This is a genomic window from Devosia alba, assembly GCF_039938915.1.
Taxonomy (GTDB): domain Bacteria; phylum Pseudomonadota; class Alphaproteobacteria; order Rhizobiales; family Devosiaceae; genus Devosia; species Devosia alba.
This window is the reverse complement of record NZ_JBDUUI010000003.1, coordinates 1-223,005: the sequence shown is the minus strand read 5'-3', so window position 1 is coordinate 223,005 and position 223,005 is coordinate 1. Positions and strand designations below refer to the sequence as shown.

Annotated in this window: 231 protein-coding genes and 1 tRNA gene (1 of these 232 only partly in view); 112 read left to right on the top strand and 120 right to left on the bottom strand. The window is 62.3% G+C overall.

Annotated elements, in window-relative coordinates; all coding sequences use genetic code 11:
• From ABFY71_RS06210 to ABFY71_RS06120, 19 genes are all read left to right on the top strand, one after another.
• Nucleotides 1-435, top strand: partial view of a phage portal protein gene (locus ABFY71_RS06210; RefSeq protein ID WP_347945154.1) — the end only. 840 nt of this gene lie to the left of the window's left edge; the window shows 435 of its 1,275 coding nt (coding positions 841-1,275); its start codon lies beyond the left edge, outside the window; the stop codon is at nt 433-435.
• Nucleotides 404-1,255 (top strand): head maturation protease, ClpP-related, encoded by an 852-nt coding sequence (locus tag ABFY71_RS06205; protein ID WP_347945152.1) that lies wholly within the window; start codon nt 404-406, stop codon nt 1,253-1,255. The genes ABFY71_RS06210 and ABFY71_RS06205 overlap by 32 nt, the downstream gene beginning before the upstream one ends.
• 11 nt (nt 1,256-1,266) lie before the next feature.
• A complete protein-coding gene (locus tag ABFY71_RS06200; protein ID WP_347945151.1) occupies nt 1,267-2,556 on the top strand; it encodes a phage major capsid protein in 1,290 nt (429 codons plus the stop codon).
• 65 nt (nt 2,557-2,621) lie between these two features.
• Nucleotides 2,622-3,008 carry a hypothetical protein gene (locus ABFY71_RS06195; protein ID WP_347945150.1) on the top strand — a complete coding sequence of 129 codons (387 nt, stop codon included), beginning with the start codon at nt 2,622-2,624 and terminating at the stop codon, nt 3,006-3,008.
• Between the two features lie 50 nt (nt 3,009-3,058).
• The gene (locus ABFY71_RS06190; protein ID WP_347945149.1) at nt 3,059-3,679 is read left to right on the top strand and encodes a head-tail connector protein; all 621 of its coding nucleotides are present in this window, start codon (nt 3,059-3,061) and stop codon (nt 3,677-3,679) included.
• Nucleotides 3,679-4,035 carry a phage head closure protein gene (locus tag ABFY71_RS06185; RefSeq protein ID WP_347945148.1) on the top strand — a complete coding sequence of 119 codons (357 nt, stop codon included), beginning with the start codon at nt 3,679-3,681 and terminating at the stop codon, nt 4,033-4,035. The genes ABFY71_RS06190 and ABFY71_RS06185 overlap by 1 nt, the downstream gene beginning before the upstream one ends.
• Entirely contained in the window at nt 4,032-4,469 is a 438-nt protein-coding gene (locus ABFY71_RS06180) for an HK97-gp10 family putative phage morphogenesis protein (protein ID WP_347945147.1), read from the top strand. The genes ABFY71_RS06185 and ABFY71_RS06180 overlap by 4 nt, the downstream gene beginning before the upstream one ends.
• Before the next feature lie 89 nt (nt 4,470-4,558).
• Entirely contained in the window at nt 4,559-4,951 is a 393-nt protein-coding gene (gene gp17, locus ABFY71_RS06175; protein WP_347945146.1) for a tail completion protein gp17, read from the top strand.
• Between the two features lie 61 nt (nt 4,952-5,012).
• Nucleotides 5,013-5,705: a phage tail tube protein gene (locus tag ABFY71_RS06170; RefSeq protein WP_347945144.1), complete on the top strand. Its 693-nt coding sequence runs from the start codon at nt 5,013-5,015 to the stop codon at nt 5,703-5,705.
• A 7-nt stretch (nt 5,706-5,712) separates the two neighbouring features.
• Nucleotides 5,713-6,084: a GTA-gp10 family protein gene (locus ABFY71_RS06165; protein ID WP_347945143.1), complete on the top strand. Its 372-nt coding sequence runs from the start codon at nt 5,713-5,715 to the stop codon at nt 6,082-6,084.
• 293 nt (nt 6,085-6,377) lie between these two features.
• On the top strand, nt 6,378-8,138 hold the full coding sequence (locus tag ABFY71_RS06160) for a hypothetical protein (RefSeq protein ID WP_347945142.1): 1,761 nt from the start codon (nt 6,378-6,380) through the stop codon (nt 8,136-8,138).
• A 3-nt stretch (nt 8,139-8,141) separates the two neighbouring features.
• Entirely contained in the window at nt 8,142-8,876 is a 735-nt protein-coding gene (locus tag ABFY71_RS06155; RefSeq protein WP_347945141.1) for a hypothetical protein, read from the top strand.
• Nucleotides 8,873-9,808, top strand: coding sequence for a hypothetical protein (locus ABFY71_RS06150; protein ID WP_347945140.1), 936 nt, complete (start codon nt 8,873-8,875; stop codon nt 9,806-9,808). The genes ABFY71_RS06155 and ABFY71_RS06150 overlap by 4 nt, the downstream gene beginning before the upstream one ends.
• A complete protein-coding gene (locus ABFY71_RS06145) occupies nt 9,808-10,083 on the top strand; it encodes a hypothetical protein (RefSeq protein WP_347945139.1) in 276 nt (91 codons plus the stop codon). Before ABFY71_RS06150 ends, ABFY71_RS06145 begins: the two co-directional genes overlap by 1 nt.
• 68 nt (nt 10,084-10,151) lie before the next feature.
• Nucleotides 10,152-10,772, top strand: a complete 621-nt coding sequence (locus tag ABFY71_RS06140; protein WP_347945138.1) for a hypothetical protein — start codon at nt 10,152-10,154, stop codon at nt 10,770-10,772.
• Complete coding sequence (locus ABFY71_RS06135) at nt 10,769-13,237, top strand: phage tail protein (RefSeq protein WP_347945137.1); 2,469 nt, start codon at nt 10,769-10,771, stop codon at nt 13,235-13,237. The genes ABFY71_RS06140 and ABFY71_RS06135 overlap by 4 nt, the downstream gene beginning before the upstream one ends.
• Nucleotides 13,237-14,088, top strand: a complete 852-nt coding sequence (locus ABFY71_RS06130) for a hypothetical protein (RefSeq protein WP_347945136.1) — start codon at nt 13,237-13,239, stop codon at nt 14,086-14,088. Before ABFY71_RS06135 ends, ABFY71_RS06130 begins: the two co-directional genes overlap by 1 nt.
• Nucleotides 14,088-14,885 carry a hypothetical protein gene (locus ABFY71_RS06125; RefSeq protein WP_347945135.1) on the top strand — a complete coding sequence of 266 codons (798 nt, stop codon included), beginning with the start codon at nt 14,088-14,090 and terminating at the stop codon, nt 14,883-14,885. The genes ABFY71_RS06130 and ABFY71_RS06125 overlap by 1 nt, the downstream gene beginning before the upstream one ends.
• Before the next feature lie 18 nt (nt 14,886-14,903).
• Entirely contained in the window at nt 14,904-17,249 is a 2,346-nt protein-coding gene (locus ABFY71_RS06120) for a hypothetical protein (RefSeq protein ID WP_347945134.1), read from the top strand.
• Here ABFY71_RS06120 and ABFY71_RS06115 read toward each other — a convergent pair.
• The 5 genes from ABFY71_RS06115 to ABFY71_RS06095 all read right to left on the bottom strand — a co-directional run bounded on the left by ABFY71_RS06115 (nt 17,246) and on the right by ABFY71_RS06095 (nt 21,644).
• A complete protein-coding gene (locus tag ABFY71_RS06115; protein ID WP_347945133.1) occupies nt 17,246-18,025 on the bottom strand; it encodes a cephalosporin hydroxylase family protein in 780 nt (259 codons plus the stop codon). The two genes, ABFY71_RS06120 and ABFY71_RS06115, sit on opposite strands and share 4 nt — an antisense overlap.
• Before the next feature lie 4 nt (nt 18,026-18,029).
• Nucleotides 18,030-19,133, bottom strand: a complete 1,104-nt coding sequence (locus ABFY71_RS06110; protein ID WP_347945132.1) for a biotin/lipoyl-containing protein — start codon at nt 19,131-19,133, stop codon at nt 18,030-18,032.
• Nucleotides 19,130-20,116: an alpha-ketoacid dehydrogenase subunit beta gene (locus tag ABFY71_RS06105; RefSeq protein WP_347945131.1), complete on the bottom strand. Its 987-nt coding sequence runs from the start codon at nt 20,114-20,116 to the stop codon at nt 19,130-19,132. The genes ABFY71_RS06110 and ABFY71_RS06105 overlap by 4 nt, the downstream gene beginning before the upstream one ends.
• Nucleotides 20,113-21,000: a thiamine pyrophosphate-dependent dehydrogenase E1 component subunit alpha gene (locus ABFY71_RS06100; protein WP_347945129.1), complete on the bottom strand. Its 888-nt coding sequence runs from the start codon at nt 20,998-21,000 to the stop codon at nt 20,113-20,115. Before ABFY71_RS06100 ends, ABFY71_RS06105 begins: the two co-directional genes overlap by 4 nt.
• 155 nt (nt 21,001-21,155) lie before the next feature.
• The gene (locus tag ABFY71_RS06095) at nt 21,156-21,644 is read right to left on the bottom strand and encodes a DUF2441 domain-containing protein (protein WP_347945128.1); all 489 of its coding nucleotides are present in this window, start codon (nt 21,642-21,644) and stop codon (nt 21,156-21,158) included.
• A 125-nt stretch (nt 21,645-21,769) separates the two neighbouring features.
• On the opposite strand from ABFY71_RS06095, the gene ABFY71_RS06090 reads away from it, so the two are divergent.
• The 7 genes from ABFY71_RS06090 to ABFY71_RS06060 all read left to right on the top strand — a co-directional run bounded on the left by ABFY71_RS06090 (nt 21,770) and on the right by ABFY71_RS06060 (nt 27,222).
• Nucleotides 21,770-22,414 carry a YcbK family protein gene (locus ABFY71_RS06090; protein ID WP_347945127.1) on the top strand — a complete coding sequence of 215 codons (645 nt, stop codon included), beginning with the start codon at nt 21,770-21,772 and terminating at the stop codon, nt 22,412-22,414.
• On the top strand, nt 22,407-22,706 hold the full coding sequence (locus tag ABFY71_RS06085) for a hypothetical protein (protein WP_347945332.1): 300 nt from the start codon (nt 22,407-22,409) through the stop codon (nt 22,704-22,706). Before ABFY71_RS06090 ends, ABFY71_RS06085 begins: the two co-directional genes overlap by 8 nt.
• Before the next feature lie 301 nt (nt 22,707-23,007).
• Nucleotides 23,008-23,406 (top strand): hypothetical protein, encoded by a 399-nt coding sequence (locus ABFY71_RS06080; protein WP_347945126.1) that lies wholly within the window; start codon nt 23,008-23,010, stop codon nt 23,404-23,406.
• Nucleotides 23,376-23,651, top strand: coding sequence for a hypothetical protein (locus ABFY71_RS06075; RefSeq protein WP_347945125.1), 276 nt, complete (start codon nt 23,376-23,378; stop codon nt 23,649-23,651). Before ABFY71_RS06080 ends, ABFY71_RS06075 begins: the two co-directional genes overlap by 31 nt.
• A 254-nt stretch (nt 23,652-23,905) precedes the next feature.
• Complete coding sequence (locus ABFY71_RS06070) at nt 23,906-24,607, top strand: YjbE family putative metal transport protein (RefSeq protein WP_305581379.1); 702 nt, start codon at nt 23,906-23,908, stop codon at nt 24,605-24,607.
• 111 nt (nt 24,608-24,718) lie between these two features.
• Nucleotides 24,719-25,900: a lipid II:glycine glycyltransferase FemX gene (locus tag ABFY71_RS06065; RefSeq protein WP_347945124.1), complete on the top strand. Its 1,182-nt coding sequence runs from the start codon at nt 24,719-24,721 to the stop codon at nt 25,898-25,900.
• Nucleotides 25,897-27,222 carry a lipopolysaccharide biosynthesis protein gene (locus tag ABFY71_RS06060; protein ID WP_347945123.1) on the top strand — a complete coding sequence of 442 codons (1,326 nt, stop codon included), beginning with the start codon at nt 25,897-25,899 and terminating at the stop codon, nt 27,220-27,222. The genes ABFY71_RS06065 and ABFY71_RS06060 overlap by 4 nt, the downstream gene beginning before the upstream one ends.
• Nucleotides 27,223-27,238: 16 nt before the next feature.
• Here the strand turns inward: ABFY71_RS06060 and ABFY71_RS06055 are convergent, their stop codons facing one another.
• Nucleotides 27,239-27,850 carry a GNAT family N-acetyltransferase gene (locus tag ABFY71_RS06055; RefSeq protein WP_347945122.1) on the bottom strand — a complete coding sequence of 204 codons (612 nt, stop codon included), beginning with the start codon at nt 27,848-27,850 and terminating at the stop codon, nt 27,239-27,241.
• Between the two features lie 187 nt (nt 27,851-28,037).
• On the opposite strand from ABFY71_RS06055, the gene acs reads away from it, so the two are divergent.
• The 3 genes from acs (at nt 28,038) to ABFY71_RS06040 (ending at nt 32,215) form a co-directional block, all read left to right on the top strand.
• Nucleotides 28,038-29,984, top strand: coding sequence for an acetate--CoA ligase (gene acs, locus ABFY71_RS06050; RefSeq protein ID WP_347945121.1), 1,947 nt, complete (start codon nt 28,038-28,040; stop codon nt 29,982-29,984).
• Between the two features lie 235 nt (nt 29,985-30,219).
• Nucleotides 30,220-31,311 (top strand): glycoside hydrolase family 3 N-terminal domain-containing protein, encoded by a 1,092-nt coding sequence (locus ABFY71_RS06045; RefSeq protein ID WP_347945120.1) that lies wholly within the window; start codon nt 30,220-30,222, stop codon nt 31,309-31,311.
• Between the two features lie 103 nt (nt 31,312-31,414).
• A complete protein-coding gene (locus ABFY71_RS06040; protein WP_347945119.1) occupies nt 31,415-32,215 on the top strand; it encodes a UDP-2,3-diacylglucosamine diphosphatase in 801 nt (266 codons plus the stop codon).
• A gap of 82 nt (nt 32,216-32,297) precedes the next feature.
• Here ABFY71_RS06040 and ABFY71_RS06035 read toward each other — a convergent pair whose 3' ends face one another.
• The 10 genes from ABFY71_RS06035 to ABFY71_RS05990 form a co-directional block, all read right to left on the bottom strand.
• Complete coding sequence (locus tag ABFY71_RS06035) at nt 32,298-32,618, bottom strand: 2Fe-2S iron-sulfur cluster-binding protein (protein WP_347945118.1); 321 nt, start codon at nt 32,616-32,618, stop codon at nt 32,298-32,300.
• Nucleotides 32,618-33,643, bottom strand: a complete 1,026-nt coding sequence (locus ABFY71_RS06030; RefSeq protein WP_347945117.1) for an NAD(P)/FAD-dependent oxidoreductase — start codon at nt 33,641-33,643, stop codon at nt 32,618-32,620. The genes ABFY71_RS06035 and ABFY71_RS06030 overlap by 1 nt, the downstream gene beginning before the upstream one ends.
• A 92-nt stretch (nt 33,644-33,735) precedes the next feature.
• Nucleotides 33,736-35,010, bottom strand: coding sequence for a phosphoadenylyl-sulfate reductase (locus ABFY71_RS06025; RefSeq protein WP_347945116.1), 1,275 nt, complete (start codon nt 35,008-35,010; stop codon nt 33,736-33,738).
• Nucleotides 34,997-36,655, bottom strand: coding sequence for a nitrite/sulfite reductase (locus ABFY71_RS06020; RefSeq protein WP_347945115.1), 1,659 nt, complete (start codon nt 36,653-36,655; stop codon nt 34,997-34,999). Before ABFY71_RS06020 ends, ABFY71_RS06025 begins: the two co-directional genes overlap by 14 nt.
• Complete coding sequence (locus ABFY71_RS06015) at nt 36,642-36,965, bottom strand: DUF2849 domain-containing protein (RefSeq protein WP_347945114.1); 324 nt, start codon at nt 36,963-36,965, stop codon at nt 36,642-36,644. The genes ABFY71_RS06020 and ABFY71_RS06015 overlap by 14 nt, the downstream gene beginning before the upstream one ends.
• A 4-nt stretch (nt 36,966-36,969) precedes the next feature.
• Nucleotides 36,970-38,370 carry a siroheme synthase CysG gene (gene cysG, locus ABFY71_RS06010; RefSeq protein WP_347945113.1) on the bottom strand — a complete coding sequence of 467 codons (1,401 nt, stop codon included), beginning with the start codon at nt 38,368-38,370 and terminating at the stop codon, nt 36,970-36,972.
• A 209-nt stretch (nt 38,371-38,579) separates the two neighbouring features.
• The gene (locus tag ABFY71_RS06005) at nt 38,580-38,900 is read right to left on the bottom strand and encodes a 2Fe-2S iron-sulfur cluster-binding protein (RefSeq protein WP_305576067.1); all 321 of its coding nucleotides are present in this window, start codon (nt 38,898-38,900) and stop codon (nt 38,580-38,582) included.
• A gap of 191 nt (nt 38,901-39,091) precedes the next feature.
• Nucleotides 39,092-40,270: a class I SAM-dependent methyltransferase gene (locus ABFY71_RS06000; RefSeq protein WP_347945112.1), complete on the bottom strand. Its 1,179-nt coding sequence runs from the start codon at nt 40,268-40,270 to the stop codon at nt 39,092-39,094.
• Nucleotides 40,267-41,868 carry a peptide chain release factor 3 gene (locus ABFY71_RS05995; protein ID WP_347945111.1) on the bottom strand — a complete coding sequence of 534 codons (1,602 nt, stop codon included), beginning with the start codon at nt 41,866-41,868 and terminating at the stop codon, nt 40,267-40,269. The genes ABFY71_RS06000 and ABFY71_RS05995 overlap by 4 nt, the downstream gene beginning before the upstream one ends.
• A gap of 171 nt (nt 41,869-42,039) precedes the next feature.
• Entirely contained in the window at nt 42,040-42,432 is a 393-nt protein-coding gene (locus ABFY71_RS05990; RefSeq protein ID WP_347945110.1) for an Hpt domain-containing protein, read from the bottom strand.
• Between the two features lie 356 nt (nt 42,433-42,788).
• Here ABFY71_RS05990 and ABFY71_RS05985 point away from each other — a divergent pair, with 356 nt between their 5' ends.
• Nucleotides 42,789-47,933, top strand: a complete 5,145-nt coding sequence (locus ABFY71_RS05985; protein ID WP_347945109.1) for an apolipoprotein A-IV repeat region-like domain-containing protein — start codon at nt 42,789-42,791, stop codon at nt 47,931-47,933.
• Between the two features lie 219 nt (nt 47,934-48,152).
• On the opposite strand, the gene ABFY71_RS05980 is transcribed toward ABFY71_RS05985, so the two are convergent.
• The 5 genes from ABFY71_RS05980 to ABFY71_RS05960 form a co-directional block, all read right to left on the bottom strand.
• Nucleotides 48,153-49,331: an MFS transporter gene (locus ABFY71_RS05980; protein ID WP_347945108.1), complete on the bottom strand. Its 1,179-nt coding sequence runs from the start codon at nt 49,329-49,331 to the stop codon at nt 48,153-48,155.
• A 221-nt stretch (nt 49,332-49,552) separates the two neighbouring features.
• The gene (locus ABFY71_RS05975) at nt 49,553-50,575 is read right to left on the bottom strand and encodes a YcjF family protein (protein WP_347945107.1); all 1,023 of its coding nucleotides are present in this window, start codon (nt 50,573-50,575) and stop codon (nt 49,553-49,555) included.
• Complete coding sequence (locus tag ABFY71_RS05970; RefSeq protein ID WP_347945106.1) at nt 50,572-52,023, bottom strand: YcjX family GTP-binding protein; 1,452 nt, start codon at nt 52,021-52,023, stop codon at nt 50,572-50,574. Before ABFY71_RS05970 ends, ABFY71_RS05975 begins: the two co-directional genes overlap by 4 nt.
• 84 nt (nt 52,024-52,107) lie before the next feature.
• On the bottom strand, nt 52,108-53,028 hold the full coding sequence (locus ABFY71_RS05965) for a homoserine O-succinyltransferase (protein ID WP_347945105.1): 921 nt from the start codon (nt 53,026-53,028) through the stop codon (nt 52,108-52,110).
• A 68-nt stretch (nt 53,029-53,096) separates the two neighbouring features.
• Nucleotides 53,097-53,963, bottom strand: a complete 867-nt coding sequence (locus tag ABFY71_RS05960; RefSeq protein WP_347945103.1) for an ATPase — start codon at nt 53,961-53,963, stop codon at nt 53,097-53,099.
• 227 nt (nt 53,964-54,190) lie between these two features.
• On the opposite strand from ABFY71_RS05960, the gene ABFY71_RS05955 reads away from it, so the two are divergent.
• From ABFY71_RS05955 to ABFY71_RS05945, 3 genes are all read left to right on the top strand, one after another.
• Nucleotides 54,191-55,975 carry a flagellar hook protein FlgE gene (locus tag ABFY71_RS05955; protein WP_347945102.1) on the top strand — a complete coding sequence of 595 codons (1,785 nt, stop codon included), beginning with the start codon at nt 54,191-54,193 and terminating at the stop codon, nt 55,973-55,975.
• A gap of 69 nt (nt 55,976-56,044) precedes the next feature.
• Entirely contained in the window at nt 56,045-57,928 is a 1,884-nt protein-coding gene (flgK, locus tag ABFY71_RS05950; RefSeq protein ID WP_347945101.1) for a flagellar hook-associated protein FlgK, read from the top strand.
• Nucleotides 57,929-57,942: 14 nt separating this feature from the next.
• Entirely contained in the window at nt 57,943-60,015 is a 2,073-nt protein-coding gene (locus ABFY71_RS05945; RefSeq protein ID WP_347945100.1) for a hypothetical protein, read from the top strand.
• Between the two features lie 81 nt (nt 60,016-60,096).
• Here the strand turns inward: ABFY71_RS05945 and flaF are convergent, their stop codons facing one another.
• From flaF to ABFY71_RS05920, 5 genes are all read right to left on the bottom strand, one after another.
• On the bottom strand, nt 60,097-60,462 hold the full coding sequence (flaF, locus tag ABFY71_RS05940) for a flagellar biosynthesis regulator FlaF (protein ID WP_347945099.1): 366 nt from the start codon (nt 60,460-60,462) through the stop codon (nt 60,097-60,099).
• Nucleotides 60,422-60,838 carry a flagellar biosynthesis repressor FlbT gene (flbT, locus tag ABFY71_RS05935; RefSeq protein WP_305576038.1) on the bottom strand — a complete coding sequence of 139 codons (417 nt, stop codon included), beginning with the start codon at nt 60,836-60,838 and terminating at the stop codon, nt 60,422-60,424. The genes flaF and flbT overlap by 41 nt, the downstream gene beginning before the upstream one ends.
• A gap of 116 nt (nt 60,839-60,954) precedes the next feature.
• Entirely contained in the window at nt 60,955-62,730 is a 1,776-nt protein-coding gene (locus tag ABFY71_RS05930) for a flagellin N-terminal helical domain-containing protein (protein WP_347945098.1), read from the bottom strand.
• Nucleotides 62,731-62,993: 263 nt separating this feature from the next.
• Nucleotides 62,994-64,790, bottom strand: coding sequence for a flagellin N-terminal helical domain-containing protein (locus ABFY71_RS05925; protein WP_347945097.1), 1,797 nt, complete (start codon nt 64,788-64,790; stop codon nt 62,994-62,996).
• A gap of 271 nt (nt 64,791-65,061) precedes the next feature.
• Nucleotides 65,062-65,403 (bottom strand): hypothetical protein, encoded by a 342-nt coding sequence (locus ABFY71_RS05920; RefSeq protein ID WP_347945095.1) that lies wholly within the window; start codon nt 65,401-65,403, stop codon nt 65,062-65,064.
• Here ABFY71_RS05920 and ABFY71_RS05915 point away from each other — a divergent pair.
• Entirely contained in the window at nt 65,402-65,524 is a 123-nt protein-coding gene (locus tag ABFY71_RS05915; protein WP_347945093.1) for a hypothetical protein, read from the top strand. The genes ABFY71_RS05920 and ABFY71_RS05915 overlap by 2 nt on opposite strands.
• Here ABFY71_RS05915 and ABFY71_RS05910 read toward each other — a convergent pair.
• From ABFY71_RS05910 to ABFY71_RS05900, 3 genes are read right to left on the bottom strand one after another with little or no spacing between them, the layout of a single operon-like run.
• Nucleotides 65,508-65,975: a flagellar protein FlgN gene (locus ABFY71_RS05910; RefSeq protein WP_305576028.1), complete on the bottom strand. Its 468-nt coding sequence runs from the start codon at nt 65,973-65,975 to the stop codon at nt 65,508-65,510. The genes ABFY71_RS05915 and ABFY71_RS05910 overlap by 17 nt on opposite strands.
• Nucleotides 65,972-66,313, bottom strand: coding sequence for a rod-binding protein (locus ABFY71_RS05905; RefSeq protein WP_347945091.1), 342 nt, complete (start codon nt 66,311-66,313; stop codon nt 65,972-65,974). Before ABFY71_RS05905 ends, ABFY71_RS05910 begins: the two co-directional genes overlap by 4 nt.
• A complete protein-coding gene (locus ABFY71_RS05900; protein WP_371136068.1) occupies nt 66,313-67,437 on the bottom strand; it encodes a flagellar basal body P-ring protein FlgI in 1,125 nt (374 codons plus the stop codon). Before ABFY71_RS05900 ends, ABFY71_RS05905 begins: the two co-directional genes overlap by 1 nt.
• 246 nt (nt 67,438-67,683) lie before the next feature.
• On the opposite strand from ABFY71_RS05900, the gene ABFY71_RS05895 reads away from it, so the two are divergent.
• Complete coding sequence (locus tag ABFY71_RS05895) at nt 67,684-68,103, top strand: flagellar assembly protein FliX (RefSeq protein ID WP_305576024.1); 420 nt, start codon at nt 67,684-67,686, stop codon at nt 68,101-68,103.
• A 153-nt stretch (nt 68,104-68,256) separates the two neighbouring features.
• Nucleotides 68,257-68,676 carry an RNA polymerase-binding protein DksA gene (gene dksA, locus ABFY71_RS05890; protein WP_305576022.1) on the top strand — a complete coding sequence of 140 codons (420 nt, stop codon included), beginning with the start codon at nt 68,257-68,259 and terminating at the stop codon, nt 68,674-68,676.
• Between the two features lie 83 nt (nt 68,677-68,759).
• Here the strand turns inward: dksA and arsH are convergent, their stop codons facing one another.
• From arsH to flgF, 14 genes are all read right to left on the bottom strand, one after another.
• A complete protein-coding gene (arsH, locus tag ABFY71_RS05885; protein ID WP_347945090.1) occupies nt 68,760-69,467 on the bottom strand; it encodes an arsenical resistance protein ArsH in 708 nt (235 codons plus the stop codon).
• Nucleotides 69,460-69,882, bottom strand: coding sequence for an arsenate reductase (glutaredoxin) (arsC, locus tag ABFY71_RS05880; RefSeq protein ID WP_347945089.1), 423 nt, complete (start codon nt 69,880-69,882; stop codon nt 69,460-69,462). Before arsC ends, arsH begins: the two co-directional genes overlap by 8 nt.
• Nucleotides 69,879-70,937: an ACR3 family arsenite efflux transporter gene (arsB, locus tag ABFY71_RS05875; RefSeq protein WP_347945088.1), complete on the bottom strand. Its 1,059-nt coding sequence runs from the start codon at nt 70,935-70,937 to the stop codon at nt 69,879-69,881. The genes arsC and arsB overlap by 4 nt, the downstream gene beginning before the upstream one ends.
• 3 nt (nt 70,938-70,940) lie before the next feature.
• A complete protein-coding gene (locus tag ABFY71_RS05870; RefSeq protein ID WP_347945087.1) occupies nt 70,941-71,468 on the bottom strand; it encodes an arsenate reductase ArsC in 528 nt (175 codons plus the stop codon).
• The gene (locus tag ABFY71_RS05865; RefSeq protein ID WP_305576011.1) at nt 71,461-71,817 is read right to left on the bottom strand and encodes an ArsR/SmtB family transcription factor; all 357 of its coding nucleotides are present in this window, start codon (nt 71,815-71,817) and stop codon (nt 71,461-71,463) included. The genes ABFY71_RS05870 and ABFY71_RS05865 overlap by 8 nt, the downstream gene beginning before the upstream one ends.
• Before the next feature lie 93 nt (nt 71,818-71,910).
• Nucleotides 71,911-72,354: a curlin gene (locus ABFY71_RS05860; protein WP_347945086.1), complete on the bottom strand. Its 444-nt coding sequence runs from the start codon at nt 72,352-72,354 to the stop codon at nt 71,911-71,913.
• Nucleotides 72,355-72,476: 122 nt separating this feature from the next.
• The gene (gene csgH / locus ABFY71_RS05855; RefSeq protein WP_347945085.1) at nt 72,477-72,860 is read right to left on the bottom strand and encodes a curli-like amyloid fiber formation chaperone CsgH; all 384 of its coding nucleotides are present in this window, start codon (nt 72,858-72,860) and stop codon (nt 72,477-72,479) included.
• Between the two features lie 63 nt (nt 72,861-72,923).
• Entirely contained in the window at nt 72,924-73,355 is a 432-nt protein-coding gene (locus tag ABFY71_RS05850) for a curlin (protein WP_347945084.1), read from the bottom strand.
• Nucleotides 73,356-73,449: 94 nt separating this feature from the next.
• Nucleotides 73,450-75,057 carry an ABC-F family ATP-binding cassette domain-containing protein gene (locus ABFY71_RS05845; RefSeq protein WP_347945083.1) on the bottom strand — a complete coding sequence of 536 codons (1,608 nt, stop codon included), beginning with the start codon at nt 75,055-75,057 and terminating at the stop codon, nt 73,450-73,452.
• 330 nt (nt 75,058-75,387) lie between these two features.
• Nucleotides 75,388-76,878, bottom strand: a complete 1,491-nt coding sequence (locus ABFY71_RS05840) for a carboxypeptidase M32 (protein ID WP_347945082.1) — start codon at nt 76,876-76,878, stop codon at nt 75,388-75,390.
• Between the two features lie 501 nt (nt 76,879-77,379).
• Nucleotides 77,380-78,117, bottom strand: a complete 738-nt coding sequence (flgH, locus tag ABFY71_RS05835; RefSeq protein WP_305580184.1) for a flagellar basal body L-ring protein FlgH — start codon at nt 78,115-78,117, stop codon at nt 77,380-77,382.
• Nucleotides 78,118-78,139: 22 nt separating this feature from the next.
• The gene (flgA, locus tag ABFY71_RS05830; protein ID WP_347945081.1) at nt 78,140-79,084 is read right to left on the bottom strand and encodes a flagellar basal body P-ring formation chaperone FlgA; all 945 of its coding nucleotides are present in this window, start codon (nt 79,082-79,084) and stop codon (nt 78,140-78,142) included.
• Between the two features lie 13 nt (nt 79,085-79,097).
• Nucleotides 79,098-79,883, bottom strand: a complete 786-nt coding sequence (gene flgG / locus ABFY71_RS05825; protein ID WP_305580180.1) for a flagellar basal-body rod protein FlgG — start codon at nt 79,881-79,883, stop codon at nt 79,098-79,100.
• A 15-nt stretch (nt 79,884-79,898) separates the two neighbouring features.
• On the bottom strand, nt 79,899-80,636 hold the full coding sequence (flgF, locus tag ABFY71_RS05820; protein ID WP_347945327.1) for a flagellar basal-body rod protein FlgF: 738 nt from the start codon (nt 80,634-80,636) through the stop codon (nt 79,899-79,901).
• A 290-nt stretch (nt 80,637-80,926) separates the two neighbouring features.
• Here flgF and ABFY71_RS05815 point away from each other — a divergent pair, with 290 nt between their 5' ends.
• The 5 genes from ABFY71_RS05815 to ABFY71_RS05795 all read left to right on the top strand — a co-directional run bounded on the left by ABFY71_RS05815 (nt 80,927) and on the right by ABFY71_RS05795 (nt 87,618).
• Nucleotides 80,927-81,430, top strand: coding sequence for a flagellar basal body-associated FliL family protein (locus tag ABFY71_RS05815; RefSeq protein ID WP_347945080.1), 504 nt, complete (start codon nt 80,927-80,929; stop codon nt 81,428-81,430).
• Nucleotides 81,430-82,605: a flagellar motor switch protein FliM gene (gene fliM, locus ABFY71_RS05810; protein ID WP_347945079.1), complete on the top strand. Its 1,176-nt coding sequence runs from the start codon at nt 81,430-81,432 to the stop codon at nt 82,603-82,605. The genes ABFY71_RS05815 and fliM overlap by 1 nt, the downstream gene beginning before the upstream one ends.
• The gene (locus ABFY71_RS05805; RefSeq protein ID WP_305580174.1) at nt 82,605-83,033 is read left to right on the top strand and encodes a DUF6468 domain-containing protein; all 429 of its coding nucleotides are present in this window, start codon (nt 82,605-82,607) and stop codon (nt 83,031-83,033) included. Before fliM ends, ABFY71_RS05805 begins: the two co-directional genes overlap by 1 nt.
• On the top strand, nt 83,030-84,130 hold the full coding sequence (locus tag ABFY71_RS05800; RefSeq protein WP_347945077.1) for a MotE family protein: 1,101 nt from the start codon (nt 83,030-83,032) through the stop codon (nt 84,128-84,130). The genes ABFY71_RS05805 and ABFY71_RS05800 overlap by 4 nt, the downstream gene beginning before the upstream one ends.
• 140 nt (nt 84,131-84,270) lie before the next feature.
• Entirely contained in the window at nt 84,271-87,618 is a 3,348-nt protein-coding gene (locus ABFY71_RS05795; RefSeq protein ID WP_347945076.1) for a tetratricopeptide repeat protein, read from the top strand.
• 27 nt (nt 87,619-87,645) lie between these two features.
• On the opposite strand, the gene fliP is transcribed toward ABFY71_RS05795, so the two are convergent.
• Together fliP and ABFY71_RS05785 are read right to left on the bottom strand one after the other, a co-directional pair.
• Nucleotides 87,646-88,401 (bottom strand): flagellar type III secretion system pore protein FliP, encoded by a 756-nt coding sequence (gene fliP / locus ABFY71_RS05790; protein ID WP_371136209.1) that lies wholly within the window; start codon nt 88,399-88,401, stop codon nt 87,646-87,648.
• A gap of 4 nt (nt 88,402-88,405) precedes the next feature.
• Nucleotides 88,406-89,080, bottom strand: coding sequence for a flagellar biosynthetic protein FliO (locus ABFY71_RS05785; RefSeq protein ID WP_347945075.1), 675 nt, complete (start codon nt 89,078-89,080; stop codon nt 88,406-88,408).
• Nucleotides 89,081-89,257: 177 nt separating this feature from the next.
• Here ABFY71_RS05785 and flgB point away from each other — a divergent pair, with 177 nt between their 5' ends.
• The 6 genes from flgB (at nt 89,258) to flhB (ending at nt 92,753) form a co-directional block, all read left to right on the top strand.
• Nucleotides 89,258-89,662 carry a flagellar basal body rod protein FlgB gene (flgB, locus tag ABFY71_RS05780; RefSeq protein WP_347945074.1) on the top strand — a complete coding sequence of 135 codons (405 nt, stop codon included), beginning with the start codon at nt 89,258-89,260 and terminating at the stop codon, nt 89,660-89,662.
• A 14-nt stretch (nt 89,663-89,676) separates the two neighbouring features.
• Entirely contained in the window at nt 89,677-90,087 is a 411-nt protein-coding gene (flgC, locus tag ABFY71_RS05775; RefSeq protein ID WP_305580164.1) for a flagellar basal body rod protein FlgC, read from the top strand.
• Nucleotides 90,088-90,104: 17 nt separating this feature from the next.
• A complete protein-coding gene (gene fliE / locus ABFY71_RS05770; RefSeq protein WP_305580162.1) occupies nt 90,105-90,437 on the top strand; it encodes a flagellar hook-basal body complex protein FliE in 333 nt (110 codons plus the stop codon).
• 50 nt (nt 90,438-90,487) lie between these two features.
• Complete coding sequence (gene fliQ, locus ABFY71_RS05765) at nt 90,488-90,754, top strand: flagellar biosynthesis protein FliQ (RefSeq protein WP_305576987.1); 267 nt, start codon at nt 90,488-90,490, stop codon at nt 90,752-90,754.
• Between the two features lie 2 nt (nt 90,755-90,756).
• On the top strand, nt 90,757-91,524 hold the full coding sequence (gene fliR / locus ABFY71_RS05760) for a flagellar biosynthetic protein FliR (RefSeq protein ID WP_347945073.1): 768 nt from the start codon (nt 90,757-90,759) through the stop codon (nt 91,522-91,524).
• 146 nt (nt 91,525-91,670) lie between these two features.
• A complete protein-coding gene (flhB, locus tag ABFY71_RS05755) occupies nt 91,671-92,753 on the top strand; it encodes a flagellar biosynthesis protein FlhB (protein ID WP_305576989.1) in 1,083 nt (360 codons plus the stop codon).
• A 24-nt stretch (nt 92,754-92,777) separates the two neighbouring features.
• Here the strand turns inward: flhB and ABFY71_RS05750 are convergent, their stop codons facing one another.
• Nucleotides 92,778-93,203: a PACE efflux transporter gene (locus tag ABFY71_RS05750; protein WP_347945072.1), complete on the bottom strand. Its 426-nt coding sequence runs from the start codon at nt 93,201-93,203 to the stop codon at nt 92,778-92,780.
• Nucleotides 93,204-93,526: 323 nt separating this feature from the next.
• Here ABFY71_RS05750 and cckA point away from each other — a divergent pair, with 323 nt between their 5' ends.
• On the top strand, nt 93,527-96,100 hold the full coding sequence (gene cckA, locus ABFY71_RS05745; RefSeq protein ID WP_347945071.1) for a cell cycle histidine kinase CckA: 2,574 nt from the start codon (nt 93,527-93,529) through the stop codon (nt 96,098-96,100).
• Nucleotides 96,097-96,492, top strand: a complete 396-nt coding sequence (locus ABFY71_RS05740; RefSeq protein WP_305576995.1) for a DUF2237 family protein — start codon at nt 96,097-96,099, stop codon at nt 96,490-96,492. The genes cckA and ABFY71_RS05740 overlap by 4 nt, the downstream gene beginning before the upstream one ends.
• A gap of 40 nt (nt 96,493-96,532) precedes the next feature.
• Here ABFY71_RS05740 and ABFY71_RS05735 read toward each other — a convergent pair whose 3' ends face one another.
• Together ABFY71_RS05735 and araD1 (ABFY71_RS05730) are read right to left on the bottom strand one after the other, a co-directional pair.
• Nucleotides 96,533-97,549: an aldo/keto reductase gene (locus tag ABFY71_RS05735; protein WP_347945070.1), complete on the bottom strand. Its 1,017-nt coding sequence runs from the start codon at nt 97,547-97,549 to the stop codon at nt 96,533-96,535.
• 59 nt (nt 97,550-97,608) lie between these two features.
• Nucleotides 97,609-98,604 (bottom strand): AraD1 family protein, encoded by a 996-nt coding sequence (araD1, locus tag ABFY71_RS05730; protein ID WP_371136088.1) that lies wholly within the window; start codon nt 98,602-98,604, stop codon nt 97,609-97,611.
• Nucleotides 98,605-98,883: 279 nt separating this feature from the next.
• Here araD1 (ABFY71_RS05730) and recA point away from each other — a divergent pair, with 279 nt between their 5' ends.
• Nucleotides 98,884-99,957: a recombinase RecA gene (recA, locus tag ABFY71_RS05725; protein ID WP_305576999.1), complete on the top strand. Its 1,074-nt coding sequence runs from the start codon at nt 98,884-98,886 to the stop codon at nt 99,955-99,957.
• A gap of 281 nt (nt 99,958-100,238) precedes the next feature.
• Nucleotides 100,239-102,887 (top strand): alanine--tRNA ligase, encoded by a 2,649-nt coding sequence (gene alaS, locus ABFY71_RS05720; protein WP_347945069.1) that lies wholly within the window; start codon nt 100,239-100,241, stop codon nt 102,885-102,887.
• Nucleotides 102,888-102,956: 69 nt separating this feature from the next.
• Here the strand turns inward: alaS and ABFY71_RS05715 are convergent, their stop codons facing one another.
• The 3 genes from ABFY71_RS05715 to ABFY71_RS05705 form a co-directional block, all read right to left on the bottom strand.
• The gene (locus ABFY71_RS05715; protein WP_347945068.1) at nt 102,957-103,889 is read right to left on the bottom strand and encodes a DMT family transporter; all 933 of its coding nucleotides are present in this window, start codon (nt 103,887-103,889) and stop codon (nt 102,957-102,959) included.
• A 165-nt stretch (nt 103,890-104,054) separates the two neighbouring features.
• Nucleotides 104,055-104,984, bottom strand: coding sequence for an outer membrane protein transport protein (locus tag ABFY71_RS05710; protein ID WP_347945067.1), 930 nt, complete (start codon nt 104,982-104,984; stop codon nt 104,055-104,057).
• Nucleotides 104,985-105,481: 497 nt separating this feature from the next.
• Complete coding sequence (locus ABFY71_RS05705) at nt 105,482-106,699, bottom strand: NADP-dependent isocitrate dehydrogenase (RefSeq protein WP_347945066.1); 1,218 nt, start codon at nt 106,697-106,699, stop codon at nt 105,482-105,484.
• 173 nt (nt 106,700-106,872) lie between these two features.
• Between ABFY71_RS05705 and ABFY71_RS05700 the strand changes: the two genes are divergently transcribed.
• Nucleotides 106,873-107,319: a MarR family winged helix-turn-helix transcriptional regulator gene (locus ABFY71_RS05700; RefSeq protein WP_347945065.1), complete on the top strand. Its 447-nt coding sequence runs from the start codon at nt 106,873-106,875 to the stop codon at nt 107,317-107,319.
• Entirely contained in the window at nt 107,313-108,593 is a 1,281-nt protein-coding gene (fabF, locus tag ABFY71_RS05695) for a beta-ketoacyl-ACP synthase II (RefSeq protein WP_305579187.1), read from the top strand. Before ABFY71_RS05700 ends, fabF begins: the two co-directional genes overlap by 7 nt.
• 11 nt (nt 108,594-108,604) lie before the next feature.
• Here the strand turns inward: fabF and ABFY71_RS05690 are convergent, their stop codons facing one another.
• Both ABFY71_RS05690 and ABFY71_RS05685 read right to left on the bottom strand, forming a co-directional pair.
• Nucleotides 108,605-108,940 carry a TfoX/Sxy family protein gene (locus ABFY71_RS05690; RefSeq protein ID WP_347945064.1) on the bottom strand — a complete coding sequence of 112 codons (336 nt, stop codon included), beginning with the start codon at nt 108,938-108,940 and terminating at the stop codon, nt 108,605-108,607.
• Nucleotides 108,937-109,479, bottom strand: coding sequence for a GFA family protein (locus ABFY71_RS05685; RefSeq protein ID WP_347945063.1), 543 nt, complete (start codon nt 109,477-109,479; stop codon nt 108,937-108,939). The genes ABFY71_RS05690 and ABFY71_RS05685 overlap by 4 nt, the downstream gene beginning before the upstream one ends.
• Here ABFY71_RS05685 and ABFY71_RS05680 point away from each other — a divergent pair.
• The 5 genes from ABFY71_RS05680 (at nt 109,478) to rpsD (ending at nt 113,740) form a co-directional block, all read left to right on the top strand.
• Nucleotides 109,478-110,059 carry a GNAT family N-acetyltransferase gene (locus ABFY71_RS05680; protein ID WP_347945062.1) on the top strand — a complete coding sequence of 194 codons (582 nt, stop codon included), beginning with the start codon at nt 109,478-109,480 and terminating at the stop codon, nt 110,057-110,059. The two genes, ABFY71_RS05685 and ABFY71_RS05680, sit on opposite strands and share 2 nt — an antisense overlap.
• 126 nt (nt 110,060-110,185) lie before the next feature.
• Nucleotides 110,186-110,779 carry a GNAT family N-acetyltransferase gene (locus ABFY71_RS05675; RefSeq protein WP_347945061.1) on the top strand — a complete coding sequence of 198 codons (594 nt, stop codon included), beginning with the start codon at nt 110,186-110,188 and terminating at the stop codon, nt 110,777-110,779.
• Nucleotides 110,780-110,834: 55 nt separating this feature from the next.
• The gene (locus tag ABFY71_RS05670; RefSeq protein ID WP_347945060.1) at nt 110,835-111,638 is read left to right on the top strand and encodes an RNA methyltransferase; all 804 of its coding nucleotides are present in this window, start codon (nt 110,835-110,837) and stop codon (nt 111,636-111,638) included.
• A gap of 74 nt (nt 111,639-111,712) precedes the next feature.
• Nucleotides 111,713-112,951 (top strand): MFS transporter, encoded by a 1,239-nt coding sequence (locus ABFY71_RS05665; RefSeq protein ID WP_347945059.1) that lies wholly within the window; start codon nt 111,713-111,715, stop codon nt 112,949-112,951.
• A gap of 171 nt (nt 112,952-113,122) precedes the next feature.
• Complete coding sequence (rpsD, locus tag ABFY71_RS05660) at nt 113,123-113,740, top strand: 30S ribosomal protein S4 (protein ID WP_305579180.1); 618 nt, start codon at nt 113,123-113,125, stop codon at nt 113,738-113,740.
• Between the two features lie 76 nt (nt 113,741-113,816).
• Here the strand turns inward: rpsD and sbmA are convergent, their stop codons facing one another.
• Entirely contained in the window at nt 113,817-115,118 is a 1,302-nt protein-coding gene (gene sbmA / locus ABFY71_RS05655; RefSeq protein ID WP_347945058.1) for a peptide antibiotic transporter SbmA, read from the bottom strand.
• A 178-nt stretch (nt 115,119-115,296) separates the two neighbouring features.
• On the opposite strand from sbmA, the gene ttcA reads away from it, so the two are divergent.
• The 5 genes from ttcA to ABFY71_RS05630 all read left to right on the top strand — a co-directional run bounded on the left by ttcA (nt 115,297) and on the right by ABFY71_RS05630 (nt 118,445).
• The gene (gene ttcA / locus ABFY71_RS05650) at nt 115,297-116,166 is read left to right on the top strand and encodes a tRNA 2-thiocytidine(32) synthetase TtcA (protein WP_347945326.1); all 870 of its coding nucleotides are present in this window, start codon (nt 115,297-115,299) and stop codon (nt 116,164-116,166) included.
• An 11-nt stretch (nt 116,167-116,177) separates the two neighbouring features.
• The gene (locus ABFY71_RS05645) at nt 116,178-116,981 is read left to right on the top strand and encodes an inositol monophosphatase family protein (protein WP_347945325.1); all 804 of its coding nucleotides are present in this window, start codon (nt 116,178-116,180) and stop codon (nt 116,979-116,981) included.
• 65 nt (nt 116,982-117,046) lie between these two features.
• Entirely contained in the window at nt 117,047-117,361 is a 315-nt protein-coding gene (locus tag ABFY71_RS05640) for an ArsR/SmtB family transcription factor (RefSeq protein WP_347945057.1), read from the top strand.
• Nucleotides 117,358-117,699, top strand: coding sequence for an SRPBCC domain-containing protein (locus ABFY71_RS05635; RefSeq protein ID WP_347945056.1), 342 nt, complete (start codon nt 117,358-117,360; stop codon nt 117,697-117,699). Before ABFY71_RS05640 ends, ABFY71_RS05635 begins: the two co-directional genes overlap by 4 nt.
• 116 nt (nt 117,700-117,815) lie before the next feature.
• The gene (locus tag ABFY71_RS05630) at nt 117,816-118,445 is read left to right on the top strand and encodes an ATP-dependent Clp protease proteolytic subunit (protein ID WP_305579174.1); all 630 of its coding nucleotides are present in this window, start codon (nt 117,816-117,818) and stop codon (nt 118,443-118,445) included.
• Here the strand turns inward: ABFY71_RS05630 and ABFY71_RS05625 are convergent.
• From ABFY71_RS05625 to purC, 13 genes are all read right to left on the bottom strand, one after another.
• Entirely contained in the window at nt 118,442-119,701 is a 1,260-nt protein-coding gene (locus ABFY71_RS05625; protein WP_347945055.1) for a multidrug effflux MFS transporter, read from the bottom strand. The two genes, ABFY71_RS05630 and ABFY71_RS05625, sit on opposite strands and share 4 nt — an antisense overlap.
• Nucleotides 119,702-119,827: 126 nt before the next feature.
• Nucleotides 119,828-121,045: an MFS transporter gene (locus ABFY71_RS05620; RefSeq protein WP_347945054.1), complete on the bottom strand. Its 1,218-nt coding sequence runs from the start codon at nt 121,043-121,045 to the stop codon at nt 119,828-119,830.
• 159 nt (nt 121,046-121,204) lie between these two features.
• The gene (gene grxD / locus ABFY71_RS05615; protein WP_305579171.1) at nt 121,205-121,540 is read right to left on the bottom strand and encodes a Grx4 family monothiol glutaredoxin; all 336 of its coding nucleotides are present in this window, start codon (nt 121,538-121,540) and stop codon (nt 121,205-121,207) included.
• A gap of 142 nt (nt 121,541-121,682) precedes the next feature.
• Complete coding sequence (locus ABFY71_RS05610) at nt 121,683-122,309, bottom strand: HAD family hydrolase (protein ID WP_347945053.1); 627 nt, start codon at nt 122,307-122,309, stop codon at nt 121,683-121,685.
• Nucleotides 122,306-122,620, bottom strand: coding sequence for a DUF6665 family protein (locus tag ABFY71_RS05605; protein WP_305579169.1), 315 nt, complete (start codon nt 122,618-122,620; stop codon nt 122,306-122,308). Before ABFY71_RS05605 ends, ABFY71_RS05610 begins: the two co-directional genes overlap by 4 nt.
• Nucleotides 122,621-122,635: 15 nt before the next feature.
• Nucleotides 122,636-122,869 (bottom strand): BolA family transcriptional regulator, encoded by a 234-nt coding sequence (locus tag ABFY71_RS05600; RefSeq protein WP_305579168.1) that lies wholly within the window; start codon nt 122,867-122,869, stop codon nt 122,636-122,638.
• Between the two features lie 95 nt (nt 122,870-122,964).
• Entirely contained in the window at nt 122,965-123,558 is a 594-nt protein-coding gene (locus ABFY71_RS05595; RefSeq protein ID WP_347945052.1) for a hypothetical protein, read from the bottom strand.
• A gap of 80 nt (nt 123,559-123,638) precedes the next feature.
• On the bottom strand, nt 123,639-125,873 hold the full coding sequence (gene purL, locus ABFY71_RS05590; RefSeq protein ID WP_347945051.1) for a phosphoribosylformylglycinamidine synthase subunit PurL: 2,235 nt from the start codon (nt 125,871-125,873) through the stop codon (nt 123,639-123,641).
• Entirely contained in the window at nt 125,873-126,481 is a 609-nt protein-coding gene (locus tag ABFY71_RS05585; RefSeq protein WP_305579165.1) for a DJ-1/PfpI family protein, read from the bottom strand. The genes purL and ABFY71_RS05585 overlap by 1 nt, the downstream gene beginning before the upstream one ends.
• 74 nt (nt 126,482-126,555) lie before the next feature.
• The gene (purQ, locus tag ABFY71_RS05580; protein WP_347945050.1) at nt 126,556-127,224 is read right to left on the bottom strand and encodes a phosphoribosylformylglycinamidine synthase subunit PurQ; all 669 of its coding nucleotides are present in this window, start codon (nt 127,222-127,224) and stop codon (nt 126,556-126,558) included.
• A gap of 114 nt (nt 127,225-127,338) precedes the next feature.
• Entirely contained in the window at nt 127,339-128,412 is a 1,074-nt protein-coding gene (locus tag ABFY71_RS05575; protein WP_347945049.1) for an acyltransferase family protein, read from the bottom strand.
• A gap of 362 nt (nt 128,413-128,774) precedes the next feature.
• The gene (gene purS / locus ABFY71_RS05570) at nt 128,775-129,017 is read right to left on the bottom strand and encodes a phosphoribosylformylglycinamidine synthase subunit PurS (RefSeq protein WP_347945048.1); all 243 of its coding nucleotides are present in this window, start codon (nt 129,015-129,017) and stop codon (nt 128,775-128,777) included.
• A 16-nt stretch (nt 129,018-129,033) separates the two neighbouring features.
• Nucleotides 129,034-129,798: a phosphoribosylaminoimidazolesuccinocarboxamide synthase gene (gene purC / locus ABFY71_RS05565; protein ID WP_305579161.1), complete on the bottom strand. Its 765-nt coding sequence runs from the start codon at nt 129,796-129,798 to the stop codon at nt 129,034-129,036.
• A gap of 229 nt (nt 129,799-130,027) precedes the next feature.
• Here purC and ABFY71_RS05560 point away from each other — a divergent pair, with 229 nt between their 5' ends.
• Together ABFY71_RS05560 and ABFY71_RS05555 are read left to right on the top strand one after the other, a co-directional pair.
• The gene (locus ABFY71_RS05560) at nt 130,028-130,351 is read left to right on the top strand and encodes a DUF1476 domain-containing protein (protein WP_347945047.1); all 324 of its coding nucleotides are present in this window, start codon (nt 130,028-130,030) and stop codon (nt 130,349-130,351) included.
• Between the two features lie 142 nt (nt 130,352-130,493).
• Nucleotides 130,494-131,093, top strand: a complete 600-nt coding sequence (locus tag ABFY71_RS05555) for a DoxX family protein (protein ID WP_347945046.1) — start codon at nt 130,494-130,496, stop codon at nt 131,091-131,093.
• Nucleotides 131,094-131,289: 196 nt separating this feature from the next.
• Here the strand turns inward: ABFY71_RS05555 and ABFY71_RS05550 are convergent, their stop codons facing one another.
• From ABFY71_RS05550 to rpe, 4 genes are read right to left on the bottom strand one after another with little or no spacing between them, the layout of a single operon-like run.
• Nucleotides 131,290-131,838 carry an RBBP9/YdeN family alpha/beta hydrolase gene (locus ABFY71_RS05550; protein ID WP_347945045.1) on the bottom strand — a complete coding sequence of 183 codons (549 nt, stop codon included), beginning with the start codon at nt 131,836-131,838 and terminating at the stop codon, nt 131,290-131,292.
• Nucleotides 131,835-132,245 carry a GNAT family N-acetyltransferase gene (locus ABFY71_RS05545; protein ID WP_347945044.1) on the bottom strand — a complete coding sequence of 137 codons (411 nt, stop codon included), beginning with the start codon at nt 132,243-132,245 and terminating at the stop codon, nt 131,835-131,837. Before ABFY71_RS05545 ends, ABFY71_RS05550 begins: the two co-directional genes overlap by 4 nt.
• 3 nt (nt 132,246-132,248) lie before the next feature.
• Nucleotides 132,249-133,580: an adenylosuccinate lyase gene (purB, locus tag ABFY71_RS05540; RefSeq protein ID WP_347945043.1), complete on the bottom strand. Its 1,332-nt coding sequence runs from the start codon at nt 133,578-133,580 to the stop codon at nt 132,249-132,251.
• 30 nt (nt 133,581-133,610) lie between these two features.
• Nucleotides 133,611-134,291, bottom strand: a complete 681-nt coding sequence (gene rpe, locus ABFY71_RS05535) for a ribulose-phosphate 3-epimerase (protein WP_347945041.1) — start codon at nt 134,289-134,291, stop codon at nt 133,611-133,613.
• Between the two features lie 226 nt (nt 134,292-134,517).
• Here rpe and ABFY71_RS05530 point away from each other — a divergent pair, with 226 nt between their 5' ends.
• The 3 genes from ABFY71_RS05530 (at nt 134,518) to ABFY71_RS05520 (ending at nt 136,906) form a co-directional block, all read left to right on the top strand.
• Nucleotides 134,518-134,703, top strand: coding sequence for a hypothetical protein (locus ABFY71_RS05530; protein ID WP_305579155.1), 186 nt, complete (start codon nt 134,518-134,520; stop codon nt 134,701-134,703).
• Between the two features lie 119 nt (nt 134,704-134,822).
• The gene (locus ABFY71_RS05525) at nt 134,823-135,557 is read left to right on the top strand and encodes a cytochrome c biogenesis CcdA family protein (protein ID WP_347945040.1); all 735 of its coding nucleotides are present in this window, start codon (nt 134,823-134,825) and stop codon (nt 135,555-135,557) included.
• Nucleotides 135,558-135,685: 128 nt separating this feature from the next.
• Complete coding sequence (locus ABFY71_RS05520) at nt 135,686-136,906, top strand: GNAT family N-acetyltransferase (protein ID WP_347945039.1); 1,221 nt, start codon at nt 135,686-135,688, stop codon at nt 136,904-136,906.
• On the opposite strand, the gene radC is transcribed toward ABFY71_RS05520, so the two are convergent.
• Together radC and map are read right to left on the bottom strand one after the other, a co-directional pair.
• Nucleotides 136,898-137,629: a RadC family protein gene (radC, locus tag ABFY71_RS05515; protein ID WP_347945038.1), complete on the bottom strand. Its 732-nt coding sequence runs from the start codon at nt 137,627-137,629 to the stop codon at nt 136,898-136,900. The genes ABFY71_RS05520 and radC overlap by 9 nt on opposite strands.
• Nucleotides 137,629-138,459 carry a type I methionyl aminopeptidase gene (gene map / locus ABFY71_RS05510; protein WP_305579190.1) on the bottom strand — a complete coding sequence of 277 codons (831 nt, stop codon included), beginning with the start codon at nt 138,457-138,459 and terminating at the stop codon, nt 137,629-137,631. The genes radC and map overlap by 1 nt, the downstream gene beginning before the upstream one ends.
• 126 nt (nt 138,460-138,585) lie before the next feature.
• On the opposite strand from map, the gene ABFY71_RS05505 reads away from it, so the two are divergent.
• Together ABFY71_RS05505 and gpt are read left to right on the top strand one after the other, a co-directional pair.
• Nucleotides 138,586-139,356, top strand: a complete 771-nt coding sequence (locus ABFY71_RS05505; RefSeq protein WP_347945037.1) for a competence/damage-inducible protein A — start codon at nt 138,586-138,588, stop codon at nt 139,354-139,356.
• Between the two features lie 82 nt (nt 139,357-139,438).
• Nucleotides 139,439-139,936 (top strand): xanthine phosphoribosyltransferase, encoded by a 498-nt coding sequence (gpt, locus tag ABFY71_RS05500; RefSeq protein WP_305579151.1) that lies wholly within the window; start codon nt 139,439-139,441, stop codon nt 139,934-139,936.
• 60 nt (nt 139,937-139,996) lie between these two features.
• Here the strand turns inward: gpt and ABFY71_RS05495 are convergent, their stop codons facing one another.
• The gene (locus ABFY71_RS05495; protein WP_305579150.1) at nt 139,997-140,443 is read right to left on the bottom strand and encodes a universal stress protein; all 447 of its coding nucleotides are present in this window, start codon (nt 140,441-140,443) and stop codon (nt 139,997-139,999) included.
• Between the two features lie 247 nt (nt 140,444-140,690).
• Here ABFY71_RS05495 and ABFY71_RS05490 point away from each other — a divergent pair.
• A tRNA-Leu gene (locus tag ABFY71_RS05490) sits at nt 140,691-140,776 on the top strand.
• A gap of 55 nt (nt 140,777-140,831) precedes the next feature.
• Here the strand turns inward: ABFY71_RS05490 and ABFY71_RS05485 are convergent.
• The gene (locus ABFY71_RS05485; protein ID WP_305579149.1) at nt 140,832-141,170 is read right to left on the bottom strand and encodes a hypothetical protein; all 339 of its coding nucleotides are present in this window, start codon (nt 141,168-141,170) and stop codon (nt 140,832-140,834) included.
• A gap of 184 nt (nt 141,171-141,354) precedes the next feature.
• On the opposite strand from ABFY71_RS05485, the gene ABFY71_RS05480 reads away from it, so the two are divergent.
• Together ABFY71_RS05480 and ABFY71_RS05475 are read left to right on the top strand one after the other, a co-directional pair.
• Nucleotides 141,355-141,732 (top strand): RidA family protein, encoded by a 378-nt coding sequence (locus ABFY71_RS05480; protein WP_305579148.1) that lies wholly within the window; start codon nt 141,355-141,357, stop codon nt 141,730-141,732.
• Entirely contained in the window at nt 141,732-142,016 is a 285-nt protein-coding gene (locus ABFY71_RS05475) for an ASCH domain-containing protein (RefSeq protein ID WP_347945036.1), read from the top strand. The genes ABFY71_RS05480 and ABFY71_RS05475 overlap by 1 nt, the downstream gene beginning before the upstream one ends.
• On the opposite strand, the gene ABFY71_RS05470 is transcribed toward ABFY71_RS05475, so the two are convergent.
• On the bottom strand, nt 142,013-142,672 hold the full coding sequence (locus tag ABFY71_RS05470) for an RluA family pseudouridine synthase (RefSeq protein ID WP_347945035.1): 660 nt from the start codon (nt 142,670-142,672) through the stop codon (nt 142,013-142,015). The two genes, ABFY71_RS05475 and ABFY71_RS05470, sit on opposite strands and share 4 nt — an antisense overlap.
• A 178-nt stretch (nt 142,673-142,850) precedes the next feature.
• On the opposite strand from ABFY71_RS05470, the gene ABFY71_RS05465 reads away from it, so the two are divergent.
• Complete coding sequence (locus ABFY71_RS05465) at nt 142,851-143,033, top strand: CsbD family protein (RefSeq protein WP_305579145.1); 183 nt, start codon at nt 142,851-142,853, stop codon at nt 143,031-143,033.
• A 67-nt stretch (nt 143,034-143,100) separates the two neighbouring features.
• Here the strand turns inward: ABFY71_RS05465 and ABFY71_RS05460 are convergent, their stop codons facing one another.
• Nucleotides 143,101-143,628 (bottom strand): dihydrofolate reductase family protein, encoded by a 528-nt coding sequence (locus ABFY71_RS05460; protein WP_347945034.1) that lies wholly within the window; start codon nt 143,626-143,628, stop codon nt 143,101-143,103.
• A gap of 126 nt (nt 143,629-143,754) precedes the next feature.
• Here ABFY71_RS05460 and ABFY71_RS05455 point away from each other — a divergent pair, with 126 nt between their 5' ends.
• The 4 genes from ABFY71_RS05455 (at nt 143,755) to ABFY71_RS05440 (ending at nt 146,362) form a co-directional block, all read left to right on the top strand.
• Nucleotides 143,755-144,291 carry a methylated-DNA--[protein]-cysteine S-methyltransferase gene (locus ABFY71_RS05455; protein WP_347945033.1) on the top strand — a complete coding sequence of 179 codons (537 nt, stop codon included), beginning with the start codon at nt 143,755-143,757 and terminating at the stop codon, nt 144,289-144,291.
• A 2-nt stretch (nt 144,292-144,293) separates the two neighbouring features.
• Nucleotides 144,294-144,773 carry a CYTH domain-containing protein gene (locus tag ABFY71_RS05450; RefSeq protein ID WP_347945032.1) on the top strand — a complete coding sequence of 160 codons (480 nt, stop codon included), beginning with the start codon at nt 144,294-144,296 and terminating at the stop codon, nt 144,771-144,773.
• A 100-nt stretch (nt 144,774-144,873) separates the two neighbouring features.
• Nucleotides 144,874-145,959 (top strand): DMT family transporter, encoded by a 1,086-nt coding sequence (locus ABFY71_RS05445; RefSeq protein WP_347945031.1) that lies wholly within the window; start codon nt 144,874-144,876, stop codon nt 145,957-145,959.
• A complete protein-coding gene (locus ABFY71_RS05440) occupies nt 145,904-146,362 on the top strand; it encodes a hypothetical protein (RefSeq protein WP_347945030.1) in 459 nt (152 codons plus the stop codon). The genes ABFY71_RS05445 and ABFY71_RS05440 overlap by 56 nt, the downstream gene beginning before the upstream one ends.
• Here ABFY71_RS05440 and ABFY71_RS05435 read toward each other — a convergent pair.
• The gene (locus ABFY71_RS05435) at nt 146,346-146,888 is read right to left on the bottom strand and encodes a gluconokinase (RefSeq protein WP_347945029.1); all 543 of its coding nucleotides are present in this window, start codon (nt 146,886-146,888) and stop codon (nt 146,346-146,348) included. The genes ABFY71_RS05440 and ABFY71_RS05435 overlap by 17 nt on opposite strands.
• 3 nt (nt 146,889-146,891) lie before the next feature.
• Nucleotides 146,892-147,656, bottom strand: coding sequence for a glucose 1-dehydrogenase (locus ABFY71_RS05430; RefSeq protein ID WP_347945028.1), 765 nt, complete (start codon nt 147,654-147,656; stop codon nt 146,892-146,894).
• A 196-nt stretch (nt 147,657-147,852) separates the two neighbouring features.
• Here ABFY71_RS05430 and gndA point away from each other — a divergent pair, with 196 nt between their 5' ends.
• Nucleotides 147,853-149,271 (top strand): NADP-dependent phosphogluconate dehydrogenase, encoded by a 1,419-nt coding sequence (gene gndA, locus ABFY71_RS05425; protein ID WP_347945027.1) that lies wholly within the window; start codon nt 147,853-147,855, stop codon nt 149,269-149,271.
• A gap of 145 nt (nt 149,272-149,416) precedes the next feature.
• Here gndA and ABFY71_RS05420 read toward each other — a convergent pair whose 3' ends face one another.
• From ABFY71_RS05420 to ABFY71_RS05405, 4 genes are all read right to left on the bottom strand, one after another.
• Complete coding sequence (locus tag ABFY71_RS05420) at nt 149,417-149,899, bottom strand: GNAT family N-acetyltransferase (RefSeq protein ID WP_347945324.1); 483 nt, start codon at nt 149,897-149,899, stop codon at nt 149,417-149,419.
• Nucleotides 149,877-151,232: a TCR/Tet family MFS transporter gene (locus ABFY71_RS05415; protein WP_347945026.1), complete on the bottom strand. Its 1,356-nt coding sequence runs from the start codon at nt 151,230-151,232 to the stop codon at nt 149,877-149,879. The genes ABFY71_RS05420 and ABFY71_RS05415 overlap by 23 nt, the downstream gene beginning before the upstream one ends.
• Nucleotides 151,233-151,357: 125 nt before the next feature.
• Entirely contained in the window at nt 151,358-152,590 is a 1,233-nt protein-coding gene (locus ABFY71_RS05410; RefSeq protein ID WP_347945025.1) for an FAD-dependent monooxygenase, read from the bottom strand.
• 12 nt (nt 152,591-152,602) lie between these two features.
• Complete coding sequence (locus ABFY71_RS05405) at nt 152,603-152,848, bottom strand: zinc-finger domain-containing protein (RefSeq protein ID WP_305579566.1); 246 nt, start codon at nt 152,846-152,848, stop codon at nt 152,603-152,605.
• Between the two features lie 155 nt (nt 152,849-153,003).
• On the opposite strand from ABFY71_RS05405, the gene ABFY71_RS05400 reads away from it, so the two are divergent.
• From ABFY71_RS05400 to ABFY71_RS05390, 3 genes are all read left to right on the top strand, one after another.
• A complete protein-coding gene (locus ABFY71_RS05400; RefSeq protein WP_347945024.1) occupies nt 153,004-153,774 on the top strand; it encodes an alpha/beta fold hydrolase in 771 nt (256 codons plus the stop codon).
• A gap of 79 nt (nt 153,775-153,853) precedes the next feature.
• Nucleotides 153,854-154,693 (top strand): serine O-acetyltransferase, encoded by an 840-nt coding sequence (gene cysE / locus ABFY71_RS05395; protein WP_347945023.1) that lies wholly within the window; start codon nt 153,854-153,856, stop codon nt 154,691-154,693.
• Nucleotides 154,694-154,806: 113 nt separating this feature from the next.
• Entirely contained in the window at nt 154,807-155,025 is a 219-nt protein-coding gene (locus tag ABFY71_RS05390; protein WP_305579563.1) for a DUF3126 family protein, read from the top strand.
• Between the two features lie 3 nt (nt 155,026-155,028).
• Here the strand turns inward: ABFY71_RS05390 and ABFY71_RS05385 are convergent, their stop codons facing one another.
• Nucleotides 155,029-155,703, bottom strand: a complete 675-nt coding sequence (locus tag ABFY71_RS05385; RefSeq protein WP_347945022.1) for a hypothetical protein — start codon at nt 155,701-155,703, stop codon at nt 155,029-155,031.
• Nucleotides 155,704-155,801: 98 nt separating this feature from the next.
• On the opposite strand from ABFY71_RS05385, the gene ABFY71_RS05380 reads away from it, so the two are divergent.
• Complete coding sequence (locus ABFY71_RS05380) at nt 155,802-156,137, top strand: DUF6949 family protein (RefSeq protein ID WP_305579561.1); 336 nt, start codon at nt 155,802-155,804, stop codon at nt 156,135-156,137.
• A 139-nt stretch (nt 156,138-156,276) separates the two neighbouring features.
• On the opposite strand, the gene ABFY71_RS05375 is transcribed toward ABFY71_RS05380, so the two are convergent.
• The 4 genes from ABFY71_RS05375 to ABFY71_RS05360 form a co-directional block, all read right to left on the bottom strand.
• Complete coding sequence (locus tag ABFY71_RS05375; protein ID WP_347945021.1) at nt 156,277-156,909, bottom strand: transglutaminase-like cysteine peptidase; 633 nt, start codon at nt 156,907-156,909, stop codon at nt 156,277-156,279.
• A gap of 141 nt (nt 156,910-157,050) precedes the next feature.
• A complete protein-coding gene (locus ABFY71_RS05370; protein ID WP_347945020.1) occupies nt 157,051-157,554 on the bottom strand; it encodes a hypothetical protein in 504 nt (167 codons plus the stop codon).
• Between the two features lie 17 nt (nt 157,555-157,571).
• Entirely contained in the window at nt 157,572-158,099 is a 528-nt protein-coding gene (locus tag ABFY71_RS05365) for a PilZ domain-containing protein (RefSeq protein ID WP_305579570.1), read from the bottom strand.
• 231 nt (nt 158,100-158,330) lie between these two features.
• On the bottom strand, nt 158,331-158,984 hold the full coding sequence (locus tag ABFY71_RS05360; protein WP_305579558.1) for a PAS domain-containing protein: 654 nt from the start codon (nt 158,982-158,984) through the stop codon (nt 158,331-158,333).
• A 182-nt stretch (nt 158,985-159,166) separates the two neighbouring features.
• Between ABFY71_RS05360 and ABFY71_RS05355 the strand changes: the two genes are divergently transcribed.
• Nucleotides 159,167-159,901, top strand: coding sequence for a rhomboid family intramembrane serine protease (locus ABFY71_RS05355; RefSeq protein ID WP_347945019.1), 735 nt, complete (start codon nt 159,167-159,169; stop codon nt 159,899-159,901).
• Here the strand turns inward: ABFY71_RS05355 and hisI are convergent.
• Nucleotides 159,898-160,356, bottom strand: coding sequence for a phosphoribosyl-AMP cyclohydrolase (gene hisI / locus ABFY71_RS05350; protein WP_347945018.1), 459 nt, complete (start codon nt 160,354-160,356; stop codon nt 159,898-159,900). The genes ABFY71_RS05355 and hisI overlap by 4 nt on opposite strands.
• A 40-nt stretch (nt 160,357-160,396) precedes the next feature.
• Nucleotides 160,397-161,020, bottom strand: a complete 624-nt coding sequence (folE, locus tag ABFY71_RS05345) for a GTP cyclohydrolase I FolE (protein WP_347945017.1) — start codon at nt 161,018-161,020, stop codon at nt 160,397-160,399.
• Between the two features lie 149 nt (nt 161,021-161,169).
• On the opposite strand from folE, the gene ABFY71_RS05340 reads away from it, so the two are divergent.
• The 8 genes from ABFY71_RS05340 (at nt 161,170) to ABFY71_RS05305 (ending at nt 168,738) form a co-directional block, all read left to right on the top strand.
• Entirely contained in the window at nt 161,170-161,622 is a 453-nt protein-coding gene (locus tag ABFY71_RS05340) for an iron-sulfur cluster assembly scaffold protein (RefSeq protein ID WP_347945016.1), read from the top strand.
• The gene (gene yidD, locus ABFY71_RS05335) at nt 161,622-161,933 is read left to right on the top strand and encodes a membrane protein insertion efficiency factor YidD (RefSeq protein ID WP_347945015.1); all 312 of its coding nucleotides are present in this window, start codon (nt 161,622-161,624) and stop codon (nt 161,931-161,933) included. The genes ABFY71_RS05340 and yidD overlap by 1 nt, the downstream gene beginning before the upstream one ends.
• Before the next feature lie 71 nt (nt 161,934-162,004).
• Entirely contained in the window at nt 162,005-163,984 is a 1,980-nt protein-coding gene (gene thrS / locus ABFY71_RS05330; RefSeq protein WP_347945014.1) for a threonine--tRNA ligase, read from the top strand.
• Nucleotides 163,985-163,987: 3 nt separating this feature from the next.
• Nucleotides 163,988-164,215, top strand: coding sequence for a hypothetical protein (locus tag ABFY71_RS05325; protein WP_347945013.1), 228 nt, complete (start codon nt 163,988-163,990; stop codon nt 164,213-164,215).
• Between the two features lie 133 nt (nt 164,216-164,348).
• Nucleotides 164,349-164,780, top strand: a complete 432-nt coding sequence (gene arfB / locus ABFY71_RS05320) for an alternative ribosome rescue aminoacyl-tRNA hydrolase ArfB (protein ID WP_347945012.1) — start codon at nt 164,349-164,351, stop codon at nt 164,778-164,780.
• Between the two features lie 124 nt (nt 164,781-164,904).
• Nucleotides 164,905-166,251, top strand: a complete 1,347-nt coding sequence (locus tag ABFY71_RS05315) for a UDP-glucose dehydrogenase family protein (protein ID WP_347945011.1) — start codon at nt 164,905-164,907, stop codon at nt 166,249-166,251.
• Between the two features lie 54 nt (nt 166,252-166,305).
• Nucleotides 166,306-167,304, top strand: coding sequence for an NAD-dependent epimerase/dehydratase family protein (locus ABFY71_RS05310; RefSeq protein WP_347945010.1), 999 nt, complete (start codon nt 166,306-166,308; stop codon nt 167,302-167,304).
• A gap of 30 nt (nt 167,305-167,334) precedes the next feature.
• The gene (locus ABFY71_RS05305; protein WP_347945009.1) at nt 167,335-168,738 is read left to right on the top strand and encodes a phosphohexomutase domain-containing protein; all 1,404 of its coding nucleotides are present in this window, start codon (nt 167,335-167,337) and stop codon (nt 168,736-168,738) included.
• 49 nt (nt 168,739-168,787) lie between these two features.
• Here ABFY71_RS05305 and ABFY71_RS05300 read toward each other — a convergent pair whose 3' ends face one another.
• A complete protein-coding gene (locus tag ABFY71_RS05300; protein WP_347945008.1) occupies nt 168,788-170,587 on the bottom strand; it encodes a hypothetical protein in 1,800 nt (599 codons plus the stop codon).
• 99 nt (nt 170,588-170,686) lie between these two features.
• The gene (locus ABFY71_RS05295) at nt 170,687-171,646 is read right to left on the bottom strand and encodes a hypothetical protein (RefSeq protein WP_347945007.1); all 960 of its coding nucleotides are present in this window, start codon (nt 171,644-171,646) and stop codon (nt 170,687-170,689) included.
• 192 nt (nt 171,647-171,838) lie between these two features.
• Here ABFY71_RS05295 and ABFY71_RS05290 point away from each other — a divergent pair, with 192 nt between their 5' ends.
• From ABFY71_RS05290 to ABFY71_RS05275, 4 genes are all read left to right on the top strand, one after another.
• Nucleotides 171,839-172,426: a nitroreductase family protein gene (locus ABFY71_RS05290; RefSeq protein ID WP_347945006.1), complete on the top strand. Its 588-nt coding sequence runs from the start codon at nt 171,839-171,841 to the stop codon at nt 172,424-172,426.
• Between the two features lie 82 nt (nt 172,427-172,508).
• On the top strand, nt 172,509-173,318 hold the full coding sequence (locus tag ABFY71_RS05285; protein ID WP_347945005.1) for a transglycosylase SLT domain-containing protein: 810 nt from the start codon (nt 172,509-172,511) through the stop codon (nt 173,316-173,318).
• A 171-nt stretch (nt 173,319-173,489) separates the two neighbouring features.
• Nucleotides 173,490-173,636 carry a hypothetical protein gene (locus ABFY71_RS05280; protein ID WP_347945004.1) on the top strand — a complete coding sequence of 49 codons (147 nt, stop codon included), beginning with the start codon at nt 173,490-173,492 and terminating at the stop codon, nt 173,634-173,636.
• An 85-nt stretch (nt 173,637-173,721) separates the two neighbouring features.
• Nucleotides 173,722-174,927, top strand: coding sequence for a DUF2336 domain-containing protein (locus tag ABFY71_RS05275; RefSeq protein WP_347945003.1), 1,206 nt, complete (start codon nt 173,722-173,724; stop codon nt 174,925-174,927).
• Here ABFY71_RS05275 and ABFY71_RS05270 read toward each other — a convergent pair.
• The 8 genes from ABFY71_RS05270 to ABFY71_RS05235 all read right to left on the bottom strand — a co-directional run bounded on the left by ABFY71_RS05270 (nt 174,924) and on the right by ABFY71_RS05235 (nt 183,892).
• A complete protein-coding gene (locus ABFY71_RS05270; protein WP_347945002.1) occupies nt 174,924-175,700 on the bottom strand; it encodes an NAD kinase in 777 nt (258 codons plus the stop codon). The two genes, ABFY71_RS05275 and ABFY71_RS05270, sit on opposite strands and share 4 nt — an antisense overlap.
• Nucleotides 175,701-175,874: 174 nt before the next feature.
• Nucleotides 175,875-177,512: a BCCT family transporter gene (locus ABFY71_RS05265; protein ID WP_347945001.1), complete on the bottom strand. Its 1,638-nt coding sequence runs from the start codon at nt 177,510-177,512 to the stop codon at nt 175,875-175,877.
• 272 nt (nt 177,513-177,784) lie between these two features.
• A complete protein-coding gene (locus ABFY71_RS05260) occupies nt 177,785-178,858 on the bottom strand; it encodes an ABC transporter ATP-binding protein (protein ID WP_347945000.1) in 1,074 nt (357 codons plus the stop codon).
• A 17-nt stretch (nt 178,859-178,875) separates the two neighbouring features.
• Nucleotides 178,876-179,715, bottom strand: coding sequence for a carbohydrate ABC transporter permease (locus ABFY71_RS05255; protein ID WP_347944999.1), 840 nt, complete (start codon nt 179,713-179,715; stop codon nt 178,876-178,878).
• Between the two features lie 9 nt (nt 179,716-179,724).
• Nucleotides 179,725-180,654 carry a carbohydrate ABC transporter permease gene (locus tag ABFY71_RS05250; protein ID WP_431021509.1) on the bottom strand — a complete coding sequence of 310 codons (930 nt, stop codon included), beginning with the start codon at nt 180,652-180,654 and terminating at the stop codon, nt 179,725-179,727.
• On the bottom strand, nt 180,651-181,922 hold the full coding sequence (locus ABFY71_RS05245; protein WP_347944998.1) for an ABC transporter substrate-binding protein: 1,272 nt from the start codon (nt 181,920-181,922) through the stop codon (nt 180,651-180,653). Before ABFY71_RS05245 ends, ABFY71_RS05250 begins: the two co-directional genes overlap by 4 nt.
• A 36-nt stretch (nt 181,923-181,958) precedes the next feature.
• Nucleotides 181,959-183,134, bottom strand: a complete 1,176-nt coding sequence (locus tag ABFY71_RS05240) for a PLP-dependent transferase (RefSeq protein WP_347944997.1) — start codon at nt 183,132-183,134, stop codon at nt 181,959-181,961.
• Nucleotides 183,131-183,892, bottom strand: coding sequence for a FadR/GntR family transcriptional regulator (locus ABFY71_RS05235; RefSeq protein ID WP_347944996.1), 762 nt, complete (start codon nt 183,890-183,892; stop codon nt 183,131-183,133). The genes ABFY71_RS05240 and ABFY71_RS05235 overlap by 4 nt, the downstream gene beginning before the upstream one ends.
• A 120-nt stretch (nt 183,893-184,012) precedes the next feature.
• Here ABFY71_RS05235 and ABFY71_RS05230 point away from each other — a divergent pair, with 120 nt between their 5' ends.
• A complete protein-coding gene (locus ABFY71_RS05230) occupies nt 184,013-186,388 on the top strand; it encodes a transketolase-like TK C-terminal-containing protein (RefSeq protein WP_347944995.1) in 2,376 nt (791 codons plus the stop codon).
• 126 nt (nt 186,389-186,514) lie between these two features.
• Here ABFY71_RS05230 and ABFY71_RS05225 read toward each other — a convergent pair whose 3' ends face one another.
• The 5 genes from ABFY71_RS05225 to ABFY71_RS05205 are packed head-to-tail and all read right to left on the bottom strand — an operon-like array spanning nt 186,515 to nt 190,559.
• Nucleotides 186,515-187,006, bottom strand: coding sequence for a GAF domain-containing protein (locus ABFY71_RS05225; RefSeq protein ID WP_347944994.1), 492 nt, complete (start codon nt 187,004-187,006; stop codon nt 186,515-186,517).
• Between the two features lie 10 nt (nt 187,007-187,016).
• Nucleotides 187,017-187,766 (bottom strand): ABC transporter ATP-binding protein, encoded by a 750-nt coding sequence (locus tag ABFY71_RS05220; RefSeq protein ID WP_305580577.1) that lies wholly within the window; start codon nt 187,764-187,766, stop codon nt 187,017-187,019.
• Nucleotides 187,763-188,599: an ABC transporter ATP-binding protein gene (locus ABFY71_RS05215; protein ID WP_347944993.1), complete on the bottom strand. Its 837-nt coding sequence runs from the start codon at nt 188,597-188,599 to the stop codon at nt 187,763-187,765. The genes ABFY71_RS05220 and ABFY71_RS05215 overlap by 4 nt, the downstream gene beginning before the upstream one ends.
• Nucleotides 188,599-189,498 (bottom strand): ABC transporter permease, encoded by a 900-nt coding sequence (locus ABFY71_RS05210; RefSeq protein WP_305580573.1) that lies wholly within the window; start codon nt 189,496-189,498, stop codon nt 188,599-188,601. The genes ABFY71_RS05215 and ABFY71_RS05210 overlap by 1 nt, the downstream gene beginning before the upstream one ends.
• On the bottom strand, nt 189,498-190,559 hold the full coding sequence (locus tag ABFY71_RS05205; RefSeq protein WP_347945322.1) for an ABC transporter permease: 1,062 nt from the start codon (nt 190,557-190,559) through the stop codon (nt 189,498-189,500). The genes ABFY71_RS05210 and ABFY71_RS05205 overlap by 1 nt, the downstream gene beginning before the upstream one ends.
• Before the next feature lie 142 nt (nt 190,560-190,701).
• Between ABFY71_RS05205 and ABFY71_RS05200 the strand changes: the two genes are divergently transcribed.
• From ABFY71_RS05200 to ABFY71_RS05165, 8 genes are all read left to right on the top strand, one after another.
• Nucleotides 190,702-191,382 carry a helix-turn-helix domain-containing protein gene (locus ABFY71_RS05200; RefSeq protein WP_347944992.1) on the top strand — a complete coding sequence of 227 codons (681 nt, stop codon included), beginning with the start codon at nt 190,702-190,704 and terminating at the stop codon, nt 191,380-191,382.
• On the top strand, nt 191,382-192,965 hold the full coding sequence (locus ABFY71_RS05195; RefSeq protein ID WP_347944991.1) for an ABC transporter substrate-binding protein: 1,584 nt from the start codon (nt 191,382-191,384) through the stop codon (nt 192,963-192,965). Before ABFY71_RS05200 ends, ABFY71_RS05195 begins: the two co-directional genes overlap by 1 nt.
• A gap of 253 nt (nt 192,966-193,218) precedes the next feature.
• Nucleotides 193,219-194,322 carry a M24 family metallopeptidase gene (locus tag ABFY71_RS05190; protein WP_347944990.1) on the top strand — a complete coding sequence of 368 codons (1,104 nt, stop codon included), beginning with the start codon at nt 193,219-193,221 and terminating at the stop codon, nt 194,320-194,322.
• A 672-nt stretch (nt 194,323-194,994) separates the two neighbouring features.
• A complete protein-coding gene (locus tag ABFY71_RS05185; RefSeq protein ID WP_347944989.1) occupies nt 194,995-196,854 on the top strand; it encodes a feruloyl-CoA synthase in 1,860 nt (619 codons plus the stop codon).
• A 3-nt stretch (nt 196,855-196,857) separates the two neighbouring features.
• Entirely contained in the window at nt 196,858-198,099 is a 1,242-nt protein-coding gene (locus ABFY71_RS05180) for a thiolase family protein (protein ID WP_347944988.1), read from the top strand.
• Nucleotides 198,099-198,860: an SDR family NAD(P)-dependent oxidoreductase gene (locus ABFY71_RS05175; RefSeq protein ID WP_347944987.1), complete on the top strand. Its 762-nt coding sequence runs from the start codon at nt 198,099-198,101 to the stop codon at nt 198,858-198,860. Before ABFY71_RS05180 ends, ABFY71_RS05175 begins: the two co-directional genes overlap by 1 nt.
• Nucleotides 198,861-198,868: 8 nt before the next feature.
• On the top strand, nt 198,869-199,288 hold the full coding sequence (locus ABFY71_RS05170) for an acyl-CoA thioesterase (RefSeq protein WP_347944986.1): 420 nt from the start codon (nt 198,869-198,871) through the stop codon (nt 199,286-199,288).
• Nucleotides 199,285-200,079, top strand: coding sequence for a crotonase/enoyl-CoA hydratase family protein (locus ABFY71_RS05165; protein WP_347944985.1), 795 nt, complete (start codon nt 199,285-199,287; stop codon nt 200,077-200,079). The genes ABFY71_RS05170 and ABFY71_RS05165 overlap by 4 nt, the downstream gene beginning before the upstream one ends.
• Before the next feature lie 5 nt (nt 200,080-200,084).
• Here ABFY71_RS05165 and ABFY71_RS05160 read toward each other — a convergent pair whose 3' ends face one another.
• The gene (locus tag ABFY71_RS05160; RefSeq protein WP_347944983.1) at nt 200,085-200,561 is read right to left on the bottom strand and encodes a MarR family winged helix-turn-helix transcriptional regulator; all 477 of its coding nucleotides are present in this window, start codon (nt 200,559-200,561) and stop codon (nt 200,085-200,087) included.
• Between the two features lie 387 nt (nt 200,562-200,948).
• On the opposite strand from ABFY71_RS05160, the gene ABFY71_RS05155 reads away from it, so the two are divergent.
• From ABFY71_RS05155 to ABFY71_RS05145, 3 genes are all read left to right on the top strand, one after another.
• The gene (locus tag ABFY71_RS05155; RefSeq protein WP_347944981.1) at nt 200,949-201,497 is read left to right on the top strand and encodes a TRAP transporter small permease; all 549 of its coding nucleotides are present in this window, start codon (nt 200,949-200,951) and stop codon (nt 201,495-201,497) included.
• A complete protein-coding gene (locus ABFY71_RS05150; protein ID WP_347944980.1) occupies nt 201,494-202,816 on the top strand; it encodes a TRAP transporter large permease in 1,323 nt (440 codons plus the stop codon). Before ABFY71_RS05155 ends, ABFY71_RS05150 begins: the two co-directional genes overlap by 4 nt.
• 106 nt (nt 202,817-202,922) lie before the next feature.
• Nucleotides 202,923-203,945 carry a TRAP transporter substrate-binding protein gene (locus ABFY71_RS05145; protein ID WP_347944979.1) on the top strand — a complete coding sequence of 341 codons (1,023 nt, stop codon included), beginning with the start codon at nt 202,923-202,925 and terminating at the stop codon, nt 203,943-203,945.
• A 193-nt stretch (nt 203,946-204,138) separates the two neighbouring features.
• Here the strand turns inward: ABFY71_RS05145 and ABFY71_RS05140 are convergent, their stop codons facing one another.
• The 5 genes from ABFY71_RS05140 to ABFY71_RS05120 form a co-directional block, all read right to left on the bottom strand.
• The gene (locus ABFY71_RS05140; protein ID WP_347944978.1) at nt 204,139-205,269 is read right to left on the bottom strand and encodes an iron-containing alcohol dehydrogenase; all 1,131 of its coding nucleotides are present in this window, start codon (nt 205,267-205,269) and stop codon (nt 204,139-204,141) included.
• A 150-nt stretch (nt 205,270-205,419) separates the two neighbouring features.
• Nucleotides 205,420-206,415, bottom strand: coding sequence for an AraD1 family protein (araD1, locus tag ABFY71_RS05135; protein ID WP_347944977.1), 996 nt, complete (start codon nt 206,413-206,415; stop codon nt 205,420-205,422).
• Nucleotides 206,416-206,503: 88 nt separating this feature from the next.
• The gene (locus tag ABFY71_RS05130; RefSeq protein WP_347944976.1) at nt 206,504-207,493 is read right to left on the bottom strand and encodes a TRAP transporter substrate-binding protein; all 990 of its coding nucleotides are present in this window, start codon (nt 207,491-207,493) and stop codon (nt 206,504-206,506) included.
• Nucleotides 207,494-207,513: 20 nt separating this feature from the next.
• Nucleotides 207,514-208,791 carry a TRAP transporter large permease gene (locus ABFY71_RS05125; RefSeq protein WP_305582042.1) on the bottom strand — a complete coding sequence of 426 codons (1,278 nt, stop codon included), beginning with the start codon at nt 208,789-208,791 and terminating at the stop codon, nt 207,514-207,516.
• Nucleotides 208,788-209,300, bottom strand: coding sequence for a TRAP transporter small permease (locus ABFY71_RS05120; protein WP_347944975.1), 513 nt, complete (start codon nt 209,298-209,300; stop codon nt 208,788-208,790). The genes ABFY71_RS05125 and ABFY71_RS05120 overlap by 4 nt, the downstream gene beginning before the upstream one ends.
• A gap of 139 nt (nt 209,301-209,439) precedes the next feature.
• Here ABFY71_RS05120 and ABFY71_RS05115 point away from each other — a divergent pair, with 139 nt between their 5' ends.
• Complete coding sequence (locus ABFY71_RS05115) at nt 209,440-210,441, top strand: LysR substrate-binding domain-containing protein (protein WP_347944974.1); 1,002 nt, start codon at nt 209,440-209,442, stop codon at nt 210,439-210,441.
• Between the two features lie 495 nt (nt 210,442-210,936).
• On the top strand, nt 210,937-212,109 hold the full coding sequence (nirK, locus tag ABFY71_RS05110) for a copper-containing nitrite reductase (RefSeq protein WP_347944973.1): 1,173 nt from the start codon (nt 210,937-210,939) through the stop codon (nt 212,107-212,109).
• Between the two features lie 79 nt (nt 212,110-212,188).
• Here the strand turns inward: nirK and ABFY71_RS05105 are convergent, their stop codons facing one another.
• From ABFY71_RS05105 to ABFY71_RS05080, 6 genes are all read right to left on the bottom strand, one after another.
• Nucleotides 212,189-213,247 (bottom strand): osmoprotectant NAGGN system M42 family peptidase, encoded by a 1,059-nt coding sequence (locus tag ABFY71_RS05105; protein ID WP_347944972.1) that lies wholly within the window; start codon nt 213,245-213,247, stop codon nt 212,189-212,191.
• Nucleotides 213,244-214,059, bottom strand: a complete 816-nt coding sequence (locus ABFY71_RS05100) for a FadR/GntR family transcriptional regulator (protein ID WP_347944971.1) — start codon at nt 214,057-214,059, stop codon at nt 213,244-213,246. Before ABFY71_RS05100 ends, ABFY71_RS05105 begins: the two co-directional genes overlap by 4 nt.
• Nucleotides 214,056-214,865, bottom strand: a complete 810-nt coding sequence (locus ABFY71_RS05095) for an ATP-binding cassette domain-containing protein (RefSeq protein WP_305582054.1) — start codon at nt 214,863-214,865, stop codon at nt 214,056-214,058. Before ABFY71_RS05095 ends, ABFY71_RS05100 begins: the two co-directional genes overlap by 4 nt.
• The gene (locus ABFY71_RS05090; RefSeq protein WP_347944970.1) at nt 214,862-216,646 is read right to left on the bottom strand and encodes a dipeptide/oligopeptide/nickel ABC transporter permease/ATP-binding protein; all 1,785 of its coding nucleotides are present in this window, start codon (nt 216,644-216,646) and stop codon (nt 214,862-214,864) included. The genes ABFY71_RS05095 and ABFY71_RS05090 overlap by 4 nt, the downstream gene beginning before the upstream one ends.
• Nucleotides 216,643-217,590: an ABC transporter permease gene (locus ABFY71_RS05085; RefSeq protein WP_347944969.1), complete on the bottom strand. Its 948-nt coding sequence runs from the start codon at nt 217,588-217,590 to the stop codon at nt 216,643-216,645. Before ABFY71_RS05085 ends, ABFY71_RS05090 begins: the two co-directional genes overlap by 4 nt.
• A gap of 151 nt (nt 217,591-217,741) precedes the next feature.
• Nucleotides 217,742-219,310 (bottom strand): ABC transporter substrate-binding protein, encoded by a 1,569-nt coding sequence (locus tag ABFY71_RS05080; protein ID WP_347944968.1) that lies wholly within the window; start codon nt 219,308-219,310, stop codon nt 217,742-217,744.
• 134 nt (nt 219,311-219,444) lie between these two features.
• On the opposite strand from ABFY71_RS05080, the gene ABFY71_RS05075 reads away from it, so the two are divergent.
• Nucleotides 219,445-220,107 (top strand): DUF1028 domain-containing protein, encoded by a 663-nt coding sequence (locus ABFY71_RS05075; protein ID WP_347944967.1) that lies wholly within the window; start codon nt 219,445-219,447, stop codon nt 220,105-220,107.
• Nucleotides 220,108-220,459: 352 nt separating this feature from the next.
• Nucleotides 220,460-221,869, top strand: coding sequence for a tyrosine-type recombinase/integrase (locus tag ABFY71_RS05070; RefSeq protein ID WP_347944965.1), 1,410 nt, complete (start codon nt 220,460-220,462; stop codon nt 221,867-221,869).
• A 22-nt stretch (nt 221,870-221,891) separates the two neighbouring features.
• Here ABFY71_RS05070 and ABFY71_RS05065 read toward each other — a convergent pair whose 3' ends face one another.
• The 3 genes from ABFY71_RS05065 to ABFY71_RS05055 are packed head-to-tail and all read right to left on the bottom strand — an operon-like array spanning nt 221,892 to nt 222,656.
• A complete protein-coding gene (locus ABFY71_RS05065; protein WP_347944964.1) occupies nt 221,892-222,143 on the bottom strand; it encodes a hypothetical protein in 252 nt (83 codons plus the stop codon).
• A complete protein-coding gene (locus ABFY71_RS05060) occupies nt 222,133-222,372 on the bottom strand; it encodes a helix-turn-helix domain-containing protein (RefSeq protein WP_347944963.1) in 240 nt (79 codons plus the stop codon). The genes ABFY71_RS05065 and ABFY71_RS05060 overlap by 11 nt, the downstream gene beginning before the upstream one ends.
• The gene (locus ABFY71_RS05055) at nt 222,372-222,656 is read right to left on the bottom strand and encodes a hypothetical protein (protein ID WP_347944962.1); all 285 of its coding nucleotides are present in this window, start codon (nt 222,654-222,656) and stop codon (nt 222,372-222,374) included. Before ABFY71_RS05055 ends, ABFY71_RS05060 begins: the two co-directional genes overlap by 1 nt.
• Nucleotides 222,657-223,005: the final 349 nt, after the last annotated feature.

The following is a 223,005-nucleotide window of genomic DNA, read 5'->3' as shown; positions in this document are numbered from 1 at the left end:
TGGATTGAAAGCCGCAAATTTAGCCGCACCGATATTGCGATGTTCCTCGGCGTGCCGCCACACATGATTGGCGACACTGAGAAAAACACGAGCTGGGGAACTGGCATTGAGTCCCAGACGCAGGGCTTTGTGACGTTCTCTGCTGAGGATGACCTTACGATCTGGGAAGAAACGATCAACCGTGACCTGATCGGTGACGATGTTGATGTTTATGCCCGGTTCAATCGCGCTGCTCTGGTGCGCGGCGATATCAAGGCCCGGTGGGAAGCGCACGTGAAGGCGCTCCAGTGGGGCGTGTCGAGCCCGAACGAAATCCGCGCGCTTGAGGATCAAAACCCTCGCGACGGCGGCGATGTTTATTACGACCCGCCGAACACTGCCGGCGGCGAGAAACCCGAAAAGGATGATGGCGATGAGCCTCCGCAAACTGCCTGAGATCCAGGCGTTCCAGCAGCCTAGCGCGTATCAGTGGGACGTCCCTTCTGACGCGCTGGCGCGATGGGCCGATATCCCCGTTGCGGCTGTAGATGATGCCATCAACACCATCACGATCTACGACATGATTGGCGAAGATCCGTGGTCCGGCGGCGGTTTCACTGCGCGTCGCATGAGCGCAGCGCTGCGCTCGATTGGCGCAAAGGATGTAACGGTCAAGATCAACTCCCCCGGCGGCAATGTGTTTGAGGGCTTCGCAATCTTCAATGAGCTGCGCCAGCACAAGGCCAAAGTGACCGTCGAAGTCATGGGCATAGCGGCCTCGGCGGCTTCCTATATCGCCATGGCCGGCGACGAAATCCGCATGGGTCTTGGCACGTTCCTTATGATCCACAATGCCTGGGGAGTTGTGATTGGCAACCGCAACGATTTGGCCGCGGCGGTGGAAACGCTCGAGCAGATCGACGGGGCCCAGATCGACATTTACGAGTCCCGCACCGGCCTGAAACGGGCGGACATCGAGAAGTATATGGACGCAGAAACCATGTTCTCGGCCAAGGATGCTGTGGCGAAGGGTTTCGCGGATACCGTATCGGAAAAGACAATTGGCGACGATGCAACGGCATCGGCCCGCCCAGAAATCCACGCCAAACGGCGTTTGGATGCCATCCTTGCTCAATCGGGCGTGCCGCGTGTCGAGCGGCGCAAGATGCTCAAGGATGCAACCGGGACCATGCACGACGCTGCCCCGGCGGTCACGCACGACGCTGACCTCGACCCTGCCGCGCTCCAGCGGCTCATTGCAACAATGCGGTCCTGAAAGGATAAATCATGACCAAAGCACTGAACACCCGCGCTCGCGGGCTGGTCGGCGTTCGCGCAGATGCGGGCGACGCGACCAAGATTCTGACTGAGCTTCAGGCGACCTTCGAAGCGTTCAAGGCCGAACGCACCAAGGAACTCGATGACATCAAGGCCGGAATGGCCGATGTGGTGCAGACCGAAAAGGTCGACCGCATCAATGCCGATCTCGGCAAGCTGACCAAGGAACTGGACAGCGTGAACGCCGCGATTGCCGCATTCAAGGTCGGTGGTGCCGGCGGTGATATGGCAGACCCGGCCGTGGCTGCTCACGCCTCTGCGTTCAATACCTGGTTCCGCAAGGGCGACCGGGCCGTTGACGCCGACATGCGCGAGCTTGAAGTCAATGCCAAGATGACCACGCAGTCCGATCCGGACGGCGGTTATCTGGTCCCAGAAGAGACTGAGGCCGGCATTGATCGCGTTCTCGGCACCGTGTCCACCATGCGTTCGCTGGCTCGCGTGATCTCGATCGGCACCAGTACCTACAAGAAGCTGGTGAATATGGGCGGCGCTGGTGCTGGGTGGGTTGGCGAAGAGCAGGCCCGCACCGAGACGGACACCCCGACGCTGCGCGAAATCTCGATCAATGCGGCCGAACTCTACGCCAACCCTGCAATCACGCAGACGGCGCTGGACGATGCCCGTATCGACATCGCCGCCTGGCTGGCGGACGAAGTGTCGGTCGAGTTTGCCGAGCAGGAAGGCACCGCTTTCGTCACTGGCAATGGCGTGAACAAGCCGCGCGGCTTTCTGTCTTACGATACGGTGGCAAACGCCTCCTATGCGTGGGGCAAGCTGGGCTATGTGGCTTCGGGCAAGGCGGCTGACTTCGCCGACATCTCGACCACCGTCAGCAAGGCCGATGCCCTCATCGACCTCTACTATGCGCTGAAATCCGGCTACCGGAACAACGCATCGTGGCTGATGAGCGATGCCGTGATGGGCACCGTGCGGAAGTTCAAGGATGCCGATGGCAACTTCCTCTGGGCTCCCCCGACTGCCGCTGCTGGTGTTGCTACCATCCTGGGCAAGCCGGTCGCCAATGACGACAACATGCAGGCCGTTGGCGCTGGCAACTTCCCGATCGCATTCGGGGACTTCAGCCGCGGCTACCTGATTGTTGATCGCTTCGGCGTTCGCGTTCTGCGCGACCCGTACACCAACAAGCCTTTCGTGCACTTCTACACCACGAAGCGCGTCGGTGGCGGTGTGACCAACTTCGAAGCCATCAAGCTGCTGAAGATCGCCGCTTCCTGATCCATCTAGCGGGCGGCTCTGGCCGCCTGCTTCTCCCCAGCCATTTCCACTGAAAGGATAGTCCCATGAAGGACCTTATTTCCGGCATCGGCGCCATCGCTGCGCTGGCGCCTGCTGTGGTCGCTGCATCCGCTGATGGTGTCGCAGTCGATCTCCAGGGCTTCAATTCCGCAACTTTGATCGTCAACACCGGCGCGATTGCAGGCGCTGGCCTCTATGACGTGAAGCTCCAGCACAGCGACACAACCACTGGCGGCGATTTTGTCGACGTTCCCGCCGCTGACCTTCTCGGCACGCTGCCGGCCGATCTTGCCGCGGCTTCGGTCTACAAGCAGGGCTACAAGGGCACCAAGCGCTACATTCGCGCTGTCATCACCAAGCAGTCGGGCACGTCGATTGCCGCTGGCGCGGTGATCGTTCGCGGCCATCCCTACGACGCGCCTGTCGCCTAAAACCATTAGCCGGGCATTCGTGCCCGGCTTCTCTGTCCAGGGAGAGTGCAATGCATAGTCCGGTTCTTGTCACTGCTCCCGCCATGACGCCAGTCTCGCTGGCTGAGGCCAAGGTGCAGCTGTCGGTCGACCATGACGAACACAACGCCATGATTGAGGGCTTTATCGCCGCTGCAGTTGATCACCTCGACGGCTGGTCTGGCATTCTTGGCCGTGCGCTGGTTGAGCAGACCTGGCGGCAGGACTTTGACTGCTTTTCTGGCCACATGCGGCTGCCTCTGGCGCCTGTGATTTCGATCACCAGCGTTACATGGCGCGACACAGCAGGGCAGATTTCGACGGTTGCGAGCGATGACTACGCGCTCCTGTCGGATGCTCTTGGGCCCTATATCAAGTTCAAATCTGGATTTTCATGGCCCGGTGACCTCAATCAAACCAAGCCGGTGTCGATCACCTTCCTGGCTGGTTATCCCACGACGCCGGAAGTGCCGGAAGCTGGGGAAACTCCAGCCATTCCGGCGGTGAGCAATATCCCGCCAGCCATCAAGGCCGCGATCCTGATCCATGTCCGGTTGATGTATGACGCCTATCGGCTGGGCGATGATGCCGGGCCAATCCCCACGGCGGCGATCGACGCGCTGATCCGCCCTCATCGCCGAGTGTTTTTCTGATGCAGGCCGGCGCGCTTGACCGGCGCATCACCCTCCAGCGGTACGGCATCAGCTATAATTCAGACAATGAGCCGATACAGGGCTGGACTGAACTCGGCAAACGCTGGGCCTCGAAAGAGGATGTCAGCGACGGCGAAAAGGTTCGGGCTGCCCAGGTAGGTGCATCTGTCTCCACTCGGTTTCGGGTGCGCTATGACAGCCTGACCAGCACAATTACCGCGGCGGATCGACTGACCTGCGATGGCGTCCAGTACGTTATCAGCGGGACCAAGGAAGGATCGGGGCGCAGGGAAGAAATCGAGATCACCGCTGCGCGCCCGAATGACAACCTTGTTCCAGTAGATCCAGCGCCATGAAGCTGAAAGTCGACTTCATCGGCGGTCGTGAACTGGACGAAGCGCTCAGCCAGTTCACGCCATCGAAGCGCCGGGCAATCGGGCGCGTGGCGCTGGACAACGCCGGCGAGATCACTGCCAAGGCAGCCAGAGCGCTCGCGCCAGTTGATAGCGGCGGCCTGCGCGAATCCATCGACGTTTCCGGCACGCTCAGCCGGTCGCAGAAATCCGAACATACCAAGGCGGCGGAGCAAGAGCGGTTCATCGGACCCGACAGTCGACCTCAAGGGCATCTTCGTGAGTTCGGCGGGGACGGCAATGCGCCAGAGCCGTTCATGCGTCCCGCCTGGGACCAGACGAAAAACAAAGTCAAAGACCGCATTGGCGATGGGCTTTGGGTCGGTATTGAGAAGGCCGTCAAGGCGGCCGCGCGCAAGGCATTGAGGGCTAAATGATGTTCCTGGCCGCTGGCATTATTGGCGCGACAATCGGCTTCTGCGCCGCAAATACACTGCACAGACTCGCAACAGGTAGGTGGCCCTGAATGCAAACCAAGCTCGCCAACCTGTTGCTCGCCCACGCGCCTCTTGCGGCCCTGATCGGCAACCGGATCCAATGGGACACGCTGCCGCAAGGATCACCCCAGCCGTCCATCGTCATGTATGTGGTCAGCGGCGTCACCGATTACACCATGCAGGGCGCCAGCGGGTATGTGCAGATGCGCGTGCAGTTCGATTGCCGGGGCACTACCGCAGCCAGCGCCCGGGCCGTTGCTGAGGCTCTGGAGGCCCGTCTATCTGGGTTCAGCGGGACGTTCGGCGGCTACAAGTTCCAGGGCGCATTCATGCAGGGCCAGCGGACGCGGTTTGACAAGGACAGCGCGACGAGCTGGTTTACCGACAGCAGGGACGCCGTAATACATTGGGCTCCGGCCTGATCTAGCCCTCATCGCGCCGTGGGCTGGCGCTTTTCTATCACCATGAAACTGGAGAACTGACATGGCCGATACCGCGGCAATGATCGGCTTTGGCACTGTCTTCGAGATGGCAGACCAGGCTACCCCCGACACCTTCGTCGCCTTTGGCGAAGTCATCAGCGTTGATCCCGGCGAGGATGAGGATGAGGATGTCGAGGCGACGCATATGCAGAGCCCAGACACTACCCGTGAATATATCCCAGGCCTGACGACGCCCGGGGAAATGGTTGTGGGGATGAACTACATCCCCGGCAGCGCAACCGATCTGGCCATCATCGCCTCGCGCCGGAAGCGCAACATCGGGCGCCTGACGCTCCCTAACGGGGTCCGCAAGACTTTCCCGATCGTTCGGCGTGGGTATGCCACGGAAATCCCCCTGGATGACCGCATGACGGCAACCGCCACGTTCCGCCGGGCAGGGGCGTCCACCACCGACGCAGCCACGGCACCGGTCAATGGCATCCTGCCGGCAATCCATGGCATTGCGCAGGTTGGCGAGACGCTGACTGTCAACCCCGGCGTGTGGGCACCATTTGCCACCTTCACGTATCAGTGGAACAGCGAAGGCACGCCGATTTCCGGCGCGACCAGCTCGACCTATGTGCCGGTGGTTGGTGATGTGGGCGACAACATCACAGTGACGGTCACGGCCACGAACACAGGCGGCTCGGCATCTGCCACCTCGGCCGAAACAACCACTGTGATTGCGGAGTAGAACCGCCGTGGCAAATGAAATCTTGGGAGAGGTAGACTTCCCGGTAGGTGACAAAACCTATCGGCTTCGCCTCTCCATCAATCAAATTATCCAAGTCGAAGATCTGCTGGGCATCGGCATCATCAAGATCGCCGGCATGTTCAATGACGTCGATAGTCTGACGGCCGGCAGCGTTCGTGCGGTACTTTGGGGCGCGCTGCGTGAGCATCATCCCGAGGTTGATATCATGGGCGCTGGCGACATCATGGCCGAAGCCCGACTGCAGTCTACCATCGAACATGTCGGGCGGGCGCTCCAGGCTGCATTTCCGACTGCGGAGGGTAAGGAAACCCCTTCTCCAAAGCGGGGCCGGGCTGGGAATGGGAAGCGCTCTACCTAGCGTTTTCCTCTTTCGCTCCCGACCCCGAGTCCTACTGGATCCTCACGCCGCGCCAGCTCGACACCAGGTTCAAAGCGGCTTCGGAACGGCGCCTGAGAGAGTATGACGACCAGATGTCTCTGGCTTGGCATATCGAGGCGCTGGCACGAACCAAAAAGTTGCCGTCGCTAGAGAGCATGCGCAACAGCAAGACGGCCAAGCAGGCGCCCCGCAAGCAATCGTGGGAAACGCAGGCGGCCCTACTAAGTAGCTGGTGAGACCGGCACCCGACCCTTGAATTTGAGGTAATTGTCATGGCAGCGGTCGTTGGCGCGCTTCGCGTCGATCTAGGTCTCAACTCTGCGGAGTTCTCGTCTGGTCTCAAGAAGGCATCATCTGGTCTCGGCAACTTCGCCAAAACGGCCAAGATTGGCCTTGCCGCTGTTGCTGTTGCAGCGGCAGCGGCTGGCACGGCGCTGGCCTTTGCCGTCAAGGGTGCGATCGACAACGCCGACGAAATGAGCAAGACGGCTCAGAAGGTTGGCGTCACGACCGAGGCGCTGTCCCAGCTGAACTATGCTGCCAGCCTGTCCGATGTGACCCTGGAACAACTCAGCAAGGGGCTGGGCAGGCTCACGCAGAGCATGTCACAGATCGCGCAGGGCATGGCCGGACCTGCCAAGATGGCATTCGATGCCCTGGGTATATCGGCGGTGACCTCGACGGGGCATCTGCGCGCGTCTGATGACGTCCTTGGCGATGTGGCCGAGCGCTTTGCCCGCATGGAAGATGGAGCGACCAAAACCGCGTTGGCTATTGCGCTGTTCGGTCGGTCTGGCGCCGATCTGATCCCCATGCTGAACATGGGCAAGAGTGGGCTGGCTGATCTGGCGACCGAGGCGGATCGGCTGGGCATCACGTTGTCCACCAATACCGGTCGGTCGGCAGAAGCGTTCAATGACAGCCTGACCCGGCTGCAGTCGGTGTTTGCTGGTGTGATCAACCGGATCATGACAGGCATCCTGCCGGCCCTGGACCAGTTCAGCACCAAGATTTCCGACCCGGCTTTTGCGCAGTCCGCAGAGACGATCGGGCTGGCCATTGTCAACGCCATGGGCATGGCAGTAGAAGCCATCAATGCGACCGTTAGCGCATTCACGTCCCTGCAGAATTCCATGTCGTGGCTCAATGATCACGACATGTTCGGCAATCCGATTGATCGCAAGCCGGGCGGCAAGGACGTCATCAAATTCAACTCGCCAGATGAGGCCAAGAATATCCTGCGGGATAAACTGGCGGCTGGCGATACGGCTGGGCCCGGTGCTGACTTTTACAAGGGCATGTTTGGCGAGAGCAAGGCTGAGGTGGTTTCCTCTGCGCAGGAAGTCGCCGCGGCGTTTGATCCGCTCATCGCCAATACCAAGGCAGCAGCTGCAGGCGCGTCGGCGCTCAGTGCGGCTATGAGCGAAGGCAAGGCAGTATTCGAGGCAACCCGCACCCCGGCTGAATCCTATGGGCTGGAGCTGGAACGGTTGAATGCGCTGCTGGCCAAGGGTGCGATCGACCAAGACACCTATAACCGGGCGGTGACGCAGGCTCAGGATGCTTTCCGAGACGCTGAAATGTCCGGCAACCAGTTGGCATCGACGCTATCGAGCGGGCTGGCGAACGTGTTCAGCAGCGTCGTGGATGGGTCCAAGACTGCCGTTGATGCTATCGGCGATCTCCTGAAGTCGCTGGGCCAGTTGCTTATCAACCAGGCTTTCACCAGCCTTATCGGCGGGCTGTTCGGTGGCGGTGGCGGGCTTGGTGGCTTCAAACTGCCTTCATTCGATGGCGGCGGCTATACGGGCCCCGGCAGCGGTCCAGGCCTTGATGGCAAGGGCGGGTTTCTTGCCATGCTCCATCCAAACGAAACCGTGCTTGACCATTCCAAAGGGCAGGGCATGGGGACGACGATTCAGATCAGCATCAGGGGTTCGCGCCAGGACGCTGCCGAGATCGCCCGCGAAGTCCGCAGGGTGCTCCCTGACGCCATGGCCAGCGTAAACCGCAACCCGTACCGTAGGACATAGCGCATGGCCCTGCCGGAAACTCTCCCTATCGCCTCGTTCGCCGATCTGCTGCGGGTGTCGACCGCGACATTCATGCAGGAGTGGCAGCAGCAGCGATCGGCCACCGGCGGCGGGGAAACTCGTTATGCAGACCGGGCGCCGTCCCTGTGGAAGGCTGAACTGACTACACCTCCGATGGATCACGCCGAGGCGGAAGGGCTGATGGCGTTGGCAAACTCGCGGGCTGGTGGGCTCAAGACCTTCCTGCTCTACAATCCGAAACTGCCATTCCCCTCCAGCGATCCAGAAGGGGCGATCCTCTCAGGGAGTGCGTCGCCTTACCTGCAGACCTATCTCCCATGGTCGGATGATCTGCCGTGGAACGATTCCATGCCATGGGGCGGGCTTGGGGCTTTCGAGCCCAAGCTAGGCGCGATCACGGATCGGCTGCATGTCGCATTCACCGGTCTACCGCCAGGATATATGCTGCCGCTGGGGACGTATTTCAGCATCATGTTCGACACTTCGCGGTTCTATCTGGGGCAGTTTGCCGAGGCGCGGACGGCTGATGGATCGGGCGCGGTGACATCTGTTGAGATATGGCCGCCTTTGCCTGCATCAGTGACGGGAACGCCTGATGTTGAGTTCGCCAAGCCGCATGGAAAGTTCCGACTAGTGCCTGGCTCCGCGTATCCGTCAACGATCAGCACGGTTCATTCGACGTTCAAGTTCTCAGCAGAGCAGACCTATTCACCATGAGCATTGACCCGATCGTCAACAATGATCCTGTGGGCTGGCACGAGAAGGTCAATGATCTGCTTGCCGCTTGGGATGGGGGCGCGGCCCCGACATCGTTCGGTGCTGCACTGGTGCGTCTCAATGCCATGGCAGATGATTTGTCCCTGCCGACGATGGAGTCGCTGGACAGTACCGCGGTCAAGCGGGCGAAGATCAACGGGCTGATCAGCACTTATATGTCCGGCGATTGGATGCCGGTGGTGCTTGGCAGTTCGATCAAGGCATTCTGGAGCGCTGACCGCACTGATCTTATTACGCTGTCAGGCACGCAGGTCACGAGCTGGAAAGACGTTATCGCGGGCTACGACATGGTGCAGGCCGTTAGCGGTGCGCGTCCGGTATGGAGTGCGGATGGCTTCAATGGCGCTCCGGCGGTCGACTATGATGGTATTGACGACCAGATGACGCTTACCGGCGTTCCGTTGTCATTTCCCATCGGTTCCGACCCCGGTGAAATGTGGATTGTGTTCGACAATGAGGCGGCGGGGGCAGATACCACCACAAGGCGAGTTTTCAACTACGGCGGCACAACCAACAACAACTCGCGGGCGCTCACCCTGGCCGGGGTTTCCGGGACGCAACGCTTAGGCGGATATGTCGGCAATGGAGCGAGCGCCGGTTTTTCGGCGGTTCCTCCAGTCGACGCTTCCGGCAGGCGTGCGGCGCGGCTTCAAATCGACGGTGGTGTCGCAACTGCCATTGATGGGAGCGACTTGACCACGAAGGCCGTCACTACACCGGCAACAACTGACACGATGGTCCGTTCTGGCCTCGGAGTTAGCGGCACCGGCCCGTTCAATGGCAAAATCCGCCATATCATGCTGACAGGCATCTTGGCAGGCGATGACCTTGCCAAGGTGTGGGCGTGGACTGAAATTCAAAGGAGGGCATGATGCCTAATATCTTCGTCATTTTCCCAGAGGACAAGCTGGCAGAGGCACAGGCCTACAAGGCATTCTGTGACGGCTATATCCAGGATATGCAGAGCGAGCCCGAGGGAATTCTCGGCCTGCTCGATACCGACGTTTATGGCCAGCACGTGACCACCTATCTCGGCCCTCCCTATGTCTGGGAGGAAGTGGTGCCGGAGCCCCCGGAGGCTATCCCGCTGCGCGCCGATGGCGTGTTGCACGATAATTGGGTCAAGCCCATTATCGACGACTTCTAGCCCGTCAGTTCAACTCGTCCGATTTGCACCCAGCCCGGCCATAGCGCCGGGCTTTTCCATGAGCAGCCATGCCCTACGATGTTGAAACAATAACCGCTCTCGCGAGCGGCAGCATTGTCGTACGCGACATCCTGACCGTGAAGGGCAAGACCCTTGGCGGGTCGGCTGCTGAGTTCGTCTACTGGAACGGTGAAGATAATATCGCGGTCAATGTCGTCCCGCTTGGCGAAACGACGCCAGTGAGCCGCAATATGGTTGGCGGCGGTACGCTGCTCGATGTGCCTCAGATTGTCGACGCTATCGGGCTCGAAGCGCGATCCGTCGCGTTCGGGCTTGATCATATCAGCGATGCCGCTGGCGGCCCGATGGACATGGTCTATGGCAACAATGTCCGCGTGGCTCGGGTGGAAATGCACCGGGCCCTGTTCGATCCGGCAACGTGGAACCTGGTTGCCGCGCCGCACCTGATGTTTGCCGGTCGCGTCGATGGCGCGTCGGTCAATGATGCAGCTGCCGGTGGGGAAGGGGGCTTGTCACTCGAAGCCGTGGCCAGTGCGATCGACCTGACCCGGACCAATCCAGCAATGGAGTCCGATGAACAGCAGCGGCGCCGGGACGGTGATCGCTTTCGCAGGCATGGCGATACGGCTGGCCAGGTCGACACATGGTGGGGGCAGTCGAAGTCATGAACTTCATCATCCAGATCATTGTCGGCGTTGTTCTCTCGATCGCCTCGTCGCTGTTGCAGCAGGCGTTTGCGCCAAAGCCGCAGGAACAGAAGCGCCGCACCGGCACGCGCGGCTCTGCCCAGATCGGCGGCAAGGTTCCGCAATATTTCCTCGTCGGTACGGTCGGTGAGCCAGGCAAGCTCGAATACCAGAATGCATGGGGCAATGATGGCGAAGTCCCGAATGCATACCTGACCGGCGTTTATTCGTTCGGCGATCTGCCCATCACTGGCCTAGCAGGCCTGTTCGTCAACGGTGTTCGGGTGACTGTCTCTGCCACTGACGCGGTCACTCAAGGTTACCCCGTACCGCAGTACAGCGGCCATCTGTGGTGGAAGTTCTTCGACGGCACCCAGACCACGGCTGACAGCTATCTGACCGGCAAGTTTGGATCCGACGCCGACCGGCCTTGGACCGGCGATATGGTCGGGCGCGGCGTTCCGTATCTCGTGACCACGGCTCTGTGGTCAGAAACCCTCTGGACGGGCCTCCCGAGCTTCATGGGCGAGTTTCAGGGCATCAAGCTCTATGACCCCCGGCAGGACAGCACGGCGGGCGGTAGTGGCTCCCAGCGTTGGGCTAATCCGTCTACCTGGGCCTTCTCCGACAACAACTGGGTCATAATCTACAACATCGAGCGCGGCATCTATTACAACGAGCCAGGCGCAACGACTCTCGGCACCAAAATTTGGGGCGGTTCCGCCACGCAGGCCCAGATGCCCTATGCGGCATGGGCCGCCGCGATGGACAAGTGTGATCTCGCGATCAGCCTGGTCGGCGGCGGGACGGAAAAGCAGTTCCGAGCGGGGCGCCGTATCAGCCTCAATGAGCGCCCCGCCGATGTCGTCAAGGAACTGCTGATCGGGGCCAACTCGCGCATCTGCCACTCCAGCGACGGCACGATCTATCCTTTGTGCGGCGTGCCGGACGAAGCCGATGGTGCGTTCTCGGATGCCGACGTGCTGGCGACTGAACCGCTGGGCTCCATCCCGTTCCCGAACCTCGACAGCATCATCAACGGGGCGACTGCCACCTATCGCGAGCCGTCGCAGGCTTGGGAAGACAAGGAAACCGCGCCGTACTATCGCAGCGATCTTGAGGCCGAAGACGATGGCCGCCGGCAGGTTGAAGGGCTGGACCTCGGCACGACGTTCTCCGGCACGCAGGCGCAGCGCGTTATCAAGGCCGTCATCGAGGAAGGCCGCCGATTCAAGACGCATGTCGTGGCGTTGCCGCCAGAGTACGCACAGTTCCGCGTGCTGCAGGCGCTGGCCTGGACCTCGGATCGGTTCGACTATTCGGCCAAGATGTTCCTGATCACGGCCCGCACCGTTACCCCTTGGGGCGTTGTGGTGCTTGGGCTGCAGGAGATCGACCCAGCAGACCACAACTGGACGCCGGGCACCGATGAGCAGCCATTGAGCTTTGCGCCCGTTGTGACCAACCGCCCGGCGCCGCAGGAAGTGTCCGGCTTCTATGTCGAGCCAGCGACCGCTATGGACAATGAGGGTAATGGCCGCCGGCCTGCTTTTGATGTGTTCTGGTCATCGGCTTCGGTCGGTGTCGATGTGCGCGCGGTGCGCATCACGATGTGGCTCAATGATGCCATTGACCCCGTGGCGGATGATCCGATCGTAGGCGACTTGGCATGGCAGGGCGATGTGCCGCCGCCGCTGGGCTCTGCTCGGCTGACGGAGGCTGTGACGGCGAATACCTATTTCGTGATCCAGATCCAGTACATTTCGGAATCTGGACGCGCGACAGTGGCCAGTGATCTCTTTGCCGTCAGGGCCCGAAACATCAAACTCGGCGCCGATGATATCGACATCACATTTGCCGATATCGCTGCCGAGATCATCGAGAAAATCAACGCCATCAGCATAGACGCCCGCGATGCTGCCGATCGTATCGAGCACTTGGGCACGCTGTTGTCCGAGCAGGACGCTGCCAACTTCAACGACCAACAGGGCATGAAGCGGGAACTGCGCAAGAAGGTTGGTGATCTCGAAGCCGGGTTCATCGAGTTCATCGAAGTTGCTCTTGGTCCGGGCGGTGCAATCGCAACGTCGCTCTCGACGCTGTACGCAGCCATGGGCGGCGATAGTGCGCAAGTGCTGGTGCGGTATGAGGCAATAGCGGCCCCTGCTGGCGTGAGTGCTCGCTGGGCCGTGCAGCTATCAAGCGATGGCGATCTGTTCGCGTCGGCCGGCATCTATCTCGACCTGTTGCCGGGTGGAGAGAGCCGCATCGTTCTCGACGCCACCCAAACCGTGATCAGCAAGGATGGAGGCGCAACGGTGCTGGCCTTGTTTGACGAGAACGGACTGATGATCCGCGATATCACCGCGGCGATGATCACCAGTGCCGATGGCTACACGTTCCTGGACCTGACCAATAACGAATGGCAATTTGCGAGTGCACCATAATGAGCAGGATTATCTATCGCCTGAGTGAACAGGCCGATGCTGTCGCCATCTATGACGAAGCGCCGGGCGGCGGCGATCCAAAGGACATCAACGCGCCGATGCATCGTCCCCTTGTTGATCCCGGCAACTGGCTCGCCAATATCTATCTGCACTCCGATCTGGACTATTGCGAAGTCGGCTATGGCCCGACAGTGACCCCGATCAGTCATGCAGCGATTGCGGCGGTCACAATTTCGGACGGCTTTACCGTCAACAACAACCAGTTGGTCTACGGCACGGCGTCTGCGACGCATACGCTGGCGGTTCACGACTTGGGCTATGTGCCTGACTTCATGGTCGTGGTCGACGGTGACGTGCTCTACCCCGGCAAGCCGATCCAGTATTTCGCCGATGGTCGCGCCCGCTATGTCACGGCCTATGCAACGTCGACGCACCTTTATCTTGAAGAACGGTCCAGCCGTACGAGTGATGCCATTCCAGCCGTTGCGAAAAGCTACACGGTGATCATCTTCCGGCAACCGCCGGCGCCGAGTGGCAACGTGCTGGGGCATTGGGATGGCGAACAGGGCCTGCTTGAACTCGGCCGGGGCAAGTTCCGCTCCGACCGGCGCTACCTGCAGGTCGGCCCTGGCGGTGATCCGTTCGGGTTTGCACAAGGCCGCACCATCCATCTGAACAATGGGGCCCCGCGCATGGTGGACCCTGACGGCACGATCACTGACATCGTCCCAGCCTCTGCCGTCTCGGCGTTCGTGAGTCCACGGCAGAACAGCGGTTGGGTGTTTGGCCCATCTGGAGCCTATGGGGGCTCATTCACTGGTGATCCGGCAATACAGGTAAAGGTGCCGTAGTGGCTGGTGCAGTTGGCTATGTAGATGGTGAACTGGTCATCACCAAGGACGGTCGAACCGTCCTGACGACCATGGGGAAGCTGATCCAGTTCCTCACCACCGAGCAGACCTTCACCACCAGTGCCGTCTACCCGGATGTGCCAAAAGGTGAGGGCTATGTCTGGGAATATCACGTCGTAAAGGAGCCGGGCGGCTATTCAGTAGCAGTCGACAACTCGTCAAGCGTTCTCGCTCGGCCGCAGGAATGGACAAACCAACTCGTGCTCGGCGCCGTGCCGGCTGGCGCTGATATCTTCATTGGCCGGATATCGCTCAATCGAACGGTTGCGCCGACGCATTCGTGGAGCAGTGAGGCGCTCGTTCCACGCGTGCCGATGAACCAGGCAATGCAGATCACCGGGTCGATCCTGCTCGAACAGGTTCGCGGGCTCGGCAGGGTGATGTCGGTCTTTATTTCGGACGGCAACCTAGTCCTGGACCTTCAACAGTCGTGCGGCCCGGTGTCGGGTAATTTCGTCACCTGGGGGCAGCCGCTGGCGTTTGAGCAAAGCTCTCTTGGCGGGGTGAACTCAGCGCCATCAGGGCCCGGGAAATACGTCGCTTTGGCTGATATTGGGTACAGCGGCAGTGGCGGTGTCGCGAAATTCTCCTCGACCAACCCATTTGAGGAAACCGTCTTGTCGATCGTCAGCAGATATCAAAAGGGCGGCAGCACCCAGGCCGTCTACTCCGATCCCACCAATTACGGCACCACCTATGCCGTGACCGTCAAGGGCCGCTTCGGCCGCCGCAGCTAACCACTAGAGGCATCATCAATGGCGAGCACGCCCTATTCCGTCGGCACCATAACGGTGGCCAATGGCAGCACTTCTGTGGCCGGGACAGACACGTTCTGGGTCGGCAAGACTCGTGCAAACGACATGCTGTTCGTACCGGCTCAAGGCCTGATGGCCCGCATCACAGCAGACCCGGCCGACAACGGGGTCATGGCGATCACGGCTTGGGCGGGCACATCACTGACAGATGCCGCATACGAGATCATCCCGGCGTCGGACACGACCACGAGCGCGGCCAGACTGCGTGATCTGCTGGCGCAAATGTCGGTCATCGAGGCCAATGGCCGGGGGTTGTTCTATCGGTTCAGTGATAGCGTTACCGATGCTGATCCGGGCGCTGGGTATTTGCGCCTCAACAACATCGCAATCGGCAGCGCGACGGCTGCTTATATCGACGATCTTGATGCCAATGGTGCTGGCGTGGCTGGCGTCATCGATAGCTGGGACGATCAGGGTACACCCGGCGCTCGTGGACAGCTTTGGGTGCGATCGGCCTCTGATCCCTCGGCGTTTCATGCGCTAAAGGTCACCGACTCCGTGGTCGATGGTACGGGCTACAGCAAGCTGACACTGGTCTATATCGGCGGTTCTGGTGGATTTGCCGCCGATGACGAACTGATGGTCATGTTCTCTGCGCAGGGCGCGGACGGCACCAATGCCATCCTTGGGGCTTGGCAGGGTCCATGGGTAACGGCATTCGCCTATGACGTGGACGATCTCGTGGAACAGGGCGGCAGCACCTATATCTGCATGGAGGCGCACACCGCAGGAACTTTTGCCACGGACCTGGCCGCCGACAAATGGGATTTGGCGGTTGAGAAGGGCGATACGGGAGATGCAGCGACAATTGCTGTCGGGGATGTCACTACTGTGGCGCCCGGCGACCCAGCCGCCGTTGCCAATTCTGGCACCAGTGGCGCCGCTATTTTTGACTTCGACATCCCACAAGGAGAGCAAGGCGAACGCGGTATTAACTGGCAGGGCGACTATAGCGGCGCGACGGCTTATGTGTTGGACGACGGCGTGCTCTATAGCGGATCGTCATGGCGCGCGCTGCAGGCCACTACAGGCAATGTTCCTCCGGCACTCCCAACGACGAGCAACGGCTATTGGCAGTTGGTCGCAAGGCGAGGGAATGACGGGGCGGGCACGGTTGCCACGATTGTGGAAGGCACTGGGGTCAGCGTCGACCTTACCGATCCGACATCGCCCGTCATCTCGGCGCCCACATTGGCGGTCGGCCCGGCCTCTGCTGTTGCTGGCCGAGTTGCGGTGTTCGATGACACGACCGGGAAACTCCTCGCCGACGGAGGCAAGACCATCGATGAACTGGTGCCCGCCGGCTATGACGACCTGTTGATCACCGTCTCACTACTTGCACTGCAGGTTGCAGACAACACCAATATGGCTCTATTTTTGGGCGATGATGGAAGTCGGGTAGCCGATAGCTTCGGTGCGCTGACGTATGTTGATGTGGCGGGTGGCACAAATCTAAGCACAGCGACCGCTGGCGTTTTGAAGCCGACAGTGATCGATGGGGCAGACCAGACCGCCACCCATACTGGAGCAACCCAGTCCGGGAATACAGTAAGCGCCTCAACCTTTCTCGCTAGTTACAACCCGTGGGAGGCATTCGACAAAATTGTCGGAGTTGGCGATGGTGAAAGCTGCTGGATCACAAATTCTGCAACCACAGGGTGGCTGCAATACCAGTTTGCGACACCGAAGACTATTGGGTCGTATACCGTAACTTCAGGCGCAGGATTTCCAGCCAGGGCCCCGCAGGCATGGACGCTACAGGGATCGGACACGGGGGCTTTCTCTGGTGAACAAGCTACGCTAGACACCAGATCTGCACAAACCTGGTCTGGCGGCGGCGAAGCAAAGAGCTACTCAATTTCGTCTCCTAGTTCGTATTCCTATTATAGGCTGAATGTGACGGCCAATAATGGGGATGCAACCTACCTTCTGATAGATGAAGTCACTTTCGTCAGCGTCGCGACAGTAAACGACCTAAGCGTTTCATCCACCAGTTTCACTGCCGCAGCAATACCAACTACAATGAAGACTCTGATCCGGGTCAAGGAAGTCGATGCAGCGACCGCCGGTACAGACTACACCATGGAGTGCAGCCGTGATGGCGGCACGACATGGGCATCTATGACACTGACGGAGAAGTTCAGCACGCCTGGTGGACTGCGGGTGGTCGAGAGCGCTGACACCGATGTGTCTGGCCAGCCATCCGGTACGGCGCCGCGCTGGCGGTTCAAGACTCTGAACAACAAGATGGTCGAGTTGCACGACGCGTATTTCTACTGGAACTAAGCCACTCGCTTGAGGAACCCGTCAGGAGCCACGGAGACTAGCAGTTTGTTGTCAACAGCTCTGTCGATCTCAAACTCTGGATGAGTCTCAAGATATTTCCAAACTGCAGTCTTTGGGTTGTCCCCAGTGCCCCATGGGCGATCCGGATAGAGATCGTCCGGCATATCTTCGATAACAGTGTCGAACACGACGCAGTAACTGTCCAAACTGGTGAGGGGGGCGTAGGCCTCCAACTCGGCAAGTACGTGATCATGCGTGTGGTTGGAATCGAGTGACACGAGAACCCGCTTATAGCCTTCGGCGTAGCCGTGAACCTGTTCGATAATGTCGGGGTCGATCGAGGATCCCTGAATCATATCAATACGGCCCGCCATGGGGTGTGTCTCGATCGCCGTCTTGTTGTGCTCTCGGATGTCGATATCAATGCCAAGAACACGGCGCTTTGGCTTGGACGGATCGAGCACTGTTCCAGCCGCCACGGCTTCGCAGTATTCGATCATTGCTAGCATTGATGCGCTCAGAATGAGCGAGCCACCATGAGCAATACCGGTCTCAATTATAAGGTCCGGCTGAATCGCCCAGATGAGTTCCTGCATAGCCACGATGTCTTGCGGGTACTGAATAATGGGGCGGCCGAGTGCAGAGAAATTGTAGGAGTATTTGTGCCTTGCGCTTTCCTGGATCCACTGGACGGTTAGGTGCTGGAGGTTCGTATCCGCCCCCGCAGCCGCTGCGTTTTCCAAACACTCTTTTTCAAACTGTGCAGTGACGTCCATGGAATTAGATCCTCGACTTAGACAATGGGGCAATCGTATGCCCTACCTTGGTTTTCACCACAGAGTTGGCAGGCACGGACGTGGTTAAGACAACAGAGGAGGAAATGACAGAGCCTGAGCCTATTGTCACCCCAGGTTCCACCGCAATTTGGGTGCCAAATCGCACTTCATCACCGACAGAAACGCGCCCCGAGAATGTGACGCCCGGACCAAAAGCGCAGTGACTACCAATCTGCGCGTGATGCTCGATGCAGGTGTTGCTGCTGAGGAAATTGTTATCGCCGATCTCGGCCTCAGCTCCCAAGTAGGATGAACCTGCGATGACGTTGCCTGTGCCGATAAGCACCCCAGAACGCCGATTTACCGTAGCATCAATCGCGTTGGTGAACGGCACGCCCATTTCGCTCAACGCAGCGAAGGCCTCTCGGCGCGAGGCAAGATTCCGGTTGAAGGCCAGAATTACCGAGTCGAATTCCTGCCGACGCCAGGCGGCTTCAATTACCTCGTAATCAGAAGGCCCAACCACGGGCACCCCTAGCACGCTAGAACCGAGTACGTCGGGGTCCCGGTCATATATGGCAAGGCAGACTTGAGTGAGACTGCGCAGGATGATGTCCACCACGATAGCGGCGCCGCCGCCAGCTACGCTGCCGATAACCGCTACACGCTCAATGCTGGACCTCGCGGGGCGGGCTGGCAGCTTGTGGTTCAGAACGTCTTCTTCGCGTATCAAACCATCAGAAGACGTCGGTGACACTTTCGAGATGTCGATGCCCATGCGGGCGGCCACCAGTTCTGCCTTTTTGGTCCAGCGAGGCAGGTCAGCGTCCGTCGGAGCAGCCATCGGTGCATCGAGGAGAGCGCTGTAGTCCTCGTTTGGGTCGTCTAGAATGACAGCAATTGCATGGCCCACTTCCACTGTGTCGCCAACAGCTACCAGTTGCACAACATGACCGGCAGACTCAGCCTCCACCTCGGCTGCTGCTTTTGCCGTCTCTATCTCGCAAACAACCTGGCCGGCCACTACTTGGTCGCCGGCTGCCCAATGGACAATTACGGCTGTGTCGTCATTGGCCCCGACGCGGGGCAGCCTCAAAATCGTACTCACTTCAGCATCCCCCATACTTTTTCGATGATTTTTGCAGTGGTTACGATGGCGACTTCTTCTTGCGCCCGAGAAGTCGGGATGATGTCACACTCTGAATTCAAGCGACCTATCGGGTGACGAAGGTTGGGGACCAACTGATCATATAGAAAAGCCACGACTTCGCTCGACCAGTTGAAACCTGCGGAAGCCTCATCCACGACAAGGATGCGCTCGGCCTGACGGCACTCAACCAACAGGTCCCCTGACATGGCACCGATTTCCGCGCAAAGCACAGCGGACGCGCGTATTTCCTCGGCGGCGAGTAGCTCCAGAGCCGGTACAAATAAGCGACTCGAACCGCCGAACCCGACCAGGATAATATCACACGGACTTCTTCGATCATGGTTGCAAAGAGTCACCGAAGGGAATGCTCCGGCACCAACCTTGCGCGATATGAGATTTGAGCCGGCAAAAAGCTCAAGTGGGTAGAGCATCTTATGCTCAAGGAAGAGAGTTACGCCGCCTGCTGTGTACGCTTGGGCAAGCAGTTCGCCTGGATCATGCGCGTGGCTGGGCGCTATGACCCGGAGATGAGGGGTACCAAGGAACATCTTCTCCAGGCTCTGGCTGTGCGTTGGCCCATATCCGCGCCCCGCTCCAACGGGGGATCGAACAATCATGGGGACTTTGACCTTCCCGTTATACATCGCCGCGAACTTAGTGGCATGATTGACGATCTGGTCTGCACAGAGTGTGAGGAAATCGCCGAACATGATCTCGGCGACGGGGCGGAGCCCTCGCATCGCCATGCCTGTCGCGACACCAATAATAGCCCCCTCGCTAATAGGAGTGGTATGAACTCGGTCCGGGTATTTCGAGGAAAGTCCGGCGCTAACTTTGAAGGCCCCGCCGTATGGATCAAGAACATCCTCTCCGAGGAATTGCGCCCGCTCGTCTTCCATCACCTGCGTCAGTGAAGCCCTGACACTTTCAACAAACTTCATGATGTGGCGCCCATTGCCCTGCTGATCTCGACGGACTTTTCAACTCTTTCGAAAATCTCGAGATCGACCGCCTGAACCCAGTCATCCGGCAACTGAGCGGTGAGCAACGGGATTGGCAGCTTACTTTGACCGGCCATCATTACCTTGTCGTCTCGCGTGTCGTCGCCCTTGCTGTGGGGGCCGGCCCTGAAAAGACCAATGTGCAGGATCTGCGGCATCTGCTGCGATCGGCAGGCGGACACCACATCCGCAGCAGCAGCGGCAACGGCAGCGACGTCACTTCCGTCTATATGTGTGGTGGGAATGCCCCACGAATCGCCTCTAGTTTTCATATCGCCCGCGTGCTCGAATTCAATAGGGGTGCTTTGAGCGATGCCGTTGTTCTCGATAACGAACACAATAGGCAAACTCCAAAGCGCTGCCATGTTCAGCGCCTCATAAACTGCGCCCTCGGCCATTGCGCCGTCACCAATGAACAGAACGACGATCGCGCCGGTGTTCTTTTGCTTTTCGGCGAACGCCATGCCGGTTGAAACCGGAGCCATCCCCCCGAGCACTCCATTGGAGTAGAAATTCTGAGACTGGAGATGTTGCGAGCCGCCCTTACCGCCGCAAACACCTCCATCCCGCCCCATTATCTCGGCGACCAGCCCGGTTATGTCGTCGCAATAAGCAAGAAAATGGCCATGCCCGCGATGGTTCGAGACCACGATGTCCTTGGATCGGTCAATCGCATCAAGAACCCCCACAGCCGATGCCTCTTGCCCGAGGCAAGTGTGAACCGTGCCGTTGATTTGCCCCTCAGCAAACAATGCCAATAGCCTTTCTTCGACTACCTGGATCGTCTTCATTTGCCGATAAAAACTCTTCAATCGGTCGTCCATGACCACCCCTTAGACAATTCACGCGGCGCCAGTCCTAACCGATCCGTCGCATCGACGCCATTCGGCAATATGCGCCGTTAATGCCCACCAACATCACCAGGAGACCCCCATGAGCAAGCTCTACAAGAGCTCGCGTGTGGCGCTTTACAAGTTCATCAGTTCCAGCGATGGGCTGCGCGAACCATTTCTCTCGTAAGAGGGATGCGGTCGATAATTCGAATGGCGCTGGTCAGCAGTATTTCGGGATTGATTATTCGGGAACTCGCCCAATAATCGAGGGCGAGGGTGGGCAGTTCGTCCATAAACTTCGGCGTGCTGACCTCTCCATTGATGTACCCAAAGCTCCAACAACCAAAGTGCGTTGGGGCGCTCTCTAGCACCGGCTCCACCCGGTAGATCAAGCTCTGAGGCTGCCCCCGCCAGTATTCAAGAGCAGTGTCCCGATCTGGCAGAACATAGCAGCACTGAAGCCTACTAGGTTTTTCAGGAAAACTCGCGACGCGGACCTCCTCGAATATACGCTCTCGAAGGGCAATGGCGGGCTGTCCAAACCAAGGATGGTAAAGGCTCAGCATCCTTCCCCAGTTTCCAGCTTCGATTACTGACCCGGGCGCCAGCATCAGCGGCGCCACATGAAAATACATAAGGACGACCTCCATCTAGTTGTCAGTTCTTCGATAGTCATGGCCGGTACATAGGTCGAGTCCCGGCCACCATCCAAGCCCGCTTCGGCGGGTTTTTCTTTGTCCATCATCATAGGAGGCCGCTCATGGCCAAAGTTTACGCATCCTGGCGGGATTTCCCGCTGGGCGATTGGCGCTGGCCGAATTTCTCTCCCCAAGAGATCGCCAGCAAGGGCGAAGGCGAGCTGCTGATCGATCCCGGCAGCATGGACAAGCTGCAGGCGCTCCGCACTGCCCTTGGCAAGCCGCTGATGATCACAAGCGCCTATCGGTCGGCCGCACACAACAAGCGCGTCGGTGGGGCAACGCATTCCCAGCATCGTCTCGGCAAGGCGTTCGACGTGATGATGACCAACCAGGATCCGGCAGCATTTGAACGCGCGGCCCGGTCGGCTGGCTTCACCGGATTCGGCCATTACCCAAAGTCCGGGTTCATGCACATCGACACCGGCCCGGCCCGGCGCTGGAATGATGGCAGCGACTTTCCGACCGCGACGGAAAGCAAGATCGCCCCGACGCCGCAATTCCAGACCGAACCCAAGCGCGAGACGGTGATCGACATCGTGACCAAGCCCGGCGTGCTGGTCGGCGCTGGCGGCGCTGCTACGGGTGTGGCGACAGCAGTCAAGGCTTTCCCTGAATGGGCTGCCGGCGCTGCGCTCATCATTCTGGTCTGTGCCTTCGTGGCTTGGTTGGCCGTCAAGATGATTGCGAGGCCCAGCGATGTTTGAGTGGGTATTGGGCATGATCCCTTGGTGGATATGGGCCGCCGTCATCGTCGCCGCTATCGTGGCCGTACAAATGACGTTCGGCTGGAAGGTAACCACTGGTGCCCTGATAGCCGCTCTGCCCGCGCTGGGCGCTATCTGGGGCCGCCAGCTGGGTTCTGAACAAGAGCGGGCCAAGCAGGATCGTGAAACGCTTGATCATGTGCGGATCAGAAAGGAAACCGACGATGGAATCGACCAGATCGGCCATGCCGATGTTGACGAGCGGCTGGCCCGGTGGAACCGCGATGAGTAGGGCGGCCGCGATCCTGCTGCTGGCCGGGCTGCTGGCGGGGTGCCAGACCACTGATCCTGGGGGGTTTTGTCTTGTCGCCAGCCCAATTCGTCCGGCCGCGACTGACGTTCTGACAGAAGGCACGGCACGGCAGGTGCTGGCTCACAACGAATATGGAATGACCGTCTGCAACTGGCGGCCATAAAGCAGCCGACGCCGGGAGTGCGATCCCGACGCCGGCCTGACCACACACCAAGCTACAAGGGCTCGGCAACATGGCTATTGAATACCCTGCATTTCTAACCATTGAGGCCGAGTAAAGATGGCCGATCCAGCAGACGATGCACAGCGCTCACTCGGTCGCCTCGAGGGGCAGATGTCCGAAGTCCTTTCAATGCTCAAGGCGTCCAGCCAAAGCCGCGCCCGGATGCAAGAGCGGGTGAACGATGTTGCTGACCGGCTGGGCAAGATCGAAGGCGATATCGGCATTGCCGCCCAGATCGATGCTCAGGTGCGGGGCGAACTGGATTCGATCAAACAGGTCATAGAGGCGAACCGGGTTGCAGCCGCGCCGGCCATTGAAGCCTGGCAGGATATCCTCAAGACCGGCAAGCGCGTCTCATGGGTGTTCGGGATCGCCGGCATCACCACGATAGGCGGGCTGCTGACCATCGTGACGGGGGCGGGTGAATGGCTGTCGAAACTGATATTTCGGCATTGAGCCTAGCCGAACTGACCGCGCTGTTCTCAGAGGTGCTGCGCGAAAGGCCAGAACTGCAGGGCAATCGCGCCGTCGAGCTGTTCATACAGGACTGCATTGAAGTGCTGCGGGATAGAGCACCGGAAATGCCTATTCTGGTTTCCAATTCACCATATGTTCCGGGGGTTTCTGGGCCTTCCGACCGACGCATTGGAAACCAGAATGCCGCAAACCCTGACGATTCTGAGTTGGCCGATAACTCTTAATCGTCGGGTCCACGGTTCGAATCCGTGCTCGCCCACCAAAGTCCTCCTATTATTGACGGTGCAGATTCTGCGCTAAGCAAGCGGCAAGCCATTTGGTTGTCCTGCGTATTGCCGACGCCGATGGCGCCGCCGGTCAGCGCGGCGCGCCTAAATTTGTCTGCCTGGCTTGATTGACCGCTTGATGCCCTTCCCACTGGGAGGCGGTGGCGGTATAGGCGTCAACAGTATTCCATCTCCGCAATGAGGCCCCCTGCATGTTCGGCATTGATCCGAGTTTTCTCAGCTCGCTAGTTCAAGTCATTCTGATCGATCTGGTTCTGGCGGGTGACAATGCAGTGGTTATCGGGCTCGCCGCCGCTGGTCTGGCCTCCGATGTGCGGCGCAAGGCGATTCTGATCGGCATTCTGGCGGCCACCCTGCTGCGTATTTTCTTCGCGCTGATCACCACCCAATTGCTGGCGCTGGGCGGCGGCTTGCTGATCGCTGGTGGCATCCTGCTGCTATATGTCTGCTGGAAGATGTATCGGGAGCTTTCCACCTCCGATAGTGATGAGCATGAAGCACAGGAAGCGCTGGAAGACGCCGACATCAATGCCGATGGCACCATTGCTGGCAAGGCGCCGCGCAAGACCCTGCGTCAGGCCATCACTCAGATTATCATTGCTGACGTTTCGATGTCGCTCGACAATGTGCTGGCCGTGGCCGGTGCGGCGCAGCACCATGTTGAGGCGCTGATTATTGGCCTGGCGCTGTCGGTGGTCATGATGGGCGCGGCCGCGAGCTTCATTGCCGGCCTGTTGCACCGCTATCGCTGGATCGCCTGGGTCGGCCTGGTGATCATCCTGTTTGTCGCGATTCGTATGGCGCTTGAGGGACTGGGGATGTTTATCGTGCTGCCCGAGATTCCGCTGCTCTATACGCCCCATGCGGTCGACGCTGCGGCCGCGGCCCATTAGGCTTTGGTAACCACGGACCGAGTTTTGCGAGGCTTTGCCTGACGTCATAGGGATTTAATCATCTGCTGGCGCTAGTTTTCCGCGCAATCATATGTGCGGGAAACACCAACTATGTCCGTGACTGCCGATCGATTGAGCCATTCGCAAGCCGATGCGCGAGACCTGGTGCGCGCCAATGGTGCAGCCCGCCCGGTCCTGGAGACGCGGGTGGTGTCCGGCCAGGAGTGGGATCAGACAATCGCTGACTTTGACGAGGTCTGTCAGGAGCAGCTCCATGCATTCGCTGTGGCCCGCTGGCCTTCGGTCAAGCACGAGCCGATGCTGTTTCTGCTGAATGGAGAAATCGTCGGCGGCTCGCTGATGATGGTGCAGCCGCTGCCGCTGCGACTGGGGCATATTGCGGTCTCCAAATGGGGACCGATGCTCAAGGATCTGGCGCGGCCGGATGCCGATGCCCTTCATGCAGGCATGATTGAGGCGCTGATCGCCGACTATGCCGACAAGCGGGGGCAGATGATCTCGGTGCTGCCCTGCGCGTCAACCACGCCGATCAATGGTGCGTTTCAGCGGCTTGAAGCGTATGGATTTCAGGCTGGCTCGCAACTGATGTTTCCCAACCGCTACATCGTCAATTTGCGACTCGATGATGCCGCTCAGCGCAAGAGCCTGAATCAGAAATGGCGCTATCATCTCAATAAGTCTGAGAAGAGCGGATTGAGCTTTGAGTGGGCCGGGCCTGAGCGGCTTGCCGAGTTCGATACGCTCTATACCGCGATGACCGACCGCAAGCAGTTTTCCGATCACTCGGCCTATGACAGCGTCGCGTCCTTGATGGCGCTGGATGAAAAACTGCGACCCGAACTGTTCTTCGTGCGCCATGAAGGCGTGGTCGTTGCCGGGGCATTGATCTTCAAGGCCGGTGATCGCGCTGTCTATCTCTATGGCGCCACCAATGATCAGGCGCTGCCCCTGCGCGCTGGCTATTTCATGCATTGGAACATTATCCGCTGGCTGCGCGACAATACCCGGGCCCGTTGGTACGATCTGGGCGGCACAGACGGTTTCCAGGGTCTGCACCAGTTCAAAAAGGGCATGGTCGGCGATGCCGGGGTCATTGAGCCCGTGCCGCCAGTGGCCAATTACGCCAGCAACCGGCTGGCTTATCTGTTCGGGACGGCGGCATTTGCGGCCCGCGACGCACTCCACTCTATGCATCGCATGATCGCTGGCTGGCGCAATCCCAAGACCAGGCCGACACAGGTGCGCCCGGGTGCGGATGAGACGGGACAATGAAAATTCAGCGCCATCTGGCGTCGCAATCGAGCATAATCTTTGCTGCCCGGCTCGGTGGGGCCGGCCTGATCTTCCTGGTCCAGGCGCTGATTGCCCGTATCTGGGGGCCTGAGCTGCTGGGCGAATATCTGATCGTGGTCGCCATGGTCAATCTGATTGCCGTGGCTATGCCACTGGGCTTTCACACGGTGGGTACCTATTTTGCCGCCGAGTATCGGGCGCGCGGCGAGCGCAAACAATTCGTGGTTTTCCTCACCCGCTCTTACGCTCATGTGGTGGGGGCGCTCGTGCTGCTGCTCATCGCCGGTCCACCACTGCTGGAAGGGCTGGGGTTGGGCGAGACGGTGCTGGCCAACCATTTCATTCCTGTTGTGCTGCTCGCCTTCGGAACGGCCATGGTCTACGTCAATGGAGCGCTGCTGGTCGGGTTGAAGCGGCCGCTGGCCGGGTTTTTCGCCGATACGATGTTTCGCCCGATGATCGTGATGGCAGCGTTCCTCGCGACCATGGGCTTTGCTTCAGCGCCGGAAGGCTTCGCCACCATGTTGTGGGCCATCGCCATCGGCTATGTCGGCGTGGCGCTGGTGCATTTTGGCTTTGTCGTTACCTCCGTGCCCAGACTGGATGATACCAGCCCGGTTCGCACACTGGAATCACGCCGGTGGTGGCGGTTTGCCCTACCATGGGTGCTGATCTCGCTGGCCACCGACTTCTTCTTTGATATCGATCTGCTATTGCTCAGCCAGAGTTTGAGCCGCGAGGAACTGGCGATCTTCGGTGTCTGTACCCGAATTTTCTCGCTGATGTCGTTTGGTGTGGCGGCAGTCTATGCGGTAACGCTGCCGGACATGTTCGAGAGCGAGGCCAATGCCGATCGCGAGGCGTTCAATCGCAAGGTGGGCGAGGCCAATGTTGTCGCCAGCGGCCTGGCTGTGGTGTTGTTCGTCGCGGTGTTGATCGGTGGGCCATTTGCCCTGATGCTGTTTGGGCCGAAGTTCTCCGCCGGGGCATTGCCGCTGGCCGTGCTGTGCCTGGCGCTGGTGGTGCGTTCGGTGATGGGGCCAGCTTCGATTGTGCTGTCGATCCATGACCGGCCCTATGCCAGTTTGCCCTCGGTGTTTCTGGGTATTGCTTCGCTGGCGCTGTTCAACTGGCTGCTGGTCCCCCTCTGGGGCCTGATGGGGGCGGCGCTGAGTGCTATCTTCGCCATCACGGTGTGGTCGGTGGGCCTGTGGTTCATTGCGCTGCGCACGGCCAAGCTGGATGTGTCGATCATGCAATGGTTCCGCAACCGCCATGCCAGAGCGGTGCCTGCTGAATAGCGCCGACCAGCCCGCGCTATTTCTGTAGGGCGAGCTTGACCTTGCGCTGCAGCTTGCGGAGCAGGCCGCCCGGAGTGCCCCGGTCATAACCAGGCACAAGCTTGGTCAGCGGACGCTCATAGAGCAGGTAATCCTCGCCAAAGATGTGGTTGTTGAGCGTGGCGATGTGCTCGAACCCCATGCGGCCCATAATGGCGGCAGCGGCCTCATTGCCATGTTTGGTATAGGTCGCGATCTTGTGGAAGCGACCATTGTCCCAGTGCTTGATGAAGGCCCGCATGGCGGAAATGCCCAGCGATGAGCGGCGGTTTTCGGGGAATACGTAGGACCAGTAGAGCCAAAGCGTGCCGAGTTCGGGACCAGAAATCATGAAGCCGCCGGGCTTGCCGTCACTCAGCATGATCAGCACATGGTACGGGTCAGCATCGATCAGGCTCGCCAGATGCTCCCGCGTCAGCCGCGCCATCTCATAGCTTTTGAACTCATCGCTGTAATAGGGCGAGGTCGCAATCGCCTCATGCAGCTTTGTATGGATTAGCGCTATGTCGGCGTAGCTGCCGGCCCGATACACAGGCGCGCGCGGACCAGCGACGTTTTGAGGCTCATCGATCTGTGTGATGCCGCTCATACCACCCCACGCCTTGCGATCATGCCACCGGACAGTTGGTGGTACCGCCACTATAAGCGTCTGCAGGTTAATGGTCGGTACTGTCGGAGGATGAGCCCACAGCTACGCATTAAGTCGCACCGTCAGGGCCTTGCTCCGTGGGTGGCGGGTCAGTAGAACGAATGTGGGAGAGATAAGGGAGGATACCATGAGCGAGCAGCTCGTATTCCAGCCAAGTGCGGCTGCGATCGCACGCACCCGTACGACCGAGCCGCAGTACAATGAAATGTACCACCGCTCGATATCCGATCCTGATGGATTTTGGGGCGAGCAGGCGAAGCGCCTTGATTGGATAACGTTTCCCACCAAAATCAAAAACACCACGTTTGAATATCCGGACGTGTCGATCAAGTGGTTTGAAGACGGCGTACTTAACGTTGCGGCCAATTGCATTGACCGACATCTTGCAGAGCACGGCGACGATATTGCGCTGATCTGGGAGCCCGATGATCCAAACGCGGCATCCGAACACATCAGCTATCGCACGCTGCATGAAAAAGTGTGCCGCTGCGCCAACGTGCTCAAGTCGCTGGGGGTCCGCAAGGGAGACCGCGTCACCATTTATCTGCCGATGATTCCCCAGGCGGCCTATGCGATGCTGGCCTGCGCGCGCATCGGGGCAGTACATTCGGTAGTGTTTGGCGGCTTTTCGCCTGACGCACTGGCCGGTCGTATCAATGACTGTGATTCTGCGGTGGTCATCACTGCCGATGAAGGCCGCCGCGGTGGCAAGGTTGTGCCGCTCAAGCGCAATGTCGACAAGGCGCTGGAAGATTGCCCGGGCGTATCCAAGGTGCTGGTGGTGCACAATACCGGCGCTGCAGTGGCAATGAAGGGGGCTCGCGACATTTGGTGGCATGAAGCCGCTGCGGGTGTCGAGCCATTCAGCGACCCCGAGCCAATGAACGCCGAAGATCCGCTGTTCATCCTCTATACCTCGGGATCGACCGGCAAGCCCAAGGGCGTGGTGCATACTACGGGCGGCTATCTGCTCTATACGTCGCTGACGCACGAGCTGAGCTTTGACTATAAGCGCGGCGAGGTTTTCTGGTGCACGGCCGATGTGGGCTGGGTCACCGGGCACAGCTATATCGTCTATGGCCCGCTGGCCAATGGCGCGACCTCGGTGATGTTTGAAGGCATCCCGACCTATCCCGATGCCGGGCGCATGTGGCAGGTGGTCGAAAAGCACAAGGTCAACATCTTCCATACGGCACCGACTGCCATTCGCGCGCTGATGGGAGCCGGTTCGCAGTTTGTCGAAAAATACGACATGCCGAGCCTGCGCCTGCTGGGCACGGTGGGCGAGCCGATCAACCCGCAAGCCTGGCTCTGGTACTACAATCAGGTTGGCAAGGGGCGCTGCGAGGTCATCGATGCCTGGTGGCAGACTGAGACAGGCGGGCACATGATTGCCCCATTCCCGGGCGCAACTGCCAAGAAGCCCGGCTCGGCGACGGTGCCATTCTACGGCATTCAGCCGATCGTGCTATCGCCAGAAGGCCGGTTGCAGGAACAGACCAAGGCGGAAGGCGTGTTGGCCATTGCCGATAGCTGGCCGGCGCAGGCCCGCACCATCTGGGGCGATCATGGCCGGTTCATTTCGACCTATTTCGAGACCTACAAGGGCTACTACTTCTCTGGAGACGGTTGCCGCCGCGATGAGGATGGCTACTACTGGATCACCGGGCGTGTCGATGACGTGCTGAACGTGTCCGGCCATCGTCTGGGCACGGCCGAAGTCGAAAGCGCGCTGGTGGCACACCCCAAGGTCTCGGAAGCGGCCGTTGTTGGCTATCCGCATGACCTCAAGGGGCAGGGCATCTACTGCTATGTCACCTTGATGGAGGGGGAAACCAGCAGCGATGAACTGCGGACTGAGCTCAAGAACTGGGTGCGCAAGGAAATCGGGCCGATCGCAACTCCCGATATGATCCAGTGGGCGCCTGGTCTGCCCAAAACACGCTCGGGCAAGATCATGCGTCGCATTCTGCGCAAGGTGGCCGAGAACGAGTTTGCCACTTTGGGCGACACGTCAACGCTGGCTGACCCTGGCGTGGTTGATGATCTGATCGAAAACCGGCAAAACCGCTAGAATCGGGCGGTCACGGGCGGAGATCCCAAAATCTCCGCCCGATCAAAGGCAACGGCATCACGGGCCGGAAGGTTGAAAAACGGCCCGTACTCCAAGTCGCCCCGCTGCAGAATTGCATTTTTTTCCTTTCATATCAGCCCCTAAGTGCATCGGGGCGAAATGTTTTCGCCTTGAGCATTGTTTTGACTGCATTTACTGCACATCGTGCGGCGATGATTCCAATCTGGATTGCCCCGTGAATACTCTTGCTGTTCGTCTGATCTGGACTTGTGTCCTGATGCTGAACTTGCCCCATCTGGCGGGAGCCGCGACGTTGGAACAGATGGCCGGCCAGATGATTGTGGTGGGGTTTCAGGGCGATAGCGTCGATGACGCAGCAGTAGCCGGGCTGCGCGCCGATCTTGCCGCGAGCCGGCTGGGCGGTGTGATGCTGCTCAAGACCAATATTGGGAGCCTGGAGGCCGTCAAGCAGATGAATGCCGCGTTTCGCGATGCCGCGGAGCTGCCGGCGTTCATTACCCTGGACCAGGAGGGCGGGGCGGTGGAGCGACTGACAAAGGCGGTCGGCTTTCGGGAAATCCCCAGTGCTGTCAGCATTGCCAGCCGCAATTCGCCGGCGGAGGCCGAGACGATCTATGCCAGGATGGCGGCAGCCATCGCCGAGCTGGGTTTTACTGTCAATTTCGGCCCCGTGGCTGACCTCAATCTCAATCCGGAAAACCCGATAATTGGCAAATTTGGCCGCGCCTTCAGCGCTGATCCGGCCACAGTGGCACTGTATGATGCGGCCTTCATCAAGGCGCACCATGCGGCGGGGCTGTTGACCGCGCTCAAGCATTTCCCCGGACATGGCTCCTCCACCACCGACAGCCATGAGGGTTTTGTCGATATCACCCAGACCTGGCAGTCCAGCGAGCTTGATCCCTACCGGGTACTGATAGCTGCCGGCGAGGTGGACATGGTCATGGCAGGGCATCTCTACCACGCCGACTATGCCGATGCGGGCCAACAGACGCCGTCTTCATTGTCGCCACAGTGGATCGAGGGGGTGCTGCGCGGCGAACTGGGCTTTGACGGTGTGGTGATCAGCGATGATCTGGAAATGGGCGCCATTCGCGATCACTTCACGCTGGCGCAGACGGTAACACAGGCCGTGCGGGCGGGCCTCGATGTGCTGCTGTTTTCCAATACTGCCGACTACCGCGCCGGGCTGGGACAGGAGGTGCTGGATATTCTGCTCAGGGCGGCCGCAGATGACCCCGCCTTTGCCGCGCGCATCGAACAGAGCTATACGCGCATCGTGGCACTGAAGGCGCGGATCCATTGATCCCCCGATCGCTGGCGGTTTCCCCACCTTCTCGACGCCAAAGGTTCCCTCGCGGGCCAAGCGCGGATAAAGTCCGCAGCCACGAAGCAGGAGTCGATGCTTGATGACGGATGACCGCGAGGTTCGGCAGGTACGGGCCATGTTCATTTCGGATGTGCACCTGGGGATGAAGCCGATCCGGGTTGGACAGTTGATCGACTTTTTGCGCGCACACGATGCTGAGACCATTTATCTGGTTGGTGACATTCTCGATGGCTGGCGGCTGGCCAAGGCCTGGCACTGGCCCAGCGAGTACAATGTGCTGGTGCAATTGCTGCTCGACAAGGCCAATGCCGGGGCACGGATCATCTACCTGCCCGGCAATCACGACGAATTTCTGCGCGAATATCTGGGTACGTATTTCGGCGAGATCGAATTCGTCGATCGCACCGTGCACACCACGGCCACCGGCAAGACCTATCTGGTCATCCATGGCGACCAGTTCGACGTTGTGGTGATGAACGCCAAGTGGCTCGCTCATTTGGGCGACTGGGCTTACAATGCGGCGCTGCGCGTCAATATTGCCATAAACTGGGTGCGCCGGCGCCTGGGCCTGCAATACTGGTCGCTGAGTGCCTGGGCCAAGCAGAAGGTGAAAAACGCGGTGTCAATCATCGGCCGCTTTGAGGATGCGCTGGTGCATGAGGCCAAGGAAACCGGCGTTGACGGGGTGATCTGCGGCCATATTCACTTTGCCGCCATGCATGACCGGCTGGGCATCCACTACATCAATACCGGGGACTGGGTCGAAAGCTGCACGGCGATCGTTGAGACGCCCACAGGCGAGTTCGAACTGATCCAGTGGACCGAGATGGCCGAGGCCACCGCGCCGCGCAAATTCCGCCTGCGCCGGGCCGCCAGCTAAGGGGCAGGGGACGCCGTTGGCGATTGCAGAAGTTGGTCTGCCAAGGGCGCTTGAACAAGCTGGATCGGCTGATCCCGAAGAATCAGTCTTTTGCCGCGCTGGGGGCCAGCGTCAGTTTCAGACCGTCCAGCGCATCGCTCAGTAGAATCTGGCAGCTGAGGCGCGAGTTTGGCCGCACATCCCCAACGCTGTCGAGCATGTCTTCTTCCTCTTCGGAGGGAGCACCGACCACCGCCGTCCAGTCCTTGTCGACATAGACATGACAGGTGGCGCAGCTCAACGCGCCGCCGCACTCGGCCTTGATATTGAGGCCCCAGTCACGAATAACCTCCATCACCCGCCAGCCCTCGAGCCCTTCAAGCTCATGGTCAGCTCCGGCCTGGTCAGTAATGACAATCCTCATCAGGCCACGCCCAGCTTCTTCTGCAGCTTGGTCGAACTGGTCGTGTACTGAAACACGATCCGTTCACCGGGCGACACAATGGCCTTGGCTGCCTGCGCCATCAATGCGGCTTCATGGAAGCCCGACAGGATCAGCTTGAGCTTGCCAGGATAGGAATTGATATCACCAATGGCGAAGATGCCGGGCACCGAGGTCTGGAACTTCTCGGTATCCACCACGATGGTGTTGTCGTTGAGTTCAAGGCCCCAATCGGCCACCGGACCCAGCTTCATGGTCAGGCCAAAGAATGGCAGCAGGCGGGTGGCGGGCAGCGACAAATCGCCCGCATCAGTGGTCAGGTGCACGTGACTGATCTGCCCGTTCTCACCGTCCAGACTGGCGATCTGGCCTGTCAGGAAGTTGATCTTTCCCTCGGCTGCCAGTTCCTGCATCTTGTTGACCGAGGCCGGGGCCGCCTTGAACACCGCACGACGGTGAACCAGCGTCAGCGACCGCGCAATCGGCTGCAGGCTCAGCGTCCAGTCCAGCGCCGAGTCGCCGCCGCCAACAATCACCACGTCCTGACCGCGGAAGTCATCCATCTTGCGGACCGAGTAGAATACCGACGTATTTTCAAACGCCTCAATGCCGTTAACAGGCGGGCGCTTGGGCTGGAACGAACCGCCACCGGCCGCGATCACCACCACCTTAGCGTTGAAAATTTCATCGGCGTCGGTGGCCAGCTTGAACGAGCCATCAGCCTGCTTCTCGATGGAATTGACCATCCGGTTAAAGTGAAACTCCGGCGCGAACGGGGCGATCTGGGCCATCAGATTGTCGGTGAGCTGCTGGCCTGTCACCACCGGAAAACCGGGAATGTCATAGATCGGCTTTTCGGGGTAGAGCTCGGTGCACTGGCCACCGGGACGATCCAGAATGTCAATGAAGTGGCATTTGAGGTCGAGCAGTCCGAGCTCGAAGGCTGCAAACAGCCCGCAGGGGCCGGCGCCGATGACGACGACATCGGTGGTGATTTCAGTGCTCATTGATCTCAAGTCCAATTGGAGGGCCACCGCCCTCGGTCATTGCAGGAAGTCTGGCAGGCGCGTGCAACCCTGAGGCTGACGCTCCACCTATATCACGAGGCGCGCCGAAGGAAGGGTCGGGTTCCAATCGGTACCTCGGCAGTGCCCACTGGCTGGTAGAAAATGGCGACTTCGGGCAGCCGGTTTTCGATCAGCGCAGCGCGGGTGGGCTCATGGGTGACCACCAGGGCGTTGAAACCACAGCGGCGCATCAGGGGAATCTGGTCCTGCAGGACGTCGCCAACCGCCCTGATCTCGTTAGCGTACTGGTAACGTTGAGATACAAGACGTGCAGTTGAATAGCCCCGTCCGTCGGTGAAGCCGGGGAATTTGATGGCGATCGAGGCGAAGCGTTCGAGATCGTCCGCCACGTCTTCGACCCTATCGCCTGGTGCCACCAGCAGCCCAAGCGGGTGTGGGTTGGCGAGGAACGCCTCGCGGTGAGCCAGGAACACCGGCAAGGGAACGTGCTGGTAGCGCGCTGTGGCTGGTTTGCTTTCATCGGTCCAGTCGTGGAAGGGGTCGGCGATGAAGGCCCCGTCTTTCCAAAGCGTGTGTCGCTTCGCGGCGATCATGGGCGAGGCGATCGCGCCGTTGAAATCGAAATGGATGCCGCACTCTTTCTTGTCCAGACCACGCCAGCGTCCGGCGCGCGGATCTTCACCCTCGGCCACGACAGAGGTGCAGGGCGCGCAACCAATCGATTTGTAGCCCTTGGCGAATAGCGGGTGCTCGGGCAGGCCATGGTCGATCTTGTACTGATTGACATCGTTATCGTGGAAATAGGCCAGCGGATTGACCTTGATACGATCATCGCTGGTCAGTTCAAAATGGGGCAGCACCCCGCGTTCTCTGGTCTGGAAGCGCTTCCGCCCGGTGACCCAGCCGCCATAGAGCTCGGTAATGGGCTCAAGTGGCTCGGTCTTGCGGATGTGGCAGCAGCTATCGGGATCGGTCTCCCACAGCGTGCCCGCCGGGTCAAAGCGCGCCAGGTCTGCTTGATCGGGATGGATGGCGTGCACATTGAGCAGGCCGAGATGCTGCTTCATCGTCTCGACGTAATCCAGCGTTTCCTGGAAGTGCTTGCCGGTTTCGAGGAAATATACCGGCAGGCTCGGATCAACCTGCGCGACCAGATGCAGCAGTACGGCCGAGTCGGCGCCAAAGGAAGACACCACCGCCAGATCACCGGGCAGCACGTCAGCGGCCGCCTGACGCAGTACGCCAACGGCATCCATTTCATCGAACATGCCGTTGAGCGCCAGAATTCCCAGCGCGCGCAACTTGTCGTGCCCGGCCGGCACCTGGACCTGCTTAGGCTGTTCCATAAAGGGCCTCCTTGAATGGGGCTTCGCCGAGCCGGCGATAGGCCTGAATGAACGTCTCGTCGACGCTGTGGCGCCTGGCAATATAGGTATCGACCAGTTTTTCGATGGCATCAGGCACGGCGTCGGCTTCAAAGCCGGGGCCGATGATCTTGCCCACCGAAGCCTGTTCGCTGGCATCGCCACCCAGGGTGATCTGATAGAGCTCGCCGCCCTTCTTTTCGACACCCAGAATGCCGATATGGCCGACATGATGGTGGCCGCAGGCATTGATACAGCCGGAGATCTTGATCTTGAGATCGCCGATTTCTGCCTGACGCTCGGGCGCAGCGAATTTGTGCGTGATTTCCTGTGCAATCGGGATCGAGCGAGCGTTGGCCAGGGCGCAGAAATCGAGGCCCGGGCAGCAAATGATGTCGGTGATCATACCGGCGTTGCCATCGGCCAGCCCGGCCGCGACCAGCGCGTCATAGACGGTACGCAAATCGGCGACTGCCACATGCGGCAAGACCAGGTTTTGCTCATGGGTGACGCGCAACTCGTCAAAGGAGTAGCGCTCGGCCAGATCGGCCCCCACGTCCATCTGCACATCCGTGGCGTCGCCGGGCGCGCCACCGACAGGCTTGAGCGAAATGGTCACCGAGGCATAGCCCGGCTCGCGGTGTGCATTGAGGTTATTGTCGAGCCAGCGGCCATAGGCGGGATCTATGATGGATTGATAGGCCACATCGACCTTGCTGCCTGCCTGGTCGGTAAAGGCCGGAGGCGCAAAATAGGTGGTGATCCGATCAACTTCTTCGGACGGTAGCGTCAGTATGCCACCGCGAATTTCGGCAAACTCGGCCTCAACCTGACCCTTGATCGTCTCAAGACCTTCTTCATGCACCAGAATCTTGATGCGCGCCTTGAACTTGTTGTCGCGCCGACCGTAGCGGTTGTAGACCCGCATGATGCTCTCGAGATAGGCCAGCAGGTGCTCATTGGGCACGAAGCTGTTGATCAGCTTGCCGATCATCGGGGTGCGACCGAGACCACCGCCGACCCAGACTTCCCAGCCCGTTTCGCCAGCTGCATTGACCGCCGCCTGCAGGCCGATGTCGTGGAAGCGAATGGCGGCCCGGTCATTGGGTGAGCCGGTCATGGCGATCTTGAACTTGCGCGGCAGATAGGTGAATTCGGGATGCAGGCTTGACCATTGCCGGATGATCTCGGCGACGGGGCGCGGATCGATGATTTCATCGGCAGCGGCGCCAGCAAACTGGTCGGTTGTGGTGTTGCGAATGCAATTGCCCGAGGTCTGGATCGAGTGCATTTCGACGCTGGCCAGTTCTGCCAGAATCGCCGGAACATCCTTTAGTTTCGGCCAGTTGAACTGGATATTCTGCCGCGTGGTGAAGTGGCCGTAGCCCCGGTCATAGGTGCGTGCGATATGGGCCAGCTTGCGCAACTGACGGCTCGACAGCGTGCCATAGGGCACCGCTATGCGCAGCATGTAGGCATGCAATTGCAGGTAGAGCCCGTTCATCAGCCGCAACGGGCGGAACTGGTCTTCGCTCAGTTCGCCCGAGAGGCGGCGGTTTACCTGATCGGCGAACTGTGCGCCGCGGCCCGCGACAAACGCGGCGTCAAATTCATCATATCGATACATGACCGTCCTCCCCCAGATGCTGGCGGTCGAAGATGGCGCCGTTCAGTGTCAAAGGCGCTGTTGGGCCGGTGGCGCGGATCCGTTCGCGCAGCCGCTTGGGGACGATAAGGCCCTGATCCAGCGTCACTTCCTCGATCTCCAGGCTGATGATCCGGCCGGTGTCCCTGGTTGCGGCCAGGGCAGCGTCGCGCGCGGCGCCGTCCTCGGCGCCGAAAATCCGGGCGGCTTGCAGGTCCTGGACCCAAAGCCCCCTGTTATCGAGATAAACTGTTCCGCCAGAGGTCAGTTCATTGCCGGTCAGGATTTCCATGTGCTCACGCCACCTTGAAGTTCTGGGCGGCGATCGCCGCCGCATTGGCCCAGTCACCCGCCGCGACTGCTTCGCCAACAAAAATGATCGCGGGACCGTCGGCGAACGCCACATCGCTTTCGATCAGCGACCGCAGATTGCCCGAATAGGTTGTCATCCGGGGGCGCCCGGCATTGACCACTATGCCCACGGGGAGGTCCGGATGGGCGCCATGGGCGACGAGCCGGCTGGCAACGTCTGATGCAATCGACTTGCCCATATAGAGCGCCAGCGTCAGACCGGCCTGTGCCAGCGCCGCCCAATGGGTCAGTTCGCCGTCATCGGCACCATGCGCAGTCGCCATGATGAAGCCGCTCGACACCTTGCGCAGCGTCACCGGGGTCGCTGTATCGGCGGCGGCGGCCAGGGCAGCACTGACGCCGGGAATGATCTGGTAGGCCAGGCCTGCCTTGCGCAGGGCGGCGATTTCTTCTCCGGCGCGCCCGAACACCATCGGGTCGCCTGATTTGAGCCTTGCCACCTTCTTGCCCTGCCGCGCCAGCCGGATCAGCAGGGTATTGATCTGTGCCTGGCTGAAGGAGTGGTGGCCCTTGGCCTTGCCGACGGCAATCTGTTCGGCATCACGCCGCCCCATCTGCACCACGGCGTCGGGTACCAGCTGGTCATGCACAATGACGTCGGCCTGTTGCAGCAGCCGCTGGGCGCGCAGGGTGAGCAGATCTTCGGCGCCCGGGCCGGCCCCGATCAACCAGACAATGCCGGCGCCGTCGCGCTGGAACTGATGCTGTGCGAGCAGGGTTTCGGCGGCAAGCTGGCCGGCTGCAGGACTGGCGGCCAAGGCCGCCTCCACATGCGGGCAGGTCACCAGTTCCTCATAGAAGCGCCGGCGGGCGGGGCCGGCATGGATAAGGCTTTCAACCCGCTGACGCAGGCCACCGGCCAGGCGCGCGACCTTGCCAAGCTCGGGGGGCAGCATGGCCTCAATGCGCGCCCGCACCAGCCGTGCGAGCACCGGCGCATCGCCCTCGGTCGAAATCGCCACGCTCAACGGCGCGCGATCGACGATGGAGGGGGTATAGAAATCGCATTCGTCCGGCACATCGACCACATTGAGTGGAATGTTGCGGGCGCGGGCCGTCGCCTTGGCCAGTTCGGCATCGGCGCCCTGTTCGGCGACAAACACCAGTGCAACGCCATCGAGGTCAGAGCGTTCGAAGCCGCGCTCGACCAGTTCAACGGCAAGGCCGCTGAAGTCGGCAGCAATCTGCCGGCCAATCACCAGAACCTGTGCAGACGTCTTGCAGACCAGCCGGGCCTTGTTCAAGGCTTCCTCGCCACCGCCAATGATGGCGATGCGCTGACCACGAACCTTGAAGCTCAACGGGAAGGTGTTGAGGTGTCCCATGAGAAAATCCTGCTGCACCGGTTCGTAAAAATACGCGAAACCGCGGCTTTGCAGCAAGGCTTTGAAATTCAATAGCTTTTATATTTCCCTTAGCGGGCTCGGCTTGGAACAGGGCAGATGAGAATGCTCCAGCCCCGCTAAAAGAATCTGTGTGAGGGGTCCGACAAGCAAATTTTGCTTTATCGCATCCCTCCTCTAACCAGGCTTTGTTAGCCCTGCCGTCCCGGCACATGCACCACCAGGCCTTCAAGCTCATCCCTGACCTTGATCTGGCAGCTCAGGCGGCTGGCTTCCTTCACATCAAATGCGAAGTCGAGCATGTCTTCTTCCATCATCGAAGGGCCGCCAACCGTTTCTGTCCAAGAGTCATCAACATAGACATGGCAGGTAGCGCAGGTGCAGGCGCCGCCGCACTCGCCGATAATGCCGGGAACGCCATTCATGATGGCAGTTTCCATCACGGTGGCGCCGTTCTGGGCTTCGGTCTCGACGCGGACGCCATCCGGCTGGACAAAGGTGATTTTGGTCATGGGTCTCACGGGTATTGCTGTTGGCAGCCGATATAGGGGATGGGGCGGTGGTTTGGAACCACCATGCTGTCACACTCTCGTTGGGCAGCCGCAAGGCGGTGCGAACGAACGAGCTTGCGGCAGGTCATTCATCTCAGGATGGGCCCCCGTCTCAAGGCCGGGGGACATCCTACCCGGGGTTGGCGCTCGGACTAGAGCCCCAGCACCCCCTCAAGGTAATGCTGCTCGATGCCGAACATGGTCTTGATAGCAGCAATCTGGCTGAGAACCGTGTCCCGATCGCGGCCAACACGGCCATCTTTTTCGGCGACAATCAGATTGTTTTTCGGTGTGTGCGCGTCGGACACGAACTCGAAAACCCTGGTACGGTAACCATTCAGCTCCAGCAGCAGCGCCCGCAGCGTGTCGGTTACCATCTCGGCCTGTCGCTCCAGGAAGATGCCGTGGCGGAGCATGGGGAGAAGGTGGGCGTCGGGCCGGCCGGCTTCCATCTGGCGGCGGATCTGTTTGTGGCAGCAGGGGGCAACGGCGATCAGCGCGGCGCCGACGCGGATCCCCTGGAAGATAGCGTCATCGGTGGCCGTGTCACAGGCATGCAGGGCAATCACCGCGTCAGCGCCGGTGGCGTCAAAATCCAGGATGCTGCCGGACTGAAAGCTGAGCCCGTCAAAGCCCGATGCCTGGGCCGTGGCATTGCCGTCGGCCACCAGTTGCTCGCGCATCTCAACACCCACAATGCCCACCGCACGCCGGGCGACATTGACCTGATAGTCATAGAGCGCAAAATCGAGATAACCCTTGCCGGCGCCCATATCCACGATCAACGGCTGCTCGGCCTGGATTGCCTGAATCAGCGGCGCAAAGATCTCCACCATCTTGTTGATCTGGCGGAACTTGTCCTGCGCGTCATTGCGTACGATACCGTCCTTGCCGGCAATGCCGAGCGCCTTCAGCCAGGGTTTGTCGGTGCCGTCGAGCGGCCGGTTCTTGGCCCGGTTGTGATCGGTTGAGGGCGCCTCGCGCCCCGCCACTTCCTTGCGCTTGAGACGGATCTTGAGGCCGTTGCGCTCGAAAACCATGTCGAAGCCGGTGGTCGCCAGTTGCGCACTGGAAAACTCATCCTTGAGCGCGGCACGCAGCAGCGCCAGCGCTTCGGGCTGAATGAAATTCTTGATGATGTCGCGGGTCTTGTAGCGATAGGTGAAGGAGAACTTGTCCCCATCCTTTACCGTGATCTTCTTGACCTCGACCGATTTCAGATCGGGTTCAGCGCCGTGATAACCGCCCAGCTTCAGCCGTACCAGTTCCCCGTTCATGAACGCGGTTTTGGTGGCGTTCAAGAGCTCTTCGATACGGTCGGGGGCGGTCAATGGCGTTCCTTGGTGGTCAGAAAGCGGATTTTTGGAAAGTCCTGCTTGGCGCGATCAGCCCACCAGGCATTCTGTGCCAGAAACACCGGCGCGCCGGTGCGGTCTTCGGCAATGTTCATCTTCTGCGCACTGATGAAGCGTGCCAGTTCGGCCGGCTCGTCGGACTCGATCCAGCGGGCGACCTCATAGTTGAGGCTTTCAAAGGTGATCGGCACGCCATATTCCTTCTCGATACGTGAACTGAGCACTTCGAGCTGCAACTGGCCAACCACGCCCACGATCCAATCGGCACCGACCATGCGGCGGAACACCTGGGTCACGCCCTCTTCGGACAGGTCCGACAGTGCCTTGGCCATCTGCTTGGTCTTCATGTGATCGCCCAGCCTTACGCGGCGGATGATTTCGGGGGCAAAATTCGGGATGCCGGTCACATTGATATTGGCGCCCTCGGTCAGCGTATCGCCCACCGAGAGGGTACCGTGATTGGGTATGCCGACAATGTCGCCCGCCACGGCAGAATCGGCCAGTTCGCGGTCATTGCCGAAAAAGAACATCGGGTTGGAGACGGCCATGTCCTTGCCCGAGCGCACATTCTTGAGCCGCATGCCGCGGGTGAAGGTGCCCGAGCAGAGCCGAACAAAGGCGATGCGGTCGCGGTGATTGGCGTCCATATTGGCCTGCACCTTGAACACGAAGCCGGTGACCTTCTTGTCGCTCGGCTCGATTGGCGCCGGGATGGCCGGTTGCGGGCGCGGCTCGGGGCCCCACTCGCCCAAGGTGCGCAGCAGTTCGGCCACGCCAATGCCTTTGAGCGCGGAGCCAAACAGCACTGGGCTGAGATGGCCGGCGTGAAAGGTTGCCAGATCAAAGCCCGGCAGCATGGCGGTGGCCATTTCGAGGTTTTCCAGCGCCGTCATGAAGACCGGGTCCTCGACCAGCGCCGCGTTGTCGAGCAGGTCTTCGATGGCGTCATATTCGGCGATCGGCTTGCCCTGCGGATTGACCACCCGCTTTTCGAGCAGATCGAGATAGCCGCGGAAATCCACGCCCTGGCCTATGGGCCACAGGACCGGGGTCAGATCGAGCGCCAGCTTGCTCTGGATTTCGTCGATCAGATCGAGCGGCGCCAGGCCTTCGCGGTCCACCTTGTTGATGAAGGTGATGATGGGGATGTCGCGCAGGCGGCAGACCTCGAACAGCTTGAGGGTTTGTGCCTCGATGCCCTTGGCCGCGTCGATCACCATGATGGCGGCGTCCACCGCCGTCAGCGTGCGATAGGTATCTTCGGAAAAGTCTGAGTGGCCGGGCGTGTCGAGCAGGTTCAGCGTCAACCCGTCATAATCGAAGGTCATCACCGAGGAGGTGATGGAAATGCCGCGCTTCTGCTCCATTTCCATCCAGTCAGACCGGGTGGAACGGCCGCCAGCCTTGCCGCGCACTGCGCCGGCCGACTGGATCGCCCCGGCCGCCGACAGCAGGCGCTCGGTCAGCGTGGTTTTACCCGCATCGGGGTGCGAAATGATCGCAAAGGTCCGGCGGGTGCGGAATGGTTCGGCAAGGGACCGGGGCGCAGCCTCGGCGGCACTGGATAATGACATGGATCTGCTGGACGGTTGGGCCGCTGCATCGGCGCGGCAAGTTGGCCGCTATATAAGCGATGGTGGGAAAGCGGTCAAACTGGGGGTGGGCCAGGGCGGACACGTGGTCATGACCTCGTCCTTTGTCAGGCCCAGGATGAGGTCTGCCGAGAAAGCGATGGCAAGCGCCGCCTAAGCGGGTTCGCTATCCAGCATGCGGGCGATGAAGCCGCGGACTTCCTCGATGGCCAGGCCCAAATCGTCGAGACGTTCGGGAGCGAGGGGGCGACCGGCCAGCAGTTCGGACTCGGCCGCCTTGGCCAGACCGGCCACTGAAAACGCCCCGACACCATTCGAGGAACCCTTGATCGAGTGCAGATTCAGCGCCAGATCGTCGTAGCTGGTGGCCAGCTGCAAGCGGGCGAAATAGGTCGACACCGTGGTGTCATACATGCGCAGGATCTCGTATTCGAGATGCTCGTCGCCAAGGCACTGCTTGGCCAGATGGACCAGGTCGATCGGCCGCGCCGCTCGCGTGGCGGGGAGGGCGTCGGTCTGTACGAGGGGGGCCGAATTCCGGGCCATGCTGGTCGCTCCGTTACACGCAGCTACGCGTCCGACAGGGACAATGCTGCATGGATAAGCCTAGAATGGGCAGGTGAACAGGTGATTAAGCCACACCTTTGCCTTGCTTTGCGGCTCCACCTGTTGCCGGGGCTTCCCCAGAAAATTAACCTATGGGTAAGATTCCATTCGGTTTGCTTCAAATTGAATGTATTAATGCGCTTTGAACCAGCGCGCGGCGGCGAGGGTTGGGGGACGATACGGGCTTTTGCATCGAATTGTTTCCATTTGACCACGGGCCCGGAAACGGGTTGGGGGCATGCTTCTCCTAGAGTCCGCCTTGTTGCTGCCAAGCCGACGCGAGAGTTGTAAAGAGTATGGCGAAGAACCCGACCCCCACGAACGATCCCGCCGCGCTGGCGTTTTCAGCCGTCGAAGATGCCCTCAAGGAATCGGTGTTCAACATGGACAATGCCGCCCAACAGGCTTCCGAACGTAAACCGGCCGCTACGGGCCGCAGTGAGCGGTTGCGGGCGGCCGACAAGATCGCCCAGCAGGCGGGACCGGTCGCCAATGACGATCGCTACCCGGCCTCCAAGATCCTCTACAGCCTGCAGAACCGCTCGTCGGTGGCCCCAATCTGGGTCGCGCTGCTGGTCTCGCTGGCCTGGCTAGCCATTTCGGGCGCTGGCGGCTGGCTGCGTTATGGCGATCAGTTCAGCGATTTTGGCAGCTTTGTCGGCACTATCGACTTCATCGCGCTGGCCGCCATCATGGTCGTGCCGGTGGTTGGATTTTTCGGCATCGCCACCCTTTTCCGCCGCGCGCAGGATTTGCGCAATGCCGCTTCCTCGATCACCCAGGCCGCCATGCGACTGGCCGAGCCCGAAGTGACCGCTGCCGACAAGGTTGCCTCGGTCGGTCAGGCGGTGCGCCGCGAGGTCAATGCACTGGGCGACGGTCTGGAGCGCGCCCTGTCGCGCGCCGGCGAGCTGGAAGTGATGATCCACAACGAGGTCACCGCGCTCGAACGCACCTATTCGGACAATGAATCGCGGATGCGCGCCCTGATCGCCGAACTGGCCAGCCAGCGCGAAAGCGTGCTGACCAATACCGATCGGGTGCGCGAGGCCATTACCGAGAGCCATACCGGGCTGGTGTTTGACCTCGACATGATCAGCCAGCGCATTTCGGGCACTATTGTCGAAAGCGGCGGCAATCTGACCCGGGCGCTGGAAACCGCCGGCAATACGCTGACCAATGCCTTTGGCGAACGCACCGAGAATTTTGTATCGCTGGTCGATAACCGCACCACCGACTTCATGTCCTCGCTCGATCAAAGTGCCGGACGGCTGTCGCTGAGCTTTGAAGACCACACGGCCAGCATGGCCCGGACCCTGGATGAGCGCGCCGAACAGCTGACCGCTGGCGTCGATAGCCGGATCAGCGCGCTGACCGAGGCCCTTGATGGTCGCGCCAACCAGATCGGCGACGCTATCGACCAGCGAACCCGGGTCATTGAAGATCGCAGCAGCAGCTTTGCCACCGCCTTTGACGACCGTACCCAGTCGATCGCCGGCCTGATTGAATCGGGCACGGAGCGCCTGTCGGCGGCCTTTGACGAGCGCACCAGTGCGCTGTCGACGCTGCTGAGCGACGGCGGCGACGCCCTGCTCAACCAGCTGCAGGATCGCGGCCACGAAGTGACCGGCGGGCTGGACATGATCGGCCAGCGCATTGCCGACGATATTTCCTCGCGCTCACGCGAGGCCGAGGTGCTGCTCAGCGCGCTGACGCGGCAGCTTGATGAATCGGTGTCGATTCAGCTCAACGCCATGGACAGCCGGATGCAGTCGGCTGTCATCGAGATCAACGGGGCGCTGGACGATACCTCCGAACGGGCGCGCATCACGCTGTCCTCGGCTGGCCAGGACACGCTGAGCCAGTTTGATACCAGGCTCAGCGAAATCACCAGCATTCTCGATGCCCGCCTGCACGCCCTTGATGGCGTGGTTGGTGACAAGGGTGACCATCTGATTGCACGCCTGGAAGAGCAGGGCACCAGCTTTGCCGCCCGCGCCAATGTGCTTGAAATGGCGCTGAATGAAGAATCCGGGCGCTTCAACGACGTGGTCAGCGAGCGGACCCGTGAAATGAGCGATGTGCTCGGCGCCCGCACCAAGGCCATCACCGAGACGCTGAACCATCGCAGCCGCGAATTGTCGGACTCGCTCGAAGGCCATGCCGGCATTATTGCCGAAGCGCTGGATGAGCGCACCAAGGCACTCGACACTGTTCTGTCGACCCGTACTGACGCGCTGGGCAGCACGCTGAAAACCCATGCCGCGACGCTCGATGAGACCCTGGATGCCAGGGCCCGCGATATGGACGAAGCCATTCGCGTGCGCAGCCAGGAACTGGACGAGAAGCTGACCGGCGGCACCAGTGCCTTCGATCAGGCGATTGCCGGTCGCACCCAGCATCTGTCCGACACGCTGTCGGAAAAGACCATGGCCATTACGCTCGAAATCGACTCGCGCACCGGTGACCTGGCCCACCAGCTGGAAGAGCGCACGACCAGTCTGGTTGAGCAATTGGGCACCAGCGCGACTACGCTGACCAGTGAACTGGATACCCGCAGTGCTGAACTGCGCGCCGCCCTGGACGGGGGCACCCAGCAACTGGCGCAGACCGTTGGCACCAGGACCCAGCAACTGTCCGAGGCGCTCAATATCCGCACCGAAGCGCTGGGCGACACGCTGGCCACCCATACAGCCTCGATCAGCGAAACCATTGGCATGCGCACCAGCGAACTGGCCGATACCATTACGCGCCAGGGCGATGAGGCACGCGACAAGATTGACGACACGCTGCGCAGCGCCACCGACACGATGACCGACCATGTCAACTCGATGTCCTCGATGATCGTCAGCAAGGTGTCCGAGGTGAATGTCCATCTCGGTGATGGGCTGGAAAGTGCCATCTCGCGGATTACCGATGCCGAGCATGGCGTCAGCGCGCGTATCGAATCGGCGTCTCAGACCGTGGCCGAAAGCGCCCGCCAGGCCGCCGATCTCATCGAGACCGGCGTCAATTCGGCGCGGCAGGCCATTTCCGAGATGGTCGATTCCCGGCTGGGCACCTTGCCCGAGGCAATCACCGCGCGGGCCGATATCACTGCGGACCGCCTCTCGGCGCTCAATGCCAGCATCAACACCTCGATCACCCAGTCGATGGCCGATCTCGAAGCCGGCGCCGACCGGATCGAGGAGACCATTGCTACCCGCATCACCGCGGCAACCCGCAACATTGCCGCCGATATCAGCGACACTGCCAATCACATGGACAGCGCCGTGCGTACCGCGCTCGACCAGATTCGCGTGGCCGCCACCGATATCGACGAGTTGCTGACCGTCAAGGCCGTGGGCGCGGTCGACCAGATCGAAACCCGCCTCACCGACATCAATCGCTCGGTGGAGCAGCACACCAGTACCTTTGCGAGCCTGGTCAACGAAAAATCGGCAGAGCTGCAGGCCTCGCTCAACAGTCACGGCAATCTACTGCGCGATGCCCTGGGCGAGAATGCCAAGGAAGCCGAAGCGATCATGGCGGTTTCCAGCTCGCGCATTCTTACCGATGTCACCTCGGCGCTGGGCAAGCTCAACGATTCCAATCTGCTGCTGCAGCGGGTGCTGGATGCCTCGACGGCAAACCTGGCCAATCTCGAAACCAGCGTGGCGCAGCAGACCTCGACCTATTCGGCGACGGTGCGCGACGCCATCGGCCAGACCGAACAGGCCGGCTCCATGGTCAGCCAGCATGTGGGGGCCCTGCAGACGACCATTCGCGGCATGGTCGACGAGTTCTCCTCGATCCTGGGCAAGCTGGACGCCGAAACCACCAATATGTCCCAGGCCACCACGGCCCTGACCATTACCAGTGACCATGCCATCGGCAATCTGGAAGAGCGTCGCGGCGCCATGGACTCGCTGGCGCAGAGCTTTGCTGCCCGGGCCGATGATATTGACGGGCGCATGCGCATGTTCGCCCAGTCGATCGCCGACACGGTCAACGACACCGAACGCCGCCTGATCGGCGCGCGCCGCGCCATGGAGGAAGCGCTGAGCGCGACCACCGGGACGGTGGTGGAAACGCTTGAACAGACCACGGGCACGATTACCGAGGCCATCCAGTCATCGACCAGCGAGGTCAATGACGCGCTCTACGCCACCAATGAACGCTTCACGTCCTCGCTGTCGAGCAATGCAGCACAGATGGATAATGTGGTGCGGCGCGCCGCCGATGCGGCGTCGGCAGCGCTGGAAGAAAACGCCCATCGGATCAGCGATGTCCTGGCCTCGACCGCTGGCAATGTCACCGACGTGCTCAACACCACGACCGGCACCCTCGCCGAAACCCTCAACGACAGCTCGATTTCGGTTCGCAACGCCATTGCCGCCAATACGGGCCAGTTCCGGCAGGCCCTGGACGAGACGACCGGCCAGGTCAATGAGCGGCTGGGCGCCTTCCGAGGCACGGCAGATGCCGAAGGCCGCCGCGCCAATGCGGCGCTGCAGCAGGCCCAGCAGCAGATGGTTGTCGAAATGCAGCGCGCCATTGAAGAGGCGACCCAGCGCTTCAACGATACAGCGCATGCCATGCGCGAAACGGCCCGCGAAGTGGGCAGCGAGCTTGAAGCCACCCGCGCCGAACTGGCCCGTGGCGTCAACGAACTGCCCGAGGAAACCCGGGCCAGCGCCGCTGCGATGCGCCGCGTCGTCGCCGAGCAGATCGAGGCGCTGAGCGAACTCAATGCGATCGTGCGCAGCCAGCCGGCCACGCACGACCTCAATGATCGCCGGGCCAGCACGCCGCGCCTTGCCGCGCGCCCCGAACCACGTCCGGAAACCCGTCCTGAGGCGCCAGTGTATCAGCCGGCGCGCCAGCCGGAGCCGAGCCGCGAGGCCTATCAGGCCGAGCCAATGCGGTCCTCGCTGATCGATCCGATCCGCACGCTGGAGCGCGCACCCGAGCCAGTGCGTCAGCCTGAGCCGGTGGCGCAGCCCGAACCGGTCCGTCAGCCAGCAGCCCCAGCGGCTGAGCCGGCAGCGGTGGGCGAAGGCGGCTGGCTGCGCGATGTGTTGCGCAATGCCACGGCCAAACAGCAGAGCACCCAGCAGTTGCAGCCGGGCCTGTCGGGCCTCACCGAAGAGATCGCGGCGTCGATTGACGATGCGGCGCTGGCTGATGCCTGGGCCCGCTATCAGGCCGGCGAATCCAATGTGTTCTCGCGCCGGATCTATACGCTGTCCGGCCAGGGCACCTATGACGATGTGCGCAAGAAGCTGCAGCGCGACCCCGAGTTCGCCCGTACCGCCGGCGCCTATATGAGCGAGTTCGAGCAATTGCTGAAGCGGGCGGCGACCGGCGCCCATCCGGCTGCCGAGACCCGCGAGCACCTGCTGTCGGATCGCGGCAAGGTCTACACGACCCTGGCCCATGCCAGCGGCCGCCTCGCGTAACGCAGCCCGCGCAACAGATCAAGAGACGGCCCCGGGAAACCGGGGCCGTTTTGTTTTGCCGCGTCCTGGGCCCTGTGGGCAATCTCGCCTGGCATGATGGGCGCGCCGCCACCCCGCAGGTTGAGGCAGGGCGGGGTGCGCCGTGGCCCGGGGTGGGGCGTCGCTTTGGGTGGTTGCGTTTCGATCGCCAGAGTGGTGTCGCTCTTGCTGAAAACGCTCCTAGGCGTCCTTGGGCGGGCGGATACGCAGGGAGACCAGGACGCAGATAATGCCCAGCACGGCCAGGACCGAGGAAGCAAAGAAGGCATAGCTGCCAAATTGTACAACCAGCCAGCCAAAGCCGGCCAGCGACAGCACTGCGGTGCCCTGCTGCAGTGTATTGGCGAAGCCCTGCGCTTCGGCAGCATTGGACTCATCGGTCCAGTTGGCGATGAAGTGCACCACGCCGAAATAGCCCACACCAAAGCTGACGGCGTGCAGCATCTGCACGACGAACAGCACCGCCACGGGCGGGTTGAAGGCCATGGCAGTGAAACGCACCAGCGAGGCGATGCATGCCGCCAAAATCATGTTGCGCGCGGTGATCCGCCCGCCAAAGCGGCGCCAGGCAAACATGATGACGGCCTCGGCCGCCGCCGAAATGGCGAATAGCGGACCGATGTAGTAGTCGGGAATGCCGTTCGCGTGCCAGAGCAATGCGCCAAAGCCACCGATCAGAGCATGGCTGGCGTTGATCAGCGCAAAGGCGATCAGTGGCAGTACGAACCACAGGTGCAGCGAATCCTTGAGCCGGGTGGGCGGCAGAGCCGCCGCCAGGGTCTTGGTATAATCGGGCGCGCGAAACCGGGGCAATAGCAGGCTCAACCCGGCCCGCAGCAGCGACATGGCCACAAAGAGCGGCACGAAGGCACCCGCGCCATACACCATGAGCAGCATGCCAATGCCACCAGCGCCCACCACATAGCCAACCGTCGCCCAGGCCCGCACGACGCCGAAATCAGTGCCGTTGCGCCGCGTCATGCGCACTGACGCGGCGTCGATCAATGGCGGGATGGCGCCATTGGTCATGGTCACCAGGGCCCAGACCAGCATGATCCCCCAGAACTCGTTGACGAAAAACAGACCGAACGGCACGGCGCCGCCGACCATGGCCAGCACGAGAATGACGCTCCGCCAATCCTTGGCGCGATCGGCGATACGCCCGATCACCATGTTGAGCGCCAGCAGGCAGAGCATGGGGATGGCGTTGACGATGCCGATCTGGTCGGCTGGCAGCCCGTGCTCGCTCAGCCAGATGCCGAGAAACACCGAGCTGACCGCGCCGGGAAGGTAGACGGTAAACTGAAAGAATGAGGCGCGCGCTTCAGGGCTCGCAAAGCGCGAAGGGAGCAGGGACATGCAAGCAGGACTCCGGGCAAATCACTGCCCAGCATCCTTGGTGACTCGGCCCGACGCGCAACGCAAGACCTCAGTTGCAGGTTGCCGTCAAGCAATTGCGGGCGGCGCGTGTAACAGACCTGATTGATGCTCTCATCAAGCGTGTCGCAATGGCTGCTCATGCCTACAATTGGCGGGCGATGGGCCCTGGATTTCACCGCTTCGCTGAAACGGCAGAACGTCTAGGTGGTTTTGGCGCTGTCAGTGGCCAGCTTGGTCAATTCGGGAATAAAGTCGCGCACCACCGGCTGGGGCTGGGTTTCGAAGGGCAGGGGGCGGACGACGCGCATGGCGGCGATGCCGACCCGCACAGTCATCAGACCATTGACCACACCTTCGCCCAGACGGGCCGAGAGCTTGGCGGCGAGGCCCTGGCCGACGAGTTGCTCAACCAGACCATCGGTGAGCACCAGGCCGCCGGTGACGGCCAAATGGGTCAGAACGGCACCAGTGAGCCGCCAGAAGCCAAACAGGCCTGGGCGGGCGCCATAGAGCGCGGCAATCGCCCCGGCGAGCCGGACACTCTCATAGAGCACGAAGGCAATATCGATCAGGGCGCGCGGCGAGACCGCGGTGACCAGAGCGACGCGCCGGGCTGACGCAGCGGTCAGGGCCTTGGCCCGGGCATCGAGTGGCGCCATCAGGCTGCGTTCGGCCAAGGCGATGATCTCGTGGCCGTCGAATAAATGAGGCAGGTGGTCGATGACGGTCTGGCGGGCCCGCGCCTGGTCGGGACGATCGCCATAGATGGCGACCAATTTGTCAACGACGTGCCGGCCGCGCTGCTGGTCATTGTCGAGCGTGGTCAGGGCCGCGTCGCGGCGCAGCGCATCGAGCACCAGCAGGCGGCGCAGGGCGAAGACTTCGCGCACCGCCAGGGCCAGCACGGCGACGAGGAAGGCGGCGAGCACGCCCAGACCCAGCCAGCCCAGCCAGGGATTGGCGGCAAACAGATCGCGGATCAGCCGGTCGGCGGCCAGGCCCAGAGCGGCCGATAGCAGCACGCCACCACTAGTCCAGGCCAGACGTCCCAGCCAGCCCATCGGCCTGGGTGGCGGCGCAAGCAGTGTCTCGTCCGGCGCTGGGTCGAAATCGCTGCCGGTCAATTCCACGGCGGTCGGCGCAAAGGCGCGCGGGGTGCGCAGCGCCGGGTCGGTCCCAGGGGCGTTCGCGGTGGCAGTCGGGCGGGCGATGGGGCGTTTCATGCGAGCCAGTCTCCCACCAGATAGTCGATGGCACGATCAAAGCGGATATGGGGCAGCACGACATCGCCGCTGGCATTGCGCTCGAGTTGTTGCGGCGGGGCGAAGCGCAGGAAGTTCAGGGCGACGGGATTGCCATCTTCAAACAGGGAATCGGGGCGCTCGGGCAGGTCGCCGGGAAACAAGGCGATCTCGGTTTTGCCGTCATAGGTGACGCCGTCGAGGGCCTCGCCCTGCAGGGGCGTGCCGATGATGGTGTTCAGCGTCTGTCCTGCTTCGGAAATCGTACCTTCATGGGTGGCGCGAATACCCGCCAGCGCGATGGAACGGGTCTGGGTTCCGGCAAAGCGGGCACGCTTGCTGGCATTGGACACCAGACGATTGAGAATGGCCTCAAGCCGGTCGTGGCTGGTGTGATGGACGTGATCGGCCTTGGTGGCGGCAAACAGGATGCGGTCGATCCGCCGGGCGAAGGGCCGCAACAGGGGATTGGCCTCGCCCTGGCGGAAGCAGCCGAGCACCGAGGTCAGCGCGGTCTCAAGATCGGCGACGGCGGCGGGGCCTGCATTGAGCGCCCGCAGGGTGTCGACCAGAACGATCTGGCGATCGAGGCGGGCGAAGTGATCCCGAAAGAAGGGACGCACCACCTGGGCCTTGTAGGCCTCGAACCGGTGTTCGAGCATGGCGTAGAGGCTGGCGTTGCGCGCAGACTGTACGGGCGGGGGCAGTGGCGCGAAGGTCAGCGCGGGCGATCCTTCGAGATCGCCGGGCAACAGGAAGCGCCCCGGGGGCAGGGTGGAGAGGGCGCCATGCTCGCGGCTGCGCCGCAGATAGTCGGTGAAGGCGGTGGCTAGGCGCTCGGCGTCGGGGTCATTGGCGTCCTTGAGCGGATCAATGGCGGCGAGCAGATCGAGAAACGGGGTGGCCTCCTTGCCCGAACCGGGGCGACGGGCGCGTTCCAGCGCTTCGGCGCTCCATTGGGCAAAGCTCAGGCCGAGCAGCGGCAGGTCGAGCAGCCATTCGCCGGGATAATCGACAATGTCGAGATTGAGCGTGGAGGGGCCGCGCAGGCCGGCATACCAGTGCTTGGACTGGTATTTCAGCACGATGCGCAATTGCGAGATGCGGCGGGTGCCCTCGGGCCAGACCGGGGATTTGGCTGTGAGCGATTGCAGATGCTGCTCATAGGCAAAGCGCGGCACGGTGGCGTCGGGGTATTCTGCCAGCCGGGCGCCAATGAAACGGCCCTCGGCCATGGCAGCAAAGCCGGGCATGCGGCCGCCGGTCAGCAGATTGTGCACCAGAGCGGTGATAAAGATGGTCTTGCCGGCGCGGCTCAGCCCAGTAACGCCCAGGCGCAGCGTGGGGGTAAATGCCCCCGTCGCCGTGTCGGCCAGATTGGCCAGGGCGATGCCCAATTCGTCGACAATGGTCGTTGGAGTCTGGGCCACGCGCTGGTCTCTCGATTAACCCGCAAGATAAGGATTTGTGCGGCGCGTTCAATGGCCCCGCCAAAGCGGCGGGGCCAGAGGCGGCTAGGACGATTTGGTGCCGATCTCGGCGAGATCGTAGGGCGTGGTCTGGTAAATCTCGTTGATCCAGTTCTGGAACAGCAGATGGGCATGGCTGCGCCAGCTGTTTTCCGGGGTGGCGGTGGGGTCGTCACCGGGAAACAGATTGGCCGGGGGCGGGGTCGCCAGACCTGCGGCGATATCGCGATCATACTCGTCGGCAAGCGAACGATTGTCGTATTCGAGATGATTGAGGAAGTGCACAGCCCGATGGCTGGCGTCGCCGAGCATGGAGATGCCGATGTCGGGATTGTCGATCAGCACTTCGAGATCGGGCCCCAATGTGGTGCGGTCGATATCGTTGTAGCGGGACACCGGGATCATCGGGCCATCGGAAAAGCCGCGCAGGAAAGGCGAGCGGGTGTTGACCACCTCGTGGCGGAATACCCCGAAGGCCTTGCTGGGCATGCGGTAACGCTTGGTGCCGTGGAAATGGTGCAGAGCCGCCTGGGCGCCCCAGCAGATGAACATGGTGTGGTGCACGTTGGTCTGCGTCCAATCCATGATTTCGAGCATTTCGGGCCAGTAGCGCACCTGGTCAAACGGGATATTGGCAATGGGCGCACCAGTGACGATGAAGCCGTCGAACTTGCGGTTCCGCACCTCGTCCCAGGTGCTGTAGAACGATTTCAGATAGTCTTCGGAGGTGTTCTTGGAGCGATGCTCGGTCACCCGCACCAGGGTCAATTCGACCTGCAAAGGCGTCGAGCCGATCAGCCGGGTAAACTGGGTTTCGGTGCGCTCCTTATTGGGCATCAAGTTGAGCAGGCCGATTTCGAGCGGGCGGATATCCTGGCGCGCGGCGCGCGTGGAATCCATGACATTGACGCCCTCGGCCTCAAGGGTCTTGCGGGCGGGCAGATTGTCGGGAATTCGGATTGGCATGGCAGCCTCTTAGCTGGCGATGATCACAGAGCAATGCAAGCGATGCGCGCCTCCGGGCGGAAAGCGCGCTAGCGCATTCGCTGCTCGATCGCCGCGGCCATCAGATCGATAAACTCATCGCCATCGCGAACCACAGCAAGGTCCGAGGCCTCCACGACATAGCCGAAATTGTCGGCCAGCATCTGGTAGCGGGGCAGGCGGTCATGCAGCAGGGCCTCAAAGCCCCAGGCGCCGAAGCCGGCCGGATCGACATCATTGTCGTCGAGAATGCCGTGGATCAGCTTGTACTCCGCCCATTTCTCGATGAGAAACTGGGGCGGATAGTACATTGGCTTGGGGCTTTTCTTGTAGCGCCGGATCAGTTCGGCGGCGTCCGTGCCGGTGCCACGAATGTAGAGCAGGGCAGTTGAGCCCGCGAGCGCCCTGATCACCGGATCCTCGGGGTCGGTGGGGTCGACCACCTCGATCAGGGAGCCGCCGGTGTCGGCGATGAAATTGTCATAGCCGTAGAGCTGCTTGGCGCGCTCGATAAAGTGCGGCACATCGTGCAGGGCGGCAATTTCGGCGATGCGGTGCTGTTCCTGGCGACGCTGGTATTCGGCCAGCGGCAGGCCATGCTTGTCCGGATCGCCCGGGGTGCCCAGATAGCTCGAGAGCGGATCGAGGTTTTCGAAGGTCAGATTGGAGGAGATGTAGATCGAATCCGAGCGCAACAATTCGGCCAGGAAGGGCACCTTCATGGCTTCGCGCTTGAAATTGTCGACAATGGCCTCGCCCATGTAGCGGGTGCCGATGCGGTAATCGGCCGAATAGTGAAACCAGTTCGACGCCCTCAGCATGGCGGACAGGCGCGTCTTGCCGACGCCGGCCATGCCGAACACCGTCACGGCCCGGCGTGGCGAGTTGATGAATTCGTCGGCAGACTTGAACAGCATAAAACGCCCCAATTCTCTGGCCAATTCCATTACGGCAACGGCCCCCGCTTCACAAGCGGGCGGCAATTTGTGCCGCCCGCCCGGACTCTATTGCCGGTTGCCGGGAGTGACCGGACCCAAGATTATTGAATTAGTCAATAAATTCAACGTCCAAGCGAGTTGGCATTGCGCTTGCATTGAGGGAGGGGAACGCGTCGGACGGCGCAAAGGGGCTTACGGAGTATCTCATGGGCATTTATGGCGCTCTTTCCAGTGCAGTGACGGGTCTTCGGGCTCAGGCGCACGCCCTGGAAAACATTTCGGGCAACATCGCGAACTCGCAGACCACGGGTTACAAGCGTATCGAGACCGATTTCATCGACCTGATCCCTGACGCGCCGATCAAGCGTCAGGTGCCCGGTGCCGTCCTGGCGCAGTCGCGCGGGACCAATGATGTGCAGGGCGACATCAAGACGGTGTCAAATGAAACCTTCATCGCGCTGAACTCCAGCGGTTTCTTTGTGGTTGAGCCCAAGGTTGGTCAGTCGGACGGCAATTCCGTGTTTGCCGGTACCAATTTCTACACAAGGCGTGGCGATTTCGAGATCGACAAGGATGGTATGCTGGTCAACGGCGCCGGCTACTATCTCAAAGGCCTGCCGATCGATACCACGACTGGCAATATTTCGGGCTCGGTGCCTGAGGTTATCCGGCTATCCAATGCCTTCCTGCCGGCGCAGGAAACCAACAGGATCAACTATCAATCCAACCTGCCGCAATTGCCCAAGACGACCGCGTATAACGCAACGGTTTACAATAGCGAGTTGATCAACGCGGTTGACTACGCGGGCTATGCGGGGACGTCGACCACTTCTTCGATGGCGGGCGCGAATGCTACCTGGGCTGATGCCAATCCTGCTGAAAGCGCTACTCGGTTTGCGCATGGGGACACGCTCAGCCTGGAGGTCAATGGCACAGCCGTCACCTTTGAATTTACCAATGATGGCACTGTGACGGGGACCGGCAATCAGGCCATCGATATCTCGGCCCCTGCCACTGTGGGGACCGTACGGGCGGAGATGCAGGCGGCGCTGCGCTCGGCTGGTGGCCCGGCCGCGGCAACTGCCAACGTCACGCTTGCCGGTGGCGCGCTAAGCATTGATCTTGGTGTGGATTATCATGCCCAATTCAGGGTTACTGGTGGTACCGGGGCTCTTCTGACAAACATCGGCTTGACCAATCCAAGCACCTCCAGCGCGCCGCTTCGTGACCCGATCACTACAATCGCTGCCAGTGATGATGCGCTGTTCAAGTCCAACTCGGTCGCTGGCGGCGCCATCACCGTTTATGCATCAAACGGCGCTCCGGCGAACGTTCAGATGCGTTGGGCCAAGGTCGACAGTGCCGCATCGGGCGGCAACGACACCTGGAACCTGTTCTATATGTCAGATAGTTCGGCCACGGGCGGTTCGCCGATGTGGACCAGTACGGGCCAGGCCTACACCTTCGGCGCCGATGGCTCGCTGGTCGCGCCTGGCGTTACATCGACAACTCTATCCAATCTGACCATCAATGGTGTGGCCATTGGTGATGTGGAACTCAAGCACGACACCAATGGCGTCTCCCAGTTTGCTGACGTCAACGGCACCGTGAACGTGTCGACGCTCAACCAGAACGGCTATGGCGCCGGTGAGTTCGTCTCTGTGGCCATCAATGACAGCGGCCGTGTTGTTGCCACCTATTCGAATGGCGAACGCATCGACATGGCGCAGGTGGTTACGGCGCAGTTCAGCGCCATCAACCAGCTCAAGCGGCTGGATGGTGGCGTCTTCTCGTCGACGTCGGAATCGGGTGAGGCCATTCTGGATATGTCCGGTGGCGGCATTCTCGGTGGCGCGCTGGAGGCTTCCAACACCGACATTTCCGACGAGTTCACCAAGCTGATTGTCACGCAGCAGGCTTACGCAGCCGGCACGCGTATCGTCAGTGCGGCCGACAAGATGCTGCAAGAAGCGTTGAATATGATCCGCTGAGGCGGGTCTGCTCGTAAGGCTCGGGGCCACGTGTCCCGGGCGTAATTCCTGATTGAGGAGCCCCAGGATATGGGTCTGACGACTTCACTTACCAACGCTGTGTCTGGTCTGCGGGTCAATCAGGATTCGTTGGCGCTCGTCAGCAAGAACATCGCCAACTCGGGGACGCCGGGCTATCACCGGCAGTCGTTGAATGTCGTCGATTATAATACGCAATCGAGCACCTATGCGCGCAGCATCGGGGCCAATCGCGCCTTCAACTCCAGCCTGCAAACCTATTACAACCGGCAGGTATCGGACACTGCCAATTCCTCCATCCAGGCGAGTTATCTCGACCGAATGCAGGGCTTCCTGGGCAAGCCCGGGTCGACGGGTTCGCTCGACACCCTGTTCAGCGACCTGCAGAACGCCCTGCAGGGGATTGCCACCAGCCCCGACGACTATACCTCGCGGTCAAACGCCGTGGCGTCGGCGCAGACCATGGCGGAGACCCTGAACCGGCTCTCAAGTACCATTCAGGGAATGCGGCAGGAGACAGAGGGGCAGATCGCCGCTGATGTCCACAACATTAACGGCATGCTGAACTCGCTGGCCGAGGTCAATAACCGCATGCTTGACCTGGGCATGACCGACAGCGCCCGCGCATCGCTGCTCGATCAGCGCGACCGTCTGGTCGGCTCCGTGGCCGAGCTTATCGACGTGCGCGCTGACTATCGTGGCGACGGGACGGTGGCGCTGATGACCCGCTCTGGCGTCGGCCTGCTTGACAATGGCGTATCGACTTTCAAGTTTGAAAGCGCTGGCAGCCTCTCGGCCAACTCGGTGTTTGACCCGCTGTCGTCGGAGACCAAGGTCGGCAAGCTGACACTGACGACGCCATCCGGATTGACGATCGATCTGGTAACCCAAGGCGTGCTGCAGGGCGGCGAACTGGGCGGTCTGGTCACGCTGCGGGACAAGACACTGGTCGAAGCGCAGGATCAGCTTGACGAAATCGCGTCGGGACTGGCGCTTGCTTTCTCGACAGTGAAAAACCCCGGTGTGGCGGCGAGCGACGGTGTTCCCGTCACACCTGCCACGGGTTTTGACCTTGATCTGAGCAATCTCAGGCCCGGCAATGACCTGCTGTTCAGCTATTCTGAAAACGGTGTGAGCAGGCAGGTGCGGGTGGTCAACTCGACCGATCCGGTCGATTACCTGGATGCTTCGGGCCAGCGTGTCATCGGCATTGACCTGTCGGGCGAAGAGAGCCTTCCGCCAGGCGACAAGACCGCTGCGGCCGCAGCTGCGGCAGCGGCGCTGAATGCCAAGTTCAGCGGGCTGACGATCAGCAGCACTGGTGCGGGTAATCTGCGCATACTCGATGACGGCGCGGTGGGAAACACCGATGTCCAATCGGCCACTGTCCGCTCCACCTCAACGGGGCTGCAGGGTGCCGGGCTGGCGTTCAATCTGTTCGTCGACCAGGGTAATGCGGCCTACACCAATGATCTGGATGGTGATCCACCGCAAAAGCAGGGCTTTGCAGCCCGAATTTCGGTCAATTCCGCGGTTGTGGCCAACAACAAGCTGATGGTGCAGCATGAAGTCGGGGGCACCCTGGGCGATGCCGACCGGGCCAATTACGTGATCGATCAGCTTGCCAATATGAGTTTCACCTCTGGCGGCAATCCGGCAGCCAATGCTGACAAGTTCCAGCTGACCGGCAAGCTGGGTGAAGTGATTGGTCAGGTGATCGGCTTTCAGGGCTCAACCATCAATGCAGCCCTGACCAAAGCGGACGACCGGCAACTGACGCTGGACACGATTTCGGACCAGATGCAGACCGAATATGGCGTCAATCTGGACGAGGAAATGGCCCGCCTGATGGAACTGCAGAACGCCTATTCCGCCAATGCCCGTGTGGTTTCGGTGGTCAAGGAACTGCTTGATGCCCTGCTTGGTGCGGTTTGAAGGAGTAGCGTGAGATGATCGTCAACAAGTCGATGTTCCCGCTGCAGACCGGTTTCGGCGTCATCTCCAAGATGCAAGGCCGATTTGCCGATCTGCAGATGCAGCTGGGCACGGGGATGAAGACCTCGACGCTTGCCGGCATGGGCCGCGATCTGCCGCTGTCGCTGTCGGTGCGCTCCCGATTGGGCAAGATCGAGGGCTTTGCCGCCAATATCGCGACGGTTGATCTGCGCCTGAGCTTTCTCGACAAGACCATGACGCGCCTGCAGAAAATCGAAAGCGAAGGCCGGAACGCGACGGTGCAAGGTCAGTACGGCACCAACAATATCAACATGGCGACGCTGCCGAGCCTGTCCAAGGCCCGGCTGGACGAAGTGGTGACGCTGCTCAATTCCGATGTTGCGGGGCGCTATTTGTTTGGCGGCACCAATACCGACACTGCGCCGGTGCCCGATACCAATGTGCTGCTGGATGGGCAGGGCGGCAAAGCGGGCTTCAAGACTGTGCTCAATGAACGCAAGGCCGCTGATGCGGGTCTGGACGGGCAGGGACGCCTGGGTTCAACGCTGCTGCTTGGGGATCCCGCGATCCCCGGTCCTGCAACAGAATCGGTAGTGACACTGACCGAGGATGGGGTGCATCCGTTCGGCTTCAAGCTGTCCAATATTTCCACTACGGCCTCCACTACGGCCTTGAGCTACACCACGCCAGTGGTGACCAATCCGCCCACGGCCAAAAGCCTCAGCGTCACCTTTGAACCTGACCCGGCCGAGCAAATCCAGTCGGGCCGGACAGTGACGCTGGGTTTCACCCTGCCGGACGGTAGCGAGACGCAGATCACGCTGCGGGCCACCACTGCTGCCGAGTCAAATGGCGGCGTGGATGAGTTCATTATCGGCGCCGACTCGGGGGAGACGGCCACCAATTTCCAGGCAGCGCTCAACGCCAAACTGGTGGCTGTGGGTGAAACCGAACTCGCCGGGGCATCAAACTTCGCCGCCGCCGAAAACTTCTTTAACGGTGCCGGCGAGCCGGTGCTGCGGGTGGACGGCGACCCGGCAACCGCCACCGCTCTGCGGGTGGCTGACCACACCGATACGGTCATGTGGTATCAGGGGCAGTCGCCCGCCGTCGCCGCAGACGGCCTGGGCCGCATGCAGATTGGTTCGCTCGGCGACACCGCCATGCTGACGGGGGACTTTCCTGTTTCGGCCCAGCACGGCTTCAAGATCACTGGCGTCTCTGCTGATACCGCCAATATCGATACGACCTACAATGCCGCCACGCCAACTGCCGGCAGCTCGGTCTCCGCGACCTTTGGCGCTGGCCTCTTGGCTGATGAGACCGTTGAGGTAACACTGCAGGAGCCAGCGCCCAGCACCATCACGCGCACCCTGACGCTCACGCCGGTAACGGGAAAGGCAGGCGTGGGACAATTTACCATCGGCGCGGATCCCACTGAAACCGCAGCCAATTTTGCCAAGGCGCTCAATGTCGTGGCGTCCGAGGCGGCGATCGCGGCAGAGGGCAATCCACGCCAGAGCGTGACCGCCCAGATTGATGACAACACGCGCGTTGCCTACGGCATACAGGGCAATGAATCGGGGCTGTTGCGGCTGGTGCGGACGATGGCTTCCCTGTCGGTGGAGACCTACCCCACCGAAGAGAATATTCTTGCCTCGCGTGAGCCGATGCGCCTGGCGGCGATGGCCGAGACTGACCCAGCGCTACGCGCGGCCGCCCTGGCTGACTATGAAAAGGCCGTCACGGCCGACCGTCGCAGCGCCAATGGGCGATTTGATGCGATGGCCAGCCGGCAGCAGGCGCAATTGTCCGCCTCGCACAATGCCGAGCGTGGTTCGGTACAGATACTGACGATGGAACTGGCGGTGGCCCATAACGGGCTGCAGAGCGCAACGGCACGGCACACCGACTACAAGGCGCAGCTGGACAATCTGCTCAGCGACGTGGAAACGGTGAGCAAGGAAGACGTGGCCATGGAAATCCTGGCGCTGCAGACGCGGCTACAGGCGAGCTATCAGGTAACTTCCATGGTCAGCCAACTGAGCCTGTCAAAGTATATGTAGCGGCTCACCAGCCAGCACGGATCACAAGCAAAAACCCCCGCAGTGATGCGGGGGTTTTTGGTATGTCAGGGGCGAGCTGGGCTACATGCCGCGCAAACCTGAGGCGATCTGACGGTTCAGGCGCACCAGGACTTCCAGCTTTTCGGGCCGTGGCTCCAGCAGCACTTCGCGGGTCTGGTTCATGATAAAGATGCACAGATTGGCAACATTCTCGCGCACGTCATGGGGCAGCGGGCTGTCTTCCCTGGTCACCGAGGCAGCGAAAATTGTCCAAAGCTTGCGGTTAAACGTCAGCGCCGGCTTCAGGTCATCGTAGCTGTCGGGCCACTCGTCCTTGATCTTCTGCAGGCCAGCGGCTGCCTTCATGAGCAGCGCGGATTCACGTTCACGCGACGATGCTACGACATTAGCGGTCTGTTGGTAAGCCTGGGCGCCTTGTTGGTGCATGGGATATCAGATCCTGTTCGTATTCGATAAGCCGTTGAGAGGCCTTGAGTGCTTTGTATAGCTGTCCGGTTAATATCTCGTTGTTGATTTGGTTAACAAGCTCGGTAGCGGACGGGACAGCCAGGATAAATTCGTTCACCAGCAGGAAATAGGCATCGCGGGTCGTGCCGATATCGTCCTCGATATACATCAGTTGCACGGCCAGATAGATGCGCTTGGCAGGGGTGTTGGCTGTTTCGGCGGTGAGAATGTCCTTTTCGCGCAGCACTGGTGCGCGGCCCGCAATAAACAATCGCGTACGCTGATCAGAATTGGTGATGATGCTATTGCCGACCAGTAATTTCTCGCCGGGCTTGAGTTCGACCTTGAGCGCCATTTGGTATGTCTCCGCGACTCCGCAATCGGAAAGACTGGTCTAGCCTGTGATGGCGGCGAAAACAATAAAGGCGGGCCATGGCCCGCCTTACATACTGGATCGTTGCCCGAACAATCTTACTGCAGCAGCTGCAGCACGCTCTGATCGGCCTGGCTGGCCAGCGAGAGCGAGGAGGACGACAGCGACTGGCGGGTCTGCAGGGCCAGCAGGTTGGCGGCTTCTTCGTTCATGTCAGCCAGTGTCAGATTGGCGGCGCCAGTCTGCAGCGTATTGACCATTTCCTTGGTGAAATCCTGCCGGTTCTGCACGATCGACAGATTATACCCGAAGGACGACGCCTGGGAGCGTACATTGCCCAGCGCCATTTTCACTTCGCCGAGCAAGGTGTCGATGTCGGTGTCTGCATCGAGGTTCTTGGCGACCAGATCGTACAGGCCGAGATTGGCGGCGCTCAGCGCATCGCCATTCTTGGACTGGATATCGATCGAGGATGTACCGTTTTCGTTGAAGGTGATCTTCAGATTGTCGCCGCGCAACAGGTTGATACCGTTGAACGAAGCGTCGTCGGCCAGCTTGTCGAGCTGATCGCGCAGCTCGTTGAACTGCCCGGCCAGGTCGCCGCGCACGGAGTTGCCAGCGATCTTGGCCGCACCAAATGAGGTGCCGTCAACGATGCCTGACGAGGTAACACCGGCGACATCAAGGTCCTGTGTGGACAGGTTTTCCATGCGCAGCTTGCCATTGTCGTTGCTGGCGCGGATCTTGGACTTGAGGTCGGTGTCGCGATTGATCTCGCGTACCAGTTCATCGACGGTCTTGACCGCAAAGGCCGGGACCGGCGGGACTGCGGTGCCAGAGGCCGGAATACCATCAGTGGTGACGCCGGCTGTGATATTGAGTGCGCTGAGGCCGGTGCCGTTTACCGTGAAGTTCTTGCCGTCGGCGTTGGACAATTCGACGATGCCAGCGTTGTTGACGGCAACCACGCCAGCGGCCTGCGCTGCAGAAGAATTGTTGATCTGGTCGACGATGTCGTCGCCGTTGTCTGTTGCTGCGGCGTTGTTGACGGCGCCAACATTGACCGTCAACCCGTTGATGGTGAAAGAGAAGGCGCCAATGGCGCCTGTAGCGACAGCGCCACTACCATCGCGGGTCGCTGGCGTTGCCGCTTCGTCCGTGCCGCCAAGACCGATATATTCGAGTTCCGTGCCGCCCAGGGTGATGGCTTCAGCCTTGGCGCTGGCGATTTCGAGCTGTCCATTGGACACGCGAGCGCTAACGCCGCCACTATCGTCCAGGGTCCCAATATGCGCATTGATCTTGGCGGCAAAGGTCTCGACGGTGTCGGCGGCGGTGAAGGCCACGGTGATTGCGGTGCCGCCGTTAAGGCTGGGGGTGGTGATTTCCACCGTGCCGGCCTTGCCGGCTGTGCCACCATTGGCAAAGCCGTTCTGTCCAACAACGACATTCTTGTGCAGGTCGATGCTGCCGGGTGTTTCAAAGGCACCATTGGTGAAATCGAGCTTGCGGGCGAGACCGACGCCGATGGTCTCGGGGTCCAGCGAGAAGGAATCGGTCTGGAACGACTTGTCCTGGCGCGCCTGGCGCAGTGTCGACTGCATCGATTCCAGCGTCTTGGTGATCGAGGTCAGGCCGTTATCCGCCGCTTCCAGCGTCTGGATACCATTGGCCATCGAATCCATCAGGGAATTGAGATCGCCGGCACGGCTGTTCAGCGAGGACGCGGTGAAGAAATTGGTCGGGTTATCCAGCGCCGAATTCACCTTGTTGCCGGTGGACAGACGCTCCTGGGTGCGGCCCATCATCCGTGCCGTGTCCTGGAGCGAAAGCAGGTTCGACCGAACGGCCTTCGAAAGAGAAATATCGGACATCATGGTTCCTTCACTACGGTGCCGACCCGGCGGCGCAAGCCTCTAGTTGAGGTTGACGTAGTCTTAACGCATGAAATCCTAACGCCGCGTTAACCATGCTGGTTGAGATCTCATCAACCATAATCTTGCAGGTGCCCGGTATTCCGGGCTTTTTTCGCCGATCAGGGGAGGGCGGGGGTGGATGAAATTTGCCGATGAAGCGCCGAAACGAAAAAAGGCGGGCCGAAGCCCGCCTTTCCGATTCTTTGAGTCGCTTGAACCGATTAACGGATCAACTGGAGGACCGACTGGTCGGCCTGCGAAGCCAGCGAGAGCGAGGAGCTCGACAGTGACTGGCGGGTCTGCAGGGCCAACAGATTGGCGGCTTCCTCGTTCATGTCAGCCAGCGTCAGATTGGCGGCGCCAGTCTGCAGCGTGTTGATCATGTTCTTGGTGAAGTCCTGACGGTTCTGCACGATCGACAGGTTCGAACCGAAGGCCGACGACTGCGAACGCACACTGTTCAGCGAGCTCTTGAGGTCGCCCAGCAGCTGGTCGATGGTCGCATCGCTGTCAAGGTCTTCTGCCTTGATGTCGAACACGCCCATGTTGGCAGCGTTGACCTGCTCGCTGTTCTTGGTCGAGATGTCGATCGAGGACGTTCCGGTTTCGTTGAACGTGATCTTCAGGTTGTCGCCGCGCAGCAGGTTGATACCGTTGAACGAGGCGTCGTCGGCGGTCTTGTCGAGCTGGTCGCGCAGTTCGTTGAACTGGTCGGCCAGATCGGCGCGAACGCTGTTGCCGAGGATCTTGGCAGCGCCGGTGCTACCGCCATCGATGGCACCCGAGGAGTTGATGCCGTCGATATCCAGAGCCTTGGTGCTCAGGTTTTCGATACGCACCTTGCCATTGTCGTTGGAGGCACGGATCTTGCCCTGCAGAGCTGCATCGCCGTTGATGTCGCTCACCAGCTGATCGAGTGTCTTCACCTCGTTTGCCTGGGAGATGGTAGTGACCGTACCGGAAGCGACGTTACCGTTGGTGACGGCCAAGCTCGTCACAGCACCAATGCCCATGGCGGTACCCAGCGCAGCGTCACTGGTTTCAATGGTGAAGTCGGCAGAGTCAGCGCGGCTGATGTCAAGGCCGGCGGCACCATCGGTAACGGTGAAGCCCTCGGCACTGAGTGCGGCCACCAAATCAGGGCTCTGATCAGCAGCGCCGGCAAAGGTATAGTCTACCGAAGCGCCGCCGGAACGCAGCGTGATGGTCTTGCCGGCCAGAGCAGTCAGATCGGCCGTCAGATCGGCAGTGCCGCCAGTGCCGGTGTGGCTGGAGTCAGCTTGCGTGGTGGCTGCGGCGGCCGAGTGGCCGACATACTGGGCGGCGGTGCCGGCAACGGTCAGGTTTTCACCCTTGGTGCTGACGATCTTGAGCTGACCATCGACAACTGAAGCGTTGACGCCGCCATTGCCGCTGCCAACCTGGCTGAGTTCGTCATTGATCTTGGCGGCCAGGGTCGCTGCCGTATCGGTCTTCACGGCGTCCACCGAAAGGGCGGTGCCGCCATTGAGGCTGTCGGCCTGAATGGTCACGGTGCCGTTGATGCCGACCGTGCCGCCAGTGCCAGCGAAGCCGTTGTTACCGGTCTTGGCCGAGTTGTGCAGCTTGGTCGTGGCACTGCCGTCAAAAGCGCCGCCACTGAAGGTCAGTACTTCGGCGGAAGCAGAGCCGACCGTCGTCGCGTCGAGCGAGAACGACTGGGTCTGGAACGACTTGTCCTGGCGAGCCTGACGCAGGGTAGACTGCATCGATTCCAGGGTCTTGGTAATGGAGGTCAGACCATTGTCAGCGGCTTCCAGGGTCTGGATACCATTGGCCATGGAGTCCATCAGCTGGCCCATGTCACCGGCGCGGGAATTCAGGCCCGAAGCGGTGAAGAAGTTGGTCGGGTTGTCGAGAGCAGAGTTCACCTTATTACCGGTGGACAGACGCTCCTGCGTCTTGGCCATCATGGTCGCGGTGCTCTGGAGGGAAAGCAGGTTCGAACGAACGGCTTTCGAAAGGGAAATATCACCCATGTTACTAGTCCTTTTCTGGGAATACGCTAACAACGATGCCTCTTCCTGAGGCCCGCTCACCTTCATCCGGCAGCCGCTAAAGAAGCGTTAAGTGGCGGATGAAAATCACGACTAGTTTTGAGGGGGCGTGGTCGCGTCCGTCATAGAAAAACGCCCGAAATCCGGGGAATTTCGGGGGTCGGCGCGAGATCCTGGTGAGGTTTTGTTAACGCATTGGAGGCGTAAAACCGCGGTGGGTTGACCTATTGTGGTCGTCGAGATTACGGCTGCGTCAGGCCATCAGATCCTTGAGGCGCGCCAGGGATTCCTCGGGGATGGTGCTGGCGCCGATACGCGCGATCAACTGTTCCATGGTCTTGGGTGTTGGCGACAGGGCGCCGGCAATCACGGCGGCCGCAAATGTCGAACTGCGGTCCCGTTGCGGCTGGGGCTGCAGGCGGGGATCTGGCTGCTGGCGCGGAAACTCACCGTTACTGCTGGAGGTGGGCGTCCTTGCTACTGCCGGTGTGCTGTCAGCCAATAGCGGGCGCTCGGCAGCGGCGGGCCGCGGCCGAAGCTCGGTAATATTGATAGAACCCGATAAGGCCGCGACGGGCATTACTGGAGTGATCATGACGCTGTCCCTGCATCAGCAAAATACCATCGGACAGCGTTGCGACAAAGGTGCTTGTTTTCGATTACTTCAAGTTATGGCAATTAAATCAAACAAAGAACAAATCACAGCGCGCGATTGACTGCGATACCGCGCGCCGAGCTGGCGGGATCTGCTGTTATCGTGCCGGCGCGGCCGTAGGCCCTGGCCTTGTTCTGCTGGCCGACAATCTGGGCGACGTCAGTGAGGATGTCTTCGGTAACGTTGCGGGCCGTGGCCAGGACGCGCAGGTTTTCCGCCATCTGGGTGGCGAGGGCTTCGTGGCCGTGCCGCAGGCGGTCAATGGCCTGGGGGGCATCGCGCTTGAGCCGCTCGGTCTGGCGCTGCACGGAGCGGGCGAAGCCGACATAGTCCTGGGCCAGCCGTGCCTTGTCGGGGGTCAGGACGCTGGCCTGACGGAGGTGCCCGGCGCGGAGCAGGGTGGTTTCCTGGTTCATGACATCGACCAGGGCGGCCAGAGCCGTCGCGGCCAATTGGCACAATTCGTCGGCGGGCAGTGTGTCGAGGGCATTGAGGCGGGCTGCAGCGGTCACTTGTAGGCTCCCATAGTCGGCATGATCTTGTTCTGGTTATTGGCCGCTTCCTGCATGGCGAGCAGGTCGGGCAGTAATTGTTCGGCAATGCCCAGGCCGCCGTTCTGCGCCATGGTGCCGGCAAGCTGTTCGGCCTGCATGGAGCGCCATGTTTCCTCACCAAAGCCGCCACCCATGGCGTCCTTGTCGGTCTTGATGCTGGAGAACAGCTGCTTGGTCAGGGTATTGAGGAAAACGCCCTCATATTCTTCGGCCTGCTGCCGGACCCGGGCGGTTTGCGCGGGGGTGAGGCTGGAACCGGCGCGGTCAGCACTGGTGATCTGGTTCAGCGCCGGCATCACATCACCTCGATTTCGGCTTGCAGGGCCCCGGTGGCCTTGATGGCCTGCAGGATGGCGATGAGATCGCGCGGCGAGATGCCGAGGGCGTTGAGGCCATCGACCAGTTGCTGCAGGGTCACGGACTCATTGACGACAGAGAGCGCGGTATCGGAGAGATTGGCGTTGATGGTGGTATTGGGCTCCACCGCCGTCTGACCATTGGCGAAGGGCAGGGGCTGCACCACTTCGGGGTTTTCCGCGATGGTAACCGTCAGATTGGACTGGGCGACGGCAACGCTGGAGACGCGCACATCCTTGCCCATGACAATGATGCCGGAGTTTTCGTCGATGACGATCTTGGCGGTCTGGTCGGTTTCCACCATCAATTGTTCGATGTCGGTGAGCAGGTCGACAATATTGCCGTTGAAGCCGGGCGGCAGGGTGACACGCACGGTGGCGGGGTCTTCGGGGGTGGCGGTGGGTGCGCCAATGAAATCATTGACCGCCATGGCAATGCGGCGGGCGGTGGTCAGGTCGGGGTTGCGCAGCGCCAGGCGCAGCGAGGTTTGGGCACCGAGCTGGAAATCGATCTCGCGCTCGATCAGGCCGCCTGAGGCGATGCGGCCGGTGGTGGGGACACCCGAGACAATGCTGGCCGCGTCACCGCCGGCGCTGAAGCCGTTGATCAGCACCGGGCCTTGGGCAATGGCGTAGACGTCGCCGTCAGCGGCAAGCAGGGGGGTCACCAGCAAGGTGCCGCCCTGCAGGCTGTCGCTATCACCGAGCGCGGCAACCGAGACATCCATGCGGGAGCCCTGGGTGCCAAAGGCCGGTAAATTGGCGGTGACCATGACGGCGGCAACATTGGCGGTGCGGACGTTTTCGCCGGCGGTGTTGACGCCGAGCCGTTCGAGCATGGATTGCAGGGACTGCTTGGTGAAGGGGGAGTTGTTGAGGCTGTCGCCAGTGCCGTTGAGGCCAACCACCAGGCCGTAGCCGACCAACTGGTTGTCGCGCACGCCTTCGAAGTTGACGATGTCCTTGATCCGGGCCGCCGCCGCATGGGCATTGAGGGCAGGCATGAGCGTCAACACGGCGCATAGTGCCGCTGCGATCAGTCTGTGCATCCATGGTCTGGTCATCATCGTCCCCGTATTCGGGCCGCGCCATCCCCATGGTGCGGCATTCGGAGATCACATTGCGAAAACTGTGCCAGTTTGAATTGGGCAGGCTACGCCTTTGATAGTAAAGATATATTCTGATAGTATCGGGATTGATTGAGGGCTGAGCGGGCCCGGCCCTGCATTTCTTGCCGGGTGCGTTAAGGCCTTGTTAAGGGTCTGCGGCAGATTTTGCCGGTAGGAAGTGAACTGAATTGAGTCCAGCTGTTGCGCATCGACACCCATAATCGCACTTCGGGCACCGGCAAGGCCGGGGCTTCGGGACGCGCCGGCGCCCGGGCGGACTTTGTGCCGGCTGGTGTCGATGGCCCGAGCCGTGTTGCCGGTGCGGCGCCGGTGGCCAGCACGACGGGCATTGAGGCGATACTGGCGCTGCAGGCGGTCGGCGGACCGCTGGAGGGCAAGAAGAAGGCGCTGCGCCGCGGTCGGGCGCTGCTCGACGCGCTGGACGAGATCAAGGCCGACCTGCTGGTGGGGCAGGTGAGTGCGGAACGGCTCGACGCCCTGACGACGATGCTGAGCCAGCTTCGGGAGCGCTCAGAGCCGGCGCTCGACGCTGTGCTGGACGACATCGACCTGCGGGTGCGGGTCGAGCTCGCCAAGCTGGGCCGCTATCCCGCGCTGTGAGCGACATTCATCAAAATGTTGTCGATAAGCGCCTATGGGACTGACACGCAGGCGAAATCACATGTTAATCACCGGTAAATTTGTGCGCTTGCGGGGGGGCGCTCGCACGCATATACAGTCCGCCTAAAGGGCACATTGGAGTTGAGTCTGCTGATGTCTTCGATTGCTGAAGTGATTGAATACCGGCCCAGTGACGACGAGCCGTTCATGAATCCGCGCCAGCGGGAATATTTTCGAGCCAAGCTGAACGCGTGGAAGGACGATATTCTGCGCGAAAGCCGGGGGACGCTGGACAGTCTGCAGGAAGAGAACCAGAACCATCCGGACATGGCTGATCGGGCCAGTTCGGAGAGTGACCGGTCACTGGAACTGCGGACGCGCGATCGTCAGCGCAAGCTGATTGCCAAAATTGATTCGGCGCTGAAGCGGCTGGAAGACGGCAGCTACGGCTATTGCGAGGAGACTGGCGATCCGATCGGTCTGGCGCGCCTCGATGCGCGACCCATTGCGACGCTGAGCCTGGAAGCCCAGGAATTGCACGAGCGTCGTGAAAAGGTCTATCGCGACGAATAGAGCGCACCAAACTTGCAACAGGCCCGCAGCGATGCGGGCCTGTTTCGTTAACGGCGCTTGCGCGGCCCATTGCGCCAGGGAAATCAGACCGCGCTGGCATCGACTGGTTCGCGGGCGCTGAGGAGCGCCTGTTTGCGCTCGCTATAGCGCGCGGTCAGGTAATCGGCATTGCCGCGATTGAGCAGGGTGAACTTGACCAGTTCCTCCATCACATCGACCACCCGATCATAGTAGGATGACGGCTTCATGCGCCCGTCGGCGTCGAATTCCTGCCAGGCCTTGGCGACCGAGGACTGGTTGGGAATGGTGAGCATGCGCATCCAGCGGCCGAGAATGCGCATCTGGTTGACGGCATTGAAGGATTGCGAGCCGCCCGACACCTGCATCAAGGCGAGGGTGCGGCCCTGGGTCGGCCGGATGGCGCCGCCGGGCAGGGGAATCCAGTCGATCTGGGCCTTGAGCACCGCACTCATGGCGCCGTGCCGCTCCGGGCTGGTCCAGACCTGGCCTTCCGACCACAACATCAGTTCGCGCAGTTCCACGACCTTGGGATGGGTATCGGGTGCATCATTGGGCAGCGGCAGGCCATCTGCATGGAAGATTTTTACTTCGGCGCCAAAGGCTTGCAGCAGGCGTTGGGCCTCAAAGGTCAGCAGGCGGCTATAGGAGCGCTCCCGCAAGGAGCCATAGAGCATGAGGATGCGCGGCTTGTGATCGGCGGGACGTTCCGAGAGCTGGGTCAGGTCGGGGATGGCAAAGGCGGCGTCAACGATATTGGGGAGATCAGACAAGGCGCCGGCCCCTGGCGTCGATGATGACTTCGCCGTCTTCCTTGGTGAAGGGCCCGATATCAGGGTTCTGCAGTATGTCGAGCACCGCTTCGGACGGGCGGCAGAGTCGGACGCCGTTCGGGGTCTCGACAAAGGGCCGGTTGATCAGAATGGGATGGGCCAGCATGGCGTCGAGCAGGGCGTCGTCGGACAGCGTGGGATCACCGAGGCCCAGCTCGGCATAGGGCGTGTCCTTCTGCCGGATCGCCTGGCGCACGGAAAGGCCGGCATCGGCGATCAACTGCTCGAGGCGGGCGCGCGATGGAGGGTTGGCGCGATAGTCGATGACCTCCGGCTCGACGCCGGACTGGCGGATCATCGCCAGGGTATTGCGCGAGGTGCCGCAGTCAGGGTTGTGGTAGATGGTGACGGTCATTGGGCCGGCTTTTCCTTCTGGTTTCTGGCGGCATTGTCGTCAAAGGCCGTGCGTGTCCGATTGGCCAGGGCCACAAGCGAGAGCATGACGGGCACTTCGACCAGCACGCCGACAACCGTCGCCAGCGCGGCGGGTGAGGACAGTCCATAGAGGCTGATGGCCACCGCCACGGCCAGTTCGAAGAAGTTGGAGGTGCCGATCATGGCGCAGGGAGCGGCAATGCGGTGGGGGATCCGCAGTGCCCAGGCAGCGGCATAGGCAATGGCGAAAATGCCATAGGACTGGATCAGCAGGGGCACCGCGATCAGGGCGATGATCAGCGGCTGGGCCAGGATGACATTGCCCTGGAAGCCGAACAGCAGCACGACGGTGGCGAGCAGGCCGACCATCGAGGCGGGCTTGAGCCTGGCGATAAAGCCGTCAAGCCGGGTGGTGTTGCCATCGCCGCCCAGGAGATAGCGGCGGGTCAGTACGCCGGCGGCCAGCGGCACCACGACATAGAGCAGGACCGACAGGATGAGCGTGCCCCAGGGCACCGGAATATCGGTAACGCCCAGCAGCAACGCGACAATCGGGGCATAGGCAAACACCATGACCAGATCGTTCACGCTGACCTGGGCCAGGGTGTAATTGGCGTCGCCGCGGGTCAGCTGGGACCAGACAAATACCATGGCGGTGCAGGGCGCCGCCCCCAGCAGGATCAGCCCGGCAATATAGCCCTCGGCGTCGGCAGCTGGAATCCAGGGGGCGAACACGCTCTTGAAGAAGAAGACCCCCAGCACGGCCATGGTGAAGGGCTTGATCAGCCAATTGACGACCAGCGTCACCACCAGGCCCTTCGGCTGTTCGGCAATGCGGTGCAGGCTGCCGAGATCGACGGCGATCATCATGGGGTAAACCATGGCCCAGATCAGGACGGCGACCGGCAGGTTGACCTGGGCGATTTCGAGGGCTGCCAGGCCGGAGAAGACGCCGGGCAGAAACTGCCCCAGGGCAATGCCGGCAATGATGGCGAGGGCGACCCAGAGCGAAAGATAGCGTTCAAACAGGGACATGGATCAGGCCACTTCGCCACTGGGATTGGTGGTGCCTTCCATATTGCCGATTTCCCTGAGCCGGGACTTGAGCGCCAGACGGTCGATCGAGGCATGGGGCAGGCTGGCAAAAGCGGTGACGCGGTTGCGCAGGAAACGCAGGGTATCCTCGAAGGCCGCCCGCTGCTTGAACGCGACATCGGTCACGGCTGCGGGATCGCTGAGGCCCCAATGGGCGGTCATGGGGTGGCCGGGCCAGATCGGGCAGGTCTCGCCAGCGGCGTTGTCGCAGACGGTGAAGATGAAATCCATCCTGGGCGCGTCGGGCAGGGCGAACTCGTCCCAGGATTTCGAGCGCAGGCCCTGGGTGGGAATGCCGGCATCCTCAAGCACCTTGAGGGACATGGGGTGAACGCCGTCCTTGGGCGTGGAACCGGCGGAGAAGGCGCGGAAGCGATCACCGGCAATGTGGTTCATCACGGCCTCGCCGATGATGGAGCGGGCCGAATTGCCGGTGCACAGGAACAGGACATTGTAGACGCGATCAGGCATGGTGCGCTTCCTTGGGGCTGCAACAGGGGGTGATATCGGCAATCAGCGGGTCGCACAGTTCGGGACGGCCGCCGCAGCAATCCTGCACCAGGAAGTTCGTTATCTCGCGCACGCGTTCAATCACGGCACGATAGACGATGGAGCGGCCCTGGCGCTCGGCCTCGATCAGACCGGCGCGGGTCAGGATGGCCAGATGGGTCGACATGGTGTTTTGCGGTACGTCGAGATGACGGGCGATCTCGCCGGCGGGCAGGCCCTGCGGCTCATGGGCCATGACAAGCCGGAAGGCGTCGAGACGGGTGGCCTGGGAGAGGGCGGCGAAGACGTCGATAGCCTGATTGGATTCCATATATCGAGATTTATCGATGGATTGAGCGACTGTAAACCCCTGAAACGCCAAACGGGGCCGGCTGGCCCCGCTGGTGTGTTGCGGTGGCGCTGATCAAAAACCGAAGACGGTGGTCAGGCCGGTCTGGTTGTTGCCGAACTGAGCGCATTGACCATGGGTGTTTTCGCCGAACTGCAGAAGGGCGCAATTGTTGTTGTCGCCGCGCTGCTCGATGGTGCCGTGATGGCCATTGCCCTCCTGCACGATCAGGCCGCTATTGTTGCGCCCACCCTGATTGACCCCTGCGCTGTTGAAATTGCCGTGCTGGCGCACATTGGCACCCGGATCGGACACGCCATTGACCAGCGAGAGCGCCAGCAGGCCCAGACTGAGCACCTGCTGCTGCTCGCTGCCCTGGGGGGCATAGCTGAAGGTGAACTGGCCGCCAGCGGTGGCCGGTGTGGTCATGCCGGCCACGCCAATGACCAGGGCGGTAGCAGCGGGAACGAATAGCTTGAGCAGTTTGGTGGTGATCCTGGTGGTCTTGCTGGTGGTCATGGCGTTTCTCCCGTTTGACGCTGATGCTTTGCAGCCAATGGACAGAGATTGAAGGAGGCTGGCTGAACCGGTTTGGAGCGGTGCATTCATTTCCGGTTCAGCCGGCGCCAAGCGGCGGCGCCTCATGTGAAGAGCGCGCCGGGCGGGACGCACGCGATGGTCTGGCCGCCCACGGTGATGGAAAAATCCACGCTGTAGCGGGCCTCGGCATTGATCATTACCTGGCCGACCGAGACCGGCTCATCGGCGGGTGCGGCAAAGACCCCGCCCTGGCTGACGCTGGACGAATTGCCGTTTGTGCGGGTCTTGATGGCAAGGCGATACTCGCCGGTGATTGCCCTGGGGCTCAGCACGGAGCCCTCGATGCTGCGCATGCCATTCTGCGTGTGCTCGACAATGGTGCAGCGGGGCGTGGGGGTATCGGCATTGGCCATGCCGGCGGATACAGCGCCGGCCACCATGCCGAGGCCAAGGAGCAGGGGCAGGGCCCGGGTGAACGAGGTCATTGGCATATCCTCCTGGTGAATGCGGCTGGCCGACATTGTAGTGTCAGCTTGCGGTGACGGGGATTAGTCGCAGACCTGGACGAAGGCGGTGACATTGCCACTGCCGCCCTGAACGACATTGGCGTTGCAGCCATTGCCCACCTGCACGCCAGCGGTGATGTTGCCATTGCCGTCCTGGCTGATGATCGCGTTGTGGTTGTCGCCGAACTGGCCGATGCCGGCGGCGTTGCGATTGCCGCGCTGGATGGTTTCGGCCCGGTTGTAGCGACCTTGCTGGCCGATGGCGCCAATATTGCGGTCGCCGGTCTGGCGGCCCGTGGCAGTGTTCCAGCTGCCGCTCTGCTGCACGCCGAGGCGGTTGTACCAGCCGGTCTGGCTGCCGCCGGCGCTGTGGCTGTAGCCGGACTGGTCGATGAAGACGTCATTGGCCATGGCGGGCAGGGCGGTGATGGCGATGATGGCGGCGATTGCGGTGGTGACGATGGTGCGCTGCATGGGTCTCTCCTGCTGGCTGCACTTCCTGCGAAGCGCTTCTTGCCGATGACCCAGAGATAGACTCGTGCCGTCGAACCGAGCCTGAACCCGCAATTCAGCCTGGGTTCAGGATGGGGGCAGCGCCCAGGGCGATGGTACGGGTAATGCCGATGGCGTCGAGAAAAGCCGCGTCATGGCTGACCACCAGCAGGGCGCCGTCGTAACCGCGCAGCCCGGCTTCGACCTGGGCAATGGACTGGATGTCGAGATGGTTGGTCGGTTCGTCCAGGATCAGCAGTTGCGGCGGGGCATTGCCGCCAATGGTGCAGGCCAGGCCCGCCCGCAAGGTCTCGCCCCCGCTGAGCGTGCCGACGCGCTGCAGCGCAGCATCGGCGCGAAACATGAAGCGGGCCAGAGCCGAGCGGCAGGTGTTTTCGTCGGCCTCGGGATTGAGGGCGCGGAAATTGTCGCGAATGCTCAGGGCCGGATCAAGCAGGCTGACGGTTTGGTCCAGCAGGGCAAAAGCCAGGTGGATGCGGGCGGTGCCGGACACGGGCGGCAGGTCGCCGGTGAGCAAGCGCAGCAGGCTGGTCTTGCCCGCGCCATTGGGGCCGGTGATGGCGACGCGCTCGGGGCCGGCCAGATGCAGGGAAAAGTCGCGGATGACTGGGTTGAGCGGATCGGGACCCCCGCTGAGCGTATCGGCCTCCAGCACGGTGCGGCCCTGGGGCAGGCCGGTGGGGGTCAGGGTTACGGTCAACGGCGTGAGCACTTCCACCCGAGCGCGGGCGGCACTGGCGGCCTCGGCGGCCTTGCTGCGCAGGCGGTCAGCGAGGCGGGCGCCTTCACCACTGGTATTTTCGGCATTCTCCTTCATGCCGCCCAGCATGATGCGGGGGATGTCGCCCTTGGCCGCCTTGCGCTTGCCCGCGCCGTCCTTGCGCGCCTTCTTCTCGGCCACGGCCTGCAGCTTGCGGTCGATCTCGGCAATTTTGCGTTCCGAACTGGCCAGATCGTGCTCGGCCGCGGCCAACTCCAAGGCCTTGCGTTCGGCGTAGAGATCCCAATTGCCGCCATAGGTGCGGGCGCCCAGGCTGGTCAGCTCGACAATGGCGTCCATTTCGCGCAGCAAAGCGCGGTCATGGCTGACCACGATGGCGGCGCCACGCCAGTTCCGCAGCAGGTTGGCCACCGCCTCGCGGCCATCGGCATCGAGGTTGTTGGTCGGCTCGTCGAGCAGGATGATATCGGGTAGGGCCAGGATCAGCCGGGCCAGCGACAGGCGGGTGCGCTGGCCGCCGCTGAGCGTATCGAGGCGCCGGTCGGGGGCCAATTCGGGCAAGCCGACCTGCTGCAGCGCCGCCTGGATGCGGCCAGGCAGGGACCAGTCCGCCTCGCCGGCATCCTCGACGCTGCCCCGGCCCTGTTCGAGCCGGTCGAGCAAAGCCATGGCTTGGGAAACCCCGAGATGGTCGGCGACGGTCGCGTCATGTTCCACTTGTACCGATTGCTCCAGCATGCCGAGTGTTCCCGCAAGGGTAACCGATCCGGCGGCAGGGGGGACAAGTCCGGCAATGAGGCGGAGCAGGGTGGATTTGCCCGTGCCGTTGCGGCCGATCAGCCCGGTGCGGCCGGGGCCGAAGGAGAGCTCGAGATCGGTGAAAAGCGGCTGGTTATCGGGCGTGGACCAGGAGAGCTGGTGCAGGGAAACGGAGACGGGCATGGACGGATTCCAGATGAGCGATGCGGGCGAGGCAGTCGGTCATCGTGCTATCCATGGGGTACCGTCCGGTCAGTGCTGCGTGTGGGGGGAAGATAGGCAGCGGGGCCAGGATGTCAAGTTTGGGTATCCGGTGTTCAGCCCGTCACCCCACCCTCAATCCCTCCCCATCAAGGGGAGGGAGGCGCCAGCGCAGTGGCCTGTGTTCATCGTCTCCCTCCCCCTTGTGGGGAGGTTGGGAGGGGGTGTTGAGAGCCCCGATATTCGGGCCAACCGCCCCCCACCCTTGATCCCTCCCCGCAAGGGGGAGGGTGTCGACTGAAACATCCAGACTTACGCCAAGTACCTCGCCTTCAGATGGGCCTTGAAGATGTCGGCGTTAAGGGGCTGACCCGTCGCTTTGGTGATCAGTTCGGGGGTCGACCAGCGCGAGCCCTGGCTCCAGATATGCTCGGCCCGCCACTGGTTGACGCCGGTGAAATCGCCCCTGGCGATGTCTGCGCGCAGGTTGGGCTGGGCCTGTTCCAGCGCGGCCCATTGCTGGGCGGCGATCATGGCGCCCAGGGTGTAGCTGGGGAAATAGCCAAAGGCGCCACCGGGCCAGTGCACGTCCTGCATCGGGCCGTCCTTGGGGTCGTTGATGGTGGAGATGCCGAGATAGTCGGTCATCTTGGCGTCCCAGGCCTCGGGGATCTGGCTGGCCTCGAGCTTGCCCGCGACCAGATCCTGCTCCAGTTCGTAGCGCAGGATGACGTGGAGCGGATAGGTGACCTCGTCGGCGTCGACGCGGATATAGCCGCGCTGGACGAAGTTCACCTCGCTCAGGATATCGGCGGTTTGCCAGCCGGGGATGGCATCCTCGCCCAGATGCAGGTGCACCAGCGGAAGGGCGAATTCCCAGAATTCGGGGCTGCGGGCGAGCTGCATTTCCACGAACAGGCTCTGGCTTTCATGGATGCCCATGCCGCGCGCCTTGCCCAGCGGCCAGTGCGACCACGCCTTGGGCAGGCCCTGCTCGTAAAGGGCGTGGCCGGTTTCGTGCAGCACGCCCATCAGCGCGCTGAGGAACTCGTCGGTGCGATAGCGCGTGGTCATGCGCACATCGGTGGGCACGCCGCCGCAGAAGGGGTGGTGCGAGACGGCGAGCGAGCCATGGGTGAAATCAAAGCCGACGGCGCGCATGGCGGCCAGGCCCAGTTCGCGCTGCCTATCAATCGGGTAGGGGCCGTTCAGCGGCTTGCGCGGACGTCTGGCGAGGCGGGCCTCCTGGGCGTCGAGCGCCTGCGGCACGAAGCCGGTGAGGAAGTTCTTGAGATCGGCGAAGACCGGGTCGAGATCGGCGGTGCGGTTGCCGGGGTCGTACTGATCCATCAGCGCATCATAGGGGGCCAGCCCCAGCGCGTCGGCACGCAGCTGGGCCTCTTCGCGCACGAGGGCCACGACGCCTTCCAGCGCCGGCAGGAAGCTGTCCCAATCGCCCCTGGGGCGCAGCTCGCGCCAGAGCTGTTCGGAACGCATGGTGGCGGCGGTGCGGCGCTCGACAAATTCGGTGGGCAGGCAGGTGGCGTTGATGTATTGGCGCCGGAATTCGGCCAGCGCCAGGGTCTGGTCTTCGGTTTCGGGGCGGGCGGCCTCGATCCAGTCGGCGATTTGCGGGGCCGTGGCCTGGGCGTGATACATGCCGGCCAGATTGGCCATGGCTTCGGCCCGCTTTTCGCCGCCACCGACCGCCATGTGGGTGGCCTCGTCAGCGCCCAGGATGGAGAGGGCATGTTCCAGCGATTCGAGTTTGCGGCCAAGATCGTCGAGTTTTTGGAAGGACAAGGTCAGACTCCGAACAGAACAGGACCAAGGTGTTCCATAGCTGGCGGCGAGGGGCAAGCACGCCAAGGCGCCGCCTGAAATGCGGTTGTCACAAGCGAGCGGACCCCGAGACGGCTTTCGCCTCTGGTAAAGTAAAAATAGTGAGACGAAACCGCCTCGGGGCGCCGGTTTTTGGAACTGTACGGCGGCACGGGGATCGCTCGCCCCCACACGGCCGGACTGGAACCTGTGTGGCAGGCAAAGACCACACCCGGCTCACCCCGCCACTGTTCGCCTGCAGGCCGCCCATGCGGAGTGATGGACATGAGTATGGCACGGGTGCAGGGGGCGGGGATTAGCGGGAGCGGATCTGTCTATGCCGAAAAAAGGGAAGAGGCGCAGCCGGGGGACTGCGCCTCGGGGAGGCCGGCTCTATTCTGGAACTGGCCGGGCAGGAACTTCTGTTCACTGCCGGGGAGCCCGGCGGCACCATTGGGGAATGTGCCGCCCGGAAAGGGAAAGCTAGAAGGGCAGGATGGCGTCCATTACCTGCTGGCCGTAACGCGGCTGCTGCACATCGGTGATCTGGCCGCGGCCACCGTAAGCGATGCGGGCTTCGGCGATCTTGGAGGATGGAATGGTGTTGTTGGCCTGAATATCGGAGGGACGAACAATGCCGGCCACCACCAGATCGCGCACTTCAAAGTTCACCCGGACTTCCTGATGGCCTTCGATGACCAGATTGCCATTGGGCAGGACCTGGGTCACCACGGCGGCCACCGAGGTCTGCAGGCTTTCCGAACGGTTGACCGAACCCTTGCCGGTATTGGTCATGCCGGAGTTGAAGTTGACCGCGTCATTGGTGTCGATTTCGCCGAGCGAGGCGGTGGACACGGCAGCGCCGAGAATGCCGCCCATGCCCGCGGTATTGCTGGAGCCGCGGCTGGACTGGGTGTTGTTGGCGATCTTGGCGCTGTCATTGACGGTGACCACGACGGTCAGAATGTCGCCAATGCGGTGGGCGCGCTCGTCCTTGAAGAAGCCCTTGGCCGAGGTGCGGTAGAGCGAATTGGCCTGGTAGGTGTCGGCAATGGCCTGCGGCATCGGCATGTTGACGGGCTGATAGCCGGCCATGGTGGTGGGGTCGACGATGGGGCTCAGCGCCGGCGCGCTGCCGACATTGGCCAGGCGATCCATGGTGTTGCAGCCAGCCAGACCGATGGTCAGCGTCAGGAGGGTTGCGAGCTTGAGAATGTTCATTTTGGGCGTCTCCTGAAGGCGATTAAAGGCGGGCCAGAGCGAGCGGTTCAGCGCTCACTTCAACGGCGCCGGCGGCGATGGCGGTGGCACTGATAACGCGCCGGGACATCAGGTTGAGCACCTGCAGTGGCGCGCCGAGGGTGGCGCCGGTGACGGCCTGACCCTTGACGGTGAGGGTCATCGGGCCGCGGCGGAAATAGATGGTGACGGCGTCATTCTTGGCGACCGTCAGCGGGGCGGTGACATCGGCGGGCTTCAGCATCATGCCTTCGCGGCTCTGGCGGGTGAGCGCCTGGCCGACAATGTCCTGCAGCCGGGGAATGCCGGTGGTTTCGACGTAGCGCAGCGGCACGGACCGCATCACGATATTGCTGGCGTCCAGAACGGTGCCGGCGGGGAGGTTGCTGACCAGATGAGGGGCTTCAATCATCAGCTCGATCGAACCGGACAGATCGAGCGGCTGATCCAGGCCGGCAATGGCAAAGCGGGCGGTAAAGGCGCCCGTGCCGGGGAGATAGCGCAGGCTGGTGACGCTGGCGGGCTGGTCGACGGCTTCGGCATTGATGGCGCTGAAGGCGGTGGAGAACACGGTGTTGGCGCTCATGCCGTCAGACAGAATGCCACGCTGCTGCAAATTGGCGGTGATCAGGCCGGTCAGCAGGTGCTGATCGACAATCGTGGCGGCCCGGCTGACGTGTATTCGGTCCAGCCCGCCGGTCTCGAAGGATTCAATGCCGATGCGGGCGGCTGCCGCCCGGATGGCGGCGAGATCGACATTGCCGGTGGTGCCGGGCCTGGGCGCCAGGAACAGGCCATGTTCGGCGGCAAGCCCGGCCCCTTCAAACAGATCGCCAGCGGTGACGATGGCGGCGGTGACGGTGACGTCGCCCTTGAGCATGGGGGCGGCCAGGGCGCTGGCGTTGAGCAGCAGGATGGTGATGGCGGTGATGGCGGAACGGACGATCATCTGGACTACTCCTCTAGCGCAGCTGGCTGGTGGATTTCATCATCTCGTCAGCGCCCGAGATGACGCGGGCGTTCATCTCGTAGGCACGCTGGGCGGCGATGAGGTCGGCGATCTCGGTGACCGAGTTGACGTTGGACATTTCCAGATAGCCCTGGAGCAGGTTGCCGGTGCCCTCGGCATTGGGCACGCTGATCTGGGCGGGGCCGCTGGCCGGGGTGTCGATGAACAGATTGTCGCCCAGCGATGACAGGCCCGCCTTGTTGACGAAGCGGGCGAGCTGGAGCTGGCCGATCTGGGTGGGGGTGCTGTCGCCGCCGACAAAGGCGGAGACCAGACCATCCTGGGAGATGGCAACCGAGGTGGCGTCGCCGGGAATGGCGATGCCGGGTTCGATGGGGTAGCCGTTGGAGGTGACCAGTTCGCCATCGGGCGAGCGCTCAAACGAGCCATCGCGGGTATAGGCGGTGCGGCCATCGGGCATCTGGACGGCGAAGAAGCCCTCGCCGCGAACGGCGACGTCGAGTTCGCCCTCGGTCATGTTGACGGTGCCCTGGCTCATGATGCGCGGGGTCGCGACGGTGCGGACACCGGAACCGATTTCAACGCCGGCCGGGATCACCGAGCCCTGCGCCGAGCTCTGCGAACCGGCGCGGGTAATCTGCTGATAGAGCAGATCCTCGAACTCGGCGCGGGCGCGCTTGTAGCCGGTGGTCCGCATGTTGGCGATGTTGTTGGAGATGACTTCGACATTGCGTTCCTGGGCGCTCATGCCGGTCGATGCGATATAGAGAGCTTTCATGGCCGGTCCTCAGGGTTAAGCGTTGGCGTCGCCGAGACGCTGGATGGCGGAACGACGCAAATCGTCCTGCCTGCTCGCCAGCGAGGCGGCGCTTTCATAGGCGCGCTGCACGCGGATCATCTCGGCCATCGCGGTAACGCCGGAGACATTGGATTTTTCGATGAAGCCCTGCATGACGCGGGTATCGGTGGCGGTGGTCGGCGTGCCGCCGGCATAGAGATTGCTGCCCTCACGGGTGAGGGCCTGCGGATTGTCAAACTCGACCAGGCGCAGCGTGCCCTTGGGGCCGGCGCTGGAGCTGACGGTGCCGTCCTTGCCGATCAGGATGCCGGTTTCCTCGGGCCCGAAGGTGATGGGGCCGCGCTGGCCCAGGACCGGATTGCCACTGGTATCAACCAGGGTGCCGCCGGCGTTCAGCTGAAAGGCGCCCGATTTGCTCCAGCGCTCGCCGGCGGGGGTCTGGATGGCGAAGAAGCCGTCACCATTGAGCGCCACATCCAGCTCGCTGCCGGTCTGCACCATGGCGCCGCCGCTCAGATCATGGATGGTCGCCCAGTCCTGCACATAGGAGAGAGGCTGGTCGCCGCCCTGGAAATCGCGGTCGCGGGCGACCGGCATGATGAATTCCTCAAACAGCAGGTCCTCGGCCTTGAAACCGGTGGTGTTGATGTTGGCCATGTTGTTGGCCACCACATCCATCTGACGCTGCAGCGCGATTTGCCGGCTCAGGCCTATCAGTTGCGCATTTTCGATCATTGCTGATCCCCGCTGTTAACTTCCCCGAAACCGCCAGCTTCCCCAAGCCGATGGTCTCGCCGGTAACATTGCAGAAACCATGCCAGTTTAAAAAATTTAATAAAATCAGATGGATAAGCTTATCGATGCGGATGGGCTGCCGGATCAGGCTTGCCGTGCCCGGCAAAACTTACCCGGCAATATCTGCCGCATAAGGGGATTTTGTAACCTTTCGTTAACCATGGGGCGCTTAGCTGGTCATATTGCCGGAATCGTCCGGGAAGGCTTGAGTTCTGGCAAGGTATCCAATGGCCGCTGATACGGAAATCGACGACGACGCGCCCGTCAAGAAGGGGATGCCCAAGCTCTTCATCATTATCGGTGCCGTGGCCGTGGTGGTTCTGCTGGCCGGCGCGGGCACGTTCTACATGTTGTCGTCGCGAACGGCCGAGGCAGAGCATGGCGCTGCGGCCGCCGGCGTCGAGGGCGGCGTCATCGAAGTGGCAAACACCTTCATCTTCAACCTGCCGCCCATGGTCATCAACCTCAACAATGAGGCCGATGGCGAGGCTTTCATGAAGCTGACGGTGGCGCTCGAAGTCACCAATGAAGCCATGATGCTGGAAATCCAGCCGCGCATGGCCAAGGTGATCGACGCGTTCCAGGTCTATCTGCGCGAATTGCGCAAATCCGATCTGGAAGGCTCGGCCGGGGTGTATCGTCTCAAGGAAGAGCTGCTGCGGCGCGTGAACGTGGCGATCTACCCCTCGCGGGTGGAGTCGGTGCTGTTCAAGGAAATTCTGGTACAGTAATGGCAGAGCCAGGCGACCAGGACAAACTCAGCGACGATTGGGATCTGGACGGCACCGTGGTGCCGGTCGACGCCGCTGTTGAGCAGACCGAAGAGGAAAAGGCCGCCGAAGCCACTGCCGAATGGGCAGCGATGCTGGAAGGCGATACCGGGGACGGCGAGGGCGCGCCCGACCGCGTACTCAACCAGGACGAAATCGACAGCCTGCTGGGCTTTGACGCCAGCATCGGCAGCAATGTCGAACTGACCGGCGTGCAGGCGCTGATCAACTCGGCGCTGGTGAGCTATGAACGCCTGCCAATGCTCGAAATCGTGTTCGATCGCCTGGTGCGACTGGCGACGACGAGCCTGCGCAATTTCACCTCCGACAATGTGGAAGTGACGCTGGATTCCATCTCGTCGGTGCGGTTCGGCGACTATCTGAACTCGATCCCGCTGCCGGCCATCCTGTCGGTGATCCGCGCCGAGGAATGGGAAAACTACGGGCTGCTGACGGTCGATTCCAGCCTGATCTATTCGATGATCGACGTGCTGCTCGGCGGCCGCCGGATCGGTGGCAATATCCGCATCGAGGGGCGGCCCTATACGACCATCGAGCTGGCCCTAGCGCGGCGGATGATCGAGGTGATCCTGGAGGATACCCATCGCGCGTTCGAGCCGGTGACGCAGGTCAATTTCAAGCTCGAGCGCATGGAAACCAATCCACGCTTTGCCGCGATCTCGCGCCCGGGCAATGCGGCGATCCTGATCGAGCTGCGCATCGAGATGGATGATCGCGGCGGCAAGATCGAAATCCTGCTGCCCTATGCGACCATCGAGCCGATCCGTGAACAGCTGCTGCAGATGTTCATGGGTGAAAAATTCGGCCGCGATGCGACCTGGGAAGGCCATCTGGCGACCGAGATCTATTCGGCTGAGGTCTCGATAGAGGCCGTGCTGCATGAACAGGACGTGCCACTGTCGCGGATGATGGCCATGCAGGCCGGCGATACGCTGATGTTTGAGCGGACGCCGACCGACCCGGTGCGCCTGCGCTGCGGCGGCGTCGAACTGACCGAGGCCGTGATGGGCCATATCGGCAATCTGGTATCGGTGCGGGTGACCCGCCCGCTCAATCCGCCCAAGGTGACCATGGAAGCCTTTGAAGCGATCGACGAAGAAACGGAAGGACGATGATGTTCGGCTTGCCCCTAGGACTGTTCGTGGAAAGTGCGGTCGCCATCCTGCTGGCGCTGACTATCGGCTACTGCATCGTTCTCAACCATCGCTTGAAGATGCTGCATGCCGACAAGGATGTGATGCGGCAAATGGTGGCCGATCTGGTGGGGGCCACCAATCTGGCCAATCAGGCGATCAAGGAACTCAAGCAGACCGCGGTTGAAGCGGATCTGTCGCTGAATTCGCGGCTGGAAGAGGCCGAGCGGTTCGGCATTGAACTGGCCAATCACGTCAATGCCGGCTCGGTGCTGATGGAGCGCATTGCCCGGATCACCAGCGTGGCCCGGCACAGCCAGGCCATCGAGCCGGTGGAACAGCCCAACAAGGTGAAATCGGCGCTCGAGCAGTTGCAGACCCGGGTCCGTACGCGTGGAGCAGCCGCGTGAAAAATGTCCGCCTGCTGCCCGTCGTCATCATGGCCGTTGCCGCGCTGCTGCTGCTCAAGACGCTGGGTCTGGTCGGCAATGGCAGCTATGTGCTGACCGGCGTGAGCCGGGCTGAGGCGGCGGGCGGGAGCAGCGCCGGGAGTAGCGCCGGGGGCAGCACGAGCAATGTCATGGCGGATGACACGCCTACCCTGCCGGGCGAACCGACCATGGAGGACAGCACGCCAACGCTGGCCGATCCGTCGCCGACGATGAAGCCGCAGAGCGAAGCGGCAGGCCATGCAGCGCCCGCTGCCGATGCGCATGCTGGCGCGGCGGAAGAACCTGCTGCCGATGGGCATGCCGACCCTGCAGCAGTGGCCGAGGCCGAGGCCGAAACCGGCGCGGCGACGGCCAGCGGCACATATTGCGTGGAATCGGACGCGGCCATCACGGCTGATGGCGCCGTCATCATCAATCCAGCCTCGGCGGGGGCACCCGAGCAGCCCAGCGATTCCGAGCCGGAGGTGCGGCCGCGCCGTGGCGACCCGATGCCGATCTTTGCCGAGTCGATGGTGGACTGCCTGCCATCGGGTGACGCGGTGCCCCTGCTGATCGACGGCATTGGCGGCTCGGTGCCGCTGCTGTCCACCGACAGCACCACCGACACCGAACAGGCGCTGCTGCAGCGCCTGGCCGCGCGGCGCGACGAGTTGCAGAAATACGAGAACGATCTGGCGCTGCGCGCATCGATCGTTGATGCGGCCGAGCGGCGCATCGAGGAGCGGGCCGCGACGCTATCGGCGCTGGAGGCACAGATCTCGACTTTGGTGGATCAGCGCCAGGAAATGGAAACCGGGCAGTTCGCCGGGATCGTGGCGATGTACGAGACGATGAAAGCCAAGGATGCGGCCGGCATCTTCAACAATCTGGACATGAATGTGCTGCTGCGCGTGGCCAAGACCATGAGCCCGCGCAAGATGGCGCCGATCCTGGCCGAGATGGATACCGCCCGCGCGCAGGAGCTGACCGTCAAGATGGCGGCCCTGGCGGATCGCCCGGCAACGGAGATGACGCCGGACGATCTGGCCGCACTGCCGCAGATCGTGGGTCAGTAAGGGTTTCCCGATTGAAGTAAGGCGCCGTTAAGCCGATGCCGCTAGGGTGCAGGTTCACGAGTATAGTGTAACCCAGCACGTGTTGCCGGCCCAGAATTCGGTCGCTGAATACGTGCCTTGCGTCGGGCGGGCAGAAGCCGGTGAAGACTGCTATCCATGCAGGCATGCTGTGGGCCAGAAACGCCCTGGCGCTTTTGCTGGCCTTGGCCATGCTGGGCCTGGTCGTGCCGGCCTCCGCCGTTGAGCAGGGCCAGTTGCTGGGCACCCAGGAAGACGGCTATGGCCGGCTGATCCTGAGCTTTCCCGGCCGTGACGGGTTGCCGGAATACACGATGCGGATCGAGAACGGCGTGTTGTCGCTGGAGTTCGACGAGCAGATTGACGTCATCCTGCCCGATGTCGGCACCACCATGCCGGATTACCTGTCGGTGGCGCGGATTGATCCGGACAAGCGCGGCCTGCGCATGGGGCTGCGCTCCGCCTTCAGCTTCAACCGCATCGAAGCCGGCGAAATGCTCTATATCGATCTGTTGCCAAGTTCCTGGCAGGGGCAGCCGCCGGCCCTGCCGCAAGATGTGATTGATGCACTGGCAGAGCGGGCGCGCGTGGCCGCGATCCGGGCCGAGCAGCAGCGCAAGGCGGCAGGCGTGGCGGAATTTGATCCGCAGGCCAGCGTGCGCATCGGGCGCAATCCAACCTTCCTGCGCGTGCAATTTGACTGGTCAGTGCCCACGACGGGGCAGTTTGTCCAGGACGGCGATCTGGGGATGATCCAGTTTGAGTGGCCGGTCGGGATCGATCTGCGCGACCTGGCGATCGATCTGCCGCCCGAGGTGATGTCGGTGGAAACGGCGGTCGATGCGGATGGATCGACCGTGATGCTGCAACTGGCCGAAGGCATCCAGCCGCGGTTCTACGAAACATCGCCGCGACAATATATTCTCGACATCAACATTGCCGGCGACGGGCTGCCGAGCTTTGACGCGGCGACGCTGGTTGAGGAGGCCGCGGCGCGCGCGCCTGCCGATGAGCCGGATGGTTCGAGCGCGCCACTGGTCGACATGCTGTACCCGCAATCGGCGGCCAAGACGGTAACGCCGTTTGTCAACGTGATCGGCTCCACCCTGCGGGTGGTGTTTCCGTTTGAGCAGGAAACGCCAGCAGCGGTGTTCCGCCGCGGCAATACGGTGTGGATGCTGTTCGATACCGTGTCGGGCATTGCGCCACCGACGCAATCGGCACAGCTGGATGCGCTGGCCAGCCAGTTTGCCGTGGTGGCATCGGGCGACACCCAGGTTGTCCGGGTCGAGCTGTCGGAGGACCGCCTGGCGACGCTGGGCTCGGAGGGCATGGCCTGGGTATTGTCGCTGGGCGACATCATGCTGACCCCGACCGCGCCGATCGAACTCAGCCGGCGCCGCGATGTTACCGGAGATTTCGAGATCGTTGCGGATCTGGCACGGCCCGCCCGGGTGCACGACTTCCGCGACCCCAATGTGGGCGATGTGCTCAAGGTGGTCACCTCCTATCCGCCGGCGCGGGGGCTGACCCGCTCGCTCGACTATGTCGATTTTTCGGCCCTGCGCAGCGTGCACGGGCTGGTGGTGCGGCCCGAGACTGCGGATCTGAACATCGTCATCGAAAACGATCTGGCGGTGCTGAGTGTGCAGGGCGGCCTGACGGTGTCGACCATGGATGGTCCGCGTTCCACCGGCAATGGCGTGGCCCAGGCGATGCGGGGCGGCTTCATCGATCTGGTGCGGCTGGAGCAGCCTGATTTCGGACTGTTCGCCGAGCAGAAGCAAAGCCTGCTCTCGGCCGCCGCCAATGCCGAGGGAGAGGCGCGCGACCAGGCAAGACTGGACCTGGCCCAGTATTTCATCGCCAACCGCTTTGCCCATGAGGCAATCGGGGTGCTCAATGTACTGGAAAAGGACCTCAAGTCCGGCGACCTGACGCGCAAGATGCGGCTCACCCTGGCGGCTGCCGATACCATGGCCAGCCGACCGGCCGAAGCCCTGGCGATTTTGAACACCGCGTCGATGGGGCAGGAAATCGATGCGCTGGTCTGGCGCACCATTGCGCGCACCGAGACCTATGACTTCAAGGGCGCCAAGCGCGACGCGCTCGAAGCACAGTCGGTGATTGCCACTTACCCGGCCTGGCTGCGCAACAGGTTCCATTTTGCGGCCATCCGCTCGGCGATCGAGGTGGGTGACGTCAACATGGCCGAGCACATGCTGGCCGATATCGATTTTGCCAGCCTCGACGCCGATGACAGCAGCCTGTTCCACCTGTTGTCGGGGCGGATCGACGAGATCACCGGCCGGACCAATGAAGCCATCGACACCTATGGCCAGGTGATTGCCGCCGATGTCCGACCGACCCGGGCCGAGGCCATCTACCGCACGCTGCGGCTGCTCGACGACGCCGGCAAGCTCAATCTGGCCAAGGCGACGGCAACCCTGTCGGCGGAGTCGCTGCTGTGGCGCGGCAATCCGCTGGAGGCGGATATGCAGAAGCTGCTGGCTGAACTGTATTTCCGCCATGGCGACTACCGGCTGGGCTTTGAGACGGTCAAGCAGGCGGTGGCGCACTATCCCGAGAGCCCGCCGATCACCGGGCTGCGCGACGAGGCGCAGGCGATGTTCAGCGAATTGTTCCTCAACGGGGTGGCGGATTCGCTGGCGCCGGTGGATGCGCTGGGGCTGTATTATGATTTCCGCCAGCTCACGCCGCCGGGGGCGCGTGGCGATGAGATGATCCGCAATCTGGCGCGCCGGCTGGTGCGGGTGGATCTGTTGCCGCAGGCCGCCGAATTGCTGGAATACCAGTTGAACAACCGGCTGCGCGGCATCGCCAAGACGCAGATCGCGGCCGATCTGGCGGTGATCTATCTGGCCGATCGCAAGCCGCAGGATGCGCTGCGGGTGCTCAATGCGACACGGGTGACCGATATGCCGGATTCGCTGGCGCGCCAGCGCCGGGTGCTGGAAGCGAGGGCGATGATCGATGGCGGGCGCGATCAGTTGGGCCTTGATCTGGTGCGCGACCTGGATGGGCGCGACGTCACGCTGCTGCGCATTGATGCGCATTGGAAGGCGCGCCGCTACACCGAGGCGAGCGAAATGATCGAGGCGATGTATTCGGACCCAGCCACCAAGGCGGCCCTGACGCAGCCGGCCCGGCTGGGGGTGATCCGCGCCGCCGTGGGCTTTGTGCTGGCCAATGACGATCTGGGCCTGTCGCGGCTGCGCTCGAAGTTCGGCGAAGCCATGGTGACCTCGCCGGAATGGCCGATGTTTGATCTGGTGACCAGCAATATCGAGGTCACCAGCCTCGAGTTCAAAGCCGTGGCCAACCAGGTGTCAGGGGTCGACGGCATCAACTCGTTCCTGGCGTCGTATCGCGAAACCTATGGCGCCGACGGGGCACTGGCGCCGCTGCTGGCCTCTGACGCCAGTTCAGACGCCGACCGGGACGTGTGAGGCGGACCGTATTGCCGTTGGGGGCGATCAGCCGGCGTTGAAACTGCGCACCAGCGAGCCCGCTACCAGATACCAGCCATCGACCAGCACGAAAAAGATCAGCTTGAACGGCAGGGAAATCACCACTGGCGGCAGCATCATCATGCCCATGCTCATCAGCACCGAGGCCACCACCATGTCGATGACGACAAAGGGCAGGAACAGCAGAAAGCCGATTTCAAAGGCGCGGCGCAGCTCGGAAATCATGAAGGCCGGGATCAGCAGCTGCAGCGGAATGGCCTCGGGCTCGGCGGGCACCTCGGCCTCGGTCAGATCAAAAAACAGCGCCAGATCCTGCTCGCGTACATTGGCGCGCATGAAGGCGTGCAGGGGGACGCTGCCCTGTTCGAAGGCCTGGCTGATCTCGATATCGCCGGCCAGCAATGGCGCGATGCCCTCGTCATAGGTGGCCTGCAGGGTGGGCTGCATGACGAACAGGGTAAGAAACAGCGCCAGCGACACCATCACCGAATTGGGCGGGGCGGTCTGCAGGCCAATGGCGGTGCGCAGCAGGGAGAGCACCACGACGATGCGGGTGAAGCTGGTCACCATCACCAGGATGGAGGGGGCCAGCGACAGCAGGGTGATCAGCCCGATGATCTGGACGGCGCGTTCGGTGATGGTGGTGTCGTCACCAAAATCGATGGAAACGTCCTGCCCGAAGGCGAGGGACGGCGTCAGCGCCACAAGGAGCAGCGCGGCCAGTCCGGCGTAGCGGGCCAGATGGCGCCGTGGCGATGTCACGCCGTCAGTTCCGGTTCGTCTCGCTGGTGCCGTCGGCAAGGTCACTGCCCTCGATGTCTCGCTGTGCGCTGTCCTGTGTAGCTGAGTCGGGGGCGGCCGGAGCGGCGGGCGTGGCGTTTTCGGGGGAAACCGGCAATTCAGTGTCGCTGGTCGGCCGCAACAGGCCGGTGTGGCGCAGCGACAGGTGCGCCCGCTTGTGGGTGGCGCGGCCCTGCTTCTGCAGTTCGGCCAGCACCGTGCCCGGCGCGCCGACGGGCTCGGTGGCGACGGGGGCGGGCGCCGCAGCCGGGGCAGGAGACGGGGCATGGGTCGGCACCGAGGCCGGTGCCATCTTGCGGGCAGCAATGGTGGGGATCGGGCGGCGCGTGGGCGGGGTGGCGGCCGGTTCGCTTACGGCGATCCCGGTTTCGACCACCACATCCTGGGGGCCGCCGGTGAGAATGAGATGCTCGACATTGTCGCGGCGGATAATCAGCAATTGGCGCTTGGGATCAAGGGCAAGGGATTCAATGACCGCCAGACGCCGATTGCGGCCACGGGTGGCCTTGCTCGAGACATTGAACAGCAGCTTGAGCAGCCAGACGCCGAGCACGATCAACACCAGGACGATGCCCAGAGCGAACAGGGCGGTCAGTGTGGAATTTCCAGATCCGCCAATCAGGCTGGTGATGAACTGCATAGTGACTCCCAAAAAACTGCTATCCCGAATCCGAGCGGCATAACTTGCCTAGTTAGTGGCGAAAATGTGCAGAATGCGAGACTGCGCACCGCCAAAACACCATCGGTTAACACTTGATTAACCACAAACCGGCAAGAATTGCCCATCGCATAGCTGGACTCGCGGGGGAACGCGCCGATGGGCCTGATGAACATGCCGGTGTTTACGGCACTGACCGACAAGATGCGCTGGCACCAGGCGCGTCAAGGACTACTGGCCGAAAATGTCGCCAATGCGGAGACGCCCGGTTTTCGCGGGCGCGATCTCAAGCAGTTCGATTTTGCCGAGGTCAATGGCGCCTTCTCGTCGGCCGCGGTGACCACGACGGCGACGCAGCCGATGCACTTTTCGGTGGGCGGGCAGGGCGGCAGTGCCTTTGGCGCCCAGCAGATGGCCAATTTCGAGATCACGCCGGAAGGCAATGGGGTGTCGCTGGAAGACGAGATGATGAAGGTGACCACCAATATGATGGACTACCAGGCCGCCACGGGCCTGTACCAGAAGTCGATCAAGGTGCTGCGCACCGCGCTCGGCCGGTCATAGGAAAGTAAGCGGTTATGGATTTCAATTCTTCGCTGCGCATTGCCGCCACCGGGCTGCACGCCCAGACCGCCCGGATGCGGGTGATCGCGGAAAACTTGGCCAATGCCGACTCGGCGGGCAAGGCGCCGGGTGACGAGCCCTACCGCCGACGCATTCCGACCTTTGAGACCAGTTTCGATCCCGATGTCGGCGGCAAGATCGTGGAAGTGGGCAAGCTGGCCTATGACATGAGCGACTTCACCAGCCGCTACGAGCCAGGCCATCCGGCGGCCGACGGGACGGGGTATGTGCAATATCCCAACGTCAACACGCTGGTCGAAACGATGGATATGCGCGAGGCCCAGCGCACTTATGAGGCCAATCTGAATGTTGTCACCGTAACGCGACAGATGCTCGGGCGCACGCTCGACATCCTGCGCGGCTGATCGGGCGGGAAAGTACCATGGCCATCAACACCACCTTCAATGCCGCCGCCGCTGCCTATGGCAATGCCAGCCGGCTGATCAATCAGGCGGCCAAGCCGGCAACCGATCTGACGGCGCTGGCGCCGAGCGGCGGGCAGAATTTCGCCGAGATACTGGCCAGCCAGGTGCAGGGCGTGGTCGACACCGGCAAGACCAGCGACAAAATGGCCATGGATATGGTCAATGGCAAAGCCAATGTCGTCGATATGGTCACCGCGCTGAGCGAGACCGAAATCGCCATTGAAAGCATGGTGACCATCAGAGACCGGGTGATATCGGCCTATGAAGAGATCATGCGGATGCCGATCTAGGGCTAGAATGGCGCCGGGGCGGCGATTCGGCTGCCCAGAACAGGACGATCATGACCGGCGCCGAAGTCCTCGATATCAGTAGTGATGGCATCTGGGTGCTGCTGATTGTCGCCTCGCCGATGATGCTGGTGGGGCTGGTGGTCGGCGTGATCATCGCGCTGTTCCAGGCGCTGACGCAGATCCAGGAACAGACACTGGTGTTTGTGCCCAAGATCATCGCCATTTTCCTGACCATGCTGCTGACCCTGCCATTCCTGGGCTCGACCATGGGCGGCTATATGAACCGTGTCGTCGACATGATCATCGTGGGCGGCTGAGGGTGACGATCGGGCTCGATTGGCTACCCAATACGGCCTTTGTCTATATTCTGCTGTTCACGCGCATTGGCGCCATCCTGATGCTGATGCCGGCATTGGGCGAAGACATGATCCCGATGCGCATGCGGCTGAGCTTTGCGCTGGCCTTTACGCTGGTGGTCTATCCGCTGCTGTCGCCGAGCCTGCCGGTCCTGCCGGACGATGTGATGGCCATTGCCGGCCTGATCTTTCATGAACTGGCCATCGGCATCATGCTGGGGGCGGTGGCGCGGCTCACGGTGATGGCGACCCAGTTGGCGGGCGCGGTAATTGCGTTTCAGGCCGGGCTCTCCAGCGCCATGGCAGCCGATCCGACGCAGGTGGGGGTGCAGGGGGCGGTGTTCGGCAGTTTCCTCAGCTTTCTGGGCATGGTGCTGATCTTTGCCACCGATCTGCATCATATGGCGCTGGCCGCGACCTATGACAGTTACATCGCCTTTCCGCTCGATGCCCCGATCATGTTCGAGGATGCCGCGCAGCTGGCGCTGCGGACCGTCGCCAGCGCCTTCAGCATCGGTATCCAGATGTCAGCCCCCTTCATCGTGTTCGGACTGGTGTTCAACCTGGGGGCGGGCATTCTGGCCCGACTGATGCCGGCCATGCAGGTGTATTTCGTGCTGATGCCGGCCAATATCATGGTGGGCCTGCTGCTGTTCGGACTGCTGCTGACGATGATGATGGGCTGGTATCTGGCCGGGTTCGAGAACCATCTCGCAATGTGGCGAGGCTAGAGGATGCCGCACCATCCACGTGAGAACGGCCTGCGAGCAGCAATAGGCTGCGCTTTTGGTGCTCACGTACATCAATGTACGCTGCGTGCCGGTTCTCGCAAACCGCTGCTCTCGACGCGCCCTGACGTGGATAGCGAGGCATCCTGATGTCAGACGAAGCCCCCGAACAATCCTCCAAAACTGAAGACCCCTCGCAAAAGAAGCTCGAGGACGCCCACGCCAAGGGTGATGTCGCCAAGAGCCAGGAAGTGGTGACCTGGTTCATGCTGCTGGGGTCGGCGGGGATATTCGCGCTGATGGCGCCGGGTGCGGCCCAGGGGCTGATGGGCTCGCTCGAACTGGTGATGATGAATGCGGACCGCATCTCGCTCGATGGCGGGGGCTTCGGCGCCTTTTTCAACAATCTGGCGCTGGCGCTGCTGGGCACGGTGGCAATTCCGCTGGTGGTGTTGTCGTTTGCGGCCGTGATTGCCAATCTGATCCAGCATCGCCCGCTGATGTCGGCGGAATCGCTGAAGCCCAAACTGTCCAAGATCTCGCCCAAGGCCGGGGCCAAGCGGCTGTTTTCCAGCGAGTCGCTGGTCAATTTCGTCAAGGGCTTGCTCAAGATCGGGGTGGTGGGGACGGTGGTGGTGGCCACGGTGTGGCCCGAGCGGGACCGGCTCGACACCATGATGACGGCGGACCCCCGGGTCATCCTGCTTGAATTCCAGGAAATCGGGATCAAGATTTTCATGGCCACGCTGGCGGTGGTGACGCTGATCGCCTTTGCCGACTACCTCTATGTCCGCCAGAAATGGTGGAAGAAGCAGATGATGACGCTGCAGGAGACCAAGGACGAATACAAGCAGATGGAGGGCGACCCCAAGGTGAAGGGCCGCATCCGGCAGTTGCGCCAGGACAAGGCGCGCCAGCGCATGATGGCGGCAGTGCCCGATGCCACCGTGGTGATCACCAACCCGACCCACTTTGCCGTGGCCCTGAAATATGACCGGGCGATGGGCGCCCCGCAATGCGTCGCCAAGGGCGCCGATGCGGTGGCCCTGCGAATCCGCGAACTGGCCAAGAAGCACGACGTGCCGATTGTCGAGAACCCGCCGCTGGCCCGGGCGCTGTTCGCCAGCATGGAAATCAATGACACCATTCCGAACGAACACTTCAAGGCGGTGGCCGAGGTGATCGGGTTCGTGATGCGGCTCAAGCAGGGCGCGGGCTGGAAATCACGCTAGCGGCGACCGGCCGCGCTGCCCCGATCAGGCCGGGTCCGGCGCGGGAATGGGATAGACCCGATCATAGGCCAGGTTGAAGACGAAGGCGTAGACCATGTAGAACAGGGCAAACGCGATATCCATGACCAGGGCCTGCCACAGGGTGATGCCCAGATACCAGGCAATCAGCGGCAGCAGGGCGAGCAGCAGGCCGAGCTCGAACAGGATGGCATGCAGGACACGCAGGGGCAGGGTCTTGAGCGTGGTGCCGCGCCAGCGCTGCATCAGCCGATCGAAGCCATAATTGTAGATGTAGTTCCAGAGCATGGCGAGCGTGGCGCCACCAATGCCGATGACGCCGATGTCCTGCAAGGGCATGGCAAAGGCCAGCGCGCCCAGGGGCGTGACGAGAAGCAGGCCGAAGATTTCAAAGAGGATGGTGTGGCGAATACGGTCGCGTGCGGTGCGCATGGAAAACCCTTAGAACAATGCCGGGTCGTCCCGAAAGCAAGCTGAATGGAGAAGGGGAGGTCGTCCTCGCCGCCTGACATAGCGGGCCGGGCGGGAAAATCAAGTGGCGCCGGGTTTGTTGCAGGCGGGCCAAGGCCCCGGCAGAATGGCCCGACGCGGGCGTGCAGACGCTGGCGCCAGCGGGATTTGCCCCCTAATGTGGGTTTGGTCGCGTGCGCGGTGTTGAAAACGCCGTTCTGTCTCCCGTTGCAGGGGGGCATTTGCTAGACCTTGGTGCGGCGCCTGATTCGGCCCGATTCACTGGCTACGGAGCAGATTGACCCATGGCATCGACGCCGCTCGGCGAGGACTCTTATCCTGATCCGATGATCGTCAGTGGCCGCAGCGGTGCGGGCGTGTGGCGCGTCGTGTTGCTGGGGCTGTTTCTGGTGGGGGTCGCGCTCGGCCTGGCGCTGTTCAGCGACTATATCTCGCCCGACCTGATCATGACCTTTATCGGCGTTCTGGCGGTGATTGGCGTGTTCTGCCTGTTCGGCCTGGCCGCCGGCCTGTTCCGGTTTGCCAATGGCGAGGAACGGCGGACGATTTCCAATGCGGTGGTCGACAGCCTGCCGTTCGGGGCGGTGGTGGCGGATCGCGAAGGCAAGATTTCCTATGTGAACGCCCATTATGGCAGTTTCAGCGGGGCGCTGACCAATGGCGTTCCGGTGGGTGTGCCCCGGCTGTTCGCCGGGCAGTCTGACGCCAGCGAAGCCATTTACCGCCTGTCGCGGGCGGCCAAGGACGGGCGTGCCGCCGTCGAGGATATCCGCATTATTGGCGGGCTGGGCGGGTCGCAGGCTCATAGCAACAAGGCCTTTTGGTATCGTGTCGGGGTGCGGCCCCTGCCGGAATCCGACGAGGCAACCAAGCCGCTGGTAACCTGGTCGGTGGAAGACATTACCCGCGACCGGGACAATAATGAGAGCGCGTTCCGCGATCTGCAGCGGGCAATCGACTATCTGGATCATTCGCCGGCAGGATTCTTCTCGGCCGATGCCCAGGGGCGCATCCAGTATCTGAACTCAACGCTGAGCGACTGGCTGGGCTACGATCTGGCCGAGTTCAATTCGGGCCATCTGGGCATGTCCGACATCGTGCGCGGCGATGGCTCGACCTTGCTGATGCGCGGGCGCGGCGATGGCGAAATCCGCACCGAAATCATCGATATCGATCTGGTGCGGCGCAATGGCACCAGCCTGCCGGTGCGCTTGCTGCACCGGGCAGCGCGGCTGGCCGATGGCGAGCTGGGCGAGACGCGCACGCTGGTGCTCGACAAGTCCAACGCGCCGGACAATGAAGAGGAATTGCGGGCGGCGGAGGTGCGGTTCTCGCGCTTTTTCAACGATACCCCGTTTGCCATTGCCACGCTGGATGCCGATGGCCGCATCATCCGCACCAATGCGCCGTTCGGGCGGATTTTCCACTGGGCGGGCGAAGAAAAAAGCATCGAGATGGAGCCGCTGAGCGGGCTGATCGGGGAAGGCAGCCGGGAGCGGTTCGCCAAGGCCGTCAGCGACGCGCTGGCCCATATGTCCGAGATCGAACCGGTCGACGCGCTGCTCAGCGTCGAGGGCGATCACGCGGTGCGGCTGTATCTGTCGGCCTCGGAGATGAGCGCAGGCTCGCCCGAGCAGATCAATGTCTATGCGCTGGACATGACCGACCAGCGCAAGCTGGAGGCCCAGTTTGCGCAGAGCCAGAAGATGCAGGCCGTGGGCCAGCTGGCGGGCGGGGTGGCGCATGACTTCAACAATTTGCTGACGGCCATTATCGGCTTTTCCGACCTGCTGCTGCTCAAGCACAAGCCGGGCGACCCCTCGTTCAGCGAGCTGATGCAGATCAAGCAGAATGCCAATCGCGCCGCCGGCCTGACCCGGCAATTGCTGGCGTTTTCGCGCCGGCAGACGCTGCGGCCGCAGGTGCTGGAACTGCCGCTGATCGTCGACGACCTGACCGTGCTGCTCAAGCGCATGATCGGCGAGAAGAACACGCTGAGTGTCGAGCATGGCCGCAATATCTGGCCGGTGCGCGCCGATGTGGTGCAGCTTGAACAGGTGATCATCAATCTGGTGGTCAATGCACGCGACGCGATGCCCAATGGCGGCTCGATCACGCTGCGCACCTCCAATGTGGCGCGGGCCGCAGTCGAGACGATGAATTTTGAAGGCATGGTGCCAGCCGACTACGTGCTGATCGATGTGCAGGATACCGGCACCGGCATGAGTCCGGAGGTGATCGCCAAGATCTTCGAGCCGTTCTTTACCACCAAGGAACTTGGCAAGGGCACCGGGCTGGGACTGTCGACGGTGTATGGCATCGTCAAGCAGACCGAGGGCTATATCTATCCGGTGTCGGTGGTGGGGATCGGCACGACATTCAAGATCTTCCTGCCGCGCTATGTCGCCAGTGCCAGTGAAGTGGCCGCCAAGGTGGCCGCGGCGACGGCGCCGGTGCGCGACCTGACCGGGCATGAACGAATCCTGCTGGTCGAGGACGAGGAAAGCGTGCGGGCCTTCTCGGCCCAGGCGCTGCGCGCCACGGGCTATGAGGTGTTTGAGGCCGATGGCGGCGAAGAGGCCATGGAAGTGCTCGAAGACATCGATTTCAAGATCGATCTGATGATCTCGGACGTGGTGATGCCCGAGATGGACGGCCCGAGCCTGCTCAAGGAGGTGCGCAAGACCATGCCGAACCTCAAGGTGATCTTTGTCTCGGGCTATGCCGAGGAAAGCGTGCGCCGCCACATCGAGGATGACCAGAGCGTGGAATTCCTGCCCAAACCCTATTCGCTCGACCAGATCAATTCCAAGGTCAAGGAAGTGCTGCAGAAGCTGGGCAAGGACGAGGTGCATTGAACGAGCAGGGGCGGTTTCCCGGGCCCGGCGAGATCAACGTGCTGGGCGAGGCGCTGCAGCCGTGTTCGCACGATCCGCTGACCGGGTTCTATCGCACCGGCTTTTGTGCGGCCGGCCCTGACCATGCGGCGGTGCATCTGGTGTGCATCGAGGCTAGCGCAGAATTTCTGGTGTATTCCAAGGCGGCGGGCAATGATTTGAGCACGCCGATGCCGCAATTCGGCTTTGCGGGGCTGGTGCCGGGGGATCGCTGGTGCCTGGTGGCCGGGCGCTGGGTGCAGGCGCATCAGGCCGGCATGGCGCCGCGGGTGTATTTGCGGGCCACCAACAGGGAAGTGCTGGGGCTGGTGCCGCTGGCGACGCTCAAAGGTTATGCGCTCGATCTGAACTGAGGCGGCGCGGGCATTGGCGCCCACACAGGGCCAAATGCAATCAGGCCGTGCCGCCGGGGATGGGCGTGCCGGGCACCAGCAGGCCCCTGGCCGCGAGGCTGGTCCAGAGCTCGACCGGAATGTCGATATCCCACCAGTCGAGAATGCCATCGAGTTCGGCCGGGGAGCGCGGGCCGGGCAGGACGTTGCAGACCACGGGATGGGTGAGCGGGAACTGCAGGGCCGCGGCGGGCAGCGGCACGTCGAACTGCCGGCACACGGCCTCGATCGCCTTGACGCGGGCGACAATGTCCTCGGGGGCCTTGGCATAGTTGAAGGTGGTGCCGCCCACCAGAATGCCGGAGTTGAACGGGCCACCGACGACGACGGATGAACCGCGCGCGGCGGCCGTGGTCATGAACGGCGCCAAGGCGGTCTGTTCGAGCAGGGTATAGCGGCCAGCCAGCAGGAAAACGTCCCAGTCGCCCAGGGCCATGGCGTCCATCAGCACCTGCCACTCATTGACGCCCAGGCCGATGGCACCGATCACGCCGCTGTCGCGCAATTCGCGCAGGGCGCGATAACCGCCGCTGGCCAATTGCGCCCATAGCGGCTTGTTGGCCTCGGCACCATGGGTGGCAGCGCCGATATCGTGGACATAGAGAATGTCGACGCGGTGGACGCCGAGCCGCTGCAGGCTGTCCTCGAACGAGCGCATGACGCCGTCATAGGAATAGTCATAGACCTGATCGAAGGGCAGGGGATCGACCCAGGCGCCCTTGTCCTGGCTGGCCGGGCTGACCGGCCTGAGCAGGCGGCCCACCTTGGTGGAGAGCACGGCAGCATGGCGACGGGTTCGCATGACGTCGCCGACCAGATGCTCGGAGCGGCCCAGACCATATTGCGGCGCGGTATCGACATAGGTCAGGCCGGCATCAAGCGCATGAGAGACGGTGGCGCGGGCCTGATCGGCCGGGACGGCCGAGAAGATGCCGGCGAGGCTGGCGCAGCCCAGGCCCAGCGTGGTGATTTCCAGATCGGTCTGGCCAATCCGGCGTTTTTCAAATGTGCGAGCCATGCTGTTTCCCGACGCGTTCAAGCGCCGGGAAACTGACATGTTAGTTGCCGGACAGCAAGTTAATAGACGTTGCCGACGATCAGGGGGTGCTCGGCCTGGACCCGGACGGGATTGCGCAGGGCGGCGCCGAACTGGCTGGCTTCCAGCTCGAACACGTCATCGGGCTGGGTCGAGATGCCATCGGCAAAGCTCAGCGTGGCGGTGCCAAAGCAATGCACATGCACATCGCCGGGATTGCGGAACAGCTCATATTTGAAGTGGTGGTATTCGAGATTGGCGATGGTGTGGCTCATATTGTCCTCACCCGACACGAAGGGCTTTTCCCACAGCACCTTGCCGTCGCGCCAGATGCGGGACATGCCCTCGACATGGTGCGGCAGATCGCCCAGGCGCAGTTCGGGGCCAAAGGAGCAGGCGCGCAGCTTGGAATGGGCCAGATAGAGGTAATTGATGCGCTCGGTGACGTGATCGGAAAATTCATTGGCCAGAGCAAAGCCGAGACGGCGCGGCTGGCCATTCTGGTCGATGACATAGATGCCGGCAATTTCGGGCTCTTCGCCAGCGTCGAGGGCAAAGCCGGGAGACGGCAGGGGATGGCCGGGGCGCACCACCGAATAGCCATTGCCCTTGTAGAACCATTCGGGCTGCACGCCCTTTTCGCCGGCACTCGGCTTGCCGTGTTCCAGGCCCATCTGGAACATCTTCATGGAATCGGTGAGCTCGCCTGCCGGCTTGGCGCCACTGGCCTTGTGCATGGCGTCGCGCGTGGCGGCAGAGCCGAGATGGGTCAGGCCGGTGCCGGTGACGTAGAGATGGGCCGGATCGGGGTGATCGATCGGCGACAGCATGCGGCCTTCGGCCAGAATGGCGGCGCGATCAACGGTGTCGCCCAGGCCCTTGGCCTCAATCAGCGCGGCCAGGCCGCCATGGCTGGAGAGGGCGGCAATGGTCAGGTCATAGACGCTGGCGGTGTCGTTGACGATGCGGGCAGTACCGTCCACCACGGCAGCGACGGCGCGATCGCCATCGAGATCGAGAAACTGAATGAGATTCACGGCGCGGCTCCTGCGCTGAAGGCCCGAACGGGCAGAATTGCGGGGCATAAAACGCAACATGGCCCGATGACGCAAGCCCAAAAATCATACTTATAGGGGCGCGGTGTGCGGCGCTGCCGATTCTGTCCGTGTCAAAGCACGCCGCCGCGCGATGTTCTCATTTTGTCCCTTGACTGATATAGAACAATATGAGAACAAATAAAGCACATTGTATGCACCCCCAGCCCAGCGGCCAGCGCGTTGCGCAGCCTGACAGAGCGTGGAATAAGGAGAGAATTGATGGCTAACGCGTCGCTTCGTGTTGTTGAAGGTGGATCGATGGATAAGGACAAGGCACTTGCCGCGGCGCTCAGCCAGATTGAGCGCAATTTCGGCAAGGGCTCGATCATGCGCCTGGGCGAGGCGGCGGCGATTGAAGTCGAGTCGATCTCGACCGGATCGCTCGGGCTCGATATCGCGCTGGGCATTGGCGGCCTGCCCAAGGGCCGCATTGTTGAAATTTTCGGGCCGGAAAGCTCGGGCAAGACCACGCTGGCGCTGCATGTGATTGCCGAGGCCCAGAAGGCCGGCGGCATCTGCGCCTTCGTCGATGCCGAGCATGCGCTCGACCCGATCTATGCCCGCAAGCTGGGCGTCAATGTCGATGATCTGCTGATCTCGCAGCCCGATGCGGGCGAGCAGGCGCTGGAAATCACCGATACGCTGGTGCGAAGCGGCGCCATTGACGTGCTGGTGATCGATTCGGTGGCGGCGCTGACGCCGCGGGCCGAGCTGGAAGGCGAAATGGGCGATTCGCTGCCCGGCCTGCAGGCCCGGCTGATGAGCCAGGCGATGCGCAAATTGACGGGGTCGATCTCCAAGTCGAAATGCCTGGTGATCTTCATCAACCAGATCCGCATGAAAATCGGCGTGATGTATGGCTCGCCGGAAACCACCACGGGCGGCAATGCGCTGAAGTTCTACGCCTCGGTTCGTCTGGATATTCGCCGCATCGGCGCGCTCAAGGATCGCGAAGAGATCGTGGGCAACCAGACCCGCGTCAAGGTGGTCAAGAACAAGCTGGCGCCGCCGTTCCGGCAGGTTGAATTCGACATCATGTATGGCGAAGGGATTTCCAAGACCGGCGAATTGCTCGACCTGGGCGTCAAGGCCGGGATCGTGGAAAAGGCCGGCGCCTGGTTCTCCTGGGACAGCCAGCGCCTGGGGCAGGGCCGCGAGAATGCGCGCCAGTTCCTCAAGGACAACCCGGCTGCGGCCAATGCCATCGAGCAGGGTGTGCGCGAAAGCTCGGGCCTGCTGGGCGAAGTGTTGCTGGTCGCCGGTGGCGGCGACGACACGGCAAGCGACGACTGACAGCAAGACCGACAGTCATTCTTCCCATGCAGGGTAGTTTTGGGCAGCGCGCGAGCGCTGCCCTTTTTGCGGGCGCGGGGCGCTGTGCGGGCCGGTGAGGGCGCTCGCGGCGGGGCAAATGGGCCGTGGCGGATCGCTGGGGGGCCGGCGGGCCGTGCGGGTGCTGCACATGCGGGGTCGCAATGCCGCCGCAATGCTGGACATTTCAGCAGGCCGCGCGATAGAAAGCCAGCCGACCTCTGCGGTGCGCGAGCGCCATTTCTTGGAATGAAAGTCCTCTCATGACCAGCGTTAACGACCTGCGTTCGAGCTTCACCCAGTATTTTGTGCGCAATGGTCATGAGGCCGTGGCCTCAAGCCCGCTGGTGCCGCGCAATGATCCGACGCTGATGTTCACCAATGCGGGCATGGTGCAATTCAAGAACACCTTTACGGGCGTCGAAAAGCGGCCCTATTCGCGCGCCGTCTCGGCGCAGAAATGCGTGCGCGCCGGCGGCAAGCACAATGACCTCGACAATGTGGGCTTTACCGCCCGCCACCACACCTTCTTCGAGATGCTGGGCAATTTCTCGTTCGGCGATTACTTCAAGGCCGAAGCGATCGATCTGGCCTGGAACCTGCTCACCAAGGAGTGGGATCTGCCCAAGCATAAGCTGATGGTCACCATCTATCAGGATGATGACGAGGCGATGGCGCTGTGGAAAAAGATCGCCGGCCTGGGCGAGGACCGGATCGTGCGGCTCGGGGCCAAATCCAATTTCTGGCAGATGGGCGACACCGGGCCGTGCGGTCCATGCTCGGAAATCTTCTATGACCATGGCGACAAGGTGTGGGGTGGCCCACCCGGTTCGCCCGACGAGGATGGCGACCGCTGGATCGAGATCTGGAACCTGGTGTTCATGCAGTACGAGCAGCAGGCCGATGGCAGTCGCGACAGCCTGCCGCGCCCCTCGATCGATACCGGCATGGGTATCGAGCGCGTCGCGGCAGTAATGCAGGGCGTGCATGACAATTACGATATCGACCTGTTCAAGGCGCTGATTGGCGCCGCCGCCTCGGCAACGGGCGCGGATGTGGCGGGCCCGGGCAATCGCAGTCTGCGGGTGATCGCCGACCATCTCCGCTCGATGAGCTTCCTGATTGCCGAGGGCGTGCTGCCCTCCAATGAAGGCCGGGGCTATGTGCTGCGCCGCATCATGCGCCGCGCCATGCGGCACGCGACTCTGCTTGGCGCCGAAGAGCCGGTAATCTTCAAGCTGGTGCCGACACTGGTGCGGGAAATGGGCCAGGCCTATCCCGAACTGCGCAGTGGCGAAGCCATGATCGCCGAGACGGTCAAGCTGGAGGAGGGACGCTTCCTCAAGACGTTGGGGCGAGGGTTGCAGATCCTGGCCGACGAGACCAAAGAGATGGGCGAAGGCGCCGTGCTGGATGGCAGTTCGGCCTTCAAGCTATACGACACCTATGGATTCCCGCTCGATCTGACGCAGGATGCCCTGCGCTCGCGCGGCATCACCGTGGATCAGCCGGGTTTTGATGCCGCCATGGCCGCGCAGAAGGCCGAGGCCCGCAAGAGCTGGTCGGGCGCCGGTGGCGCGGCCACCGATACGGTGTGGTTCGGACTGGCCGACAGGCTCGGCCCGACCGAATTTCTGGGCTATGAAACCGAAAGTGCCGAGGCTGAAATCAAGGCGCTGATCAGGGACGGCGCCGAAGTGGCGAGCCTCGGCGCCGGCGAGACCGGCTTTGTCGTGGTCAACCAGACCCCGTTCTATGGCGAGAGCGGTGGCCAGGTCGGCGATAGCGGCGCGCTGCATGGCGACGGGCTGACGGCGCGGGTGGACGATACGCAGAAGTTCCACGGGGTGTTTGCGCACAAGGTGACGGTGGGCGAGGGCACGCTGAAGCTGGGTCAGCCGGTGACGCTGGTGGTTGACCATGACCGCCGTTCGGCGATCCGCTCGAACCATTCGGCCACCCATCTGCTGCATGAAGCGCTGCGCATCGTGCTGGGTGACCATGTGGCGCAAAAGGGCTCGATGGTCTCGCCGGACCGGCTGCGCTTCGACTTTGTGCATACCAAGCCGGTGAGCGAGCAGGAGATGGCGCAGGTCGAGGATATCGCCAATGCCATCGTGCTGCAGAACACCCCGGTCGAAACGCGTCTGATGGGCGTAGACGAGGCCAAGGAATCGGGTGCGCGGGCGCTGTTCGGCGAAAAATATGGCGACGAAGTGCGCGTGGTGGCGATGGGCGAGCCCAATGGCAATGGCCTGGGCTGGTCGGTGGAGCTGTGCGGGGGCACCCATGTGCGGCGCACTGGTGACATTGGCCTGGTCTCGATCGTGGCGGAAAGCGCCGTGGGCGCCGGCGTGCGCCGCATCGAGGCGCTGACCGGCACGGCGGCGCGCCATCGTGGCAATACCAATGTGGCGATCGTCAATGCGGCGGCGGGCCTGCTGCGCGCCGGCAGCCATGAGGTGCTCGACCGCATCGCGGCGCTGCAGGAGAACGTCAGGAAGATCGAGCGTGAACTGACCGACGCCCGCAAGAAGCTGGCTCTGGGCGGCGGCGGCGCTGCCGGATCGGCTGCCACGGCAGACGAGACCGTCAATGGCGTCATCTATGTCGGCCGCACTGTCGAAGGCCTCGCCGCCAGGGACGTGAAGGGGCTGGTCGACTCCGAAAAGCAGCGCATCGGCTCGGGTGTCGTCACCGTCGTGCTCAAGGGCGATGATGGCAAGGGCACGGTGGCCGTCGGCGTGACGCAGGACCTGACCGGGCGCTATGCCGCCGGCGATCTGATCAAGCTGGCGACAGTGGCGCTTGGCGGCCAGGGCGGGGGTGGCCGTCCCGACATGGCCCAGGGCGGCGGACCGGACGGGTCCAAGGCTGACGACGCCATAGCGGCGGTCCGCGCCGCACTCTAGAGCCGACGAACTGGACATCCCCGCGAAAGCGGGGATTTCTGTTTCAGGGGCCCGGCAGGCATAGGGGGCCTAGACCTCGGGGCCCTGCACTTCGGTAATATTGGTCACCGGGCCGGTGCGCAGGGCGCGGTATTCGGCGAAGCGGCCGGCAATGCGGGTGCGGGCGCCGTCGATGAACACATTGACCAGGCCGGAGAGCACGACAATGGCGAGGCCGATATAGGCCAGCAGGTCGGGATACTCGACATAGAAAATGGCACCCAGGGCAATGGCCCAGACAATCTGCACATACTGGATGGGCGCGACCTGGCTGGCGGGCGCATTGCGGGTGGCGGCGATGATCAGCAAATGGCCAATGCCGATGAAGCTGCCACTGATAGCGAGCAGGGCAAACTGGGTTGGGGTCGGCATAAGGAAGGTTGGCGCCATCAGCACGGCGTTGACGGTCACGACATAGAGGGCGGGGATGGCGATTAGGCTGACGCGCTTTTCCTTGCTGGCGATGATGCGCAATATGGTGGTGGTGGCGGCGCCGAAAAAGGCGCAGCTCAGCGCTGCAAGATGACCCAGTTCGAGGGTGCGGAAGCCGGGACGGACCACCAGCATGACACCGACAAAACCCAGGGCCAGCATGGCCCAGCGCGTGAGGTCGACGCGCTCCTTGAGCACCAGCACCGACAGGATGGTGATGAAAAGGGGCATCATGAAGACCAGTGAATAGGTCTCGGCGAATTGGATGTTGACGAAGGCGTAGGTGACGAGGGTGGCCGAGGCCACGCCGGTGAAGGCGCGCAGATGCACGAGGCGCGGGTGGACCAACTGGAAGCTGTGGCGCCAGCGCTCACCCCTGGGTTTGGCGAACAGCGCCGGCAGCAGCGAGAAAATGGCGATGAAAAAGCCGATCTCAAAGATCGACAGGCTCTGTCCGAAGCCCTTGATGATGGCATCGCCGCAGGAATAGACCGAATAGGCGACGACCGCATAAATCACGCCGACCTGCATGTGACACCCAAACTGACGCTGTAGGAATTTTGATACGGTATCGGGTCGCCGCATGGGTGTCGATGCGATAATGCCGATCAGGCAGCGTGACCAGCAAAAATGAAGTGGGCCGTCCGGTGGATTTCCGGGCGGCCCAATGGTCGGCAATTGACCCTGGTCTGGGCGTTAGAAGGAGCCTTTGAGCCCGCCACTGACGGCGAAGACATAGCCGGTATCCCAGCGCTCGCCCCGGGCATTGGAGCCGGCGCCCAGCGTGCTGGCGGAAACGCCACCGGTGAGCTGGACACTGGGCGAGAAACTGTAGCTGCCACCCAGGGAAATGCCATAACGGTCGGTCTGGGTACCTGAGGTCAACACGCCGCCAGCGCCGGGTGTCGAGGTGCCCCGATCCCAGCTCAAGGTGCCGACGACGCTGAGCTGTTCGTTGACAGCATGGCCGATGCCGGCGGTGACGGTCCAGCCGTCACGGTAGTCAAACGACGAAACCAGCGGGGCGGCGATAGTGGTCACGGTGAGGCGCTGCAGCGTTGCCCAGTTCATCCACTTGACGGAGCCCAGAGCCAACCAGCCCGGCGCAATGCCGGTCTGACCGCGCAATTCAAATGATTGCGGCGTGGTAACGTCGGCTGATGCTGCGCCACCGTAGGCGGTGCCATTGAGGGTGTAGTGGACGGGCGCATTGTAGATGGCGCTGACGCGCAGGGCGTATTCGGGGATTTCATAGGCCAGACCAGCGCGCCAGCCGGTGGACCAGCCGTTGATGGAGACCGGTGTGCTGGCGGTCGTGCTGGTCGGAATGGCTGCCTGGTAGTCAAGATTTTGGGCTGAGACGCCACCGATCAGGCTGATAATGCCCGGGCCGGCCTGGAATCCCACGGCGCAGGTAAGGCCAGTATCGGTTGAGCGAATGGATTCGCTGACCGCCTGGCTCGTCGTTGCGGCATAGAAATTGGTGCGCGTGGTGTCCGAGCCGAAGGGATTCTGCACGGTGACAAGGCAACTGGCCATGTCGAGAATGTCGGCCTTGAAGCCGGTATTGTAGTGCACGCGGGCAGGGGTGGTGGATACCGTGCCCGCTACGCCCGGACGAGTCACGTTCTTGTCGATATACACATAGGTGGCGCTGGCCTTGGCGGAAAAGGGCGCCGGATCAAACAGTTGATCTCAATCATAGCCATTGGCTTCAAGCCCGCCGGCATAGGCCACCCCCATCAGCGGCAGGCTGGCTGCCAGCCCGGCCAAGGTACCAATCAGTCGTCGATTCATTCTCATATGACCCTCCTAACCATGAATGGCACGCAATGGCGGCCTGCGTGATGCAGCAGGCAACCGTCTCCCGAGTAAAATGGTGACTATCAAGCCAGCCATTCCTCCTAACGCAAGGGAGTTGACCATTACGTCAACTACTAGCGAATTCGCGGCCATCGTCAATGCATCGGGTCCCCAGCATGCGACAGAGCTGGTGAATGTTGCCCTTGCGCAACGTCGGTGTGGCGGCGCAAGCGCGGCCAGCGCGCCACTGGAGCGGTCGTGCGGCGCACAAAAAAGGCGCCTCCGGAGAGGCGCCCTGGCAAGCGGTGCGGCAGATGGTCTTACGACGCCGACATGGCCTTTTGCAGGTTCTGATCGATAGCGTCGAGGAACCCCATGGTGGACAACCACGGCTGATCGGGACCAACGAGCAGCGACAGGTCCTTGGTCATCTTGCCTTCTTCAATGGTGTCGACGGTCACCTTCTCCAGCGTCAGCGCGAACTTGGCCAGCGCTGCATTGTCGTCGAGCTTGGCGCGGTGGGCCAGGCCACGCGTCCAGGCAAAGATCGACGCGGTGGAGTTGGTGGAAGTCTCCTTGCCCTGCTGATGCTGGCGGTAGTGACGGGTCACGGTGCCGTGGGCGGCTTCGGCTTCGACGGTCTTGCCATCGGGGGTAGCCAGCACCGAGGTCATCAGGCCGAGCGAGCCAAAGCCCTGGGCCACGATGTCGGACTGCACGTCGCCATCATAGTTCTTGCAGGCCCAGACATAGCCGCCGGACCATTTCAGCGAGGCCGCGACCATGTCGTCGATCAGGCGGTGCTCGTACCAGATCTTCCTGGCTTCGTACTTTTCCTTGAACTCGGCCTCATAGATCTCCTGGAAAATGTCCTTGAAGCGGCCGTCATAGGCCTTGAGAATGGTGTTCTTGGTCGACAGGTAGCAGGGAACGCCGCGGTCATAGGCGTAGTTCAGCGACGCGTAAGCGAAGTCGCGGATCGAATCGTCGAGGTTGTACATGGCCATGGCCACGCCGGCGCCGGGGGCCTGGTAGACCTCGTGCTCGATGACCTTGCCATCTTCGCCGGTGAACTTGATGGTCAGCGTGCCCTTGCCGGGGAAGCGGAAATCGGTGGCGCGATACTGGTCGCCAAAGGCATGGCGGCCCACGATGATCGGCTGGGTCCAGCCGGGGACCAGGCGCGGCACGTTCTTGCAGATGATGGGCTCGCGGAAGATCACGCCGCCCAGAATGTTGCGGATGGTGCCGTTGGGCGAACGCCACATCTTCTTGAGGCCGAACTCCTCGACGCGCTGCTCATCGGGGGTGATGGTGGCGCATTTGATGCCAACGCCATGCTTCTGGATGGCATGGGCGGCATCAATGGTGATCTGGTCATCGGTGGCGTCCCGGCTCTCGACCGAGAGGTCATAATATTCGATAGGCAGATCGAGATAGGGATGGATGAGTTTGTCCTTGATCGCCTGCCAGATGATCCGGGTCATCTCATCGCCGTCGAGATCGACGACCGGGTTGGCGACTTTGATTTTGCTCATCGAAAATATCTCCTGGAATCCGCATTTTGGCCCATAGGCCGGCTTCGCAGCCCCTATAGCATTGGCTTTGGAAACGCGCAAAGGCGCCGTCCGGCAAGGGGGCATGCCAGTTGACACCGTGCATATGCACGACTACCTGATCAAAAATGAGGAGCGAGTTCGATCTTTGCCTGGTGCTCAATGCCCGCATGGCGGCGCGCGCGGTGACGCGGTTGGCGGATCGCCGCCTGCGGCAGCACGGCATCACGGCGGCGCAGTTCAGCATTTTGACCTGGCTGTGCGATCACCCCGGGCGGTCGGTGACACAGATGGCCAGCGCGCTGGCGATGGATCGCAGCACCCTGTCGCGCAACCTCACCCTGCTCGAGCGCAACGGGTTGGTGAGCACAACTGCAGCAAAACGTGGTAATGGCCGAGTCTGTGCGGTGAGCGAAGCGGGGCGACAGGTGATTGCCGCGGCAATTCCCGAGTGGCGCGAACAGCAGGCACAACTACGTTCCGCGTTGAACGATCCGGAATTTTCGACCGTCATTGCCGCTTTGCAGCAATTGGCGCGACTGCAACAGGATCCCGCGAAAGCCGGGCGCTCAAGAACCAAAACAGGAGAGATTGCATGCTGAAGCCAGATCCGTCGGATCCTATCGTTGTCACCGGCATGGGTGTGGTTAGCCCGTTGGGCGTTGGCGTGCCGACCATGTGGAGCCGACTGACTGCTGGCCGCAGCGGCATTGTGCAGAACGATCGCTTCGATACCACCGGCTTTGGTTCAAGCATTGCCGGGCTGGTGCCGAGCAAGGCAAACGATCCCAATGGCTTTGATCCGGCTGACTTCATTGACGGCAAAGAGATCAAGAAGATGGATCTGTTCATTCAGTATGCCATCGGTGCGGCGCATGAGGCGCTTGAGCAGGCCAATTGGCACCCCACCACGCTGCAGGATCAGCAGGCCACGGCGACCATTATCGGGTCGGGCGTTGGTGGTTCGCCCGTGATGGGCCGGGCTGTGGAAATCATCAACACCAAGGGCGCGCGCCGGCTGTCGCCGTTCACCATTCCCTCGTTCCTGGCCAATCTGGCGGCGGGCTGGTTGTCGATCCTGCACAGTTTCCGTGGCCCGATCGGCACGCCGGTAACGGCGTGTGCCGCTTCGGCCCAGGCCATTGGCGATGGCATGCGGCTGATCATGACCGGGGAAGCCGAAGTGGCGGTGGTTGGCGGGGCCGAGGGCTCGGTCGATCCGATCTCGGTAGGCGGGTTTGCCGCCTCGCGCGCGCTGGCCACCTCGTTCAATGATCGGCCGCAAGAGGCATCGCGGCCATTCGACAAGGGCCATGACGGCTTTGTGCTGGCGGAAGGCTCGGCTGTGCTCGTGATCGAAAAGCTGAGCCACGCCAAGGCGCGCGGCGCGACGCCGCTGGCCATTCTGGCCGGCTATGGCACCTCGGCTGACGCCTATCACCTGACGTCGGGTTCGCCTGATGGCGCCGGTGCGCAGGTGGCGATGCGCAACGCGCTGACCATGGCGGGGATTGATCAGTCGCAAATCGGCTATGTGAATGCGCATGCCACATCGACCGCCGTGGGTGACGCCGCAGAGATCGCCGGCCTGTCGGCCGTGTTCACCGGACGTGGCAAGGATCTGGCGGTATCGTCGACCAAGTCCGCCACCGGCCATATGCTGGGCGCCGCCGGCGCGTTTGAGGCGGTGGTGTCGGTGCAGGCGCTGCGCGCGGGCCTGTTGCCCCCCACAATCAACCTGACGGATCCGGAAGAGGAAGCCGACAAGTTTGACCTGGTGCCCAACGTGGCCAAAGCCAAAAGCGTTGATTATGTGCTGTCGAACTCGTTCGGCTTTGGCGGGGTCAACGCTGCACTGGTGTTCGGCAAGATCTAGTCGCTGACCGCCTATTTGGGCGGCAAGGTGCTCACAAAGGCGCGGGCGATGGCGATCCATTGAGCAAGGCGATCATCGTCTTCAATGGCATCGCCCGCGACCATTACGAAGCCCGACATGGTACGGTCTGTAAAACTCATCGGGCTGGCGCCGGGCAATTGCAGCGTTGCTGCATAGGCGGGCTTGCCGCAGCGCACCAGCAGGCTCCCATCCTTGAGCGGACCCACCAGCATATTGCCGTGCCACATGAAGACGACGCCGCCAAACATCCTGCGCTCGCCGATATGAGGGTCGCCGGCCAGTTGCAGGCGGATACGGTCGGCCAGTTCTTGCGAGGCCATGCTCATGGCGGGCTCTCCACCCGATAGGTGGTGTGCCGGGGCAGGTGATCGGCAATCAGGTCCCAGGCCTGCTGGCTGCGCGCAAAGATCAGTTGATTGGGCTGGTACCAACTATTGTTGCCGGCAAAAAAGCCGACCGCAATCATGCGAATGTCGGGCGCGCGCGAGGACTGGCCATAGAGTGGCGTGCCGCATTCCGAACAGAAGTGGCGGGTGAAAACTGCGCCGGAATCGCTTGGCCGGGCAAAGGATTTTGGCGCGCCGGTGACGGTCAGGGCGGCCAAGGGCGTCAGCGCCACGGTGGCGTGGCCGGTGCCGGTGGCGCGCTGGCAATCAAGACATGAGCACATGAACATCGACACCACGGGGCCGTTGATGGCCATGGTGATGGCACCGCACGCGCAGGGGGCGGAGATGTCGATGCTGGGGCGACCGGAATTGCTCATGGGACAAGGCTGACACGCGCCGGGCAGGCGGGCAAGCGGCAGGTTCTTGCCTTTGGCCGTGGCTGGGGCAACAGTGGGTCCGGCCACGAGGGACGGCATGGCGCTCTATCCGAACTATCCATTGCAGACCGAACGCTTGCGATTGCGGCCTTTCACGCGGGGCGATGTCGATGCGGTATTTGCCTATCGGCGGCGCGAGGATGTGGCGCTTTACCTGTTTGACGGGCCGCTCAGCCGGGAGGAATGTGCCCTGGCGGTGCAGCAGCGCATTGGCCAGATTGCCCTGGAGGGCGAGGGCGACAAGGTGGTGCTCGGCGTCGAACTGGCGAGCAGCGGGGCACTGATCGGCGAAGTGTCACTGATCTGGCGCAATGTGGACGCGCGGCAGGGCGAAATTGGCTGGATCTTTGACCCCGCCTATCAGGGGCACGGCTACGCCACCGAAGCGGCCAATGCCCTGCTCGATCTGGGATTTGGCCCGGGCGACATGCATCGGATCGCGGCGCGCTGCGACGTTCGCAATATTGCGTCCTGGCGCTTGATGGATCGGCTGGGGATGCGGCGCGAGGCACATTTTCGCGAGCATGCCCTGTTCAAGAACCAATGGGATGAGGAGTTTGTCTATGCCATTCTCTGGCAGGAATGGCACAGCCGGCGTGAGGTCTCCAACGCCGGATGATTGTTCGCCAGCAGGGGGTGGTGAGGAGCAAGTTATTCCACCGTCCGTCCGGAACCGGCGCCGCAGGTTGACGTTGTCCTGAAAACACAGATGACGACCATGTCAGTCCATCCAGGGAGCAGCGCCATGTCACCAGCATTGCCTATCGATACCGATCGCCTGGTTCTGCGTCGTTTTGAACGGTCCGACCTGTCGGCCCTGTGTGAGTATCACGTCCTGCCGGCCATGCAGCGCTATACGCTGGGACGGACGCGCGACCGTGATGAGGTGGCTGGCGCGCTCGGCAACATGCGCGGCCAGATCAGCCTGCAACGCCCCGGTGATACGCTGACCCTGGCCATGATCCGCAAGGATGACGAGAAACTGCTGGGCCATGTTTCGCTGCACTGGACCGATTGCACCGCCGGGCAGGGCGAGTTTCGGTTTCTGATCAATCCGGTGCACTCGGGGAGTGGTTTTGTTCGTGAGGCGCTGACGGCGCTGTTTGACCTGGCGTTCGGGCATTATCGCATCCACCGGCTGATGGCGCGCTGCGACGGCCGCAACCACAATTCCATCAAGCTGCTGCAGCAGATGGGATTGCGGCTGGAAGCGCATTATCGCGAGCATGCGCTGTTTCAGGGCGAGTGGGACGAAGAACTGCATTTCGCCATTCTTGATCGCGAATGGCAGCGCTCGAGCAAGGTCGAGGACCTGCCGCCGCGCCACCGCGTCGCCTGATTGCGTCGGGGCGGTAAAACGAGCTATGTGCGCCTGATCTAAAGGATTGGGCGCCATGGCCGGAACGAACTCCTCCATCAAAATCGAGCTGCAGCCGTCGCCGGTGGTGATCCTGTGTGAACCCCAGCTGGGCGAAAATATCGGCACGGCGGCGCGGGCCATGGCCAATTTCGGGCTGTGGGAGCTGCGTCTGGTGCGGCCGCGCGATGGCTGGCCCAACGAGAAGGCAATTGCCGCGGCCAAGAAGGCCGACCATGTGATGAACAATGCCACGGTGTTCGAGACCCTTGAGGAAGCGGTCAAGGATCTGACGCTGGTCTACGCCACCACGGCGCGGATGCGCGGCATCCAGAAGGACGTCATCGGCCCCGACGAAGCCGGCAGACGGATGGCCAGCCATATTGGCGGCGGGCAGAAGGCCGGGCTGCTGTTTGGCCGCGAGAAGTGGGGCCTGCTCAACGAGGAGGTGGCGCTGGCCGACATGATCGTCACCCTGCCGGTCGAGCCCGCCTTTGCCTCGCTGAACATTGCCCAGGCCGTGTTGATCCTGGCCTACGAGTGGCGGCGTCAATCGGGGCAGGCCGAGACGCTGCCGTTTGGCAGCCTGCTGCACGAGGTTGCGCCACGCAGCGAACTGGTCGGGCTGTTCGAGCAGTTGGAGGGGACGCTGGACGAGAGCGGGTTCTTCACCTCGCCCGATAAACGGCCAACGGTGATCGACAATCTGCGCACGGCGCTGACGCGGGGCAATTTCTCGTCGCAGGAAATCCGCACGCTGCGCGGGGTAATCTCCTCGATTGACCGGCGCCACCAGCGGCCAAACCCCAAACGGTTGAAGCCGGCACCCAAGACAGACTGAGAATTGCTGGCGGCGAACGGCTTTCCGGTTTTTTGGGCTTTGACGGCAGGCGCGCGCCGTGCACATTCCGCGCCATGAGCACACTAGCCCCATCTGACCGGTCCCATATTGCCTTCAGCTATGTCGGCTTCCGGTTTTTCTGGCTGACAACGCTGCTGGTCAGCTTTGCCGTGCAGATCATGTCGGTATCGATCGCCTGGCAGATCTATGATGTGACCGGCAATGTGCTGCTGCTGGGCCTGGTGGGACTATCGCTGTTCCTGCCGGCGCTGGTGCTGATCCTGGTCACCGGGCTGACTGCGGACCGGTTCAACCGCCGCGGTATCATGGCGGTATGCCTGGGGGTGGAACTGCTCTGCGCGCTGGGGTTTCTGGCTCTGGTCAATGCCGAGGCGCACGAAGTCTGGCCGATTTTCGGCATTTTGATCGTGCTGGGGACGGCGCGGGCGTTCTGGGGCCCGGCGGCGCAGTCATTGGCGCCCAATCTGGTGCCGCCACAGGCATTGTCCAATGCCATTACGGTCAATGCGTCCGCCTGGCAATTTGCCTCCATCATGGGGCCGGCGGCTGGCGGGCTGCTGTATGGCGTAGCGCCGATGGTGGCGTTTGGTAGCGCAGGGGCGCTGCTGCTGGTGGCGATGGTCTGTGTGCTGTTGATCCCCAGGCCGGCGCGGCGCGAGTCGCAGCAGGCGACGAGCCTGGACACCATGCTGGCGGGCTTTCGCTATATATTCTCCAACAAGGTGGTGCTGGGCGCCATTTCGCTGGACATGTTTGCCGTGCTGATGGGCGGGGCGGTGGCGCTGCTGCCGGTCTATGTGAAGGATATCCTGCATGCCGGGCCGCAGGAACTGGGCGCGCTGCGAGCGGCGCCGGGAATTGGCGCGATCGTGACGGCATTGTATCTGACGCGCTTCCCGATCCGCGACAATGCGGGCAAGGTGTTGTTCCTGTTTGTCGGCCTTTTCGGCGTGTTCACCGTGGCGTTCGGATTGTCGACCACGGTGTGGATTTCCATTCCGGCGCTGGTGCTGGTGGGCGCCGCCGATATGGTGAGCGTCACCATTCGCGAGACCATCATGCAGTTGTGGACACCCGAGGCGGTGCGTGGCCGCGTCAATGCCGTCAATTCGGTGTTTGTCGGGGCCTCCAACGAGCTGGGCGAGTTTCGGGCGGGGACTGTGGCACATTTCATCGGGCCGGTCGCGGCAGTGGTGGTGGGCGGGTTTGGCGCCATTGCCATTGCCGTGATCTGGAGCCGGGCGTTTCCCGGGCTGCGCAATCAGCGCACGCTGGACAAGAAAATGGCCTAAAGCCCCGTCCGGCTTGACTCCAGACCATCCCGAGTCTATCACCCGCGCACCTATAGAGACCGCAAGGTCCTTAGGCGCACCCGGGATCTCCTAACATAATTGGGGTCTGTCGGTCACTCGCGAGGGTGACAGAGGAGGGCGCGATCCATTCAACTATTAGAAGGATACGCGATGTCGAAGCGTCATTCAGCCAAGTACAAAATTGATCGCCGTCTTGGCGAAAACATCTGGGGTCGTCCGAAGTCCCCGCTCAACGCCCGTGCCTATGGCCCCGGCCAGCATGGTCAGCGCCGCAAGGGCAAGCTCTCGGACTACGGTCTGCAGCTCCGCGCCAAGCAGAAGCTGAAGGGCTATTATGGTTCGGTCACGGAAAAGGCGTTCAAGCGCCTCTACACCGAAGCTGCCCGCGTCAAGGGCGACACCGGCGAGAACCTGATCGGCCTGCTCGAGCGCCGTCTGGACGCGGTCGTGTATCGCGCCAAGTTCGTGCCGACCGTGTTTGCTGCGCGCCAGTTCGTGTCGCATGGCCACATCCTGGTCAACGGCAAGCGCGTCAACATTCCGTCCTACCAGGTTCAGATCGGCGACAAGATCGAAGTGCGTGACCGCTCCAAGCAGCTCACCGTGCTGATCGAAGCCACCCAGCTGGCCGAACGCGATGTGCCTGATTATGTCGATGTCGACCACAACAAGATGACCGCGACCTTCGTGCGCGTTCCCGCGCTGTCGGATGTGCCTTATCCGGTGCAGATGGAACCAAACCTGGTCGTCGAATTCTACTCGCGCTAAGCGACGCAGAATTCCAGAATTGGAAAGGGCCGCTCCTCAGGGAGCGGCCCTTTTGTTTGTGCCATATTGGCCAGTTCTAGAACTGGGCCGGCTGACGGGGAAGGTCGTCGCTGGTCGGGACTTCGGCCAGAGACTGCAGGAAGATCGGGTCGTCATAGTCATTGGCGGCAATGGCGTCAGGCGGGATATTGTTCTCGAAGGCCCGCAGACGCTTGAACACGGAAATTAGCGAGATGATCGTGGTCCAGGAACTGGCGAGGAATTTGAACGAGTCCTCGACCTGGCCGAAGGCATTGCTGACCTGCTGGAACAGGCCGAGCGTCAGCGCGCCGGCAACGATGGAGGGTCCCATGGCGATCAGTGGGACGAAATTGGAGCCCTGCAGATAGGCGTATCGGGCGATGTTGAAATAGAGATAGTGCCGGTACAGCCGAAAGTAGTTGGTTTGCATGTTGATGAACAACTGCCGCAGGGTCACCGGTTCAGCACGCTCACCACTGTCCTCGCCATAGACCAGTTCCTTGCGGAAAGCGGCTTCGACCTTCTGGTTTTCGAACTCAAGTCCGGGCAGCTTCCAGCCGACCGCCGCCAGAAGCACAGTACCGAAGGCCGACGACACCAGGGCGACCCAGACCAGACTGCCATTGACCGCGCCGAAGAATGGCAATTCGGTAATATTGCTGGACAGTTCCCAGAGCAGGGGCAGGAAGACAATCAGCGTCATCACCGACGCCACCAGCGACACAGCCAAGCCCTCAACGATGTTGGCAAAACGCTGGGTATCTTCCTGGACACGCTGGGAGGCGCCTTCGATGTGGCGCAGGTGCTGCCAGTGGCTGAGATAGAAGAAGCTCATTGCCCGGCGCCAGCGGAACAGGAAATGGGCAATGAAGAAGGCATTGAGCACCAGCACCGTGATGTTGGGGATCAATACGTAAGCGACCGTCCAGATCTCACCCAGGAACTGATCAAGCGTCACTGTGCCGGGGGTGGTCAGGGCGGATTGGATCAGGTTGTAGAACGAGCCGTACCAGTCATTGAGCCAGGCGCTGATCTGAACATTGAAATACACCACCTCGATAATGGTGACACTGCCCACAACTGACCACCAGTACCAGCGGCGATTGCCGCCGATCCAGTACCAGGGAACGCAGAACAGGTAGCCGCTGAACAGCACGTACTGATAGAGCCACACCTTGTCGGGCGAAAAAAACGGCGCCGGGTCGGCTTCGCTAGGTGCGATACCCAGCCAGGGGCCCAGACTGAGCCCGGACTGGAGCTGTGGTCCGACGGTGTACCAGGCCACCATAACCAGCGCGACCCAGCACAGGGCGGCGGTAAAAAACAAACGAGGATTGGGAAAGAATGAGCGAAACACCGCGTGACTCCTGGGTGTCCAAAGATGGGCTATCTAGCCGTGGCAATTGGATTAGCACAAGCCGAAGAAGTTAAGCTTTGGTAAGGTTGGCCGCCTGCACGGACCCTTCCCCTTTGCGCGTCGGGGCGCTATCAGCGGGAGCGGTATAAAAAGAGAGTTTCATATGAGTGAGGGCATGATGCGCGCTGCTGCAGCGCCGCTGATCGATGCGACCGATGAAACCGATTCGGGCGCGCATCCGATCTATGCGCATGCGCCGCGCTCGGTGGAGTTCAACAAGCTGCGCAAGCGGTTGATCCGGCAGACGCGCGAGGCGCTGGAAAAATTCGCCATGGTGCGGGCGGGCGAAAAATGGCTGGTGGCGCTGTCGGGCGGCAAGGACAGCTACGGGTTGCTGGCGCTGCTGCTGGATCTGAAGTGGCGCGGCCTGCTGCCGGTGGAACTGCTGGTGTGCAATCTCGATCAGGGACAGCCGAATTTCCCCAAGCATATCCTGCCCGAATTCCTCACCAGGATCGGGGTGGCGCACCGCATCGAATACAAGGACACCTATTCGATCGTCACCAGCAAGCTGCCGCCCGGGGCGACCTATTGCTCGCTGTGCAGCCGGCTGCGGCGCGGCAATCTCTATCGCATCGCGCGCGAGGAGGGCTGCACCGCGCTGGTGCTGGGGCATCACCGCGATGACAGTCTCGAAACCTTTTTCATGAACCTGTTTCATGGTGGCAAGCTGGCGGCGATGCCGCCACGGCTGCTCAATGATGAGGGCGATATCGAGGTGCTGCGACCGCTGATCTATTGTGGCGAAGAGGATCTGCAGCGGTTCTCCGACGCGATGGCGTTTCCGATCATCCCCTGTGATCTGTGCGGCAGCCAGGACGGGCTGGAGCGCAATGCGATGAAGGCCATGCTCGCCGATATCGAAAAACGCATGCCCGGCCGCAAGGATGTGATGATCCGGGCGATGGGCAATATCAATGCCAGCCACATGCTCGATACCAAGCTGTTTGATTTCAATGCGTTGTTTGACAAGAGGACCGCATCTTGAACTTTGACGTGATGGCACTGGCCAATATCCTGCGTGACGCCGCCCGGGCCGAGGCCCTGCCGCGCTTCCGGCGGCTGGATGCCTCCATGGTGACGACCAAGAGCGAAGCCATCGACCTGGTCACCGAAGCGGATGTGGCGACCGAAGAGGCGATCAAGATCGCGATGGCGCGGTTCATGCCCGCGGCGCTGTTTGTCGGCGAGGAATCGGTGGCGGCCGATCCGGCGCTACTCGGGCGGCTGGCGGATGCCGAACTGGCCGTGGTGATCGATCCGATTGACGGTACGGCCAATTACGCCGCCGGGCTGCCGCTGTTTGCCACCATGGCGGCGGTGGTGTCGAAGGGCGAAACCGTTGCCGGGATCATCTACGATCCGATGGGCGATGACTGGATGATGGCCGAGAAGGGCTCGGGCGCCTGGTTGCGCCGGCCCGATGGGGAAGCGGTGCGGCTGTCGGTTGCCGCGCCGCTGCCGCTGGCCGAGATGGTGGGCTGTGCGTCAGTGTCGTATCTGCCGGTCAACAACCGCGCCCAGGTGCTGGCCAATCTGGCAAAGGTGCGTGTTGTCTCCAATTTCCGCTGTGCCGGGCATGAGTATCGCACGCTGGTATCGGGCCATTCGCAGTTCAGCTGCTGGAACAAGCTGATGCCATGGGACCATCTGGGCGGAGTTTTGATGAGCCAGGAGGCCGGTGGTTATGCCGCGCGGCTCGATGGCCAGCCCTATCTGTCGCACCATGTCGATGGCGGGCTTCTGGTCAGCATTGACCGCGACAGCTGGGACGAATTGCGGCGCGAAGTCTTCAGCTTCTAGGCAGGTCTGTCGGCGCCGCAGGAAGGGTCTTGCGGAATCACATAAGTCTGTGCTTATGTGAACCCATGAGCGATACCGATATTTTCAAGGTTCTGGCTGATCCGACCCGGCGCGCCGTGCTGGAGCGGCTGGCCGGCGACGAGTTGACGGCCACGCAATTGCGCGAGGGTTTTGCCATCAGCCAACCGGCGATGAGCCAGCATCTGGCGGTGTTGCGCGGGGCCGGGCTGATCAGCGAGCGCCGCGAGGGGCGCTTTGCCCATTACCGCGTGGCGCCGGACGGGTTGGCGCCGCTGCACGCGTGGATTGCCCGCTATCGTGCCTTCTGGCCCAGCCGGATCGACAATCTCAAAGACCTGCTCAAGGAGATGGATCAATGACGTCAGACGTGGATGAGCTGGTCTTTGAGTGCAGTCTGGACGCGCCGCCGGAACAGGTCTGGCGGGCGCTGACCATCCCGGAATATCTGGCGCGTTGGCTGCAGCCAGCCGAGGATGTCGAGCTGGCGCTGGTCCGGGTCGACGAAAACAAGAGCCTGACCTATCGCTGGCGCGAGGGCGGGCAGGGCGCGGCGCTCAGCAGCGGGGATAGCCTGGTTACCTTCGAGCTGACTCCGACCCTGGATGGCGGCACCTGGTTCAGGCTGACGCATGTACCCCTAGCGGTGCCGGCGGCGGCCAATGGCAATCAGGCCGGGCCGATGATGCTGGCGGCCTAGCGCGCCGAAGGCTGCCCAACCCCGCGACGGTACCGCCCCCCTCCCTGACCCTCCCCGCAAGGGGGAGGGTGATGACCGAGAAATCGACCAACAAATCAACCAACAGGAGCTCGCCGATGCGCGACATGATGCAACTCGTCCCTATGGTGGTGGAACAATCGAGCCGCGGGGAGCGATCATTTGATATCTACTCGCGGCTGTTGCGTGAGCGGATCATCTTTCTCAATGGCGAGATCGAGGACAATATGGCGGCTCTGATCTGCGCGCAGCTGCTGTTTCTGGAGTCCGAAAATCCCGGCAAGGAAATCTCGCTCTACATCAATTCTCCCGGCGGGGCCGTGACGGCGGCGCTGGCCATGTATGACACCATGCAGTTCATCAAGGCGCCGGTGGGCACGCTGTGCATGGGCATGGCAATGTCGGCGGGCTCGTTCCTGCTGATGGCCGGTGAGCCGGGGAGCCGGGTTTGCCTGCCCAATGCCTCGATCATGCTGCATCAGCCGAGCGGGGGCTTTCAGGGCAAGGTCACCGATATCATGCTGCACGCAGCAGAAAGCGAGCGGCTGAAACGGCGCATGCACGGGCTTTATGCCAAGCATTGCGGGCGCACTTATGAAGAGGTGGAAGCCGCGCTGGAACGCGACAATTTCATGACGCCCGAGCAGGCCCGCGACTGGGGGCTGGTGGACCACGTCTATCGCGACCGTGGAGACATCGAGGCGTTGTCACGCCCCGATGCTGGTTAGTGTGCGCTGCCGAGCGCGGGTGCTTCGTCGTCCTGGGCATATTGCTCGCCGACACCGAACAGGCGGCCGTTTTCGGCGATCAGGATGAAGATCAGCGACAGAATACCCATGCCGGCGTAGCCGACGGCCACGGGGATGGTGGTGTTGTTGAACAACTGGCCGATATAGCCGCCAATCACCGCACCGCCGACAGTCTGGATGAAGCCGAATACGGCCGATGCCGAACCGGCAACGGCGCCAAGCGGCTCCATGGACAGCGAGTTCATGTTCGAGGCGGCCCAGCCGAAGCTGAACATGATCACCGCCAGCAGGGAGAAGAACAGCCATAGCGGCAGGAAGCCGACCAGGGCAAAGCCGAGCCAGACGATGCTGAAACCGGTGAAGCACAGCATGGCACCATGCGACAGGCGGCGCATGCCGTAGCGCCGAACAATGCGCGAATTGGTGAATGAGGAGACTGACATCAGGCCCGCCATGGCGGCGAAGGCGACGGGGAAATATTCGCCCAGGCCGTAGATGTCGACATAGATCTGCTGGGACGAGCTGATGAAGCCGAACAGGGCGCCAAACAGGAAGGTGCCGGCCAGGCCATAGGAAATGGCCATGCGATTGGTGAAGACAATGCGGAAGCCCTCGATGATCCCCTTGAAGGTCAGTGGGCGACGCTTGTCCAGAGGCAGGGTTTCGGGCAGCCGGAAGAAGGTCCACAGCCAGGAGGCGGAGGCCAGAAGCGCCATGAAAATGAAGATGGTCTGCCAGGGGCCGGTCAGCAGCAGCACCTGACCGATGCCAGGCGCGATGATGGGGACAGCCATGAAGACCATGAAGGTCAATGACATGACCTCAGCCATCTCGCGGCCGGCATAGCGGTCGCGCACGGCGGAGGTGACAATGACGCGCACGCTGGCGGCGCCGAGACCCTGGATGAAGCGCAGAACCAGCAGCGTGGTGAAATTGGGGGCGAAGACCGCGATGAAGGCGGCAATGACATAGATGCCCATGCCCACCAGCAAGGGAGCCCGGCGGCCGAAACGGTCGCTGAGCGGGCCGAACACCAGTTGGGCCGTGCCCATGCCGATCATGAAGGCGGTGATGACGAACTGCCGCTCGTTCTCGCTGGTGACGCCCAGGGCCTCGCCCATATAGGGCAGAGCCGGCAGCATGACATCAATGGCCAGCGCATTGAGGGCCATCAATGCCGCCATCAGGGCAATGAATTCGGGGCGCGAGAGAACCCGCGTGAAATGATTGGTCATGAAAGAGTCTCAGAAAAGCCGCCGCAGAAATGCCGGCGCTGGAATTGAGGGCGGACCATGAACCTGCTGGCGGGATTTGGCAAGGCTACATCGTCGAAAAACGATGGTTGCCTGGCGCAGTATTTCTCAAGCGGGCTGGAGCGAAAAGCTGGGCGCTGCGCGCTCATTGATGGGCAGGTGCACCGCCGCCGAGGCGAGGCCGAGCATGATGCCCAGATACCAGACCAGACTGTAGGATCCGGTCACATCAAAGACGTAGCCGCCGAGCCAGACGCCGACAAATGAGCCGAGCTGGTGGCTGAAAAAGGCGATGCCATAGAGCATGCCGAGATAGCGGGCGCCAAAGAACATGGCCACCAGCCCGGCCGTCAGCGGCACGGTGGACAGCCAGAGCACGCCCATGGCAGCGGCGAAGGTATAGGCGGTGAGTTCGCTGACCGGGAAGATCAGGAACAGGCCAATGGCAACGGCGCGCAGGAAGTAAATGGCGGCCAGCAGCAATTGCTTGGGCAGGCGACCGCCGAGATAGCCCGAGAGCAGCGAGCCGACAATATTGAACAGGCCGATCACGGCAATGGTCCAGCTACCCACCGATGGCGACAGGCCGCACTGCACCAAATAGGCGGGCATGTGCACATTGATGAAGGCCAAATGGAAGCCACAGACGAAAAAACCCACGACCAGGAGGCGGTAGGAGCCGTGACCCCAGGCCTGGGACAGGGTTTGCATGAATGGCAGGTCGGCTTGACCGACGGGATTTTCGGTGCGGCCGCGCAGGGCATAGCTAAGGGGGATGATCAGCAGCAGCGCCATGCCCAGATAGAGCAGGGCCGACTGCCAGCCAAAGGCGTTGATGAAGCCCTGGCTGATGGGGGCAAAGGCAAACTGACCGAAGGAGGAGGCCGCCGTGGCGACGCCGAAGATCAGCGAGCGCTTTTCCGGTGGCACGGCGCGACCAAAGGCTGCCATTACCACGCTGAACGAGGAAATGGCGATGCCAACGCCGGTGATGATGCCGGCAGTGACGGCCAGCACGCCGGCGGTGGGTGACACGATCATCAGCAGCACACCGAGGGCGTAGATCGCGGCACCGACGGCGATGGTACGACCGGTGCCGACGCGATCGGCATAGGCGCCGGCAAAGGGCTGCGCGATGCCCCAGGCCAGGTTCTGGATGGCCATGGCCATGCCCCAGCCTTCGCGCGACAGGTTCAGATCTGCCGTCATGGGCAGGGTGAACAGGCCGAAGCTGGTGCGCACGCCATTGCCGATGGCCGCCACGGCACAGCCGGCGATGATCAGCACGAGCAGGGGAACCACTGGGCGGAGGGCGGACGAGTTCATGGCGCGCGTTCTCTGAGTAAGACTCAGCTTTTACGCCGGCGCCGTGATTGGGCAAAGCGACAAAACAGAATGGGCGTTATCAGCTTTGGTGATGGGCAGTGCGCAAAGAAAAACGCCGAACCCCAGGGTCCGGCGCTTGATCGATTTAAGCAATGGTGATCAGGCGGTCTGCTTGACCGGGATGCCAGCGGCTTCCATGTGGGCCTGCAATTCACCGGCCTGGAACATTTCGCGGACGATGTCGGCGCCGCCGACGAATTCGCCCTTCACATAGAGCTGGGGGATGGTTGGCCAATTGGTATAGGCCTTGATGCCGTCGCGCAGTTCGGCGCTGTCGAGCACGTTGGCGCTGTCATAGGTGACGCCGAGATAGCCCAGAATCTGGACGACCTGGCCGGAAAAGCCGCATTGCGGAAAGTCCGGCGACCCCTTCATGAACAGGAAGACGTCGTTGTTCTTCACCTTTTCATCGATGAAAGCGTTAATATCGGTCATTGCAGCAGCCTTTCGTGAGCCAAGGGCGGGCCAGAAAATTGTTAGACCACAAATAGGAGCTTGGCGTGGCGCTGTCGAGGGGGCCATCGGCAATCGCCGATCAAGTCGGGGTGCGTCACAAAAGCGCTATGACGCGGACTGGCTAGAGCCGCGCGGCAATCCAGGGGTGGGTGGTGACATCCTCAACGGTGGTGAACAGCACGGCCTCCCAGCCGGCGCGGCGGGCGCCGTCGATGACTTTGGGGGTGTCATCGAAGAATAGCGGTGGTTCGGTCTGCGGGCCGATGCGGTGTTCGATAAAATCGAAAAAGCCCGGCTCCGGTTTTCGGACGCCAGCGCGGGCGGAATAGAAGATGTCCTCGAAGAGTTCGCCAAGTCCCAGCGTCTGCCAAAGCCAGAGCGCCCGCATGTGGTCCTGGTTGGTGGCAATGTAGAGCCTGAGGTCATCGCGTGCCCTGAGCTGGCGGACGATGTCGAGCAGCGGCTGGTTCAGATCGCTGTCATGGCTGAGCCAATAGTTGACGAAGGCCATGGGCGAGCCTCTATAGCCCAAGGAGGGCAGGCGGCGATCGAGAGCCTCAACCAGCGACATCTCGCCGACGACGACCTTCTTGATGAAGATGTCGAAGATAAATTCATTGCGGAACCGCTCGCGATCGATGCCGAGGTCTTGCAGGAGTTGGGCGTCCCAGTGTCGCTGCAGTTCCGGGCGGGCGTGATAGCCATGTACCAGCACGCCATCGACGTCGAAGAATACGGCGCGGGTCATGGGCGGGTTTCCATTGCGCCAAGGCCGGCAAGGACTTGGGGTGGAATGCTCAGGCTCTGAATCACGTCCGTATGACGACGGAAGCCGATCAGTTCGCGCTGCACGAAATAGGCCCAGACGGCGCTGCGGGCCTGCTGCAGGGCCTGCAAATCGCCCGGCGCGCTGGTCAGCGCCGCAATGGCGGCGATGACCTTGTGTTCGGCGGCGCCGAGTGAGGAAGCGCGTTCGGCCATGATTTCATGGTCGAGGGCGGTGGTGCCAGCCTCGGGTTTGACCATGCGGACCAGATCGAGCGAGTCGCGCAGTGACACCGGGCCGGCCTAACGCTAGTCCGGTACGTTGGTCTGCAGCGCCAGGGCGTGCAGGGCGCCGCCCATGTCGCCCTGCAGGGCATCGTAGACGAGCTTGTGCTGCTGCACGCGGGACTTGCCGCGGAAGGATTCGGAAACCACCGTGGCGGCCCAGTGATCGCCATCGCCGGCCAGATCGCGGATTTCAACCTTGGCATCCGGAATGGCCGCCTTGATCCGGCGTTCGATTTCGCTGCCATCCATCGCCATGACACAACTCCTTGGGTAAACCACGGTCGAGTGACCGATTCAGCGCAGGATAGGCCACGGCAGGGGCGGCAGCAATACAACGGGCAGCAAAGGCGCTATTGTGCCGCGGCTGGTTCGGGCGAGGGCGGCACGGCAACGCAGCATTCGGCGTCGGCGCTGGTGGAGAAATTGGCAATGATGAAATTGACAATCGGGCGGGCCTGTTCGGCCTGCGTCGTGTCGAACAGGCAATCGAGCGTGTAGCCGAGCCCGTTGGCGACGGTTTCGGTGTGCACGATGGTGAGCGGCATACCCATGGGCGAATCGGTGCTGGTGCCCTCATAGATCAGCGCCGGATCACTCTGGTAGGCGGTGGTGCCGGTGGTGCCCAGCACGAAGCCGGGGAAGGTGGCGCGCCAGCCTGCTTCCAGTTCAGCCACATCCAGCGAGTCCAGGGCCCCCTCGGGCGTCCAGTCGGTCTGCTCCACGGGCACGTAGCTCATGGTGCACTGCAGGGGCGCATCGGCATGATTGATGGTCAGCGGCTTGTCGACGCCGCCGGAGGCCTGCATCGTGGCGGGATAGATCAGGGTGTAGGACTGATCGGGCAGCACCGAATGCGTCACGCTGATGTCCTGCGCGACGGCAGCATGGGTGCCCAGCGCCATGATCAGGGCGGTCACGCAGACAGTAGCCGGTCGAATGTTCATTGAGCTCTCCAAAAGAAACGACGCCGCCCTTGAGGGTTCAAAACACCCCAAAGAGCGGCGATCATAAGGCAGTCCGTCGATTAGGCTGCGGCGCCTGCCATAAAGCCGGGAAACCAACCCTCATGGGCGGCCTTGAGGTCGGCGACCGGCACGGGGCGGGCGGCGCCCAGCGTCAGCGCCGTGCCGCCGGTGGTGCCGATCCAGGGGCAGAAAACGCCCAGTTGCCGGGCCTGGTCCCAGAGCGCCAGCATGGCATCGCCCTGCGGGTCGAGATTGACGGTAACCAGGTAGCGGCCCTGATCCTCGCCAAAATACTGCAGGACGGGATCCTGGCCCTCCAGATCAACAATCTGTGCGCCGATGCCCGAAGCCACGGCCATTTCGGCCAGGGCGACGCCCAGGCCGCCATCGGACAGGTCGTGACAGGCAGTGACGACGCCGGAGCGGATCAGCTGGCGCACGAAATCGCCGGTGCGGCGCTCATGGGCGAGATCAACCGGTGGCGCCGAGCCATCGCGGCGATCGAACAAATCGCGCAGGTAGATGGACTGGCCGAGATGGGTGCCGCGCTTGTCGGGCGATCCGACCAGCAGGATGGCCTGGTTCTCGGCGGCAAAGGCGATAGAGGCCATGCCGGTCCAGTCGGGCAGCAGGCCGACGCCACCAATGGTGGGGGTGGGCAGGATGCCCTGGCCGTTGGTCTCGTTGTAGAGGCTGACATTGCCCGAGACGATGGGGAAATCGAGCGCCAGGCAGGCCTCGCCAATGCCCTTGATGGCATGAACCAGCTGGCTCATGATTTCGGGGCGTTCGGGATTGCCGAAATTGAGATTGTCGGTGGCGGCCAGCGGCTCGGCGCCGGTCGCGGTCAGATTGCGCCAGGCCTCGGCGACGGCCTGCTTGCCGCCCTCATAGGGATCGGCCTGGCAATAGCGCGGGGTGACGTCCGAGGTGAAGGCCAGCCCCTTGGTGGGGTGACCATCGACGCGGATGACGCCGGCATCGCCGCCGGGACGCTGCACGGAATTGCCCTGGATCATGGTGTCGTACTGCTCATAGACCCAGCGGCGCGAGGCGCACTGGTGGCCACCGACCAGCTTGAGCAAGGCGTCGGCCACATCCATCTGCGGCACGTCGCTGGCAGCCAGTGCGGGGGCGGGGGCAGCCGGGGTCCAAGGGCGGTCATATTCGGGGGCCTGGTCGCCCAGATCCTTGATCGGCAGATTGGCAACTTCATCGCCCTGCCACAGCACGCGGAAGCGCAAATCGTCGGTGGTCTTGCCGACGGTGGCAAAATCGAGCTCCCATTTGACAAAGACCGCGCGGGCCACGGCTTCCTTGTCGGGATGCAGGACCATGAGCATGCGCTCCTGGGATTCCGAGAGCATCATCTCATAGGCGGTCATGTTGGTTTCGCGCACCGGCACCATGTCGAGGTCCAGTTCGACGCCGAGATTGCCCTTGGCACCCATTTCGACGGCCGAGCAGGTCAGCCCGGCAGCGCCCATGTCCTGAATGGCGATGACGGCGCCGGTGGCCATCAGCTCAAGGCACGCCTCGAGCAGGCGCTTTTCGGTGAAGGGGTCGCCAACCTGGACCGTGGGGCGCTTTTCCTCGATGTCGTCGCCGAATTCGGCCGAGGCCATGGTAGCGCCACCGACGCCGTCGCGGCCGGTCTTGGCGCCGAGATAGACCACTGGCAGGCCAACGCCCTTGGCTTCGGACAGGAAGATGCTGTCGGTATCGGCCAGGCCCGCCGCGAAGGCATTGACCAGAATATTGCCGTTATAGCTGGCGTCGAATTCGACTTCGCCGCCCACCGTGGGCACACCAAAGGCATTGGCATAACCACCAATGCCCGCCACGACGCCGGAAACCAGGTGCTGGGTCTTTTCATGGTCGACGGCGCCAAAGCGCAGCGCGTTCATCGCGGCGACCGGGCGCGCGCCCATGGTGAAGACGTCGCGCAGAATGCCGCCCATGCCGGTGCCGGCGCCCTGATAGGGCTCGATGAAGCTCGGATGGTTGTGCGATTCCATCTTGAAGATCACGGCCTGGCCATCGCCGATATCAACGACGCCGGCGTTTTCGCCCGGGCCCTGAATGACCCGGGGGCCGGTGGTCGGCAGGGTCTTCAGCCACTTCTTGGAGGATTTATAGGAGCAGTGCTCGTTCCACATCGCCGAGAAGATGCCCAGCTCGGTATAGGTTGGCGTGCGCCCGATCAGATCGAGAATCTTCTGGTACTCGTCGGGCTTGAGGCCATGGTCGGCAACGAGTTCAGGGGTAATCACGATGTCATTGGGGTTGGTCATCAGGCTGGGTTTCCGTAGGGCGGCTCTGGAAAATATTCCATGTGGGTCTGGGTGGAGCGGGCCATGTCTTCGCCGAACAGATGCCCCACCAGCCACAGGGTCATGTCGATGCCGGCTGAGACACCGGCGCTGGTGACGATATTGCCGTCATGCACGAAACGCTGGTCGAGAATATAGGTGTGCGGCGCATGGGCGCGCAGAAAGTCCAGCGCGCTGCGATTGGTGGTGGCCTGGCGCCCTTCGAGGAAACCGGCGCGCGCCAGCAGCGCGGACCCGGTGCACACCGAGGTCTGCCATTTGGCCTGCGCCAGATAACTGCGCAATTCGGCGTTGAAGACATCGTCCTGGGCCAGCTGGCGGGTGCCCTTGCCGCCGGGAACCAGAACGACATCGGCGCGGGGCTTGTCGGCAAAGGCATGGTCGGCGGTGATCTTGAGGCCCTTGGCGCAGGTGATGGCCGTATCGGGCCAGCCAACAGTGAACACATCGAGTGGTGCACCGAGCTGTTTGGCCATGGAAAACACTTCCCAGGGACCGACAAAATCCAGCTCTTCAACGCCATCAAAAACCAGAATGGCAATGCTCGCGTGAGCGGCGGTTTCAGGCATGGTGGTCCCTCCAGAAAAGGGGCAGGGGGAAGATGGCGTGCAGCATACCCGACAGAGGGCGGGTGCGCTGCATTTCAGGCGGCCTGGCCGAGCAGGCCGGTAAACAGAGCCCGGCCATCAGTGCCGCCATTGGCGGCCTCAATGAGGTTTTCGGGGTGTGGCATCAGGCCGAGCACGTTCTTGCGCGCGTTGAGAATGCCGGCAATGTCGTGCAGCGAGCCATTGGGATTGGTGCCTTCGGCGTAGCGGAAGGCCACCAGGTCTTCACCCTCGAGACGCTTGAGCGTCTCGGCGTCGGCAAAATAATTGCCGTCATGATGGGCCACGGGGCAGCGAATAATCTGGCCCTTTGTGTAGCCGCGGGTGAAGTCGGTGTCGGCATTGATGACCTCGAGCTTGACCTCGCGGCAGACGAATTTGAGCGAGGTGTTGCGCATCAGCGCGCCGGGCAGCAGACCGGCTTCGATCAGGATCTGGAAGCCATTGCAGACGCCCAGCACCTTGGTGCCCTGCTCGGCGCGGGCGCGGACTTGATCCATGATCGGCGAGCGGGCGGCGATGGCGCCACAGCGCAGATAATCGCCATAGGAAAAGCCGCCGGGGATGACGATCAGGTCGACATCGGGCAGTTCGGTATCCTGGTGCCAGACTATGGCCGGGGCGGTGCCCGATACCTTGGTCAACGCCGCGATCATGTCGCGGTCACGATTGAGTCCAGGGAAGACGATGACAGCGGCTTTCATCGGCTATTCCTCGCTATGTCAGGAGTTGCGAGGCTCTTTTGGTGAGTCTTGGCGGAAAAGGCAAGGGCCGTGATGGGATATCGCGGCCCGAGCCTCGCCAGCGCCACGGCGCCGCTACTCGGCCGGGTTGGCCTGTCCCTGCTCGCGCCGTCGTGCGGTGCCGGGCAGGTGGGCCCAGGCGGGACGCTCGAACAGGAACCTGCCGAAGCCGGTACGCTGCACCAGCCAGAGCAGCACGAGCGGGGAAATGATCGCCACGGCCATGGTCAGGAAGGTCAAGAGCGTGGGTTCGACAAGACCGAGCTTGATCAGCAGGGTGCGGGCAATGCCCATGGGCAGCACGAAGGCGACATAGACGATCAGGGACTGGCTACCCATCCAGCGCAGCCAATCCATCATGGGCAGGCGGGTGAGCAGGGCGGCAATGACGCAGAGGGCGGCGGTGCCGAGCAGCGCCAAGATCAGATGCACGCCGGGCAGGCCGGCCAGGCCCATGACCGGGTGGACAGGATCGATGGCAAAGCCGGGGGAGAACACCAGCGCGGTGTGAACAATCAGCCAGACCGCCAGGCCGACCAGGGTCAGTGCGATATTGCTGGTGGCCCAGTCGGTGAGGCGGAACAGCTGGGGCGCGAGCACGAAGCCGGCGTAAAAGAACACAAAATAGGCGGCGAACTGGTCAATGGCGTAGCTGCCGGTGTGGATCGCGGCCATTTGCAGAACGGCGCCCACGGCGAAGACGGCCCAGACGGGCGCGCGCAGGCTGTGCAGCATCCTGGTGGCGGCGCTGACCACGGCCAGCATGTAGATGAACCACAGTACGCCATAGGGCTGGATCAAGGCCCAGGCGAGTTGCTCGACGGCACCCAGCGGATCGGTGGCCAGCAGGCCAACCTTGAAGACGATGTGGATGAGCGCCCACAGGCCATAGAAATAGAGGTAGTGGACCACCCGACGGTCGGCAAAGGCGCGCCATGGGCGATCGATCACCTGCGACAGGAACAGGCCAGAAATCAGGAAAAATTCGGGCATTCGGAACGGGGTGGCAAAGGCGATTGCCCAGTGGAAGGCGCCGACGCGACCGGTGTCCTCGCCAACGCTGGCGGCGGCATACATCATCACCACCAGAATGATGGACAGGCCCTTGGCCATGTCCACCCAGTCGAGACGCTTGTTGTCGGCTGTCATTGTCCACACTCCGCTGATGCCGGGCATATTAGCGGGAGGAGCAACGCCAGCGGGTAAACAGCGGCCAGCAGGCGCAAGCTAGCTATTTGACTGGTAAGCAGTTTGCTAACGCCTGCGCACCATCAAGCCGATGCCGGGACGCGATCAGTGCCGCTGCGGCCCGGGCACGCGCGCGTTTGTGGCCTGGTGCGCGCCGCGATGCGGCTGTCGGCGGCGGAGAGCTGTTAGACCGGCACCGAGGCGTAGGCGGCGAACATTAGGCCTAGGGTGGCGAAAAACATGACCGAGAGGGCGACAGATTTGAGCATAGCAAAGGGTCCGGCGCCCTAGAGTGGCGCACTATTAGTTATCGCCGTCAGGCGTTAATTTGAGATTTCGATCGCGTAGTTTTCGATCACCGTGTTGGCCAGCAGCTTGTCACACATGCTGGTGATCTGAGAACGCGCGGCCGCCACATCGGTTCCCTCCAAAACAAGATCAAAGACCTTGCCCTGGCGGACCGAGGCGACACCGGGAAACCCCAGAGTCTTGAGCGAACCTTCGATGGCCTGACCCTGCGGATCGAGGACGCCGGCCTTGAGTGTGACGGTTACACGGGCTTTCATGGGGTCTGCTCCCGGACTATTGAACGAGACGCGGACCAGTGGTCAGCGCGTTTTCGGTTTCAACCAGAATGCCAAGGCGCTGGGCGACGTCGCGGTAGCTTTCGATCAGACCGCCCAGGTTTTCGCGGAAGCGGTCCTTGTCCATCTTGGCGCGGGTCTTGACGTCCCACAGCCGGCAGCTATCGGGGCTGATCTCGTCAGCCAGCACGATGCGCATCAGGTCGCCTTCATAGAGGCGGCCGCATTCGATCTTGAAATCGACCAGTTGGATGCCGACGCCCATGAACAGGCCGGTGAGGAAGTCGTTGACCCGGATGGCCAGGCTCATGATGTCGTCGAGTTCAGCCGGGGTGGCCCAGCCGAAGGCGGTGATGTGCTCTTCGCTGACCATGGGGTCATGCAGCGCATCGTCCTTGTAGCAGAACTCGATGATCGAGCGGGGCAACTGGGTGCCGGGCTCAAGGCCCAGGCGCTTGACCAGCGAGCCGGCGGCAAAATTGCGCACGATGATCTCAAGCGGAATGATCTCCACTTCCTTGATCAGTTGCTCGCGCATGTTCATGCGCCGAATGAAGTGCGTGGGAATGCCCAAACCGTTCAGCTTGGTGAAGATGAACTCCGAGATTCGGTTGTTCAGCACGCCCTTGCCGTCGATGATTTCATGACGGGCGCCATCACCAGCGGTGGTGTCGTCCTTGAAATACTGAACCAGAGTACCGGGCTCAGGACCTTCGAACAAGATCTTGGCCTTGCCCTCGTAGATTTTGCGACGACGGTTCATTGCGAATCCGGACCATTGGGGAGAGAGGAGGATTTGGCCGCTTCATGTGCCAGAACCCGACTAAAAAGCAAGCTCTATTGCATTGGCGCGGGTGATGGCAACCCGAGCAGGCCTTGCCTGAGCATGTGGTCGCAGCGCTGGAGGAGGCGTTGATTTGGCCGGATGAACCGCCTATGTCGATGCATGAGCGCCCGGCAGGGCGGAGCTATCAAAGCGAGCGGAGAGTGGCATGAAGCAGTTTGAGGATCGGGCGAAGGGGCAGGAAGCCAAGTTTGCCTTCGACGCTGAAACCAGGTTCAAGGCTGAGGCGCGGCGCAACAAGCTGCTCGGCATCTGGGCTGCCGAACTGCTGGGCCATACCGGGGAGGCAGCGACCGCCTATGCGGCCGAAGTGGTGGCAGCCGACTTCGAGGAAGCCGGCGACGAGGATGTGTTCCGCAAGGTGGCGGGCGATATCAAGGCCAAGGGGCTGAGCATTGGCGAGGACGTGATTCGCGCCAAGATGCTGCAGCTGACGCAGACCGCCAATGAGCAGGTCGCCGCAGAAGGCTGAGCGTTCTGCTAAAACGAAATCTGGAGGAGCCGGTCGCGTGACCGGCTCTTTTTTTTTGGAAATTTCGCGCTGGTTTTTGATCTGGCACAAAGTTGTGCCGCCACGGCTGACTATATTCTGGGGCATTGGGAGGACACATACTATGACTGATAGCGTCAAAAATCGGGCAGGCGATCCCCTCTACTCATCGCAACAGCGGCTGATTTTTCCGTTTCTTGATAACTTCTATGATGGCTTTGCCAAGCCCTTCGCCTGGGTCGCCTTGCGGCTCGCCGTCGGCCTGGTCCTGGCGTATGAAGGCTGGGTGAAGATGGGCAATCCCATGGCCATGGCCGGGTTTGTGGAAAGCCTGAATTTCTATCCGGGCTGGTTCTGGTCGCCCGTGCTGGGCCTGGTCAATCTGGTGGGCGGTCTCTGCATCGCCTTCGGTCTGCTGACGCGGCCCATGGCACTGGCCAATACCGTGATGTTGGCCGTTACCCTGTGGTTTCACTACACCCACCCCTATGGCCCGACATTTCTGACCGAGGCGGGCATTGAACTGCTCAAATCGCCCGGCGCCGCGCAGTATTTCACGGCAGACGCCTTGCGCCGGCTGGCAGATGGTGGTGGCGCATTCCTGACGCAGGTGCAGGGCAAGGCCAATTTCGCCTCGCTGTACTGGACCGGGGCGACGGCGCTGTTTGCGGCCTATGGCGGCGGAGCATGGTCGATCGACCGCAAGCTGGGCAAAGAGTTCTAGCCATAGCGCCAGGATGGATTCTGCTGGGAGCCGGTCGCAAGATCGGCTCCCCTTTTTTAAGGGTGCACCGCCACCTTCTCGCCGCGCGCGAGGCCGGGTCTTGATGGTAAGCGGCGGGATATGGCGGCTGCCAGCACCATGCTGCAGGCGAGCTGGTTGACGGTGGCAAACTGGCGGCGATCCGGAAGAAGCCAGGCTAGAGCCGCTGCATCAGCCGGGTGAACATCAGCAGGCCTTCCGGCCAGGGGCCGTGGCCCGACTCCAGGTTGATGTGGCCGGCTTCGCCAGCCTGATGGAAGTCTGAGCCCCAGCAATTGGCAAATTCCACGGCCCGTTCCAGCGATACATAGGGGTCGTTGCTGGAGGCAACGAGCATGGACGGAAACGGGAATGGATCGCGCGGGATCGGGCGGAAGCCATGCACCTCTTCGGGGGCAGCGGGGCTCAGTTCGACGTCGGTGGGGGCAACGAGAAACGCGCCGCTCACATTGTCGGGCAGGCGGGGGGCGGCGTGCGCCACAGCCGTGACGGACAGCGAGTGGGCAATCAGCACGACCGGGCGCGTGGTCAGACGACAGGCCTGATCAATGGTGGCGACCCAGTCATCGAGGTCGGGTTCATCCCAATCGGCCTGTTCTACAATGGCCGCGGTGCGCATGCGCTCGGCCCAGCGCACTTGCCAATGGCCGGGGCCGGAATTGCCGAGGCCGGGCAGGATCAGGATGTCGGCGTCAGCGAGTTTCATGAGCGGTCTATCCTTGGACGCATGAAGGCTGCCATGGGCTCTGTCATGCCAATATGGCGGTAAAACCCTTCGGCATCGGGTTTGGAAAGCAAGACTATGCTGATTTTTGGGCCGAGCAACTCAGTGGCGGTATCGAGCAGGGTCTGGCCAATATGCTTGCCCTGTTGCCCCTCGATCACCGCCAGGTCGATGCAATAGCAGACCCAGTGCCAATCCGTGATGGCGCGCAACAGGCCGAGCAGCGCACCACCGGCATCGCGCGCAGTGATCAGCAGGTCGGCGTTATCGAGCATGGCCTGGATGCGGTCGGGATTGGCCAGGGGACGCCCCTGGCCCAGAGTGGTGGCGCCCACGCAGGCAATGTAGTCGGCGGCCGTCAGGCCGTTTTCGCGGGCGTAGGTGATCAAGGTCTAGGCGCCGAAGACACGCCGGAAAATCGTGTCGACGTGCTTGAGGTGATAGGCGTCATCGAACATGGCGTCGATTTGCGCATCGCTCAGAGTCACTTCGGGGTCGTTCTTGAGGTTGGCTGCGAACTGGCCGGCGCGGTCGCCCTGCATGGCCCACACCTTCATGGCATTGCGCTGCACGGCGGCATAGCTGTCTTCGCGGCTATAGCCGGCCTGGGTCAGCGCCAGCAGCATGCGCTGGGAATTATGCAACCCGCCCAGCAGGTCGAGGTTTTTCCGCATGTTTTCGGGATAGACCACCAGCTTGTCGATGACGCCGGTGAGGCGGGCCAGCGCAAAGTCGAGGGTGACGGTGGCGTCGGGGCCGATCATGCGCTCGACCGAGGAGTGCGAGATATCGCGCTCGTGCCAGAGCGCCACGTTTTCCAGCGCCGGGGTGACCATGCCGCGCACGAGGCGGGCGAGGCCGGTGAGGTTTTCGGTCAGCACCGGGTTACGCTTGTGCGGCATGGCTGAAGAGCCCTTCTGGCCGGGAGAGAAGAACTCCTCGGCTTCGAGCACTTCGGTGCGCTGCAAATGGCGGATTTCGACGGCAACGCGCTCAATGGAGCTGGCGACGACGCCCAGCGTGGCGAAGAACATGGCGTGGCGGTCGCGCGGGATCACCTGGGTCGACACCGGCTCGATGGAAAGCCCGAGCTTTTCGGCGACATATTCTTCGACCTGCGGATCGATATTGGCAAAGCTGCCAATGGCGCCGGAGATGGCGCAGGTGGCAATTTCGGCGCGGGCCGCGACAAGGCGGGCGCGGTTGCGGGTGAACTCGGCATAGGCCTCGGCCAGCTTGACGCCGAAGGTGGTCGGCTCGGCGTGGATGCCGTGGCTGCGACCGATGGTGATGGTGTCCTTGTGCTCATAGGCGCGGCGCTTGAGGGCGGCGAGCAGGGCATCGCAATCGGCAATCAGCAGGTCGGCGGCGCGAGCCATCTGCACCGAGAGGGTGGTGTCGAGAATGTCCGAGGAGGTCATGCCCTGGTGCACGAAGCGGGCGTCGGGGCCGACGATTTCGCTGAGGTGGGTCAGGAAGGCAATGACGTCGTGCTTGGTGGTGCGCTCGATCTCGTCGATGCGCGCGACGTCAAAGCCGTAATCGCCGTGCTCGGCCTTGCGGGCATTCATCACGTCCCAGATGTTCTGGGCGCTCTCTTTGGGGACCACGCCCAGTTCGGCGAGCTTGGTGGTGGCGTGGGCCTCGATCTCGAACCAGATGGCAAAGCGCGTTTCGGCGGACCAGATGGACACCATTTCGGGGCGGGAATAGCGCGGGATCATGGGCTTAGGCTTTCGGGTTCAATAATTGATTCAGGCGAGGCGGGTGGAGGCCGCAGTACGGATGGCGGCAATGCGGGGGGCGTAGGTGGCTGCGTCATTGCCGCCATATACCGAGGAGCCAGCGACAAAGACATTGGCGCCTGCTTCGGCTACGGCGCGGGCATTGTCGGGGGTGATGCCGCCATCGACTTCGAGATCGATGGCGCGGTCGCCGATCAGCGCGCGTGCCTGGCGCAGCTTGTTCAGCGATTCGGGAATGAAGCTCTGGCCGCCGAAGCCGGGATTGACCGACATGATCAGCAACAGGTCGATATCGCCGATCACATTCTCGAGGGCGGAGACGGGGGTGGCCGGATTGATGGCGACGCCGGCCTTCTTGCCCTCGGCCTTGATGGCCTGAATGGTGCGATGCAGATGCGGGCCAGCTTCGACATGGACGGTGATGATATCGGCGCCGGCCCTGGCGAAGGCGGGGATATAGAGATCGACCGGGGCAATCATCAGATGCACGTCGAACGGCTTGCTGGTGATCTTGCGCACCGATGCCATGACCAGCGGGCCAAAGCTGATATTGGGCACGAAATGGCCATCCATCACATCGACATGGATGTAGTCGGCGCCGGCCGCGTCAATCGCCGCGACTTCTTCGCCGAGCCGGCTGAAATCGGCCGAAAGGATGGACGGGGCGATGCGGATCGGTCGCGTGGTCATGGCAGCAATACCTCAGCCGGCAGGGATGAGGCTGGAATATAGCGGGCAGGGGGTTAGGGCAAGGGTGGAGGTGACCGGGCAGCAATGCTTGTGCGGGGGGCGGTTGCGGGCCCAGGCCCTCAACGATGCCGGGCCAGGATCGCGGCGTAAACCATAAAGCGGCATCGCAGCGGACTCCGGCGTGGGTCTGCGTTAAGGTTTCGTCAACCATATCTGGGAGGGCGTGATGCGAGTTCCGTCGATTGGTCTGCCGCTTGATGAGCGCCGCATTGTGCGCGAGGGCTATCGGCTCGCCGAGCGGATGCTGCGCGATTACGTCGATCCGCCGGGGCCGTTCGCGGTGATCGGCGCGACGCTGGCAAACTGCCGCCAGATGCTGCGCGGGTTTTACCAGGTGATCGCGCGCGGCTGAATCCGGCGGCATGGGGCGCGCGTTCGGGCGGCCCGCTTCACGAAGGGGCGATGTGACATCGGGCGCATTGCATTGACGGGCCGACGCGGTAGAACAACACCGCAAACGGGAGCGTCATCTTGGAATTTTCATTGCCATTGGTGTTCGGCGCCGGCGTGCTGAGCTTTCTGTCGCCATGCGTGCTGCCGCTGGTGCCGCCTTATCTCACCTATATGAGTGGCGCGAGCTTTGACCAGCTGCGCGATGAGGGCACCACTGCCGGGGCCCTGCAACGCCGGGTGGCGTTCACGTCGCTGTTCTTCATTCTCGGCTTTACCGTGGTGTTCGTCCTGCTGGGCGCCACAGCGACGGCCTTTGGCCAGGTGTTTCGGCAGGCCTTGCCGATCCTGACGCCGATTGCCGGCGTGCTGATCATCGCCATGGGCCTGCATTTCCTGGGCGTCTATCGCATCGGCCTGCTCGACCGGCAGATGCGGCACCAGGGGCCGGGGGTGGCCAGCGGGCCACTGGGCGGCTTTCTGCTCGGCCTGGCCTTTGCCATCGGCTGGACGCCCTGCATCGGGCCGGTGCTGGCGGCAGTGCTGTCGGTAGCGGCGAGCAAGGGCACGGCCTGGGAAGGGGCCGGGTTGCTGGGCCTGTATTCGCTGGGGCTGGGCGTGCCGTTCTTTCTGGCCGGCATTGCGGTGGGGCCGTTCCTGGCATTCTTCCAGGGCTTCAAGCGCCATCTGCAGACGGTTGAGCGGGTGATGGGCGGCCTGCTGGTGCTCACCGGCGTGCTGTTCCTGACCGGCAATTTCAGCCGGCTATCCTACTGGTTTCTTGAGACCTTCCCGGCACTTGCCAATTTCGGCTGAGCGGTAATGGCCGCTTAACCGTGGTCACAGATACGTGATTTTTCCGGTTCCGGTTCAGTCCTGATTTACCCGGGGGCGGCACACTGCGCTGCATGAGTGAAACCGTGTTGCCAGCGCTGGACCCGACAATGCCGCCATCCGCCACTCTGGCCGGCGATGGGGTTTCGGCTGCGATAATGCCCATGGTGATCAGCGTTGCGGTGAGCCATGAGATTGCCGAGGTCGAGGATGTGTGGCGGGCATTGACGCGCACGGCCATCGAATCGCCGGGGCAGAGTTTCGATTTTATCCGGACCTGGGTCACTCAGCGCGGCATTGCACCGGCTGACCAGCGCTATGTGGTGGGGCAGGTCGATGGCGTGGCGGTGGCCCTGTTGCCGCTGCATCGCAAGCGCGTTTATGGCCAGCCGATCCTGACCTGGTTTCCGGGCGCCAATGCGGGCTGCTATGCGCCGGTGGCCGATTATGAGCGGCTGGCGCGGATGGGACCGGCGGGCCGCAAGGCTTTGTGGGCGGCGATGACCGGGGCCCTCAGGGGCGCGGACATGATCTACCTGCGCTCGATCCCCATGGTGGTGGGCGGGCATGAGGGGCTGTTTGACGAGCTGGGCAGCGCGCTCGCCGTCGAGACGCTGTATCGCTCCGAATATGGCAGCTGGGAGGCGTGTGACCGGCTGCAGCGCAGCAAGTCGCGGCGCAAGCATGACCGGCAGCAGGGCGACCGGCTCAATGCCATGGGCGCGGTCAGTTTTGAGGAGATCCGCAATGGCGGCGCCACCGAGCGGGCCATTGCAACGATGTTCCAGCAACGCTCGGCTCGGTTCCAGGCGCAGGGGATTCGCGACACTTTTGTGTATGATCGGCTGACCGGTTTCTATCAGGCGATAGCGGCTCCCGATTCCGGGGTCGATGTACGGCTGCACGTGCTGCGGCTGAATGGCGACACGGTCGCGGTGCGCTACAATGTGGTGCACAATGACCGTATGTTCTGCCTGATTTCCTCAATGAGCGATGACCCGGCGATCCAGAACGGCTCACCGGGCAAGCAATGCCTGTTGCGGGTCATGCAGAGCGTTTTCGACCAAGGCATTGCCGTGTTCGATATGGGCGCCGGTTTCACCGACGAAAAGCGCCATTGGTGCAATGTGCAGCTGCCGCTGCGGCAGCACTATATCGGGCTCAACTGGCGCGGTGGGCTGATTGTCATTGCCCATCAGAGCTTTCAGAAGGCCCGGGCCCGGATCAAGGCCAACCAGCAGCTCAAAGCGGGTTTCCGCATGGCGCAGCAGGTGATTGACCGGTTCAGCGGCGCGAAAAAGGTGCCAGCGCAAGGCGCGCCATCAGAGTAGCTTGAGGCCGCGCAGCGAGGCGTGGCCGGTTTTGCCAATGATGATGTGATCGTGCAACGTGATGCCGAGTGGCCTGGCGATGTCGTTGATGTCCTTGGTCATGCGCACATCGGCGGACGAGGGAGCCGGGTCACCCGAGGGGTGATTGTGCACCAGGATGATGGCGGTAGCGGAGAGTTCGAGCGTGCGGCGGATCACCTCGCGCGGATAGACGGGGGTGTGATCGACGGTGCCGGTCTGCTGCACCTCATCGGCGATCAGCCGGTTTTTCTTGTCCAGAAACAGAATGCGGAACTGCTCGATGCTCTGATAGGCCATCTGGCTGTTGCAGTACTCGATCAGTTGCGACCAGGACGACAATATGGGTTGGGCGGAATCGATCCTGTCGCGACCGAAGCGGGCGGCGACGGCCTGGATCACCTTGAGATGGGCAATGGTGGTGGGGCCCAGCCCCTTGATAGTGGCCAGACGCGCCTGGCTGGCGGTGAAGACGCCGGAAAACGAACCGAATTCGCGCAGCAGCGTCTTGGCCAGCGCCTTGGTGTCGCGCCGGGGAATGGCCAGTTGCAGGGCCAGTTCGAGCAGTTCGTAATCTTCGAGCGCGTCACCCCCCACCTTGAGGAAGCGTTCGCGCACCCGCTGGCGATGGCCGGCATGGTCGTCGACGCCCGTATCGGGCGCTGGAAAGCCGGCCTCGGCGAGTTCGTCGGGCCGGTCGCTCATCAGGCGGCCCGCACGGCCAGCGGATTGAACAATCCGCCCGGCGACAGGGTGAAAATCTCATGGCCGGTTTCGGTGATGCCGATGGAGTGCTCACACTGCGCCGACAGGGTGCGGTCACGGGTGACGGCGGTCCAGCCATCGGAAAGAATTTTCACGTCGGGCCGGCCCAGATTGATCATCGGCTCGATGGTGAAGATCATGCCCGGCTTGAGCGGTACGCCGGTGCCCGGCTTGCCGAAGTGGAGAATATTGGGCTCGTCATGGAACAGCTGGCCCAGGCCGTGGCCGACGAAATCACGCACCACGCTCATGCGTTCAGCCTCGGCCAGGGTCTGGATGGCGTGGCCGATATCGCCGGTGGTGTTGCCCGGTATGGCAGCGGCCAGACCGGCCTCGAGGCTGGCATAGGTGATTTCGATCAGGCGTTCGGCCTTGCGGGAAATTTCGCCGACCGGGTACATGCGGCTCGAATCGCCATGCCAGCCATCGACCACCAGGGTGAGATCGATATTGACGATGTCGCCGTCGCGCAGGGCACGCTCGTCGGGGATGCCGTGGCAGACCACGTGGTTGATCGAGGTGCACAGCGAGTGGCGGTAGCCCTTGTAGAACAGGGTGGCCGGTACGGCGCCGTTGTCGCGGGCGAATTCGTAGGCGATCTTGTCGATGGTGGCAGTGGGCACGCCGGGCTCGACATAGTCGGTGAGGATGTCGAGCGCCTGGGCGGTGAGGGCGCCAGCCTTGCGCATGCCCGCAAATCCTTCCGCCCCATGCAGCGGGATGACGCCGGCGGTACGGCGGGCTTTGGCAGGGGCGTCGACAAAGGTAATCATCTAGAACTCCAATTGGTGCGCCGAAAATAGGCGCACTGGAGCGTGATTGGAAGACCAACAGCGCCGCTTGACGCGGTAATCGCACCCGGGCATTGCTGATCCCTCATATTCAGGGAACAATCCATGCCCAGCGCAGACAGCGTAACCGCCGGCCTTCTGGTGATCGGCGATGAAATCCTCTCGGGGCGGACCAAGGACGTCAACATTGGCGCGACCGCCGATTTCTGCACCGATCTGGGGATCGAGCTCAAGGAAGTGCGGGTGGTCAGCGACGAGACCGACGAAATCGTCGACGCGCTCAACGCCATGCGGGTGCGCTACACTTATGTGTTTACCACTGGCGGCATCGGGCCGACCCATGACGACATCACCGCCGATGCGGTGGCCAAGGCCTTTGGCGTGGCACTGCCGATCAATCCGCTGGCCCGCGAAATGCTCGAGTCGCGCTGGAAGCAGACCGGGACCGAGGTCAACGAAGCCCGGCTGCGCATGGCGCGGATTCCGGAAGGCGCCGACCTGATCGTGAATTCGGTCAGCGCCGCGCCGGGCTTCCGGATCGACAATGTGCATGTGATGGCCGGGGTGCCGGTGATCATGAGGGCCATGCTTGAAGCGCTGGTGCCGACGCTGAGGGGCGGCAAGAAGGTGCTGTCGGTGACGGTCAAGGCCTTGGTGGGCGAGGGCACGGTCGGCGGGCCGCTGGGCGAGCTGCAGGCCGAATACCCGGACGTCAAAATGGGCAGCTACCCGCAAATGGGCCAGGATCGGATCATGACCGAACTGGTGCTGCGCTCGTCCGACCCGGCCCGGCTGGAAGAGGCGGCAGCCAAGGTGCGGGCGATGGTGGCGGCGGCTCATGCCAAGGCCGGCATTGCCGCACCGGCAGAAGACTGATTGGCGCAGCGCCTCAGCTTTGCTACACAACGGCCTTCCGAAAATTCAACCGGGCGCGTGACGCCGGTGCAGGAGAGACAGTTTGAGCGATCCCAACCAGAAGTCGTTCCCGGTAACGTGGGACCAGTTTCACCGCGACAGCCGGGCCCTGGCTTGGCGTCTGGCCACCATGGGGCCGTTCGATGCGGTCGTGGCCATTGCCCGTGGCGGCCTGGTGCCCGCAGCCATCGTGGCGCGCGAGCTCAATATCCGCACCGTCGAGACCGTGGCGGTCAAGAGCTATGACCACCAGAACAAGGGCGGCATCCAGGTGCTCAAGGAGATCAGCCAATCGGTGCGTGATCTGGCCGTTTCCGGCGCCAAGGTGCTGATCGTGGACGATCTGGTCGATACCGGATCGACTGCCCGCGTGGTTCGCGAGATGCTGCCGAACGCGCATTTCGCCACGGTCTATGCCAAGCCAAAGGGCCGCGAGATGGTGGACACCTTCATTACCGAAGTCAGCCAGGACACCTGGATCTTCTTTCCGTGGGATCTGGACGTCGCCTATGTCGCCCCGATCAGCGGCGGGACCGACTGAGGGACGTCCCCCGTCTCGGCGGGGAACGCTCGATCGTCCAACCTGCGACCGGGGCAGCCTCTAGCGGACGACGAGGACGGGAATGGTGGTGTGGGCCAGCACCTCAGCTGTCTGACTGCCCAGCAGCAGCTTTTGCATGCCACGGCGACCGTGCGAGGCCATCACGATGAGGTCACAGCCATTGAGTTTGGCGTACCTGATGATTGCCTCGGCCGGAAATCCGTCAATTTCATGGGCCAGCGTCGCGGCGACACCGTGTTCGGTGCCGCGTTTCTCGATTTCAGTGAAGCGTTCCCGCATGACGGTGTCGATCTGCTGGTCGTAGCGCCCGACGGGATCTCCGATGCCGCCCAGCCGTGCCGCATTTGCCATCTGCTCGCTCAGCGGTTCTGACACCGTCAGCACCGTCGCTTTCGCCCCCAGCGCCTTGGCCAGCTTCAGGCCCTGTTCTAGACCCTTGGTGGCCAGGTCCGAGCCATCGGTGGCGATCAGAATGTGCTGGTACATGTGCGCTCTCCATGCAGGAATGACGTATGCATCCTGCACGGTATTGCTGCGAAAACAAGCAATTGTCACCGGAGGTCGGGGCGTGGACCAATGCGTGCACGGACCTTGGCTGTCGGGATGGCGCGGGCGAGGACCGCTGCGTAGTGCGTCCCCGGGACGCCCTCTGGTCGGGCGGCGCATTCTGCTGAGCGGGAATCGCCTAACAGCGTTGGCACAGCTCGGGGAGCGTGCTAATCGCCGATGCGCTGCGGGCGTGGTGGAATGGTAGACACACCGGACTTAAAATCCGGAGGGGGTATCCCCGTGCGGGTTCAAGTCCCGCCGCCCGCACCATAATGACGTGGCCGAGCATCAACCATCACGCGGACGCGCTGTGGCGCGGTGCGGTTCAGCTTTCCATCAGGCGGCCTGGCTGATAATTCGGCAGCGGCATCGAGCCAAGGGTGGATGCCAATTCGGGCGCTATGCCGGGGATGGCGGCGCGCAGGATGGCTTCATCGGCCGGGGGCAGATTGCCAAAGTCGAGCAGGTAAAGCAGGGCCGCGACGGTGTCTGCCGGCGTCGTGGCTATTGGCGGGCTTTGCAGGGCTTCGAGCGCCGGGCCATAGGTGTTGCGGACAGCGGCTACGCTGTCCAGGCCATCCCGCATCATGATCTCGTAATTGGCGACCTGTTTACGGAACTGGGCGATAAGCGCGGCAAGGCTGGTTGGTTTCTGGGCTGGCATATAATAATCACGTGTCTAATGACCTGCGCGAACTTGCGCGAGGATATGGTCTCACCGACGCGCGCCCGACACAAGTCACGAATACTGACCGATTTTTTGCCGCCGCGGCTTGGGCAGGCACGGTTGGCGGTGCTAGGGTATAGGCACCTCTTACACCCAGCAAACAGCAATCGACAGGATGAGCATGATTGAGCAGATCAGGACAGGAATTGCCCCCTCGGCGTCGCCGGTAAGTGATGCGATCAAGGCTGGCAATCAGGTGTGGCTGGTGGCTATTGCCGAGGATCCGGACAGTGGCGAGATCGTGCCGGGCGGTATTGAAGAGCAGACGCGGCGGACGCTGCAGAATCTGGAAATTGCGATCCGGGCAGCAGGCGGTACGCTGGCCAATATCGTGCAGGTGCAGGTGTTCCTGATCGACAGTGCAGACGCCAAGGGCATGAATGCGGTCTATGCCGAGTTCTTCCAGCAGCCGTTTCCGGTGCGCGCGACCGTGGTGGTCAAGGAATTGCTGGCCAAGGGACTGAAGGTGGAAATGCTGGCAACGGCGGTGCTGGGCTGATGTTGCTCAAGGCTGCGCTGCTCGAAGAGATCAAGGCGGGCAAGGTCGATCTGATCTTTCGCCGCTGGAGCCGACCGACGGTCAAGGCAGGCGGCACGCTCAAGACCAAGGTAGGGCTGCTGGCGATCAAGGCGATCGACGATATGGCGCCCGAGGATGTGACAGAGGCCGAGGCGCAACGCGCCGGGTTCAAGGATGTGGCCGAATTTCGCACCTGGCTGGCGACGATGAAGCCGGGCCATTTGTTCCAGCGCATCGAAGTGGGCTATCTCGGCGAGGCCTAGAATGGGGTCGGTGCCACGAAGGTCATGAACGCGCCGGTGCTGGGATGGGTGAAGCCCAGTTCGGCGGCATGCAATTGCAGCCGATCAGCCGCGGCCAGGGCGTCGGCATCGGCATAAAACGCATCACCCAGAATCACATGGCCGATGGCCTTCATGTGAACCCTGAGCTGATGTGTGCGGCCGGTCAGCGGATGCAGCCGCACGCGGGTGGCGTCGGCCTCGCGCTCCAGCACCGTCCATTCGGTCTGCGAGGGCTTGCCGTTTTCATGGTCGACGCGCTGGCGCGGCTTGTTGTTCCAATCGGTGGCCAGCGGCAGATCGACCAGACCGGAATCGGCCTCGATAATGCCGGCGACGCGGGCGATGTAGGATTTGGTGGTCTGGCGGTGCTCGAACTGGCTACCGATGCGGCCATGGGCGCGCTTGTTGAGCGCCATCACCAGCACGCCCGAGGTATCCTTGTCGAGGCGGTGGCACATGCCGGCGGTCGGCCAGGTCTGGCGGGCGCGGTGCTCCAGGCAATCCCACAGCGAAGGGTCCTTGCCGGGCACGCTGAGCAGGCCGCTCGGCTTGTCGAGCACGAGGATGTCGTCGTCCTGATGCAGCACAACGAGGTAGGGCTCAAGCGGCGGAAAATAGTTGACGAGCGTGGGCATGGGTCCGGGCATGGCGCCGTGTAGCAGACCGGTTAGGTGATGGGCAATAAGGGGGCGCTATCCGCAAGTACCACTGGCGATTCCCGGGGGGACATAATCGTGTGGCACCGGCGCAATGGGACGGAACGATTGGCTGGCGCAGCCGTTATCTGGGGGAAACACTACAGAGGAGCTTCCCATGCATAAAGATGAAGTTGAAGGCGCCGGCAAGCAGGCCAAGGGCGCGATCAAGGATGCTGTTGGCGGGCTGACCGGCAACGAAAAGCTGCAGGCCGAGGGCAAGCTCGACAAGGCCGAAGGCAAGGTGCAGCAGAAGGTCGGCGAAGGCAAAGACGCCATTCGCGATGCGCTGAAGAAATAGTCCATCGGTTGACACGCAAAAGGCCGCCCCACCGGGCGGCCTTTTTTCGTTCAGTTGAAGCAGTGGGTCAGTTGAAGCGATAGTGCAGGCGGGCGCAGGCTGGCGTCAGCATTTTGGCAGAGACCAGCCTGGGTGACGCGCGCAGGCCGGTGGCGGGAAACAGTGCAATACCCGCGCCGATGATTTCGGAGATGACATAGATCTCGATCTCGTCGAGCGCATCGTGCTGCATGAAGGTCATTTGCAGCCTACCGCCGCCAAGCATCCAGACATTGCCATCGTCGAGGGCGCGCAGTTCGGCAATCAGGGCGGCAATATCCGACCGGGTTTCCAGTGGCCCCTTGGGGTTGTCCATGGGGCGCGAGGTGACCACGATGACCCGCTGGTCCCGGTATTCCCAGGCTCCCGGATAATTGGCGATCCAGTCATAGGTGGCGCGACCCATGACCACGGTGCGGATGGTCTTGATGAAGGTGCGATAATCGTGCTCGCCGAGATCAAGGTCCGGCTGGTTGGTGAGCCAGTCGAGGTTTTCATCGGGCGTGGCGATGAAGCCGTCCAGGCTGGTGGCGATATAGCCGACGATTTTGGCCATGCGGGGATATCTCCTTGCTGGTGGGCTTGGAAGCTGGCGCAGCTGCCTGACAGCATGTGTCAGCAGTGTTGCGACGCGCCACGATAGGAGCTGGAAAGCGGCGCCTCAGGTCCGTAAGGTCTGGGCATGGAAACCACGATCTTTGACACGGCATTGGGAGAATTCGGCATTGGCTGGACCGATGTTGGGGTGGCGCGCGTGCAATTGCCGGGGCTGGATCGAGCCGCGCTATTGGCGCGGATCAATCGGGATGGGGCGGTGGCGGGCGAGCCGACACGGGCAATCGAGGCGGTGATCAACCGGATCGAGGATTATGCGGATGGCGCGGCGGTGGATTTTTCGACCGTAGCGCTGGATCTGCGCGGGGTGCCGGGTTTTCATCGCCGGACCTATGCGGCGCTGCTGGCGTGCGGCTGGGGGCAGACCACCAGCTATGGCGCCCTGGCCAAGGCGCTGGGCGATGTAACGCTGTCGCGCGCCGTGGGGCAGGCGATGGGGGCAAATCCGATACCCCTGATCGTTCCATGCCATCGGGTGCTGGCGAGCAATGGCAAGCCGGGCGGGTTTTCGGCGCCCGGCGGGGCGCTCTCCAAGCTGCGCATGCTGGCGCTGGAGGGCGTGTCGGTGGGGGCGCCGGCGGGCCAGATGGCGTTCGGGTTTTAGCCATGGGCATTGAAATCGAACGCAAATTCCTGGTGCGATCAGACGGATGGAAGGCGCTGGTAACGCAGCGCGCGGCGCTAAGGCAGGGCTATCTGTCGACCAATGCCAAGGCGACGGTGCGGGTACGGACCAGGGATGACGCGCAGGCGGTGGTGACGATCAAGGGGGCCGCCGTGGGGCTGGTGCGGGCGGAATATGAGTATGCCATCCCGATCGAAGATGGCCGCGAAATGCTGGCGATGGCGGCGCCGCACGTGATCGAAAAGGTGCGCCATCTGGTGCCGATTGGAGATTTGATCTGGGAGGTCGACGTGTTTGGAGGCAAGCATGCCGGCCTTGTGCTGGCCGAAGTCGAATTGCATGCGGCGGATCAGCCGGTGCCGCTGCCCGACTGGGCTGGGGCCGAGGTGAGCCAGGACGACCGCTACGCCAATGCCAGCCTGTCGCGCAGTGACGGGGTGCCTGACGAAATGCTGGTGTGAGAGTCGGGTACGGGTAGTGCAGGACGGGCCTGCGGGCCCGTTTTTTGTTGCCTGGACGGAAAATCGCGTCGATAGAGAGCGTAACTCCCAGAGACATTTCATGACCAAGCCCAATTCCACCACCGCCCTGTGGCTTGCCACGCTCGCCCTGATGGTGATGGCCGCCATGTCGGCAGCCATCCACGAAGCCGCCAAGGTGGCGCCAGTCGGGCAGTTGGTGTTCTGGCGGAGCTTTGCAGCGCTGCTGCCTATCGTGAGCTACGTCGCGATACGGGGCCAACTGGGCACTTCGCTGCGCACCAGATATCCGCACAAGCATCTGATCCGTGGCCTGCTGGGCTGCGCGGTGATGTTCTTCTCCTTCATTTCACTGGCCTATCTGTCGGTGGGCATGGCGACGGCGCTGAGCTATCTGGCGCCGATGCTGTCGATTCTGGCCGCCATGACATTGCTGCGGGAGCGGCCGGGCGCCTTGGTATTTGTCGGCGTGGCGCTGGGCTTTATCGGCATTGTGCTGATGGTCTACCCGTCGCTGGTCGGCGACGCCGTGCGGGAGGGAACGCTGATCGGCGTGGCCGCCGGGCTGGCGATGGCGGGAACCAATGCGCTGTCGCGGGTGCAGGTGAAAGACCTGACGCGGACCGATCCACCGGCCAGCATCGCGCTGTCTTTTGCCGTGATCTGCAGTATCGTCGGACTGGCCACCATGGCATTTGGCTGGGCCGAGCTGGATGGCCGCGCCTTCGCGCTGCTGATCGGCGCCGGGCTGCTGGGTGGCATGGGGCATGTGCTGATGATGGAGGCGGTGGCGCGTGCGCCGGTCTCGCTGCTGGCGGCCTATGAGTATAGCGGTATCGTCTGGGCCTTCCTGTTCGACATCACGCTGGCGTGGCGCTGGACGCCTGGTCGGTCGCCGGCGCCCTGGTGGTGGTCAGCGCGGCGGCCTTGGTCGCCTATGGCCAGGGACGATTTAGCCAACGGACGGCGCGCGTGGCGCAAGCAGGAGAGTGACAATGCTGATCAATGCAGCAGATTTCGAGGCCATCGTGGCCGGACGTGTGGACACCGCATTTCGGCGCTGGGTCAGGCCGACCGTCAAGGCGGGGGGGACGCTCACGACATCGGCGGGTGTGCTGGCCGTCGAGGCCGTCGATGCCGTGGCGCTGAATGCGGTCAGCGACGATGACCTCAAGCGCGCCGGATATGCCGACCGGGCGGCGTTGGACGCCATGCTTGGCAAGCGGGAGGGGACGCTGCATCGTATTCGCCTGCGCTACCTAGGGGTTGACCCTCGGCTGGCACTGCGCGACGCAGCTGCCCTGACCGACGAGGATGCGGCTGAACTGTCCCAGACGATTGAACGGATGGATGGGGCGACACCCTGGGTGAGAGCCACACTGGAATTGATCGGGCAAAGGCCGGGCGCGCCTGCCCAGGACCTGGCCGAATTGCTTGGGCGGGAGAAGACCAAGTTCAAGAGCAATGTCCGCCGGCTCAAGTCGCTGGGCCTGACCGAAAGCCTCACCGTGGGCTACCGGCTATCGCCGCGCGGAGAGGCCTGGCTGAGCCGGGCTATTGCCAGCGCTTGAAGGTCTTGAGGTGGGTGAGCGATTTGGTCACCGTGCGGGTGATCTTGTCGACGCTGTCGGTGACCGGCACGGTCAGCACGTTTTCGGTGGCCGGGTCTGGCACCTCAAGGGTGGCGAACTGGCTGTCGAGCAGGCTGGCGGGCATGTATTCGTGGCTGCGCCTGGCCATGCGCTCGGCAATGACCTCCCGGTTGCCGTCGAGATAGACGAAGAGGATCGGCTCGCCGGCCTGTTCGGTCAGAAAGTCACGATAGGCCCGCTTGAGGGCGGAGCAGGCGCCCACGGCGGCGTCCTTGCGCTCGGCGGCCTCGTGCAGGGCGGCGGCCAGCCGTTCCAGCCAGGGCCAGCGATCGTCGTCGGTCAGCGGAATACCGGCGCGCATTTTTTCGACATTGGCCTCGGGGTGGTATCCGTCACCGTCAAGGAACGGGACATGCAATCGCCGGGCGATGGCGTTGCCGACGGTGGATTTGCCCGATGAGCTGACGCCCATCACGATGATGATGCGGGCTGGGGTAATGCTCATGGCTCAGGCCGTCGCGGTAAAGGCGCCATCCACGTAAAGGATGTGGCCGTTGACAAAGGTAGCGGCGTCGGACGCCAGGAAGACCACGGCGCCGCCCAGTTCATCGGGCTTGCCCCAGCGGCCCATCGGCGTGCGGGCTTCGAGCCAGGTATTGAACTTGGGGTCCTCTACCAGCGACTGGTTGAGCTCGGTGGCGAAATAACCCGGGGCGATGCCGTTGACGTTCAGGCCATGGGGTGCCCAATCGACCGCCATGCCGCGCGTCAGATTGGCGACTGCAGCCTTGGAGGCGGCGTAGGGGGCGATTGAGGCGCGGGCAAAGCCGGACATCAGCGAGCAGGTGTTGATGATCTTGCCCCGGCCGCGCGCGATCATGTGGCGGGCGACAGGCTGGCTGACATTGAATACCGAAGTGAGATTGGTGGTGATCAGCTGATCGAATTTTTCCGGCGGGAAGGCTTCGAGGCTGGAGCGGAACTGCATGCCGGCATTGTTGACCAGAATGTCGATGGGACCGATCTCGTCCTCGATATGATTGATCGCTTGGTTGATGCTGTCGCGATTGGTGACGTCAAAGGCGACCGCGTTGACCTTGGCGCCGGTGGCCGCCAGATCTTGGGCGGCGGCGCCCAGCGCAACGGCGTCGCGGGCATTGAGCACGATGGTGGCGCCAGCGGCCGCCAGTGCCCGGGCCATCGCCAGACCAAGACCACGGCTGGACCCGGTCACCAGGGCGCGCTTGCCGGACAAGTCAAAGGGAGAGGGCATGAAATTGGCTCCGAACAGGGTGGGAGGCGAGAGGGTTTGCCTCAAATAACAAGAAAAACTACCATACTAGAAGCTGAATTTGCCCAAATATTGCTTGAATGCGGCTTTCTTCGAGCGGCGGATTGTGGTCAGGTTCGGCGCCGCGCGGCGTGAGTTGCGCGTAGCTTACGCGAAAATCTTCAGAAGGACTGCTAGTATGTCGACAGCGGATATCGGCCTGATCGGCCTTGCTGTGATGGGTTCCAACCTGGCCCTCAACATCGCCGAAAAAGGCTACACCATTGCTGTCCACAACCGGTCTGCCGGGCGTATTGACGAATTCGTGGCGGAAGCCAAGGCGCAGGGGCTCGATGGCAAGACCATCGCCAAATACGATCTGGCCGAGTTCGTGCAGACGGTAAGGCGTCCACGCTCAATCATCATCATGGTCAAGGCCGGCAAGCCGGTGGACGACATGATCGAGCAATTGCTGCCGCATCTGGAAAAGGGCGACGCGATCATCGAGTGCGGCAATTCGCTGTTCACCGATACGCAGCGCCGTTTTGACTATCTGACCCCCAAGGGCATCGGCTATCTCGGCGCTGGTGTATCGGGCGGGGAAGAGGGCGCGCGCCACGGACCATCAATCATGGTGGGCGGCTCCAAGGAGCAGTGGCACAATGCCGAAGCGGTGCTGACGGCGATTGCCGCCAAGTTCGATGGGGAGAGCTGCTGCGCCTATCTGGGCGAAGGTGGGGCCGGCCATTTCGTCAAGACCATCCATAACGGCATTGAATATGGCGACATGCAGATGATCGCCGAAGTCTATGGGGTTATGCGCGACGGCCTGGGGATGAGCCCGGGCGAGTGTGCTGACGTATTCAAGGAGTGGAACAAGGGCCCGCTCAATTCCTATCTGATCGAAATCACCGGCCATGTGCTGGCGGCAGTGGACAGCGAAACCGGCAAGCCGCTGGTCGAGCTGATCCTGGACAAGGCCGGCCAGAAGGGCACCGGCGTGTGGTCGGCCATTGCCGCCCAGCAGATGGGCGTGCCGGCCACGGCCATCGAAGGCGCCGTGGCGGCCCGCTCGATCTCCTCGCGCAAGGAGGAGCGGGTCATCGCCGAAGGGATTTACGGCAAGCCGGACCGGGCCAAGACCAATGTCACGCTGGCCGATCTGGAACAGGCGCTGCTGGCGGGCAAGATCGTCAGCTATGCACAGGGCTTTGCGGTGATCGCCAAGGCATCGGAAGAAAATGGCTGGGACCTGCCGCTGGCAACCATCGCCAAGATCTGGCGCGCCGGCTGCATCATCCGCTCGCGCTTCCTCGATCAGATGTCGGCGGCCTATGCCAAGGGCGGCAATGTGAACCTGCTGGTGGTGCCGGACTTCGTGACGCTGATGAAGAACGCCCATCCATCGTTGCGCAAGGTGGTGGCCGCGGCCGCCGTGGGCGAATTCCCGATGATCTGCCTGTCGGCGGCGCTAAGCTATTTCGACAGCTATCGGCAGGCGCAGGGCACGGCCAACCTGATCCAGGGGCAGCGCGACTTCTTTGGCGCGCATGGCTTTGAAATCGTTGGGCGCGGCACCGATCTGCACGGTACCTGGCCGAGCACGCTGGGCAATTAGCTGCAGGATGATTTGGCAAAAGGCGCTGATCCCCGGATCGGCGCCTTTTGCGTTTTGACGGGAATAGACAAGGCCTCCCCAGCTTCTCGTTCCTCTGTGAGGAGGGCCTGTATCGTGCCCTGGCCCAGCAGACCCTGCGCAAGTCTCAGAGCGCGCGGAACATCACATAGCTGTCAACATAGCCGTGCTCGGGATGCTTGAAGGCCTGGGGCAGGGTGCCGACAATGGCAAAGCCGAGCTTTTTCCAGAGGGCGACGGCGAGGGTGTTGGTGGACACGACGTGGTTGAACTGCATGGCGCGGAAGCCGCGCTGGCGGGCCATTTCAAGCGAGTGCTCGGCCATGGCGCGGGCGATACCCCTGCCGCGTGCCGCAGGAGCGGTCATATAGCCGCAATTGGCGACATGGGCGCCGCCGCCTTGCTGATTGGCCATCAGATAATAGGTGCCCAGGATATGGCCGTCGATTTCGGCGACGAAGACCTCATGGGAGGGTCCCAGCCAATAGCTCAGGACGGCTGCATCATCGAGATCGGCGGAGATTGCGTAGGTGTCGCCAGCGGCCAGGGTTGGCGCGACAATGTCCAGAATGGCGTAGGTGTCATCCTCAGTTGCGGGGCGAATCTGGATTGTTGTTGGTGGTGTCATCATCATCGTCTTCATCAAGAGGGGGCACGCGAATCTGGCCGGGCGGTGCCATATCGGGCACTTGGGGCTTGTTGGCGATGGAGGGTCGGTGGCCCAGCTCAAAGCGCCAGGCAGCGACAGCAAAAATCCCCAGGGCGACAAGCACGCAGACCGCTGCCGCCAGAAAGGGGGCACCGGGAAAATAATTGGGCGCGGTCGGGGTGGTGGTGAAATAGGCAAAAATCTGCGTGGCTGCCAGCGGGCCAGCAATGGTGGCCAGAGAATTGGCGGCATTGACGGCGCCCTGCAATTCGCCCTGCGCATTGTCGGGGACCTGGCGCGACAGAATCCCGTTGATGGCCGGCGGCGCCAGGCCGCTGACGGCGCCGATCATGATGAAGACGTAGAGATAAAACACCGTTTCGGCGAAGGCGACGCCGGCAAAGGCGATGATGGCCGCCAACAGACCCAGCATGGCCACGGGGGGCTCGCCCAGGCGCTTGACCATCGGGCCGACGAGCACGGCCTGGCTGATGGCAAAGCCGATGCCGAAGGCGCCGAGCGCGCGACCGATATTGGAGGAGGTGAAGCGGAACACTTCCACGGTGAAGTAGCTGAACACCGTGGGCAGGGCCTGGGCGGCCAGCGAGAAGGTGAACAGCACTGCCAGCAACCAGATAACCAGGGGATACTGCTTGAGCGCGGCAATCGCCCCGAACGGATTGGCGCGGCGAATATCGAACTTGCGGCGGGAATGCCGGGGCAGGCTCTCGGGCAGCACCAGCAGACCGAACAGGAAATTGGCAAAGGCCAGCGCGGCGGCGGCAAAGAACGGGACGCGGGGACCGAATTCGCCCAGCTCACCACCGATGACCGGGCCAATAATGAAACCCAGCCCAAAGGCGGCGCCGATCAGGCCAAAGCGATGGGTGCGTTTATGGGGCGGCGTGATGTCAGCCATGTAGGCGGTGGCGGTGGCGACGGCGGCGCCAGCAACACCGGCAATGATGCGACCGATAAACAGATACCAGACCACCGGGGCGATCGACATCATCAGATAGTCAAAGGTCAGGCCGAGCAAAGACAGCAACAGGACCGGGCGGCGGCCGAACCGATCGGACAGATTGCCCAGCACCGGCGAAAACACAAATTGCATGAAGGCATAGGCAAAAACCAGGTAGCCGCCGATGACAGCGGCATTGGCAACGCTGCCGCCAGTGAGTTCTTCGAGCAATTCAGGCAGGACCGGAACGATGATGCCAACACCGATCATATCAAGCAGAATCGTCGTCAGAATGCAGGCGAGAGTTAACTTTGAGCGGATCGCTGATTGCATACTGGGGTGCTTAATGTGTGACTTACGGACGGGCAATGCCGTGCCGCGCAGTTGACACAGGCGGCGCAATCAAAGCAAGGCCGAAGGGCGGACAAAGGTTTGTCGAAAGGTTGCGCCGCAACTGATTATTGTGGCGGATCAGCATCTTGCGACGGCAGCCTGCCGTGATGATTCACGGTGGTTTGTGAATAGGCGTCATGGCCATAAAGCCAGGCCAGCCGCCGCAAATGGCCATGGCTGCCCTGGGCGGCAATGACCAGATCACGGCCCAGGGTGAGCGGCCGGGGCAGGTGAAAGATCGTGCCATTGCTCAGGCTGGTGCGGGCGACGCGGGCGACGCGCGGCTGGCGCAACTGCTGGTATCGGGCCAAGGCGGCTTCGGCGCTGGGCTGGCCGATCAGGAGTGGTGCGAGGACGGCGGCATCTTCAATGCCCATGGCAGCGCCCTGGGCCTGGAACGGCACCATGGCGTGGGCGGCGTCGCCAAGGAGGCCAATATTGCCGGCATGCCAGTGGGGGGTGCTGACCGTGCAGAGGGGCCAGGGTGTCCAGCTGTCGCCGGCAGCGCTGAGCAGGCTGGCGATAAGCGGGCTGTCGACCCTGGCGCCGTGCAGTGGCGGCACGCCGGCGCTGGCCGGGGGGGCGGCCTTGACGAACAGGGCAATGTTGACCTGCTGGCGATGCGGCAGTGGATAGCAGACCAGATGATAGCCGGGGCCGAACAGCACCGAGACGCGATCAAGCGCCAACCGGCCGGTGACCGAATCGAAGGGCAGCAGGGTGCGCCAGGCGACGCGTTGGCGATCAAGCGCTTCGGGCCCATGGAGCAGGGTACGCCGGGTCTGTGAATGGACGCCATCGGCGCCGATGAAGGCGCGCCCGCGACTGGTGCGCGACTGACCATCGGCCAGGTCAATCGAGACGGTGACGCCGTGGGCATGGGAAACGGCATCCCAGTTGCGCACGCCAAACAGCACATCGATATTGGCGAAGCGTCGGGTGGCCTGGTAGAGCGCCTCGGCCAGATCGGCGCGGTGCATGACTGCATAGGGGGCGCCGAATTTTTCGCGCATGAGCTGGCCCAGGGCCAGGGTCACCAGGGGCGTGGCGCGGCCATAGGGAATAATGTCGATGCCGCCGGGTTCGAGGCTATGCGCCGTTATGGCGGTATCCAGACCGAGCCGGTCGAGGACTAGGCGTGCGTTGGGACTGACCTGCAGCCCGGCGCCGAATTCGGAAATGGCGGAATTGCGCTCCAGCACCACGACCGAGGCGCCGCCCTGGGCCAGTGCCAGAGCCAGGGTCAGGCCGCTAATGCCAGCGCCGGCTATATAGTAGATCTGGCCGGTGCCCGGCATGTCAGCTCGGGCTCAGGCAGCGTCGGCCTGATAGACCGCCGAGAGCGGGCTGGCGGTGCCGGCGGCCAGCCGTGAGTTGAACACGTAGAGTGTCGAGCAGTACGGGCAGACGATTTCGCTGTCCTTGCCCATATCGATATAGACATGGGGATGATCGAACGGGGGCAGGGCGCCGATGCACTGGAATTCCTTGGACCCAACCTCGATCTGCCGGAGACCCTCGGTATTGTGGAAGTGGGGCGTAGTGCCGTGTGCCATGGAAAAGAACCCGGTGCGGTGATTTGATTTGGCCGGACCTTAGTGCAAGGCTGGGGGCAAGGGAAGGCTCCTGCAAACCAAACGACACTTGATTTTGCGGGCCAATCCCGCAAACACAGCCGCTCGGCGCGCGCGAACAGGATCTGGTACCCGATATGCCCAATTTTCTATCCGACGGACTGACCCTGAACTACGCCATCGCCGGCGACGGACCGCCAGTGCTGTGCATTCACGGCTTTGCCTCGAGCGGGCAGGTCAACTGGGTGGATGTGGGCTGGGTGGAGACGCTGGTCGAGGCGGGCTATCAGGCGATAACGCTGGATAATCGCGGGCATGGCGAGTCGGACAAGCCGCATGATCCCGAGCGCTATCACCCCCAGGACATGGCGCAAGACGGCGTGGCGCTGCTCGATCATCTGGGCATCAAGACAGCCGCTGTGCTGGGTTATTCGATGGGTGCACGGATCGCCGCCTTCATGGCGTTTGCCCATGCTGAGCGGGTCAGTTGTATCATCCTGGGTGGGATGGGGATGAATTTGATCAATGGGCTCAGCGACGGCAATGACATCATCGCCGGGCTGCGGGCGCCATCGCTGGAGGGGCTGACGCATCCGACAGCGCGGCAGTTCCGAATATTTGCCGATCACACCAATTCGGATCGTGAAGCGCTGGCGGCCTGCATGGAAACCTCGCGCGCACCAATGGCGCGCGCCGATGTCCGGCGCATCAATGTGCCGGCGCTGGTGGCAGTGGGTGAAAAGGATGCCATGGCTGGTCCTCCCGGACCGCTAGCCAATCTATTGCCGCAGGGGGAAGCCTTTGTCATCCCCAAGCGCGACCATATGCGGTCGACAGGCGACAAGGCGTTCAAGGACGCCGGCCTGGCGTTTCTGGGCAGGAATTTTCCTGCGAACAGGCATTCGTGAACCAGGGAGTGCGCGCAGGCTTTGTCTTGGAGCAGAAAATGGCCTATATCGGTGGCCTACGATGAAGCGGAGCCGCGCCATGACGTCTAGCGCCAAGACAAAGTCCCAGACCTCCTCCCAGATCAAATCGGTTGATCCGGTGTGGGAAGCGGTGCGGACGGGTGCGCAGCAAATTCTGGCGGCAGAGCCGTCGTTGGCCGGTCTGGTCGTATCGACGGTGCTCAACCACGACACGTTCGAGCAGGCCCTGGCGCATCGGCTGGCGGCGCGACTGGATCATACCGATATGTCATCGGATCTGATCCGGCAGGCGTTTGCCGAAATCCTGGTGGATGCCCCCGAGATCGGGGCCAATGCCCGCGCCGATCTGGCGGCGACACTGGAGCGCGATCCGGCCTGTAACCGGGCCGTGGAGCCATTGCTGTTTTTCAAGGGCTATCACGCCATCCAGACGCATCGTTTTGCCCATGCCATGTTCAAGGCGGGGCGGGGCGATTTTGCGCTCTATTTGCAGAGTCGCTCCAGCCAGGTGTTTCAGGTCGATATCAATCCGGCCGTGGTAATCGGCAGGGGCATCATGCTTGATCATGGTACCGGGCTGGTGATCGGCGAGACGGCGGTGGTGGGCGATAATGTTTCGCTGCTGCAGGGCGTGACCCTGGGCGGCACCGGCAAGGCCGATCAGGATCGACACCCCAAGATTGGCAATGGCGTGCTGATTGGCGCCGGCGCCAAGGTACTGGGCAATATCAAGATTGGCGATTGCTCGCGGATCGGGGCCGGTTCGGTGGTGCTCAAGGAAGTGCCGCCGCGGGTGACCGTGGCGGGCGTTCCGGCCAAGGTGATCGGTGAAGCCGGCTGTGCCCAGCCAGCGCTGGTGATGGACCAGATGGTGCTGGTCCATGATAGGAACGGCTAGCGCCGCAAGGCAGTGCTGGCGGTTGTCACCGGTAAAATGCCGTGCAACAGGGTTGTATGCGAGGCCGTGGTGACTAGATTGCCGGCACAAACCAAACCAGCAGGACATCGACCGTGAACCATCCCGAGATCATCAAGCTACAGAAATTTCTGCAGGTGAAGTTCAACAATCCCAATATCGATGTGCGGCCGCGCCCCAAGCTCAACGATTCGGTGGAGGTCTATATCGGCGATGAGTCGATCGGGCTGATCCACCTGGACGACGAAGATGGCGACAAGTCCTACATCTTCAACATGTCGATCCTGGATATCGACCTGGAAGACATCGAATAGCGTTCAATTGGCGCCAATGCGGCTGAGCCATTGCGCCATCTCGCCATCGAACTGGCGCCACGATTGCAGCGCCGTGGCGTCAAACGCGTAGACGACCGCCATGCCGCTGGGCAGATAGACGGTGCGCACGCATTGTTCCGATCCCGCGCCATCCGCTGCTGCCAGACATTTTGCCACAAACGGGTTCGGTGAGAGGGCGTCATACCAGACGCTCTCGCCGGCATAGCCGTTTTCGTCCCGCATCGGCTTGCCGACCAGGCCGGGGACGCCACCGAGCGTGGCTCCCGTGAACTGGTGCACGTAGACACGATCGAGCAGGCTGGCACTGGTGCGGACCCGGCTGCGGGGCAGCAGCGTCACGTTGACAGGCAGGGCTGCGCCATCACTGGCCGTGAGCATGACCTGCAGATCGATCTGATTGGTGAAACCATCGCGCAGCTGCTCGCCATAGCGGAACCAGCTGGTCGGAATGGCGAGTTCGCGCCCGGCAATGGTCTGGGTGATCGGATTGCCATCAGTCAGGGCAGGCACCGCCGCGCGGGTTTGACGCCCCAATTCATCAATCAGATAGGCGGCGCCGACCGCCAGCAGCAGCAGCAGAACGGTGATGCCAGCCATGTTGTAGGCGAGCCCCGGCGCGGCATGGCCCTTGGCCGCGGGGGCCGGTTGCGAACTCATTGCCTGCATTAACCAAAATCGATGAGGAGAGGTGACAGATGATTGGGCGGTCAATATGCTTAATAAAGGGTTAAGTACGGCAGTCGACGTGACGCCGAATGATGAGGCAGATCGGCATGTTCAAGGAATTGCTACCACTATACCTGATCGGGGTAGGGCTTTGCCTGTCGGGCGCCGGGACGCACCTGTATCAGTGGCTGGGCAAGCAACAGGCCATGCTGCGCTATGACGGCAAGACCGTTGTCGGCATGATGGGCAATCTGGTCATGAGTTTTGTGTGCGGCCCCTACATCATGCTGCAATTGGGCTGGCGGCAGGAGGAGGGCGGCGCGCTGTCGATGAGCTCGGCGATGGTGTCGTCCGTGGTGGCCTTTGGCTGGGCCTTCATCACCGGCTTGATGTTCATGGGGGCCTATGTGTCCCTGATCCATTAGGCGCGCATGCTGCCGGTCGTCACCCGGCAGCGCTCAGGCGCCGAAAGCAATGAGGCCAGCTTCGTAAACCGAAGCTGGCCTCATTCATCAGACCCCTATCAGGGATAGGCTAGGGCGGGGTCCGGAACTGGTCGGGGCGCTAGTTGATCCCGGCGGTGGCAACCACCACTTCTCGATTGTCGATCATGTCGACCCACTGGCCGGCATTGGCCTGGGACTGGCGCTTGATGAACTGGTAGGGCGTGGCACTCCACAGGTCGATCGAGCCGACCTGGTTGTCGAGTACCAGGTCGCCGCGGTCGGTACGCGCCATCAGCACCGCATGGCCTTCGCCATTGGCCTGCTTGACCACGGCGATCAGCAGGGTGCTGGCGGGCCAGCCGGCATTGATCAGCTCACGACGCTTGGCCAGCACATAGTCTTCGCAATCGCCATAGCCATTGGGATAGGTCCAGAATTCGGTGACCTGATAGAGATCCTGATCGGTCACCGGGACCACGGTGGCGTTGACCTGGGCATTGACGTGCAGCAATTGCAGCCAGAGCGTCTCGGTCAGGGCGATGGATGGCACGATCTGGGCATTGGGGCGACATTCGTCGGGCCGGCTCTGGCAGAACTCGGCATGGCCAATGGGAATGCTGGTGGTGCCGGCATGGGTCTGTACGAAAGCGACGTTGGTGGTATCGATTGCCACGGTCGGCGTGACAAGCAGCGCCAGTGCGACAATGGCGCCGAGTAGTGCCGATCCCAGTCCCTGATTGTTGGTGTACATTGCGTGATCTCCCTGATGGAGACCACGTTAGAGAGGCCGACTTGCCCCGATGCGAAAACTGCCGAGTAGTTTTTATGCGTATTTTATCGATTGGATTGGCGACCGATTAACCATGCGGGCCAGGGGCTTGAACCGATTGGTTCAGGGCCGGATTGCAGCCCGGACGGCGGCATAGACCGCATCGTCCTGATGGGGCCCCTGGCGGCACTGCTTGGAGCCGATGTGGACGGTATCGGTCGCGGCCAGGCGGCTGGAGCGCAAGGCAAAATCGCGCTGCACCAGCGTGCCGGGCAGCGAATGCCAGTTCTGATGGTGGGCCATGACCGTGTGACCGTCAGCATCGATCACCAGCATGGTGACGCACACATTGTCATCGTCGTAGCGATCGTGATTGGTCAATTGCTGGGTGAGGCGCAGCCGTCCGGTTGCCAGATCGATGGCAATGGTCATATCGACCCACTGGTTGCGCTTCCAATCCCATCTCTGGTGGTAGGGTGGGCAGGCCAGCTCAGCGCCGCGCCTGTCGCAGCTGGCGATGTCGAATTGCTGCCAGGCATAGTCTTGCCAGTCGGCGCGGCCCTCGGCAGTGACGGGATGAATGAACAGCAGGCAGAGCAGCGCGATCAGCAGGCCCGCTGCACGCACCGGCCGCGCCGATACCATCAGTGCATGCGTAGGTTTTGCTGCACCACCGTCAACATTTCCTGCGCCGAAATGAACTCGACCGCGACGCCATTCTGGAAGTGACGGGCGACCCGGGCCCGCATGCGGCCCAGCGCAACATTGGTGCCGACAGAGGGCCGTACATCCAGTTCGATGGCGGCGCCGGACAGCGAAATGTCGATGATCTTGCAATTGTAGCGCCGGCCATCGTCGAGCACGACGGTGGAATGGCGGATGTCGGGCACGACGCGCTCATGGCGGCGATCTTCTGGCAGGCCCAGAACATCCTTATTGGCCAGCCAGGTCAGCTGGGCGGCCATCTTGTCGCGTTTGCGCGGCGATGCGGCCAGATCCATGACAAATCCGCCGTCGATCTGGCTGAGGATGACGCCCTCGATGCGGCCAATCAGATCGAGATAGGCGATGACCTTTTCGCCGACGCCGCCAGCAGCTGGTGCGATGACAACCGCATCACCCGGCGACATTTCAAGGACCTGGCAGGGGAACTCGCGGCGGTCGGCCAGCATATAGCGACCAAGCACAGAAACCTGCACCCGTTGGTACTTCCCGGCGGTCGCAACGGTGCGGGCCGGCGCAACGAATCGTGGTGAGGGGAGATCGTCGCTAAGCATACTGACCGCTAAACCCGTTATAGTTGAACTACAGGCTATCGGGTCTTGGTTAACGCAAGGTTTTGTCTGGCCGATATTTGCGCGGCCAATACCGCGCAAAATGTCCCATTTTTGTTGGCGGTCTGCTTACTGACGTCCACCGTCGATGACGGCCAGATGTGCATAGCGCCGCGCGGTGCGGCCAAACACCATTGCGGGCATGGCCATTGGTGCGGTCTGGCTGGAATAGGCGGTGTCGGGACCGACATTGGTGGCCACTTCGCGCACCCGGTCTTCCTGGGCAATATCGTCTGGCCAGATCAGGCGCAGGCCGGTAATGCGCTGCTCCATGATGGGCTGCACGCCGAGCCAATAGGGCTCGTCCAGCGCAGTCATGGCGCCGAGCAGACGGGTATGGGTGGAGCCGTTATGACGCAGCGGCATCAGGATGGTCTCAAAGCTGACCTTGGTGTGCAGGGCAGTGGTGCCCTGGAACGTCACCAGGGCGACGGCGTGATCTTCAGTCACTGCCCGGATCAGGGTGTCCATGGCGTCGCCGTCACGCTCGTGCCAGAGGGCGGAGAACGAACGCCCCTTGAGTTCGCGGCAATAGCTGGTGCACAAGTGCGAGCCGGCCAGACGGAAGGAGAACCGCTCGCTCTCATCGAGTTCGAGAATGAACGTATTGGCCAGCGCCTCACGGATCTGCGTGGGATCAATGTCCTTGCGCTCGGGGGCACTGCGAGAGCCACGAATGGCATTCCAATAGTCGTAGAGCGTCTTGCTGCTCGTTTTCTGCATAGTTCCTGACCCGCCAATCGTGCATCCACGTTCCCCCCTGATGGAACGCTTCTGCGATAGGGCCACTTTTGCAAAATCACACGGCAAAAGCGCTCTTAAAGAACAGTTAAGGTTAACGTGGGTGTCCCAATGTGGAAAAGAACGCTGGAAGCCGCAGCCCGTCAGCGAGTCGGAGTGAAATGATGTCTGAACAAGGTTCATCGCCGGAAATTATCCCGCCAGCCGGGCGCGAGCCGGTGTTCCTGTTGCCGGGGGCGGTAACGGCGATGATCGGGGTGCTGGTGGCCATTCATCTGGCGTCAACCTTAGCGCTTAACCCGGACGGGATGCTGCAGCTGATGTTCTGGTTTGCCTTTCAGCCGCTGCGAATCGTGGCGGCGACAGCTGATCCGATGCTGGGGGTGCCCCTGCTGTGGACCCCCTTCAGCCATGCGCTGCTGCATGGAAGCTGGGACCATCTGGTGTTTAACGCTGTGTGGTTTGCGATCTTTGCGACGCCGGTGACGCGGCGCTATGGATCAGGAGCGATGCTGGCCATTTTCATGGTATCGGCCGCGGCGGGCGCTGCGTTCTTTGCCGCGACCTCGCTTTATACCGGCGCCTATCTGATCGGCGCCTCGGGCGGTGTGTCGGGCCTGACGGGCGCGGCGGTGCGGTTTGTGTTCCAGCCGGTCATCGTGGCCGTTGATCCCGAAACCGGTCGGCGTGTGGTCGTCGGCCGCAAGCTTGCCGGTCTGCGTGAGATGTGGAGTGACGGGCGCACGCGCAGTTTCGTGCTCATCTGGGTGGCGCTGAATGCCGCCGTGCCGCTGCTGCCGATGTTCACCGGCGCCGAGGTCGCGGTGGCGTGGCAGGCTCATCTCGGCGGCTTTATCGCTGGAATCCTGCTGGTCGGGCTGTTCGAGCGCCGCAGCTAGGAGGGGGTACCGTAGACCTCACGGGGGTCAAACAGCCGTGGCAAGCCAGTGTCCTGCAGCGTGGCAGTGTCACCCGAAACACTGGCCCGGCGGTAGAAGCAGGATTTGCGTCCAGTGTGGCAGGCCGCGCCCCGCCCGGTCTGGTTGACGACGAGCACGATGGCGTCCTGATCGCAGTCGGTGCGCAACTCGACCACCTGCTGGGTTTCGCCCGAGGTTTCGCCCTTTTTCCAGAGCTTGCCGCGCGAGCGTGACCAGTAATGGGCGACGCCGGTTTGCAGCGTCAGCGCCAGGGCTTCGGCATTCATGTGGGCCAGCATGAGCACATCATTGCTGCCCGCTTCCACGGTAACGACCGTGACCAACCCTGCCGCATCAAAGCGCGGCGCAAAATCGGTGCCCTCTTCGAGCTGGTCGTGGGTCAGGGCCGTGGGATCGGCAAAGGAAATGCTCATCGCGTTATTCTCGCCCGTTTTCGCCTGATATTGCAGTGGGTCAGCGCGTGCCGGTCATGGCGAAGAAACGATCCTGCTCCACCCGGTCTTCGGCGAAAACGCCGGTGAAACGGTGAGTGACAGTGGAAGCGCCGTGGGCCCGGACGCCACGCATGGACATGCACATGTGCTCTGCTTCGAGCATGACCGCGGCGCCGCGCGGATTGAGGTGCTCGTTGATGGCGTCCACGATCTGGGCGGTCAGGTTTTCCTGGGTCTGCAGGCGACGGGCAAACACTTCCACCAGCCGGGCCAGCTTGGAGAGGCCGACCACCCCATCATGGGGCAGGTAGGCGATGTGGGCCTTGCCGACGAAGGGCACCATGTGGTGCTCGCAATGGGAATTGAACGGGATATCCCTGACCAGCACGATATCGTCGTAGCCGCCTACTTCCTTGAAGGTCTTGGAGAGCACTGCGCCAGCGTCCTGCTCATAGCCGGCAAAGAACTCGTCATAGGCGCGGATGACGCGGCCCGGGGTTTCGAGCAGGCCTTCGCGGCTTGGGTCATCGCCGGCCCAGGCGATCAGGGTGCGCACGGCAGCTTCGGCTTCGGCCCGGCTGGGACGACGGGGCTTGGCGGCCTCGACAGGCAGGCCGTTCAGCAGGTTGACGCGGGCGTCCATGGTCGGTTCCTTTTCGCTCTGATGCGCATTGGATGCGCCAAGCGTGGATTGGTTCCTCAAGGCCGTGTTACTGTGCGTGGCGGCCCGCCAGAAGCTCCCCTATATAGGGGGCTGAGGCGAGAGCGACAAGAAACAGAATTGTGCGTTTGATGGAACTAAGCGATCTCTATTCCCAGAAGATCCTCGATCTTGCGGGAAATGCCCTGCAGCCGGCGCGGCTGGACCATCCTGACGGCAGTGCGCGCAAGGTCAGCCGGGTGTGTGGCTCGGTGATCGAAGTTGATGTGGGCATCGAGCAGGGGATCATTGCTGCCTATGGGCACGATGTGTCGGCCTGCGCGCTGGGCCAGACCTCGGCTGCCGTGGTGGCGCGCGAGATCGTTGGCACACCGGTGGCCGAATTCCGGCAACTGCGCGAGCAAATGCACGCCATGCTCAAGCAGAATGGTGCGCCGCCTGTCGGCAAATGGAGCGATTTGCGGTTTCTCGAGCCGGTGCGGGAATATCCGGCGCGGCACATGTCGACGCTGCTGGTGTTTGATGCAGTGGTTGCGGCAATCGAAAAAGCCGAGTCCGCAGAATCGGTTGTGGTGGATCGCTGATGGATCGATTCATCGACATGTTCTGGCGGGTGGTCGATCTGCCGTTCAAGTTTGCGGCAGTGCTGCTGATCACCATCTACCGCTACACGCTGTCGGCGTTTGCCGGGCGGACATGCCGGCACCTGCCCAGCTGTTCGGAATATACCGGCCAGGCGATCTGGAAGTTCGGGTTCTGGCCGGGTGGATGGATAGGGCTGGCCCGGTTCGTGCGCTGTCGACCGGGCGGCACGGATGGCTATGACCCGGTGCCCGAGCGCCTGCCACAGACCGCCCGCTGGTATCGGCCATGGACATATGGGCGCTGGAAATAATTGTCAGTCGTGCTAGACAGGCGCCCTTGCTGCAGCAAAGGCAGCATTACCCCAATTTCTGGAGAGCCAAAATGACGATCAAGGTGACGTTTCCCGACGGTGCAGCTCGCGACTATCCGCGTGGCACCACCGGGACCACCATCGTCGAATCCATCTCCAAGAGCCTGGCCAAGAAGACTGTGGCCATGCGCTGGAACGGTGTGCTCAGCGATCTGTCTGATGCGCCCGAGGCCGACGGCAAGATCGAATTCGTGACGCGCGACAGCGGCTCCAAGGATGTTCTGGAGCTGATCCGGCACGATGCGGCGCATGTGCTGGCCGAAGCGGTGCAGGAGCTGTGGCCGACGACGCAGGTCACGATCGGCCCGGTGATCGAGAACGGCTTCTACTACGATTTCAAGCGCGACGAGCCGTTCTCGGAAGAGGATTTCCCGGCCATCGAGAAGAAGATGGCCGAGATCATCAATCGTGGCGCCGCCTTCAGCAAGGAAATCTGGACCCGCGACCAGGCCAAGGATTTCTTTGCCACGCGCGGCGAGGCCTTCAAGGTGGAGCTGGTCGATGCCATTCCGGCTGACCAGTCGCTCAAAATGTACAAGCAGGGCCAGTGGATCGATCTGTGCCGTGGGCCGCATATGCGCACGGTCAAGGATGTCGGTACGGCCTTCAAGCTGACCAAGGTGGCCGGGGCTTATTGGCGCGGCGACAGCAATAATCCGGTGCTCAGCCGCATCTATGGGACGGCCTTTGCCACCAGGGAAGAACTCGACGCCTATTTGCACATGGTGGAGGAGGCCGAAAAGCGCGACCATCGCAAGATCGGCCAAGAGATGGATCTCTATCATTTCCAGTCCGAGGCGCAGGGCAGCGTGTTCTGGCACCCCAAGGGCTTTGTGCTGTTCAACCAGATGGAGGCCTATATCCGCCGCCGGCTGGACAAGGCGGGCTATCAGGAAGTGAAGACCCCGCAACTGATGAGCTCCAAGTTCTGGGAGCAGTCGGGCCACTGGGGCAAATACCGCGAAAATATGTTCGTGGTACCCGACGAAGTGCCCGGGACCGAGGATGAAGGTCCGGTGCTGAGCGGCACGGGCGAGTTGATGGCGCTCAAGCCAATGAACTGCCCGGCGCATGTGCAGATCTTCAACCAGGGCATCAAGTCTTACCGCGATCTACCGCTGCGCATGGCCGAATTTGGCTGTTGCCACCGCAATGAAGCGCATGGCGCGCTGCATGGTTTGATGCGCGTGCGGCAGATGACGCAGGACGACGCGCATATCTTCTGCCGCGAAGACCAGATCCAGAGCGAAACCGAGCATTTCGTGCATCTGCTGTATTCGGTCTATGGCCATATGGGCTTTGACAATGTGGTCATCAAACTGGCGACGCGGCCGGAAAACTTTGGTGGCACCATTGAGCGCTGGGACGCGGCCGAGAAGGCGCTGGGCGATGCCCTGCGTGCGACAGGCTATGACTTCGAGATCGCCGAAGGCGAAGGCGCGTTCTATGCGCCCAAGCTGGAATTCCACCTCAAGGACGCCATTGGCCGGAGCTGGCAGGTGGGGACGCTGCAGCTCGACTATGTGCTGCCGGAACGGCTGGACGCGACCTATGTCGCCGAAGACGGCACGCGGCACTTCGCGGTGATGCTGCACCGGGCGATCCTGGGGTCGCTGGAACGCTTTATCGGCATGCTGATCGAAAACTATGCCGGGCGGATGCCGATGTGGCTGGCACCGACCCAGGTCGTGGTGGCGACCATCGTGTCGGAAGCTGACGAGTATGCCGAAAAGCTGGTGAGCCAGCTCAAGGCGGCCGGCATTCGGGTTGAGCTCGACGTGCGCAACCAGAAGATCAACTACAAGGTACGCGAGCATTCGGTGGGCAAGGTGCCGTTGATGTTTGTGGTGGGCAAGCGCGAAGCCGAGGAGGGGACCGTGTCGGTCCGTCGCCTGGGCACTGAAGGCCAGAAGGTCGAGCCGTTCATGGATGCCCTGGTGGCCGTGATGGCCGAAGCGACCCCGCCTGACCTCAAAGAAAAGGCGGCCTGAGCGGTGCCGCTGCGTCCATCCAATCGCGAAATCAAGGTCATCACCCATATGGGCGAGGACAATGCGCTGGGCCCTGACGACTTCAAGGATGTGGGCGAGAAGGTGTTTGCCCGCATGCTGGCCAAGGGCTGGATCGAAAAGACCGCCGTCGAGGGCAAGTACAAGGCCACGATGAAGGGGCTGATCATCCACGAAGGCGAGATCATCTATGCCGGGCGTCTGCGCAGCTAGCGCTTGGTGAATAGCGCCGCCTGACCTCCCCTCACAGGGGAGGGACCAGGGCGGTGGTTGTGGCTCGATCTGGCCCGGGTCCGGGTCTATTCCTCCCTTGTCAGGGAAGGCTGGATGGGGAGACTGTTCTATCATGGCAGAGCTGATCCCCATTACCCGCTCCATTTCCATCGATCCGAGCGAGATCGAGGAGACCTTTGTGCGCTCGGCCGGACGGGGCGGGCAGAACGTCAACAAGGTGTCGAGCGCGGTACAATTACGCTTTGACCTGAAGAATTCGCCATCGCTGCCCGAAGCCATGAAACGCCGCGTGGCGACGCTGGCCGGCAAGCGCCTGACCAAGTCCGGCGTCATCGTGATCTCCGCCAATTCGCACCGCGACCAGCCGATGAACCGGGCCGACGCGCTCGACAAGCTGGTGGCCCTGCTGGTGGCGGGCGCACATGTGCCCAAATTCCGTGTGGCAACGCGGCCGACGCTTGCCTCCAAACGGCGCCGGCTCGAAGGCAAGTCGATCCGCTCCGGCATCAAGCGGCTGCGGAGCAATCCAGCCGATAATCAGTGATGCTTCCCGTCGCGTGCAGCGGGGGCGGAAATGGTTGGGGTAGCACTAGATCGGTTCGGCGGCGACGCCGTCCCGGATAGCCGCTAATGTGCCGTCCTGATCTGGACATAGAGAGCCACCGGAAATGAAGATCGCTATTGTCGGTTCGGGTTATGTTGGTCTGGTGACGGGGGGCTGCCTGGCCGATTTCGGCCATGACGTGACCTGTATCGACAAGGACGAGGACAAGATCGAGGCGCTGGAGCGTGGCGAAATCCCGATCTATGAGCCGGGTCTGGCCGAACTGGTGAAAGCCAATGTGGCAGCGGGCCGATTAGCGTTCACGACGCAACTGGCAGGCGCGGTTGCTGCCGCCCAGGTGGTGTTCATCGCCGTGGGCACGCCGTCCCGCCGCGGCGATGGGCATGCGGATTTGCGCTATGTGCGTGACGCGGCGCGCGAGGTTGCTGAAGCGGTATCCGGCTTCACGGTCGTTGCTACCAAATCGACAGTGCCTGTGGGGACGGGCGACGAGGTGGCCCAGATCATCGCGACCACCAACCCGTCCGCCGATGTGGCGGTGGTGGCTAATCCGGAGTTCTTGCGCGAGGGCGCGGCGATCGACGATTTCAAGCGTCCGGACCGCATCGTGGTTGGCATCGAGGACGAGCGGGCGCGGTCGGTGATCAGCGCGGTGTACCGGCCGCTTTATCTGAACAAGTCGCCGCTGATGTTCACCAATCGGCGGACGGCCGAGCTGATCAAATATGGCGCCAACGCGTTTCTGGCGATGAAGATCACCTTCATCAACGAAATGGCCGATCTGTGTGAGGCCGCTGGTGGCAATGTGCAGGAGGTGGCGCGGGGCATGGGGCTCGATAATCGCATCGGGGGTAAGTTCCTGCATGCCGGACCGGGCTTTGGTGGGTCATGCTTTCCCAAGGACACGCTGGCGCTGATCAAGATCGGGCAGGATCTGGGAAGTCCGATGCGTCTGGTGGAAACCACGGTGTCGATCAACGAGCAGCGCAAGCGGGCGATGTCGCGCAAGGTCGTCGCGGCCTGCGGTGGTGAGGTGCGCGGCAAGACGATTGGCGTGCTGGGGCTGACGTTCAAGCCCAATACCGACGATATGCGCGCGGCCCCGTCGCTCGACATCATCGGGGGCCTGCTCGACCAGGGCGCCCGGATCGTCGCCTACGACCCGTACGGGATGGCGGCGGCACGCGGGCTGATCGACACGGTTGAGTATGTCAGCAATGCCTATGCGGTGGCGGACAATGCCGATGCGCTGGTGCTGGTCACGGAATGGGACGAGTTCCGCTCGCTCGATCTGGCCCGGATCAAGACGGCGATGAAGGCGCCGGTATTGGTGGACTTGCGCAATGTCTATAGTCATGACGAGGTCACCAGGCATGGCTTTGCCTATTTCAGTGTGGGCCGACCGGCCGGCGCGGGCGGCAAATCGGGGCAGAGCGAGGCCGCTGAATAGTCAGCATTGGCAGTGCCTATGCGGTGGGCCGCGGGCGCATGTGAGGGTTATGGTTTGAAGGTCTTTGTTACCGGAACAGCCGGATTTGTCGGCTATCATTTGGCCCGGCGGTTGCTGGACGAGGGCCATCAGGTCACCGGGTTTGATGGCGTCACCGACTATTACGATGTGCGGTTGAAGCGCGCGCGCCTGTCAGCGTTGGCGCGCTATCCCCAGTTCACGCCAATTGAGGGGCGGCTGGAAGATGGCCAATTGCTGACGCATTCACTGCAGGCAGCCGGGGCTGAGATTGTCGTGCATCTCGCCGCGCAGGCCGGCGTACGCTATAGTATCGAGCAGCCGCAGAGCTATGTCAGTGCCAATCTGGTGGGGTCGGCCAATCTGCTGGAGGCGGTGCGGGCGCACCGGCCGGCGCATCTGCTGTTTGCCTCGACCAGTTCGGTCTATGGCGGCAATAGCAAATTGCCGTTTTCGGAGCTTGATCCTGCCGACGCGCCGATCTCGCTCTATGCCGCGACCAAAAAGAGTGGCGAGGTGCTGGCGCATTCCTATTCCCATCTGTTTGATATCCCAACCACCATGCTGCGCTTCTTTACCGTCTATGGCCCCTGGGGCCGCCCGGACATGGCATTGTTCAAATTCGTGGCCGCAATCCTCGAGCAGCGGCCCATCGCGGTCTATGGTCAGGGCGCGATGCGGCGCGATTTCACCTATATCGACGATCTGATCGAGGCCCTGATGCGGCTGCTGCCCCTGCAGCCGGTGCGGGATTCGCCGGTGGCCGGGGACTCGCTGTCGCCGGTGGCGCCGTACCGGATCGTCAATCTGGCGGGCGGGCATCCCGAACTGCTGATGGACTTTATCGGCGCCATCGAGACGGCGCTGGGCCAGCGGGCCAATTGTCAGTATGAGCCATTGCAGCCGGGCGATCCGCGCGAAACATCGGCCGATACTGCGCTGTTGCGCCAGTTGGTCGGTGATGTGCCGCGGACCTCGATTGACGTTGGGGTCGCCAATTTTGTGGCCTGGTATCGACAGTATTATGGCCTTTAGCAGCGCCAGCCTGGCGCCAGGATCAGTTCAATGACCCAGAACAGTCTGAAATTCGGTACCAGCGGCTTGCGTGGCCTTGCGGTGGATTTGCAGGGGCAGGCGGCACGGCAGTATGTCACAGCCTTTCTGGCGCATCTGGCCACGAGCGGGCAGGGCAGTGGCAGCAGGGTCTATCTAGCGCGGGATTTTCGCGCGTCGAGCCAGGCGATTATTGATGATTGTGCGGTGGCCATAGCCCGGTTCGGGCTTGAACCGGTGGACTGTGGCGCCATACCGACGCCTGCGCTGGCGCTGCACGCCATGGCGGCGGGATGCGCGGCGATCATGGTGACGGGTAGCCACATTCCCGCTGACCGCAATGGATTGAAGTTCTATGGCCCGGCTGGCGAGATCAGCAAGGACGATGAAGCGGGGATACTGGCCGCCCTGAGCGCCCGTCCGATCGCCGATCGGGCCATCGAGATGGCCGATGAGGCGGGAATGGCCGTTGAACGCTATGTCGAGCGCTTTGCCACGCTGCTGCCGCCAGGCGCCCTGTCAGGGTTGCGCATTGGGGTGTTTGAGCACTCCAGCGTGGCGCGCGACCTGTTGCTGGATGTGCTGGCGCGCGCGGGTGCCCAAACCATCGGCCTGGGGCGCACGGAAAGCTTTGTGGCGGTCGATACCGAGGCATTCGGTGACGCTGTGCTGGCGCCGTTGAAGGGCTGGATTGAGAGCGAAAATCTTGATCTGCTGGTGTCGGCGGATGGCGATGGCGATCGGCCATTGCTGATGGATGGCAATGGTGAATTTGTGCGTGGTGACGTTCTGGGTCTGCTGACGGCGCGCTATCTCGGGGCGCACAGCGTGGTGACGCCGGTGACGTCCAACTCCGCCATCGAGCGCACGGGCTATTTCGCCCAGGTGATCCGCACCCGGGTTGGCTCCCCCTATGTGGTGGCGGCGATGGCGCAGGCCATTGGCCCGGTGGTCGGTTTTGAGGCCAATGGCGGCACTTTCGTCGGCACCGGGGTCAGCGTCGCCGGCCGGCCGCTGGCGCCGCTGCCGACGCGCGATGCCGTGCTGCCATTGCTGTGTGCGATTGGACTGGCGGCGCAACAGGGCCGGTCCATTGCCGCACTGGTGGCAGATTTGCCGCTGCAGCACGCCATGGCCGACCGCCTGCAGGATGTGCCGGCCGCCAGAAGCAGCGCATTCCTCGACCGTCTGCGGCTGGATCAGGCGTTTGCCATGGCAATTTTTGCGCCGCATGGCATTGCCAGTGTCGCGGACACGGATGGATTGCAGTTTCGCACGCTGGCGGGGGACATGGTGCACTTCCGGGCGTCCGGCAATGCACCCGAGCTGCGCTGCTATGTTGAAGGCAGTTCACCGGAGGTGGCGCAGTCGCTGCTCGACTGGGCGATGGGCATTGCGACCGCGCACTTGCGCTAGAAACGCCTGCAAGGAAACGGGGACCGCTTTTCAGCGATCCCCTGGGCTTTTAGTTGGATGCGTCGATCGTGACCTTGTTGATCAGGATCGTGGGGTCATCCTCGGCGGCCATGAAATCCATCATGCCCAGCCCCGGCGGCTGTTTGGCCGTCATGGTGAAGCTCAGATTGCTGGCCTTGCCGGCGACAAAGGCGCTGACGGCCCCGGCGACCTTTTGACCCTCGGCAGCGCCGGCGAGCACACCGACAATGGTGCCCTCGGCCAAGCCAGCAAAGACCGGCCGCAGCGTCGCCGCGTCGGCACCCTGATCGGCCGCAACCATGGTCATGATCAGATCGGAGAGGCCGTCATCATTGATGTCGAGCTTGAGATCGCCGATGGCCAGGCCCATGGCAGCGACCAGCATGGTGTCCTCATCGCCACTGAACAGCGCTTCGGTGGCGTTGTTGATGGTGGCGGCCAACCTGACGGTGGCCAGGTCGGCACCGGTCACGGAGATTTCCTTGATGGTGATGGCATTGGTTGTTTCGTCCCAACTGGTGTCGATGGTGAAACCGGCATCAATGGAGGAAACCCCAAGCGCCATGAGCATCTGCAACTGCTCGTCTGAGCTGGTGGCGGGCAGTTCCAGCACCACATTGCTGGCGCTGGTGGTCAGCGCCGAGGGAATGCCATTGCGATAGTCGGCCAGGGTAATATCGAAGCTGCCGACACCGGCGACAATGCGGTCACCGGCGCTGTCGGGATCGGGGATGTCGACCGCCAGATCAGCCAGTGAAAAGCCGGCAAAGGCCGGAACCAATGCGCGGGCATTGGCCGTGAACCAGGCGTCGTCTAGAGCCGCAGGCGCCGCATTGATGGCGGCAATCGGGGCGGAAAAGTCGATGGGCTTGAAGTTGAGCTTGCCGATGGTGATCGAGCCATCGCCGTCGACCACAAAGTTCAGGTCGGACACCTCAACAGCGGGATACACGCCCGGGCTCATGCCACCCATGGTCATGCTGGCCATGGTGACATCGACCGGATTGTCGTCGTCATCGGTCCCGCTGCATTCAAAGCCGTCGAAATGGACCGGCGAAGACTCAAAGGCGGTGAACATATCGACATAGGCATGCAGAGCCTGGCCAAGCAGTTCGGGGGAAGGCTCATCGCCCTGGTCCTCAAGTGCCTGACCCAGGGCCATGAGTTCGGCGAAGGAGGTTTTGATCGGGCGGGCTTTGAATTCTGCGGCGGTGGTGGCGCCAAAGGTACAGCTGATGTCAGGGGCGCTGAAGCTGCCGCCGGCAAAGCTCAGATCGGTATAGATTGTCGTCAGTTCGGTTTGGCCAGCACCATCGACCAGGCCGTAGAGCCTGAGCATGCCGCCGATGTCAAAGTCATGCGCCGATATGGCACCGAATTCGCCGCTGGCGTCCTGATTGGTCGCCAAGCTGAAGCCTGACACCGTAATGGTGTCAGCCACGCCATTGGTCACATCGTTCAGCACGATGTCAGCCAATGTCACGGTGCCTTCGGTGGCACTACCCTCGACGGCGCCAGTGGCGGTGATGGTGATCGCCGGGATGGTGATGCTGGTGGCCGTCAGCCCCGCCAGTGCATCGGCGTTGTCGACCAGATTGCCCGAGAAGATGTCGCGCAGCACCGTCTCGTCGACATTGGAGCCAACTGCTTCAATGTTGGGGATCGATACGTTCACCTCAGAGGGGGCGCGCAATGTCGCTTCGGCCACCGGTGCGGTTTTGGTCTTGGTCTTTTGGGCCCAGGCGGGTGCTGCCGGCAGGGCGATGCTGAGCAGGCAGGCTGTGGCAAGGGCGCCCAGACGGCGCTTGGTCGGAGTGCGGATCGGCATGGTGTCATCCCCTGTAGGTAAGACCAATCTGGGACATCGTGCGTATTGCTACAATACCCCTGGGCTCAAATTGCGCGGCGCAGCGGGCACGGGCCCCGGCTAGTAAACGGCGGTCAGGACTTCGATTTCGCGGGCTGAACCGGGACTGACCTGAAACTCCCGGTTGAAGACCTGGTCACCCTGTTTGGCCAAGACCAGATAATCACCCTCGGCCAGAACCGTCGAGGGGAAGGCGCCAAGGTCTGCAAACACCGTTGCGCCATCGGCGGTCTTGACCGTCCATTCGACGTCGGCAATGGCCTCGCCACCCGCTTCGGAGACCAGTTTGAAAGCAATCTGGCTGGCGTGATGAAACAGCGTGGCGTCGGTCAACTGGCCGGGCTCGACGCGCAAATCGGCGCGCACCACGGCATTGACCGTGCCGAAATGGGAAATGATGTGGTAGGTGCCGGCATTGAGGGTGACGATATCGTTGGGCAGCAGGCCCTCGGCGACCATGGTGCGGCCAGTCTCGTCGCCGGTGAAGATATCGAAGGTGAGCATGTTGGGCGGAATGGCAATGTCGCCGGTGACCGCCGAATTCAACCGCAAGGCGCCTGCTTCGAGCACAAAGTCCTGCGCGTTGGGGCCGGGCACCACAGAGATTGGCTCGCTGAGCTGCGCCCGACCATAGGCCACGTGCACGACATATTCGCCGGGCGGCAATTCGACCTGTGCCACGCCTCCGTCGGACTTGGCCATCAAGGCCATCTCCCCGGCGCTGTCGGTGGTGCTCTCAAAGATGCGCCAGACCACGCCATCGGGGATGGGGGTCCCATCGGGGGTAATGCGGGCCGTCAGCGTCACGGGCTGGGGGGCGGAGGTTACGGCTGCGATGGCTGCCGTGGCTGCACTGCCCGTTGCCGGAGATTGTACCGAGGGTGCCAACGGCCGTGGCCGCGGCATGGGCGGCATTTCGGCGCTGTCCGATTGGGCCTGAGCGGGCAGGGCGTGCAGCGGAACTGCAAATCCTGCAAGTGCCAGGGCGAGCAGCAGGGCCGGTATCTGTCGCAAACGCATCGGGTCTCCTGGACTGCACGTGCTGAATCACTGCGGCGGATTATCGAAACAATGAGGAAAAGCTGTGTCACAGAGCCACATGGATGAAAACAGTGCAATGGTATGGACTGGTAACTTTGTCGCACAGGCGCCGGGGTTCTGGCACTCGCGGGGGCAAATGGCTATTGCTTGCGACAAAACAGGAGCCTGCTCATGCCCGCCATCCCCGCCCTGCGCGATTATCTGCTGACCCGCCGTTCAGTCGGCATGGCCTTTTTGCAGGAACCTGGACCCGATCGCGATGAACTCGAGCAGATACTTACGATCGCCACCCGGGTGCCAGACCATGGCAAGATCACGCCGTGGCGGCTGGTGCTGATCGCCGGCGATGATCGGGCCAGGGCCGGTGCTGCGCTGGCCGAGATCGCGGCGCGCAAGACGCCCGGCCTGGATGAGGCCAGTCTGGAGATTGAACGACGGCGGTTCTTGCCAGCGCCGCTGACCATTGGCGTCATCTCCGCGCCTCAGCCGCATCCCAAGGTGCCCGAGTTCGAGCAGTTGCTGTCGGCGGGCAATGTGGCATTCAACCTGGAACATGGTGCGTTCGCCCTGGGGTTTGCTGCCATTTGGGTCACCAATTGGTATGCGTTTGATCCGGACGCTGCGGCTATGCTCGGCGCGCGTGAAGGGGAGCGGTTTGTCGGGTTTATCCATATCGGCACCCCGAGCACGGTGATCGAAGATCGGCCCCGCCCGGCGCTGGCCGACATTGTGAGCAGTTGGAGCGCGCCAACCGCCTGATGCGATGACATGGTTAACGGAAGGTTAACCATGGCGAGTGCTAAGGTGAGGCAGGTCGATTCTTCGAGGGTGAGCCTGCGCCATGGGCGTACAGCCGATTTCAGTGCCACAGAGTCTGGCCTATGTTCTGACCGCCGCTGGCGACCGGAACGGGGTGGATTTTGACTATCTGCTGCAGACGGCAATGCGCGAAAGCAGCCTCAACCCGCAGGCCAAGGCGCAGACCTCGTCGGCGGTGGGGTTGTTCCAGTTTCTCGAAAGCACCTGGCTTCAGGTGCTCAAGGAGGATGGGCCGCGGCTGGGCTATGGCGAGTTTGCGCAGAGCATTGAGCGCAGTGGCGATGGGGACTATGTGGTCCGCGACCCTGATGACAAGGCCAAGATACTGAAGCTGCGCGAAAATCCGCAGATGGCGGCCGACTTGGCGGCCGCTTTCACCAAGAGCAATGGCGATTATCTGCATTCACGGTTTGGGCGCATGCCGAGCGCTGGTGAGCTTTATATCGCGCATTTTCTCGGCGCGCAGGGCGCGGAGCGGATGTTTACCGCCGGGTTGAAAGATCCCGATCAGATTGCGGCCAAGCTGTTTCCCAAACAGGCCTCGGCCAATCAGGGAATTTTTTATGCCAATGGCCAGCCCCGCACGATCCGGGACGTCTATCGGGTACTGGTATCCAAACACGAAGCCGGCGACAGCAATGCCAGTTTTGCAGCGCAGCAGATGGTTGGTGGCGCACCAGTGGCACCAGCAGCGCCTCTGGTGCCGTCGCGGTTCTCCCCGGCCAATATGTCGTTTACCGGACTGTTCAAGAACCAGGCCGAGGCGCCGGCATCCACAGTTACCGATGGGGGCGATGGCGGGGCGTTCTTCACCCAGCTCTATTCGCGCTGAGCACTGCCTGTTGGGCCGATGGCGTTAACCTGGTGGTAGCCATTGCAGCAGGCGCTGGCCACAAAAGCGGATGCAAATAAAGTGCGGCTGCCGTTGTTCAGTGTCGATTAACGAAAGCAACGCGTAATGGTGTCGACCAAGCGAAATCTGCCTTTTGCCGAGGAGAGCGCAATGCCAACGACAGCGATACGCACCGCAACGACACATGCGCCGCGTGGCCGGACCATTGCCGGTCTGACCCTGGTCAGCTGGGGTATTGTGGTTGCTATGTGGGTGGGCTTGTCGCAGGTCTTCAGCCTGGTGGCCGCCGCGATCTAGCGGCCAGGCGATCCAGCCCCTTATGGTGAACCGTTCCTTAAACCTTCGCACCTAGATTGTTGCCTGCCGGCGTGCGGAGGGCAGAATGGTTGCGTATCATGAATTTGTGTCACTTTCTCAATCGCTTGATAGCGAAGAACGTGGCAGCGCTGCGCATCTGTCGGCGCTGGCCTATCTCAATCACACCGGTCCTGCCGACGAGCACGCGGCGCTTTACGCAGCGCTGATCGGGTTTCTGGATGACCCGTCGGTCAAGGTCCGGGCGGCGCTGGCCTATGGCCTGTTGCACTCGAGCGAAGCGCCACGCCCCATCATGCTTGCCCTGCTGCACGACAGTGCAGTGATTGCCCGCGCCGTGCTGCAATATTCGCCCGTGCTGATCGATGCCGATCTGATCGGGCTGGTCAAAACACTGGATGTGGCCATGCTGGTATCGATCAGCCAGCGGCAGCGGATCAGTGCGCGGCTGGCCACGGCGCTGATTGCGCGCGGCGATCTGCAGCTGACGCAACGCCTGTTGCGGCGGCAGGATATCGAACTGCCGAGCGCGCTGCTGACCGGGTTGGCCCAGTCGCACGGTGAGAATCCGGCCATGCGCGGCGCCCTGTTGGCGCGACGCGATCTGACAGCAGCCACGCGACTACTGCTGGTGCAAAAGGTCAGCGATGCCCTGCGCCAGACGCGGATCGTCAAGGGTGCTCTGGCCAGCGATCGGCTGGGGCGGGTGCTGCGCGACAGCTGCGACACCGCACTGTCGGCGATTGGCGAGCGCGAAGCGGGCAAAGCTCAACCCGACTATGTCGCGGCGCTGATCCTGGGGGATCGCCTCAATACCCGGGTGCTGCTGCATGCAGTGGTCACAGGGCATGTAATGTTCTTTGCTGATTGTCTGGCCGAGCTGGCACAGACGCCGCGGGCGAAAGTGTTTGCGCTGCTGGAAAGCGGCAGTCGCCCGGCGCTCAATGCCCTATTGGCGCGGTGTGGGCTGGGCGAGGGGGTGCGCAATCTGTTCGCGCGCCTGGTGATGTATGCGCGCGCCAGTGATCTGGCCGACGACGCCGGCGCGCGGCACTATGTGGTGACGGCGCTCACCGAAGAACTGATCGCCGAGCATGCCGGCTGCATCCCCGAGGAACTAGAAGAGGCGTTTGCCTATCTCAGCGAACAGAACATCGTGCTGGCGCGCAAGGCCGCGCGCGGGGTGATGGCGGCGTTTGCCGATGAAACCAGATCGGCCATGGCCGTGTCGCTGGATGGACCGGCGCCCCGCCTGGCCCTGCCCGCCGCCTAGAAGCGGAACTGCTCGGTGAGGACGCGTTCTTCCAGACTGGTGCCGGGATCAAACAGCAGCGTCACCCCATGCGTTCGATCCTCGAACACGGTGACCTCCAGCACATTCTGAAATTCGACATTGTCGGCGACCGCACTCACCGGGCGCTTGTCGGCTTCGCGGGTAATGAACTTGACCACCGCGCGATTGGACAGGATCGCTCCGCGCCAGCGGCGCGGGCGGAACGGTGAAATCGGGGTGAGCGCCAGCAGCGGTGCCTCGATCGGCAGGATGGGCCCATGCGCCGACAGGTTGTAGGCAGTTGAGCCGGCTGGCGTGGACAGGAGTGCACCGTCACAGATCAACTCTTCCAGCCGCGTTTCGCCATCGACGATGATCTGCAGCTTGGCCGCCTGATAGCTGGAGCGGAACAGTGATACCTCATTGAGCGCCAAGGCGGTCTGGGTCTTGCCGGTGGTGTCGAGCACCTGCATGGAGAGCGGGTAGATGCGTGTCCGCTGAACCGCCGCGAGGCGTTCGTGCAGCCCGTCTTCGGAGAAGTTATTCATCATGAAGCCGACCGAGCCGAAATTCATGCCGTAGACCGGCACGCCCAGGCCCAGCACGCGATGCAGGGTCTGCAGCATCAACCCGTCGCCGCCCAGCGCCACGGCTACATCGGCAGTCTCAACAGGATAGTCGCCATAGCGGGCCCTGAGCCGGGCCGCGGCAGCGTCTGCCTCGGGCGTGCCATTTGTAACAAAGCAAATGCGATCAGCGAGTTGGCTGGACACGAGCGTCTCCGGAAAAGGTAGCGCCTGCCTAGCATGGGTGCGGGGCAGGAGCCAGCCTGACCGCATACGCACCCGGCCACCATGGTCTGAGCGGTCGGGCAGGGAGTGTTGGTAGGGGCGCACTGTACGCCCGCCGCAATATTGCTGCGACGGGCCTGGTTTGTGGTGACTGTGCTAGCGCGGTTCGGCCAGGAGGCCCTTCACCAGGGCAACACAGCCCAGCAGCAGGATAATGGCGAAGGGCAGTCCGGTTGAGACCGCCATGGCCTGCAGTGCAGCCAGACCCCCGCCGAGCAGCAGTGCAATGGCGACCAGACCTTCAAAGCTTGCCCAGAAGATGCGCTGGCCCACGGGGGCATCAATCTTGCCCCCGGCGGTGATGGTATCAATCACCAGGGAACCGGAGTCCGAGGAGGTCACAAAGAAGACCACGACCAGCACGATACCAACGAATGAGGAGATCTGCGTGAGCGGAAGGGCGGCCAGCATTGTAAACAGCTGCAGTTCAAGGCTGGCCTCGGCCACGGCCTGATAGCCGTCATTGACGATCTGGCTGATTGCGGTGCCGCCAAACGTGGTCATCCACAACACACTGGCCAGAGCGGGGACCAGCATGACGCAGATCAGGAACTCACGAACGGTGCGGCCGCGGCTGACCCGGGCAATGAACATGCCGACAAAGGGCGACCAGGAAATCCACCAGGCCCAATAGAACGACGTCCAGCCATGCCGGAAATTGTCATCGGTGCGGCCAAAGGGATTGGAGAGTGCCGTCAAATTGCTGGCATAAGCCCACAGATTGGCAAAGAAGCCGCTCAATATCTGAACTGTTGGCCCGACCAGAATCACGAAGAGCAGCAACGCGCCGGCCAGCATCATATTGATCTCGGAGAGCCGCTTCACCCCGGCGTCCAGACCGGCCGCTACCGATAGCAGCGCCACCCCGGTGATGGCGGCGATCAGCAGCACCATGGTTATGTTATTGGTGGGCCAGCCGAACAGGAATGAGAGCCCCGCATTGGCCTGACCGGCGCCGATGCCCAGCGACGTGGCCAGGCCAAAAAGCGTGGCGAACACGGCCAGGATGTCGATGATGTGTCCAGGCCAGCCCCACACGCGCTCTCCCAATAGCGGATAGAAAATGGACCGCATGGTCAGCGGCAGGCCCTTATTGTAGGCAAAGATCGCCAGCGCCAGACCGACGATGGCATAGATTGCCCAGGGATGCAGACCCCAATGGAAGATGGTTGCGGCCATGGCCAAACGGCGCGCCGTGTCGGCGTCGCCCACAGCGCCGCCAAGCGGCGCCCAGTCGGTGCGGGCACCACCGTCCGAGAGCACGCCGCCCATCGAGGCGGTGAAATGGGAAACCGGTTCAGAAACACCGTAAAACACCAGCCCGATGCCCATGCCCGCAGCAAACAGCATGGCCAGCCAGCCGGTATAGGAATAGTCCGGAGTAGCGTCGCGACCCCCAATGCGGATCTTTCCCAGGGGACTGACAATCAACCCCAGGCAGACCAGCACGAAGATGTTGCCCGCCAGCAGGAAGAACCAGTCAAACCTGCTGGTCAGGAAATCGCGCAGCGCCACAAAGGCATCGGTGGCGACGGGGCCGATGATCAAGGTCAGAACCACGAACCCGACGATCGTCAAACCCGAAATCAGGAAGACGGGATTGTGGATATCGACTTTGAACCACCCCTTGCGCCGGATGAAATTGTCCTGCCCAGCCTGATAGTCGGTGTCGATGATCTCGGTCGGCCCTTCCGGGGGGCGGGTCTCTGATGGATCGTTATTGTCGCTGCTCATTGGATCTCCAGTCGTTTGACGATGGGAACACCAGGCGCCGAACAATTGCCCAGACCGCCATTATGATCTCGAGCTTGTCGTAACACAATTGATCTCAACGCACCCAACTGAGACTGCGCTGCAGCCTTTGGGCGTGCTGTTATCTGGCCAGGGTACGCGGCAACGGCGCAGTTGGCGCCAGATCCCGCCGCCTTCCTGCGCGAAATAACGGCAATGCCGAGGATCGTTGCGACCCGGACCCGCGCCGGATTCGCTGTCTCAACCCTGCCGGTTTACGGCTGTCCGTCGTAGCGGATGGCAGCGCCGTTGGCGTCGAACAGGCGGATCTGGGGCCGATCGAACACCAGGCCGATGGCGTCCCCGATTCTGATGCCAACAGTGCCGTTCAGTCGGGTGACCAAAAGGCCCCAGCCGGGGACGTTGGTGTAGATAATGGTGTCCGAGCCCAACCGTTCGACAACCTCCACCTCGCCATGGCAATCGGCGGGCCCATCGGTAGCGATATGCATATGTTCAGGCCGTATCCCGAGGCTGACCTGTTGATTTGCGATGGTATAGGCGGGCAGGGGGAGCAAGGCGCCGCTCGGCAGGATGATGCCGCCATTGGCAAAGCCACAGTCAAAGATATTCATCGTCGGCGAACCAATGAAATTGGCGACGAAAAGGTTTGCCGGATGTTCATAGAGCTCGATCGGGGTACCAACCTGTTCGACATTTCCCAGGTTCATCACCACAATTCGGTCAGCCAGCGTCATGGCTTCCACCTGATCGTGGGTGACATAGACCATGGTGGCGCCGAGTTCGCGATGCAGGCGCGCAATTTCCAACCGCATGCCCACACGCAGGGAGGCGTCCAGGTTGGAGAGCGGTTCATCGAACAGGAATGCCTTGGGGTTGCGCACGATGGCGCGGCCCATGGCGACGCGCTGGCGTTGCCCGCCGGAGAGCGCCTTCGGCAGACGTTCCAGATAGGGTGTCAGACCCAGCTTGGCGGCTGCCTTGGCGACACGTTCGGCTTTGAGGGCTTTCTTTTCTCTGCGAATTTCCATGCTGAAGCCCATGTTCCGCTCGACGTTCATGTGCGGATAGAGCGCATAGGACTGGAAGACCATGGCGATGTCCCGGTCGCGGGGCGGCTTGGTGTTGACGCGTTCGGCGTCGATGAGCAGTTCGCCGGCAGAAATGTCTTCCAGCCCGGCGATCATGCGGAGCAGGGTGGATTTGCCGCAGCCCGATGGTCCCACCAACACCACAAATTCGCCGTCGCGAATATCGAGGTCGAGGTTGGCGATGACTTCCACAGGCCCGTAGCTTTTAGCGATGTTGTTTAGAGTGATCGTGGCCATTTTGTACTCTTTGCAGATCAGCCTTTGACGGCACCGGCGGTGAGGCCTTGCACCAGGAAACGCTGGATAAAAATGAAGAACAGGCAGCTTGGAATGAGCGCCAGGACACTGGCTGCCATCATCTGCCCCCAATCAACCGAGAATTTGGAAATGAAGTTCAGCAGCCCCACCGGGAAGGTCATGGCCTCGTTCCTGCTGATCAGCATCAGGGCGAACAACAGTTCTGACCAGGCGGCGGTGAAAACGAAGCCAAGCGTTGCCGCCAGACCGGGCAGGGTCAGCGGGAAGATGATCTTGCGCAATGCCTCAAAGCGCGTGCAGCCGTCCATCATGCCGGCCTCTTCGAGGTCCTTGGGAATACCGTCGAAGAATGACTGCATCAGGAAGGTGGCAAACGGGATATTGAAGGCGGTGTAGACCGCGATCAGGCTGAAAAGTGAGTTGAGCAGGCCAAGTTTGCTGACGACCGAGTAGATCGGCGCGATCAGGATCAGCAGCGGGAACATCTGGGTCAGCAGCATGGTAAAGACGATGATGTTCTTGCCGCGAAACTGGAAGCGGGACAGGGCATATCCGGAGGCCGCCGCGATCAGGGTTACGATGGCCGAGGTCCCCAGCGACACGATCATGGAATTGGCGAAGTAGGCCATGAAGTTGGTCTTGAGGATAACGCTCTCGAAATTCTCGAACGTGGCGCGACTTGGCCAGAACGATACCCCTTCGGTGTAGAGCAACTCACCAGGGGTGACGGCGATCTTGATCAGCCAGAATATCGGAAAAAGCGCGAAGGCCAGATAGGCCATCAGCGCCAGATAGTGAGCGGTGGAGCCGACGCGAGCGGCGAGGGTGACACGCATCAGCGGCTCCTAGATTTTGACAAGGGTCTGGCGCATCCGCAACAGAACGGCGGCGTACAACAAAAGCAGAAGCAACAGCACCACCGAGACGGCCGAGGCATAGCCGAAGTCGAGTTTGCGGAAGGCGGTGGTGAAGATGTAGTTCGGCAGGATTTGCGTGGAATTGGCCGGCCCGCCACCGGTCATGATGAACACCAGGTCAGCAAAATTGGCGACCCAGATGGTGCGCAGCAATACCGTAATGGCGATCATTGGCGCCAGATAGGGCAGGGTAATCTTGGTGAAGCTCTGCCAGAGCGAGGCGCCATCCATGGCGCCAGCCTCATAAAGTTCATCAGGAATGGACTGCAGCGCCGCCAGCAGTGTCACGGCAAAGAACGGCACGCCAAACCAGACATTGGCGATGACGGGCCCCCATATGGCATTTTGTGGATCGGCCAGCAGGTTGTCTGGTTGCTCGAACAGGCCAAGCGCCACCATCCAATGGGAGATCGGGCCGATAATCGGATTGAACAGCCATGCCCAGGTGAGCCCGGTCAGAAAGCCGGGCACCGCCCAGGGCAAGAGCACGAGGGCCTGAACGATGCGTCGTCCGAAGAAAGGACGGTTGAGCAACAGTGCCAGTCCAAGTCCGAGGAAAAACTGCAGCGACACTGAGCTTACAGTCCAGAACAGGGTATTGCGGGCCGCGCCCCAGAACCGCCGGTCGCTCATCAGCGATTCGAAATTGGTGAGACCGATCCATGACGGCGCTGTTGAACTGATCAGGGTATAGTCCTGAAAGGCGAACGAAATGCCGATGACCAGCGGCACGAACATGACCAGCGCAATCAGGACAATTGCGGGTGAGAGATAGATATAGGGCTCAAGCAGCGCCCCGATCCGGCGCTGAAAGCGCCCCGGGATTGCTCCCGGGGCGTGATGGGCAGTGATGCTCACTGATTGGCCTTCCACTTGGCGTACTCGGCCGTCAGGATATCGGCCCATTCATCGGCCAGTTCCTGCGCCGTACGCTGCCCGAGCAGGGCTTCTTGCGATGTCTCGGGCACCGTTACGCTGGCAAATTCAGAGAATCCAGCCAGGTAGGTCGGCATGATGGTGGGGACGTAGTTCGCGTTGTTGAGTTCTTCAAACCAGCCCTTGAACTGCTCAGTGGCATAGAAGGGGTCCTCGTCGGCGCCGGTGTGGATCGGCAGCACGCCGACCCGCTTGGCAAAGACGGCATTGCTTTCTGGGCTCGACAACGACGCGATCAGCGCGAAGGCCTCGTCCTTGTGCTCGGATGCCTCAAACATCGACCAACCGCTGTAGCCGATAGTGGGGAAAGCCTTGCCGGAGGGCCCGGTTGGCATCGGTGCAACGGCAAAATCGTCGGGTGACATACGCTCGGAAACGGCGATCAGCGCGTCTGGGTCCTGATCAAGGAAGGCGCAGGTGCCCGAGTAGAAGCCAGCGACGATTTCGTTGAAGCCCCAGGTGACCGAATCCTTGGGGGCATAGCCCTTCTGGTAGAGATCGAGCAGGAACTGGATGCCCTTGACCGAGCCGGGCTCGTTGATGCGGCTCTTGCCGTCGGCAGTAAAGAACTCGTTGGTGCCGTTTTCGACGGCAGCCATCATGATCCAGCCATTGGTGCCGCCGACACCGCCACGGAGGCAATAGCCATACTTGCCGGGCAGGGCGGAGACCTTCTTCGAGGCTTCCATGAATTCATCCATGGTCGCAGGTGGCGCCTCGACCCCGGCTTCGGCCAGCAATTTCTTGTTGTAGAACATGGCGCGCAGATAGAACCCGTAGGGGATCATGTAGGTCTTGCCATCGACCAGCGTCGCCATGTCGAGGGTCTTCTGGGTCAGCGTCTGGGATGCATCCCATTCTGGCAGGTAGGACGCCAGATCAACCAGCTGGCCAGACCCGCCATACTGGGCGACCCAGGTGTCCGGCATTTCGATGACGTCAGGAATGTCGCCACCCGCGACCATGGTGGCGACCTTTTCGAAGGCCTGGCCCCAGGGCAATGAGGTAACCTCGACAGTGACGCCTGGATTGGCGGCTTCGAAGGTGGCGATCATCTGCTGCAGCGTTTCGGTGCGCTCCGGGCTGGTGATCACTTCCACCAGTTTCAGCGTTGTGTCGGCCATGGCTGCGTTTGCGCTGAGCATGACGCTCAGGGCAACAACGCCGACGGATGCCATCAATTTTCTCATAGTGCGTTCCTTCCCTTTCAGTTTCCCCATCTCCCCTCAGAGATGGCTCTTGCTCAGGGCCTGCGAGATATCGGCCCAAAGATCTTCAACATTCTCCAGGCCAACACTCAGCCGCATCAGGTTTTCCGACACGCCGAACTCGTCGAGCGAGTTGCGCGCCGATTTCTGCTGCAGGCCCGCCTTGGTGGGGAATAATATGGTTTCAAACCCGCCCCAGCTGACACCCAGCCGGACGATTTCGAAGGCATTGCAGAAGCGGCGAACGTCACCCTTGTCGTTCATTTCGAATGACAACAGTCCCGAACTGCCGTGCAGGGTGGGCGTCGAGCCGGCCCTGGCAAAGTTGACCTTGCCGATCAGCGGGTGATTGGCCAGACGGTCGGCAATAAGCGCAGCCGACCTGCCGTGCCGTTCCATGCGCAAATCGAGCGTGCGGAGGCCGCGAACCAGCAGCCACGCGTCGAGCGGCCCCAGCTTGGCGCCGAACAGCGGCACGATGGTATCGAACACTGTCTGCATGGCGGCGTTAGAGCCAGAGAGGACACCGGCGACAGTGTCGGAATGGCCGGAGATGTACTTGGAGGCCGAGTGCACCACCAGATCGACGCCATGCGCCAAAGGCAGTTGGTTGACCGGGGTGGCCCAGGAGTTGTCGATCATCGTCGTGGCGCCGTGCGCTCTGGCGTGGGCAACGACCTTGGTTATATCGACGACGTCGAAGGTGACGCTCACCGGGCTTTCGAGAACGACGAGCTTGACCCCCTGATAGATGGCGGGATTGTTCTCCAGCTCGGCGGCCGAATGATAGGTGGTGGTGACGCCAAACGTGGTCATCACCCGCTCAAGGAACCGGTAGGTATCGGGGTAGATATTGCGCACGCAGATGATGCGGTCGCCCTGCTTGACCACTGACAGGATGGCGCCGGCGACGGCGGCAATGCCTGAGGCAAAGCCGGCAGAGCGATCGGCACCCTCGGCCTTGGCGAACAGGCGCTCGAACTCGCGGACCGTCGGGTTGTCAATGCGGCTGTAGAACGGGTGGTCGATCTCCTCGCGGAAGCGCGACACCAGTTCGTCATAGGATTTGAAGGTAAACAGCGAGGTTTGATAGATGGGCGGGACGGGCGACCCCATCTCGTTGGGGTAGCATTCGGCCATCGCCGTCGCGAGCGAAATGGGCAGGTCCGTGGCGGAGTGACCAGCTGTAGTCATTTAATGGTTTGCCTTACGTCTTCTTCAACAAGATCGATGATGGCCTCGATGGTGCGGACCGCGCCGTCCGGATCACCGGCCACAATTTTTTCACATAGTTCGCCATGCAGCGCGAAAGAGGCCATGCCGATGTCGTCCTGCCCGAACGGCACCCGGTAGATGCGGTGGAAGGCGCCGTGCAGTTCACGAATGAGCTGGCCGAAGAGGGGGTTGCACGAGGCCTCATAAATGGCGAGATGGAAGGCGGCATCAGCATCGCGCCACGGCTGGCCCGTATCGAGCGTGTGCATCAATTCATCATATCTGGCGCGGATCTGGCTACGCTGCGCATCGGTCGCGTGCAGGGCCGCCTGACGCACCACCGCCACCTCCAGCGCCCGGCGCACCTGGGTGGTGCGCAACAATGCAACGCCCTCAAGCTGCAGATTGAACGGGACGTTGAAGGTGTGCGAATTCACCTCGGCGACCAGATAGGTTCCCGCGCCCTTGCGGCGGCGTACAATGCCAAGACTTTCCCAGCCCCTGAGCGCTTCTCGAATGGTGGAGCGACTGACGCCAAGACGCTCGGCCAGGGTGGTTTCGGAGGGGATAAGGTCGCCAACGACGAGCCCTGCCTGTTCAATCATGGAGGCGAGCGCATCAAGAACCGCGGTGTTGCGAGTCTGGTTGATGATGGGCCTGAGGAAGGACGCAGCATCAACCGCACTGCCCTTGGAACCCTGGTTGTGGCCTGATTTCTTGCCCGAAAGATCTGCCAAATCAACTCGCCCCTTCGGCCCCGATTGGACCTGTAGGTTATCAGATGTCCGACAGGTTGCAAGTGGAGGAACATCCGTTGATATTGTAGAGTGCGCGGTGCCAGAACCTGAGGACCCAGCATGACCCAAGACGACGCGTTCCATCTCAAGACGATCGAGTCTCGCCTCCTCTGGCTCTCGCACTGGATGATCCATCATGCCAATCACATCCGCCCCAAAACCGATGGCATCAAGATTGGCGGCCATCAGGCGAGTTCGGCATCCATGGTGTCGATCATGACCGCCCTCTATTTTTCGGCCCTGCGTCCGCAGGATCGGGTCGCGGTCAAGCCGCACGCATCCCCGATCTTTCACGCCATGCAATATCTGATGGGCAACCAGACCCTCGACAAGATGCAGAATTTTCGCGGGTTCGGCGGCGTCCAGAGCTACCCCAGCCGCACCAAGGATGTGGACGATGTCGACTACTCCACCGGATCGGTGGGATTGGGCGCGGCGATCACCACCTTCGGGTCAATCGTCCAGGACTATATTCACGCCAAGCACTGGGGACGCGATGTTCCTCTCGGGCGCCATATCGCCCTGGTGGGTGATGCCGAACTGGACGAAGGCAATGTCTACGAAGCGCTGCAGGAAGGCTGGAAGAACGACCTGCGCAATTGCTGGTGGATCATTGACTATAATCGCCAGTCGCTGGACGGCGTTGTGCACGAGGGCCTGTTCGGGCGCATCGAGAAGATTTTCGAGGCCTTCGGTTGGCACGTCATCCAGGTCAAGCACGGTGTGCTGCAGCGCGCGGCCTTCGAGGAGGAGGGCGGTGCCGCCCTGCGCGAGTGGATTGACGCCTGTCCCAACCAGCAATATGCGGCGCTGACCTATCAAGGCGGCGCTGTCTGGCGCAGGCGGCTCATGGAAGACCTGGGTGACCAGGGCCCCGTCAGCGCGCTGATCGAGAGGCGGTCGGACTCTGAACTGGCTGCGCTGATGGAAAATCTCGGCGGCAATTGCGTGTCAACATTGGCCGATGTGTTTGCCGGCGTCACCGACGATCGACCGACATGCTTTCTGGCCTATACCATCAAGGGGTGGGGCACGCCGATTGCCGGCCACAAGGACAATCACGGCGGGCTGATGACCAAGGCGCAGATGGCCGAATGGCAAAAGCACATGGGTGTTCCCGAAGGCCTGGAGTGGGAGAAATTTGCCGCGGTGGCTGATGTGCCCGCCCTGCAAAAACACCTCGATCAGGTCCCGTTCTTTGCCGCAGGCCGCAGGCGTTATGGCGATGCCGTCCTGGCCGTCCCGCCGGTCGCCTTGGCGCCCGAGCGCGAGATTTCCACCCAGATGGCATTCGGCAAGTTGCTCGACGGATTATCAAAGGGCGGCAGCCCCCTTGCCGAACGGATCGTGACAACCTCGCCCGATGTGACCGGGACAACCAGTCTGGGCCCATGGGTCAACCGGCGCAAATTGTTTGCCCGCACGTCACGAGCCGATGCCTTTATTGAACACCGCATCCCCTCGACGGCAAAATGGGAGTTTGCACCCCAAGGCCAGCATATCGAGCTTGGCATTGCCGAGATGAACCTGTTTCTGTTGCTGGGCGTCGCGGGGTTGTCCCATTCCCTGTTCGGCAAGCGCCTCATTCCCATTGGCACGCTCTACGATCCCTTCGTGATGCGCGGCCTGGATGCACTCAACTACGCCTGCTACCAGGGCGCCCGCTTCATCGTTGCCGGCACACCCTCCGGCGTGACGCTGGCGCCTGAAGGGGGCGCACACCAGTCAATAGGCACGCCTTTGATAGGCATGAGCCAGGATGGCCTGGCCGCTTTCGAACCGGCCTTCGCCGACGAACTGGCGGCCATCATGGAATGGGCGTTTGGTTACCTGCAGCGGAATGGCGACGATGTGCCGGACGAGCGAACCTGGTTACGCGATAAGACCGGTGGGGCTGTGTACCTGCGGCTGTCTACCAATCCGATCGAACAACCCGAGAGCCGTCCCGATGCCGAATGGCGGCAAGGCGCCATTGACGGTGCGTATTGGCTGCGCCGGCCTGGTCCGAACTGCGAGGTGGTTATCGCCTATCAGGGCGCCGTGGCCCCCGAGGCGATCCGGGCCGCTGGTCTGCTCGCGGAAAACCGCCGCGATATTGGCGTATTGGCGGTTACCTCTGCCGACCGGCTCAATGCGGGATGGACCGCCGCTCAGCGCGCGCGCTCACGTGGCAAGCGCGAGGCGACCAGTCACATCGAACATCTCCTGCAGCAACTGCCACGCCACTGCCGGCTGGTAACCGTCATCGACGGTCACCCCGCGACACTGGCCTGGCTTGGGTCGGTGCAGGGTCATCGCACCATTCCTCTGGGCGTCGAGCATTTTGGTCAAACCGGGACGATCGGCGACCTCTACCGCCATTATGGTATCGACACGAACAGCATCATTGAAAAGGTCAACGAATTGACCGCGGGCCGCGGCACACGCTGGGCGTGACCGAACCTGGACCGAAGGCGTGCAGCAGAGCGGCCAGCGGGGCGCGAGGCGACCGAACGCCCCACCATCCAGCGTGAAGCCCGCAGCGAGAGCGACGGGCTTCTGTCTTTCGACTATGATGAAAACTCAGCGGGCCGCCACCAAAGCCGCCAACTTGGCTGGCACTGCCAGCACGTCGCAGATCACCTGCACCCGCTCGGGCGTGTAATATCCGTCTACGTCCAGCATGTTGACCGTGCCGATCAGCTCGCCACCGATCACCACAGGCATATTGACCACGCTCTGGCAGCCCAGCGAGTCGATCAGCTCATAATCGGGGAACACCTTGGCGATCTCGGCAATGGTGTTGGCGATGAAATACTGCCGGTCCTTGTGCACGATATCGAACCAGCTGTCATAGCGGATCGGCTTGGTGCCCGAGGCCGGATAGTTCACCGGATCGCTGCTATAGGCGCGCCGCGCCAGCTCGGCCGTCATATCCACGGTCATGAAGGTGAACAGCTTGGTGCCCACCGTGTCCTCGGTCAGTTTCTGCAGCGCCGCAAATGCAGCGTCAGCGCCTTTGGCCTCGGCAATGGCGGTGTCGAATGCCGCGATGGCGGCAGCATGTTCAGTCATGGTAATGTCCTTAGGCAACTACGCTGGACCGGCCTTCCGTGGCCGCCAGCAATTCTTGTGAGTATGGCTCGACCAGCGCGCCGTGCTTGAGTTGGGCCACGTCCGCCACCTCAACGATCCGCCCAAACCGCATCACGGCGAGCCGGTCGCACAAAAAGCTCACCACCGGCAGATTGTGCGTCACCACGAGATAGGTCAGGCCCTGTTCGCGCCGCAGCCGCTTGAGCAGGTTGAGGATTTCCGCCTGCACGCTGACATCGAGCGCTGAGGTCGGCTCATCCAGCAGCAGCACCTTGGGCTCGAGCATCAGCGCCCGGGCAATCGCCACGCGCTGCCGCTGTCCACCCGACAACTGATGCGGGAAGCGGAAGCGGAAGCGCCGGTCGAGCCCCACCTGGGCCAGCACCTGTTCCACGCGCTGATCGCGATTGCCAATGCCGTGAATGGCCAGCGGTTCGGTCAATGTCGCGTCAATGGTCTTGCGCGGATGCAGCGAGCCATAGGGGTCCTGAAACACCATCTGCACCTGCCGCGCCACCGCCCGGTCGACGCCATGGCTGCGCGCCTGGCCCAGTACCGAGATCGATCCGGTCCAGTCCGGCGCCAGTCCGGCAATAGCACGCAAAATCGTCGATTTGCCCGAGCCGCTTTCCCCCACCAGGGCAAAGCTCTCGCCCTCGGCAATGTCCAGGCTCACGCCATGCACCACCTTGGTGTCGCCATAGGAAATATCGAGATTGTCCAGCTTGATCGCGCTCATGTTCCGGCCCACTGGCTGCGGTCGAGCACGGGCAGCTCATCGCGGCTTTCATTGATCGTCGGCATCGCCGCCAGCAGGCCGCGCGTATAGGGGTGGCTGGCCTGGTCGAGCTGTCCTGCGGCGCATTCTTCCACCACCGTGCCGGCATTCATCACCAGAATGCGGTCGCAATAGCGGCTGACCAGATTGAGGTCATGGCTGATCAGGATCAGCCCCATGCCCTTGCTCGTCACCAGATCATCGATGATATCGAGCACCTGCGCCTGCACGCTGACATCAAGCGCCGAGGTCGGCTCGTCGGCAATCAGCAGTTCGGGCTCGGGGATCAGCATCATGGCGATCATCACCCGCTGGCCCATGCCGCCCGATACCTCGTGCGGATATAGTCCCGCCACGCGTTTGGGATCATCGATCCGCACCGAATGCAGCATCGCCTCAATGCGCTCCTCGACCTCGCGACGCGCCAGCTTCTCATGGGTCACCAGCGCTTCGGCTATTTGCTCGCCCACCGTCATCACCGGGTTCAGCGAGAATTTGGGGTCCTGCATCACCATCGAAATCCGGGCGCCGCGAATGGCCCGCATCTGCTTTTCGCTCTGGGCACGCAGATCGATGCCGTCAAATTCCAGTCGGTCGGCCGTCACCAGCCCCGGCTTGCGGATCAGCTTGAGGATCGCCCGCCCGGTCATCGATTTGCCCGAACCACTCTCGCCCACAATCCCCAGCCGCTCGCGGCCGAGTTCGAAGCTGATCCCCTTGACCACTCCCACCCGCCCGCGATGGGTCGGAAAGCTGACGCGCAAATTCTCGACACTGAGCATGGGAGCGGTCATCACTTGCCCTCGTTCTTGGGGTCGAGCACGTCGCGCAAGCCGTCGCCGAGGAAGCAGAAGCCCAGGCTGACGATGATGATGGCAAAGCCCGGCATGGTCGCCACCCACCACTGGTCGAGGATGAAGGTGCGCCCGCGCGAAATCATCGCGCCCCATTCGGGCAATGGGGGCTGCGCGCCCAGCCCGAGAAAGCCCAGCCCTGCTGCGGTCAGGATCACCCCGGCCATATCCAGTGTTACCCGGATGATCATCGAGGAGGTACACAGCGGCAGCACATGCCCGACGATCACCCGCAGCGGCGAGGCGCCCTGCAATTGCACGGCGGCGATGAACTCGGAATTGCGGATGGTCAGCGTCTCGGCGCGGGCAATGCGCGCATAGGCCGGCCACGAGGTGATGGCGATGGCGATGATGGCATTGTTGATGCCCGGTCCCAGCGCCGCGACAAAGGCCAGCGCCAGGATCAGCTTGGGCATCGACAGGAAAATGTCGGTGAACCCCATCAGCAGCCGGTCGGTCCAGCCGCCGAAATAGCCCGCCACCGCGCCCACCAGCAGTCCCAGCGGCGCCGAGATCAGCGCCACCAGCCCGACAATGGTCAGGGTGATTTGCGAGCCCCAGATCACCCGCGAGAAAATATCGCGGCCCAGTTCGTCGGTGCCCATCAGATGGGTGGAGGAGGGCGGGGCGAGCCGGTTGGCCAGATCCTGTCCGATCGCCGAATAGGGCGCCAGCCAGGGCGCAAAGATCGCCGTCAGCACCAGCGCCAGGATGATGATCCCGCCCAGTACCGACAGTGGGTTGCGCAGCAGCGCGGTAAACACCCGGTAGGCCCGACCCACATTGGCCTGCCACCGCGAATGCGGCGAATCTTCCAGCAGCCAGTCGCGTGTGCTCATCAGCGTGCCCTTGGGTCGAGGACGCGGTACAGCACGTCCGAAATCTTGTTGATGAAGATGAATACCGCGCCGATCACCAGCGTCGAGCCGAGCACCGCATTCATGTCGGCATTGAGCAGGGCCGTGGTCAGGTAATTGCCGATGCCGGGCCAGGAGAACACAGTCTCGATCATCACCGAGCCTTCCAGCAGGCCCGCATAGCTGAGCCCGATCACGGTGATCAGCGGCACCCGAATGGGGTTGCAGGCATGGCGCCAGATCACGACCCGCTCGGGCACACCCTTGACCCGGGCGGTGGTGACGAATTCCTGGCTCAGCTGGTCCAGCATGAAGCTGCGCGTCATCCGCGCAATATAGGCCAGGCTGAAAAAGCCCAGCACCGAGGCGGGCAGGACCAGATGGGTAATGGCGTTCCAGAAGATATCGATCTCGCCCGCCAGCAGGCTGTCGACCAGCAATAGTCCGGTGACCGGCGCCACCAGGCCATCGTAGAAAATGTCCAGCCGGCCCGGTCCGCCGACCCAGCGCAGCTTGGCATAGAACAGCGCCAGCCCGACCAGCCCCAGCCAGAATGCCGGCATCGAATAGCCCAGCAGTCCGACCACGCGGATGATCTGGTCGATCAGCGACCCCTGCCGGCTGGCGGCAATCACCCCGAGCGGCACGCCCAGCAGCACGCCGATCAGAATGCCGATGGTCGCCATTTCCAGCGTCGCCGGGAAGAACCGGCTGAGGTCTTCCACCACCGAGCGTCCGGTGCTGACCGACTGGCCCAGATCGCCCGAGAACACATTGACCACATAATGGAAGAACTGCACCACCAGCGGCTGGTCCAGCCCCATGGCGGTGCGTGCTGCCGCATAGACCTCATTGCTGGCCCGGTCGCCGACCACGGCCAGCACCGGATCGATCGGGATCACCCGGCCGATGAAAAAAGTGATCGCCAGCAGGCCGAGAAAGGTGAGGAAAACCGTGATTACAAAGCCGGCAATGGCACCCAGGCGCCGCCGCCAGCGGCGGCGAGTCACAAAGGCGCTATCCGGTGTCTCGGTGGTTGGCATACCCAGGCTCAAGCGACCATCCTCTTGAGAAAACAAGGTAATCCGTCCGCAGAATGACCTCTCTGCAGATCGTGAACACCTTCACATTTCGCTTTCACCATACAGAAAACTTTGCTTATATCAAAAAAATTATGGTGGCCTGATGACAAATGCAGCCGTCGAACCAACGCAGATTGAGGGGCATCCCAAAGTGGGGGCGCTCATTCGTGCGCGCCGCCGCCAGCAGCACATGACGCTTGAGGCGCTGGGCAAGGCGGCCGAGATCTCGGTCGGCTATCTCAGCCAGGTCGAGCGCGATCATGCCACGCCATCGCTGGGCACCCTGGCCCAGATCGCCCGGGCGCTGGGCGTCGGAATCGAGTATTTTGTCGCGGCACCCACGGCCAAGACGGCCTTGACGCGGGCAGGGGAGCGCCATCGCTTCTCGCTCGATGGCTCTTCGATCACCTATGAGCGGTTGGGGACGGACTTTCCGGGCAATACGCTGTCGAGCTTCATCATGATCGTGCCGCCCGGCTACCGCTCGGAAACGGTGGCCCATGAAGGCGAAGAGATTCTTTACGTGCTCGACGGCGCCATCACCCAGCGCCTGGACGGCGACGAGATGATCCTGGGTGCGGGCGATAGCCTGCATTTCCGCGGCAACCGTCCGCACTCATGGTCCAACCATACCGAAACGCCGGCCCGCCTGCTGTGGACCGGCACGCTGGCCCTGTTCCGCTCCTCCGCCAAGCCCTCACGCCAGGGCGAGGCGGCTACCAAAATCGGCATCAAGCCGGTCAAGCAGATCAAAATCCCAAAGCCCCAACAGGAGAAACGCTGATGAAACTCTTCCGTGCAGCCTTACTGGCGACGGCGCTGGCTCTGCCCTTGAGCAGTGTCGCCGCCCTTGCCGCCACGCCGGCCGATGCGCTGGTCGTCGCCCAGAATATCGACGACATCGTCGCCCTTGATCCAGCTCAGGCCTATGAGTTCACCTCGGGCGAGATCAACACCAATGTGTATGACCGTCTGGTTGGCTACGAAGCCGAAGACACCACGGTTCTGGCGCCGGGCCTCGCCACCGAATGGACCGCAGACGATGCGGCCAAGACCATCACCTTCACCCTGCGCGATGCCAAGTTCGCCTCGGGCAATCCGGTGCGTCCCGAGGACGTGGTGTTTTCCTTCACCCGCGTCATCAAGCTCAACCTGACCCCGGCCTTCATTCTCACCCAGCTCGGCTGGACTCCCGAGAATATCGCCGACATGGTCACCATCGATGGCAATACCGTCACCGTCAAATATGATGGCGATTTCTCCTCGGCCTTCGTGCTCAACGTGCTGGCAGCGCGTCCGGCCTCGATTGTCGACGAAGTGCTGGTCATGGCCAATGAGGTCGATGGCGATATGGGCAATGCCTGGCTCAACACCCATTCGGCTGGCTCGGGCCCCTTCGTGATGTCCGATTACCGTCCGGCTGAAATCGTCCGCCTGACCGCCAATGAGAGTTATTTCCGTGGCGCCCCCGCCATGAAGTCGGTCATCATTCGCCACGTTGCCGAAGCCGCCACCCAGCAGCTGCTGCTGACCTCGGGCGATGTCGATCTCGCCAAGAACCTGACGCCCGACCAGATCACCAGCATTTCCACCGATGCCATCAAGGTAGAAACCTATCCGCAGGCGGCTGTGCACTTCCTCTCCTTCAACCAGAAAGAGGAAGACCTAACCCCGCCAGCCGTTTGGGAAGCAGCGCGCTATCTCGTCGATTATGACGGCATGACGCAGTCCTTCCTCAAGGGTCAGATGGAAACCCACCAGGCGTTCTGGCCCAAGGGTTTCCCCGGCTCCTATGACGAGACCCCGTTCACCCATGATGTTGAAAAGGCAAAGCAGATCCTGGCTGACGCCGGCATCGAGACCCCGATCAATGTCACACTGGACGTGATCAACGCGGCCCCGTTCACCGATATGGCGCAGTCGCTGCAGGCCACCTTTGCCGAAGCCGGCATCAATTTCGACATCCTGCCCGGCACCGGTGCCCAGGTCATCACCAAGTATCGCGAGCGCACCCATCAGGCCATGCTGCTTTATTGGGGCCCGGACTTCATGGACCCGCACTCCAACGCCAAGGCTTTCGCCTATAACTCGGACAATTCGGACGAGAACTACACTGCCACCACAACCTGGCGCAACGCCTGGGCTGTGCCCCAGGAAATGAACGACAAGGTCACCGCAGCCCTGGCCGAACCCGATCAGGCCAAGCGCAACGCGGCGTATATCGAGATCCAGAAGGAAGCCCAGGCCTCCTCGCCGATCGTCATCATGTTCCAGGCGGCGCTGACCATCGCCATGGCCAATAATGTCGAAGGCTATGTCAACGGCGCCACTTCCGACTTCGTGTACTACCGCCTCGTAACCAAGTAAGGCGCGCAATAGCGGCGGTGGCCCAAAACACCGCCGCTCAGGAGCCGGGCCACCTCCCTCCGGTCCGGCTCCTGCCCAATTCTGAATTGCATGGCCTCGGGCATGGCTCGAGGTTTCTTTTCACCTGCGGCTTTGAGTAGACCTCATGGTGAGCCCGTCGGACCACGAGCCTGTGCGCCAACTGCGCGACGCGCTCGCCCTTCGGCAGGCTCAGGATGAGGTCTAGTGAAAACCACCATCAACGAGTCCCCCCATGACCGCGATCCTCACCACCCGTCTTGCCAATCTGCGCGCCCGCATGGCCGCCACCCACACCGATCTGGTGGTCATCGGCCCGTCCAGCCACATGCTCTATCTGGCCGATCTCGCCCCCCATGGCGACGAGCGTCCCGTGCTGCTGCTGGTCTCGGCCAGTTTTGCCGGCTTCCTGATGCCTTCGCTCAATGTCGACAGCTCGCGCCAGCACACCGATCTGCCCTTCTTCCCCTGGTCCGACGCCGAAGGCCCCGATGCGGCGCTCGAACAGCTGCTGGTGGCCAGCGGCATTGACCGCACCGCGCCCTCCATCGTGCTCGACGAAACCATGCGCACCGATTTCGCCTTGCTGGTGCTCGATGCACTGCCCGGCGCCACCCGCCGCTTCACCGGCGATACGGTCGGCTATCTGCGCTCGCGCAAGGATGCTGCCGAATACGCCGCGCTCAAGCAGAGCGCTGTGCTCAACGACGCGGCCATGCAAGCCGGTTTTGCCGCCCTGCGCCCCGGCATCACCGAGCGCGACATCGCCACTGTCATCCGCGAATTCTACAAGGCCAATGGCGCCACGCCAGAATTCACCAGCGTCTGCTTTGGCCCCAACGGCGCCTTTCCGCACCACCACACTGGCGCTACCGCGCTCAAATCCAATGACGCCGTGCTGATCGATACCGGCGGCCGCATTGGGGGCTACCCCTCCGACATGACCCGGGTCGGCTATTATGGCAGCGCGCCAGAAGGCTTCGCCGAGATCCACGCCATCCTTGATGCGGCGGTGCAAGCTGCCATCGCCGCAGCCAAACCGGGCTCCCCAGCCAGTGCCGTCGACAAGGCCGCCCGCGACGTCATCACCGCTGCCGGCTACGGCCCCAATTTCATGCACCGCACCGGCCACGGCCTGGGCATCGACATCCACGAGGCGCCTTATATCACCGCCAGCTCGGAGACACTGCTGGAGGAGGGCATGGTCTTCTCCATCGAACCGGGCATATATCTGCAGGGCCGCTTCGGGCAGCGCCTCGAAGAGATCGTGATTATCCGCAACGGTGTTGCTGAGATACTCTCGGACATGCCGAGAAAGGCCGTCGCGGGCGGCCTCTGAACCAGCGGCGCAACCCTTCTGCGCGTTCCACCTGCACCATCTCGTCTGCGGCGCCGATTATCCATGGGCAGGTGCGGGCTGCGCAGGCGCCGCTCCAAGCGCGTCGAAAATTGGCCAGGAACTGGATATCATTATCGACGCGGTCAAGACCGGCAATGAACTGTGGCGGTATGCGGCGTTCGACGCCCCTGAAGCGGGTCTTGCGCTGCCCGGCAAGGGCCTTGATTGAGCCGAGTGATTCCTCGATCAGGGTGCGGATACGCTAGCTGACTACGTAGCCGCCATACCGCGTCGTTCGTAGGTTCAATCGCCGGCCGTCACCCATAATTGTCGCGCGCCACCTGCGGCGCGACTCCCTTTGCGCACCAGTTCCGGCGGTGCTTGCCCGGTGTCGAGTGACGACCTGCTCAGGCATTGATTCTGGTTCCAGGGCGCCATCTAACCTATTGAAATCGTTGAGTGCGCCAAAGTCCATTGGGGACGGCGCATGTTACTGGCGCGGCCTCGGGACGGCGGTAAGTTTGCCACCGGCCGGTAATTTTCCTCGACTGACAGCCATGGTCGATCTGCCCTCCCTGGAGACCGTTAAGCCGCCACGACAGGGACACCGATGGCAGATGCTTGCAAATGAAATAGTTATAAAGCATAACTAAATTCGAGAGGGAGGAACATATGACACTACAGGTTGCGCCTGTCCGTCCCGTGCGAATGGGCAACATGGCTTTCGAGGCGGATTGCCGCGCGGATGGCACCACGATCGTGCGGTCGGTGGAAGCGCTGGCAGCTTATCCTCGCGCCATCGTCGATGCGCTGGAAAGCTGGGCCGAGAAAACGCCCGATACCATGGCGATTGCCGACCGCGAGGGTGAGGGTTGGCGCAAGCTCAGCTATGCCCAGATCGTGCAGCGCATCCAGCCGCTGGCACAGGCCCTGCTCGACGCGAAGCTGTCGCCCGAACGCCCTCTGATGATCATCTCGGGCAATGAGATCGAACATTTATTGCTGGGACTGGCCGCCATATGGGTCGGCATTCCCTATGCGCCGATCTCCCCCGCCTATTCGCTGATCTCCACCGATTACGGCAAGCTCAAGCATATTGCCGGGTTGCTCACACCTGGCATGATCTATGCCAGTGACGGTGAAAAATTCGGGCCGGCCATTGCGGCGACATTCCACCCCGACACGCCCCTGATCGTGCGCCGCAACGCCCCGAAGGGACGCCCGGTACAGCTGTTCGACGACCTGCTCGATACGCCGGTGACCGCCGAAGTGGCGGCGGCCCATGCCGCGATCACCCCCGATACCGTGGCAAAGATTCTGTTCACTTCCGGCTCCACCGGCCTGCCCAAGGGCGTTATCACCACCAACCGGATGATGGCCTGCAATCAGGAAATGATCCGCACGGCGCTGGCCTTTCTGCAGGATGAGCCCCCGGTGCTGCTCGACTGGATGCCCTGGAACCACGTCGCCGGCGGCAGCCACAATATCGGCATCGCCCTCTATAATGGCGGCAGCTTCTATATCGATGATGGCCAGCCCACACCGGACCGCATTGGCCGCACGCTGGAAAACCTCGGGCATGTGCAGCCGACCCTGTTCACCAATGTGCCCAAGGCCTACGAATTTCTCGTCGCCGCCTTCGACGCGCATCCAGAAGCCCGGCGAAACCTGTTTGCGCGGCTCAAGCTGCTGCAATATGCCGGGGCGGGCCTGTCGCAGCATGTGTTCGAGGGACTGGACCGCGCCGCCCGCGCTGAAACCGGTGAGCGGGTGATGATCATCACCGGCTACGGCTCGACCGAAACGGCGCCCTTTGCCTTCACCACCACCTGGCCAGTCACCGAGGCGGGCCATATCGGCCTGCCGGCCGCCGGCATGACGGTCAAGCTCGTGCCTGATGGTGACAAGACCGAGCTGCGGATAAAGGGACCCAACGTCACCCCCGGCTATTGGCGGGACGCCGAAAAGACGGCGGAAGCCTTTGATGATGAGGGCTTCTACAAAATCGGCGACGCGGTACGCCGCGCCGACCCCGACGACCTTGCCAAGGGCTTTGTTTTCGATGGCCGGGTTACCGAGGACTTCAAGCTGTCGACCGGCACCTGGGTGAATTTTGCCGCCGTCCGCGCCGCCACTATCGCCGCCTGTGTACCGCTGATCCGCGACGTGGTGTTGACCGGGCTTGATCGTAATTTCATCGGCGCAATGATCTTTCCCGATCTGGAAGCCTGCGCTCCCCTGGCCGGCCTGTCGCCGCATACCGATGCGCAAACCATTCTCGCCCATGCGGCGGTTCGGCAAAGACTCACCGATGGTCTGACCGCCCTGGCGCAACGGGCCACCGGTAGTTCCAACCATCTGGCCCGTGCCCTCGTTCTGACCACCGCACCTGATATCGACAAGGGCGAGATCACCGACAAGGGCTCGATCAATCAGCGGGCCGTGCGCACCCACCGGGCTGATCTGGTTGCGGCGCTATACGCCGACCAGCCTGGCCCCGATATTATCCTGCTGCCCCGGAAAGGCGCCTGAACCATGAGCAAAGGTCTCCGCATCAGTTTTGACGATGCCTGGCTACTGGGTGGGGCTCGCACCCCGTTCGTTGATTATCGCGGCGTGCTGAGCGACATCTCGCCCATTGATCTGGGCATCAAGGCGGCACGCGCCGCTATTCAGCGCACCGGAGTCAAGGCTGCCGACATTGGCCACACCATCGCCGGGTCGATGGCGCAGGCCTCGTTTGACGCTTATGTCACCCCGCGCCATATCGGGCTCTACGCGGGCGCGCCGATCGAGACGCCGGCCCATCTGGTGCAGCGCATCTGCGGCACCGGGCTCGAAGTCATTGCGCAGGCCGCTGACTCGGTGTCACTGGGCCGGGTTGATCTGGCGCTGGCCGCCGGCTGCGAATCCATGAGCCGCAACCCCATTGCTGCCTATACGCACCGCAACGGCTTCACCATGGGCAGGGTCGAGTTCAAGGACTTCTTGTGGGAAGCACTCTACGACCCCGCCGGTTGCGTCAATATGGGGGACACGGCGGAAAATCTCGCCCGGCAATATGGCATTTCGCGCGAGCGGGTGGACCGCTTTGCCGAACGCAGTTTCACGCGCGCGCTCGCCGCCCGCGATGCCGGCATCCTGGCTGAGGAAATCGTGCCGGTGATCAGCGAGAGCTTTGAAATCGACACACTCGAGCCGCGTGGTATCAAGCTGCCGCGCGGCGTGCCGAGCGTTGACGCCGACACCCATATCCGCAGCTCCACATTTGAGGTGCTGTCAAAACTCCGCCCGGCCTTTGGCGGCGTACAGACCGGCGGCAACTCGTCGGCCATTGTCGACGGGGCAGGCGCGGTTCTGGTCGCGTCATCAGCCTATGCCAAGGCCAATGGCCACACACCCATCGCGCGCATTCTGGCCAGCGCCGCCGTAGGCGTGCCGCCACAGATCATGGGTATTGGTCCCGCTCCGGCCATTCGCGCTGTCCTTGAAACGGCCGGCATGACCCTCGATCAGATCGACCGCATCGAAATCAACGAAGCGTTCGGCGCGCAGATCCTCGCCTGCGTCGATGAACTGGGGCTCGATGAGGACAAGCTCAACGTCAATGGCGGCGCTATTGCCATCGGGCACCCCCTCGGCGTGACGGGCATCCGCCTCGGTCTCACCCTCGCCCTCGAACTCAAGCGCTCGAATACGCGCTACGGCATTGCTTCGGCGTGCATTGGCGGCGGGCAGGGGATTGCCCTGCTGATCGAAAACCCCGAGGCCGCGTAATGGATATTTCGGGCAGGACCGCTTTTGTCACCGGCGCGGCTTCGGGGCTTGGCACCGCAACGGCGCAGGCTCTGGCGGCGCTAGGGGCCCGCGTCGCGATTTTCGACCGCAATGCCGAACTTGGCGAAGCCGTGGCCCGCCAGCTCGGCGGCCAGTTCCTTGCCGTGGATGTCGCTGATGCGGCCAGTGCCGAAGCCGCAGTCGATGCTGCCATCGCGGCATTGGGTACGCCCGCCGTGCTGGTCAATTGCGCCGGCATCGGCACCGCAGCCCGCATTGTCGGGCGCGATGGCCCCATGCCGCTCGACGCGTTCAGTCGCATCATCAATGTCAATCTGGTGGGTAGTTTCAACATGATGCGGTTGACAGCGCACGCCATGTCGCTGGCCACACCTGACAGTACCGGCCAACGCGGGGTTATCATCTCGACCGCCTCTGCCGCCGCCTTCGATGGCCAGATCGGGCAGGCCGCCTATGCCGCGTCCAAGGGCGGCGTCGTCGCGCTGACCCTGCCTGCTGCCCGCGAGCTGGCCCGCTTCGGCATCCGCGTGCTGGCAATTGCGCCTGGCCTTTTCCTCACGCCATTGCTTGAAGGCTTGCCCCAGCAGGTGCAGGACAGTCTCGGCGCTTCCATCCCCCATCCCGCCCGCCTCGGACGCCCCGATGAGTTCGCAGCTCTGGTGCGGTCCATGGTCGAAAACGATTATCTCAATGGCGAAGTGGTCCGGCTCGACGGCGCGCTGCGCATGGCCGCGAAATAGGAGACAGCATGTTCAGCCGCACCACCCAGGTCGAAATCCAGTTCGGCGATTGCGACCCCGCCGGGATTGTCTACTACCCCAATTATTTTCGCTTCTTCGACAACGCCACGGCCGGCATGCTCTCGGCCGCCTTTGCCATGCACAAGCGCAACTGGCTGGACCATTATGGCATTGCCGGTATTCCCATGGTCGATACCGGCGCCCGCTTCCTGCGTCCCAGCAGTTTTGGCGACATCGTCGAGATCCGCTCCGAAATCACCGAGCTGGGCCGCTCCAGCTTCTCGGTGAAGCACACGCTGCTCAATAACGGCGAGATCGCGATCGAAGCGCACGAAAAACGTGTTTGGGTGGCGCGCACCCCCGAAGGCGGCATCCGCTCTACCCCGCTCCCCGACGAGGTTCGTCAGCTTCTGGAGGCCGCGCCGTGACCGCCTTGCAGGGACAGACAGGGGCAATTGCCGATATACTGCTGGTCGAGGTGAAGCACGCCATCGCCCATCTGACGCTCAATCGCCCGGAAAAGCGCAACGCGCTCAATGACGATCTGATCGCCGCGATCGACGCCTTCTTTGCCGCCGTCCCGGCGGACACTCGCGCCATTGTCGTCAGCGGCGCGGGCGGGCATTTCTCGTCGGGGCTCGATCTCTCCCAGCATGTGGCGCGCCAGCCGCTGGACGTCATGGCCCATTCGCGCAACTGGCACCGCGTCATGGCCCGGATTGCCAATTCGCCCATCCCTGTCATCGCCGCCATGAATGGCGCCGTGATGGGCGGGGGCCTGGAATTCGGCGCCACCTGCCATGTCCGCGTGGCCGAAGAAAATGTCCGCTTCCAGATGCCGGAAGGCCTGCGGGGGATTTTTGTCGGCGGGGGCGGTTCGGTGCGGATTTCCAAGCTGATCGGCCCTGATCGCATGACCGAGATGATGCTGACCGGACGGACCTATTCAGGCGCAGAAGGCGAGCGGCTCGGACTGGCCCACCATGTGGTGCCAGAAGGTCAGGCGCTGGCAAAGGCCTTCGAACTGGCCGGCCGCATTGCGAAGAACTCGCCGACAATCAATGCCTTCATCATTGAGGCGATTGCCCAGATCGGCACCATGCCGCCCGAAGCGGGATTCTATGCCGAAAGTCTCACCGCCGCGCTGAGCCAGAGCGGCCCTGACGCTGAAGAAGGGCTGCGTGCCTTCCTTGAAAAGCGGCCGCCGGTGTTTCGCTGATGGGATCAGCTTAGCCGCTCGAGCATGTCGACAAACCGGTCGCGCGCCTGAGGTCCGCCCAGCTGTGTCACCAGGTCCTGTTCCATGGCCTCGTGCAGCGTGCGGGCATGGTTGAGGAACGCCGTACCGTCCGCCGTCATATGCAGGGCGTTGGCGCGTTTGTCGTCCCGGGCCGGGCGGCGCTCGATCAGGCCGCGCGCTTCGAGTTCATGCGCCAGGGTCACGAAATTGGCGCGCTTGATGCCCAGCGCCGCAGCGATTTCCGTCTGCTTGCGCCCCGGATTGTCGGCAATCAGCACCAGAACCGAATATTCTGCGGGCCGCAGTTGCAGCGTCTCGAACACCGTCAGGAAGCGCTGGAACACGTTCAGCTGCGCCCGTCGCAATCGATATCCGATGATCCCCGTTGCGGCCGCTTCGCGCAGTGAATCATCGGCCAGGAAACGATCAGCAGCGGATTTTTCTGGGTCAAAATTACCCATGGTTCAGCACCTCAAGCCCAAGGACAACCCTTGCTACATCCATTGCATTTAGTTATATAGAATAACATTGTTATTTGGGAGGATGGCAAGTTGGCAGATGTAGGCATATCCCATTTAGGGCGCAGGTTAAGCAAGGTTCGCCTTGCAATCCAGCGCGGGGCCACCGCCGTCAGGGCGATGACCATGGATTTGTCGCTTTCAGCCAATGCGCCCCGCTAGCGGCGGCATATCATAACCATCAGGTTATCAATTAGCGTGCAAATGTTATGTGCATGCGTCTGGCCAGCGCCAGCAGTGGACAGCAGGCAAGGGGGAATGAATGCAGAATACCCACCGGGAAATCCCTGCGCGCGGGGGCGCCGTATGGCCGCGAACGGAGGCGGGTGCGTGAGCCTGTTTCAGGATGACTCCATGCTTGGACGCCTCGTGCATGGCCTGGCCAAGTGGATGGCAGTGGCCGGCGGCATTGTGCTTGTTGCCGTCACGGCGATGATGATGATCAGCATCATCGGCCGCGCCCTGATCTGGGCCGGGCTGAAGCCGGTACCCGGTGATTATGAACTCGTCTCGGCCGGCATGGGGTTTGCGATCTTCGCCTTCATGCCCTGGACGCATCTGCAGCGGGGACATGCCATGGTCACCCTGCTTACCGACTCCTTCGGCCGCCGTGCCAATCAGTTTATTCTCGTCATCACCGATCTTTTGATGCTGGCGGCAGCCAGCTTCATTGCCTGGCGCCTCTATTATGGCATGCTCGACAAGTTCTCCTACAAAGAGACGACGCTGCTGCTGCGCATGCCGCTGGGGTGGGGCTATGCGGCGGGCCTGGTGGGCGCCGTCGTCCTTGTCCTTGTCGCCGCCTGGGTGCTGGGCCGCTCCATCAGCTACGCCATCACCAACAAGTCCGAGCCGCGTCGTATGGGAGCTGAACTGTGACGCCTTTGATCCTGGGCCTGCTCGCCTTTCCGGCTGTTCTGCTACTGATCTTCCTGCGCGTGCCAATTGGCCTGGCCATGCTCGGCGTCGGCATGCTGGGCAGCTTTCTTGTCACGGGCAATTTCAATCCCGTCGCCGCCCAGTTCAAAAATCTCACCTACGGCACCTACGCATCCTATTCGCTTTCGGTCGTGCCACTGTTCCTGCTGATGGGCCAGTTTGCCACGCTCAGTGGCATGTCGGCGGGGCTGTTCAACGCCGCTGCGGCCTGGCTGGGCCATCGCAAGGGTGGCATCGCGATGTCGGCCATCGGGGCCAGTGCGGGCTTTGGCGCCATTTGTGGCTCTTCGCTCGCGACAGCCGCCACGATGGGGCAGGTCGCCTTACCCGAATTGCGCAAATATGGTTATTCGGGCGCGCTGTCGACCGGTGCGGTCGCGGCGGGCGGCACGCTGGGCATTCTTATTCCGCCCTCGGTCATTCTGGTGATCTTCGCCGTACTGACCGAGCAGAACATCGCCAAGCTGTTCATGGCTGCCTTCATTCCAGGCATCCTGGCAGCCGTTGGATATCTCATCGTCATTGCCATCTATGTGCGTGTCCGGCCGGATTCGGGCGGTGTGCGCGAACGCATGCCCTATGCGCAGCGCTTCGCCGAACTGCTCAAGGTCTGGCCCGTCATCATCATATTCGGCCTGGTCATCGGCGGCATCTATGCGGGGATTTTCACGCCCACCGAGGCAGCTGCAGTCGGTGCGGCGGGCACCGGTCTCGTCGCCCTGTCGCGGCGTTCGCTCAGCCGGCAGGCGATCATTGAGGCGTTTCTGGCAACGGCGATGTCCACCGCCATGATCTTCCTGATCGTGCTGGGTGCGGCGGCGCTCAACGGCTTTCTGGCGCTATCGCAATTGCCCCAGGTCAGCGCGAGCTGGGTGGTGGAGCAGGCCTTCAACCCGTGGATCGTCCTTATTATCGTTCTGGTATTCTACCTGATCATGGGATGCGTCATGGATTCCCTGTCCATGATCTTGCTTACCGTGCCGATCGTCTTCCCGATGATGAGCGTTCTCGATTTCGGCCTGGCGCCGGACGACTTCGCCATCTGGTTCGGGATTCTGGTTTTGATCGTGGTCGAGGTCGGGTTGATCACGCCCCCGGTCGGCATGAACCTGTTCATCATCAATTCCATGTCGCCACAGACGCGCCTGTCCGACACCTATCGCGGCGTCCTGCCTTTCGTGGCCAGCGACATCGTGCGCACCGCCATTCTTGTCGCCTTTCCGTCGATCACCCTGTGGCTGGTCTGGCAGCTCTTTTAGGAAGGCGACAATGACCTGCTTCGTCAGGGGGTGATGAGGAGATCACTGCCGACGTTGACTGATTAAACACTGTGGCCAAGACGGCCAGATCACCGGAGGAAATCGAATGAAGACCAAAATGTTCGTGATGGGTGCCTTGGCCATGTTGGCCATGTCTTCCACTGCTTTCGCGCAGGAGGTCACGCTGCGCATCCACCAGATGTTGCCTTCCCAGGCCGCGATCCCGGCCAGGGCCATTGAACCATGGGCCGCCAAGGTGGCCGACGAATCTGGTGGTCGCATCAAGTTCGAGCTTTACCCCGCAATGCAGCTCGGCGGCACGCCCGCTGATCTTTTTGATCAGGCCAAGGACGGCGTGGTCGATATCATCTGGACGGTGCTGGGCTATACCCCTGGCCGCTTCCCCAAGTCTGAAGTTTTCGAACTGCCCTTCATGACGGGCGACGCTGCGAGCGGATCAGCGGCGTTCTACAATTATGTGATGGCCAATTCCGCCGATGAATTTGCCGGCGTTCACGTCATCGCACTGCACGTCCATGGCCCGGGCCTCTTCCACTCCAAGGATCCGATCAATTCCCTTGAAGACCTGCAGGGCATGAAGGTACGCGGTGGCTCGCGCATCATCTCGTCCATGCTCGCCCAACTCGGGGCCGAGCCGGTCGGCATGCCTGTCCCCCAGACCACCGAAGCGCTGTCAAAAGGTGTTATCGATGCCACGACAGTTCCCTGGGAGGTGACACCCTCCCTGCGTATTTCCGAGCTCGTCAAGAATCACACCGGCTTCTCGGGCGAGAAGGGTCTCTATAGCCAGACGTTCGGTTTCGTCATGAACATGGATAGCTACAACAATCTGCCCGACGACCTGAAGGCGATCATCGATGCCAATTCCGGCATCGAAATGTCCCGCCAGTTCGGTCGCGTCATGGATGATGGCGACAGTTCGGGCCTGGGCGTTGCCGTCAAGCTCGGCAATAACCTGGTGCAGCTCGACGACGCCGAAACCGCCCGCTGGCGCGCGGCCGCCCAGCCCACCATTGATGGATGGTTCGCCGAAATGTCCGCGCTCGGGCTTGACGGTCCGGCCCTCTACGCTGCGGCCGAGGCTGCCATCGCTGCCGAAGCCCAATAGCCACAACTGAACTGAAAAACGGGGCCGGCTGGAGCAATCCAGCCGGCCCTTTGCCTGTCAAGGCTGCGCGGGGATCGTGGAGCGGCCGCGGCGCGATCGGGACGGTGCTGCCAAGGTCGCCAGGACGCCCAGCGTCGCCGATCTCTATCTCTCGGCAAAGTGCATTTCCAACCGTCTTGGACCGGCAAGTCCCCTAATGGCTCTCTTGGAGAATCTTGATGAAGTCCGGCGCGCCAATCGGTCGGGGATTGGACGCTGTGGAGTGATCCATGACTGCGTATTGGGCAATCTGCTCGAAGCAGTCCGCGGTTACGCCCATTTGACCCAGCGTTGCCGGTAGTCCCAGCCGCTGCGCAAGTGCGGCCATCTCCACAGCCAGATCCGCATGCTCTGACAGGCCCAGCGCGGCCTGAATACGCGCATACTTTTCTTCGCTGCCCACGCTGTTGTAGCGCAGTACCGCCGGAAGCAGCACAGCATTGAGCGTGCCATGGTGAAGCTTGACCGACTTCAGCCCACCGAGCGGGTGGGATAGCGAGTGCACGGCACCCAGGCCCTTCTGGAATGTCAGGCCTCCCTGAAGGGCGGCCATCATCATCTCCCGCCGAGCAATGCCGTCGGCGCCGTTCCGTGTGGCAGTCTCAATCCATTTTGCAGCGCGGGCCAGCCCATCCAGAGCGATTGCATCGGCTACCGGATTGAACCGGGGACTCAGAAAGGTCTCGATGCAATGGGTGATGGCATCCATGCCTGTCGCCGCCGTGAGATAGGGGGGCAGCCCAAGGGTAAGGTCAGGATCACAAATGGCCACGTCGGGGATCATGTAAGGAGAAATGAAGCCAAGCTTGCGTCCATCCTCAAGGGAAACCAGCGCCGCCCGACCCACCTCGCTGCCGGTGCCCGCAGTGGTGGGCACTGCAATGACGGGCGGCTTGTTCGCGGTAATCCGGTCCAGCCCACCCAGAATTGCGGCATACTGCTCCAGCGGTCCCGGGTGGGTTGCCAGGAGCGAGACGGCCTTTCCCAGATCGATGGCCGAGCCTCCGCCGACCGCCACGATGCTGTCGCAGCCGGTTGCCCTGAACTGCTCGGCGGCACGTATGGCTGCAACTTCGGTGGGATTTTCGGGCGTGTCGTCGAACACGGCAGTGTCTTGCTGAAGGCCGGATTTAGCCAGCACGGTCGCGAGCAGACCGGCGGCAACGATCCCCTTGTCCGTAACGATCAGGGGACGTGACATACCGAGGCGCTGCAATTCGTCGGCGAGCAATGTGATGGCTCCCGCTTCGAACTGAATGCGCGTCAGATACTGAATTAGGGCCATTTGGTTTCTCCTGTCTGTCGCCGAAGGGTTTAGGCCCTATGCAACCGCTGCGAAACCCGGCTCAGCTGCGGTTGCCAAGAATGTCGCAATGGACGTCATGCACCCCAAGTGGGTTGGCCCCGCACTCTAGAGGATGCGGGGCCAGTGTCGCTAGAGCGACTTGATCGGGGTCAGGCCGTTCCTGGACGGCACCAGGGAAATGGCGTTGCTCAGCGGTCGGCCAAATTCGGGGATGCTGATCTCGAACACATCGCCGACCTGGGTCTTGATGCCGTCGCCGAACGAGGCGACCGACGTACCCATGAACTGCACATGCACATCGCCTGGGCGCAGGAACTGGTCATATTTGAAGTGGTGATATTCCAGGTTGGCCAGGGAATGGCACATATTGTCCTCCCCGGTCGGGAATGATTTCTCCCACAGGGTCTGGCCGTCGCGCAGGATGCGGACATTGCCCACCAGGTTGGAGGGCAGATCGCCGACAAAGAGCTCCGGGCCATAGGCGCAGAAGCGCAATTTGGCGTGGGCGAGATAGAGATAGTTCTTCTTTTCAGTGACGTGGTCGGTGGTTTCGTTGCCCACCGCAAAGCCAACGCGCCAGGGCGCACCATTGGGGGCAATGACGTAAAGTCCAACGACCTCGGGCTCCTCGCCTGAATCCTCGGCAAAATCGGGCATCGGCAGATCCTGGCCGGGACGCGAGACGATCGACCCATCGCCCTTGTAGAACCACTCCGGCTGAACCCCAGCCTTGCCGGTCTCGGGCTTGCCGCCTTCGACGCCCCATTTGAAGACGCGCATGGAGTCGTTGAGTTCGGCTTCTGCGCCCGCAATCTTGGCGTGCATCTGGCTGCGCGCGGCGGCGCTGCCGGTATGGGTCAGGCCAGTTCCGGCAATCACGGTATGGGCTGGATCTTCGTGGTCAAGCGGCGGCAGCACGCGACCGGCCGCCATGAGCGCGTCATAGTCATGTGCCTCGCCTGTGCCGCGCTTGTTGACCTCATCGGTCAGCGAACTGCCGGCAGCAATGGCGTCGAGCGCCAACTGACGTACCGTGGACGTGTCGTTGAGGGTGAGAATGGCATTGCCGTCAACCACGCCCACGGCGCGTACGCCATCGGTACGCTCGAACTGAATCAGCCGCATTAAGAATACTCCACTGTCTTTGAAAAGAGGCGGCCGCCAGGGGCCGCCCAAGTGGGAGGCGGTCATCCGCCTCCCGTTCAGGGCCGCCTTAGTTGGCGATGCCCATATCTTCGCGTGCTTGCTGGATCAACTCGGCGCCGATGGTTTCGGTGAATTCCTCGACCACCGGGGCGACGGTCTCGCGCATGCGGGCCATTTCCGCGTCCGACAACCGCGTCACTTCCATGCCCTCTTCCTCGAGCAGACCGACAAGGCGGTCTGCGTTGCTGCGTGACAGGTCGCGCTGATAGACAGCCGATTCATGAGCCGCTTCCATCACCAGCGCCTGGTCTTCCGCCGGCAGACCCTCGAACCATGGCTTGCTGGCCAGGAGCAGATAGGGCGTGTAGACGTGGCCGGTGAGGGCGAGATGGTCTTGCACTTCATAGAAGCGGCTGGAGTGGATCAGGCCAACCGGCGTCTCCTGGGCGTCCACGGCGCGCGTCTCCAGCGCGGTGAAGAGCTCGGGATAGGGCAGTGGCACCGGATTGGCACCCAGGGCCGTGAAGGTGGAGATGAAGAGCGGATTGGGGATCACGCGAATGTTGAGCCCGGCCACGTCATCAACGGAATTGATTGGGCGAACGCCATTGGTCATGTGACGGAAGCCGTTATCCCAATAGGCCAAACCGACCATGTTCAGCGCGTCGAGCTTGGCAAACAGCGCATCACCGACGCGACCGTCCATGACCTTGTCCACGGCTTCGAAGTCGGGGAAGAAGAAGGGCAGGTCAAAGATCAGATATTCAGGGATGGAACCGACGAGGTTGGACGTGGGGCCGACCATGATTTCCATGATCCCACCCTGCACCGACGACTGCATCTGCGGCTCGTTGCCCAGCGTACCATTGCCGAACTTCTGCAGCTCGATGCGGCCCTCGGTCTTTTCGGCAACGAGTTCGGCGAACTTGTTGACGCCCTGACCAACGGGATGTTCCTCGACCGGCACATAGCCGATGCGGGCAGTCTGGGCGGCTGCAGGCAGGCTGGCCGAAACCAGCACCAGGGCCGTAGCAGCGAGCAGTTGAGTCAGTTTCATTGATTTCCTCCGGTTGTTGATCAGTAAAAGAGTTCGAGCGGGCCCGTGACGATGACGGGAAACAGGATCAGCAGGATCAGCACCGCGATTTCGGCGAACAGGAAGGGCACCACGCCCACCACTGCCTTTTCGAGCGGGATGCGGGCGACACCGCTGACGGTGTTAAGCACCGCACCCACTGGTGGGGTGATCATCCCGATGGCCGCACAGATGATGAAGACGACGCCGAAATAGATCGGGTCGATCCCCGCTGCGTTGACCACCGGCATCAGCACCGGCACCAGGATGGTGATGGCCGGGGTGAAGTCGAGCACGCTGCCGATGATGAAGACGCCGAGCATCATCAGCGCCATCAGCAGGATGGGCTGGTCGATAAACGGGCCGAGGAAGCCGATCACCTGGGCCGGTACATTGGCGACGGTGATCAGGAAGGCCGTGACGCTTGAAGCGGCAACCAGCAGCATGATGATTGCGGTGAGCTTGGCCGATGCCAGAAGGCAGTCATAAAGCCCCTTGAGTGTCAGCTCGCGGTAAATGACCATGCTGACGAACAGGGCATAGGCTGCCGCCACGATACCCGCTTCGGTTGGCGTGAACACGCCCATGCGCAGCCCGACAATGATAATAACCGGCAGGAGCAACGCCCAGATGGCGTCGCGCAGCGACCGCAGCACATCCCTGGCGTTCTTGCGAGGCAGCGTCGGCGTCTGGTCCCGGCGTGCGATGAACCACCAGGCGGCAACCAGGCTGAAGGCCATCAGCAAGCCTGGCACAATCCCGGCTATGAACAGCTTGACGATCGACAGATTTGCCGTGACTCCCAGAACGACGAAGCCGATTGACGGCGGAATGACCGGGGCGATCACGCCGGTGGCGGCCATCAAACCCGCGGTCCGGCCCACCGGATAACCGGCTTTGAGCATGATGGGCAGCAACATGATCGCAAGGGTCGCGGAATCGGCGATGGCCGAGCCCGACAGCGCCGCCAGCACAACGCCGGTGCCGATCACCACATAGCCCAGACCCCCGCGAAGATGGCCGAACAGGGCCATGGCCACGTCGACGATGCGGCGTGACAACCCACCGGCTGTCATCAGTTCGCCGGCCAGCATGAAGAATGGAATGGCCATCAGCGGATAGCTGTCGGCACCGTCGATCATTTTCTGCGCCAGGATCTGGGGATCCATCATGCCCAGCATCCACATCATGGCAATGGCGCAAACCATCAACGCGAAGGCGACAGGAACGCCGATAGCCATGGCGCCGCCGAGTGAGGCGAGGAAGACGATGGCGCTCATGGGCTGGATTCTCCGGCCGGCATCACATTGGGCTGCAACTGGCTGTGGTCGCCCCGCGCAGACCGGTAGAGATTGAAGATCAGGATCAGGGCCCAGCACACGGCGGCGACGATGCCCGCGGCATACATCCAGCCAACCGAGACGCCTGAAAGCGACATATGGTTACCCCAGTTGACCTGCGTCTGGCGCAGGCTGCCCTGGAAAACCAGCCAGCAGCACCACAGCATCAGCAGGTGCGCGATCCACAGGGACACCACGCGAAGCCGGGGTGACAGGCGGTTTATCATCGCATCGACCGAAATATGCAGGCCCTCACGCAAGGCGACGACGCTGCCCAACATGATGATCCAGACAAAGATCAGGCGTGATATTTCAACCGATATTGGAATGCCCGAGCGCAGGCCGTAGCGCAGCACCACGTTCCAGAACACCAGCAAGCACATAACGGCCATGCCAAGGACGAGCAGATGCTCCATCCAGCGAAACACGACAAATCTGGATTTCTCCACCCGGCAGCCTCCTCATGCGCAACTCTTGTCTGGCACACTGGCCGATCTTGGTTGTCGCGCATGTTGAGTTGTCTAGCGGCGGCGAGCCGGATTGTATAATGAGGTGTTCTGATAAAGGTATGAGAAAGAGTTATACCCCTTGTTGCCAACACTCGAATCCATGGCAGCGCGCCTGCGCCTGCGCCATTTTCGACTGCTCATCGCTATCGACGACCTCGGCTCGGTCCAGAAGGCGGCAGAGGCCGTTGCCTTGACCCAGCCAGGCGCTACGAAGGCCCTGCAAGAAATCGAAGCGGCCATGGGCGAGCAATTATTCGTCCGCGACCATCGCGGTCTTGAGCCGAATGAGCTGGGTCACTGCGTGATCCGCTATGCGCGGATGGTGATGACCGACATGCGGCATCTGCGCGAGGAGATGAAGGCGGTGCTCGAAGGGGTGGGGGGGCGGCTCTCGATTGGCATGATCATGGGCGCCGTGCCGCTTGCCATGGAAGCCTTGTCGCGCCTGCTGGTCAAGCAGCCCCAATTGTCGGTCCAGGTGCATGAGGATACCAGCGCCCGCCTGCTCCACCTCGTCGATGACGGCCGGCTCGATATCGCCATATGCCGCACCAGCGTCAGCCACCGTCCCGATCAGTACCGCACGGTCAAGGTCAAGGACGAGCAGCTGTGTGTCGCGGTCAGTGTGCACCATCCCTGTTCCGATCTCAATGCCGTCACCCTCGATGACGTAGCGGATTACCCATGGGTGGTCTGCTCGGCCAATATGCCTATGCGCCGACTGCTGGAGCGCGAGTTCAATGAGTACGACTTGCAGTTCCCGCACAATCTGGTGGAAACGACCTCGGCCTTTGCCACCATGTCCCTGATGCGGCACAGCCACCAGCTGGTGGCGCTGCTCTCGACCGATGTGGGCAATTTCTTCTCGGAGTCCGCCGCCATCCGCGTCCTGCCGCTCACCCTTCGCACGCGGTCCGAGCCGTACATGCTGGTGACGCGGTTGGATCGAACCGATTCTCCAGTCATGCGGATGTTCATCGACAAGCTTGTTGGTGTGGACGCCAGCTCCGAACCGCAGTCGAGCATGTCCGAACCAATGCACGATGCCCCGAAGCCGATATCGGCGCCCGCTCTGACGTAGCGCCAGAAGACACCATTTCCTATCCAGCGAGCGTCAACGTCCAGGGCTACCGCAAGGGCTTCGCTATGGCTGATTGGGCGCTCAGCGGACATGTCAGCGCAGTTCTCGATTCGCAGAGGCGGGCCAGACTCTAGTCGGGCCTGACGATGCTTGTCGTGTCCTGCGGGCCCCCGGTTTCCATCACGGCCGACCTCGCTCCAGCGCGCTGGTCGGCACGGACGCCATGAACCGGGACATGATGACCGGTGCCAAGGCTGAGGCAAGTTGATCGTCGAGGGAGCAGAGGCGGCGGCGATTTTTGACGCTGCCGGGGCCCCGACACGGCCGAGTCTCAATCTGGTCACGAACAGGACGCACACTGACAGTGTGGCTCAGCGTTCTACGCCGAACTGGCGCTTTGAAATCTCACCGATCTGACGGGCTCAGCGCTCGCAACAACTGATCGGGCGGCGCCTGTCAGAAAGTAGTCTTCCCCAAACAAGGAGAGAAAAACCGATGACGGACGAGAAAGATGACACCCTGCGCAAGCCGCAGACCGGGACCAATCTCAGCCGCCGCAGCCTGCTGGCTGGATCAGCGGGTCTCACCTTCGCAGGAGCTGTGGGTGGAACTGCCATGGCTCAGGATGCAGGCAGTGCGGCTGCCAGCCAGCAGGCGGCCCACATGTCGCATGGCACCACCAGCCTGAGTGGTCGGCTTTATCAGGTCAATCCGGGAATGATCGAGCACAATGACATCGCCCATGATCCAGCCGATGTCCCAGCCCCGATCACCCGGCGCGAGCCGCAGACTGTCCGCGTCGATCTCGAGACAATCGAAGTCGAGGCGCATCTGGATGCCAACAGCACCTTTCGCTTCTGGACCTTCAACGGGCGCGTGCCGGGTCCTTTCATCCGCGTTCGGGTGGGCGACACGGTGGAGTGCTACTTCAAGAATGCCGAAGACAGCTGGATGGCGCACAACGTCGATTTCCACGCCACCACCGGACCGGGTGGCGGTGCTGTGCTCACCACGGCGCTGCCGGGCGAGGAGTTCGCCTTTCGCTTCAAGGCCCTCAATCCGGGCCTTTACGTCTACCACTGCGCGGTCGCCCCGGTTGCCCTTCATATTGCCAACGGCATGTATGGCATGATCCTGGTCGAGCCCGAGGAGGGACTGCCCCCCGTCGACCGCGAGTTCTACGTCATGCAGGGCGAAATCTATACCGAGGAAACCTTTGGCACGGCGGGCCTGTTGACCGAGAGCTATGACAAGCTGCTCAACGAACGCCCGGAATATTTTGTCTTCAACGGCCATGTCGGCGCGCTGACCGAGCATTTCCCGCTCAAGGCCAATGTCGGCGAGACGGTTCGTATCTTCTTCGGGGTGGGCGGTCCGAACTTCACCTCGTCCTTCCATGTGATTGGCGAGATATTCGACCGTGTCTATATGCACGCCTCGCTAACGAGCCCCCCGCTGACCGACGTTCAGACTGTCACGGTGCCACCCGGCGGGGCGGCGGTCGTCGAGTTCAAGTGCGAGGTTCCCGGTCGCTACGTGCTGGTGGATCACGCCCTGTCGCGGGCCGAGCGCGGACTGGCCGGCTACCTGATCGTCGAGGGCGAAGAACAGCCTGACATCTTCGGGCCAATCGGCGAACCGCCGGATCCCGAAATGTCCGGTCACTGACCAGGCGGGCGGCCCCGGCACTGCCGGTGGCCGCCGCCACCGAAGACCCTAACGCGGTGTGCTCGAAACCGGCAGCAGCTCACTCCTGGCGGTTCAGGCCGTCTGCCGGCGCAAGATCGGCTCCCAGATAGGCGACCAGCAATTTGCCGAGTTCCAATAGGGAGGCAGCGTGGGTCCGCTCCCAGCCGTGCGAGCTGTCGAGCGAGAAGCAGACCAGGCCGACGCGGAGGTCCCACCCGGCTTCCACCGCCGCGGCGCTGTCCGAGCGGTAGTGGCGGAAGGTATCGCGTTCGTGCCGGATGCCGTCGCGCTGACACAGGTCCAGCAGCTGGCGGGTCATGCGTGCGTCAAACGGCCCCTGGCGGTCCCGCATGGCGATGGTGACGGCGTCGTCGCGCGAGGCCTGATTGGGTGCGGTGACGGCGTTGTCGATGGCGAGCAGTTCCTCGACATCGGGGCCAAAGCCATGGGTGCCGCCAATGCCGATTTCCTCGCCGATGGTGAACATGGCCTGGAAGGGCACCGACACCTTGACCTGTCCGTCGGCAATCGCCTTCAGCACGGCCAGTAGGGTTGCACAGCCCGCCTTGTCATCGAGATGACGCGAGATGATGAACCCATCCACCACTTCGGGCTGGGCATCGATGGCCACCATGTCGCCGACATTGAAACCGGCGGCGCGCAGGCTGGCCAGGTCAGGCAGGATGGCATCGACGCGGATTTCCAGATTGTCCCAGTCGGCGGGCTGGCTATCGACCTCGGTATTGAAACGATGGCCGGAGGCCTTGAGCGGCAGGATGGTGCCGCGGTGTTCGCCGGCATCGGAAAAGACAGTGACGCGGGCGCCCTCGGCGAAGCGGGCCGCCCAGGTGCCAGTATTGCGCAAGGCCAGCCGGCCATTGGGCTTGAGCTCGCTGACCATGGCGCCCAGCGTATCCAGATGTACCGCCAGGGCGCGGCGGGGGGCGCCGTCGCCCACCTCGACATAGAGCACACCGCGCCGGGTGTAGCGTGGGGTATAGCCCAGCCCGCGTAGCCAGTCATCGACAAGGTCTGTTGCGCGTCCGGTCATGCCGACGGGGCTGGGGGTTTTGACCAGTTGCAGCAGGCGGTCAAGAAGATAGTCCTGATCAATCATGCGGAGCGGCGCTTTCTGGTGCGGGCCGGCGTCACCTCTTCGATCAGGAAGCGGTCCATCAGCTTGGCCTGCAGATCGAGCATGTGCTGTTCGGCCTCGGCCATATGGACTGAAAGAATGGCGGCGGCCGCCTCAGTATCGCGGCGCCGCATGGCGACGATGAGATCGCGCTGGTGCTGGATGCCGCGGGCGCGGGACACCGGCTCGGGGTGGACATAGATGTCCTGCGCGATGGTGAGATCCTTGAGCAGGCGCTGCAGGAAGCGGCAGGTGAAGGCCAGGATGGGATTGTTGGAATACTGGGCGACGACACCATGGAAGTCGAGCTCGGCCATGCGCTGGTTCCAGCGCTCGGTGGCGTCCGCCGGTTCGTGGTCGTAGATGCCGATGATCGCCTCGAGACGCTTGAGGCCGGCCTCATCGATATGGGGCGTGGCGCTGGCGGCCACCTGCGGCTCGAGCACCTTGCGCATCTCATAGATATTGGCGATGGACAGGTTCTTGGCGAAGAGGAAATTGGATAGAAGGCTCATCGCCCGGCCTTCCGACATACGCTCGATGAAGGCGCCGCCGCCCGGTCCCGTGCGCATCGAAATCAGCCCCTGAACTTCAAGCGATTTGAGCGCCTCACGCACCGTGCTCTTGCCGGCGGCGAACTGGGAAATCAGGTCGCGTTCCTGCGGCAGGCGGTCGCCCGGCGCCAGGCCGTGCTCAACGATCATGCGCTTGATGGCATCGACGATTTCGTCGGTCCGCTTGCGGCGGGGACCTGCCGCGGTGGCAGGTGTCTCAGGGGAGTCGCGTTCGCTCATAGAGGGCTGTCCGATACCGTGAGGCGTGGGGCGCTGGCGATCAGGGCCCTGGTGTAATCGTGTTGCGGGGCGGCAAAAAGCTGGGCGGCGGGGCCGGTTTCCACCACTTCTCCCAGATACATGACCGCGACCCGGTCGGAAATCGATTCCACCACGGCCAGGTCGTGGCTGATGAAGAGATAGGACAGGCCAAGCTCGTCACGCAATTGCTGGAGCAGCAGCAGCACCTGCGCCTGCACCGAAACGTCGAGCGCGCTGACCGGCTCGTCGAGCACCAGAATACGCGCCTCGGCGGCAAGAGCCCGGGCAATGGCAATGCGCTGGGCCTGTCCGCCGGAAAATTCGTGCGGATAGCGCTCGAGCGTGTCGAGCGGCATCTGCACCGCATCGACCAGCTCCTGCTTGCGGCGGGCGCGATGGTCCCGGTCGTAGCCACACAACAGGCGCAGCGGCACGTCGAGAATGTCACCAATGGTCTTGCGCGGATTGAGCGAGGCGACCGGGTCCTGAAACACATACTGGATGGCGCGGCCAAAGGCGCGCGTGCCGGATGCGGCCAGTTCGGACCACGGCTTGCCCTCGATGGCCATGCTGCCTGCGGTCGGGTGTTCCAGCCCGACCAGCATGCGCGCCAGGGTCGACTTGCCCGAGCCGCTCTCGCCGACAATGCCCAGCGTCTCGCCGCGCTCAAGGGTCAGCGAAATGCCCCTGACCGCGTGGACCTCACTGGCGGCGCGGCCAAACAAATTGCGCCCGCCGCCGAAGGTCTTGACCAGGTTCTGCATATCAACTGCGGGCTGGCTCATGGCTTGGCCTCTTCGAACAGCGGGCGGACGCGGTCAAGGAAGGCATGGCCTTCGCCCAGTTCCGGCACGCAGGCGATCAGGCGCTTGGTATAGTCGTGCTGGGGATCGCGCAGGATGGAGGCTGTGTCTCCCTGCTCGACGATCTGGCCATTCTTCATCACCGCCACGCGGTCGCAGACCTGGGCGACGACGCCGAAATCGTGAGTGATGAGCAGGAGCGCCAGACCGCGCTCGCGGCGCAGGTTCTGCAGCAGTTCGAGGATGCGCGCCTGCACCGTTACGTCCAGGGCCGTGGTGGGTTCGTCGGCGATGATGATGTCGGGATCATTGGCCAGGGCCATGGCGATGCCGATGCGCTGGCGCTGGCCGCCCGAGAGCTCATGGGGGTAGGCGCTGGCCCGCTCGGCGGCGTCGCGGATACCCACCGTTTCCATGAGCTCAAGGGCCCGCTGGTGGGCCTCTCGCTTGCCGACGTGATTATGCGCCATGACGGCTTCGGCAATCTGGGTGGCAACCGGGAAGAGCGGATGCAGCGTGGTGAGGGGATCCTGGAACACATAGGCGACGCGGGCGCCGCGCAGGGCGATCAGTTCCTGCTGGCGCAGCGCGAGCACGTCCTGCCCGCCGATATAGACCGCGCCGCCGCTGATGACGCCGGGCGGCGAGGCCACCAGCCCCATGAGCGAGAGCGCCGTCACCGACTTGCCCGAGCCGCTTTCGCCGATAATGCCGAGGCACTCGCCCTTGCCCAGGCGAAAACTGACGTCGCGGACGGCTGGCGTGACCGCGCCGCCATTGGCAAAGCCGGTGGAAAGGTGCTCGACCACCAGCACCGGCGCATCGGCCAGGGTCGCTGCGGGCGTGGTTTTCCGCGCGATGCGCGTGACCGATAGCGGGCGATCGAGCGCGCCCGAGCGCAGGCGCGGATCGAGCACGTCACGGATGCCGTCACCGAGTAGGTTGATGCTCATCACCAGCGCAAAGATCATGAGGCCCGGAATGATCGAGGCATGCGGCGCCGTGAACAGCTGGGCGCGCGCCTGTCCGAGCATGGAGCCGAGATCGGCCGTCGGCGGCTGGGCGCCCAGGCCCAGAAAGGAGAGCCCGGCGGTCTCCAGGATCATCCAGCCCACGGTGGTGGACATGGTGATGACGATGACCGGCAGAACGTTTGGCAAGACCTCGGTGAACAGGATCGCGACGTGACCCTTGCCCGACAGGCGCGCGGCGTCGACGAATTCGCGATTGCGGATGGATACGGTCACGCCCCTGATATTGCGGGCGAAGAAGGGAATGTTGACCAGCGCAATGGCGTAAAGCGCGTTGAGCAGGCCAGGGCCCAGCGCCGCCACGATGGCAATGGCCAAGAGGATATAGGGAAAGGCCATCAGCATATCGACAAAGCGCATCAGCACGCTGTCGGTGACGCCGCGAGCATAGCCGGCCACCAGGCCGATCAGCGAGCCAAAGAGCGCAGCGAGCGCGGTGGCGCTGACCCCCACGATGAGGGAAATCTGGGTGCCCCAGATCAGGCGCGAGAGGATGTCGCGACCCAGATGGTCGGTGCCCAGCAGGTGGCCCTGGCTGAGCGGTGGCAGCAGGCGATTGGGCTGATCGGTCATGTTCGGGTCCGGCATGGGCAGCAGTGGCGCCAGAATGGCCACGACCAAAATGAAGCCGAAGACGAACAGGCCCGCCGCAGCGAGGCGATTGGCCATCAGCAATTGCCATTTGCTGCGGCGCTTGCTGGAAGAAGGCGGGGTGGTCACGCTTTGGGTCATGCCTTGAGCCTCGGATCGAGCATGGCCTGAGCGACGTCGGCCAGCAGGTTGACCAGAACATAGACCGTGGCCGCGACGAGAACGCCGCCCTGCACCAGCAGGAGGTCGCGGGTGGACACGGCCTTGACCAGCATCTGGCCGAGGCCGGGCCATTGGAACACCGTCTCGATATAGACCGCGCCGCCCAAAACGAAGCCGGCCTGGATGCCCAGTACGGGAATCACAGAGACCAGCGCCGCGCGGAAGGCATGGCGGTAGATGACCGCGTTTTCGCTCAGACCCTTGGCCCGGGCGGTGCGGATGAAATCCTGGCGCAGCACTTCGAGCATGGCCGCCCGGGTCAGGCGGGCGACGACGCCGGTGGCGACAATGGCCAGGGTGCCGGCGGGCAGGATCAGATGGCGCAGGAGATCGGGCAGATCGCCGCCGGCATAGACGGCATACATGCCCGAGGCGGGCAGCAGCCGCCACTGCACGGCGAAGAACAGAATGAAGACCAGCCCCAGGAAGAAGGCTGGCATGGAAATGCCGACCAGGACGAAAAAGGTGACGATACGGTCGGTCCAGCCGAACTGGCGCACAGCCGAGGCGATGCCGGCGAGAATGCCGACAACGGAACAAATGACCAGTGATGCGCCGGCCAGGATCAGCGTGGCGCCAAAGCGCTCGATCACCTCGTCCAGAACCGGGCGATTGAGGATATAGGAGCGCCCGAAATCGCCCTGCAGCAGATTGCCCACCCAGATGACATATTGTTCGGGCCAGGAGCGGTCGAGGCCGAGCGCGCGATTGATGCGGGCGACGTTTTCCGGCGTGGCGTAGGAGCCGAGCAGGGCCTGGGCGGGGTCGCCGGGGATCAGCTTCATCACCAGAAAGACAATGATGGAAAGCCCCAGGATGACCGGGATGGCGGCCAGCAGACGCTTGCCGATATAGGCGGTCATGTTTGTCCTCCTCAACCACGGACCGTCACCCTCGGGCTTGACCCGAGGGCGCTTCACTTAATCGCCACACCGCCTAATCGCCACACCGCCAGTGCAGTCCCCTCGGGTCAAGCCCGAGGGTGACGCGCAGTTGGTGCGGGTAGCCAAGCGCCTACTGCTTGGTTACGTCCCGCAGGACCAGACCGAAATCCGGCTGCAGCTCGAAATCACCGACGGCGCTGGTGACGACGGCATTCTGCTTCCAGTTGGCGACGAAGAGCCAGGGGGCATCGTCGTGCGTGATGGCCTGGACCTGCCTGTAGAGGTCGCCGCGCTCCTCGGGATTGGTCGAAACCCGGGCCTGGTCGAGCAGGGCGTCGACTTCCGGATTGGAATAGTAGGACGAGTTGAACCCGCCTTCAGCCGGGAAGGCCGCCGTGCGCAGGGTCAGGAAGGGCAGTGTGTCGGGGTCGGAGGTCATCCAGGCCATTTCGGCCATGTCCGCCTTGCCCTCGAGCCCCGGATTGACCTCGGACAGGAAGGTGTTCCACTCATAGGTCTGGATCTCGACATTGAGCCCCACCGCGGCCAGGTCCGCCTGGATGGCGGTGCCCATCGGGACGGGATCGAGCATGCCCGAGCCGCCTTCGGTGACGAGGAAGGTCAGCGTTGCCCCCTCGGCCCCGGCTTCGGCGAGCAGCGCCTTGGCCTTTTCGGGGTCGTAGGGATAGGGGGTGACCTCTTCATTATAGGCCCAGTTGAAGGCGGGCGGGATCGGGCCGGCCGAGACCTCGGCCGTGCCCTGCAGCACGTCGTTGACGAGGCTTTCCTTGTTGACCGCATAGTTCACCGCCTGGCGCACGCGCACATCAGCAAACGGGCCTTCCTTGGCATTGAGCATGACATACCAGACATGGGGGCCGACGGCCTCGACCACACTGTAATTGGCATCATCGCGGAACTGCGCCACGTTGTCGGGCGGGGTTTCCAGCAGCACGTCGATGCCACCGGACAGCATTTCGGCGACGCGGGTATTGGCATCGGTGATCGGGCGGAAGATCACCGCTTCAAGGGCGGGCGCGCCATCCCAGTAGTCTTCGTTGCGCGAGGCGACGACAGACGTATTGGACTGCCATTCCTCGAACTTGAACGCGCCGGTGCCGACCGGATTGCGGCCATAGTCGGCGCCTGAAGCCTCGACCGCAGCAGGCGAGACGATCAGGCCGGTGGGCGATGCCAGGTTGGACATGAAGGGCGCGAAGGGCTCATTGAGCGTGAACTTGACCGTCAGGTCATCGACTACCTCGACGCCCTCGACCGCGGAGAAAAAGAAAGCCAGCGGGAATGGACCGGTCGCGGCAAAGGGATGGTTCTCATCGAGCATGCGATCGAAGTTGAACTTCACCGCCTCGGCATTGAAGGGGGTGCCGTCATGGAAGGTGACGCCCCCGCGCAGGTTGAAGATATATTCCAGGCCATCCTCGGAAATGGTCCAGTCGGTCGCCAGGGCCGGCTCGATTTCGAGCGTGCCCGGCTTGTTGCGCACCAGGCCGTCATAGATGTTGACCGCGATGCGGAAATCGTTGGCGGCGGTGGAGACATGCGGGTCCAGCGATGCCGGCTCGGCGATCTGGCCGACAACCAGAATATTGGGCGGCGTCTGTGCCATGGCCGGCGAGACCAGGGCCAGCGCCGTAGCGGCCAGCAGCAGCGGCGCGATGGCTTTCCATTTGCGGATCATATGAAACCTCCTTGCTTTCCCTCACCCTTGCCTCGCGGTGGGGACCGTGAGAAAAGGGCACTGACAATTTATCATCATAAATTTTGGGCATCGTCAATTTATGATGATAAATAGATTTGTATCAGGAATGCGTGATGACCTTTTCCATCGTTGCCCGTGATCCGCAGACGGGTGCCCTGGGCATCGCCACGGCAACCGCGGGGCCAATGGTGGGGGCTTTGGTGCCGCATGGGCGCAGTGGCCTGGGCGCCGCGGCGACCCAGGCCATGACCAATCCCTATCTGGCGATCGACACCCTGGCGCTGCTCGAAAGCCAGGGGGCAGAGGCCGCCCTGCAGACGGCCCTGGCCAGGGATAGCGGCGCCTCCCAGCGCCAGATCATCGTCGTCGATGCCCATGGCATGGCGGCCGGATGGACCGGCGCAGACTGCTTTCCCTATGCCGGTCACCTGACCGCCGCGGGCGTGGCGGTGGCGGGAAACATGCTGGCCGGCCCGGCCGTGCTGGACGACATGCTGGCGGGCTATCAAGGTGATCATCCCAGCGGTTTCGCGGCCCGGCTGCTGCGCGGTCTCCAGGCCGGCGCTGCGGCCGGCGGCGACAGCCGCGGCCTCGGCTCTGCCGCGCTGCGCGTCTACACGACCCAGGCCTATCCTGATCTGGATCTGAGAATCGATGCGTCTGCCGAGCCAATGGCGGCGCTGGAGCAGCTATTTAACCTGGCGATTTCCGGACCCTATGCAGAGTTTTTCGCCCAGGCTCCACGACGAGGCGCTGGTGGCCAACTCAAGACATAAAAAGACAATCAGCGAATGTCCGCATTGCACTGGCCGACAGGGCCGGAGCGGGACTTCGTTGCTGTAAGGTCCCGTTGCACGACGAAGCCGCCCACGACGAACAGGGTAATTAATCTCACGATTTCAAAGGGTTTTAATGGTGCCGGCAACAGGATTCGAACCCGTGACCCCCTGATTACAAATCAGGTCATCAGACGGTTTCAGGTGCTCTGCGACGGCATCCGAATGAAGCTAACTCCCCTTAGGTTCCTTTTGTATTAACGACTTATCGCTGCGGCCCCTTGCGCGCACGGTCGTCCCGATGTTTCCTGCCGGTCGTCCCAATGTCGTCCCAGTCCAGAGCGTCGTCCCAATGCCCGCCACCATCACCGCCGCCACAGTCGCCAAAGCTCGAGCCGACGCCAAGCCCGGCGCAAAACGCTACGAAGTTGTCGATGCCCGCGCTCGCGGCCTGGTGCTGCGCGTCGGCGCCACAGGGGCGCAGTGGCAACTTCGCTATGCCCTGGCCGGGCGGGACGTGCGTCTGCCCCTCGGCGGCATCGACGCCTGGACCATCGCCGAGGCCCGTGATCTCGTCGGCCGGGCCCAGGCCATGCTGCGGGACCGCACTGGCGTCCCCGACCAAGACTGGCTCGACCGCCAGCGCCGCGCCGCCGGCAAGGCGGAACCGCTGCCGGTGACCGTGGCCAAGCCCAAGGACCTGTTCGCGTGGACCTACGCGCAGGGCCGCACAAAATGGCTCGATGAGATCGGTCGCACGCGCCGCGCCGCGACGTATGCCGACTACAAGAGCGTACTCTCAATGCCGGACCTGGCCGGCCTCGACAAGAAACCGCTGCCGTCGATCAGCAGGGGCGACCTGGCCGGCATCATCTCCAAGATCCACAGGAGCGGTCGTGAGAGCACCGCCGAACACCTTGTGCGCGTCGTGCGCCCGTTCTGGAAGTGGTTGGCCCAGGATGGGCAGGCCGGCAAGAGCGGCATCCTGCCCGGCGCCATGGATGGACTGACGGCCCCGGAGCGCACCCTCGACGAGAGCGACGCCGCTGGCGAATACGTGCCCCCACTTGAGGAGCTCGGTCGGATCGTCGCGATTTGCCGGTCTGGCGCCATGGATGCGGTCGTCGCCGGCGCGGTCGAGCTGACGGTCTGGACCGCGCAGCGCAGGAGGGCGGTGGCAGAAGCGACCATCGACCAGTTCGAGGCCATCGGCGGTGGCCGAGGGCTATGGCACGTGCCGCCGGCGAGTAGGAAGACCCGCTCGAAGGCCGGTACGAAGAAGAGGCCCCATGTCATCCCGCTCCCGCCGGCGGCCTGGAGCTGCGTCTCCCGGGCTCTCGCCACCGCCACCACCAAGAAGTCCGACTATCTGTTCCCTCAGTTGCGCGCGCGACGCGCCGGCGATGCCAAGACTTCCATTCATCCGTCGTCGATCACCCATACCCTCGGCTTCATGCCAGGCGTCGCGGCATCCCCGCATGACCTGCGGCGGGCATTCGGCACGCACGGGGAATCGCGCTTCGGTCTGCTGCGGTCCGACGTGCAATCGATCTTGGACCATGCTGCCGGATCCGGCGATGTCACGGGGACGCACTATTCTCTGCACGATGGCACACACAGGACGTGGCCCATCATGCAGACATGGGTCGCTGGCCTGCTGCCTTATGTCGACGCTGCCATTGCCGGCCTGGGGCCGGTCGAGGAGATCCGGGCTGCGATTGCGGCAAAGCGGTACGGAGATCAGCAGCGGGCGGCGGAATAGATAAGGGCCCCGAAGGGCCCTTTCACTGGTTCGCTTCCTGCGCCGCCTTGATCGCGGCCAGCGCGGCGGCGATGGTGGGCGCGACGCCATTGATCCAGCTGTCGCCGACGGGCCATTCCCAGTAGAATCCGCCGGCCGCATTCGTCGTAATGCTCGCCCCGGATGAGTGCCGGAATTCGACGACTATCCGGTCGTCGTGGATCTCTAAGTGGGTATCCCAGCGCTTCACTGCTTCGGCGTCGGGAGCGAAAACGATGTTGATCTCACCGGCCATCGTCGACCTCCTTTTTTGGCGCGTCCGTCCATCCCGGCGGGACGCCGTGTCGGTCGAACATGATCGCCAGCCGACCGAGCCACGGCGGGATCGGCCTCGCCTCGCTCTCATATTTGCGGATCGTCACCGATGCCGTGACGTCGCTGCCGACGTAGCCGAAGGCGCGGCCCATCAGCGTCGTCGACAGGCCGAGCCGGTGACGGATGGCTTTGAGTTCTGGCCCGGTCATCAGAGATCGTAATCTTCTTCGGCAGAGCTGATCAGTTCCTCATCGATCTGGTTCCAGAACTTCTCCGTTCCGATCATGTAGTCTTTGTTCGTCATCACGTGCACGTAGTCGAAGCGAAACCACGCACCGTCACCCCTGCGGTAGATTCCCGCGACGGCAATCGGCCGGCCGTTGTATCGCAGCGTCTGCTCGATAACGGCCTTCAGATTCCTGTTCGACGGACTGATGAACTCGTCACCGGACTTGATGTCGAGGATCTTGCTGGAAGCGGTAGCTGTAGTCATTCTGAAATCTCCTGTGTGGCCATTGGCCGGTTTGTCGATGCTGGCGTCGCTGTGTGCGCTGCCGATGATTGAAAGATAATGTAGCCATACGACTACATCAATAGCCCGGCAGCCTCCGTTTGCATTATGTCGAATAACGCAATGAATTCAGTCGCTTGCAGTCGAACTATTTCGTGCGAGACTATGGCCGATCCGTTAATGTGAGGTTTCGTTGGCGTCATGCCGTACATCTTTCATTAACAATTCGTGCAGTTGGCCCCGGACACGCGCCGACGCCTGATCTATAGGTCCCCTCATGTCGTGACACAGCGACAGGGCCATGATTTCGGACGGCCTGAGCACCCGCAAG

What these genes read in the sequence shown, in the direction of transcription:
- ABFY71_RS06205 (WP_347945152.1), top strand. Translation starts at nt 404, where the DNA reads ATGATGGCGATGAGCCTCCGCAAACTGCCTGAGATCCAGGCGTTCCAG.
- ABFY71_RS06200 (WP_347945151.1), top strand. Translation starts at nt 1,267, where the DNA reads ATGACCAAAGCACTGAACACCCGCGCTCGCGGGCTGGTCGGCGTTCGC.
- ABFY71_RS06195 (WP_347945150.1), top strand. Translation starts at nt 2,622, where the DNA reads ATGAAGGACCTTATTTCCGGCATCGGCGCCATCGCTGCGCTGGCGCCT.
- ABFY71_RS06190 (WP_347945149.1), top strand. Translation starts at nt 3,059, where the DNA reads ATGCATAGTCCGGTTCTTGTCACTGCTCCCGCCATGACGCCAGTCTCG.
- ABFY71_RS06185 (WP_347945148.1), top strand. Translation starts at nt 3,679, where the DNA reads ATGCAGGCCGGCGCGCTTGACCGGCGCATCACCCTCCAGCGGTACGGC.
- ABFY71_RS06180 (WP_347945147.1), top strand. Translation starts at nt 4,032, where the DNA reads ATGAAGCTGAAAGTCGACTTCATCGGCGGTCGTGAACTGGACGAAGCG.
- gp17 (WP_347945146.1), top strand. Translation starts at nt 4,559, where the DNA reads ATGCAAACCAAGCTCGCCAACCTGTTGCTCGCCCACGCGCCTCTTGCG.
- ABFY71_RS06170 (WP_347945144.1), top strand. Translation starts at nt 5,013, where the DNA reads ATGGCCGATACCGCGGCAATGATCGGCTTTGGCACTGTCTTCGAGATG.
- ABFY71_RS06160 (WP_347945142.1), top strand. Translation starts at nt 6,378, where the DNA reads ATGGCAGCGGTCGTTGGCGCGCTTCGCGTCGATCTAGGTCTCAACTCT.
- ABFY71_RS06155 (WP_347945141.1), top strand. Translation starts at nt 8,142, where the DNA reads ATGGCCCTGCCGGAAACTCTCCCTATCGCCTCGTTCGCCGATCTGCTG.
- ABFY71_RS06150 (WP_347945140.1), top strand. Translation starts at nt 8,873, where the DNA reads ATGAGCATTGACCCGATCGTCAACAATGATCCTGTGGGCTGGCACGAG.
- ABFY71_RS06145 (WP_347945139.1), top strand. Translation starts at nt 9,808, where the DNA reads ATGCCTAATATCTTCGTCATTTTCCCAGAGGACAAGCTGGCAGAGGCA.
- ABFY71_RS06140 (WP_347945138.1), top strand. Translation starts at nt 10,152, where the DNA reads ATGCCCTACGATGTTGAAACAATAACCGCTCTCGCGAGCGGCAGCATT.
- ABFY71_RS06135 (WP_347945137.1), top strand. Translation starts at nt 10,769, where the DNA reads ATGAACTTCATCATCCAGATCATTGTCGGCGTTGTTCTCTCGATCGCC.
- ABFY71_RS06130 (WP_347945136.1), top strand. Translation starts at nt 13,237, where the DNA reads ATGAGCAGGATTATCTATCGCCTGAGTGAACAGGCCGATGCTGTCGCC.
- ABFY71_RS06120 (WP_347945134.1), top strand. Translation starts at nt 14,904, where the DNA reads ATGGCGAGCACGCCCTATTCCGTCGGCACCATAACGGTGGCCAATGGC.
- ABFY71_RS06115 (WP_347945133.1), bottom strand. Translation starts at nt 18,025, where the DNA reads ATGGACGTCACTGCACAGTTTGAAAAAGAGTGTTTGGAAAACGCAGCG.
- ABFY71_RS06105 (WP_347945131.1), bottom strand. Translation starts at nt 20,116, where the DNA reads ATGAAGTTTGTTGAAAGTGTCAGGGCTTCACTGACGCAGGTGATGGAA.
- ABFY71_RS06100 (WP_347945129.1), bottom strand. Translation starts at nt 21,000, where the DNA reads ATGGACGACCGATTGAAGAGTTTTTATCGGCAAATGAAGACGATCCAG.
- ABFY71_RS06095 (WP_347945128.1), bottom strand. Translation starts at nt 21,644, where the DNA reads ATGTATTTTCATGTGGCGCCGCTGATGCTGGCGCCCGGGTCAGTAATC.
- ABFY71_RS06090 (WP_347945127.1), top strand. Translation starts at nt 21,770, where the DNA reads ATGGCCAAAGTTTACGCATCCTGGCGGGATTTCCCGCTGGGCGATTGG.
- ABFY71_RS06085 (WP_347945332.1), top strand. Translation starts at nt 22,407, where the DNA reads ATGTTTGAGTGGGTATTGGGCATGATCCCTTGGTGGATATGGGCCGCC.
- ABFY71_RS06080 (WP_347945126.1), top strand. Translation starts at nt 23,008, where the DNA reads ATGGCCGATCCAGCAGACGATGCACAGCGCTCACTCGGTCGCCTCGAG.
- ABFY71_RS06075 (WP_347945125.1), top strand. Translation starts at nt 23,376, where the DNA reads ATGGCTGTCGAAACTGATATTTCGGCATTGAGCCTAGCCGAACTGACC.
- ABFY71_RS06070 (WP_305581379.1), top strand. Translation starts at nt 23,906, where the DNA reads ATGTTCGGCATTGATCCGAGTTTTCTCAGCTCGCTAGTTCAAGTCATT.
- ABFY71_RS06065 (WP_347945124.1), top strand. Translation starts at nt 24,719, where the DNA reads ATGTCCGTGACTGCCGATCGATTGAGCCATTCGCAAGCCGATGCGCGA.
- ABFY71_RS06060 (WP_347945123.1), top strand. Translation starts at nt 25,897, where the DNA reads ATGAAAATTCAGCGCCATCTGGCGTCGCAATCGAGCATAATCTTTGCT.
- ABFY71_RS06055 (WP_347945122.1), bottom strand. Translation starts at nt 27,850, where the DNA reads ATGAGCGGCATCACACAGATCGATGAGCCTCAAAACGTCGCTGGTCCG.
- acs (WP_347945121.1), top strand. Translation starts at nt 28,038, where the DNA reads ATGAGCGAGCAGCTCGTATTCCAGCCAAGTGCGGCTGCGATCGCACGC.
- ABFY71_RS06040 (WP_347945119.1), top strand. Translation starts at nt 31,415, where the DNA reads ATGACGGATGACCGCGAGGTTCGGCAGGTACGGGCCATGTTCATTTCG.
- ABFY71_RS06035 (WP_347945118.1), bottom strand. Translation starts at nt 32,618, where the DNA reads ATGAGGATTGTCATTACTGACCAGGCCGGAGCTGACCATGAGCTTGAA.
- ABFY71_RS06030 (WP_347945117.1), bottom strand. Translation starts at nt 33,643, where the DNA reads ATGAGCACTGAAATCACCACCGATGTCGTCGTCATCGGCGCCGGCCCC.
- ABFY71_RS06025 (WP_347945116.1), bottom strand. Translation starts at nt 35,010, where the DNA reads ATGGAACAGCCTAAGCAGGTCCAGGTGCCGGCCGGGCACGACAAGTTG.
- ABFY71_RS06020 (WP_347945115.1), bottom strand. Translation starts at nt 36,655, where the DNA reads ATGTATCGATATGATGAATTTGACGCCGCGTTTGTCGCGGGCCGCGGC.
- ABFY71_RS06015 (WP_347945114.1), bottom strand. Translation starts at nt 36,965, where the DNA reads ATGGAAATCCTGACCGGCAATGAACTGACCTCTGGCGGAACAGTTTAT.
- cysG (WP_347945113.1), bottom strand. Translation starts at nt 38,370, where the DNA reads ATGGGACACCTCAACACCTTCCCGTTGAGCTTCAAGGTTCGTGGTCAG.
- ABFY71_RS06005 (WP_305576067.1), bottom strand. Translation starts at nt 38,900, where the DNA reads ATGACCAAAATCACCTTTGTCCAGCCGGATGGCGTCCGCGTCGAGACC.
- ABFY71_RS05995 (WP_347945111.1), bottom strand. Translation starts at nt 41,868, where the DNA reads ATGTCATTATCCAGTGCCGCCGAGGCTGCGCCCCGGTCCCTTGCCGAA.
- ABFY71_RS05990 (WP_347945110.1), bottom strand. Translation starts at nt 42,432, where the DNA reads ATGGCCCGGAATTCGGCCCCCCTCGTACAGACCGACGCCCTCCCCGCC.
- ABFY71_RS05985 (WP_347945109.1), top strand. Translation starts at nt 42,789, where the DNA reads ATGGCGAAGAACCCGACCCCCACGAACGATCCCGCCGCGCTGGCGTTT.
- ABFY71_RS05980 (WP_347945108.1), bottom strand. Translation starts at nt 49,331, where the DNA reads ATGTCCCTGCTCCCTTCGCGCTTTGCGAGCCCTGAAGCGCGCGCCTCA.
- ABFY71_RS05975 (WP_347945107.1), bottom strand. Translation starts at nt 50,575, where the DNA reads ATGAAACGCCCCATCGCCCGCCCGACTGCCACCGCGAACGCCCCTGGG.
- ABFY71_RS05965 (WP_347945105.1), bottom strand. Translation starts at nt 53,028, where the DNA reads ATGCCAATCCGAATTCCCGACAATCTGCCCGCCCGCAAGACCCTTGAG.
- ABFY71_RS05960 (WP_347945103.1), bottom strand. Translation starts at nt 53,963, where the DNA reads ATGCTGTTCAAGTCTGCCGACGAATTCATCAACTCGCCACGCCGGGCC.
- ABFY71_RS05955 (WP_347945102.1), top strand. Translation starts at nt 54,191, where the DNA reads ATGGGCATTTATGGCGCTCTTTCCAGTGCAGTGACGGGTCTTCGGGCT.
- flgK (WP_347945101.1), top strand. Translation starts at nt 56,045, where the DNA reads ATGGGTCTGACGACTTCACTTACCAACGCTGTGTCTGGTCTGCGGGTC.
- ABFY71_RS05945 (WP_347945100.1), top strand. Translation starts at nt 57,943, where the DNA reads ATGATCGTCAACAAGTCGATGTTCCCGCTGCAGACCGGTTTCGGCGTC.
- flaF (WP_347945099.1), bottom strand. Translation starts at nt 60,462, where the DNA reads ATGCACCAACAAGGCGCCCAGGCTTACCAACAGACCGCTAATGTCGTA.
- flbT (WP_305576038.1), bottom strand. Translation starts at nt 60,838, where the DNA reads ATGGCGCTCAAGGTCGAACTCAAGCCCGGCGAGAAATTACTGGTCGGC.
- ABFY71_RS05930 (WP_347945098.1), bottom strand. Translation starts at nt 62,730, where the DNA reads ATGTCCGATATTTCTCTTTCGAAGGCCGTTCGGTCGAACCTGCTTTCG.
- ABFY71_RS05925 (WP_347945097.1), bottom strand. Translation starts at nt 64,790, where the DNA reads ATGGGTGATATTTCCCTTTCGAAAGCCGTTCGTTCGAACCTGCTTTCC.
- ABFY71_RS05915 (WP_347945093.1), top strand. Translation starts at nt 65,402, where the DNA reads ATGACGCTGTCCCTGCATCAGCAAAATACCATCGGACAGCGTTGCGAC.
- ABFY71_RS05920 (WP_347945095.1), bottom strand. Translation starts at nt 65,403, where the DNA reads ATGATCACTCCAGTAATGCCCGTCGCGGCCTTATCGGGTTCTATCAAT.
- ABFY71_RS05905 (WP_347945091.1), bottom strand. Translation starts at nt 66,313, where the DNA reads ATGCCGGCGCTGAACCAGATCACCAGTGCTGACCGCGCCGGTTCCAGC.
- ABFY71_RS05900 (WP_371136068.1), bottom strand. Translation starts at nt 67,437, where the DNA reads ATGACCAGACCATGGATGCACAGACTGATCGCAGCGGCACTATGCGCC.
- dksA (WP_305576022.1), top strand. Translation starts at nt 68,257, where the DNA reads ATGTCTTCGATTGCTGAAGTGATTGAATACCGGCCCAGTGACGACGAG.
- arsC (WP_347945089.1), bottom strand. Translation starts at nt 69,882, where the DNA reads ATGACCGTCACCATCTACCACAACCCTGACTGCGGCACCTCGCGCAAT.
- arsB (WP_347945088.1), bottom strand. Translation starts at nt 70,937, where the DNA reads ATGTCCCTGTTTGAACGCTATCTTTCGCTCTGGGTCGCCCTCGCCATC.
- ABFY71_RS05870 (WP_347945087.1), bottom strand. Translation starts at nt 71,468, where the DNA reads ATGCCTGATCGCGTCTACAATGTCCTGTTCCTGTGCACCGGCAATTCG.
- ABFY71_RS05865 (WP_305576011.1), bottom strand. Translation starts at nt 71,817, where the DNA reads ATGGAATCCAATCAGGCTATCGACGTCTTCGCCGCCCTCTCCCAGGCC.
- ABFY71_RS05860 (WP_347945086.1), bottom strand. Translation starts at nt 72,354, where the DNA reads ATGACCACCAGCAAGACCACCAGGATCACCACCAAACTGCTCAAGCTA.
- csgH (WP_347945085.1), bottom strand. Translation starts at nt 72,860, where the DNA reads ATGACCTCGTTCACCCGGGCCCTGCCCCTGCTCCTTGGCCTCGGCATG.
- ABFY71_RS05850 (WP_347945084.1), bottom strand. Translation starts at nt 73,355, where the DNA reads ATGCAGCGCACCATCGTCACCACCGCAATCGCCGCCATCATCGCCATC.
- ABFY71_RS05845 (WP_347945083.1), bottom strand. Translation starts at nt 75,057, where the DNA reads ATGCCCGTCTCCGTTTCCCTGCACCAGCTCTCCTGGTCCACGCCCGAT.
- flgH (WP_305580184.1), bottom strand. Translation starts at nt 78,117, where the DNA reads ATGAACATTCTCAAGCTCGCAACCCTCCTGACGCTGACCATCGGTCTG.
- flgA (WP_347945081.1), bottom strand. Translation starts at nt 79,084, where the DNA reads ATGATCGTCCGTTCCGCCATCACCGCCATCACCATCCTGCTGCTCAAC.
- flgG (WP_305580180.1), bottom strand. Translation starts at nt 79,883, where the DNA reads ATGAAAGCTCTCTATATCGCATCGACCGGCATGAGCGCCCAGGAACGC.
- ABFY71_RS05815 (WP_347945080.1), top strand. Translation starts at nt 80,927, where the DNA reads ATGGCCGCTGATACGGAAATCGACGACGACGCGCCCGTCAAGAAGGGG.
- fliM (WP_347945079.1), top strand. Translation starts at nt 81,430, where the DNA reads ATGGCAGAGCCAGGCGACCAGGACAAACTCAGCGACGATTGGGATCTG.
- ABFY71_RS05805 (WP_305580174.1), top strand. Translation starts at nt 82,605, where the DNA reads ATGTTCGGCTTGCCCCTAGGACTGTTCGTGGAAAGTGCGGTCGCCATC.
- ABFY71_RS05785 (WP_347945075.1), bottom strand. Translation starts at nt 89,080, where the DNA reads ATGCAGTTCATCACCAGCCTGATTGGCGGATCTGGAAATTCCACACTG.
- flgB (WP_347945074.1), top strand. Translation starts at nt 89,258, where the DNA reads ATGGGCCTGATGAACATGCCGGTGTTTACGGCACTGACCGACAAGATG.
- flgC (WP_305580164.1), top strand. Translation starts at nt 89,677, where the DNA reads ATGGATTTCAATTCTTCGCTGCGCATTGCCGCCACCGGGCTGCACGCC.
- fliE (WP_305580162.1), top strand. Translation starts at nt 90,105, where the DNA reads ATGGCCATCAACACCACCTTCAATGCCGCCGCCGCTGCCTATGGCAAT.
- fliQ (WP_305576987.1), top strand. Translation starts at nt 90,488, where the DNA reads ATGACCGGCGCCGAAGTCCTCGATATCAGTAGTGATGGCATCTGGGTG.
- flhB (WP_305576989.1), top strand. Translation starts at nt 91,671, where the DNA reads ATGTCAGACGAAGCCCCCGAACAATCCTCCAAAACTGAAGACCCCTCG.
- ABFY71_RS05750 (WP_347945072.1), bottom strand. Translation starts at nt 93,203, where the DNA reads ATGCGCACCGCACGCGACCGTATTCGCCACACCATCCTCTTTGAAATC.
- cckA (WP_347945071.1), top strand. Translation starts at nt 93,527, where the DNA reads ATGGCATCGACGCCGCTCGGCGAGGACTCTTATCCTGATCCGATGATC.
- ABFY71_RS05735 (WP_347945070.1), bottom strand. Translation starts at nt 97,549, where the DNA reads ATGGCTCGCACATTTGAAAAACGCCGGATTGGCCAGACCGATCTGGAA.
- recA (WP_305576999.1), top strand. Translation starts at nt 98,884, where the DNA reads ATGGCTAACGCGTCGCTTCGTGTTGTTGAAGGTGGATCGATGGATAAG.
- alaS (WP_347945069.1), top strand. Translation starts at nt 100,239, where the DNA reads ATGACCAGCGTTAACGACCTGCGTTCGAGCTTCACCCAGTATTTTGTG.
- ABFY71_RS05715 (WP_347945068.1), bottom strand. Translation starts at nt 103,889, where the DNA reads ATGCAGGTCGGCGTGATTTATGCGGTCGTCGCCTATTCGGTCTATTCC.
- ABFY71_RS05705 (WP_347945066.1), bottom strand. Translation starts at nt 106,699, where the DNA reads ATGAGCAAAATCAAAGTCGCCAACCCGGTCGTCGATCTCGACGGCGAT.
- fabF (WP_305579187.1), top strand. Translation starts at nt 107,313, where the DNA reads ATGCTGAAGCCAGATCCGTCGGATCCTATCGTTGTCACCGGCATGGGT.
- ABFY71_RS05690 (WP_347945064.1), bottom strand. Translation starts at nt 108,940, where the DNA reads ATGAGCATGGCCTCGCAAGAACTGGCCGACCGTATCCGCCTGCAACTG.
- ABFY71_RS05680 (WP_347945062.1), top strand. Translation starts at nt 109,478, where the DNA reads ATGGCGCTCTATCCGAACTATCCATTGCAGACCGAACGCTTGCGATTG.
- ABFY71_RS05685 (WP_347945063.1), bottom strand. Translation starts at nt 109,479, where the DNA reads ATGCCGTCCCTCGTGGCCGGACCCACTGTTGCCCCAGCCACGGCCAAA.
- ABFY71_RS05675 (WP_347945061.1), top strand. Translation starts at nt 110,186, where the DNA reads ATGTCACCAGCATTGCCTATCGATACCGATCGCCTGGTTCTGCGTCGT.
- ABFY71_RS05670 (WP_347945060.1), top strand. Translation starts at nt 110,835, where the DNA reads ATGGCCGGAACGAACTCCTCCATCAAAATCGAGCTGCAGCCGTCGCCG.
- ABFY71_RS05665 (WP_347945059.1), top strand. Translation starts at nt 111,713, where the DNA reads ATGAGCACACTAGCCCCATCTGACCGGTCCCATATTGCCTTCAGCTAT.
- rpsD (WP_305579180.1), top strand. Translation starts at nt 113,123, where the DNA reads ATGTCGAAGCGTCATTCAGCCAAGTACAAAATTGATCGCCGTCTTGGC.
- ttcA (WP_347945326.1), top strand. Translation starts at nt 115,297, where the DNA reads ATGCGCGCTGCTGCAGCGCCGCTGATCGATGCGACCGATGAAACCGAT.
- ABFY71_RS05645 (WP_347945325.1), top strand. Translation starts at nt 116,178, where the DNA reads ATGGCACTGGCCAATATCCTGCGTGACGCCGCCCGGGCCGAGGCCCTG.
- ABFY71_RS05640 (WP_347945057.1), top strand. Translation starts at nt 117,047, where the DNA reads ATGAGCGATACCGATATTTTCAAGGTTCTGGCTGATCCGACCCGGCGC.
- ABFY71_RS05635 (WP_347945056.1), top strand. Translation starts at nt 117,358, where the DNA reads ATGACGTCAGACGTGGATGAGCTGGTCTTTGAGTGCAGTCTGGACGCG.
- ABFY71_RS05630 (WP_305579174.1), top strand. Translation starts at nt 117,816, where the DNA reads ATGCGCGACATGATGCAACTCGTCCCTATGGTGGTGGAACAATCGAGC.
- ABFY71_RS05625 (WP_347945055.1), bottom strand. Translation starts at nt 119,701, where the DNA reads ATGACCAATCATTTCACGCGGGTTCTCTCGCGCCCCGAATTCATTGCC.
- ABFY71_RS05620 (WP_347945054.1), bottom strand. Translation starts at nt 121,045, where the DNA reads ATGAACTCGTCCGCCCTCCGCCCAGTGGTTCCCCTGCTCGTGCTGATC.
- grxD (WP_305579171.1), bottom strand. Translation starts at nt 121,540, where the DNA reads ATGACCGATATTAACGCTTTCATCGATGAAAAGGTGAAGAACAACGAC.
- ABFY71_RS05610 (WP_347945053.1), bottom strand. Translation starts at nt 122,309, where the DNA reads ATGACCCGCGCCGTATTCTTCGACGTCGATGGCGTGCTGGTACATGGC.
- ABFY71_RS05600 (WP_305579168.1), bottom strand. Translation starts at nt 122,869, where the DNA reads ATGGCGATGGATGGCAGCGAAATCGAACGCCGGATCAAGGCGGCCATT.
- ABFY71_RS05595 (WP_347945052.1), bottom strand. Translation starts at nt 123,558, where the DNA reads ATGAACATTCGACCGGCTACTGTCTGCGTGACCGCCCTGATCATGGCG.
- purL (WP_347945051.1), bottom strand. Translation starts at nt 125,873, where the DNA reads ATGACCAACCCCAATGACATCGTGATTACCCCTGAACTCGTTGCCGAC.
- ABFY71_RS05585 (WP_305579165.1), bottom strand. Translation starts at nt 126,481, where the DNA reads ATGCCTGAAACCGCCGCTCACGCGAGCATTGCCATTCTGGTTTTTGAT.
- purQ (WP_347945050.1), bottom strand. Translation starts at nt 127,224, where the DNA reads ATGAAAGCCGCTGTCATCGTCTTCCCTGGACTCAATCGTGACCGCGAC.
- ABFY71_RS05575 (WP_347945049.1), bottom strand. Translation starts at nt 128,412, where the DNA reads ATGACAGCCGACAACAAGCGTCTCGACTGGGTGGACATGGCCAAGGGC.
- purS (WP_347945048.1), bottom strand. Translation starts at nt 129,017, where the DNA reads ATGAAAGCCCGTGTAACCGTCACACTCAAGGCCGGCGTCCTCGATCCG.
- purC (WP_305579161.1), bottom strand. Translation starts at nt 129,798, where the DNA reads ATGAACCGTCGTCGCAAAATCTACGAGGGCAAGGCCAAGATCTTGTTC.
- ABFY71_RS05560 (WP_347945047.1), top strand. Translation starts at nt 130,028, where the DNA reads ATGAAGCAGTTTGAGGATCGGGCGAAGGGGCAGGAAGCCAAGTTTGCC.
- ABFY71_RS05555 (WP_347945046.1), top strand. Translation starts at nt 130,494, where the DNA reads ATGACTGATAGCGTCAAAAATCGGGCAGGCGATCCCCTCTACTCATCG.
- ABFY71_RS05550 (WP_347945045.1), bottom strand. Translation starts at nt 131,838, where the DNA reads ATGAAACTCGCTGACGCCGACATCCTGATCCTGCCCGGCCTCGGCAAT.
- purB (WP_347945043.1), bottom strand. Translation starts at nt 133,580, where the DNA reads ATGATCCCGCGCTATTCCCGCCCCGAAATGGTGTCCATCTGGTCCGCC.
- rpe (WP_347945041.1), bottom strand. Translation starts at nt 134,291, where the DNA reads ATGACCACGCGACCGATCCGCATCGCCCCGTCCATCCTTTCGGCCGAT.
- ABFY71_RS05530 (WP_305579155.1), top strand. Translation starts at nt 134,518, where the DNA reads ATGCGAGTTCCGTCGATTGGTCTGCCGCTTGATGAGCGCCGCATTGTG.
- ABFY71_RS05520 (WP_347945039.1), top strand. Translation starts at nt 135,686, where the DNA reads ATGCCGCCATCCGCCACTCTGGCCGGCGATGGGGTTTCGGCTGCGATA.
- radC (WP_347945038.1), bottom strand. Translation starts at nt 137,629, where the DNA reads ATGAGCGACCGGCCCGACGAACTCGCCGAGGCCGGCTTTCCAGCGCCC.
- ABFY71_RS05505 (WP_347945037.1), top strand. Translation starts at nt 138,586, where the DNA reads ATGCCCAGCGCAGACAGCGTAACCGCCGGCCTTCTGGTGATCGGCGAT.
- ABFY71_RS05495 (WP_305579150.1), bottom strand. Translation starts at nt 140,443, where the DNA reads ATGTACCAGCACATTCTGATCGCCACCGATGGCTCGGACCTGGCCACC.
- ABFY71_RS05485 (WP_305579149.1), bottom strand. Translation starts at nt 141,170, where the DNA reads ATGCCAGCCCAGAAACCAACCAGCCTTGCCGCGCTTATCGCCCAGTTC.
- ABFY71_RS05480 (WP_305579148.1), top strand. Translation starts at nt 141,355, where the DNA reads ATGATTGAGCAGATCAGGACAGGAATTGCCCCCTCGGCGTCGCCGGTA.
- ABFY71_RS05475 (WP_347945036.1), top strand. Translation starts at nt 141,732, where the DNA reads ATGTTGCTCAAGGCTGCGCTGCTCGAAGAGATCAAGGCGGGCAAGGTC.
- ABFY71_RS05470 (WP_347945035.1), bottom strand. Translation starts at nt 142,672, where the DNA reads ATGCCCACGCTCGTCAACTATTTTCCGCCGCTTGAGCCCTACCTCGTT.
- ABFY71_RS05465 (WP_305579145.1), top strand. Translation starts at nt 142,851, where the DNA reads ATGCATAAAGATGAAGTTGAAGGCGCCGGCAAGCAGGCCAAGGGCGCG.
- ABFY71_RS05460 (WP_347945034.1), bottom strand. Translation starts at nt 143,628, where the DNA reads ATGGCCAAAATCGTCGGCTATATCGCCACCAGCCTGGACGGCTTCATC.
- ABFY71_RS05455 (WP_347945033.1), top strand. Translation starts at nt 143,755, where the DNA reads ATGGAAACCACGATCTTTGACACGGCATTGGGAGAATTCGGCATTGGC.
- ABFY71_RS05450 (WP_347945032.1), top strand. Translation starts at nt 144,294, where the DNA reads ATGGGCATTGAAATCGAACGCAAATTCCTGGTGCGATCAGACGGATGG.
- ABFY71_RS05445 (WP_347945031.1), top strand. Translation starts at nt 144,874, where the DNA reads ATGACCAAGCCCAATTCCACCACCGCCCTGTGGCTTGCCACGCTCGCC.
- ABFY71_RS05435 (WP_347945029.1), bottom strand. Translation starts at nt 146,888, where the DNA reads ATGAGCATTACCCCAGCCCGCATCATCATCGTGATGGGCGTCAGCTCA.
- ABFY71_RS05430 (WP_347945028.1), bottom strand. Translation starts at nt 147,656, where the DNA reads ATGCCCTCTCCCTTTGACTTGTCCGGCAAGCGCGCCCTGGTGACCGGG.
- gndA (WP_347945027.1), top strand. Translation starts at nt 147,853, where the DNA reads ATGTCGACAGCGGATATCGGCCTGATCGGCCTTGCTGTGATGGGTTCC.
- ABFY71_RS05415 (WP_347945026.1), bottom strand. Translation starts at nt 151,232, where the DNA reads ATGCAATCAGCGATCCGCTCAAAGTTAACTCTCGCCTGCATTCTGACG.
- ABFY71_RS05410 (WP_347945025.1), bottom strand. Translation starts at nt 152,590, where the DNA reads ATGCCGGGCACCGGCCAGATCTACTATATAGCCGGCGCTGGCATTAGC.
- ABFY71_RS05405 (WP_305579566.1), bottom strand. Translation starts at nt 152,848, where the DNA reads ATGGCACACGGCACTACGCCCCACTTCCACAATACCGAGGGTCTCCGG.
- ABFY71_RS05400 (WP_347945024.1), top strand. Translation starts at nt 153,004, where the DNA reads ATGCCCAATTTTCTATCCGACGGACTGACCCTGAACTACGCCATCGCC.
- cysE (WP_347945023.1), top strand. Translation starts at nt 153,854, where the DNA reads ATGACGTCTAGCGCCAAGACAAAGTCCCAGACCTCCTCCCAGATCAAA.
- ABFY71_RS05385 (WP_347945022.1), bottom strand. Translation starts at nt 155,703, where the DNA reads ATGAGTTCGCAACCGGCCCCCGCGGCCAAGGGCCATGCCGCGCCGGGG.
- ABFY71_RS05380 (WP_305579561.1), top strand. Translation starts at nt 155,802, where the DNA reads ATGATGAGGCAGATCGGCATGTTCAAGGAATTGCTACCACTATACCTG.
- ABFY71_RS05375 (WP_347945021.1), bottom strand. Translation starts at nt 156,909, where the DNA reads ATGTACACCAACAATCAGGGACTGGGATCGGCACTACTCGGCGCCATT.
- ABFY71_RS05365 (WP_305579570.1), bottom strand. Translation starts at nt 158,099, where the DNA reads ATGCTGGCCGACCGCCGCGAGTTCCCCTGCCAGGTCCTTGAAATGTCG.
- ABFY71_RS05360 (WP_305579558.1), bottom strand. Translation starts at nt 158,984, where the DNA reads ATGCAGAAAACGAGCAGCAAGACGCTCTACGACTATTGGAATGCCATT.
- ABFY71_RS05355 (WP_347945019.1), top strand. Translation starts at nt 159,167, where the DNA reads ATGTCTGAACAAGGTTCATCGCCGGAAATTATCCCGCCAGCCGGGCGC.
- hisI (WP_347945018.1), bottom strand. Translation starts at nt 160,356, where the DNA reads ATGAGCATTTCCTTTGCCGATCCCACGGCCCTGACCCACGACCAGCTC.
- folE (WP_347945017.1), bottom strand. Translation starts at nt 161,020, where the DNA reads ATGGACGCCCGCGTCAACCTGCTGAACGGCCTGCCTGTCGAGGCCGCC.
- ABFY71_RS05340 (WP_347945016.1), top strand. Translation starts at nt 161,170, where the DNA reads ATGGAACTAAGCGATCTCTATTCCCAGAAGATCCTCGATCTTGCGGGA.
- yidD (WP_347945015.1), top strand. Translation starts at nt 161,622, where the DNA reads ATGGATCGATTCATCGACATGTTCTGGCGGGTGGTCGATCTGCCGTTC.
- thrS (WP_347945014.1), top strand. Translation starts at nt 162,005, where the DNA reads ATGACGATCAAGGTGACGTTTCCCGACGGTGCAGCTCGCGACTATCCG.
- arfB (WP_347945012.1), top strand. Translation starts at nt 164,349, where the DNA reads ATGGCAGAGCTGATCCCCATTACCCGCTCCATTTCCATCGATCCGAGC.
- ABFY71_RS05315 (WP_347945011.1), top strand. Translation starts at nt 164,905, where the DNA reads ATGAAGATCGCTATTGTCGGTTCGGGTTATGTTGGTCTGGTGACGGGG.
- ABFY71_RS05305 (WP_347945009.1), top strand. Translation starts at nt 167,335, where the DNA reads ATGACCCAGAACAGTCTGAAATTCGGTACCAGCGGCTTGCGTGGCCTT.
- ABFY71_RS05300 (WP_347945008.1), bottom strand. Translation starts at nt 170,587, where the DNA reads ATGCCGATCCGCACTCCGACCAAGCGCCGTCTGGGCGCCCTTGCCACA.
- ABFY71_RS05295 (WP_347945007.1), bottom strand. Translation starts at nt 171,646, where the DNA reads ATGCGTTTGCGACAGATACCGGCCCTGCTGCTCGCCCTGGCACTTGCA.
- ABFY71_RS05290 (WP_347945006.1), top strand. Translation starts at nt 171,839, where the DNA reads ATGCCCGCCATCCCCGCCCTGCGCGATTATCTGCTGACCCGCCGTTCA.
- ABFY71_RS05285 (WP_347945005.1), top strand. Translation starts at nt 172,509, where the DNA reads ATGGGCGTACAGCCGATTTCAGTGCCACAGAGTCTGGCCTATGTTCTG.
- ABFY71_RS05280 (WP_347945004.1), top strand. Translation starts at nt 173,490, where the DNA reads ATGCCAACGACAGCGATACGCACCGCAACGACACATGCGCCGCGTGGC.
- ABFY71_RS05275 (WP_347945003.1), top strand. Translation starts at nt 173,722, where the DNA reads ATGGTTGCGTATCATGAATTTGTGTCACTTTCTCAATCGCTTGATAGC.
- ABFY71_RS05265 (WP_347945001.1), bottom strand. Translation starts at nt 177,512, where the DNA reads ATGAGCAGCGACAATAACGATCCATCAGAGACCCGCCCCCCGGAAGGG.
- ABFY71_RS05260 (WP_347945000.1), bottom strand. Translation starts at nt 178,858, where the DNA reads ATGGCCACGATCACTCTAAACAACATCGCTAAAAGCTACGGGCCTGTG.
- ABFY71_RS05255 (WP_347944999.1), bottom strand. Translation starts at nt 179,715, where the DNA reads ATGCGTGTCACCCTCGCCGCTCGCGTCGGCTCCACCGCTCACTATCTG.
- ABFY71_RS05245 (WP_347944998.1), bottom strand. Translation starts at nt 181,922, where the DNA reads ATGAGAAAATTGATGGCATCCGTCGGCGTTGTTGCCCTGAGCGTCATG.
- ABFY71_RS05240 (WP_347944997.1), bottom strand. Translation starts at nt 183,134, where the DNA reads ATGACTACAGCTGGTCACTCCGCCACGGACCTGCCCATTTCGCTCGCG.
- ABFY71_RS05230 (WP_347944995.1), top strand. Translation starts at nt 184,013, where the DNA reads ATGACCCAAGACGACGCGTTCCATCTCAAGACGATCGAGTCTCGCCTC.
- ABFY71_RS05225 (WP_347944994.1), bottom strand. Translation starts at nt 187,006, where the DNA reads ATGACTGAACATGCTGCCGCCATCGCGGCATTCGACACCGCCATTGCC.
- ABFY71_RS05220 (WP_305580577.1), bottom strand. Translation starts at nt 187,766, where the DNA reads ATGAGCGCGATCAAGCTGGACAATCTCGATATTTCCTATGGCGACACC.
- ABFY71_RS05215 (WP_347944993.1), bottom strand. Translation starts at nt 188,599, where the DNA reads ATGACCGCTCCCATGCTCAGTGTCGAGAATTTGCGCGTCAGCTTTCCG.
- ABFY71_RS05210 (WP_305580573.1), bottom strand. Translation starts at nt 189,498, where the DNA reads ATGAGCACACGCGACTGGCTGCTGGAAGATTCGCCGCATTCGCGGTGG.
- ABFY71_RS05205 (WP_347945322.1), bottom strand. Translation starts at nt 190,559, where the DNA reads ATGCCAACCACCGAGACACCGGATAGCGCCTTTGTGACTCGCCGCCGC.
- ABFY71_RS05200 (WP_347944992.1), top strand. Translation starts at nt 190,702, where the DNA reads ATGACAAATGCAGCCGTCGAACCAACGCAGATTGAGGGGCATCCCAAA.
- ABFY71_RS05195 (WP_347944991.1), top strand. Translation starts at nt 191,382, where the DNA reads ATGAAACTCTTCCGTGCAGCCTTACTGGCGACGGCGCTGGCTCTGCCC.
- ABFY71_RS05190 (WP_347944990.1), top strand. Translation starts at nt 193,219, where the DNA reads ATGACCGCGATCCTCACCACCCGTCTTGCCAATCTGCGCGCCCGCATG.
- ABFY71_RS05185 (WP_347944989.1), top strand. Translation starts at nt 194,995, where the DNA reads ATGACACTACAGGTTGCGCCTGTCCGTCCCGTGCGAATGGGCAACATG.
- ABFY71_RS05180 (WP_347944988.1), top strand. Translation starts at nt 196,858, where the DNA reads ATGAGCAAAGGTCTCCGCATCAGTTTTGACGATGCCTGGCTACTGGGT.
- ABFY71_RS05175 (WP_347944987.1), top strand. Translation starts at nt 198,099, where the DNA reads ATGGATATTTCGGGCAGGACCGCTTTTGTCACCGGCGCGGCTTCGGGG.
- ABFY71_RS05170 (WP_347944986.1), top strand. Translation starts at nt 198,869, where the DNA reads ATGTTCAGCCGCACCACCCAGGTCGAAATCCAGTTCGGCGATTGCGAC.
- ABFY71_RS05160 (WP_347944983.1), bottom strand. Translation starts at nt 200,561, where the DNA reads ATGGGTAATTTTGACCCAGAAAAATCCGCTGCTGATCGTTTCCTGGCC.
- ABFY71_RS05145 (WP_347944979.1), top strand. Translation starts at nt 202,923, where the DNA reads ATGAAGACCAAAATGTTCGTGATGGGTGCCTTGGCCATGTTGGCCATG.
- ABFY71_RS05140 (WP_347944978.1), bottom strand. Translation starts at nt 205,269, where the DNA reads ATGGCCCTAATTCAGTATCTGACGCGCATTCAGTTCGAAGCGGGAGCC.
- araD1 (WP_347944977.1), bottom strand. Translation starts at nt 206,415, where the DNA reads ATGCGGCTGATTCAGTTCGAGCGTACCGATGGCGTACGCGCCGTGGGC.
- ABFY71_RS05130 (WP_347944976.1), bottom strand. Translation starts at nt 207,493, where the DNA reads ATGAAACTGACTCAACTGCTCGCTGCTACGGCCCTGGTGCTGGTTTCG.
- ABFY71_RS05125 (WP_305582042.1), bottom strand. Translation starts at nt 208,791, where the DNA reads ATGAGCGCCATCGTCTTCCTCGCCTCACTCGGCGGCGCCATGGCTATC.
- nirK (WP_347944973.1), top strand. Translation starts at nt 210,937, where the DNA reads ATGACGGACGAGAAAGATGACACCCTGCGCAAGCCGCAGACCGGGACC.
- ABFY71_RS05105 (WP_347944972.1), bottom strand. Translation starts at nt 213,247, where the DNA reads ATGATTGATCAGGACTATCTTCTTGACCGCCTGCTGCAACTGGTCAAA.
- ABFY71_RS05100 (WP_347944971.1), bottom strand. Translation starts at nt 214,059, where the DNA reads ATGAGCGAACGCGACTCCCCTGAGACACCTGCCACCGCGGCAGGTCCC.
- ABFY71_RS05095 (WP_305582054.1), bottom strand. Translation starts at nt 214,865, where the DNA reads ATGAGCCAGCCCGCAGTTGATATGCAGAACCTGGTCAAGACCTTCGGC.
- ABFY71_RS05090 (WP_347944970.1), bottom strand. Translation starts at nt 216,646, where the DNA reads ATGACCCAAAGCGTGACCACCCCGCCTTCTTCCAGCAAGCGCCGCAGC.
- ABFY71_RS05085 (WP_347944969.1), bottom strand. Translation starts at nt 217,590, where the DNA reads ATGACCGCCTATATCGGCAAGCGTCTGCTGGCCGCCATCCCGGTCATC.
- ABFY71_RS05080 (WP_347944968.1), bottom strand. Translation starts at nt 219,310, where the DNA reads ATGATCCGCAAATGGAAAGCCATCGCGCCGCTGCTGCTGGCCGCTACG.
- ABFY71_RS05075 (WP_347944967.1), top strand. Translation starts at nt 219,445, where the DNA reads ATGACCTTTTCCATCGTTGCCCGTGATCCGCAGACGGGTGCCCTGGGC.
- ABFY71_RS05070 (WP_347944965.1), top strand. Translation starts at nt 220,460, where the DNA reads ATGCCCGCCACCATCACCGCCGCCACAGTCGCCAAAGCTCGAGCCGAC.
- ABFY71_RS05065 (WP_347944964.1), bottom strand. Translation starts at nt 222,143, where the DNA reads ATGGCCGGTGAGATCAACATCGTTTTCGCTCCCGACGCCGAAGCAGTG.
- ABFY71_RS05060 (WP_347944963.1), bottom strand. Translation starts at nt 222,372, where the DNA reads ATGACCGGGCCAGAACTCAAAGCCATCCGTCACCGGCTCGGCCTGTCG.
- ABFY71_RS05055 (WP_347944962.1), bottom strand. Translation starts at nt 222,656, where the DNA reads ATGACTACAGCTACCGCTTCCAGCAAGATCCTCGACATCAAGTCCGGT.